This window comes from Priestia sp. YIM B13486 (assembly GCF_042787865.1).
GTDB classification, from domain to species: domain Bacteria; phylum Bacillota; class Bacilli; order Bacillales; family Bacillaceae_H; genus Priestia; species Priestia megaterium.
Genome location: NZ_JBHZOZ010000004.1, coordinates 286,268 through 516,953, shown reverse-complemented (window position 1 = coordinate 516,953; position 230,686 = coordinate 286,268). Strand labels below are relative to the sequence as shown.

Annotated in this window: 217 protein-coding genes, 1 tRNA gene, 1 pseudogene, 2 riboswitches and 1 other annotated feature (2 of these 222 cut by a window edge); of the genes and pseudogenes, 149 read left to right on the top strand and 70 right to left on the bottom strand. The window is 38.0% G+C overall.

Annotated features, from left to right (window positions below; translation table 11 throughout):
* The 7 genes from ACFX4G_RS14540 to ACFX4G_RS14510 form a co-directional block, all read left to right on the top strand.
* Positions 1–563, top strand: partial view of a phytoene/squalene synthase family protein gene (locus ACFX4G_RS14540; RefSeq protein ID WP_016763013.1) — the 3' portion only. It extends 286 nt beyond the left edge of the window; only the last 563 of its 849 coding nucleotides appear in the window; the start codon falls outside the window, past its left edge; its stop codon occupies positions 561–563.
* 427 nt (positions 564–990) lie between these two features.
* Entirely contained in the window at positions 991–2,505 is a 1,515-nt protein-coding gene (locus tag ACFX4G_RS14535) for an alpha-amylase family glycosyl hydrolase (RefSeq protein ID WP_377575405.1), read from the top strand.
* A gap of 66 nt (positions 2,506–2,571) precedes the next feature.
* Positions 2,572–3,606 (top strand): LacI family DNA-binding transcriptional regulator, encoded by a 1,035-nt coding sequence (locus tag ACFX4G_RS14530; protein WP_043980528.1) that lies wholly within the window; start codon positions 2,572–2,574, stop codon positions 3,604–3,606.
* A gap of 346 nt (positions 3,607–3,952) precedes the next feature.
* Positions 3,953–5,500, top strand: coding sequence for an L-glutamate gamma-semialdehyde dehydrogenase (gene pruA, locus ACFX4G_RS14525; RefSeq protein ID WP_377575402.1), 1,548 nt, complete (start codon positions 3,953–3,955; stop codon positions 5,498–5,500).
* A gap of 23 nt (positions 5,501–5,523) precedes the next feature.
* A complete protein-coding gene (locus ACFX4G_RS14520) occupies positions 5,524–6,729 on the top strand; it encodes an ornithine--oxo-acid transaminase (RefSeq protein ID WP_013055371.1) in 1,206 nt (401 codons plus the stop codon).
* A 103-nt stretch (positions 6,730–6,832) separates the two neighbouring features.
* On the top strand, positions 6,833–8,512 hold the full coding sequence (locus ACFX4G_RS14515) for a M20/M25/M40 family metallo-hydrolase (protein ID WP_377575399.1): 1,680 nt from the start codon (positions 6,833–6,835) through the stop codon (positions 8,510–8,512).
* A 23-nt stretch (positions 8,513–8,535) separates the two neighbouring features.
* Positions 8,536–9,954: an amino acid permease gene (locus ACFX4G_RS14510; RefSeq protein WP_013081723.1), complete on the top strand. Its 1,419-nt coding sequence runs from the start codon at positions 8,536–8,538 to the stop codon at positions 9,952–9,954.
* Positions 9,955–9,981: 27 nt separating this feature from the next.
* Here ACFX4G_RS14510 and ACFX4G_RS14505 read toward each other — a convergent pair whose 3' ends face one another.
* From ACFX4G_RS14505 to ACFX4G_RS14495, 3 genes are all read right to left on the bottom strand, one after another.
* Entirely contained in the window at positions 9,982–11,394 is a 1,413-nt protein-coding gene (locus ACFX4G_RS14505; RefSeq protein WP_097824338.1) for a sigma-54 interaction domain-containing protein, read from the bottom strand.
* A 104-nt stretch (positions 11,395–11,498) separates the two neighbouring features.
* The gene (locus ACFX4G_RS14500) at positions 11,499–12,362 is read right to left on the bottom strand and encodes an SDR family oxidoreductase (RefSeq protein WP_016763019.1); all 864 of its coding nucleotides are present in this window, start codon (positions 12,360–12,362) and stop codon (positions 11,499–11,501) included.
* A gap of 140 nt (positions 12,363–12,502) precedes the next feature.
* The gene (locus ACFX4G_RS14495; RefSeq protein ID WP_013055376.1) at positions 12,503–12,994 is read right to left on the bottom strand and encodes a YajQ family cyclic di-GMP-binding protein; all 492 of its coding nucleotides are present in this window, start codon (positions 12,992–12,994) and stop codon (positions 12,503–12,505) included.
* A 255-nt stretch (positions 12,995–13,249) separates the two neighbouring features.
* On the opposite strand from ACFX4G_RS14495, the gene ACFX4G_RS14490 reads away from it, so the two are divergent.
* Positions 13,250–14,113, top strand: a complete 864-nt coding sequence (locus ACFX4G_RS14490) for a CvfB family protein (protein ID WP_013055377.1) — start codon at positions 13,250–13,252, stop codon at positions 14,111–14,113.
* Positions 14,114–14,147: 34 nt separating this feature from the next.
* Here the strand turns inward: ACFX4G_RS14490 and ACFX4G_RS14485 are convergent, their stop codons facing one another.
* Positions 14,148–14,279: a DUF3941 domain-containing protein gene (locus ACFX4G_RS14485; protein ID WP_013055378.1), complete on the bottom strand. Its 132-nt coding sequence runs from the start codon at positions 14,277–14,279 to the stop codon at positions 14,148–14,150.
* Positions 14,280–14,331: 52 nt separating this feature from the next.
* A complete protein-coding gene (locus ACFX4G_RS14480) occupies positions 14,332–15,192 on the bottom strand; it encodes a DegV family protein (protein WP_043980523.1) in 861 nt (286 codons plus the stop codon).
* A 273-nt stretch (positions 15,193–15,465) separates the two neighbouring features.
* On the opposite strand from ACFX4G_RS14480, the gene ACFX4G_RS14475 reads away from it, so the two are divergent.
* Positions 15,466–16,305, top strand: coding sequence for a YitT family protein (locus ACFX4G_RS14475; protein WP_025749916.1), 840 nt, complete (start codon positions 15,466–15,468; stop codon positions 16,303–16,305).
* A 36-nt stretch (positions 16,306–16,341) separates the two neighbouring features.
* On the opposite strand, the gene ACFX4G_RS14470 is transcribed toward ACFX4G_RS14475, so the two are convergent.
* The 3 genes from ACFX4G_RS14470 to ACFX4G_RS14460 form a co-directional block, all read right to left on the bottom strand.
* The gene (locus ACFX4G_RS14470; protein ID WP_165575570.1) at positions 16,342–17,103 is read right to left on the bottom strand and encodes a DUF3813 family protein; all 762 of its coding nucleotides are present in this window, start codon (positions 17,101–17,103) and stop codon (positions 16,342–16,344) included.
* Positions 17,104–17,106: 3 nt separating this feature from the next.
* A complete protein-coding gene (locus ACFX4G_RS14465; RefSeq protein WP_013081728.1) occupies positions 17,107–17,256 on the bottom strand; it encodes a hypothetical protein in 150 nt (49 codons plus the stop codon).
* A gap of 121 nt (positions 17,257–17,377) precedes the next feature.
* Complete coding sequence (locus tag ACFX4G_RS14460) at positions 17,378–18,190, bottom strand: Cof-type HAD-IIB family hydrolase (RefSeq protein WP_050691042.1); 813 nt, start codon at positions 18,188–18,190, stop codon at positions 17,378–17,380.
* Between the two features lie 235 nt (positions 18,191–18,425).
* On the opposite strand from ACFX4G_RS14460, the gene ACFX4G_RS14455 reads away from it, so the two are divergent.
* The gene (locus ACFX4G_RS14455) at positions 18,426–18,734 is read left to right on the top strand and encodes a metal-sulfur cluster assembly factor (protein WP_013055384.1); all 309 of its coding nucleotides are present in this window, start codon (positions 18,426–18,428) and stop codon (positions 18,732–18,734) included.
* A 30-nt stretch (positions 18,735–18,764) separates the two neighbouring features.
* Here ACFX4G_RS14455 and ACFX4G_RS14450 read toward each other — a convergent pair whose 3' ends face one another.
* On the bottom strand, positions 18,765–19,463 hold the full coding sequence (locus ACFX4G_RS14450) for a Crp/Fnr family transcriptional regulator (protein ID WP_097824334.1): 699 nt from the start codon (positions 19,461–19,463) through the stop codon (positions 18,765–18,767).
* A gap of 351 nt (positions 19,464–19,814) precedes the next feature.
* On the opposite strand from ACFX4G_RS14450, the gene argC reads away from it, so the two are divergent.
* The 11 genes from argC to ACFX4G_RS14395 all read left to right on the top strand — a co-directional run bounded on the left by argC (position 19,815) and on the right by ACFX4G_RS14395 (position 33,516).
* Positions 19,815–20,858 carry an N-acetyl-gamma-glutamyl-phosphate reductase gene (argC, locus tag ACFX4G_RS14445; RefSeq protein ID WP_097824333.1) on the top strand — a complete coding sequence of 348 codons (1,044 nt, stop codon included), beginning with the start codon at positions 19,815–19,817 and terminating at the stop codon, positions 20,856–20,858.
* A gap of 45 nt (positions 20,859–20,903) precedes the next feature.
* Positions 20,904–22,139 carry a bifunctional ornithine acetyltransferase/N-acetylglutamate synthase gene (gene argJ / locus ACFX4G_RS14440; RefSeq protein ID WP_377575392.1) on the top strand — a complete coding sequence of 412 codons (1,236 nt, stop codon included), beginning with the start codon at positions 20,904–20,906 and terminating at the stop codon, positions 22,137–22,139.
* Between the two features lie 12 nt (positions 22,140–22,151).
* Positions 22,152–22,976: an acetylglutamate kinase gene (gene argB / locus ACFX4G_RS14435; RefSeq protein WP_097824331.1), complete on the top strand. Its 825-nt coding sequence runs from the start codon at positions 22,152–22,154 to the stop codon at positions 22,974–22,976.
* The gene (locus tag ACFX4G_RS14430; protein WP_097824330.1) at positions 22,942–24,096 is read left to right on the top strand and encodes an acetylornithine transaminase; all 1,155 of its coding nucleotides are present in this window, start codon (positions 22,942–22,944) and stop codon (positions 24,094–24,096) included. The genes argB and ACFX4G_RS14430 overlap by 35 nt, the downstream gene beginning before the upstream one ends.
* A gap of 70 nt (positions 24,097–24,166) precedes the next feature.
* Positions 24,167–25,240, top strand: coding sequence for a carbamoyl phosphate synthase small subunit (locus ACFX4G_RS14425; protein ID WP_377575388.1), 1,074 nt, complete (start codon positions 24,167–24,169; stop codon positions 25,238–25,240).
* Positions 25,233–28,343, top strand: a complete 3,111-nt coding sequence (locus ACFX4G_RS14420) for a carbamoyl-phosphate synthase (glutamine-hydrolyzing) large subunit (RefSeq protein WP_237074505.1) — start codon at positions 25,233–25,235, stop codon at positions 28,341–28,343. The genes ACFX4G_RS14425 and ACFX4G_RS14420 overlap by 8 nt, the downstream gene beginning before the upstream one ends.
* Positions 28,340–29,290, top strand: coding sequence for an ornithine carbamoyltransferase (gene argF / locus ACFX4G_RS14415; protein WP_013081737.1), 951 nt, complete (start codon positions 28,340–28,342; stop codon positions 29,288–29,290). The genes ACFX4G_RS14420 and argF overlap by 4 nt, the downstream gene beginning before the upstream one ends.
* 103 nt (positions 29,291–29,393) lie before the next feature.
* The gene (locus tag ACFX4G_RS14410) at positions 29,394–30,038 is read left to right on the top strand and encodes an SDR family oxidoreductase (protein ID WP_097824328.1); all 645 of its coding nucleotides are present in this window, start codon (positions 29,394–29,396) and stop codon (positions 30,036–30,038) included.
* 129 nt (positions 30,039–30,167) lie between these two features.
* Positions 30,168–30,347: a YjzC family protein gene (locus ACFX4G_RS14405; protein WP_377575386.1), complete on the top strand. Its 180-nt coding sequence runs from the start codon at positions 30,168–30,170 to the stop codon at positions 30,345–30,347.
* A gap of 114 nt (positions 30,348–30,461) precedes the next feature.
* Positions 30,462–33,065, top strand: coding sequence for an ATP-dependent chaperone ClpB (gene clpB, locus ACFX4G_RS14400; RefSeq protein ID WP_230183562.1), 2,604 nt, complete (start codon positions 30,462–30,464; stop codon positions 33,063–33,065).
* 199 nt (positions 33,066–33,264) lie between these two features.
* The gene (locus ACFX4G_RS14395) at positions 33,265–33,516 is read left to right on the top strand and encodes a hypothetical protein (RefSeq protein WP_377575381.1); all 252 of its coding nucleotides are present in this window, start codon (positions 33,265–33,267) and stop codon (positions 33,514–33,516) included.
* Positions 33,517–33,544: 28 nt separating this feature from the next.
* On the opposite strand, the gene ACFX4G_RS14390 is transcribed toward ACFX4G_RS14395, so the two are convergent.
* A complete protein-coding gene (locus tag ACFX4G_RS14390; RefSeq protein ID WP_013081740.1) occupies positions 33,545–34,438 on the bottom strand; it encodes a helix-turn-helix domain-containing protein in 894 nt (297 codons plus the stop codon).
* Between the two features lie 338 nt (positions 34,439–34,776).
* Here ACFX4G_RS14390 and ACFX4G_RS14385 point away from each other — a divergent pair, with 338 nt between their 5' ends.
* Positions 34,777–35,955 (top strand): galactokinase, encoded by a 1,179-nt coding sequence (locus ACFX4G_RS14385; protein WP_097824326.1) that lies wholly within the window; start codon positions 34,777–34,779, stop codon positions 35,953–35,955.
* A 30-nt stretch (positions 35,956–35,985) separates the two neighbouring features.
* On the top strand, positions 35,986–37,509 hold the full coding sequence (gene galT / locus ACFX4G_RS14380; protein WP_097824325.1) for a UDP-glucose--hexose-1-phosphate uridylyltransferase: 1,524 nt from the start codon (positions 35,986–35,988) through the stop codon (positions 37,507–37,509).
* Positions 37,510–37,551: 42 nt separating this feature from the next.
* Here galT and ACFX4G_RS14375 read toward each other — a convergent pair whose 3' ends face one another.
* Both ACFX4G_RS14375 and ACFX4G_RS14370 read right to left on the bottom strand, forming a co-directional pair.
* Positions 37,552–38,436, bottom strand: coding sequence for an NAD(P)-dependent oxidoreductase (locus tag ACFX4G_RS14375; RefSeq protein ID WP_080781641.1), 885 nt, complete (start codon positions 38,434–38,436; stop codon positions 37,552–37,554).
* Positions 38,437–38,638: 202 nt separating this feature from the next.
* Entirely contained in the window at positions 38,639–38,827 is a 189-nt protein-coding gene (locus ACFX4G_RS14370) for a YjzD family protein (RefSeq protein WP_013055400.1), read from the bottom strand.
* A gap of 209 nt (positions 38,828–39,036) precedes the next feature.
* On the opposite strand from ACFX4G_RS14370, the gene ACFX4G_RS14365 reads away from it, so the two are divergent.
* The 3 genes from ACFX4G_RS14365 (at position 39,037) to ACFX4G_RS14355 (ending at position 41,115) form a co-directional block, all read left to right on the top strand.
* Positions 39,037–39,777 (top strand): hypothetical protein, encoded by a 741-nt coding sequence (locus ACFX4G_RS14365; RefSeq protein WP_013081744.1) that lies wholly within the window; start codon positions 39,037–39,039, stop codon positions 39,775–39,777.
* Between the two features lie 181 nt (positions 39,778–39,958).
* Complete coding sequence (locus tag ACFX4G_RS14360; RefSeq protein ID WP_016763037.1) at positions 39,959–40,843, top strand: NAD-dependent epimerase/dehydratase family protein; 885 nt, start codon at positions 39,959–39,961, stop codon at positions 40,841–40,843.
* A 77-nt stretch (positions 40,844–40,920) separates the two neighbouring features.
* Complete coding sequence (locus ACFX4G_RS14355) at positions 40,921–41,115, top strand: ComZ family protein (protein ID WP_097824324.1); 195 nt, start codon at positions 40,921–40,923, stop codon at positions 41,113–41,115.
* A 28-nt stretch (positions 41,116–41,143) separates the two neighbouring features.
* Here the strand turns inward: ACFX4G_RS14355 and ACFX4G_RS14350 are convergent, their stop codons facing one another.
* Positions 41,144–41,344 (bottom strand): hypothetical protein, encoded by a 201-nt coding sequence (locus ACFX4G_RS14350; protein WP_016763038.1) that lies wholly within the window; start codon positions 41,342–41,344, stop codon positions 41,144–41,146.
* A gap of 256 nt (positions 41,345–41,600) precedes the next feature.
* Between ACFX4G_RS14350 and ACFX4G_RS14345 the strand changes: the two genes are divergently transcribed.
* The 9 genes from ACFX4G_RS14345 (at position 41,601) to ACFX4G_RS14305 (ending at position 51,685) form a co-directional block, all read left to right on the top strand.
* Positions 41,601–42,539, top strand: a complete 939-nt coding sequence (locus tag ACFX4G_RS14345) for a beta-ketoacyl-ACP synthase III (protein ID WP_013081747.1) — start codon at positions 41,601–41,603, stop codon at positions 42,537–42,539.
* Positions 42,540–42,578: 39 nt separating this feature from the next.
* Positions 42,579–43,820, top strand: coding sequence for a beta-ketoacyl-ACP synthase II (gene fabF / locus ACFX4G_RS14340; RefSeq protein ID WP_097824323.1), 1,242 nt, complete (start codon positions 42,579–42,581; stop codon positions 43,818–43,820).
* A gap of 106 nt (positions 43,821–43,926) precedes the next feature.
* Positions 43,927–44,700 (top strand): DUF2268 domain-containing putative Zn-dependent protease, encoded by a 774-nt coding sequence (locus tag ACFX4G_RS14335; protein ID WP_097824322.1) that lies wholly within the window; start codon positions 43,927–43,929, stop codon positions 44,698–44,700.
* Positions 44,701–44,926: 226 nt separating this feature from the next.
* A complete protein-coding gene (locus ACFX4G_RS14330; RefSeq protein ID WP_377575374.1) occupies positions 44,927–45,949 on the top strand; it encodes an ABC transporter ATP-binding protein in 1,023 nt (340 codons plus the stop codon).
* Positions 45,949–46,932, top strand: coding sequence for an ABC transporter ATP-binding protein (locus ACFX4G_RS14325; RefSeq protein ID WP_016763042.1), 984 nt, complete (start codon positions 45,949–45,951; stop codon positions 46,930–46,932). Before ACFX4G_RS14330 ends, ACFX4G_RS14325 begins: the two co-directional genes overlap by 1 nt.
* Positions 46,933–46,975: 43 nt before the next feature.
* Entirely contained in the window at positions 46,976–48,715 is a 1,740-nt protein-coding gene (opp4A, locus tag ACFX4G_RS14320) for an oligopeptide ABC transporter substrate-binding protein (protein WP_013055409.1), read from the top strand.
* A 28-nt stretch (positions 48,716–48,743) separates the two neighbouring features.
* Positions 48,744–49,709 (top strand): oligopeptide ABC transporter permease, encoded by a 966-nt coding sequence (gene opp4B / locus ACFX4G_RS14315; protein ID WP_013055410.1) that lies wholly within the window; start codon positions 48,744–48,746, stop codon positions 49,707–49,709.
* Positions 49,710–49,720: 11 nt separating this feature from the next.
* Complete coding sequence (opp4C, locus tag ACFX4G_RS14310) at positions 49,721–50,635, top strand: oligopeptide ABC transporter permease (RefSeq protein ID WP_013055411.1); 915 nt, start codon at positions 49,721–49,723, stop codon at positions 50,633–50,635.
* Positions 50,636–50,935: 300 nt separating this feature from the next.
* A complete protein-coding gene (locus tag ACFX4G_RS14305) occupies positions 50,936–51,685 on the top strand; it encodes a YjbA family protein (RefSeq protein ID WP_014461589.1) in 750 nt (249 codons plus the stop codon).
* A 29-nt stretch (positions 51,686–51,714) separates the two neighbouring features.
* On the opposite strand, the gene trpS is transcribed toward ACFX4G_RS14305, so the two are convergent.
* Positions 51,715–52,704, bottom strand: coding sequence for a tryptophan--tRNA ligase (gene trpS, locus ACFX4G_RS14300; protein ID WP_097824320.1), 990 nt, complete (start codon positions 52,702–52,704; stop codon positions 51,715–51,717).
* A gap of 76 nt (positions 52,705–52,780) precedes the next feature.
* Positions 52,781–52,985 (bottom strand) — a binding site (T-box leader).
* Positions 52,986–53,651: 666 nt separating this feature from the next.
* On the opposite strand from trpS, the gene ACFX4G_RS14295 reads away from it, so the two are divergent.
* The 5 genes from ACFX4G_RS14295 to ACFX4G_RS14275 all read left to right on the top strand — a co-directional run bounded on the left by ACFX4G_RS14295 (position 53,652) and on the right by ACFX4G_RS14275 (position 59,264).
* Entirely contained in the window at positions 53,652–55,298 is a 1,647-nt protein-coding gene (locus ACFX4G_RS14295; RefSeq protein ID WP_043980478.1) for a peptide ABC transporter substrate-binding protein, read from the top strand.
* A gap of 97 nt (positions 55,299–55,395) precedes the next feature.
* Positions 55,396–56,331: an ABC transporter permease gene (locus ACFX4G_RS14290; RefSeq protein WP_013055415.1), complete on the top strand. Its 936-nt coding sequence runs from the start codon at positions 55,396–55,398 to the stop codon at positions 56,329–56,331.
* A gap of 2 nt (positions 56,332–56,333) precedes the next feature.
* Positions 56,334–57,260: an ABC transporter permease gene (locus tag ACFX4G_RS14285; protein WP_271993479.1), complete on the top strand. Its 927-nt coding sequence runs from the start codon at positions 56,334–56,336 to the stop codon at positions 57,258–57,260.
* Between the two features lie 14 nt (positions 57,261–57,274).
* Positions 57,275–58,345, top strand: a complete 1,071-nt coding sequence (locus ACFX4G_RS14280; protein WP_016763049.1) for an ABC transporter ATP-binding protein — start codon at positions 57,275–57,277, stop codon at positions 58,343–58,345.
* Between the two features lies 1 nt (position 58,346).
* Complete coding sequence (locus ACFX4G_RS14275) at positions 58,347–59,264, top strand: ABC transporter ATP-binding protein (protein ID WP_377575369.1); 918 nt, start codon at positions 58,347–58,349, stop codon at positions 59,262–59,264.
* Positions 59,265–59,546: 282 nt separating this feature from the next.
* On the opposite strand, the gene ACFX4G_RS14270 is transcribed toward ACFX4G_RS14275, so the two are convergent.
* Positions 59,547–60,122, bottom strand: coding sequence for a GNAT family N-acetyltransferase (locus ACFX4G_RS14270; RefSeq protein WP_013055419.1), 576 nt, complete (start codon positions 60,120–60,122; stop codon positions 59,547–59,549).
* Between the two features lie 451 nt (positions 60,123–60,573).
* Here ACFX4G_RS14270 and ACFX4G_RS14265 point away from each other — a divergent pair, with 451 nt between their 5' ends.
* From ACFX4G_RS14265 to madM, 6 genes are all read left to right on the top strand, one after another.
* Positions 60,574–61,938, top strand: coding sequence for an amino acid permease (locus tag ACFX4G_RS14265; RefSeq protein ID WP_043980476.1), 1,365 nt, complete (start codon positions 60,574–60,576; stop codon positions 61,936–61,938).
* Positions 61,939–62,370: 432 nt separating this feature from the next.
* Positions 62,371–63,774, top strand: a complete 1,404-nt coding sequence (locus ACFX4G_RS14260) for an amino acid permease (RefSeq protein ID WP_043980475.1) — start codon at positions 62,371–62,373, stop codon at positions 63,772–63,774.
* A 414-nt stretch (positions 63,775–64,188) separates the two neighbouring features.
* Positions 64,189–64,587, top strand: a complete 399-nt coding sequence (spxA, locus tag ACFX4G_RS14255) for a transcriptional regulator SpxA (RefSeq protein WP_013055422.1) — start codon at positions 64,189–64,191, stop codon at positions 64,585–64,587.
* Between the two features lie 201 nt (positions 64,588–64,788).
* Positions 64,789–65,685: a LysR family transcriptional regulator gene (locus tag ACFX4G_RS14250; RefSeq protein WP_097824319.1), complete on the top strand. Its 897-nt coding sequence runs from the start codon at positions 64,789–64,791 to the stop codon at positions 65,683–65,685.
* A 195-nt stretch (positions 65,686–65,880) separates the two neighbouring features.
* Positions 65,881–66,294 (top strand): malonate transporter subunit MadL, encoded by a 414-nt coding sequence (gene madL, locus ACFX4G_RS14245; RefSeq protein ID WP_013055424.1) that lies wholly within the window; start codon positions 65,881–65,883, stop codon positions 66,292–66,294.
* Positions 66,291–67,052: a malonate transporter subunit MadM gene (gene madM / locus ACFX4G_RS14240; protein WP_029324768.1), complete on the top strand. Its 762-nt coding sequence runs from the start codon at positions 66,291–66,293 to the stop codon at positions 67,050–67,052. Before madL ends, madM begins: the two co-directional genes overlap by 4 nt.
* Positions 67,053–67,148: 96 nt before the next feature.
* Here madM and ACFX4G_RS14235 read toward each other — a convergent pair whose 3' ends face one another.
* The gene (locus ACFX4G_RS14235) at positions 67,149–67,814 is read right to left on the bottom strand and encodes a TerC family protein (protein ID WP_043980471.1); all 666 of its coding nucleotides are present in this window, start codon (positions 67,812–67,814) and stop codon (positions 67,149–67,151) included.
* 360 nt (positions 67,815–68,174) lie between these two features.
* Between ACFX4G_RS14235 and mecA the strand changes: the two genes are divergently transcribed.
* The 4 genes from mecA to pepF all read left to right on the top strand — a co-directional run bounded on the left by mecA (position 68,175) and on the right by pepF (position 73,869).
* Positions 68,175–68,855 (top strand): adaptor protein MecA, encoded by a 681-nt coding sequence (gene mecA / locus ACFX4G_RS14230; RefSeq protein ID WP_013055427.1) that lies wholly within the window; start codon positions 68,175–68,177, stop codon positions 68,853–68,855.
* Positions 68,856–69,069: 214 nt separating this feature from the next.
* Positions 69,070–70,587: a cardiolipin synthase gene (gene cls / locus ACFX4G_RS14225; protein ID WP_013081764.1), complete on the top strand. Its 1,518-nt coding sequence runs from the start codon at positions 69,070–69,072 to the stop codon at positions 70,585–70,587.
* Between the two features lie 119 nt (positions 70,588–70,706).
* On the top strand, positions 70,707–71,888 hold the full coding sequence (locus ACFX4G_RS14220) for a competence protein CoiA (RefSeq protein WP_097824318.1): 1,182 nt from the start codon (positions 70,707–70,709) through the stop codon (positions 71,886–71,888).
* 163 nt (positions 71,889–72,051) lie between these two features.
* Positions 72,052–73,869 carry an oligoendopeptidase F gene (pepF, locus tag ACFX4G_RS14215; RefSeq protein WP_097824317.1) on the top strand — a complete coding sequence of 606 codons (1,818 nt, stop codon included), beginning with the start codon at positions 72,052–72,054 and terminating at the stop codon, positions 73,867–73,869.
* Between the two features lie 505 nt (positions 73,870–74,374).
* Here pepF and ACFX4G_RS14210 read toward each other — a convergent pair.
* The 4 genes from ACFX4G_RS14210 to ACFX4G_RS14195 all read right to left on the bottom strand — a co-directional run bounded on the left by ACFX4G_RS14210 (position 74,375) and on the right by ACFX4G_RS14195 (position 77,234).
* Entirely contained in the window at positions 74,375–75,226 is an 852-nt protein-coding gene (locus ACFX4G_RS14210; protein WP_377575448.1) for a ClpXP adapter SpxH family protein, read from the bottom strand.
* A 26-nt stretch (positions 75,227–75,252) separates the two neighbouring features.
* On the bottom strand, positions 75,253–75,663 hold the full coding sequence (locus ACFX4G_RS14205; protein WP_013081768.1) for a globin domain-containing protein: 411 nt from the start codon (positions 75,661–75,663) through the stop codon (positions 75,253–75,255).
* 286 nt (positions 75,664–75,949) lie between these two features.
* Positions 75,950–76,639 (bottom strand): lytic transglycosylase domain-containing protein, encoded by a 690-nt coding sequence (locus tag ACFX4G_RS14200; protein WP_097824316.1) that lies wholly within the window; start codon positions 76,637–76,639, stop codon positions 75,950–75,952.
* A gap of 4 nt (positions 76,640–76,643) precedes the next feature.
* Entirely contained in the window at positions 76,644–77,234 is a 591-nt protein-coding gene (locus ACFX4G_RS14195) for a CYTH domain-containing protein (RefSeq protein WP_013081770.1), read from the bottom strand.
* A 216-nt stretch (positions 77,235–77,450) separates the two neighbouring features.
* Between ACFX4G_RS14195 and ACFX4G_RS14190 the strand changes: the two genes are divergently transcribed.
* The 4 genes from ACFX4G_RS14190 to ACFX4G_RS14175 all read left to right on the top strand — a co-directional run bounded on the left by ACFX4G_RS14190 (position 77,451) and on the right by ACFX4G_RS14175 (position 80,282).
* The gene (locus ACFX4G_RS14190) at positions 77,451–77,837 is read left to right on the top strand and encodes a UPF0738 family protein (protein WP_013055436.1); all 387 of its coding nucleotides are present in this window, start codon (positions 77,451–77,453) and stop codon (positions 77,835–77,837) included.
* 27 nt (positions 77,838–77,864) lie between these two features.
* The gene (gene yjbM / locus ACFX4G_RS14185; RefSeq protein ID WP_014461566.1) at positions 77,865–78,500 is read left to right on the top strand and encodes a GTP diphosphokinase; all 636 of its coding nucleotides are present in this window, start codon (positions 77,865–77,867) and stop codon (positions 78,498–78,500) included.
* Positions 78,501–78,561: 61 nt separating this feature from the next.
* Positions 78,562–79,359: an NAD kinase gene (locus tag ACFX4G_RS14180; protein ID WP_025749877.1), complete on the top strand. Its 798-nt coding sequence runs from the start codon at positions 78,562–78,564 to the stop codon at positions 79,357–79,359.
* 14 nt (positions 79,360–79,373) lie between these two features.
* Positions 79,374–80,282 carry an RluA family pseudouridine synthase gene (locus tag ACFX4G_RS14175; RefSeq protein WP_097824315.1) on the top strand — a complete coding sequence of 303 codons (909 nt, stop codon included), beginning with the start codon at positions 79,374–79,376 and terminating at the stop codon, positions 80,280–80,282.
* Between the two features lie 18 nt (positions 80,283–80,300).
* Here ACFX4G_RS14175 and prpE read toward each other — a convergent pair whose 3' ends face one another.
* Positions 80,301–81,041 (bottom strand): bis(5'-nucleosyl)-tetraphosphatase PrpE, encoded by a 741-nt coding sequence (gene prpE / locus ACFX4G_RS14170; protein WP_043980458.1) that lies wholly within the window; start codon positions 81,039–81,041, stop codon positions 80,301–80,303.
* 177 nt (positions 81,042–81,218) lie between these two features.
* On the opposite strand from prpE, the gene mgtE reads away from it, so the two are divergent.
* From mgtE to ACFX4G_RS14150, 4 genes are all read left to right on the top strand, one after another.
* Complete coding sequence (mgtE, locus tag ACFX4G_RS14165) at positions 81,219–82,595, top strand: magnesium transporter (RefSeq protein WP_014461563.1); 1,377 nt, start codon at positions 81,219–81,221, stop codon at positions 82,593–82,595.
* A 158-nt stretch (positions 82,596–82,753) separates the two neighbouring features.
* Positions 82,754–84,613: a monovalent cation:proton antiporter family protein gene (locus tag ACFX4G_RS14160; RefSeq protein ID WP_377575361.1), complete on the top strand. Its 1,860-nt coding sequence runs from the start codon at positions 82,754–82,756 to the stop codon at positions 84,611–84,613.
* A gap of 415 nt (positions 84,614–85,028) precedes the next feature.
* A complete protein-coding gene (locus ACFX4G_RS14155) occupies positions 85,029–85,541 on the top strand; it encodes a CotO family spore coat protein (protein ID WP_097824313.1) in 513 nt (170 codons plus the stop codon).
* 77 nt (positions 85,542–85,618) lie between these two features.
* The gene (locus ACFX4G_RS14150) at positions 85,619–85,954 is read left to right on the top strand and encodes a DUF1360 domain-containing protein (protein WP_035334808.1); all 336 of its coding nucleotides are present in this window, start codon (positions 85,619–85,621) and stop codon (positions 85,952–85,954) included.
* Between the two features lie 47 nt (positions 85,955–86,001).
* On the opposite strand, the gene ACFX4G_RS14145 is transcribed toward ACFX4G_RS14150, so the two are convergent.
* Positions 86,002–86,835 (bottom strand): OmpH family outer membrane protein, encoded by an 834-nt coding sequence (locus ACFX4G_RS14145; protein ID WP_097824312.1) that lies wholly within the window; start codon positions 86,833–86,835, stop codon positions 86,002–86,004.
* A 140-nt stretch (positions 86,836–86,975) separates the two neighbouring features.
* Entirely contained in the window at positions 86,976–87,716 is a 741-nt protein-coding gene (locus ACFX4G_RS14140) for a BMQ_0737 family morphogenetic spore coat protein (protein WP_097824311.1), read from the bottom strand.
* 261 nt (positions 87,717–87,977) lie between these two features.
* On the opposite strand from ACFX4G_RS14140, the gene ACFX4G_RS14135 reads away from it, so the two are divergent.
* The 5 genes from ACFX4G_RS14135 to spoVIF all read left to right on the top strand — a co-directional run bounded on the left by ACFX4G_RS14135 (position 87,978) and on the right by spoVIF (position 89,451).
* Complete coding sequence (locus tag ACFX4G_RS14135) at positions 87,978–88,364, top strand: hypothetical protein (protein ID WP_097824310.1); 387 nt, start codon at positions 87,978–87,980, stop codon at positions 88,362–88,364.
* Positions 88,365–88,432: 68 nt separating this feature from the next.
* The gene (locus tag ACFX4G_RS14130; RefSeq protein ID WP_164797097.1) at positions 88,433–88,609 is read left to right on the top strand and encodes a hypothetical protein; all 177 of its coding nucleotides are present in this window, start codon (positions 88,433–88,435) and stop codon (positions 88,607–88,609) included.
* 61 nt (positions 88,610–88,670) lie between these two features.
* On the top strand, positions 88,671–88,850 hold the full coding sequence (locus ACFX4G_RS14125; protein WP_041816498.1) for a hypothetical protein: 180 nt from the start codon (positions 88,671–88,673) through the stop codon (positions 88,848–88,850).
* An 87-nt stretch (positions 88,851–88,937) separates the two neighbouring features.
* The gene (locus tag ACFX4G_RS14120) at positions 88,938–89,060 is read left to right on the top strand and encodes a YjcZ family sporulation protein (protein ID WP_013055448.1); all 123 of its coding nucleotides are present in this window, start codon (positions 88,938–88,940) and stop codon (positions 89,058–89,060) included.
* A gap of 133 nt (positions 89,061–89,193) precedes the next feature.
* A complete protein-coding gene (gene spoVIF / locus ACFX4G_RS14115) occupies positions 89,194–89,451 on the top strand; it encodes a sporulation-specific transcription regulator SpoVIF (protein WP_013055449.1) in 258 nt (85 codons plus the stop codon).
* A gap of 47 nt (positions 89,452–89,498) precedes the next feature.
* Here the strand turns inward: spoVIF and ACFX4G_RS14110 are convergent, their stop codons facing one another.
* Positions 89,499–90,287: a M48 family metallopeptidase gene (locus ACFX4G_RS14110; RefSeq protein WP_255255748.1), complete on the bottom strand. Its 789-nt coding sequence runs from the start codon at positions 90,285–90,287 to the stop codon at positions 89,499–89,501.
* 402 nt (positions 90,288–90,689) lie between these two features.
* Positions 90,690–93,008 (bottom strand): ATP-dependent helicase, encoded by a 2,319-nt coding sequence (locus tag ACFX4G_RS14105; RefSeq protein WP_097824309.1) that lies wholly within the window; start codon positions 93,006–93,008, stop codon positions 90,690–90,692.
* Between the two features lie 379 nt (positions 93,009–93,387).
* Between ACFX4G_RS14105 and ACFX4G_RS14100 the strand changes: the two genes are divergently transcribed.
* Positions 93,388–93,639 (top strand): hypothetical protein, encoded by a 252-nt coding sequence (locus ACFX4G_RS14100; protein WP_097824308.1) that lies wholly within the window; start codon positions 93,388–93,390, stop codon positions 93,637–93,639.
* Positions 93,640–93,714: 75 nt separating this feature from the next.
* On the opposite strand, the gene ACFX4G_RS14095 is transcribed toward ACFX4G_RS14100, so the two are convergent.
* From ACFX4G_RS14095 to ACFX4G_RS14075, 5 genes are all read right to left on the bottom strand, one after another.
* Positions 93,715–94,392, bottom strand: coding sequence for a DUF421 domain-containing protein (locus ACFX4G_RS14095; protein WP_013081784.1), 678 nt, complete (start codon positions 94,390–94,392; stop codon positions 93,715–93,717).
* Positions 94,393–94,481: 89 nt separating this feature from the next.
* Positions 94,482–94,916, bottom strand: a complete 435-nt coding sequence (locus ACFX4G_RS14090; RefSeq protein WP_043980433.1) for a GNAT family N-acetyltransferase — start codon at positions 94,914–94,916, stop codon at positions 94,482–94,484.
* A gap of 5 nt (positions 94,917–94,921) precedes the next feature.
* A complete protein-coding gene (locus ACFX4G_RS14085) occupies positions 94,922–95,434 on the bottom strand; it encodes a YjcG family protein (RefSeq protein WP_013081786.1) in 513 nt (170 codons plus the stop codon).
* Positions 95,435–95,516: 82 nt separating this feature from the next.
* Positions 95,517–96,242 (bottom strand): alpha/beta hydrolase, encoded by a 726-nt coding sequence (locus tag ACFX4G_RS14080; RefSeq protein ID WP_013055456.1) that lies wholly within the window; start codon positions 96,240–96,242, stop codon positions 95,517–95,519.
* A gap of 162 nt (positions 96,243–96,404) precedes the next feature.
* Complete coding sequence (locus ACFX4G_RS14075) at positions 96,405–96,791, bottom strand: hypothetical protein (RefSeq protein ID WP_029324785.1); 387 nt, start codon at positions 96,789–96,791, stop codon at positions 96,405–96,407.
* A 173-nt stretch (positions 96,792–96,964) separates the two neighbouring features.
* Between ACFX4G_RS14075 and ACFX4G_RS14070 the strand changes: the two genes are divergently transcribed.
* Complete coding sequence (locus ACFX4G_RS14070; protein WP_043980427.1) at positions 96,965–97,501, top strand: phosphatidylglycerophosphatase A family protein; 537 nt, start codon at positions 96,965–96,967, stop codon at positions 97,499–97,501.
* A 125-nt stretch (positions 97,502–97,626) separates the two neighbouring features.
* Here ACFX4G_RS14070 and ACFX4G_RS14065 read toward each other — a convergent pair whose 3' ends face one another.
* Both ACFX4G_RS14065 and ACFX4G_RS14060 read right to left on the bottom strand, forming a co-directional pair.
* Positions 97,627–98,106, bottom strand: a complete 480-nt coding sequence (locus ACFX4G_RS14065; RefSeq protein WP_097824307.1) for a GNAT family N-acetyltransferase — start codon at positions 98,104–98,106, stop codon at positions 97,627–97,629.
* 169 nt (positions 98,107–98,275) lie between these two features.
* Positions 98,276–99,121: a MurR/RpiR family transcriptional regulator gene (locus tag ACFX4G_RS14060; RefSeq protein WP_013055460.1), complete on the bottom strand. Its 846-nt coding sequence runs from the start codon at positions 99,119–99,121 to the stop codon at positions 98,276–98,278.
* A 150-nt stretch (positions 99,122–99,271) separates the two neighbouring features.
* Here ACFX4G_RS14060 and gnd point away from each other — a divergent pair, with 150 nt between their 5' ends.
* From gnd to ACFX4G_RS14035, 5 genes are all read left to right on the top strand, one after another.
* Positions 99,272–100,171, top strand: a complete 900-nt coding sequence (gnd, locus tag ACFX4G_RS14055; protein WP_043980423.1) for a phosphogluconate dehydrogenase (NAD(+)-dependent, decarboxylating) — start codon at positions 99,272–99,274, stop codon at positions 100,169–100,171.
* 25 nt (positions 100,172–100,196) lie between these two features.
* On the top strand, positions 100,197–101,738 hold the full coding sequence (gene gntK, locus ACFX4G_RS14050) for a gluconokinase (protein ID WP_043980421.1): 1,542 nt from the start codon (positions 100,197–100,199) through the stop codon (positions 101,736–101,738).
* 278 nt (positions 101,739–102,016) lie between these two features.
* On the top strand, positions 102,017–103,543 hold the full coding sequence (locus ACFX4G_RS14045) for an NCS1 family nucleobase:cation symporter-1 (RefSeq protein ID WP_043980420.1): 1,527 nt from the start codon (positions 102,017–102,019) through the stop codon (positions 103,541–103,543).
* A 270-nt stretch (positions 103,544–103,813) separates the two neighbouring features.
* Positions 103,814–105,142 carry a GntT/GntP/DsdX family permease gene (locus ACFX4G_RS14040; RefSeq protein WP_013081793.1) on the top strand — a complete coding sequence of 443 codons (1,329 nt, stop codon included), beginning with the start codon at positions 103,814–103,816 and terminating at the stop codon, positions 105,140–105,142.
* A gap of 154 nt (positions 105,143–105,296) precedes the next feature.
* Positions 105,297–105,908: a DUF1349 domain-containing protein gene (locus ACFX4G_RS14035; RefSeq protein WP_028407502.1), complete on the top strand. Its 612-nt coding sequence runs from the start codon at positions 105,297–105,299 to the stop codon at positions 105,906–105,908.
* Positions 105,909–105,946: 38 nt separating this feature from the next.
* Here ACFX4G_RS14035 and ACFX4G_RS14030 read toward each other — a convergent pair whose 3' ends face one another.
* Positions 105,947–106,567 carry a YitT family protein gene (locus tag ACFX4G_RS14030; protein ID WP_377575351.1) on the bottom strand — a complete coding sequence of 207 codons (621 nt, stop codon included), beginning with the start codon at positions 106,565–106,567 and terminating at the stop codon, positions 105,947–105,949.
* 172 nt (positions 106,568–106,739) lie between these two features.
* Here ACFX4G_RS14030 and ACFX4G_RS14025 point away from each other — a divergent pair, with 172 nt between their 5' ends.
* Positions 106,740–107,189, top strand: a complete 450-nt coding sequence (locus ACFX4G_RS14025; protein ID WP_097824304.1) for an Lrp/AsnC family transcriptional regulator — start codon at positions 106,740–106,742, stop codon at positions 107,187–107,189.
* Positions 107,190–107,216: 27 nt separating this feature from the next.
* Here the strand turns inward: ACFX4G_RS14025 and ACFX4G_RS14020 are convergent, their stop codons facing one another.
* The gene (locus ACFX4G_RS14020; RefSeq protein ID WP_377575348.1) at positions 107,217–107,972 is read right to left on the bottom strand and encodes an arylamine N-acetyltransferase family protein; all 756 of its coding nucleotides are present in this window, start codon (positions 107,970–107,972) and stop codon (positions 107,217–107,219) included.
* Positions 107,973–107,992: 20 nt separating this feature from the next.
* Positions 107,993–108,587: pseudogene (locus tag ACFX4G_RS14015) on the bottom strand (DsbA family oxidoreductase).
* Positions 108,588–108,717: 130 nt separating this feature from the next.
* Between ACFX4G_RS14015 and ACFX4G_RS14010 the strand changes: the two are divergent.
* The 4 genes from ACFX4G_RS14010 (at position 108,718) to ACFX4G_RS13995 (ending at position 111,359) form a co-directional block, all read left to right on the top strand.
* A tRNA-Val gene (locus ACFX4G_RS14010) sits at positions 108,718–108,789 on the top strand.
* Between the two features lie 168 nt (positions 108,790–108,957).
* Positions 108,958–110,403, top strand: coding sequence for a DEAD/DEAH box helicase (locus ACFX4G_RS14005; RefSeq protein WP_097824301.1), 1,446 nt, complete (start codon positions 108,958–108,960; stop codon positions 110,401–110,403).
* Positions 110,404–110,467: 64 nt separating this feature from the next.
* The gene (locus ACFX4G_RS14000; RefSeq protein ID WP_318330993.1) at positions 110,468–111,097 is read left to right on the top strand and encodes a copper homeostasis protein CutC; all 630 of its coding nucleotides are present in this window, start codon (positions 110,468–110,470) and stop codon (positions 111,095–111,097) included.
* Between the two features lie 127 nt (positions 111,098–111,224).
* Positions 111,225–111,359 (top strand): hypothetical protein, encoded by a 135-nt coding sequence (locus tag ACFX4G_RS13995; RefSeq protein ID WP_255255747.1) that lies wholly within the window; start codon positions 111,225–111,227, stop codon positions 111,357–111,359.
* A 72-nt stretch (positions 111,360–111,431) separates the two neighbouring features.
* Here ACFX4G_RS13995 and ACFX4G_RS13990 read toward each other — a convergent pair whose 3' ends face one another.
* Positions 111,432–112,823, bottom strand: a complete 1,392-nt coding sequence (locus ACFX4G_RS13990) for an amino acid permease (protein ID WP_097824299.1) — start codon at positions 112,821–112,823, stop codon at positions 111,432–111,434.
* Between the two features lie 422 nt (positions 112,824–113,245).
* Between ACFX4G_RS13990 and ACFX4G_RS13985 the strand changes: the two genes are divergently transcribed.
* The 12 genes from ACFX4G_RS13985 (at position 113,246) to lrgB (ending at position 124,816) form a co-directional block, all read left to right on the top strand.
* Positions 113,246–113,584, top strand: coding sequence for a YflT domain-containing protein (locus ACFX4G_RS13985; RefSeq protein ID WP_097824298.1), 339 nt, complete (start codon positions 113,246–113,248; stop codon positions 113,582–113,584).
* Between the two features lie 282 nt (positions 113,585–113,866).
* Positions 113,867–114,589, top strand: a complete 723-nt coding sequence (locus ACFX4G_RS13980) for an MBL fold metallo-hydrolase (RefSeq protein ID WP_318330994.1) — start codon at positions 113,867–113,869, stop codon at positions 114,587–114,589.
* A 4-nt stretch (positions 114,590–114,593) separates the two neighbouring features.
* Positions 114,594–115,172 (top strand): TetR/AcrR family transcriptional regulator, encoded by a 579-nt coding sequence (locus ACFX4G_RS13975; RefSeq protein ID WP_318330995.1) that lies wholly within the window; start codon positions 114,594–114,596, stop codon positions 115,170–115,172.
* A gap of 261 nt (positions 115,173–115,433) precedes the next feature.
* Positions 115,434–117,383, top strand: coding sequence for a BglG family transcription antiterminator (locus tag ACFX4G_RS13970; protein ID WP_097824295.1), 1,950 nt, complete (start codon positions 115,434–115,436; stop codon positions 117,381–117,383).
* A 161-nt stretch (positions 117,384–117,544) separates the two neighbouring features.
* Positions 117,545–117,850, top strand: a complete 306-nt coding sequence (locus tag ACFX4G_RS13965) for a PTS sugar transporter subunit IIB (RefSeq protein ID WP_013055477.1) — start codon at positions 117,545–117,547, stop codon at positions 117,848–117,850.
* Between the two features lie 13 nt (positions 117,851–117,863).
* Entirely contained in the window at positions 117,864–119,222 is a 1,359-nt protein-coding gene (celB, locus tag ACFX4G_RS13960; RefSeq protein ID WP_013055478.1) for a PTS cellobiose transporter subunit IIC, read from the top strand.
* 13 nt (positions 119,223–119,235) lie between these two features.
* Positions 119,236–119,565: a PTS lactose/cellobiose transporter subunit IIA gene (locus tag ACFX4G_RS13955; RefSeq protein WP_025749845.1), complete on the top strand. Its 330-nt coding sequence runs from the start codon at positions 119,236–119,238 to the stop codon at positions 119,563–119,565.
* Positions 119,562–120,890: a 6-phospho-beta-glucosidase gene (locus ACFX4G_RS13950; protein ID WP_043980400.1), complete on the top strand. Its 1,329-nt coding sequence runs from the start codon at positions 119,562–119,564 to the stop codon at positions 120,888–120,890. The genes ACFX4G_RS13955 and ACFX4G_RS13950 overlap by 4 nt, the downstream gene beginning before the upstream one ends.
* Positions 120,891–121,011: 121 nt before the next feature.
* Positions 121,012–122,763: a sensor histidine kinase gene (locus ACFX4G_RS13945; RefSeq protein ID WP_043980398.1), complete on the top strand. Its 1,752-nt coding sequence runs from the start codon at positions 121,012–121,014 to the stop codon at positions 122,761–122,763.
* A gap of 1 nt (position 122,764) precedes the next feature.
* On the top strand, positions 122,765–123,505 hold the full coding sequence (locus ACFX4G_RS13940; RefSeq protein WP_097824294.1) for a LytR/AlgR family response regulator transcription factor: 741 nt from the start codon (positions 122,765–122,767) through the stop codon (positions 123,503–123,505).
* A gap of 162 nt (positions 123,506–123,667) precedes the next feature.
* Complete coding sequence (gene lrgA / locus ACFX4G_RS13935) at positions 123,668–124,102, top strand: antiholin-like murein hydrolase modulator LrgA (RefSeq protein WP_028412310.1); 435 nt, start codon at positions 123,668–123,670, stop codon at positions 124,100–124,102.
* 33 nt (positions 124,103–124,135) lie between these two features.
* On the top strand, positions 124,136–124,816 hold the full coding sequence (gene lrgB / locus ACFX4G_RS13930; RefSeq protein ID WP_025749840.1) for an antiholin-like protein LrgB: 681 nt from the start codon (positions 124,136–124,138) through the stop codon (positions 124,814–124,816).
* Positions 124,817–124,871: 55 nt separating this feature from the next.
* On the opposite strand, the gene ACFX4G_RS13925 is transcribed toward lrgB, so the two are convergent.
* A complete protein-coding gene (locus ACFX4G_RS13925) occupies positions 124,872–125,306 on the bottom strand; it encodes a hypothetical protein (RefSeq protein ID WP_016763097.1) in 435 nt (144 codons plus the stop codon).
* A gap of 337 nt (positions 125,307–125,643) precedes the next feature.
* Between ACFX4G_RS13925 and nirB the strand changes: the two genes are divergently transcribed.
* The gene (gene nirB / locus ACFX4G_RS13920; protein WP_097824292.1) at positions 125,644–127,989 is read left to right on the top strand and encodes a nitrite reductase large subunit NirB; all 2,346 of its coding nucleotides are present in this window, start codon (positions 125,644–125,646) and stop codon (positions 127,987–127,989) included.
* A 19-nt stretch (positions 127,990–128,008) separates the two neighbouring features.
* Positions 128,009–130,159, top strand: coding sequence for an assimilatory nitrate reductase catalytic subunit NasC (gene nasC / locus ACFX4G_RS13915; protein ID WP_097824291.1), 2,151 nt, complete (start codon positions 128,009–128,011; stop codon positions 130,157–130,159).
* Between the two features lie 49 nt (positions 130,160–130,208).
* Here nasC and ACFX4G_RS13910 read toward each other — a convergent pair whose 3' ends face one another.
* Entirely contained in the window at positions 130,209–131,390 is a 1,182-nt protein-coding gene (locus tag ACFX4G_RS13910; RefSeq protein WP_097824290.1) for an MFS transporter, read from the bottom strand.
* Between the two features lie 369 nt (positions 131,391–131,759).
* On the opposite strand from ACFX4G_RS13910, the gene speE reads away from it, so the two are divergent.
* Positions 131,760–132,647, top strand: coding sequence for a polyamine aminopropyltransferase (gene speE, locus ACFX4G_RS13905; RefSeq protein ID WP_097824289.1), 888 nt, complete (start codon positions 131,760–131,762; stop codon positions 132,645–132,647).
* A gap of 3 nt (positions 132,648–132,650) precedes the next feature.
* On the opposite strand, the gene ACFX4G_RS13900 is transcribed toward speE, so the two are convergent.
* Positions 132,651–133,325: a hypothetical protein gene (locus ACFX4G_RS13900; RefSeq protein WP_377575336.1), complete on the bottom strand. Its 675-nt coding sequence runs from the start codon at positions 133,323–133,325 to the stop codon at positions 132,651–132,653.
* A gap of 245 nt (positions 133,326–133,570) precedes the next feature.
* Here ACFX4G_RS13900 and ACFX4G_RS13895 point away from each other — a divergent pair, with 245 nt between their 5' ends.
* From ACFX4G_RS13895 to ACFX4G_RS13870, 6 genes are read left to right on the top strand one after another with little or no spacing between them, the layout of a single operon-like run.
* The gene (locus ACFX4G_RS13895) at positions 133,571–136,192 is read left to right on the top strand and encodes a putative amidoligase domain-containing protein (protein WP_097824287.1); all 2,622 of its coding nucleotides are present in this window, start codon (positions 133,571–133,573) and stop codon (positions 136,190–136,192) included.
* Positions 136,189–137,598: a Mur ligase family protein gene (locus ACFX4G_RS13890; RefSeq protein WP_377575332.1), complete on the top strand. Its 1,410-nt coding sequence runs from the start codon at positions 136,189–136,191 to the stop codon at positions 137,596–137,598. Before ACFX4G_RS13895 ends, ACFX4G_RS13890 begins: the two co-directional genes overlap by 4 nt.
* A 13-nt stretch (positions 137,599–137,611) precedes the next feature.
* Complete coding sequence (aepX, locus tag ACFX4G_RS13885) at positions 137,612–139,129, top strand: phosphoenolpyruvate mutase (protein WP_377575329.1); 1,518 nt, start codon at positions 137,612–137,614, stop codon at positions 139,127–139,129.
* Complete coding sequence (gene aepY, locus ACFX4G_RS13880) at positions 139,122–140,252, top strand: phosphonopyruvate decarboxylase (RefSeq protein WP_097824284.1); 1,131 nt, start codon at positions 139,122–139,124, stop codon at positions 140,250–140,252. Before aepX ends, aepY begins: the two co-directional genes overlap by 8 nt.
* Positions 140,245–142,086 (top strand): 2-aminoethylphosphonate aminotransferase, encoded by a 1,842-nt coding sequence (locus tag ACFX4G_RS13875; protein WP_043980369.1) that lies wholly within the window; start codon positions 140,245–140,247, stop codon positions 142,084–142,086. The genes aepY and ACFX4G_RS13875 overlap by 8 nt, the downstream gene beginning before the upstream one ends.
* A 7-nt stretch (positions 142,087–142,093) precedes the next feature.
* Complete coding sequence (locus ACFX4G_RS13870; RefSeq protein ID WP_377575325.1) at positions 142,094–142,516, top strand: NUDIX hydrolase; 423 nt, start codon at positions 142,094–142,096, stop codon at positions 142,514–142,516.
* A 111-nt stretch (positions 142,517–142,627) separates the two neighbouring features.
* Here ACFX4G_RS13870 and budA read toward each other — a convergent pair whose 3' ends face one another.
* The 6 genes from budA to ACFX4G_RS13840 form a co-directional block, all read right to left on the bottom strand.
* The gene (gene budA, locus ACFX4G_RS13865) at positions 142,628–143,341 is read right to left on the bottom strand and encodes an acetolactate decarboxylase (protein WP_043980365.1); all 714 of its coding nucleotides are present in this window, start codon (positions 143,339–143,341) and stop codon (positions 142,628–142,630) included.
* 16 nt (positions 143,342–143,357) lie between these two features.
* Complete coding sequence (gene alsS, locus ACFX4G_RS13860) at positions 143,358–145,037, bottom strand: acetolactate synthase AlsS (protein ID WP_097824281.1); 1,680 nt, start codon at positions 145,035–145,037, stop codon at positions 143,358–143,360.
* Between the two features lie 226 nt (positions 145,038–145,263).
* Entirely contained in the window at positions 145,264–145,428 is a 165-nt protein-coding gene (locus ACFX4G_RS13855; RefSeq protein WP_014461503.1) for an aspartyl-phosphate phosphatase Spo0E family protein, read from the bottom strand.
* Positions 145,429–146,298: 870 nt separating this feature from the next.
* Positions 146,299–146,496, bottom strand: a complete 198-nt coding sequence (locus ACFX4G_RS13850; protein ID WP_043980363.1) for a YwbE family protein — start codon at positions 146,494–146,496, stop codon at positions 146,299–146,301.
* Entirely contained in the window at positions 146,496–146,675 is a 180-nt protein-coding gene (locus ACFX4G_RS13845) for a hypothetical protein (protein ID WP_013055499.1), read from the bottom strand. The genes ACFX4G_RS13850 and ACFX4G_RS13845 overlap by 1 nt, the downstream gene beginning before the upstream one ends.
* 84 nt (positions 146,676–146,759) lie before the next feature.
* On the bottom strand, positions 146,760–147,128 hold the full coding sequence (locus tag ACFX4G_RS13840; protein ID WP_013055500.1) for a winged helix-turn-helix transcriptional regulator: 369 nt from the start codon (positions 147,126–147,128) through the stop codon (positions 146,760–146,762).
* Between the two features lie 329 nt (positions 147,129–147,457).
* Between ACFX4G_RS13840 and ACFX4G_RS13835 the strand changes: the two genes are divergently transcribed.
* The 8 genes from ACFX4G_RS13835 to ACFX4G_RS13800 all read left to right on the top strand — a co-directional run bounded on the left by ACFX4G_RS13835 (position 147,458) and on the right by ACFX4G_RS13800 (position 155,993).
* The gene (locus ACFX4G_RS13835; RefSeq protein ID WP_162213645.1) at positions 147,458–148,657 is read left to right on the top strand and encodes an MFS transporter; all 1,200 of its coding nucleotides are present in this window, start codon (positions 147,458–147,460) and stop codon (positions 148,655–148,657) included.
* A gap of 57 nt (positions 148,658–148,714) precedes the next feature.
* Positions 148,715–149,671, top strand: coding sequence for an LLM class oxidoreductase (locus tag ACFX4G_RS13830; protein ID WP_377575320.1), 957 nt, complete (start codon positions 148,715–148,717; stop codon positions 149,669–149,671).
* Between the two features lie 224 nt (positions 149,672–149,895).
* The gene (gene mdcH / locus ACFX4G_RS13825; protein ID WP_165575540.1) at positions 149,896–150,822 is read left to right on the top strand and encodes a malonate decarboxylase subunit epsilon; all 927 of its coding nucleotides are present in this window, start codon (positions 149,896–149,898) and stop codon (positions 150,820–150,822) included.
* Positions 150,823–150,859: 37 nt separating this feature from the next.
* Positions 150,860–152,512, top strand: a complete 1,653-nt coding sequence (gene mdcA / locus ACFX4G_RS13820; RefSeq protein ID WP_377575317.1) for a malonate decarboxylase subunit alpha — start codon at positions 150,860–150,862, stop codon at positions 152,510–152,512.
* Positions 152,513–152,517: 5 nt separating this feature from the next.
* The gene (locus ACFX4G_RS13815; RefSeq protein WP_377575314.1) at positions 152,518–153,384 is read left to right on the top strand and encodes a triphosphoribosyl-dephospho-CoA synthase; all 867 of its coding nucleotides are present in this window, start codon (positions 152,518–152,520) and stop codon (positions 153,382–153,384) included.
* Positions 153,385–153,407: 23 nt separating this feature from the next.
* Positions 153,408–153,710 carry a malonate decarboxylase subunit delta gene (locus ACFX4G_RS13810; RefSeq protein ID WP_377575311.1) on the top strand — a complete coding sequence of 101 codons (303 nt, stop codon included), beginning with the start codon at positions 153,408–153,410 and terminating at the stop codon, positions 153,708–153,710.
* Positions 153,697–155,397 (top strand): biotin-independent malonate decarboxylase subunit beta, encoded by a 1,701-nt coding sequence (gene mdcD, locus ACFX4G_RS13805; protein ID WP_377575308.1) that lies wholly within the window; start codon positions 153,697–153,699, stop codon positions 155,395–155,397. Before ACFX4G_RS13810 ends, mdcD begins: the two co-directional genes overlap by 14 nt.
* Positions 155,385–155,993: a malonate decarboxylase holo-ACP synthase gene (locus ACFX4G_RS13800; protein WP_043980350.1), complete on the top strand. Its 609-nt coding sequence runs from the start codon at positions 155,385–155,387 to the stop codon at positions 155,991–155,993. Before mdcD ends, ACFX4G_RS13800 begins: the two co-directional genes overlap by 13 nt.
* A gap of 39 nt (positions 155,994–156,032) precedes the next feature.
* Here the strand turns inward: ACFX4G_RS13800 and ACFX4G_RS13795 are convergent, their stop codons facing one another.
* The gene (locus ACFX4G_RS13795; protein WP_043980348.1) at positions 156,033–156,971 is read right to left on the bottom strand and encodes a response regulator; all 939 of its coding nucleotides are present in this window, start codon (positions 156,969–156,971) and stop codon (positions 156,033–156,035) included.
* A gap of 4 nt (positions 156,972–156,975) precedes the next feature.
* On the bottom strand, positions 156,976–158,226 hold the full coding sequence (locus ACFX4G_RS13790; protein ID WP_377575445.1) for an ATP-binding protein: 1,251 nt from the start codon (positions 158,224–158,226) through the stop codon (positions 156,976–156,978).
* 266 nt (positions 158,227–158,492) lie between these two features.
* Between ACFX4G_RS13790 and ACFX4G_RS13785 the strand changes: the two genes are divergently transcribed.
* Positions 158,493–159,482, top strand: a complete 990-nt coding sequence (locus ACFX4G_RS13785) for a glutaminase (protein WP_377575305.1) — start codon at positions 158,493–158,495, stop codon at positions 159,480–159,482.
* A 103-nt stretch (positions 159,483–159,585) separates the two neighbouring features.
* Complete coding sequence (locus ACFX4G_RS13780; protein WP_043980344.1) at positions 159,586–161,016, top strand: alanine/glycine:cation symporter family protein; 1,431 nt, start codon at positions 159,586–159,588, stop codon at positions 161,014–161,016.
* A gap of 30 nt (positions 161,017–161,046) precedes the next feature.
* On the opposite strand, the gene ACFX4G_RS13775 is transcribed toward ACFX4G_RS13780, so the two are convergent.
* From ACFX4G_RS13775 to ACFX4G_RS13765, 3 genes are all read right to left on the bottom strand, one after another.
* On the bottom strand, positions 161,047–162,546 hold the full coding sequence (locus ACFX4G_RS13775; protein ID WP_043980342.1) for a sodium:solute symporter family protein: 1,500 nt from the start codon (positions 162,544–162,546) through the stop codon (positions 161,047–161,049).
* A complete protein-coding gene (locus ACFX4G_RS13770) occupies positions 162,546–162,749 on the bottom strand; it encodes a DUF3311 domain-containing protein (RefSeq protein WP_043980340.1) in 204 nt (67 codons plus the stop codon). Before ACFX4G_RS13770 ends, ACFX4G_RS13775 begins: the two co-directional genes overlap by 1 nt.
* Positions 162,750–163,126: 377 nt before the next feature.
* Positions 163,127–163,726, bottom strand: a complete 600-nt coding sequence (locus ACFX4G_RS13765) for a cupin domain-containing protein (RefSeq protein ID WP_080621362.1) — start codon at positions 163,724–163,726, stop codon at positions 163,127–163,129.
* Positions 163,727–164,111: 385 nt separating this feature from the next.
* Positions 164,112–164,190: riboswitch (ZMP/ZTP riboswitch) on the top strand.
* A gap of 56 nt (positions 164,191–164,246) precedes the next feature.
* Here ACFX4G_RS13765 and ACFX4G_RS13760 point away from each other — a divergent pair.
* The 6 genes from ACFX4G_RS13760 to ACFX4G_RS13735 all read left to right on the top strand — a co-directional run bounded on the left by ACFX4G_RS13760 (position 164,247) and on the right by ACFX4G_RS13735 (position 173,017).
* Positions 164,247–165,842: a glutamate/serine transporter AimA gene (locus ACFX4G_RS13760; protein ID WP_013055516.1), complete on the top strand. Its 1,596-nt coding sequence runs from the start codon at positions 164,247–164,249 to the stop codon at positions 165,840–165,842.
* 182 nt (positions 165,843–166,024) lie between these two features.
* A complete protein-coding gene (locus ACFX4G_RS13755) occupies positions 166,025–167,065 on the top strand; it encodes a DUF5105 domain-containing protein (RefSeq protein WP_377575441.1) in 1,041 nt (346 codons plus the stop codon).
* A 151-nt stretch (positions 167,066–167,216) separates the two neighbouring features.
* The gene (locus ACFX4G_RS13750; RefSeq protein ID WP_043980336.1) at positions 167,217–167,726 is read left to right on the top strand and encodes an acyl-CoA thioesterase; all 510 of its coding nucleotides are present in this window, start codon (positions 167,217–167,219) and stop codon (positions 167,724–167,726) included.
* 462 nt (positions 167,727–168,188) lie between these two features.
* On the top strand, positions 168,189–170,957 hold the full coding sequence (gene ppc, locus ACFX4G_RS13745; protein ID WP_377575301.1) for a phosphoenolpyruvate carboxylase: 2,769 nt from the start codon (positions 168,189–168,191) through the stop codon (positions 170,955–170,957).
* 216 nt (positions 170,958–171,173) lie between these two features.
* Complete coding sequence (locus tag ACFX4G_RS13740; protein WP_014461480.1) at positions 171,174–171,617, top strand: hypothetical protein; 444 nt, start codon at positions 171,174–171,176, stop codon at positions 171,615–171,617.
* Between the two features lie 392 nt (positions 171,618–172,009).
* Positions 172,010–173,017, top strand: coding sequence for an aromatic ring-hydroxylating dioxygenase subunit alpha (locus ACFX4G_RS13735; protein ID WP_097824271.1), 1,008 nt, complete (start codon positions 172,010–172,012; stop codon positions 173,015–173,017).
* Between the two features lie 30 nt (positions 173,018–173,047).
* Here the strand turns inward: ACFX4G_RS13735 and ACFX4G_RS13730 are convergent, their stop codons facing one another.
* The 3 genes from ACFX4G_RS13730 to ACFX4G_RS13720 all read right to left on the bottom strand — a co-directional run bounded on the left by ACFX4G_RS13730 (position 173,048) and on the right by ACFX4G_RS13720 (position 175,942).
* On the bottom strand, positions 173,048–173,803 hold the full coding sequence (locus tag ACFX4G_RS13730; RefSeq protein ID WP_377575297.1) for an ABC transporter permease: 756 nt from the start codon (positions 173,801–173,803) through the stop codon (positions 173,048–173,050).
* Positions 173,800–174,537 (bottom strand): ABC transporter ATP-binding protein, encoded by a 738-nt coding sequence (locus ACFX4G_RS13725; RefSeq protein WP_043980327.1) that lies wholly within the window; start codon positions 174,535–174,537, stop codon positions 173,800–173,802. The genes ACFX4G_RS13730 and ACFX4G_RS13725 overlap by 4 nt, the downstream gene beginning before the upstream one ends.
* Positions 174,538–174,634: 97 nt before the next feature.
* Positions 174,635–175,942 (bottom strand): homocysteine synthase, encoded by a 1,308-nt coding sequence (locus tag ACFX4G_RS13720; RefSeq protein ID WP_377575294.1) that lies wholly within the window; start codon positions 175,940–175,942, stop codon positions 174,635–174,637.
* Positions 175,943–176,286: 344 nt separating this feature from the next.
* Here ACFX4G_RS13720 and yknW point away from each other — a divergent pair, with 344 nt between their 5' ends.
* Genes yknW through ACFX4G_RS13700 form a run of 4 tightly spaced genes read left to right on the top strand, consistent with a single transcriptional unit; the run spans position 176,287 to position 179,983 of the window.
* Positions 176,287–176,973 (top strand): YknW family membrane protein, encoded by a 687-nt coding sequence (gene yknW, locus ACFX4G_RS13715; RefSeq protein WP_097824269.1) that lies wholly within the window; start codon positions 176,287–176,289, stop codon positions 176,971–176,973.
* Positions 176,974–178,104 (top strand): efflux RND transporter periplasmic adaptor subunit, encoded by a 1,131-nt coding sequence (locus ACFX4G_RS13710; RefSeq protein WP_097824268.1) that lies wholly within the window; start codon positions 176,974–176,976, stop codon positions 178,102–178,104. It abuts the gene before it with no gap.
* On the top strand, positions 178,101–178,790 hold the full coding sequence (locus ACFX4G_RS13705; RefSeq protein WP_097824267.1) for an ABC transporter ATP-binding protein: 690 nt from the start codon (positions 178,101–178,103) through the stop codon (positions 178,788–178,790). Before ACFX4G_RS13710 ends, ACFX4G_RS13705 begins: the two co-directional genes overlap by 4 nt.
* Entirely contained in the window at positions 178,787–179,983 is a 1,197-nt protein-coding gene (locus ACFX4G_RS13700; RefSeq protein WP_377575288.1) for an ABC transporter permease, read from the top strand. Before ACFX4G_RS13705 ends, ACFX4G_RS13700 begins: the two co-directional genes overlap by 4 nt.
* A 69-nt stretch (positions 179,984–180,052) precedes the next feature.
* Here the strand turns inward: ACFX4G_RS13700 and ACFX4G_RS13695 are convergent, their stop codons facing one another.
* Positions 180,053–181,039: a S8 family peptidase gene (locus tag ACFX4G_RS13695; protein WP_097824265.1), complete on the bottom strand. Its 987-nt coding sequence runs from the start codon at positions 181,037–181,039 to the stop codon at positions 180,053–180,055.
* Positions 181,040–181,392: 353 nt separating this feature from the next.
* On the opposite strand from ACFX4G_RS13695, the gene folP reads away from it, so the two are divergent.
* The 3 genes from folP (at position 181,393) to ACFX4G_RS13680 (ending at position 183,929) form a co-directional block, all read left to right on the top strand.
* On the top strand, positions 181,393–182,241 hold the full coding sequence (gene folP / locus ACFX4G_RS13690; protein ID WP_097824264.1) for a dihydropteroate synthase: 849 nt from the start codon (positions 181,393–181,395) through the stop codon (positions 182,239–182,241).
* Between the two features lie 118 nt (positions 182,242–182,359).
* A complete protein-coding gene (locus ACFX4G_RS13685) occupies positions 182,360–183,493 on the top strand; it encodes a zinc-dependent alcohol dehydrogenase (protein ID WP_377575285.1) in 1,134 nt (377 codons plus the stop codon).
* 241 nt (positions 183,494–183,734) lie between these two features.
* Positions 183,735–183,929 (top strand): hypothetical protein, encoded by a 195-nt coding sequence (locus tag ACFX4G_RS13680; RefSeq protein ID WP_013055532.1) that lies wholly within the window; start codon positions 183,735–183,737, stop codon positions 183,927–183,929.
* A 26-nt stretch (positions 183,930–183,955) separates the two neighbouring features.
* Here ACFX4G_RS13680 and liaG read toward each other — a convergent pair whose 3' ends face one another.
* Positions 183,956–184,825: a LiaG family protein gene (liaG, locus tag ACFX4G_RS13675; RefSeq protein WP_097824262.1), complete on the bottom strand. Its 870-nt coding sequence runs from the start codon at positions 184,823–184,825 to the stop codon at positions 183,956–183,958.
* Between the two features lie 385 nt (positions 184,826–185,210).
* Positions 185,211–185,312: riboswitch (purine riboswitch) on the top strand.
* Positions 185,313–185,449: 137 nt separating this feature from the next.
* Between liaG and ACFX4G_RS13670 the strand changes: the two genes are divergently transcribed.
* The 5 genes from ACFX4G_RS13670 to bioA all read left to right on the top strand — a co-directional run bounded on the left by ACFX4G_RS13670 (position 185,450) and on the right by bioA (position 191,202).
* Positions 185,450–186,643, top strand: coding sequence for a NupC/NupG family nucleoside CNT transporter (locus ACFX4G_RS13670; protein ID WP_013055534.1), 1,194 nt, complete (start codon positions 185,450–185,452; stop codon positions 186,641–186,643).
* A 315-nt stretch (positions 186,644–186,958) separates the two neighbouring features.
* Positions 186,959–188,395, top strand: a complete 1,437-nt coding sequence (locus ACFX4G_RS13665; protein WP_074893939.1) for an amino acid permease — start codon at positions 186,959–186,961, stop codon at positions 188,393–188,395.
* 136 nt (positions 188,396–188,531) lie between these two features.
* Positions 188,532–189,095 (top strand): biotin transporter BioY, encoded by a 564-nt coding sequence (locus ACFX4G_RS13660; RefSeq protein WP_028407561.1) that lies wholly within the window; start codon positions 188,532–188,534, stop codon positions 189,093–189,095.
* Positions 189,096–189,125: 30 nt separating this feature from the next.
* Entirely contained in the window at positions 189,126–189,848 is a 723-nt protein-coding gene (bioD, locus tag ACFX4G_RS13655) for a dethiobiotin synthase (RefSeq protein ID WP_013055537.1), read from the top strand.
* Positions 189,829–191,202: an adenosylmethionine--8-amino-7-oxononanoate transaminase gene (bioA, locus tag ACFX4G_RS13650; protein ID WP_043980301.1), complete on the top strand. Its 1,374-nt coding sequence runs from the start codon at positions 189,829–189,831 to the stop codon at positions 191,200–191,202. The genes bioD and bioA overlap by 20 nt, the downstream gene beginning before the upstream one ends.
* Before the next feature lie 158 nt (positions 191,203–191,360).
* On the opposite strand, the gene ACFX4G_RS13645 is transcribed toward bioA, so the two are convergent.
* Positions 191,361–191,543: a YolD-like family protein gene (locus ACFX4G_RS13645; protein ID WP_013081858.1), complete on the bottom strand. Its 183-nt coding sequence runs from the start codon at positions 191,541–191,543 to the stop codon at positions 191,361–191,363.
* A 375-nt stretch (positions 191,544–191,918) separates the two neighbouring features.
* Here ACFX4G_RS13645 and ACFX4G_RS13640 point away from each other — a divergent pair, with 375 nt between their 5' ends.
* Positions 191,919–192,584 carry a TerC family protein gene (locus ACFX4G_RS13640; RefSeq protein WP_016763134.1) on the top strand — a complete coding sequence of 222 codons (666 nt, stop codon included), beginning with the start codon at positions 191,919–191,921 and terminating at the stop codon, positions 192,582–192,584.
* A 126-nt stretch (positions 192,585–192,710) separates the two neighbouring features.
* Positions 192,711–192,848 carry a hypothetical protein gene (locus ACFX4G_RS13635; RefSeq protein ID WP_165802478.1) on the top strand — a complete coding sequence of 46 codons (138 nt, stop codon included), beginning with the start codon at positions 192,711–192,713 and terminating at the stop codon, positions 192,846–192,848.
* A gap of 75 nt (positions 192,849–192,923) precedes the next feature.
* Here the strand turns inward: ACFX4G_RS13635 and ACFX4G_RS13630 are convergent, their stop codons facing one another.
* Both ACFX4G_RS13630 and ACFX4G_RS13625 read right to left on the bottom strand, forming a co-directional pair.
* Positions 192,924–194,192 carry a dicarboxylate/amino acid:cation symporter gene (locus ACFX4G_RS13630; RefSeq protein ID WP_013081860.1) on the bottom strand — a complete coding sequence of 423 codons (1,269 nt, stop codon included), beginning with the start codon at positions 194,190–194,192 and terminating at the stop codon, positions 192,924–192,926.
* A 146-nt stretch (positions 194,193–194,338) separates the two neighbouring features.
* The gene (locus ACFX4G_RS13625; RefSeq protein ID WP_043980297.1) at positions 194,339–195,397 is read right to left on the bottom strand and encodes a DctP family TRAP transporter solute-binding subunit; all 1,059 of its coding nucleotides are present in this window, start codon (positions 195,395–195,397) and stop codon (positions 194,339–194,341) included.
* Positions 195,398–195,505: 108 nt separating this feature from the next.
* Between ACFX4G_RS13625 and ACFX4G_RS13620 the strand changes: the two genes are divergently transcribed.
* The 4 genes from ACFX4G_RS13620 to gdh all read left to right on the top strand — a co-directional run bounded on the left by ACFX4G_RS13620 (position 195,506) and on the right by gdh (position 199,656).
* Positions 195,506–197,074: an ATP-binding protein gene (locus ACFX4G_RS13620; RefSeq protein WP_029324833.1), complete on the top strand. Its 1,569-nt coding sequence runs from the start codon at positions 195,506–195,508 to the stop codon at positions 197,072–197,074.
* 12 nt (positions 197,075–197,086) lie between these two features.
* Positions 197,087–197,773: a response regulator gene (locus ACFX4G_RS13615; protein WP_377575280.1), complete on the top strand. Its 687-nt coding sequence runs from the start codon at positions 197,087–197,089 to the stop codon at positions 197,771–197,773.
* Positions 197,774–197,992: 219 nt separating this feature from the next.
* Positions 197,993–198,853 carry a RhaT/GlcU family sugar-proton symporter gene (locus tag ACFX4G_RS13610; RefSeq protein WP_028407570.1) on the top strand — a complete coding sequence of 287 codons (861 nt, stop codon included), beginning with the start codon at positions 197,993–197,995 and terminating at the stop codon, positions 198,851–198,853.
* Positions 198,854–198,870: 17 nt separating this feature from the next.
* Positions 198,871–199,656, top strand: a complete 786-nt coding sequence (gene gdh, locus ACFX4G_RS13605; RefSeq protein WP_013055546.1) for a glucose 1-dehydrogenase — start codon at positions 198,871–198,873, stop codon at positions 199,654–199,656.
* 32 nt (positions 199,657–199,688) lie between these two features.
* On the opposite strand, the gene ACFX4G_RS13600 is transcribed toward gdh, so the two are convergent.
* The 6 genes from ACFX4G_RS13600 to ACFX4G_RS13575 form a co-directional block, all read right to left on the bottom strand.
* Positions 199,689–200,267 carry a ferric reductase-like transmembrane domain-containing protein gene (locus ACFX4G_RS13600; protein ID WP_377575277.1) on the bottom strand — a complete coding sequence of 193 codons (579 nt, stop codon included), beginning with the start codon at positions 200,265–200,267 and terminating at the stop codon, positions 199,689–199,691.
* Complete coding sequence (locus ACFX4G_RS13595; protein ID WP_063670599.1) at positions 200,242–201,165, bottom strand: FAD:protein FMN transferase; 924 nt, start codon at positions 201,163–201,165, stop codon at positions 200,242–200,244. The genes ACFX4G_RS13600 and ACFX4G_RS13595 overlap by 26 nt, the downstream gene beginning before the upstream one ends.
* Positions 201,166–201,177: 12 nt before the next feature.
* Entirely contained in the window at positions 201,178–201,564 is a 387-nt protein-coding gene (locus ACFX4G_RS13590) for a hypothetical protein (RefSeq protein ID WP_013055549.1), read from the bottom strand.
* A gap of 214 nt (positions 201,565–201,778) precedes the next feature.
* Positions 201,779–202,246 carry a DUF2178 domain-containing protein gene (locus tag ACFX4G_RS13585; protein ID WP_377575274.1) on the bottom strand — a complete coding sequence of 156 codons (468 nt, stop codon included), beginning with the start codon at positions 202,244–202,246 and terminating at the stop codon, positions 201,779–201,781.
* Positions 202,239–202,457 (bottom strand): helix-turn-helix transcriptional regulator, encoded by a 219-nt coding sequence (locus tag ACFX4G_RS13580; protein ID WP_013055551.1) that lies wholly within the window; start codon positions 202,455–202,457, stop codon positions 202,239–202,241. Before ACFX4G_RS13580 ends, ACFX4G_RS13585 begins: the two co-directional genes overlap by 8 nt.
* 148 nt (positions 202,458–202,605) lie before the next feature.
* Positions 202,606–202,788, bottom strand: coding sequence for a YolD-like family protein (locus ACFX4G_RS13575; protein WP_013081871.1), 183 nt, complete (start codon positions 202,786–202,788; stop codon positions 202,606–202,608).
* Between the two features lie 394 nt (positions 202,789–203,182).
* Here ACFX4G_RS13575 and ltaS point away from each other — a divergent pair, with 394 nt between their 5' ends.
* On the top strand, positions 203,183–205,111 hold the full coding sequence (ltaS, locus tag ACFX4G_RS13570) for a lipoteichoic acid synthase (RefSeq protein WP_377575271.1): 1,929 nt from the start codon (positions 203,183–203,185) through the stop codon (positions 205,109–205,111).
* 76 nt (positions 205,112–205,187) lie between these two features.
* Here the strand turns inward: ltaS and ACFX4G_RS13565 are convergent, their stop codons facing one another.
* The gene (locus tag ACFX4G_RS13565) at positions 205,188–205,388 is read right to left on the bottom strand and encodes a YolD-like family protein (protein WP_074893948.1); all 201 of its coding nucleotides are present in this window, start codon (positions 205,386–205,388) and stop codon (positions 205,188–205,190) included.
* A 229-nt stretch (positions 205,389–205,617) separates the two neighbouring features.
* Positions 205,618–206,088, bottom strand: coding sequence for a GNAT family N-acetyltransferase (locus ACFX4G_RS13560; protein ID WP_043980274.1), 471 nt, complete (start codon positions 206,086–206,088; stop codon positions 205,618–205,620).
* A 111-nt stretch (positions 206,089–206,199) separates the two neighbouring features.
* Between ACFX4G_RS13560 and pdxR the strand changes: the two genes are divergently transcribed.
* The 9 genes from pdxR (at position 206,200) to ACFX4G_RS13515 (ending at position 216,320) form a co-directional block, all read left to right on the top strand.
* The gene (gene pdxR, locus ACFX4G_RS13555) at positions 206,200–207,597 is read left to right on the top strand and encodes a MocR-like pyridoxine biosynthesis transcription factor PdxR (RefSeq protein ID WP_318331003.1); all 1,398 of its coding nucleotides are present in this window, start codon (positions 206,200–206,202) and stop codon (positions 207,595–207,597) included.
* Between the two features lie 134 nt (positions 207,598–207,731).
* Positions 207,732–208,667 carry a homocysteine S-methyltransferase gene (gene mmuM, locus ACFX4G_RS13550; protein WP_377575267.1) on the top strand — a complete coding sequence of 312 codons (936 nt, stop codon included), beginning with the start codon at positions 207,732–207,734 and terminating at the stop codon, positions 208,665–208,667.
* Between the two features lie 293 nt (positions 208,668–208,960).
* Entirely contained in the window at positions 208,961–209,593 is a 633-nt protein-coding gene (locus ACFX4G_RS13545; protein WP_013081877.1) for a fumarylacetoacetate hydrolase family protein, read from the top strand.
* Positions 209,594–209,953: 360 nt separating this feature from the next.
* Positions 209,954–210,460: a CBO0543 family protein gene (locus tag ACFX4G_RS13540; protein WP_377575264.1), complete on the top strand. Its 507-nt coding sequence runs from the start codon at positions 209,954–209,956 to the stop codon at positions 210,458–210,460.
* Between the two features lie 228 nt (positions 210,461–210,688).
* The gene (locus tag ACFX4G_RS13535; protein WP_043980266.1) at positions 210,689–211,252 is read left to right on the top strand and encodes an ImmA/IrrE family metallo-endopeptidase; all 564 of its coding nucleotides are present in this window, start codon (positions 210,689–210,691) and stop codon (positions 211,250–211,252) included.
* A 328-nt stretch (positions 211,253–211,580) separates the two neighbouring features.
* Positions 211,581–212,885 (top strand): CitMHS family transporter, encoded by a 1,305-nt coding sequence (locus tag ACFX4G_RS13530; protein WP_028407583.1) that lies wholly within the window; start codon positions 211,581–211,583, stop codon positions 212,883–212,885.
* A 153-nt stretch (positions 212,886–213,038) separates the two neighbouring features.
* Complete coding sequence (locus ACFX4G_RS13525; RefSeq protein WP_377575261.1) at positions 213,039–214,628, top strand: ATP-binding protein; 1,590 nt, start codon at positions 213,039–213,041, stop codon at positions 214,626–214,628.
* Between the two features lie 27 nt (positions 214,629–214,655).
* The gene (locus ACFX4G_RS13520) at positions 214,656–215,327 is read left to right on the top strand and encodes a response regulator (protein ID WP_013081881.1); all 672 of its coding nucleotides are present in this window, start codon (positions 214,656–214,658) and stop codon (positions 215,325–215,327) included.
* 24 nt (positions 215,328–215,351) lie between these two features.
* On the top strand, positions 215,352–216,320 hold the full coding sequence (locus ACFX4G_RS13515) for a tripartite tricarboxylate transporter substrate binding protein (RefSeq protein WP_043980258.1): 969 nt from the start codon (positions 215,352–215,354) through the stop codon (positions 216,318–216,320).
* A 357-nt stretch (positions 216,321–216,677) separates the two neighbouring features.
* Here ACFX4G_RS13515 and ACFX4G_RS13510 read toward each other — a convergent pair whose 3' ends face one another.
* On the bottom strand, positions 216,678–217,550 hold the full coding sequence (locus ACFX4G_RS13510) for a LysR family transcriptional regulator (RefSeq protein WP_013055563.1): 873 nt from the start codon (positions 217,548–217,550) through the stop codon (positions 216,678–216,680).
* A gap of 140 nt (positions 217,551–217,690) precedes the next feature.
* On the opposite strand from ACFX4G_RS13510, the gene ACFX4G_RS13505 reads away from it, so the two are divergent.
* Entirely contained in the window at positions 217,691–218,809 is a 1,119-nt protein-coding gene (locus ACFX4G_RS13505; protein WP_097824253.1) for an AbrB family transcriptional regulator, read from the top strand.
* A gap of 65 nt (positions 218,810–218,874) precedes the next feature.
* Positions 218,875–219,648 carry a class I SAM-dependent methyltransferase gene (locus ACFX4G_RS13500; protein ID WP_043980252.1) on the top strand — a complete coding sequence of 258 codons (774 nt, stop codon included), beginning with the start codon at positions 218,875–218,877 and terminating at the stop codon, positions 219,646–219,648.
* A 38-nt stretch (positions 219,649–219,686) separates the two neighbouring features.
* Here ACFX4G_RS13500 and ACFX4G_RS13495 read toward each other — a convergent pair whose 3' ends face one another.
* From ACFX4G_RS13495 to ACFX4G_RS13485, 3 genes are read right to left on the bottom strand one after another with little or no spacing between them, the layout of a single operon-like run.
* On the bottom strand, positions 219,687–220,532 hold the full coding sequence (locus tag ACFX4G_RS13495) for an ABC transporter permease (protein ID WP_013081885.1): 846 nt from the start codon (positions 220,530–220,532) through the stop codon (positions 219,687–219,689).
* Entirely contained in the window at positions 220,525–221,730 is a 1,206-nt protein-coding gene (locus ACFX4G_RS13490) for a quaternary amine ABC transporter ATP-binding protein (protein ID WP_097824252.1), read from the bottom strand. Before ACFX4G_RS13490 ends, ACFX4G_RS13495 begins: the two co-directional genes overlap by 8 nt.
* A 35-nt stretch (positions 221,731–221,765) precedes the next feature.
* Positions 221,766–222,629, bottom strand: a complete 864-nt coding sequence (locus ACFX4G_RS13485; RefSeq protein WP_377575257.1) for a glycine betaine ABC transporter substrate-binding protein — start codon at positions 222,627–222,629, stop codon at positions 221,766–221,768.
* Positions 222,630–223,223: 594 nt separating this feature from the next.
* Here ACFX4G_RS13485 and ACFX4G_RS13480 point away from each other — a divergent pair.
* From ACFX4G_RS13480 to ACFX4G_RS13450, 7 genes are all read left to right on the top strand, one after another.
* Positions 223,224–223,811 (top strand): TetR/AcrR family transcriptional regulator, encoded by a 588-nt coding sequence (locus ACFX4G_RS13480; RefSeq protein ID WP_097824250.1) that lies wholly within the window; start codon positions 223,224–223,226, stop codon positions 223,809–223,811.
* A 135-nt stretch (positions 223,812–223,946) separates the two neighbouring features.
* Positions 223,947–225,434 carry an aldehyde dehydrogenase family protein gene (locus ACFX4G_RS13475; protein ID WP_097824249.1) on the top strand — a complete coding sequence of 496 codons (1,488 nt, stop codon included), beginning with the start codon at positions 223,947–223,949 and terminating at the stop codon, positions 225,432–225,434.
* Between the two features lie 25 nt (positions 225,435–225,459).
* Entirely contained in the window at positions 225,460–226,836 is a 1,377-nt protein-coding gene (locus tag ACFX4G_RS13470) for a putrescine aminotransferase (protein ID WP_028407593.1), read from the top strand.
* Positions 226,837–226,958: 122 nt separating this feature from the next.
* On the top strand, positions 226,959–227,915 hold the full coding sequence (gene speB, locus ACFX4G_RS13465) for an agmatinase (RefSeq protein ID WP_043980238.1): 957 nt from the start codon (positions 226,959–226,961) through the stop codon (positions 227,913–227,915).
* 299 nt (positions 227,916–228,214) lie between these two features.
* Positions 228,215–229,594: an APC family permease gene (locus ACFX4G_RS13460; RefSeq protein ID WP_097824248.1), complete on the top strand. Its 1,380-nt coding sequence runs from the start codon at positions 228,215–228,217 to the stop codon at positions 229,592–229,594.
* Between the two features lie 113 nt (positions 229,595–229,707).
* Complete coding sequence (locus ACFX4G_RS13455) at positions 229,708–230,367, top strand: HAD family hydrolase (protein WP_097824247.1); 660 nt, start codon at positions 229,708–229,710, stop codon at positions 230,365–230,367.
* 173 nt (positions 230,368–230,540) lie between these two features.
* A protein-coding gene (locus ACFX4G_RS13450; RefSeq protein WP_377575252.1) for an ABC transporter substrate-binding protein crosses the window boundary here: on the top strand, positions 230,541–230,686 show its beginning. It continues 799 nt past the right edge of the window; the window shows 146 of its 945 coding nt (coding positions 1–146); its start codon is at positions 230,541–230,543; its stop codon lies off the right edge, out of view.

The window sequence follows — 230,686 nt, the reverse complement described above, 5'->3', positions numbered from 1 at the left end:
AGATGAATGTTCAAGCGTTTGATGATATGATTACCGGCCAGAGAATGGATTTAGTAAAAAAAGAATACGATACGCTTGATGAAGTGAAAACATACTCTTATCATGTAGCGAGTACGGTAGGGTTAATGCTTTTACCGATTTTAGCTCCAACTACTCATAAAGAATTAGAAGAAGAAGCAGTTGCGTTAGGCATTGCGATGCAGCTGACCAACATTTTAAGAGACGTTGGGGAAGACTTAGAGCGAGGGCGCATTTATTTACCGAAAGACCTTATGAATTCTTACGGATATACGCGCATGCTATTAGAGAACCGGTGGGTCACTTCTGAATTTATAGAGATGTGGGAGCACCTGGCCAAAGAAGCGGAGATGTATTATATAAAAGGACTTCAGTCGATTCATAAATATCCGGTCGCTTCTCGTTTGCCTCTCACAGGAGCGGCGCATTTATACCGAGCGATTCTTGATAAAATTCGAAAAGAAAATTATGACGTATTTACAGAAAAGCACTTTGTCACAAGTCAAGTGAAAAAGAAAATTATGACATCTATTTCTACGGGGTAACGCAAAGGAATTACTTTTCCTTTGCGTTACTTTTTTTTGAAAAGATATGAAAGCGTTAACTATTATGTAAATAAGAAAAAAGTCTCAGCCAAGAAGAAATTGCTGGTTTAGATTTTGCTGAACATGGTTCATCCGCATACGAATTTCGTGAAAGTTTCGTAGCGACAGCAGATGGTAACCTTCATCCTGAATTTGGTGTTGGATTGATTGATCGATTAAATAAAGTTGGTAAAGTATCGGATAAACCTCATATCTCGAACGTAAATGAGACGGTATAGCAGCATATAGATGGAAAAAAGTGATTAAAAGTAAAAACTTTTAATCACTTTTTTTGTTTTTATCAACTTATTTAACAATAATGTAAGCGTTAACGTTATAATGGAAACAAAAGTGAGTTTGAAACAGTTCGTCTATAGGAGGGGAATAGATGAAATGGAAAAGGACAAGTATGCTGCTTATACTACTATTGCTTTTTGGAAGCAGTGCCTCAGCGCAAGATCATAAAGATATACGTGATGAGGTAATATACTCATTGATGATCAACCGTTTTTATAACGGAAGTGAACAGAATGATCGAAATGTTAACTATGAACGTTCAGATGCCTATTATGGAGGCGATTTACAGGGAATAGCACAAAAGTTAGACTATATTCAAGAGATGGGATTTACCGCTGTTTTATTAACTCCTTTTATGGAAAATGATGAGACAGGCTATCATGGATATGCGGTGACCAACCATTATAAAATAGACGATCATTTTGGAACGTTAAAAGACTTACAAAATCTTGTGAAGAAAGCACATGAGCGCAATATAAAAATTATGGTCGAATTTCCTTTGACAATCAGTAACAATCATCCCTGGGTAGCAGATAAAGAAAAACACACATGGATAAGTAATAAATCCGGTACAGATAACGAAGTAATTAAAGCATTGCCTCACCTTAATTTAAAAGAAAGCGCTGTGCAGAAATACCTTATTAAAAATGCTGCTTGGTGGGGCAAACAAGCAGATATTGACGGATATTACGTTAAAGATATCGATCAAGCCCCTTCTGCATTTATTTCATCCTTTTCTAAGACGCTAAAAAGCATGGATCCTTCTTTTCTATTAATAGGAGAAATAAACGGGGAACCATTTAAAAAAAATGAGCAGGCTGATTCGTTAGGAGTAGATTTGCTTGTAGATAGAACGCTAGCCGAAGCCACTGCTGCTACGTTTAGCGGTACTAATCGTCCGCAGAAAATGTTGTATGACAAGTGGGGAAAAGGAAGTAATCAGCCTTTAGCCAACTTTTTAGATGATGTTCATAGCACGCGTTTTACAGCACAAGCATTAAAGAGTGAAAATCATCCTGGAGCCCGAACAAAGCAAGGGCTTTCGTATCTTTATACTTCGCCGAGTGTACCAATCGTTTTTTATGGAACGGAAATTGCGCTGAATGGGGGAAAAGGAGCAGAAAATTATGGCATGATGAATTTTTTAGCTAATCCCGATATTATAGATCATTTAAAAAAACTGGCTGAACTTAGAGCAAAGTCGCCTTCTCTTCGAAAAGGAAGCTTTACCCTTGTGTCTGAGCAACAAGGTGTGGCTGTATACAAGAGAAGGTATAAGGACGAAACGACGTTTGTTGTGATTAATAATACAAAGGAAACTTCGGCCATTAATGTCCCGCTTAAAAAAGTTGGAAAAGAAAATGAACTAAGAGGGTTAATAACGGAAGGAATTATACGACCCGTTGACGATGTATACAACATTTCATTGGAGCCTGAGACCACAAATGTATATAAAGTAGTGAAAAAGTCAGGGGTTAATATTGGATATATCGCAGCGGTTGCTGCTGTTTATACGGGATTTGGCATCTTTTTGTATAAAGCATCTTCAAAAAGAAGAAAAGAAAAGAAAATTTCTCAATCTCGTAAAAAGGACAGCGCGTCGTAGTTGTCAAATTATATTGGATAAGTATTATAAGTATTAATGAAGAAAACATAATTAAGAGGTGGAATTATGGGTGTAACAATAAAAGATGTGGCAAATTTAGCAAATGTAGCCCCTTCGACGGTATCTCGCGTCATTGCAGACAGCTCAAGAATTAGTGAAAAAACAAAACAGCGCGTGCGATCGGCTATGAAAGAACTTGGTTATCACCCAAATATTATTGCGCGAAGTCTAGCAAATCAAACGACAGAGGCAGTCGGCCTAGTGATGCCGAGCTCAGCAGACAAGGTGTTTCAAAATCCGTTCTTTCCCGAAGTGCTAAGAGGAATCAGCACCGGAGCTCACGAAAACAAAAGAGCGATTTATATGTCCACTGGAGAAACGGAAGAAGAGATTTTTGCAGAAGTTGTTCAAATGGTACAGGGAAGACGAGTGGATGGATTAATTTTGCTGTACTCCAAAGTTGATGATCAAGTACTTTCTTATTTGCAAGAACAGAGCGTGCCGTTTGTAGTTATTGGAAAGCCGTTTAAACATAGTGAAAGCATCACGTTTGTTGATAATGATAATTTTAAAGCTGGAAAAGAAGCGACGGAATATTTAATTGAATCTGGACATGAGCGTATTGCTTTTATTGGCGGAAGTCTTGAATTAGTCGTTACCATTGACCGTTTAACAGGCTATGATAAAGCGATTCAAAAAGCAAACATTCCTTACCGGGACGAGTATGTAATTCATGAAGAATTTCTACAAAAGGGAGGAAAAGAAGCTGTTTGCGAACTTTTATCTCTAAAAGAACGTCCAACAGCTCTGGTAGTAGCAGACGATCTAATGGCATTAGGCGTTTTAAATACATTGGATGAAATGGGAATTTCGGTTCCTGAAGACATTTCGATTGTCAGTTTTAATAATGTTCTGATCGCCGAAATGGCTAGACCTGCTCTCACATCTATTGATATTAATATTTTTGAACTTGGTTATCAGGCTGTACGCTGCTTGATTAAGCAGATTGAAACGCCATATGCTGTTGCAGAACAAGTGCGCGTTCCCCACAAAATGATTGAAAGACAATCCTGTAAAACCATTCAAATGACGAAGAGATAACTTTATATACAAAGAGAAAAGAGGCTGAGACAAAAGTATTGTAGTTGAAGGAAGATCCGAACGAGTTTGATTCTTGATGGAGAATCAAACTTGTTCGGATTTTTTCGTTTTTAGATTGGATTGATTTTGGTATGTCTCAATATATTTTATGTGCCAAATATATTGGCGTTTAAAGTGCAAAAAAAATATACACGTGCCAATTATTTTTTCCTTTATCAAAAAGAAAGAATGATATAAGTGGTGAAAACCTTGATGACAAATAGGCTGTAAAGTTTTATTAAAAGTTGGCACGCTATTTGCATAACTATAAAGTAAACAAAGATTTGCATACTAGGAGGTATATATCATGGTAGTTTCTTATTCTCATGAACCATTTACAAATTTTAAGGACGAAAACAATAAAAAGGCATTTCAAGAAGCATTAACATATGTAAATACACAGCTTGGCAAAACGTACCCGCTTGTGATCGACGGTGAAAAAGTGGAAACTGAAGAGAAAATTACGTCTGTTAACCCAGCGAATATAAAAGAAGTGATTGGATATGTCTCTACAGTAAATAAAGACTTAGCAGAGCAAGCGATGCAGTCAGCTTTAAAAGCTTTTGAAACGTGGAAAAAATGGAAAGTAGAACATCGCGCGGATATTCTTTTCCGTGCAGCGGCCATCATCCGTCGCAGAAAGCATGAATTTTCTAGTTATCTTGTAAAAGAAGCAGGAAAGCCTTGGAACGAAGCAGATGCTGATACAGCAGAAGCAATTGATTTTTTAGAGTACTATGCACGTCAAGTCCTGACGTTAAAAGATGGTTCTCCAGTACAGAGTCGAGACGGTGAGTATAATCAGTACAATTATATTCCACTTGGCGTAGGTATTATTATTTCACCCTTTAACTTCCCGTTAGCTATCATGGCTGGAACAGCAGTAGCAGCTATCGTAACAGGCAACACGATTTTATTAAAGCCAGCTGATGCCACTCCTGTAGTAGCAGCGAAATTTGTAGAAGTAATGGAAGAAGCAGGTTTACCGAAAGGCGTATTAAACTTTATTCCTGGTGCTACACCTGAAATCGGTGACTACTTAGTTGAACATCCAAAAACACGTTTTGTTTCATTTACCGGCTCGCGCGCAGTAGGTTGCCGCATTTACGAAAGAGCAGCAAAAGTACAGCCGGGCCAAAAATGGCTAAAACGCGTTATTGCTGAAATGGGCGGAAAAGATACGGTGGTTGTAGACAAAGATGCGGATCTTGATTTAGCTGCTTCTTCAATTGTATACTCTGCATTTGGTTTTGCAGGGCAAAAGTGCTCCGCTGGTTCTCGTGCTGTTGTGCATCAAGATGTGTATGATGAAGTGCTTGAAAAAGCAGTTGCGCTAACAAAAACATTAACCGTTGGAAACCCGGAAGAAGTTTCAACTTATATGGGACCTGTTATTCATGAGGCGTCGTATAACAAAGTATTATCGTATATTGAAATTGGAAAAGAAGAAGGACGGCTTGTTGCGGGAGGAGAAGCAGACAATTCAACTGGATACTTTATTCAGCCAACTATTTTTGCGGATGTAGATGAAAAAGCTCGTCTCATGCAAGAAGAAATTTTTGGTCCGGTAGTAGCATTCTCTAAAGCGCGAGATTTTGATCATATGATGGAGATTGCAAACAATACAGAATATGCATTAACAGGCGCTTTATTATCAAACAACCGCGAGCATATTGAGCGCGCTCGTGAAGAGTTCCATGTTGGAAATCTGTATTTTAACAGAGGATGTACAGGAGCAATTGTGGGTTACCAGCCTTTTGGCGGATTTAATATGTCAGGAACGGATTCAAAAGCAGGCGGACCGGATTATCTTGTTCTTCACATACAAGCAAAAACAACATCTGAAACATTCTAATTAGAAAATAAGGAGGAGTAAATATGACAACTGAAACACAAAAAACGGTGAAAATCATTGAGCAAACAGAAAAATTTGGGGCACACAACTATCATCCGCTGCCGATTGTAATTGAAAAGGCAGAAGGCGTATGGGTACACGATCCAGAAAATAATAAATATATGGATATGCTAAGTGCTTATTCCGCTGTTAACCAAGGACATCGTCATCCAAAAATTATTGAAGCATTAAAACGTCAAGCTGATAAAGTAACGTTAACGTCACGAGCTTTTCATAATGATCAGCTTGGTCCATGGTATGAAAAGATTTGTAAATTAACAAATAAAAATATGGCTCTTCCAATGAATACGGGAGCAGAAGCGGTGGAAACAGCCATTAAAGCTGCACGCCGCTGGGCTTACGATGTGAAAGGCGTTGCTGAAAATCAAGCACAAATCATCGCATGTGTGGGCAACTTCCACGGTCGTACAATGACAGCTGTTTCCTTATCGTCTGAAGCAGAATATCAACGTGGTTTTGGACCGATGCTTCCAGGGCTTCAAACCATTCCTTATGGTGATTTAGAAGCGTTAAAAGCTGCTATTACACCAAATACAGCCGCATTTTTAATTGAGCCAATTCAAGGTGAAGCAGGTATCGTTTTACCTCCAGAAGGCTTCTTAAAAGCTGCAGCTGATTTATGTAAAGAACATAATGTGCTATTTATTGCTGATGAAATACAAGTTGGCTTAGCGCGTACAGGCAAAATGTTTGCTTGTGATTGGGAAGGCGTAGAACCAGATATGCTGATTTTAGGTAAAGCGCTTGGAGGAGGAGTTTTCCCTATTTCTTGCGTAGTCGCTAATGAAGACATTTTAAGTGTCTTTAACCCTGGCTCTCATGGTTCAACATTTGGAGGAAACCCGCTTGCTTGTGCCGTATCATTAGCTGCTTTGGAAGTAATTGAAGATGAAGAACTTCCAGCGCGTTCATTAGAATTAGGTTCTTATTTCAAGCAGAAGCTCCAAAGCTTAAGCAATCCAGTTATTAAAGAAGTGCGCGGCCGAGGTCTATTCATTGGGGTAGAATTACACGAAGAAGCTCGTCCTTATTGTGAAAAATTAAAAGACCAAGGTTTGCTTTGTAAAGAAACGCACAGTACGGTTATTCGTTTTGCTCCGCCGCTAACGATTTCAAAAGAAGAGTTAGACTGGGCAATTGAACGAATTGAAAAAGTATTTGCTGAGTAATCGGTTTAAAATAAATAAAAATAGTACGATATGTATATATCGTACTATTTTTATTCATATGCAGCTAAATAACGTTTTTATTTGATAGGCAGGAGGAATAGAAGTGTATATCCAACTCTCACAGCTAAGCATGGAAGAGCAAGTTGAATGTTTAACAAAAGCGTTAGTGAAAATCAAAAGTATCAATGGGACAAGCGGCGAAGTAAAGATTGCTGATTTCATTAAAAACACGCTTCAAAGTTTTCCTTATTTCAAAGAAAATCCCCTCCACGTTTGGGAACAGAAAATTAATGGCGATACGCTAGGTAGAAAAAATGTATTTGCTTTTATTCAAGGCAGCAAAAAAAATGCTCAAACAATGATTTATCACGCTCACTTAGATACGGTTGGCATTGAAGATTTTGGTCCATTAAAAGACATAGCATTAGATCCAGAAGAACTTCAGCGCTATTTCTCTACGCATAACATTAATGAAGATGTACAGCGAGATGCTCGCTCAGGTGAATGGATGTTTGGAAGAGGAGCCGTTGATATGCAAAGTGGAATTGCTGTACATTTAGCCAATGTGCTGCATTTTACTAAGCATCCAAATAAATTAGAAGGAAACGTCCTTTTTATGGTCAACCCAGATGAGGAAAGTCAGCATGCTGGAATTATTTCTGCCGTTTCTGAACTGAACCGTTTGAAAAAAGAAAAAAATCTTTCATATGTAGCAGCGATTAATACCGACTTTATTACACCTCTTTACGATGGAGATTCCACGCGCTATATTTATACAGGAGCCGCTGGGAAACTGCTTCCATGTTTTTATATTTACGGAAGGGAGGTACACGTAGGAGATACGCTTGCTGGTATAGATCCTAATTTGATTGCATCTGAGATTACAGGAAGCATCCATAACAATATTAATCTAGCTGAAAATATTGAAGGAGAGCTGGTACTGCCACCTTCCTGTCTGTATCAACGAGATAATAAAGAGGCTTATAATGTGCAAACTGCTGTAAGCAGTCATTTGTATTTTAACTATTTCATCTATGAACGAACGGCAAAAGAAGTGATGAGTCAATTAATTGGATTATCAATCGAAGCATGTGAAAAAGTGGAGAAAAAACTTTCTGATTATTACGAACTTTTTGTTTGGAGAACGAATTTACCAAAGCGAAACTTGTCTTGGAAAGTGGATGTTGTGAGTTTGGAAGATTACCTGGAAGAATTGGATCAAAAAGGGATAAATGCTCAGGCTTGTATTGAACGAGCTTTCGAACAGTATGGGCATTTAGAACTTAGAACAAGGTGCTTTAAAGTAATTGAAGAACTTCAAAAGTTAGATCCGCATCAAAGTCCGCGCGTAATTGTCTTTTTTGCACCGCCTTACTTGCCTCATAATCACTTGAAGAAAGACGAAAGCAGAGATCAGCAGCTTCTTTATCCCTTGCAAGCAGCTGTGGAGAAGGTTGGAAAACAGACGGGAGAGACGTTTCAGTTTAAAAATTTTTTTCCCTACTTAGCGGATGGCAGCTTTTTATCTCTTCATGAGACAGATGAGGAAATCGATGCTTTTACACGTAACTTTCCGGGGTGGGGGATTGTAGGGGCGATTCCTTTCCGTGAAATTCGAGAGTTAAATATTCCGTCCATCAATATAGGAGTATATGGGAAAGACGGACATAAGTGGACAGAGCGAGTGTATAAGCCTTATTCGTTCGGAGTTCTTCCTAAGTTGATTCAAGAAACAACTGTTCAGATGCTAAAAAGTAGGCATGCTTGTACAAACCACATATAAGAAAATGAAGAACGGAGGTACCGATGAATAGACATACAGAACAAAACCAATTACAGAGAACAATGAAAAGCAGACATTTATTTATGATTGCGTTAGGAGGCGTGATTGGAACAGGCCTATTTTTAGGTTCGGGTTTTACTATTAGCCAGGCAGGGCCGGGAGGAGCCATTCTTGCATATATAATAGGCGGCTTCCTCATGTACTTAGTTATGCTTTGTTTAGGAGAGCTAGCGGTAGCAATGCCGGTTTCAGGTTCCTTTCAAGAATACGCTACAAGGTTTTTAGGGCCTTCTACAGGCTTTATGATTGGATGGCTGTACTGGTTCAGCTGGGCAAATACGACGGGGCTTGAATTTACGTCAGCAGGAATTTTAATGCAGAGGTGGTTTCCTGATGTACCTATATGGTCATGGTGCTTGATCTTTGGCGTCATTACATTTTTAATTAACGCTCTTTCTGCTCGAAGTTATGCTGAAACTGAGTTTTGGTTTTCGAGTATTAAAGTTACGGCTATTATTCTATTTATTTTAATTGGAGGAGCTGCTGTTTTTGGTTTTATCGATTTCAAGGGAGGAGAACCCGCACCGTTTCTTTCACATTTCACCCAAGGCGCAGGTCTTTTTCCAAATGGAATACTGGCAGTTTTATTGACTTTAGTAACGGTTAACTTTTCGTTTCAAGGAACGGAGCTTGTCGGCATTGCAGCAGGAGAAAGTGAAAGTCCTGAGAAAACGTTGCCGAGATCTATTCGAAACGTCATTTGGAGAACGCTGTTTTTCTTTGTGTTAGCTATGTTTGTTTTAGTCTCTATTCTGCCATACAAAACAGCAGGTGTCATTGAAAGTCCGTTTGTTGCCGTATTAGATCAAATTGGCATTCCATACGCAGCGGATATCATGAACTTCGTCATTTTAACAGCTGTTCTATCAGTGGCGAACTCCGGCGTTTATGCTGCTTCTCGTATGCTTTGGTCACTGTCAAACAGCAATATGGGGCCAAAACCTTTGAAGAAATTATCTTCAAAAGGTGTTCCAATTAACGCATTAATTGTGACAATGATTATTTCAGGGTGCTCGTTGATTACAAGCGTCGTGGCTGCTGAAACCGTATATCTTTGGTTTATTTCGATTTCAGGAATGGTGACCATTATTGTTTGGATGTCCATTTGTGCCTCTCAATTTATGTTCCGCCGTCGTTTTTTAGCGGAAGGAGGAGACATAAAGGAATTGAAATTTAAAACGCCGCTTTATCCGTTCGTTCCTATTCTAGGTTTTTGTTTGTATGGACTTGTATTAATCAGCTTAATTTTTATTCCGGATCAACGAATTGGTCTTTACTGTGGTGTCCCTTTAATCATTGTACTCTACGTGTATTATCACGTAGGAATCAAGAAAAATATTGATCAAAAACAATCGGATTCACCGGTTTATAAAGCAAAATAAAAAAGAAGTGCACTGTGCACTTCTTTTTTATTTAGAGCGGATGTTTAATCGTTTCATACGATACTGCAAGCTTTGTCTAGTCAGCCCTAGTATCTTAGCACTTTTTGAGATGTTGTGGCTGTGTTGTTCAAGCGTTTGTTTAATACATTCTGCTTCGAACGCTAACAGCTGTTCCTTTAAAGGAAGAGAAGGGTGAAAAGCGCTTGGATAAGAAGGTGCCTCACTGCTTGCTTTATTTTCAAAATGTTCATGCTGCTTTAGCTGGAACTTCGTTCTGTATTGGAAAGGAAGGTGAGAATAGTGAATAACATCTTCGTCCATTACTAAGTTCATTGCACCTTCAATAATGTGTTCTAATTCCCGTACGTTCCCTGGCCAGTCATAAGAGAGAAAAGAAGACATAACTTGGTGATCTACGGTTTTTACATTCATCTGAAATAAATCATTGTATTTTTTGATGAAAAACTTTGTTAATTCAATAATATCTTCTTTTCGTTCACGAAGAGGAGGAATAAAAAGCGTCACGACGCCAAGTCGATAATATAAGTCTTTGCGTAATCGGTTTTCTGCAATTGCATCGATTGGATCTTCATTCATGTTCGCGATCACTCGAACGTTAACCGGTTTGTCCACTGTATCCCCAATTCTTCGTACGGTTTTTTCCTGCAGCACTCGAAGAAGCTTAGCCTGAAGATTTGGGTTTAACGAGTTGATTTCATCTAGCAGTAATGTGCCTCCTTGCGCTTGTTCGAAAAGGCCAGGATTATCCATTGCACCTGTAAAAGCTCCGCGCTTCGTACCGAACAAAAGGCTTTCAATTAAATTATCCGGTAGCGCAGCACAGTTTTGTGAAATAAAAGGAGCAGAAGAGCGGCTGCTGCCATTATGTATGCTTTGAGCAAACAGTTCTTTTCCCGTGCCTGTTTCTCCAATGATTAAGACATAAGAAGGAGTTCTAGTAGCGCGCTTGGCGTCTTCAATCACATCATGAACAGCTTGACTGTTTCCAATGATGCTATCAAACGTAAAGCGTGTGTTTCCTTTTTGCCTAATGTTTTGCCGGATTAGACGCTCTAGTTTCGTCACGTCCTGAGCAATTTCAACCGCTCCTTGAATGACCCCGTCTTTTAAAATAGGGAAGGTATTATTAATCGTCGTAATTTCTTGTCCTTGATTGTTGAAATACGTTTGCTTGACGTTAACCGTTTCTTTTCCTTTTTGCAGCGCCTGTACAAGCGTGCTTTGCTGATTTTCTTTGAACATAAACACATCTAACAAGTTTTTATGTAAAACGTCTTGTTCATCCATCAGCTCCATCTTTGTCATCTTTTCATTATAAATAATAGTTTTTCCTGTTTCATCGACCGCATGGATACCGGCATCGACTTTATTTAAAATGGTTTCGTATATATGTTTAAGAGTGCTTAATGTATCGGTCATTCAAATACTCTCCTTTAGCGGTGTTCATATCTCTATTTAAACAAAAATAGCTGAATTCTGATAGTGTTTCCACATAAAAATAAATGAATGACCGAAGAGAAATGTTATCCGTTTACAATAGATCCCCCATTAATGTGCAGAACTTGCCCGGACATATAAGAAGAATCAGAGCTTGCCAAGTATACATAGGCCGGTCCGAGCTCAGAAGGCTGTCCTGCCCGTTTCATAGGTGTATTAGACCCAAATGTCGCAACTTGCTGTTCGTCGAACGTAGACGGAATAAGAGGTGTCCAAATGGGTCCCGGAGCTACGCCGTTTACGCGAATGCCTTTTGTTGCGAGCGAAGCTGATAAAGAACGTGTAAAAGCAACGATAGCACCTTTGGTTGAAGAGTAATCAATCAGCTGATCATGCCCATGGTAAGCTGTCACAGACGTTGTATTAATGATAGCGCTTCCTTGTTTTAAATGAGGCAATGCAGCTTTGGTCAGATGAAAAATTGAAAAAATATTCGTTTGAAACGTACGAGTAAGCTGTTCAGTCGTAATATCCGTAATACTTTTTTGAGGATGCTGTTCAGCTGCATTATTGACTAAGATGTCTATTTTTCCGAAAGTCTGAATCGCCTTTGAGACGACTTCTTGACAAAAATGCTCATCTCCTATATCGCCAGCAAGCAATAAACAAGAAGCTTCCATTCGTTCAACTTGTTTTTTGGTTTCATTTGCATCATCGTGTTCATTAAGGTAGGTTATGACAACATTTGCGCCTTCTTTAGCGTAATGATAAGCGACAGAACGTCCGATACCGCTGTCTCCTCCGGTGATAACAGCTACTTTGTTCTGTAATTTTCCGCTTGCCTTATAGTCTGGAGCGATAGAGGTAGGGATTGGATGCATATCTTTCTCAATACCTGGCTGAGTTTGCTGATGCTGAGGAGGGAAGTTTTGTTTTTGATTTTGATTCATTGGTATACACTCCTTAATTAATATGAGTATGTAAGCGTATACTAGTATTTGTTAAGAAAGTGTATCTATGCATAGGAATAAGCCTGAACGAATAAAAAAAGGCTTTAAAAGAAAAAATGAATGCCGGAGCATCCATTTTTTTAGCGGTAATTAATAAATTGTACGTCAATAGGTAAATCAGCGCTGCGAATAGCTGAAATAATTTGCTGCAGGTCATCACGATTTTTACCGCTTACGCGAAGCTGATCATCTTGAATCTGGCTTTTTACTTTTAAACCGGTATTTTTAATAATTGTATTTAGCTTTTTAGCGTTGTCTTTGTCGATACCTTGAATTAGCTTGGCGCGTTGTCTAACCGTTCCTCCAGAGGCGTTCTCAATTTTTCCATATGAGATATTGCGTGTAGGTACGCCGCGTTTAATAAGCTTGGAGATCAGTACGTCTTTTAACTGTTCAAGCTTAAATTCATCATCAGAAATAAGAACAAGCTCTTCGTTTTCAAGCGAGATTTCGCTTTTACTGCCTTTAAAATCGTAGCGGGTTTTAATTTCTTTTGTTGCCATGGTAATGCCGTTTGTTACTTCTGATAAATCGACTTGTGACACAATGTCAAATGAACTATCTTTAGCCATAATAACCTCCATATGTAAAGAGTTTGTTCTTTTATTATAAATAAAACACAAACTGTATACAACTGATATTGAATAGAGAGCCGGTAATTGATACAATACAAGTTATGCTTTTTGTTGTAAGCTATAGAAGCAGCTTTTTTAAACAATGCATGCATTTAAGTTGATTTGAAAGTTAAAATGCTGTTCGATGCAAAGTGAGAAGGTATGTGGTGACGGAATAATCACTACTAATTTATATAAAGGATGGATAGAACGATGAATGTAGAAGCTGGGATGAAAGCGTATTTAACAGTAAACCGGGAAACGCCGATTGGTTATATGTTAGCAGAAGGTGAAGAAGAAATTTTGCTACATAAAAATGAAACAACAAGAGAACTTGCTGAAGGAGAAGAAGTAGAAGTTTTTCTATATCTTGATCAGCATGACCGTTTAACGGCAACGATGCACTTACCTCTTGTTGAAGAAGGTGTTTATGAGTGGGTCGAGGTCGTAGATGTTAATCCAGGTTTGGGCGTGTTTGTAAATATCGGCATGAACAAAGATATGTTAATTGGTTCAACAGACTTACCTGCCCTAGAAGATCTGTGGCCAGAAGTCGGAAACAAGGTTTACTGTACAATGAAGATTTCAAAGCGCGGTAAGATGTACGGAAAAATTGCTACAGACGATGTGATGAAAGCAATGGCATTAGATGCTCCGCCCGAACTTTTTAATCGTGAAGTGAGCGGATACATCTATCGCGTACTGCGTGTAGGTTCATTTATTATGACAGATGAAGGATATGTTGGATTTATTCATGAAAGCGAGAGACGCAAAGAACCAAAGCTTGGTACGTATGTAACAGGCCGCGTAATTAATGTAAAAGAAGACGGAACGCTAAACGTATCGCTTCTTCCGCGCAAGCAAGAAAGCATGGATGAAGATGCACAAGTACTATACGATTACATGGAAAGCCGCGGTGGCGTTATGCCATTTTGGGATAAAAGCTATCCGGAAGATATTCGCGAGCGCTTTAATATGAGTAAAGCTGCGTTCAAACGTGCGCTTGGTAAACTGATGAAAGAAGGAAAAGTTTATCAAGAAGAAGGATGGACATATTTTAAAAAAGAAGAAAACTAAAAGGAGAAGCCGCTGAAAATTCAGCGGCTTCTTTTTATAAGTGATCAGTTTTTTTAGAAAATGAATGTTTTCCAAGCTCACGGTTATGCTTAGCTTGCAGATTCTTTTCGTGAAGCTTTGCGTTATTATCTTTTGCTTTTTTATCGTTATCGCTCGTTTTTGGCATTGTGATACACCCCTTTTTGGTCGTATCTTTAGAATGCCCTGACCTCTTTAAATTATTCGATGGTTTCATTCAAAAAGAAGACTGCAATCGTCCCTGGGCCAGAGTGAGAACCTATGGCTGCACCAATAATATTAATAATAAAATGTTTGGTTCCAAAACGTTCTTGAATCATCTCTTTCAGCTGAAGAGCTGTTTCTAAATCATCTCCATGGCTAATTCCAATGGTTTGAGAAGAGAGGTTTTTTCCTCGCTCTTCCATTACATCAAGCATGCGCTTAAATACTTTTTTACGGCCGCGGATTTTTTCGATTGGAATCAATTTTCCATCTTCCACATGAAGCAGCGGCTTAATATTAAGCAGACCTCCTACAAAAGCAGAAGCTTTGCTCACGCGTCCTCCTTGAGCAAGAAAATCTAAGTCATTGACCGTAAAAATATGTTCCATATGCAGCGCGTATTGCTTTATTTTTTCTGTCATCTCTACTAGTGAGAGGTTTTGTTGTAGTAATTGTGCTGCATAATAAGTAACTACTCCCTGGCCAAGAGATGCACATTTCGTATCGATTATCTCTAATTGAAAATCGGGATACTTTTCTAGGAGTTCTTCTCGAATCATCATTGCTGTTTGATATGTACCGGATAATTCTGAAGAAAAAGCTAAATAAACGCACGAATCACCTGATTTAGCTATGTCTTCAAAGACTTCATACATAGTAGTTGGAGCCGCTTGAGATGTTTTTGGCATCTTGCCTTTACGGATGGCTTCGTAGACAGAAGCTGGCTCAATCGTTTGTAGATCTAAAAATTCTTGATTATCCAGGCTTACGCGAAGTGGTAAAAAGCCAACGTTATTTTCTTGAAAAAAGGATAAAGGCAAATCGCTTGCACTATCGGTTAAAAGTTTAATTGACATAAATGTCACCTTCCTAATTGCATTTATAAAATATTAAATGAATTTGATGTATAAACATTGAGAAGCGTTATATACGACATAGTATTAGTGTATAAGCACTTTGAGGAAAATACAATTTTTGAATAAGTTTTTTTAATTCTGCCAAATCGTACATACTATATGTACTAACTATTTTAAAGATGCTGACTTTATTCATTTTATAAATGGGTATAGGTTATAAATGGGTATAGGAGAGTAAGAAGTTTTAAAAAAGCGGAGGTCGGTCATTTGAATATGTGGCTTGAAACAAAAAAAGCGATAGTCGTCTTGGTAGGAGCATTATTGAATGCGCTTGCGCTCAACTTGTTTTTGATACCTGCTAATGTATATTCGAGCGGCTTTACAGGAGTAGCGCAGCTTGTTTCGAGTATCGTGACAGATTACACCCCTTTTACTATTTCCACTGGAGTGCTGCTGTTGTTGTTAAATATTCCTGTAACTATTTTAGGGTGGAAAAAAGTTGGGAAGTCATTTACTGTTTACAGCTTTATCAGCGTTGCTGCAACAACTTTGTTTCTTGGAATTATTCCTATTCAAGCACTTTCTAAAGACATCATCCTTAACGCAGTTTTTGGAGGCGTTATTTTAGCGGTAGGGGTAGGAATTACGTTGAAATTTGGAGCTTCAACTGGTGGGCTCGATATTATTGCCCTGATTTTATCTCGAGTAAAGGACCGACCAATTGGCACTTATATGTTCATATTAAACGCAATTATTATCGTGCTAGCAGGTCTTTTATATGGTGCTGAGAAGTCACTCTATACGCTTGTGACGCTTTATACAACTACTCGCGTCATTGATGTTATTCATACGCGTCATGTCAAACTCACAGCAATGATCGTAACGAAAAAAGGAGTGGAGCTAAGAAAGGCGATTCACGCCAAACTTGTGCGAGGGATTACGGCGGTACCGGCTAAAGGCGGCTTTACAAACGAAGATAAAGAAATGCTGATGATTGTTTTGACTAGATACGAATTATTTGACTTGGAGCGAGTGATTAAAGAGGTAGATCCTAAAGCATTTACCAATATCGTTCAGACAACGGGAATCTTTGGTTTGTTTCGCAAGGATTAAAAAAGGTCCAGGTATTCATTACCTGGACTCTTTGTATTAATGTGTGCCTTTTAAGTCATTAGAAAGCTCTTGAAGCTGAGCTTGTTCTTCAGGAGAAGCATTTTGCTGCGCATGAGACAGCATATCAGCTGCAATGTTTTCATCAGAAGCTGCAGACGTATGAGCCTGAGACGTTTGATGATTTTGACCAGCAGCTCCCAATGTATTCTGAAGCTGCTGAAGCTGAGCTTGTTCTTCAGGAGAAGCGCTTTGCTGTGCATGAGACAGCATATCAGCTGCTACGTTTTCACTAGACGTGTGAGCTTCACCATGAGCGTGAGACTGCCCGCCCTCTAAAGTGCTTTGAAGCTGTTCAAGCTGGCTCTTTTCTTCAGGAGAAGCATTTTGCTGTGCATGAGATAATATATCAGCTGCCACACTTTCACTGGACGTGTGAGCTTTACCGTGAGCGTGAGACTGCCCGCCTTCTAAAGTGTTTTGAAGCTGTTCAAGCTGTGCCTTCTCTTCGGAAGAAGCATTCTGAACGATATGAGACAGCGTATCAGACGTAATGTCTGCGCTTTTCTCTTGTGAATGTGATTCTCCATCTGTATCATACGCTTGATGCAATGAGTTTTGGAATTGCTTCAGCTGCTCTTGCTCCTCAGGAGAAGCGTTAGAAGCAATACTATTTAATACGCCTTCTGAAATATCAAGCTCACCATTGCTGTGCTTTTGACGGTGAAGCTGATCTTCTGAATGGCCGGATACTGCATTTCGAATCGCATCTTTTACTTGACCAAAAAGTGAATTTTTCATAAGTTACTGTCCTCCATGAGGAGTTTGGCGCTGCTGAGCTTGAAATGCTTCTGCCTCTGCCATAGTCATATGATAAGGAATTCGTTCATCATGTTTTTGAACTGCGTCTGCACCTTGTTTCACAAAACGTTTTGATCGATTGCCTCTGCCCATCATAAATTCCTCCTCGTAATATAAATAAAACCGACACCTTAAGAAGTGTCGGTTATAGTGTGTGCTAAATAAAAAAAATGATAGCGATAAAAATTTACCTTGCTTTTCAAAAAAAGCTAAGTTATAAATTTAACGTTTTTTCCAAATAATAAGCAATACCATCATTTTCATTCGATTTTGTTACTTCACGCGCTAGCTGTTTTAATTCGTTAATGCCATTTTCCATAGCGATACCGTGTCCTGCAAATTTAATCATTTCAAAATCATTGTCTTCATCTCCAAACGCAATAATTCGTTCGCGTGGAATTTGATAATGATTAGCTACGCGCTCAAGACCTACAGCTTTATTAAGTCCTTTTTTTACAATTTCAACGACATGCCAAGGTGCTCCCCAGCGTCTATGTTCTAGTACTTCTGCATGAACATCTGAAAGGTGAGAGCGTATATCTTGTACATGTTCTTCATCTGCGTGAATTAAAATAGACGTTGGATCGTGCTGCAGCGTATGACGCAAATCACCCGTTTGTAATTTAGGATCCCCTAGGCTAAGTACATCCATTAATTTTCGATCTTCAAAATGAAGATACACATCATCTTGTACTTCTGCCATGATATTGTTGATGCGATAGTCTTGCATAGCTGTCACAATGTCATGGACAGTGCGGCGGTTTAAAGGTTCGTGATGCGTGCCGAAATCAGGCTGAAGGGGGTGATGGACAAGCGCTCCGTTAAAGTTTACGATAGGCGTGGATAAATCTAATTCGCTGTAATACATAGCACTGGAACGATAAGGTCTACCAGTTGCAATCATTACAATATGTCCTTCTTGTTTTGCTTTTTCTAATACCCGTTTCGTTGTAGGTGAAATGGTTTTTTCATTCGTTAACAATGTTCCATCCAGATCTAAGGCGATTAAGTGTTGATCGTTTCTCATATAGGGCTCCTTTTAAATTGAAGTAGTTATACGATTATATTGAATTCTACTAATACTCATGCTTGTATTCCCATATTTTACACAACTTTTCCTTAGGAGCAAAGCAGAACGATTGACATGCAAAAGCTGTCTTGTTACGGTGTAAGACATAGTTATTGATTGCTTACGATAAATTGTTTAAGGGTATATTTAATACGTGAAGATAATTACGGAAGTAAAAGAAAGGAGAATGAATATGGATAAACAGTTAGAAGATAAAATCATGGAATCACTAGAGGAAGTAATTGATCCAGAGCTTGGCGTTGATATCGTAAATTTAGGCTTAGTGTACGGTGTAGAAATGGAAGAAAACAACACTGTTATCGTGACGATGACGTTAACTTCTATCGGCTGCCCGCTGGCTGGTGTGATTGGCGAACAAGTGAAAAAACAATTAATTTCGCTTGAAGAAGTAGAAAATGTAGAAGTGAATATCACATTTAATCCGCCATGGGATAAAGATCGCATGACGCGCTACGCTAAAATTGCATTAGGTGTTCAATAAGAAAAAAGCCATCAACGATGGCTTTTTTTCTTATTCAATTCTGCACAATTCCACAGGGCAGTCCTCACAGTCTATTTCTTTCTTTAAAAAAGAAAGCTTATGAATGATGATTTTTCCATCTGCCATTGAAATCACTTCGTTTTTTCGCAACTCAGCGAGCATGCGATTGACTACTTCTCGAGATGTCCCGCATAGATTGGCGATTTCTTGATTGGTTAACGTTACGTTTAATAAAATACCATTTGGCTTCATTACTCCAAAGCTATTAGACATGCGTATCAGAGTAGAATAAAGAGCACCTTTTTTTCCATTTAGAATTAAGTCTCTAAATTTTGTCTGCATTCGCTTAATTTGTAGTCCCATCCACTTCATGTACTCCATAGAAAGAGCAGGGTATTGTGCTAGTTCGTTTTCTAACACCCGTTTTTGAATACTGATTGCCGTACAAGGTTCAATAGCTTTTGCTTGAAGCATATGGGGAGTAGATCCGCAAAACAGCATGACTTCCCCGATTAAGTCTCCGGAACTCGCCAGCTGAAGCGTCAGCTCGCGTCCTTCCGGCGTCACTTTACCTACTTGCACGGCCCCTGACGTAATAAAAAATAAATGAGTTGAAGGTGAACCTTCTTGAAAGAGAAAGTCACCTTTTTTAAACGAAAGTTTATGATCAAAGTTCATAAAAAATTGCTGCAGCTCATTTGAAAAAGAATCCGTTGTGATGTTCATCATGTTATCACCTTTTAATTAAAATTTTTGCGACTGCTACTTATTAATCTATTAAGTTAGAACAGTCTGTATATGCTGTACGTCCACTGGCCGTATAAAAAATATCATACGGATGATTTTTATCGATATTCTTATTATACACAAAAACAACCAGTGTTTTCCAAAAACATCTGTGAACAATTTCTAAACAAAAATAGAAAGTTAGTTATAAAAATAAAAACTTATGAATAAATAAAAATGTTTAAAAATATAGAATAAAGTATTGGATTTTTTAAATATTCATTTGATTTTATTTTTATACGGTATTATAATGATAAATAATTCAAATAGATACGTGGAAAAAGGAGTTTTAAAATGAAAGAATACAAGGTAGGAATTGTTGGAGCAACAGGGTATGGAGGAGTAGAACTGATTCGTTTGTTAGCGAATCACCCACATTTTCATGTTTATGCAGTTTATTCATCCTCTCAGGATGGGATGGAACTAGCAGAAGTTTATCCTCACCTTTCTAATACTGTATATACGCTGCAAGATATAAACCCTAAGAAGATGGCTGAAGAATTAGATTTAGTGTTTACAGCAACTCCGTCCGGTGTTTCTAGCAAACTTGTACCTCAATTAATAGAAGAAGGAATAAAAGTGGTAGATCTATCTGGAGATTTTAGATTAAAAACAGAAGCGCTTTATGAAAAATGGTACAAAAAGCCTGCTGCAGCTGAAGCATTTTTACAGCAGTCTGTGTATGGATTATCAGAATGGTTTGCAAACGAAGTCGAACGCAGTACGTTCGTTGCGAACCCGGGTTGTTATCCAACAGCTACACTGCTTGGGCTAGCTCCCCTCGTTAGTAAACAAATGGTAAAATCAAACTCTATTATCATTGATGCAAAGTCCGGGATCTCAGGAGCAGGACGCGGTCTTTCGCAAATGGCTCATTATGCTGAAATCAATGAAAATATGAAAATATACAAAGTTAATCAACATCAGCATATCCCAGAAATCGAATCTATTTTAGAAAAGTGGGATGAAGAAATTGGCCACGTTACGTTCAATACGCACTTAGTTCCAATGACGCGAGGGATTATGAGTACAATATACGCTGAACTTTCTAAAGAAAGCTCAGTACAAGAGCTTCATCAGCTATATGTAGATACATATCAAAACTCCCCGTTCGTTCGCGTTCGAAAAGCTGGTGAATTTCCGTCTACTAAAGAAGTAAGTGCATCAAATTATTGCGATATCGGTGTTACATTTGACGAACGAACAAAGCGTGTCACGATTGTTTCTGTCATTGATAACTTAGTTAAAGGGGCAGCCGGTCAGGCCATTCAAAATGCCAATATCATGATGGGGTTTGAACAGCAAGCGGGTATCGGGCTACTGCCTGTCTTCCCATAAAGACACAGCATCACTAATCACGATAAAAGCAGGAGGGAACGTATAGTGATTACGGTTAAACAAACGAAAGAAAAGATAAAGAAAATAGAGAACGGTACAATTGTAACGCCGCTAGGGTTTTCAGCAGATGGCGTTCACGCTGGTTTACGTTATGCTAAAAAAGATTTAGGAGTTATTGTAAGCGACGTGCCAGCTAATTGCGCAGCTGTTTACACGCTTAATGCCTTTCAAGCAGCGCCTTTAGCTGTTACAAAAGAAAGTGTAGCGGTGGATCAGAAGCTGCAAGCGATCGTTGTGAACAGCGCATGTGCAAATGCATGTACTGGAGAACAAGGATTAAAAGATGCATACCAAATGCGAAATACATGTGCAGAAAAGCTTAATATCCTACCTCATCATGTAGCGGTAGCTTCTACAGGCGTAATTGGAGAGCTTCTAGATATGAAAAAAATTGTTAAAGGTATTGGGTTATTAAGTCCTTCATCGAACAAAGAAAAAGCAGAAGAATTTCAAACGGCTATTTTAACAACAGATACAGTGATGAAGTCAGCTTGCTATGAAACAAAAATTGACGGCAAAGTAGTTACCATTGGAGGCACAGCGAAAGGATCAGGCATGATTCACCCAAATATGGCTACGATGCTTAGCTTTATCACAACAGATGCTAAGGTTGAAGCTTCAGTGCTACAAGATGCGCTAAGTTCTATTACAAATAAAAGCTTTAATCAAATTACAGTGGATGGTGATACGTCCACCAACGATATGGTTGTTGTTTTAGCAAATGGAAAAGCTGATCATCAGTCGCTTACACCAGATCATCCTGAATGGAATTCGTTTTATGAAGCACTGCGCTTGACGTGTGAAGATTTAGCCAAACAAATTGCACGCGACGGTGAAGGAGCAACAAAACTAATTGAAGTAAACGTATCTGGTGCTCATACAAACGAAGAAGCAAATGTGATTGCTAAACAAATTGTGGGCTCGAACCTAGTGAAAACGGCCATGTATGGAGCCGATGCTAATTGGGGACGAATTATTTGTTCAGTTGGATACAGCGGAGTAGCGCTTAATCCAGAAACAGTGAATGTTTCGTTAGGCAATATCCAGATGTTAGAAAACAGTCAGCCTGTTTCATTTAGTGAAGAAGAAGCAAAGGCTTATTTAGAAAATGATACGGTCGAAGTCTATGTGGACTTACAGCAGGGAAGTGGGATCGGCAAAGCGTGGGGCTGCGATTTGACTTACGATTATGTCAAAATCAATGCCAGTTATCGAACGTAAGGAGAGAGTGAAATGAGCAATGAAAAAATCGTCGTTGTAAAATGCGGAGGCAGCATTGTCAACCAGTTAACAAGCGCTTTTTTTGAAAGCATTCAGCAGCTAAAAGCAAATGGATATCAGATCATTGTTGTGCACGGAGGCGGACCTGATATTCAAGATACGCTTACCAAACTTCACATTGAAACGGAATTTGTAGATGGGCTTCGAAAAACGTCCAAAGAAGCATTAGAAGTTGTGACGATGGTATTAGCAGGCAAGGTTAATAAGCAGCTTGTAAAAGATCTACAAAAAGCGAACTTAAAAGCGGTAGGACTATCAGGAATTGATGGATTATTGCTTAAAGCAGAGGCAATTGATGTGGAACGTCTAGGTTACGTTGGAGAAGTAAAAGGCGTAAACGATACATTATTAAAACAACTAACTGACAGTCAGTATATTCCAGTTGTTTCTTCCATTGGAGCAGATGAAGAAGGTAATAGCTATAATATTAATGCTGACGTGGCAGCCGGAGCCGTTGCACAAGCAGTAAATGCTGAAAAGCTGATGTTTGTAACGGATGTAAAAGGTGTGTTAAAGGATGGAGCATTGCTTCCTGAGCTTACAAAGTCAGAGATTGATGCACTTATTGAAGAAAAAGTAATTTACGGCGGAATGATTCCGAAAGTAACATCAGCGGTAAATGCGTTATCTCCTTTGCTTGAAGAAGTTCATATTATTAGCGGAACTGATGGATTTTTAGATAAGGAAGGGAAGCTGATTGGTACAGCAATTAAATATAGTGGAAAAGGTGGGGAAGATAGCGATGAGTTCATTGTTTCCAACATATCAACGGTTTGATATCCATGTGGAAGAGGCGCAAGGAACAAAATTAATAGATAACATAGGAAATGAGTATTTAGATTTTATTTCAGGTATCGCTGTTTGTAACGTAGGTCATCGTCATCCTGATGTTCAAAAAGCGGTCGAAGAGCAGTTAAATAAAGTGTGGCACGTGTCAAATTTATTTCATCAATCGATTCAAGAAGACGTAGCAGGTAAGCTTGTGGAACACTCAAACGGTGATGCAGTATTTTTCTGTAACAGCGGTGCAGAAGCCAACGAAGCGGCGATTAAATTAGCGCGTAAGTATACACAAAAACACAAAATTATTACGTTTACAAAATCATTTCATGGACGTACATTTGCTACAATGACAGCTACAGGGCAGGCAAAAATTCATGATGGCTTCGGTCCTCTTGTTAATGAGTTTGTTTACGTGCCATACAATGATGAAGAAGCATTAAAACAAGAAATGGACGACAGCGTAGCAGCCATTATGGTTGAAGTCATTCAAGGAGAAGGCGGAGTGGTTCCAGGAACCGAAGCATTTTTATTAACCATTCAAGAGCTGTGTAAAAAGCACGAAGCACTGTTTATAGTCGATGAAGTGCAAACTGGAATCGGCAGAACAGGAAAACCATTTGCTTATCAGCATTTTAACGTTTCACCAGATATTATTACAGCAGCTAAAGGATTAGGAAGCGGAATGCCAGTTGGTGCGATGATTGGAAAAGAATATCTCAAAGAAGCATTTGGACCTGGTACTCACGGAACAACCTTTGGAGGAAACCCAATTGCACTAGCTTCAGCCAAAGCAACCTTAAACATTATTTTTAATGAAGCATTTTTGGCAGAGGTTACAGAAAAAAGCCTTTATTTTACCAATGCTTTGAAAAATAGCTTAGCAGCTTATTCATTTGTAACCGATGTTCGCGGAAAAGGTTTTATGATTGGAATTGAATGCGGGGAACATCAGTCAGCATTGCTTGCAGCTATGCGTGAAAAAGGATTGCTAGCACTGGGAGCAGGACCGCATGTAGTACGATTGCTGCCGCCTTTAACTGTAACAAAAAAAGAGTTGGACCAAGCTATTCATATCATTGAAGAAGCGTTTAGCCAAACAAAAATTACTTCATAATACAAATTTTTTTGAATATGTTTGTATAAAAATTCTGTTTTATAAATAATTATTCGAAGAGGGATGCACAATGAACGGATATTTACACTTAGCAAACGGCGATTCGTTCGCCGGACACATTGAACATACAGCAACGCACCAGGCAGAAGGAGAAATTGTTTTCTTTACTGGAATGACTGGTTATCAAGAAGTTGTGACTGATCCATCTTACAAAGATCAAATTATCGTCTTTACGTACCCTTTGATTGGGAACTATGGTATCAATGAAAAAGATTATGAAAGCAAAAAGCCTCACGTAGCAGGCGTTGTCGTATACGAATGTTCAGATGAAGGGTTCCATTACGAAGCGATGTACAGCTTTAAACAATATTTAAAGAAATGGAACATTCCGCTTATTACACATGTGGATACGAGAGCGGTCGTAAAACGAATTCGAAAAGAAGGTACGATGCAATCTGCCTTTTCGACATCTGCTGAATCGCCAGCATTTACTGCTGAATGCGATGGATATGTAGTAAAAGAAGTATCAACAAAAGAGCCTGTTACTTACGGAAACGGTGAAAAACACGTTGTATTAATGGACTTTGGGTATAAAAAATCAATTTTACAAGAGCTGTTAAATCGAGAGTGCAAAGTAACAGTTGTTCCTTATTCTACAAGCTCTTCAAAAGTAAAAGAGCTGCAGCCGGATGGCATTGTCTTATCAAACGGACCTGGAGATCCAACTCAAGTGAGCAGTCAGCTGGATGAATTAAAAGAAATTATTTCATCGTATCCAACTTTGGGAATTTGCTTTGGACATCAGTTAATTGGGCTCGCTTTTGGGGCGCAAACCAAAAAGCTGACGTTCGGTCACCGAGGAGCTAATCAGCCTGTAATTGATTTAACGACTAACAAAGTGTGTATGACTTCTCAAAATCACAGCTATGTCGTAGACGAACAGACGATTACGTCTACGCCATTAAACGTTCGATTTAAAAATGTGAATGACGGATCGGTTGAAGGTTTAATGCATAAAGACCTTCCTGTTATGTCGGTTCAATATCATCCAGAAGCACACCCTGGACCAAGTGACAGCACGTATATCTTTGATGAATTTATGACGAAAGTACAGCAAGTAGGGAGCGGAAAAGTATATGCCTAAAGACCAAACGTTAAAAAAGATTTTAGTAATCGGATCAGGACCAATCGTAATCGGGCAAGCAGCAGAATTTGATTATTCAGGAACTCAGGCATGCTTGTCATTAAAAGAAGAAGGTTATGAAGTTATCTTAATCAATAATAATCCAGCTACAATTATGACGGACACTCACGTAGCAGATCGAATCTACTTTGAACCATTAACAGTAGACTGCGTAGAGAAAATTATTGCAAAAGAAAAGCCCGATGGTTTGTTAGCCACATTAGGCGGACAGACGGGTTTAAACTTAGCCCTTGAGCTTCATGAACAAAACATTTTGCCAAAATATGATGTGAAACTTTTAGGAACGCCGATTGAATCAATTAAAAAAGGTGAAAGCCGTGAAGAGTTCCGCGCATTGATGAATGAACTGAATGAACCGGTGCCGGAAAGTGAAGTTGTTACAAAAGTAGAAGAAGCGTTAGCTTTTGCCAAGAAAATTGGTTTTCCTGTTATTGTACGTCCTGCTTATACGTTAGGCGGAACGGGCGGAGGAATTGCTCATTCTATGGAAGAGCTTGAAAAGCTTTCAGCGTCAGGTTTACGTGAAAGTGCTATTACTCAATGCTTAATTGAAAAAAGCATCGCTGGATTTAAAGAGGTTGAGTACGAGGTTATGCGCGACGTAAACAATACGTGCATCACCATTTGTAATATGGAAAACATTGATCCCGTAGGCGTTCATACTGGAGATTCGGTAGTCGTTGCTCCTTCTCAAACGTTAACAGACGTGGAATATCAAATGCTTCGCTCTGCTTCAGTTAAAATTATTTCATCGCTTGGCATTATTGGAGGTTGCAACATCCAGTTTGCGCTTGATCCAAAAAGCAAGCAGTATTATCTAATTGAAGTAAATCCGCGTGTGAGCCGTTCGTCTGCTCTTGCATCAAAAGCAACTGGCTATCCGATTGCCAAAATTGCTGCAAAGCTATCGGTAGGCTACACGCTTCATGAGTTATTAAATCCTGTGACGGGAGACACGTATGCAAGCTTTGAACCTGCTCTTGACTATGTAGTAGTAAAATTTCCAAGATGGCCGTTTGACAAGTTTTTCTACGCTGAAAGAACGCTTGGCACCCAAATGAAAGCAACTGGAGAAGTAATGGCTATTGACCGTAACTTTACACGTAGCTTCCAAAAGGCATTATCTTCTTTAGAAATTGACTTACAAGGATTAGAAGTAGAAGAACTGCAAGAACTTTCAACAGATGAATTAAAAAGCAAGCTGGGCGAACAAAGCGATGAGCGTATTTTTGTTATCCTTGAGCTTTTACGCCGAGGCACAACGCCTGAGTATATCCATGAAGTAACACAAATTGATTATTTCTATTTAACACACTTTGCACAGCTGATTAAAATGGAAGCCTCTTTAAAAGAAGTGCGTTTTGATTCGATTACAGCTGAACACTTTAAACAAGTAAAGGAGCATGGTTTTACAGATGCGTATCTAGCAAACGTATGGAATGTGCCGGAGCTTGACGTAAGAGCGAAACGTAAAGCACTACATATTACGCCAAGCTATAAAATGGTGGATACATGTGCAGCGGAATTTGAATCTTCAACGGCTTATTTCTACTCTAGTTACTACGGGGAAAGTGAGATTGAACCATCAACGAATAAAAAAGTTGCGATTATCGGTTCTGGACCAATTCGTATCGGGCAAGGAGTAGAGTTCGACTACAGCTCTGTACACGGTGTGCTAGCTCTTGAAAAAGAAGGATACGAAACGATTTTAATTAACAATAATCCAGAAACGGTAAGTACGGATTTTGAAGTAGCAGATCGCTTATATTTCGAACCTGTAACAGTAGAAGACGTATTAAATGTTCTTGATGCTGAAAATGTGACGGATGTAATTGTTCAATACGGAGGTCAAACGGCTATTTCGCTTGTTAAAGGTCTAGAAGAAGCTGGCGTTAATTTATTAGGTATTACAAATGATGTCATTGATGCACTTGAAGATCGTGACCTGTTTTATAAGCTCTTAGACGACTGCGATATTCCTCATATTCCAGGTGAAATGGCGAAAGACGCGAAAGAACTTGTACAAAAAGCAAAAGATACGGGATTCCCATTACTCATTCGTCCTTCTTACGTGATTGGCGGAAAAGGAATGCTGACAATTCAAAACGAAACGGAGCTTCAGTCTTGTTTACCGGCTATTAAAGCGTCTCATTTCCCAATGCTTATTGATGCTTACTTCCCTGGAAAAGAAGCAGAAGTTGATGTGGTAGCAGACGGAAAAGATGTGTTGATTCCGACAATCGTTGAACATATTGAAAAAGCCGGCGTTCATTCAGGAGACAGCTATGCGCTTTTACCAGCAAAAACAGTAGAAGCAGCACATAAAGAAAAAATGGTGAGCTACGCTCAAAAAATTGTAAACAAACTTCAATATAAAGGGATTATGAATATCCAATATGTTATTTACAACGATGAAGTCTACATGCTGGAAGTTAATCCGCGTGCCAGCCGTACAGTCCCTGTAGTAAGCAAAGTGTGCAACACGCCGCTTGTTTCGCTATCAACTCAAATATTGCTTGGGAAATCATTGTCGGAAATTAGTGAAAAGCTAGGTTTATTGCCGGATCCAGCTTACACAACTATCAAGTTTCCAGTGTTTTCGACAAGTAAATTATCAGGAGTTGATCCACTTGTTGGACCGGAAATGAAGTCAACTGGTGAAGGAATTGCGATTTCTTCAACGATTGAAGAAGCAGCAAAAAAAGTATTCCATCAGTATGTGTTAAGTAAAAAAGGTGCTGCAGAAGTGTATATCAACGGAGAAGCGCAGGGCCTTGAAGAACTTGTGCAAAGCGCGGGCTTAACTCTTGTTAAAGATAAAGAAGTTAGTGAATGGGTGAAAACGAAAGAAGCTTTATTATATGTAAGTTTACAGCCTGAAGATAAAGAAAGCCGTATGTCAGCATTAAAACACGGTTTAATGGTTATGACGGAGGCAGAAACGGCTTCGCTATTTTTCCAATCGTTCCAAGTCGATGAATATCACGTTTCATCACTGCAAGAATGGTTTCAAAAAACTAAAAAGGAAGTGACAGTATCATGAGTACAGTATCGGTAAATACGAATTTAAAAGGAAAAGATTTGCTTACACTTAAAGATTTATCATCAGACGATATTATGTCACTTTTGGAAAGCGCCATTGAGCTGAAAGAAAAGCATAAAAATGGTGAAATCGTAACATCGTTAAAAGGAAAAACGCTGGGGCTCATTTTTGAAAAATCTTCAACAAGAACAAGAGTCTCATTTGAAGCGGGAATGATGCAGCTTGGAGGAAACGCCCTCTTTTTAAGCAGCCAGGATTTACAGATTGGGCGCGGAGAAACGATTGCTGATACAGCACGCGTACTATCTGAATTCATCGATGCTATAATGATTCGTACGTTTGAACACAGCAAGATCGAAGAGCTTGCAGATTACGCATCCATTCCCGTTATTAATGGTTTGACAGATGATTATCATCCTTGTCAGGCTCTAGCTGATTTATTAACGATTTACGAGCACAAGAAATCATTTGAAGGGCTAAAAGTAGCTTATGTTGGAGACGGAAATAATGTAGCGCATTCGTTAATGATTGCCTGTGCAAAAATGGGAATAGATATTTCAATTGGATGCCCTGATGGATATGAGCCAAAAGACTTTGTCACAGCTTATGTTCATGAAATAGCTGCTACAACAGGTGCGAAGGTTACGATTACAAAAGATCCTGTAGAAGCTGTGAAAAATGCCGATGCTATTTATGCAGACGTATGGACAAGTATGGGACAGGAAGAAGAAGCACAGCAGCGTTTGAAAATATTTGCTCCTTATCAAGTAAATGAAGAACTAGCTGCCTATGCTAAGTCAGACTATTTATTTCTGCACTGTTTGCCTGCGCATCGTGAAGAAGAAGTAACAGCAAGCATTATTGACGGACCAAATTCTGTTGTTTTTCAGCAGGCTGGAAATCGTATGCATGTACAAAAAGCTTTGCTGCAAGCCATTTTAGCTTAAGAGAAAAACCCTTTCTGAGAATATCAGAAGGGGTTTTTTGTTTAAAGGGAATTAATTGTGGGAACACCAACTGTATACTAAACAGAACGAAAGGTGATTTATGATGAAAGTATTAGTTGTTGGAGCAAACGGAACAACGGGAAAACAAGTGGTAGAAAAAGTTGCAAACAGCAAGCAGCACGAAGCTTATGCGATGATTCGCGACGAAAAGCAAGCAGACGCGTTAAAGAAGCTGGGTGCCAACGTTGTGCTTGGTGACTTGGAGCAAGATGTTTCAGATGCTTTAAGAGGTATGGACGCTGTCATATTTGCAGCAGGGTCTGGAGGACATACGGGAGACGAAAAAACAATCGCTGTGGATCAAAACGGCGCTAAAAATATCATTGATGAAGCAAAAAATCAAGGTGTAAAGCGCTTTGTTATGTTAAGTTCAATGGGAACAGACGCACCTGAACAAGGACCAGAAGGCTTACAGCTTTACCTGCGTGCAAAAGCGATAGCGGATGAATACTTAAAACAGTCTAATCTACAGTATACAATTGTACGACCAGGAACTTTATCGAATGATCAAGCTACTGGGAAAATTGATATCAATAATGATATTGAAGATAAATCTCAGACGATTCCCCGAGCAGATGTAGCAGCCGTACTTGTAGAATGTCTAAACGAAGAAGCTACGATAGGAAAAACGTTTGAAATGCTAGCTGGAGAAACTGAAATCGAACAAGCTATCAAATTTACTCATTAATATAAAAGGGCGGATCTAAAGGTCTGCTCTTTTTCTCTGCCTAATATGAAAACATCTCCATTATGAAACAGAAATCTTAAGGGAATAGTATAGGAGAACATTTCATTTCAGGAATGAGGAGGCAGGACAATGGGACAAAATCGTCATTTCACACCGGGTCAAAAAGCTCCTAATAACGGAGTGTATATTGAAATTGGTGAAACAGGAAGTAACGTAAATAATCCTCAAAAGGTTAAATTAAAAGCAGGAGAGCGTTTTCCAGAGACGGCCAACGATGATCGCCACTGGACGTACATGCGTAAGTCTTAAATAGTAAAAAATAAAGAAGCCATTCTAAATTGAATGGCTTTACTTGTTTTCCTATTGCTGGGTATAATGAAATAAAGGTCAATAAAGGTCAAATGTATCGAAGGAGGATGTTCAATGGATATAAATAAAATGACCCAAAAATTGCAAGAAGGCGTGATGGAAGCGCAGTCCGAAGCTATTAAACGAAATCAGCAGGAAGTAGATATTGTTCATTTGCTTTATACGCTTATTCATCAGCAAGATGGTATTGCTCCTCGCATATTAGATCATTTACATATCGATCATCAATCTTTTCAGCAGCAGGTAAATCAATTGCTTGCGAAAAAACCAGCCGTTACAGGAAGTGGTGCTGAAGCAGGGAAGGTTTATATTACGAATAAACTTCAGCAGCTGTTTGTTAAAGCTCAAGAAGAAGCATCTCGTTTGCAAGATGATTACGTTTCAGTTGAGCACATCTTTTTAGCATTAGCACAGGAACCGTCTTCTAGTGAATATGGCAAGTTATTTTCAAGTCACGGTATAACAAAAAAAGCTCTGCAAGATGTGCTTACCAGCCTTCGAGGAAATCAGCGAATTACAAGTCAAAATCCCGAAGTCACATATGAAGCGTTAGCTAAATATGGAAGAGACTTAGTAGCAGAAGTACGAGCAGGCAACATTGATCCAGTCATTGGACGAGACGGAGAAATTCGCCGCGTTATCCGCATTTTATCACGAAAAACAAAAAACAATCCAGTTTTGATCGGAGAACCTGGCGTTGGTAAAACAGCGATTGTTGAAGGTCTAGCACAGCGTATTGTTCGCCGAGATGTGCCTGAAGGATTAAAAGATAAAACCATCTTTTCATTAGATATGGGAGCTTTAGTAGCAGGAGCGAAATTCAGGGGAGAATTTGAAGAGCGTTTAAAAGCTGTTCTTCAAGAAGTTAAGAAAAGCAACGGTCAAATTCTTTTATTCATTGACGAGCTTCATACAATCGTTGGAGCAGGCCGTACGGATGGAGCGATGGATGCAGGGAATATTTTAAAACCAATGCTTGCTAGAGGAGAACTTCACTGTATAGGAGCTACAACTCTTGATGAGTATCGTCAGTATATTGAAAAAGATCCAGCGCTTGAAAGACGCTTTCAACAGGTGCTGGTTGAAGAACCTTCAGTAGAAGATACAATCTCTATTTTACGTGGTTTAAAAGAACGATTTGAAATTCATCACGGGGTGAATATTCACGACCGAGCGATTGTTTCAGCAGCGGTTATGTCTGATCGGTATATCTCAGACCGCTTTTTACCTGATAAAGCAATTGATTTAATTGATGAAGCATGCGCAACTATTCGAACAGAAATTGATTCGATGCCATCAGAATTAGATGAAGTTACACGACGTGTCATGCAGCTTGAAATTGAAGAAGCGGCATTAAGTAAAGAAACAGATCAAGCAAGCATCACAAGGTTAGAGGCAATTCGAAAAGAAGTCTCTGATTTAAGAGAGCGTGCAGATACAATGAAGCTGCAGTGGGAAAAAGAAAAGCAGTCGATTCAAACGGTGCAAGATGTCCGGGAGCAGCTTGAAAAAGCGAAGCGAGACCTAGAAGAAGCTGAAGGGAAATATGATTTAAATAAAGCAGCTGAACTTCGCCACGGACGCATTCCAGCTCTTGAAAAAGAACTAAAACAGCTGGAAGAAACAGCTGCTGAAAAAGCACAAGAAAACCGTTTGTTAAGAGAAGAAGTAACAGAAGAAGAAATTGCTGAAATTGTAGGAAGATGGACGGGAATTCCGGTATCAAAACTAGTTGAAGGGGAAAGAGAAAAGCTGTTGAAGCTTGAGTCAATTTTACAGCAGCGTGTGATTGGGCAAGATGAAGCTGTATCCTTAGTGACGGATGCTGTGATTCGCGCACGGGCAGGCATTAAAGATCCGAACCGTCCGATTGGGTCATTTATTTTCCTAGGACCTACCGGAGTAGGAAAAACGGAGCTAGCCAAAACGCTGGCACATTCTTTATTTGACAGTGAAGAACAAATGGTTCGTATTGATATGTCTGAGTACATGGAAAAGCATGCGGTCTCTAGGCTTATAGGAGCGCCTCCTGGCTATGTAGGATACGAAGAAGGCGGTCAGCTAACGGAAGCGGTGAGACGCAAGCCTTATTCAGTCGTTTTGTTAGATGAAATTGAAAAAGCCCATCCCGAAGTATTTAATGTTCTCCTTCAAATACTAGATGATGGAAGAGCAACAGATTCAAAAGGAAAAGTCATTGATTTTAAAAATACAGTTATTATTATGACGTCGAATATCGGTTCTCAATTTTTATTAGACGGTTTAACAAGTGAAGGCGAGATTACTGAAAAAGCCAGAGAGCAAGTGATGGCTCAATTAAGACAGCATTTTCGTCCAGAATTCTTAAATCGAGTAGACGACACGATTTTATTCAAACCGCTAACTGTTCATGAAGTAAAAGGGATTATTGATAAGCTATTGGTTCAGCTTGAAAAGCGTTTATCCGATCGTCATATTTCGTTAACGTTAACAGAAGAAGCAAAAAATTATATTGCAGCCTCCGGATTTGATCCGGTATACGGAGCTCGCCCTTTAAAAAGGTTTATTCAAAAATATATTGAAACAAAAATTGCCAGAGAATTAATTGCAGGGCAAATTGAAGATTATAGTCAAGTGACAGTTGATGTAAAAGATGATGAGTTTGTTGTCAGCGTATAATTTTCCTAAAAAGACCATTCATGATAAATTGAATGGTCTTTTTTTGCTATTAAAAGCAGCTCTTCTTTTAAAATAAATAAAAAGAAATGAAAGAAAATACGTGAGAGCTAAGCGTAAAAACTTATTCAGTTTTAGGTTGTAGAATATATCTAATTCATTTATGATAATACAAAATGGGCAAAGGAGCATGAATGAGCACATGAAGGACCGTATAGAGCTTATATATGACGAAGCATACGATTTTATAGATCAGGCATTAACTAAAATAAGAGCGCTGGATAAAAATAATCTTCAAGCTGAAAATGAAGAAGTGCAGGAAAAGGCAGAACGGACAGAGTTTGCACTTCAAGCTGCACGAGATATTTTAGAAAATATGATTATCCCGGGTAAAAAATTGACTTTTATTTACGAAAAAGGTTCTGTGGTAGTAGAAATTCCCGATAAAAAATAAAAACGACTTCCTTTTATGGAAGTCGTTTTTATTTTGGCAATGCAAAGTGCTCATCAATGGATGCATCACTTTTTCGATACTGCCCGGGTGTCATATTGGTTGTTTTGCGAAATACTTTTGTTAAATAATTGGCATTTGCATAACCGACGTTTTCAGCAATTTCTTCGATTGAGTACTTGGTTTGATGCAATAGCTCGGCCGCTTTTTGAATGCGAAGCTTCGTTAAATATTGAATCGGCGTAATCCCAGTTGTTTGTTTGAATAACCGGCTAAAATGATAGCGAGATAAATGAGCTGCATCTGCCATTTCATCCGGACCGATTTCTTCATGATAATGATTACGGGCAAATAAAATAGAGCTAATGATACTTTCAGGCCAATCTTCTGTAAAACTGTCCATGCTTTTAATATATTGGTACAGCTCCATTACAAAGCGGTAAGATAAGCTTGAAGCATGAAATGGATCTGCTATATGTTTTTCACTTGCCCGCTTATATATTTGAGCAAGCAGCTGAACAGGTGCTGATTCAGGATGAAACCGTATTACAGGGGAGTGGGTTGACTGAATATAATCCCAGCATTTTTGTACTTCATCTCCGTATAATGTAAGAAAAATAAACTCCCAGTTTTCACTTTCCTTTGGTAAGTAATAACGATAATTTCCAGGTATATTGACGATGAATGCTTTCCCAGCATCCACTTTATATTCTTGTCCATCTATTTCAATCATTCCGTACCCAGAAACCGTGTATTGAAAAATATATTTCCCGACGTCTTTTCGCTGATTTCCGCTCCAGTTATAAAGGGGGGAGAAAACTTCATCCCACCCAACAGACCATAGCTGCGCAACTTCATTTGTGCGGGATTCTAAAAACCTGTATGCGTACGTTGAATATTCTTGAGCTTGGAAATGTGAGAGCAAATTTTCACCTTCTTTTTGAAATAAAGTAGTACTTAATTCTTACTTTAACGTAATCGCTTTCATTTTTCTATAATTTTTTGAAAATATCGTGATTATTTTTAGGGAATGTCTCTAAATCTATTATTTTCTTATCATTTGCAAGTCAAGGCTCATATAAAGATAACACCTTTTTGGCGCAAGAGTAGTTCATTGTCAATTCAAAAGAATCATTTTTAAAGGGATAAGCAAAAAAGTACCGATTATCGATAGTAATTTTACCATTGAGGCAAGGAAAATTGGACTTTACAATGTACATATGAATCCGTTTCCAAAAAACTACTTAAAATAGGTGATAATAAATGCTGGGAAAATTAATCGAAGAGTTCAAACAAATATTTCATTCGTCAAAAGCTATTCGCTGCTTTTTTGCGCCAGGGCGTGTCAATTTAATTGGAGAACATACTGATTATAATGGAGGGCATGTTTTTCCTTGTTCATTGAGTATAGGAACGTATGCGGTAGTACAAAAACGTCATGATCAAAAAATACGTATGTACTCAAAAAACTTCTCCGAAGCAGGCGTTATTGAATCCTCTTTAGAGCAATTAACGTACAAAACCGAAGATGATTGGGCTAATTATCCAAAAGGAGTAATGGATACCTTTAAAAAGCACGGATATGACCTTCCTTTTGGATTTGATATCTTGTTTTTCGGCAACATTCCTAACGGAGCAGGACTTTCATCGTCGGCATCAATTGAGTTAGTCACATGCGTACTTTTAAATAAAATTCTTGAATTGAATATTGATATGATGGACCTTGTAAAAATGGCGCAGCAAGCTGAGAATGAATTTATCGGCGTAAGCTGCGGGATTATGGATCAATTTGCAATTGGAATGGGAAAAGAAAATCAAGCCGTATTGTTAAACTGTCAAACTCTTGAATACCAGTATAGCCCGCTGCAGTTAACAGATGCTGTGCTCGTTATTTCTAACACAAATAAGCGAAGAGGGCTGGCAGATTCAAAATATAATGAGCGCCGCATGGAGTGTGAAAGAGCGCTGGCAGATTTACAAACGTCACTTTCCATTAATTCGCTTGGTGATTTAACCAAAGAACAATTTGAAAAGCATAAATTTTTGATACAAAACGAAGTAGATTGTAAGCGCGCTAAACATGCGGTATATGAAAATGAACGCACAAAAGAAGCGGTTGCTAAATTGCAAAACGGTGATTTAGAAGGGTTTGGTCAATTGATGAATGAATCGCACTGCTCACTGCGAGATGACTATGAAGTAAGCGGGAAAGAACTAGATGCTCTTGTAGAAGCAGCTTGGTTGCAAGAAGGTGTGATTGGATCACGCATGACAGGTGCAGGCTTTGGGGGCTGTACAATCAGTATCGTACAAAAAGCACAGGTTGATAGGTTTATTGAGGAAGTAAAAGACGCCTACTATAAGAAAACAAGTTTAGAAGCTGAATTTTATGTGGTTACGGTTGGAGAAGGAGCGCGTGAACTCACATTAGAAGCAGTATAAGAGAAAACAGATAGAGAAAGGAACGAGTGTATGTCAGTCAACATTCATGAAGAAATCACCCGACTTATTCAATATGGTTTACAAAAGAATCTATTAACAAAATGGGATATAGATGTGGTGAGAAATAAACTGCTGGAAGTGTTAAAGCTCGACGAATGTATTATAGTAGAAGTCGAAGAAGAATGTCTGGAACATCCAGCTGCTATTTTAGACAACATGCTTGATTGGGCTGCAGAAAACAATCGAATCGCTGAGAATTCTATCACGTATAGAGATTTATTCGATACCAAAATAATGGGATGCTTTGCAAGCATGCCTTCAGAGGTTAATCGGACATTTTATGATCACTATCAGCAAAGCCCCCAAAAAGCCACAAGCTATTATTATAAGCTGTCAAAAGACATTCACTATATTCGCAGAGATCGAATTGCTAAAAACGAAAGATGGGTAACAAAAACTGACTTTGGAGAACTTGAAATTACTATCAACTTATCCAAGCCGGAAAAAGATCCAAAAGCAATTGCAGCAAGCAAATCATTGAAGGAAAGCAACTATCCGCTGTGTCTTCTATGTAAAGAAAATGCTGGTTATGCAGGTCGTATTAACCACCCAGCTCGTCAAAATCACCGGATTATTCCTGTGGAATTGCAGGAAGAGCTGTGGTACATGCAGTTTTCACCTTATGTTTATTATAATGAACATGCCATTGTTTTTGCGAGTGAACATACACCCATGCATATTTCAAAGCAAACGTTTAAGCGGCTGCTTGCCTTCGTTGAACAATTTCCACATTATTTTCTAGGATCAAATGCAGATTTACCCATCGTAGGAGGATCTATTTTAACTCATGACCACTTTCAAGGCGGCTATCATGATTTTCCTATGGCTAAAGCAAAAATAAATAAATTGTTCTCTCTTAAAGCATATCCAAACGTGAAAGCTGGAATTGTTCATTGGCCGATGTCGGTCGTTCGTCTTCAAAGTTCGCACCTTGCACCATTAGTAGAAGCAGCGGATTTCATTTTGAAGAAATGGAAATCATATAGTGATCAAAGTGCTGATATTTTAGCTTTTACAGATCAAACTCCTCACAACACGGTCACGCCTATTGCTAGGAAAAGAGGGGATTTGTACGAATTAGATTTAGTACTGCGAAACAATCGAACAAACGGCAAACATCCAGATGGCATTTATCATCCGCATGCAGAAGTTCATCATATTAAAAAAGAGAACATAGGTTTAATCGAAGTAATGGGGCTTGCGGTTTTACCCGGTCGTTTGAAAGACGAAATGAGTCTAGTGGCCGAAGGGTTAGTTCAGAATAACCTGAGCGAGTTAGCCAGCAGACATGATCAAGTGCAAAAACACGTAAAGTGGGCGGAACAAATCAAGAAAAAATATCCACATATTGAAGAGCAAAATGTCCAAAGTATTCTCCAACAAGAGCTCGGTTTGGTCTTTGCAACTATTTTAGAACATGCAGGTGTGTTTAAACAAAACACTGAAGGGCAGCTCGCATTCAGTCGTTTTATGAATTCGTTAAATGAAGCGTAAATCATTAATAAAAACAGGCAGCTCGTAATGAGCTGCCTGTTTTTATACAGTTAGGGCATGCTGTTTTAAAAGGGTGTACAGAGCCTGTGTTCCTTTACTATCATCGCCTTGTTTTTCGAGCTGTTCATAAAGCGATTTTGCTAACTTTAGCCCTGGTGTATACAGCTCCATTTCTTCAGCTGACTCAATGGCAATTTTCATATCTTTAATAAAGTGTTTAATATAAAAACCTGGTTCGAAGTCTCCTTTAATCATGCGAGGAGCTAAATTGCTTAACGACCAGCTTCCAGCTGCTCCTGTTTCAATACTTTTTAAAACGGTGTTTGGATCTAACCCAGCTCTTTCAGCATAGAGTATCGCTTCACACACACCCATCATATTAGAGGCAATAGCAATTTGATTGCACATTTTTGTATGTTGACCAGCACCAGCACTTCCTTGAAGAACGATATTTGTTCCCATTTTTTCAAGAATAGGCGTAACGGCAGAGAATGCTTCAGAATCGCCTCCTACCATAATCGCTAACGTTGCTTTCTGAGCCCCAATGTCCCCTCCTGAAACAGGAGCGTCAAGCGCATGAATGTGCTTCTCTTTTGCTGCTTGATAAATCTCACGAGCAAGTATAGGGCTTGATGTCGTCATATCAATTGTATAGCAGCCTTTCTTTGCATTATGTATAATGCCTTCTTTACCTAAATAAATCTCTTTTACATCGTGAGGATAGCCTACCATGGTGATAATAACATCAGATTGTTCGGCCACTTCTTGAACGGTTTCTTTCCAGTTGGCCCCTTTTTCAAGTAGTGCTTGAGCACGAGTTTTTGTTCGCGTATAAACAAGGACTTCATATCCTGCGTCAATTAAATGCCCAGCCATGCTTTGACCCATAACGCCTGTTCCGATAAAACCAATTTTTTCTTTAGTCACAGCAGTATTCACTCCTAAAATTAATAGTTTGATTATTCTAAAATTATATAGTTAAAGGTTGGGATAATCAATGATTATGAATGTATATAAATGTAAAAAACAGCTTCAGTCATTTGTTTTGAATACGAGTTAACGAAAGAAATTGCTGAGAAGAGCTTATGCCAAAAGATAAAAAAAGCGCTGGCTTTACAGCCAACACTTTTTAGTGATGATTATTTGCTGGTTTATTCGGTACACCCAGTTCTCCAATCAAAATTACAACTAGCGTGAAAACTACTCCAAGGATGGAAGCGGTTGCGAAACTGTAAGTACCGCCCGTCATTGCAGAGATTACGTACACTGCCATATTCATTAGTAAAAAGCCCCAAACAAAAGCCATTACGACACGCATTCTATTCACCTCGTTTACAGTACAGTTTGATTTCATTTTAGCATATAGCAGTCAAATAAGAAATTGAATTTTTTATGAATAAATAAGGGGCGTGTTCCCATGCAGAAACAAAAGAGCAATAAGTCAGAAATAGGCATTATTCTAGTGCGCTTTTTGATGGTTCTATCATACACTGTATGGAACAACTAGTAAGTTACGGAGGAAGAGCTATGATACATCGACGCTTTTTTAGCTTAGATACGCAATGGAATGTCGTACATGTCCCTGAACGACCGAATGGTTTCGGTGTGTTAGTATTGGGTGATAAAGATCATTTTGTTGAAAGTTCAACTAGCTTATGGATTCAGCACGGCGGAAGGTCACAGCTGTTGCAATGTTTACAAGATGAAGGATACACAGTATTTTATTCCAATTTATATGGCCGGCATTGGGGGTCTCCTGAAGCATATCACCTTGCAAAACAACTTTATCATTTAGTAATGAAACAAGAAATTTTAAATAAACGAATTCATATTTTAGCTGAAGGAATGGGGGCTCTGTTAGCGCTGCAGCTAATGGAAAATGACGGGAATACGTTCGTTCGATCAGCTGGTTTACTAAATCCATGTATTGATCTTCATACGCATGCAGAACATGAAAAAAACAATAAATTCTTTTATAAACAATTTACGAAGGACTTGACTCAAGCTTATAAAGTGGAGCGGAAGCAAGTATCAAAGTTAATTAAGGAGTACCCTTCTGTTACAGAATTAAAATCAACGCTGCCCGTGAAGATATGGACGGCGCCTAATGCCTCTACTCATTATCCAATTGCACACAGTAAAAAATATGAACTACATCGTGAAGAACTTCACTCTCCGATTATGCTTTCACTTTATTTACCGGAAAAAAACTATTTGTTTGAACGGTCCCTTCTCCAATTTTATAAACAGCATGAAAAAGTGTTATAAGCAAAGCTTCTATGATTATACATATCATAGGGGCTTTTTGTATAAGAGATAAAATGAAAAAAGAGTTCATGATGCTTTTACAGATGAACCTCTTTGAAATAAGGAATGAGTGCCCTCTATAACTATAGGGATTTAAGCTTTTTGTTGAATAAATGATGAATGAAGAATTGGAGGAAGCGATATGGGAAATGTAGTAGTAATAGGGGCAAACCGCTTTATTGGTTTTCATTTATGTATGGCTTTTTTAGACGAAGGTACAGAAGTAAAAGGGTATACACATTCTGCTCATAAAGAAGAAGATGATTTGCAGGAAGAGATGAAATTTTTCTTAGGGCGAAACGCTAATTATGCATCGACTGAAGTTGGAGAGTCATTAGATATGATTACCTCAGAAACGGATGTTGTCTACTTTACGTATTTCGATGGAGGAGATTTTTATCATCCTGATTTTTTAAGACAAGAAATGCAAAAAGCACAGCAAGTGCTCATTCAAGCGCTTAACAAATGCCGTCAATTCAACATTCGATTTGTGTTTGTTTCTACCATGCGCGTATTTGGAGACCAGCAGCGAAAAATTGAAGAAACAACGATTCCAGAACCGGACAGTAGTGAAGGAAGGCTATACGTTCATTTTGAGCGAATGATAGAGAAATATAAAGATGATGGATGGCCCATTATAATTGTCAGAACGCCGACTCTTTACGGACCTTGGCAGCCTTTGTCAATGTGCTATTCCAAAAATATTGCCGGGTACGAAGAGGCTTTTGACATTATGGAAGGCACGGATTTTATTATTTATATTGAAGATGCCGTCAGTGCACTTAGACGCTGTAAAACTGCTGCATATTCATATGAAGTCGTTCATTTAGTTGAAGAAAAGTTACAGCCTTGGAGCGCAGGAGCAAACATTACTCATATGGAGGTGAAGGAAGAAGCGGCTCAAGAAAAATATGAAATCAGCAGGAAAGCGAAAGAACTGCTGCATTTTTCTTCAAAAGTAACGGCTAAAGAAGGCATTTATCTGCAAAAAAAACATATGAGAACATTCTTTTTACCTCTTCATTAAAAGGAGAAAGTTGTACTTATAGAATAGATTCGCTAATATAAGGAGGAATAAATGTTTTTAATAAAGGAGATTTCACTATGGAAGAGCAAAATATGCAATTCATGCAAATTGCAATGAAGTACTTGCCAGAAGCAAAACAGATCTTAGATGAAACAGGCGTTGAGTTATCAATGGAACACGTACAGCCGGTATTGACATTACTAACAAAAGTAATGAACGATGCCTATAAGCTTGGCAAGCAAGATGCATTAGCTGAAAATGAAAACAACTAAAGAAAACAGCTCGGTAGAATCCGAGCTGTTATTTTTGTTTGGAAAATAAATCGACTAAAGGGGCAAACTGTTTAAGAAGAGGAGCTAGTTCTTCGACGGCGAGTACAATTTCATCGATTTGTTTAAATAATCGTTCCCACTCCTCTCGCTCTCTTTCTTCTTTTGATTTTCTGCGCCCAGCTCCAAACATAAAATCAGAAAAACCTTCATTTCTTTGTCTTCTTGCCATGATACTCATTCCTTTCACTATTTTAATGGTGGGTAAGTTCTTACCTAATGTCCCATACTAGAGTAAGAGGGTCCCGTATCATTACTATATGTAGCATGATAGATACCTGAGTAGGACGAACACCTATATAGACAAAAAATAAAAAATGAAGTAAAATTAGTACCAACTCATAATAATTGATTATATAATCGATAAATGAAATGACGGATATAGGTTTTATAGGAATATAAGCCTTTTATTTAAAGGAGAGGTTGATATGAACGCTGGTGTTCTAGGAATTGGACGTTATGTACCAGAGAAAGTTGTAACAAATTTAGATCTTGAAAAAGTAATGGATACATCAGATGAGTGGATTCGTACGCGCACAGGTATTCAAGAGCGCCGAATTGCAGCCGATAACGAGGACACATCTGATTTAGCTTATAAAGCAGCAGTTGAAGCTTTACATAAAGCTAACGTCGAGGCAGAAGATATTGACATGATCATTGTTGCTACGGTAACGCCAGATCAACCGTTTCCTACAGTATCATGTATGCTACAAGAAAAATTGGGAGCAAAAAAAGCAGCTTCTTACGATGTGAGTGCCGCATGTGCAGGGTTTATGTACGGCATGATTACAGCTAAGCAATTTATTGAAACCAATGCTTACAAGCATATATTAGTGGTCGGTGTAGAAAAGCTTTCTAAGATTACAGATTGGGACGACCGTAACACGGCTGTTTTATTCGGAGACGGAGCAGGTGCAGTTGTAATGGGACCTGTATCAGAAGGACGAGGTATTTTATCCTTTGAACTAGGGTCCGACGGTACGGGAGGCAAGCACTTGTATCAAAACGAGCTTGATCATATTGTCATGAACGGACGTGAAGTATTTAAGTTTGCTGTTCGACAAATGGGGGAATCTGCTGTTAATGTAATTGAAAAAGCAGGTTTAACAAAAGAGGATGTTGATTTTCTCGTACCTCATCAAGCGAATATTCGTATTATGGAAGCTGCAAGACAGCGATTAGACTTGCCTGAAGAAAAAATGTCTAAAACAATCCAGTACTACGGCAATACATCAGCAGCATCGATTCCAATTTCAATTGTTCATGAGCTTGAAGCAGGGAAAATTCAAGATGATGATTTAATTGTAATGGTTGGCTTCGGAGGCGGCTTAACATGGGGAGCTATTGCTATTAGATGGGGAAAATAACACTACATTTTTAAAGCAACTGAAGGAGATGAATGTACGATGAATAAAAAACGTGTAGTTGTAACAGGACTTGGTGGGCTTACACCAATTGGAAATGACGTAGAAACAGCTTGGAAAAACGCAGTAGCAGGCGTGTCTGGCGTTGGTCCTTTAACAAGACTAGATGCAGATGAATTCCCGGCTAAAGTAGCGGCTGAAGTAAAAGATTTTAACGTGGAAGATTTTATTGACCGCAAAGAGGCTCGTAAGATGGATCGCTTTACTCAATATGCAATGGTAGCTGCATTGGCGGCTGTTAAAGATGCGGATTTGACTATTACAGAAGAAATTGCTCCAAACGTCGGCGTTTGGATTGGTTCTGGAATTGGCGGTATGGAAACGTTTGAAAACCAATATTCAACGTTATTAGAAAAAGGTGCCCGCCGCGTAAGTCCATTCTTCATTCCGATGATGATTCCTGATATGGCAACAGGACAAGTTTCTATTGCTTTGGGGGCCAAAGGCGTGAACTCTTGTACGGTAACGGCATGTGCAACAGGTACAAACTCTATTGGTGATGCGTTTAAAGTCATTCAACGCGGAGATGCAGACGTGATGGTGACGGGCGGTACGGAAGCGCCAATCACGCGTTTATCTATTGCTGGTTTCTGTGCGAATAAAGCACTTTCTACAAATCCAGATCCTGCAACAGCATCTCGTCCGTTTGATAAAGACCGCGACGGCTTCGTTATGGGAGAAGGTGCGGGTGTTATTGTGCTTGAAGAGCTTGAACATGCACTAGCGCGCGGCGCACGTATTTATGCTGAAATTGTGGGCTATGGTTCAACAGGAGATGCTCACCATATCACAGCGCCAGCTCCAGGAGGAGAAGGCGGCGTTCGTGCAATGCGTCATGCCATTGAAGATGCAGGCCTACAGCCAAGTGATATTGATTACATCAATGCTCACGGTACAAGTACAGGATACAATGATAAATTTGAAACAATGGCTATTAAAGAAGTATTTGGCGACCACGCTCAAAAAGTAGCAATTAGTTCAACAAAGTCAATGACTGGACACTTGTTAGGAGCTGCTGGCGGAGTAGAAGCTATTTTTAGTGTGAAGGCAATTCAAGACGGTATTCTTCCTCCAACAATTAACTATCAAACACCTGATGAAGAGTGTGATTTAGACTACATTCCAAACAAAGCGCGTAAGCAAGAAGTAAAAGCGGTGCTAAGCAACTCACTTGGATTTGGCGGTCACAATGCAACAATCATCTTTAAAAAATACGAAGTATAATGAAAAATTCTAGGCTGATGCCTAGAATTTTTTTTATTTTTAATAACCAAAAGAGTAGCTGTGAACATATCATGAAACAAAAGGAAGAAGAAAGTGAGGGGAAAACATGCCGATTGTTTCAACTTCTACTTGGACGGAGCCGAAAGAAATAAGCCGTTATCTTGCGCGCTATTTTAAGAAATTAAAAGAAAAAGAATATATGGAATTACTTTTTAACTATGGAATGTGTCCGCCTTCTTTAATGTTTATAAAAGAATTAGAAGAAATGAAGAAAAGACAGGTTTGGAAGAAAGTTAAAGCACATTATGAGAAGCTTAAAAAAGCATGGAATGGGCCCGATGTAGCGGTGCTAGTGCTTCCAAGCAATCCTAGAAATCGAAAAATGCAGCGTGAATTTAATGGAAGAGCAGGTGTCGCTTTTACTGATAAATTATTTGTGTTTATGACAAGTCATACATCCGATGAAGAAATGTTAGCGGTGCTTACCCATGAATACCATCACGTTTGCAGGCTAAAAGCCATTAATAAATCTGATGAAACGATTACTTTGTTAGACGCTATGATGATGGAAGGGTTAGCTGAAAGAGCTGTAGAGGAGTATTGTGGTAAAAAATATTTAGCTCCGTGGACAAATTATTATAACATTGAAGAAGCTAAAAAAATGTGGGAAAAGCATGTTAAACCTTATTACAATCTCCGCGCCGACGAAAAGAAATATGATCAACTGTTATTCGGCCAAAATTGGTATCCAGAAATGATGGGCTACAATATTGGTTATCACCTTGTTACTTCATGTATGAAGCCTCACACTTTAACTACTACCGAGCTGCTTCCTCTTAGCACCAATACTATCTTAAAAAAATCTGCGTTCCAACTGTAAAAAAACAAGTTCTATATACCTAAAATTAAAAATAGTAAATTTTATCCTATTTCCAACAAAAAATTAGGAGGTTTATGCGTTAAAGTGCCGAAGAGATATTCAGAAATCATTATTTTAAAAATAAAAAATATAATTAATTTTCAAAATATATTGATTTTGTAATGAAATTGTAATAATATCTTATTCAAATATAACAATTTTTAGAAAAATGAGGTGTGCACTATAAATGGATAAAAAGCCCGTCGAATCAACACCTTTACTAGAAGTTAAAAATTTACAAGCTGCTTTTTCCATTAATGATTCCTGGCATAATGCTGTGGACGACGTGTCGTTTCAAGTCGGACGAAAGCGAATTATAGGGGTTGTAGGAGAATCTGGCTGTGGAAAAAGCGTATTGTCTTTATCCGTCATTGGGCTATTACCTAAAGTAAATAGTCAAATTAGAAGCGGAAGCGTTTTATTTAACGGAAAGAATCTTACGCACTTATCAGAAGATGAGATGAATGATGTTCGGGGGAAAGACATCTCCATGATTTTCCAAGAACCTATGACATCCCTTAATCCTGTGTTAACCATTGGGTATCAGCTGCAGGAAGTATTGTTTAACCATATGAATATATCGAAAGCGGAAGCGCGTGAAAAAAGCATTGCGCTTTTAAAAAGCGTTGGTATTTCGAGATCCGAAAAGCTCATCGATGAATATCCGCATCAGCTGTCAGGAGGAATGAGGCAGCGTGTCATGATTGCCATGGCGGTAGCTTGTCAGCCTAAACTTTTAATTGCTGATGAGCCGACAACGGCCCTAGATGTTACGGTTCAAGCTCAAATTTTAGAATTGCTAAAAGAAATTCAAGAAAGCAATGATATGTCTATTATTATGATTACACATGATTTAGGAGTAGTTGCTGAGATGTGTGATGAAGTGATTGTCATGTATGGCGGAAAAATTGTGGAGCATACAGATGTTGATACGTTATTTTATGAACCAAAACATCCGTACACGAAAGCGCTTCTTCACTCAATTCCACGCATGGAAGATGATGTAGAAGTATTAAATACGATCAAAGGAATTGTGCCTTCTCTTGTAAACATGCCGCGGACAGGCTGTCGTTTCGTTAACCGATGTCCTCATGCAATGGAAGACTGCAGTTCCGTTACGCCTGTTCTTCGCCAGGATTCACAGGGGCATGATGTCGCATGTCTGCTGTATAAAAATAGCTATCCGTCAAAAGGAGTGAAGACAAGCTAATGACTAAAGCAGTGAAAGATGTATTGCTAGAAGTTCAGCATTTAAAAACCTACTATCCTATTCACGGCGGATTTTTCCGAAAGAAAATTGGTGATGTAAAAGCAGTTGACGGTATTTCTTTTGCTATTCGAAAAGGAGAAACGCTCGGTCTAGTAGGAGAATCTGGCTGTGGAAAATCCACGGCAGGAAGAACAATTCTAAGACTGTTGGAACCAACTAGCGGAAAAATTATTTTCGATGGTAAAGATATCACAGAAGCAAAAGGAACTTCTCTCCGTAAAATTAGACAAGATTTTCAAATGGTTTTTCAAGATCCCTATGCTTCCCTCAATCCAATGCAAATGGTTGGAGATGTTATTTCTGAACCAATTCGGAATTTTACAGGAAAATCAACCAATCAATTAAAATCAGAAGTTATGAATCTACTTACAAAAGTAGGGTTACCGGAAGATGCATACTATAAATATCCTCACGAATTTTCCGGTGGACAGCGTCAGCGGATTGGAATTGCACGTGCACTTGCACTTCGTCCAAAACTTATTATTGCTGATGAACCGGTATCGGCACTCGACGTTTCTGTCCAATCACAAGTTTTAAACCTTCTAAAAGAACTTCAACAAGAATTCGACCTAACCTTTTTATTTATTGCCCATGATTTGAGTGTTGTTAAACATATGAGTGACCGTATCGGTGTTATGTACCTAGGCGGTTTAGTGGAAATTGCTGATAAGAAAAGTCTGTACGCAGAGCCATTGCACCCTTATACGCAAGCGCTTGTATCGGCTATACCTGAACCAGATCCGCGAAAGAAAAAACAGCGTATTATTTTACAGGGAGATGTGCCAAGTCCAATTGATCCGCCAAAAGGCTGTGCGTTTCATCCTCGCTGTATACATGCAATGGCGGAGTGCAGCCAAACGAAACCTGCCTTAAAGGAGGTGAGACCTGGCCATCAAGTAGCTTGCCATTTATATAACTCGTAAAAGCTACATACGAACAGATTATTAGTTAAATAGGGGGAACGTCATGATGAAAAAGAAATCGTTTTTATCACTTGTTTCCATTTTGCTTGTGCTATCGCTTTTTCTAGCGGCATGCAGCGGTGGAAGCAGCTCTTCATCTTCTAGTAATAAAGAAGGCGGAGAAACAAAAACTGAAGGTGCAAAAACAGACAAGCCAAAAGATGGCGGAACGATTACGTATGGGATTGACGGAGCGCCGGAAGGGCTTTTTGAGTACGCATTGTATGGTAGTGCATATGATAGCCAAATATTGGAATTTATCAATGAAGGTCTCTTTACTTATGATAAGAAATTAAAAATTAAATCTGACTTAGCTACTTGGGACGTGAGTGGTGATAAACTAACTTACACGTTTAAATTAAAAAAGGGGATTAAGTGGCATAACGGAGATCCATTAACTGCAGATGATTTTAAATATACGTATGAAACGATTGCCGATAAAGACTATACAGGTCCACGCTATGTAAACGTTGAGCACATTAAAGGCGCTCAAGAATATCACGACGGCAAAGCGGATTCTATTTCCGGAGTTGAAGTAGTAGATCCACAAACATTTAAAGTAACGTTTAAAGAAGTTCGTGTAAATAACTTAGACAATCTATGGCCGTATCCAATGCCGAAAAAGTATTACGAAGGAATTGCTGTAAAAGATCTTGCAGAGTCCAAACAAGTTCGTAAAGAGCCTATTGGTGTTGGACCGTTTAAAGTGAAAAAAGTAGTAGCAAGTGAATATGTCCAAATGGAACGTAATGATGATTATTGGAAAGGTAAACCTCACCTTGATGGTGTTGTTGTAAAAGTACTGGATCCATCTGTTTCCGCCGGAGCATTAAAAAAAGGCGATGTCGACATTATGGATGTTCGCCCAGCTGATCTAGGGCAAGTTGAAAAAGCAGAAAACTTAGACTTTTTAGAAGGGAAATCAACTAGTTATTCGTATATTGGTCTACGATTTGGACATCGTGATCAAAAAGCTGGTAAAAACGTAGATGATTACGAAAAGTTCAAAGATCTAAAACTTCGTCAAGCATTGCTTTATGCAATAGATAGAAAAGCAATGGTAAAAGCATTTATGAACGACAAAGCGGTTGTTTCTAACACAGTTATTCCGTCTGTATTCTGGATTGCTGCTGACCAAAAAGATTTAACAAAGTACAAGTATAGTCCTGAAAAAGCTAAAAAATTATTAGCTGAAGCTGGTTATAAAGACAAGAATAATGACGGTTTTGTAGAAGATCCAAACGGAAAACCATTTACGATTTCATTCGGTCACTATGCTGGTCCAGCCAACTTCGAGGGTCGTGCGAAGGCTATTATGCAAGCATGGAATGATATTGGTATTAAAACAAAATTAGCAACGGGTTCACTTGTTGAATTTAACTTGTACAATGAAATGAAAGATAACGACGATAAGGCGTTAGAAGCATTCTTTGGTTCTTGGGACACTGGTTCCGATCCAGATCCTACAGGATTATGGAGCTCTGATGCTGAATGGAACTATGGCCGTTGGGTAAATAAGGAATCTGATGAAATGCTTAAAGACGGTTTGAGTGAAAAATCATTTGATGATAAATACCGTAAAGATGTATATGTAAAATGGCAAAAATTCTTTAATGAGCAGCTGCCAGCACTTCCTTTATGGGAAAATATCAATATTTATGCTGTGAATAAGCGTGTGAAAAACGTAACTCTAGATCCATCAACGGTAGTTGTAGATCCGGAGAAATGGTCTGTAACGGAATAAGTATTTTACATGTAAAGGAGAGTCAACGATGCTGCAATACTCACTAAGACGTATTTTAGGGATGATTCCAATGCTGATTCTGATCTCCTTTGTTGTGTTTTCCCTGGCAAAAATGATGCCAGGGGACCCTTTTGGGGGAGAAATCAACCCTAGTAATACAGATCCAAAATACATTGAGGAAATGCGTGATAAGCTAGGATATAACGATCCTATCTACGTTCAATATTGGAACTGGGTAAAGGGAGTGGCACAAGGAGATTTAGGAAAGTCAACAACTCATAAGTTACCGACATTAGATATTATTTTAGAGCGTATGCCTAATACTATCTTTTTAGCTTTGACTTCGCTTTTGATTACGTATGTGTTTGCATTTATTTTAGGTATGTATGCAGGAAGAAAACCGTATACCTTAGCAGATAACTTTATTGCAGGATATAATTACTTTGCATTAGCGGTTCCATCGTTTATCGCAGGGATCGTAGGCATTTATTTATTTTCCTTTCAGTTAGGTTGGTTTCCGTTTAGCGGTTCTGTTGAAGTAGGATTGAAAGAGGGATCATGGGAATTTATTCAAAGTAGAATTCATCACGTTATATTACCCGCGCTGATTCTTGGCTTGATGTCAACCGCGCAGTATACCCAGTTTTTGCGCAATGATATTATTGAAAACAGTCGCAAAGATTTTGTGCGCACTGCTAGAGCAAAAGGGACAAAAGAATCTAAAATTTATAATGTTCATATCTTACGCAACTCAATGATTCCGCTTATTACGTTTTTAGGATTTGATCTTGTAACAATCATTAGCGGTTCTATCATTACAGAGACGATCTTTACGTATCCAGGAATTGGAAAATTGTTTGTTGACTCTGTAGCAACTCGTGACTACTCAGTTATGATGTCGCTTACAATGTTGTTTTCAATATTAACACTGGTTGGGAATCTGGTTGCTGATTTGTTATACGGCGTAGCAGATCCGCGTATTCGTTTGGATTAGGAGGAGAAAGTATGGAAATTGTAACGAAAAAAGATGTACAGCCAGAAGTGAATATGAAAGCTCCTAAAAACCTTTCTCCATGGGCGATTGCGCGAAAGAAGTTTGTTAAAAATAAACTAGCCATGATAAGTTTAGCTTTCATGATTGTGATTACGCTTCTTGCCATTTTTGCACCGCTGCTTACAAAAGCAGATATTACACGTATCGACTATATGGCGATGAATGCAGCGCCTTCTAGTGAGCATTGGTTTGGAACGGATACAAATGGACGAGACGTATTTGCACGTACATTGTATGGAGGAAGAACTTCGTTACTGATTGGAGTTGCTTGTACAACACTCGTTATTTTAATCGGAACTCTTATTGGTTCGATTGCGGGTTATTACGGAGGCAAAGTGGATCAATTCTTAATGCGTTTTACAGACTTTGTATTAAACTTTCCGCTAATTGTTTTCGTTGTAGTGTTAAATACAATCCTAATTGGAAAGATCTCAGGCGTTTGGACGCTCATCCTAGTTGTTAGTTTCTTAAGCTGGGGAAGTACGGCCCGGCTGGTTCGAAGCAAAATCTTGGCTGAAAAAGAAAATGAATATGTGCTTTCAGCCGTTTCGATTGGGTGCAGCCCGTTTAAAATCATCTTTAAACATTTGCTGCCAAATGTGTTTTCAACAATTGTGGTTCAAGCCAGTTTGCAGATGGCGATCCTTATTGTGTTTGAGTCAGCGATTAGCTTTATCGGTTTTGGCGTGCCGGCTGATACGCCAAGCTGGGGGAATATGCTGACAGAAGCAAGGGAATCAGATGTGCTGCAGAATAAGCCTTGGATGTGGGTTCCGCCAGGTTTAGCTATTACCTTTACAATCCTAGCTATCAACTTCATTGGTGAAGGATTAAAAGATGCTTTGAATCCCAAATCTCTTCGTTAAAAATCTATCACAAAAGTGTGATAGATTTTTTTAGGTTTGTCAGACCTCCTGACAAACCTATTACTATAGAAGAAACTCGGATTTTTTTCTGCTTATAGGGGTGGATATAGCTCATGAAGCCTTTAGCAATCATTAGCACTGGCGTTATATCTGAGCTTCGAAACAAGTGCATTTGAATAATAGCCAAAAACGAAGGCATTTTACAATTAATTTTTAGAAAAATAACATCATTTGGAATAAAAATTCCTTTCTCTGCCTATACTGATGGATAACAAACAGATAGTAAGTGAGGGGTAAATTATGCTATATCTTCATGATGTATGGGTTAATTGGTTTGAAGGCGAAGAAAACGGTTATAATGTGTGTCATTTCCATGAGTGGAGAAAAGACGATTGTGTAGAACTGCTCGATCAAGCACCGTTATTAAAAGTAAATCCGCTTTTATTTCATTACATTGAAAATGATCTTTCCGAGCTACCTCAACAACTACTACAAGATGTCTATCAGAAAGCATACATTCGGAAAAATCATGAACGCACGCAGGTTGAATATTGTTTTATTGTTACAGATGGAACGAATATTTTAGCAATTGATACGATGGGATATCATATTCCGATTCGAAAAAGCCGCTTAATTCCAAGACAGGAACAGTTAGTCTATGAGATGATTGCGGATCAAGAAGAGCTAGAATATAAGTTCAGTGAAGACGAGCTGAATAAAAAAGAGCATCATATTCTTTCGCCGTCTCCTGAAACGATGAGAGGACTAACACGTAAAGAACGTCAGCTAAAACAGCTGTTATTTATGGCACTTGATCAGCTACATACAACAAAAAATACTGCTCAAATCCGCTACTGGTACACAGAGTGGAATCCAACGAAGTACGAAGACATTCAAGAGATGCCGTTTCAAGACGTATGGAATCAGCTATACGATGAAACGAAGTCAGGGTGGTCACCGAAGCATAAATTATTATGCGAGCGCTTAGTAAAAGGACAACCTTTCTTTGAAAAACTTTGGGAAATTGAACAAGAGCCAAAAGTTAATTAAAAAAAACGACTGCATAGCAGTCGTTTTTTTTAACGTTTACGGCCAATTCCCATTGCGTTTCGCATTTTGCGAAGCATTTTATTAGCCGTTGCATTTGCTTTATCGGCACCTTGATCTAAAATATCATCTAGCTCGCTAGAATCAACTAATTCATAATATCTTTCTTGAATTGGAGCGAGTGCTTCAGCTACCACTTTGGCTGTGTCAGCTTTAAAGTCACCATAACCTTTGCCTTCGTACATCGCTTCAATGTCTTCGATCGATTTATTGGCTAGGATTGAATAAATACTTAATAAGTTTGAAATACCTGGCTTATTTTCTTTATCGTAGCGAACAATACCTTCTGAATCCGTTACGGCACTTTTGATTTTCTTTTCAATTGTTTTAGCGTCATCTAAAAGCGTAATGAAAGCTTTTTGGTTTGGATCGGACTTGCTCATTTTTTTCGTAGGATCTTGAAGAGACATGACGCGTGCGCCCACTTTTGGAATACGTACTTCAGGGATAGTGAAGATATCATTGTATTTTTTGTTAAAGCGCTCAGCTAAGTCACGCGTTAATTCTAAATGCTGCTTTTGATCTTCACCAACTGGAACCAAATCGGTGTTGTATAAAAGAATATCCGCTGCCATTAATGGAGGATAAGTTAGTAATCCTGCTGATACTGCTTCTTTTCCAGCGGACTTATCTTTAAACTGAGTCATACGTTCAAGTTCACCGATATACGCTACGCACTGTAACATCCATCCTGCTTCTGTGTGGGCAGGCACTTCCGATTGAATAAATAAAGTCGATTTTGCTGGATCAATTCCTACCGCTACATACAGAGCAGCAAGGCCTCGAATGTTTTTACGAAGTGCTAAACGATCTTGAGGCGTTGTAATTGCATGCTGATCTACAATACAAAAATGACAGTTATAGTCATGTTGAAGTTCAACAAATTGCTTCATCGCTCCAATGTAGTTACCTAAAGTGATTGTACCGCTTGGTTGAATACCTGAAAAAATTGTTTTCATCAAATCTTCCTTTCATCTGCACATATATGATGCTAATTTACGGATACAACATAAAAAGGCCCATCCGCTCCTAGCATAAGCTAGGGGCGAATGGACCGCGTTGCCACCCTAATTAGCACACATAATTGTGAACTATCTTTATTCATGTAACGTTGAGGTCAACGTTCAAGCTTTGCACTTGAAAGCTCCAAAGTCCATTCTGCAGGTTTCAATGTTTGTTCTCACCAGCCACAAACTCTCTAAAAATGAAAATTCTGCATACTACTCTTTTTCACAGCTTTAATTATATAGTTATTCGTTATTATAACGCGAAAAAGCAGGAATTTAAACATCTTATCGCTAAAAAGTTTTATAAGACAATTTACTGGAATTTTTCAGCGGCAAAAAAAGACAAGAACCTTTTAATTAAAGCATTTCTTAATGAAAATTTGGTGGAGGATTTGGTAAAAATCTTTTATTTAATATTTCTAATGGCTTTGTAATACTATCGTAATACCTATACTACAAAAAAGATTTTAGAAGTCTGACAAGTAGGCACAATCCTTATAAGATAAGGTTTTTTCCCTCATGACAAAAAAATACCATTAAATAATAGTATTGCAATAAATTTTTAAAATATTTATAATAGGCGTAACAAACATATTTTTTACAAAGGTATTACAATTTCTTAATTTTTCAGAAAACACAAAATAGACAATGTTTTGTTTCAATTAGCGAATTTTGTAATGAATGAGTCTTCTACATATTAAGCGCATACATTGGATTTACAGCATGTAAACAATTGATGACAGTTTCATAGAGTAGAAGAATAATTTTGCAGTGAGGTCTTTAATGCTCTACTACGTGAAAAAATAACTGATTATTTTGTATTGAAAGAGGATTAAGAAATTAGTGCATATCAAAAAAATATGGTTGCCACACAAACAAAATTTAATAGGGGGTAACACGCAATGAAGAAAAGGTTGTCGATTCTTTTCAGTTTGCTGCTTGTAATGAGCTTGTTTTTAGCTGCATGTGGATTTAACAAAGAATCTGGTGGCAGTGAAAATGCTAGCAGTGATGGCGGCGAAAAGAAAAAAGAGCAAGAGCTTCGCGTAAACATTAAAACTGAGCCTTTTTCATTAAACCCAGGCTTAGCTAATGATTCAACGTCATCAAACGTATTATTACAAACATTTGAGGGTTTAACTCGTATCGGTAAAGATGGAAAACCTGAAAATGCAATGGCGAAAGATGTGAAGGTCAGCGATGATCAAACTAAATATACGTTTACAATTCGCGACGATGCAAAATGGTCAAATGGTGACCCTGTAACAGCAAAAGATTTCGAATATGCATGGAAATGGGCGTTAGATCCTAAAAACGAATCTCAATATGCATATCAATTATACTATGTTAAAAATGCACAAGCTGCTAATGAAGGAAAAGGTTCATTAGATGATGTTGCGGTTAAAGCAACAGATGATAAAACGCTTGAAGTAACATTAGAAAACCCAACGCCATATTTCTTAGAATTAACAGCTTTCTATACGTACTTCCCAGTGAATACGAAAATTGCTGAATCAAATGAAAAATGGTACACAAATGCAGGCGAAAACTATACGTCAAACGGTCCTTTCAAGCTTAAAGCTTGGAAACATAATGACAAAATCGAGTTAGTTCCTAATGAAAACTATTGGGATAAAGATGCTGTAAAACTTAAAAAAGTTGAAATGTACATGATCAATGATAACAACACTGAACTTTCAATGTTCAAAAACGGTGAATTAGACTGGGCGGGTATGCCTACTGGTCAATTACCAGCTGATGCACTTCCTGAATTAAAGAAAGACGGTTCATTAAACATTCAAGAGATTGCAGGTACTTACTGGTACAAGTTTAATACAGAACAAAAACCTTTAGACAACGTGAACATTCGTAAAGCATTAGCTTATGCAATTGATCGTAAAGGTATTACAGAACAAATTACAAAAGACGGTTCAGTTCCAGCGATGGCGGCTGTACCACCAACAATGTTTGAAGATAACAAAAAAGGTTACTTCAAAGACAATGATGTGAAAAAAGCAAAAGAATATTTAGAAAAAGGCTTGAAAGAAATGGGCCTTAAAGATGCTTCAGAACTACCAGCAATTAAGGTTTCATACAACACGGATGAAAAACATGCAAAAATTGCACAAGCTGTTCAAGATATGTGGAAGAAAAACCTTGGTATTAAAGTACAGTTAGACAACTCTGAATGGGCTGTTTACATTGAAAAGTTACACCAAGGAGATTATCAAGTTGGACGTATGGGCTGGTTAGGAGATTTTAACGATCCAATCAACTTCTTAGAATTGTTCCGTGATAAAAAAGGCGGAAATAATGATACAAACTGGGAAAACCCAGAATATAAAAAGTTATTAATTGACTCTCAAAAAGAAACAGATCCTAAAAAACGTCTGGAAATGTTGAAAAAAGCAGAAGGTATCTTTATGGATGAAATGCCAGTGGCACCAATCTACTTCTACACAAACGCTTGGGTACAAGACAAGCAGCTGAAAGATGTTGTGATGTCTGGACTTGGAGACATTCAGATTAAGTGGGCTCATTTTGAGTAAGTAACATCAATTGTGACAAAGGGTATATGGGGCCTGGTGCTCCATATACTTTTCTTTCTTGTGCGCGAATTTTGTAAAAATATGGAGGTGTGTCAGGGTGTTCAAATATATAGGAAAACGACTTATTTATATGTTTCTATCATTATGGCTGATCGTAACAGCGACCTTTTTCTTAATGCGTGCTGTTCCAGGAGGTCCATTCACATCAGAAAAGCAGCTTCCCCCTGAAATTCAAAAAAATCTAAATCAGTATTACGGTTTAGACCAGCCTTGGTACCATCAGTACTTTGATTATTTAACATCAATTTTAAAGTGGGATTTTGGTCCATCTTTCAAATATAAAGGCCAAACGGTAAATGATTTGATTAACGGCGGATTCCCTGTTTCATTCATGCTAGGGATGGAAGCTATTTTAATAGCAATTGCTATTGGTGTAGTACTTGGTGTTATTGCTGCTTTAAAACATAATAAGTGGCAAGATTACACGGCGATGGTTATTGCAGTTCTAGGAATCTCAGTTCCGAGTTTTATCATGGCAGCGGTATTACAATACGTTCTGGCTATGAAACTACAAATTTTTCCGGTTGCACGCTGGGAATCTTGGGCACACACGGTGTTACCAGCTCTCGCGCTTGCTTCAACCCCTATGGCGTTTATCGCACGATTAACTCGTTCGAGTATGCTTGAAGTATTAAGCAATGATTATATTCGTACAGCGAAAGCAAAAGGTTTAAGCAGAGGCGTGATTACAGTTAAGCACGCCATGCGAAATGCGATGCTTCCAGTCGTATCCTATATGGGACCTTTAGTAGCAGGGATTTTAACAGGTAGCTTTGTTATTGAAAAAATATTTGGTATCCCGGGATTAGGTTCACACTTTGTACTCAGTATCTCAAACCGAGATTATACAACGATTATGGGCGTAACGGTGTTCTACAGTATTTTACTACTTTTTTGTATCTTGCTTGTAGATATTGCATACGGATTCATTGACCCTCGAATTAAACTTACAGGTGCTAAGAAAGGAGAGTAACTATGCAGCAACTTCCGAAAATTCCTAAAAAAATGTTTGAAACAGCAGGGATTGACCGCGCTCAGGCAGAAAAGATTGAAAAACCGAGTCTTTCATTCTGGCAAGATGTTTTTATTCGTTTTCGCAAAAACAAGCTTGCTATGTTTGGGGTAGTACTAATGGTTCTCCTTGTTTTTATGGCTATATTTGGTCCATTGATGGTGAAATATGATTATGCAACCAATGATTTATTGAATGCTAATCAGGCTCCATCTTCTGAGCACTGGTTCGGTACAGATGAATTAGGGCGTGATGTTTTTGCTCGTACGTGGGAAGGCGCTCGTATTTCATTATTTATCGGGTTAGCAGCAGCTTTAATTGATTTATTCATCGGCGTAGTTTGGGGAAGCATCTCTGGATACCGCGGTGGCCGTACGGATGAAACAATGATGCGTGTTGCGGATATCTTATATGGTGTTCCTTACCTTTTACTCGTTATTATTTTAATGGTTATGCTTGGCCAAGGGTTAGGCACGATGATTTTGGCGATGACTATTACCGGCTGGATTAACATGGCCCGTATTGTACGTGGACAAGTATTGCAGTTAAAAAACCAAGAGTACGTAATGGCTTCACAAACATTAGGAGCAACAACAAAACGTATTTTATTTAAACATCTTATTCCTAATGCAACAGGTCCAATTTTAGTAACAATGACACTAACGATTCCTTCAGCAATCTTTACAGAAGCATTTTTAAGCTACTTGGGACTAGGCGTTCCGGCACCGCTTGCAAGTTGGGGAACAATGGCTTCAGAAGGCTTACCTGCTTTGGAATACTATCCTTGGCGCTTATTTTTCCCAGGTTTGTTTATCTGTTTAACAATCTTAGCGTTCAACGTAATTGGTGATGGATTACGAGATGCGTTAGATCCAAAACTACGTAAGTAAGGAAGTGGACTCATATGTCACGTTTATTAGAAGTAAAAAATTTAGCTGTATCATTTAAAACATATGGCGGAGAAGTTCAAGCTGTTCGCGGCGTTAACTTCCACTTAAATAAAGGTGAAACTTTAGCAATTGTTGGTGAGTCAGGATCTGGTAAAAGTGTAACTTCACAAACGATCATGCGCCTTATTCCGATGCCTCCTGGCCGAATCAAAAGCGGTGAAATGCTGTTTGACGGCATTGATTTAGCTAAGAAAACGGATAAAGAAATGGAAGCTATTCGCGGTAAAGATATCGGTATGATCTTCCAAGATCCGATGACTTCCTTGAATCCAACGATGAAAGTTGGGGCTCAGATTGGCGAAGTCGTAATTAAGCATTCCAAAGTGTCTAAAGCAGAAGCGAAAAAACGGGCAGTCGAGTTATTAACGCTTGTAGGAATTCCTTTTCCAGAACAGCGTGTGAATCAATATCCGCATGAATTCAGCGGCGGGATGAGACAGCGTGTTGTCATTGCGATGGCTCTTGCTTCTAATCCGAAGCTATTGATCGCTGATGAACCAACAACGGCGCTTGATGTAACAATTCAAGCCCAAATTTTAGAGCTGATGAAAGACATTCAGAAAAAAACGGATACCTCTATTATCTTTATTACCCATGATCTTGGTGTAGTAGCAAATGTAGCAGATCGAGTAGCCGTTATGTACGCTGGTCAAATTGTTGAAATGGGCACAGTGGATGAAGTGTTTTACGATCCAAAACATCCGTATACGTGGGGACTGCTAGCTTCTATGCCAAGCTTAGATAACGAGGCAGAAGAAGAGCTGGCTGCTATTCCTGGAACGCCGCCAGATTTAACGAATCCTCCAAAAGGAGATGCATTTGCAGCGCGAAATCCATACGCAATGAAAATTGATTTTGAGCAAGAACCTCCAATGTTCAAAATATCTGATACGCACTATGCGAAAACATGGCTGTTACATCCCGATGCACCAAAAGTAGAGCCGCCTGCTTCAGTTCAGCGCCGCATGCGTAAAGTTGACAATGTATACAGTACACCTGTACTCGTAGCGAAGGATGGTGAATAACATGACAGATAAATTATTAGAGATTAAAGACTTAAAACAACATTTTTTCACAAGTAAAGGAACAATTAAAGCAGTTGATGGTCTGACGTTTGACATCTTCCGCGGAGAAACATTAGGGCTTGTAGGTGAATCCGGTTGCGGAAAGTCAACGACAGGGAGAACGATTATTCGTTTATATGACGCTACTAGCGGTGAGGTACTATTTAATGGCGAAAATGTACATGGTCGCAAATCTCGCTCAGAGCTTAAAAAATTTAATCGTAAAATGCAAATGATTTTCCAAGATCCATATGCGTCGCTTAACCCTCGTATGACCGTAGCAGATATCATAGCAGAAGGCATTGATATTCACGGTTTAGCTAAGGCGAGAAAGGAGCGTATGGCAAAAGTTCACGAGCTTCTTGAAACAGTGGGGCTTAACAAAGAACATGCAAATCGCTATCCACATGAGTTTAGTGGCGGCCAGCGTCAGCGTATCGGTATCGCAAGAGCACTGGCAGTAGAACCTGATTTTATCATCGCAGATGAACCAATCTCAGCGTTGGACGTGTCTATACAAGCTCAAGTTGTTAACTTAATGAAGAAGTTACAGCGTGAACGTGGACTCACATATTTATTTATCGCCCATGATTTGTCAATGGTAAAATACATCAGTGACCGTATCGGCGTTATGTACAGGGGTAAGATTGTAGAGCTTGCACCAAGTGATGAACTTTATCGAAACCCTGTGCATCCATATACAAAAGCGTTACTTTCAGCTATTCCGCTTCCCGATCCTGACAGTGAAAAAACGCGTCAGCGCAAAATTTATGATCCAAGTATCCATGACTATAACGGTGAAGAACCGGAGCTTAGAGAAGTATCTCCCGGTCACTACGTGTCTTGTTCTCAAGCAGAATTTGCCACATATACAACATAACAAAAACGATCTCACAACGAGGTCGTTTTTTATTTAGTTATCAAAGAACACTAAGCTTCAAGTTGCAAAAAACATGTAAGAACAAGTAACATTAGCGCTTTACAGGTATTATACAGTAAAGGATTGAAAAATACTATTGAAAATTTTCAGAATTTTATATTTAAGACAAAATATCTATGTGTAAACCTTATAACTAAAGGAATATAAGTGATTAATAATGTTTTTTATTGAATAATAATTCAAGATTTATAAAAAGAAGGTAGACATGCGTCTACCTTCTTTTTATAAATCTGCTAAGATATCGCCGTCTTTACGATTTTTGTCAATTTTTAATACTTGATCTGCCGGCTGATAAGACGCACCATATATTTCTTTGTCTTTGTACGTATGAATTAACTCGTACGTTTTTTTCATTTTATTTAAAATGCTTTCCTCTGTTTCAGAAGTAGGAGACCAATATAGAATTTCCATCTGGTTAATTTCATTTGTGGCTAATGACCGGCGGTTATAGCCAATTGTTTGAGCATGCTTAAAGTCTGCACGTTTATAAAAATGCAGTCGTTTTGCCGAGTCTGAATCTTTATAGTCTACAGGCTCTACTTCTAAGATAATTGGTTTGTTATGCTGTTTTAACTCATCAATTAATTTACCGCCAAGCCCTTGACCTCGAGCGTCTTTTGAAACAAAGAGGTAATCAATAAAGATAAATTGGTCTGTTTCCACGTACATTAATACGTGATGAGGTCCTTCGTTTTTATGATAAATATCGCTGCGTTCTTGTAAAAGCGTTTCGATATGCTTCTTTGATTTCATTTCTTCAATGGGAAAATATTGACTTAGTTTTTCATACCAATTCATAGCACCCTCCTACTGATCTTTTCATGATGATGTTCATAATAGTGTTTAAACAGTTATCTTATCTTTACCCTTTTTAGGGAAAAGTAAGCATCTATAATTGAAAATATAGAAGAATAATCGATTGATTATTCTTAATAGTTAGATAACTATAGTGAAATAAGAACATATAATGTAAAAAATGGTTTTTATTATATGTCGATCGTAAGTTTATTTGTGAAAATCACAAAAAACTATCGCATTTTTTGTGATTTTTGATAAAATGAACAAAGTGAAGTTTTTTTAATATTGTATTTTATAGATGTGAGAACGGTAAAAGTGTAGGTGTGAAACTTGCAATATCAGATTTTTAGTACATACACTGTTTAGAATTATTTGGCTAAAAAATAAGTTAATACTATACACGTAGCCGCTATCGCTATTAAATGAAATGGATATGTTAGGAGAGAGAATTATGCAAGGGAACACGCAAGAAAAAGAATTAAGCCGTGGACTTGAGGAAAGACATATTAGCTTAATGTCTTTAGGTGCAGCTATCGGAGTTGGACTGTTTTTAGGTTCTGCATCCGCTATTCGGTTAGCGGGTCCTGGTATTCTTATCATGTATGGAATCAGTGGTCTTATTATGTTTTTTATTATGAGAGCGCTAGGTGAAATGGCAGTACAAAATCCAGTAGCCGGTTCTTTTAGTAAGTATGCTAACGATTATTTAGGACCACTTGCTGGTTATTTAACAGGCTGGAACTACTGGTTTATGTGGATTATTACATGTATGGCTGAAATTACAGCTGTTGGAGTATATATGGAGTTTTGGTTCCCAGGTGTACCTCAGTGGATATGGGCACTTGCAGCACTCGTTATCATGACAGGGGTTAACTTTTTAGCTGTAAAAGCATATGGCGAACTAGAGTTTTGGTTTTCTCTTATTAAAGTAGTAACGATTATCCTTATGATTGTGCTGGGCCTAGGCATGATTATCTTTGGAATTGGAAATGGCGGTATTGCAACAGGAATCAGTAATTTATGGAGTCACGGGGGCTTTTTCCCGAATGGCATGAAAGGTGTTCTTTTATCACTTCAAATGGTTATGTTTGCTTACCTTGGTATTGAAATGATTGGGGTAACAGCAGGAGAGGTGAAAAATCCGGAAAAAACACTAACAAAAGCAATTGATAATGTACTGTGGAGAATTTTGATTTTTTACATCGGAGCTTTGTTTGTTATTATGTCTATTTATCCTTGGCCAGAGATTGGAACACAAGGAAGTCCATTTGTTTTAACATTTGATAAAGCTGGAATTCCCGCTGCAGCAGGGATTATAAACTTTGTAGTGTTAACAGCGGCTTTATCTTCTTGTAACAGTGGAATTTTTAGTACAGGCCGTATGTTATTTAATTTAGCTCAGCACGGGGAAGCTCCAAAACGCTATGCTAACTTAACAAAAGGCGGCGTGCCTGGTGCAGCAGTTATTGCTTCAGCTGTTGTACTGCTAATCGGAGTTGGCTTAAACTATGTTGTTCCTGATAAGGTGTTCACATGGGTGACGAGTATTGCCACTATTGGAGCAATTTGGACATGGGGAATTATTTTACTTTCTCAAATTCGCTTCCGCAAGGGATTAAACGATCAGCAAGTAAGTGATTTAAAATATAAGCTTCCGTTTTTCCCGTATACGTCATATCTCTCTCTTGCTTTCTTAGCGGGAGTAGTAGTGGTGATGGGTTTTTCCTCTGATACAAGAATAGCCCTTATTGTAGGTCCAGTATGGTTTGTTTTATTGGTTGTTGTCTACTATTCAAAAGGTTTTCATAAAAGATAAAAAATAAGGCTCGGACAAAAGTAGTTTCGTTGAAGGAAGATCCGAACGAGTTAAATTCTTGATTAAGAATTCAACTCGTTCGGATTTTTTTATGGTGAACATAGGTTTACTGTATGTAGGGCTTCTAGCTATTGAATTGGAGGGCAAGGGGAAGACTCTCAACAGCGATGTAACAAGCGGGATCCATACGAACTCCTATATCCCATTTGTTCATCTTTAGATTGATGTAGTTGTGTCCCACCCGCATTTTTTTCCAAAAGAAAATGAAGGATTTATTATTTCACTTTTTGCTTTAGTGTGCTAATATATTATATTGTTAAACAAATGAAGAGATGAATGAAGAAACAAATAATTTTTACGTGTTAATAGATTAGCATCGAGCTTTCTATCTCAAAAGTTTAAGCTTTTAGAAAGCAAAAGGAGACACAGCAAATGAAAGATAAAAAATGGGGACTTTGGTTTTTAACAGCCTTTGTAGTTGGTAATATGGTAGGCGGAGGAGTATTTATGCTTCCTTCTAATTTAGCAAACGTATCAAGTCCAGTCGGTTCAACACTTGCTTGGATTGCAACAGGTCTGGGCGTGTTCATGATTGCTCTTGTATTTGGAAACTTAGTCATGCGAAAGCCCGAATTAAAAGGAGGGCCTCAAAGTTATGCGGCGAATCTTTTTTCATCGCCTAAAGCAGGTAAAGTAGCAGGGTATAGCATGGCTTGGGGCTATTGGGCAGCTAACTGGGCTGCAACAGCATCTGTCATCATATCGTTTGCTGGATATTTAACAACGTTCTTTCCAGTAATGGAGAGCAAGGATATTTTATTTTCAGTCGGAGATTTTCAATTAGAAGCTGGAAAATTTATTACGTTTTTAGTATGTTCTATTGTACTTTGGGGAATTCAAGCTATTTTACAGCGAGATATTAACAGCGCCGGTAATATTAACTTCATCACAACAGCAGCTAAAATTATTGGATTCGGTTTATTTATTGTTGTGGCGCTGTCGCTATTTAGCGCATCCAACCTCGTTAGTACAGAATTTGTTAATTCAAAGGGTATAAATGTAGGATTGGGAAGTCAGGTCAATGGGGCAGCTATTGCTACACTGTGGGCGTTTATCGGAATTGAATCGGCTGTACTGTTATCTAACCGTGCAAAATCACAAAAAGTAGTGAAGAAAGCAACGCTGCTTGGATTATTGATCTCAATGGTTATCTATGTGGGGATTACGCTTCTAGCTATGGGGATTCTTTCAACAGCTCAGCTTCAGCAGTCTCAAAAACCTTTGGTAGATACGTTAGAAATGGTGATTGGACATAAAGGTGCTTACGTAATGGCCATTTTAGCACTTATTTCTTTATTAGGCTCTACTGTTGGATGGATTGTTGTTAGTGCAGAAGTTCCTTATCAAGCAGCGAAATCAGGGTTGTTTCCACAGTGGTTTGCTAAAACAAATCAGAACAATAGTCCAGCCCGCTCACTAACATTAACAAATGGCTTAACACAGTTGTTTTTGTTTGCGACTATTTCAGGTACAGTTTCGCAAGCCTATAATTTCGCTATTGTTGTAGCTACTCTCGCTTATTTAGTTCCTTATTTCGTGACGACAGTTTATCAATTAAAGCTTATTGTGACGGGTGAGACGTACGACACGATTAAAGGATCGCGAGTAAAAGACGGAATCATTGCCTCGTTAGCACTTATTTATTCACTTTGGGTGATTAAGACAGGGACAGCTGATTTAAAAACATTTTTCTTAGGTATTGGCTTATTTGTAATCGGGCTGTTACTGTATCCTATCTTAATGAGACGAGGAAAAAGTACATCAGCTATTAAATAAAAGGTTATTTCAAAAGCTTTGCAGAATGTCAGTTCTTCTGCAAGGCTTTTTTAGTGACTGAAAAATTTGAGGAATTTGTAAAAGAAAAAAATAATAAAAAAAATGAAACTAATCTACAGGTTTATTCGTAATAGTAGTGTGGTAAATAAATAATGAAGAAAATCGGCAATGAAAATAATGACAGTGAAGGAACGAACTAATGTACTAGTTCACTTCAAAAAGTATATCATTCCGATGAAGTTTATAGTATAATGCAAATAGATATTATTTTTTAAAAGTAATTATAAAGTAGTATCGATTTTCATTATCAGTCATTAAATATTTACACTCGTTGAAGTTTGTATAAAACAACATGATTTACAGTTCATGTTTTAAATGTTATGACCGATTATGATAGAAGGAGTGAAGGAGTAAATGGTTACATTATATACATCACCAAGTTGTACATCTTGTCGTAAAGCGAAAGCTTGGTTAGAGGAAAATGATATTGGATATACAGAGCGTAATATCTTTTCAGAGCCGTTATCAATCGACGAGATTAAAGAAATTTTACGTATGACAGAAGATGGAACAGATGAAATCATTTCAACACGTTCGAAAACTTTCCAAAAACTAGACGTTCAGGTAGACGCTATGCCTCTGCAAGATTTGTATGAATTAATTCAGCAAAATCCTGGCTTATTGCGCCGTCCGATTATCATTGATGAAAAACGTCTACAAGTTGGTTACAATGAAGACGAGATCCGTCGTTTCTTACCACGTAAAGTGCGTACTTTCCAACTTCGCGAAGCTCAAAGACTTGTGAATGGTTAATTTTTATATTTGTCTGTTTAAGATTTAAATAAGAAACCAACCAAGTAACGTTTGCTTGAAGTTGGTATATAAAAAATAAGCAGCAGGGAGCCAAATGGCCTCTGCTGCTTATTTTTTGTCGAAATAGCAGGGAAAATGAAGTATATATGTAATTAGTAAAGAAAGAGAGTATTTAAACATATAAAAGTGGTGGTGAACGGATTGGAGCTTTTACAGCTAAAATATTTCCAAGTAGTTGCTAGACTAGAACATATAAGTAAAGCGGCTGAAGAGCTATACGTATCTCAGCCTGCGCTCAGCAAAACGATTTCACAGTTAGAAAAAGAGCTAGGCATTCGTTTGTTTGATCGAAACGGTAAATACATTAAATTAAATCGATATGGCAAAGCATTCTGTGCCAAAGTAGAACTTGCTTTAAAAACATTGGAAAGCGCAAAGCACGAGCTAAAGGATATGTCGAACGATCCATGTGAAGAAATTCGCCTTGTTGTATTAGCTAGTTCACATTTGCTTCCAGAGCTATTAAGCAGGTTTCGTGAACAATATCCTCAGGTGCGTTTTCGACTGATGCAGCATTTGACTAATAGCAATTCACAGCCTGATTTCGATTTATGCATTTCAGCTTTTCCATTAACAACCCGTCAGATCGAACATACTCCTTTGCTTCGTGAATCGATTTTGCTTGCAGTGCCTCTTGATCATCCTTTAGCCAAGCAATCACGTGTAAAGTTAAATGAACTTAAAAATGAGAAATTCATTGTGCTGAAGAAAGGGAAAGAGCTAAGGAAAATAACGGATGTAATTTGTAAGGAACAGAATTTTGTACCTCAAATTACGTTTGAAAGCGATGATCCAGCAACAGTAAGAGGTTTGATTAGAGCGAAGCAAGGAATAGGTTTTATTCCTGAAGTAACTTGGGGAGGTTCTACAGGAAAAGATGTAAAACTGCTGAAAATTGAAGAGGAAACATTTGAACGTACTATCTTTTTAGCTTGGAACAATGGAGGCTATGTGACGGATTTACAACAAATCTTCAGGCAGTTTGTGATTGATTATTTTAAACATTTACGCTCCGGTATGCCTCATGAATACGTATAAGAATCATGACTAAATGTCATGATTTTTATTTCTTTTTCGAATAAATCTAAAGTGAACAGTAGAGAAAAACTGTATTATGTCACTTTTGATATAAGTATATAACTAAAAATGCATAGGTTATTCAACTTTTTTCCTTTACACTATTTTTAAACCATAAAGTAAACGCTTTCAAAAATAGGTTGGGGAGGAAGTAATATGATAATCTTCGGTGTAGCGCTGCTATCTATTTGCATGTTGATAGGGGTAATTGTAGGGGACGCATTAGGAGGGCTGATGGGAGTAGAAGCCAACGTTGGAGGAGTAGGGGTATCCATGCTTCTTCTTGTACTAGCGGTGGATTATTTAAAGAAGAAAAATAAGCTCCAAGTAAAATCCGAAGAAGGCATTGCTTTTTGGGGAGGTATTTATATTCCTATCGTGGTAGCAATGTCTGCACAGCAAAATGTTGTAGCTGCTCTTGATGGAGGAGGCATGGCGCTTCTTGCAGGGGTGGTAGTAGTCGTAGTAGGCTTTTTATCCATACCATTTATCAGCAGAATAGGAGAGAAAGCGAAGGTGAAAGAACAAGAAATAGAGCTTTCTATTTTACCTAAGGAGCAGATCAAATGATGAATATGATCAAAGAAGGATTAGAAAATAACGGGCTGATTACGGCATTTGCTATTATTGGGATTGTCATGTATATTGCTTATTTTTTATCAGATAAATTAACAAAAGGAAGAGTTCACGGATCTGCTATTGCTATTATGTTTGGGTTAATTCTTGCTTATATCGGTGGAGTGAACACAGGAGGAGAGAAAGGAATTTCTGATATACAGTTATTTTCAGGAATTGGTTTAATGGGCGGAGGGATGCTGCGAGATTTTGCCATTATTGCTACTGCGTTCGGCGCCAATTTTAGTGAAGTGAAAAAAACGGGAATCAGCGGAATTACGGCCTTGTTTTTTGGGGTTTTCTATTCTTTTGTAATAGGTGTAATTATTGCTCTTTGTTTTGGATATAGAGATCCCGTTGCTTTGACCACAATCGGAGGAGGAGCCGTAACCTATATTGTGGGGCCGGTCTCTGGAACTGCGATTGGAGCCTCTTCTGATATTATCGCGTTAAGTATAGCTGTAGGATTAATTAAATCCATTTCAGTTATGATTTTGACACCGATATTTGCTAAGAAAATCAAATTAAACAACCCTCGTACAGCAATGATCTATGGAGGAGTTATGGGGACGACGAGCGGTGTAGCAGCTGGTTTAGCCGCGACAGATGTAAAACTTGTACCTTACGGAGCCATGACAGCTACATTTTATACAGGTCTTGGTTGCTTACTCGTACCATCTATTCTTTTTTTACTCACAGAGATTATTTTTTAAGTGTACAAAGTGTTTTATGAATAAAAGACTGCTGTGCTCATTAAACTAAAGAAAAGGCCATACTAAATAAAAATGTTTAGTATGGCCTTTTCTTTATCATTTAGTTGAACGAAAGCTATTAACAACCATGCCGCTTATCAGCACAACAGCAATTGTTATAAACGGAATAAATGTTCCTAGAGATGTATGGGCTGCAAAGAATGAATGTAAGTTCTTTTCATGTCCAATCATATTTCCAGCAGTATAAGCTAAAATAGCTGCTCCCCCATAAACGAGCAGGGGAAATCGTTCCATCAAATATAAAATAAGCTTGCTTCCCCAAACAATAATGGGGACGGATACGAGTAATCCGGTAACGACCAAGATAATATTTCCATGAGCTGCGCCTGCTACAGCTATTACATTATCTAGTCCCATTACAATATCAGCAAATACGATCGTTCTTACAGCGGCGCCTAATGTCACGCCTGCACGGATTGAAGATGCATCATCACCTTCTGATACAAGAAGCTTAAAGGCAATGATCACTAATAAAAAACCGCCGATGAGCTGCAAGTAAGGAATAGTTAGTAAATAAACAGCTAAAATAGTAAGTACAATCCGAACGATCACAGCTAAGCCAGTCCCTAAAAAAATAGCTTTATTTCGCTGATATTCAGGTAAGTTGCGGCTTGCTAAGGCAATAACAATAGCGTTGTCTCCACCTAATACAATATCGATACCGATAATAAGAAGAATGGAGGTTATTAATTCTAAATCCAATAGTCTTCCCTCCCAATATGTAAGGATAAGTAGCTCATATTGCTTTATCTGTGTTCATTTTTAACAAAAAGCGTTCATAGGGTAAAGAGATTATGTATATAACAAAGTAAGGTGTAAGGTGGCTATGAGTTGTCAGAGTATTTTTTATTTCCTTTCTTTCGCATTTTGTCATAAAATAGATATACAAGGTTCACTCAAATAGTGTATGCTTGTATATCCCAAGTTAGAATGCTTTACAAAGTGAGAAAGTACATGTAATATTGCTTTAACACGGGGGTAAAATAGTCCCTTCATCGTTTAGGGGTAATGTTCGAAATGGCCGGATTACCTTCACTGATTTTTCCGAAGGGAGAGATGATAATGGAAATCGAACGCATTAATGAAAACACAGTAAAATTCTTTGTCACTTACGTAGATATTGAAGAACGTGGATTTGATCGCAATGAAATTTGGTTTAGCCGAGAGCGCAGTGAAGAGCTATTCTGGGAGATGATGGACGAAATTCATCAAGAGGAAGAGTTTGTAGCAGAAGGTCCTCTTTGGATTCAAGTACATGCGCTTGAGAAGGGGCTAGAGGTTATTGTAACAAGAGCACAAGTTTCAAAAGACGGTCAAAAGTTCGAAGTACCTGTTGGTGAAAATGATAAAATCGATATCCCTGTAGATGGAAAAATTGAAGCGTTGCTTGATCATCAAGCGAATCAAAATAAAAAAGCTGATTTTGAAGAAGAAATTATAGAAGACGAAGGGCTACAGTTCGTCGCACGCTTTCAAGACTTAGAACATTTAATTTCCTTAAGTCACCATTTAGAGTTAGATGATATCATCAACAGCATGTACGTGTTTGAAGGAAAATATTATTTATACGTTGAGTTTACAGATGATGAAGACTTTGTAGCTGAAATTGATAACATTTTAAGTATCATTTTAGAATATGCAAATGAATCAAATGTAACAGTTCATCGTTTAATGGAATATGGAAAAGAATTAATCAGTGAAAATGCACTTGAACAAGTAAAGCAGTATTTTCCTTTACGATAATAGCAGCCGATTTCATGTATATGAAATCGGTCTTTGTTTTGCCCTCTTTTTTGGAAATGCCCTCCGCTCATATCGAACAATTTAGGTGGAAAAAGCAGGCGGCTGGTTCCTACACGGGAAAGTGTAGTGTTAAAATAACAAGTTTGAGGATAATAACGGTATAGAGACCTGTTATTAATGATGAAAGATTGGTTTTAGGATAGGTGAAAACAAGTTGAAAAATAGATTACAGCTTTTAATTTTTGTTATTGGTATTATTGCTTTGCTTTATTTTACAAAAGGGTATTGGGACGGTAAATTTATTGGCGTGCTAAGTATCTTAATTACGATTAGTGTTGTTTTCATCGGTCTTGTTATTTCATTAGAAAACCGTCATCCAACTCAAACGCTAACGTGGCTCGTAGTATTAGGCGGTTTCCCGGTAATAGGATTCTTTTTTTATTTGTTATTTGGACGCAATACGCGAAAACGGCGTTTATTTGCTAAAAAAGCAAAGCTGGATGAACAGGTGCTTTTAAAGATGGAAAGAGATTCCGGTATATTAGAAAATCACTTTGAACAGTTGGGCACCAGTAGAAAGCAAATGCTGAAGCTAGCCGTCAGGCTTGGCAAGAGTCCAATTTCTTTTTCATCAGATACGCGCGCATTGACGAATGGAAAAGAGACGTTTCACGAAATTATGGAATCATTAAAGCATGCAAGGCATCATATCCACTTAGAGTATTACATCGTACGACATGATCACTTAGGAGAACAAATTAAAGATATTTTAATTCAGAAGGTACAAGAAGGAGTTTATGTACGTTTCTTGTACGATGCCGTGGGCAGTTTTCAGCTTTCACCGCATTATATTCACGAGTTAAGAAACGCGGGCGTAGAAATGATTCCATTCTTGCCGGTCAGACTGCCATTTCTCAATAATAAAATCAATTTCCGTAATCATCGTAAAATTGTAGTCATTGATGGAACAATTGGATTTGTAGGAGGTTTGAACATTGGTGATGAATATCTCGGGAAAAGTCGGCATTTTGGCTTTTGGAGAGATACCCATTTGATGGTGAAGGGTGAGGCAGTTCGTTCATTGCAGCTTATTTTTTTGCAGGATTGGTATTATATGACGGGTCAGACGATGCTTACTCAAACGTATCTATCACCGGATTTAATTGACATTGATATGGAAAAGTGCGGCGGTGTTCAAATGATTGCCGGCGGACCAGACCGTGAGTGGGAAATTATCAAACACTTATTTTTTTCGATGATTACGTCTGCGAAAGAGTCCATTTGGATTGCTTCTCCCTACTTCATACCTGATGAAGATATTTTTACTTCCCTCAAAGTAGCTGCTCTAAGCGGTATAGATGTAAGGCTTCTTGTACCTCAGAAGCCCGATAAAAAAATTGTTTTTCATGCATCACGCTCTTATTTTCCGGAGCTGCTAGAAGCAGGTGTGAAAATTTACGAGTATAAAAAAGGATTTATGCACAGCAAGATTGTGATTGTTGATAGAGAAATTGCCTCTATTGGAACAGCTAACATGGATATGAGAAGCTTTCATTTGAATTTTGAAGTAAATGCTTTTTTATATCGCACAGCTAGTACTCAAAAGCTCGTATATGAATATATGCAAGATTTAGAAGAAACGAGTGAGCTTCACTTTAAAGACTTTGAAAAGCGGCCATTTATACAGCGGCTATTTGAGTCAACAGCTCGTTTGCTTTCACCGCTATTATAATCGCTGTAAACCACATTGCGTACGGTGCAATGTGGTTTTTTTCTGAAAGAAAAGGGTTTAGTAGAAAGGTGTCGAATACAAGAATATAGCTCGCTATTATAGGAAGGAGAAATGTACGATTGTTAGTTGCCCAAACAGAAGAAGGCCTCATTTCACTAGCTCAGCGCTTTTCGCTTGAACAGCTTAAGCTGTGGAAAAAAGAAAAGCAGTTCTACTGTCCCTCTTGTCAATCCCCTGTACAGTTAAAGGTAGGTACAAAAAAAATCCCTCATTTTGCGCACCTGAAAAAAACGTGCGTCGCTCAGCATGAAGGTGAAACAGATTATCATCTCGACGGAAAACGAAAGCTGTTTCACTGGTTTAGTTCTCATCTTGAAGTCGAGTTAGAAAGTTATCTTCCTGACATTATGCAGCGTCCAGATCTTCTTGTAGATACGCCCTCGCAAAAATATGCAATCGAATTTCAATGTGCTTCCTTATCTTCCTCAGCGCTAACCAAACGTTCTATTCATTATGAGAAAGGAAATTATATGCCCCTTTGGATTATGGGGGCAAAAAGAATGAAGCGCTTATCCACTTATATGTATCAACTTTCTTTTCAAGAATGGCAGTTTCTTACTCTTTCCGATTATACGCCCACACTTCTTTATTTTTCACCTTCTACTAATCAACTGTTGAAACTTGAACATCTTATTCCTTTTTCATCTCAGATTTGTTATGCACAGCTTGTCGTGCTCTCTCCTCACGAGCATACCTTTCATGATCTTTTTTCTACACATACACAACCTCAATTTTTCTCTTCGTGGATAAAGAAAAAGAAGGCATGGAGAACGCATTATATCCTTTATCCTAATCAGAAGCTTCAGCCTTTTTTACACGCTCTTTATGAAAAAAATATTCCTCCCTCCCATATTCCAGCAGAAGCAGGCATGCCGCTGCCTTCTTTATACATGGTTGAAACGTCTGCTACTGTATGGCAAACGTGGCTGCTTCTCGATTTAATGCAGCACAAGCAAGTAGGGGATTTAGTTACAGAAAAAGAGTTAGGCCGGCTATGGCTCAACAGAATTCATAAGAGGCATATTGTATTTCGGTCTTTGCCAATGGCCCCTGTTGCTGTGGAACAGCCCCTGTTTGAGTATATAGAGGTATTATGCCGGCTAGGGATGCTAACGTATATTACTTCTGGGTTATACAAAATCAGAAGGCCCTACACGATTCCAAAGCAAACATCTGATGCTTTTTTAGAAGATGGACAAATGATGAAAAGGTGGTTAAATCAAGCAAAAGAAGTGACATAATCACTGAAAATCAGTACGCTTAAGAAAGAATCCTTTTTTCAAAAGCGTACTGACTTTTGATTAATTCTTTTAAAACAACATACAATAACGAAAGAAATAAAAAGGATTCGCCTTAGAAAAAGCGAACAGTTATAGACAGGTAGAAAAAGATGGAGGGATGACCATGAGTGAACAATCAAAAGTAAAAAAGTTACCAAGTAGAAGCGAGATAAAAGTAGAAGATACGTGGAAACTAGAGGATATTTTTGCTTCAGATGACGCATGGGAAAAAGAATTTGAAGAAGTAAAAGCTCTTATTCCCCAAATGGAAAAATTCAAAGGGAAACTTGGAGAGTCCGCTCAAACTTTATACGACGCTCTTCAAGAGCAAGACGAGCTCACAATGCGCGTTAGTAAACTTTATACATATGCTCATATGCGCTACGATCAAGATACCACTAACTCTTTTTATCAAGGGTTAAATGATCGTATCAAAACACTTTATACCCAAATTGCAAGTGCACTATCGTATGTAACACCAGAAATTTTGTCTATTGAAGAATCAAAAATTAAACAATACATGGCGGAACATAAAGAGCTAAAGTTATATGCTCATGCATTAGATGAAATTACTCGCGAGCGTCCGCACATTTTATCAGAAAGCGAAGAAGCGCTTCTTGCTCAGGCTTCTGAAGTGCTAGGATCTTCAAGCAACACGTTTGGAATGCTAAACAACGCAGATTTAGAGTTCCCTTCCATTAAAGATGAAAATGGAGAAGAAGTAGAAATTACGCACGGGCGCTATATTCGTTTCCTAGAAAGCAGCGATCGACGCGTACGAGAAGAAGCGTTTAAAGCGGTGTACGAAACGTACGGTAAATTTAAAAATACGTTTGCAAGTACGTTAAGCGGCACGGTGAAGAAAGATAATTTTAGTGCCCGCGTTCGTCACTATAATTCAGCTCGTCACTCAGCTCTTAGCACAAATAACATTCCAGAAGAAGTATACGATAACTTAGTTAAAACAGTGAACGATAATTTGCATTTATTGCATCGATATATTGATTTACGTAAGAAAGTATTGGGAATTGAAGAGCTTCATATGTATGATCTCTATACGCCTTTAGTAAAAGACGTAAAAATGGAAGTAACCTATGAAGAAGCAAAAGATTATATTTTAAAAGGCCTGAAACCACTAGGTGAAGACTACCTTAACGTGTTAAAAGAAGGGTTTGAAAACCGTTGGGTAGACGTTCATGAGAACAAAGGCAAGCGAAGCGGTGCTTATTCTTCAGGAACGTATGGCACCAATCCTTATATCTTAATGAACTGGCAAGATAATGTAAATAACTTGTTTACACTAGCCCATGAATTTGGCCATTCTGTACACAGTTATTACACAAGAAAAACGCAGCCATATCCTTACGGAGATTATTCAATCTTTGTGGCAGAAGTAGCTTCAACGTGTAATGAAGCGCTTCTAAACGATTATTTACTAAAAACGATTGATGATGAAAAGCAGCGCTTGTACTTGCTTAACCATTATCTAGAAGGATTCCGAGGTACGGTATTCCGTCAAACGATGTTTGCTGAATTTGAGCACGATGTGCACGTGCGTGCTCAAAACGGAGAGCCGCTTACACCTGAATTATTAACAAAATTATATTATGACTTAAATAAAAAGTATTTTGGAGACAACTTAGTGATTGACGAAGAGATTGGATTAGAATGGGCTCGTATTCCGCATTTCTACTACAATTACTACGTTTATCAATATGCTACAGGGTTCAGTGCAGCAGCGGCATTAAGCAAGCAAATCCTTGAAGAAGGAGATACAGCTGTTGAGCGCTATGTAGGTTTCTTAAAGTCAGGAAGCTCTGATTATCCAATTGAAGTGTTGAAAAAAGCAGGAGTAGATATGACAACGTCTCAGCCTATTGAAGAAGCGCTAGCTGTATTTGAAGAGAAATTAACGGAAATGGAACGTTTATTAAATCAATAAAATTAAAATGAAGCAGGAGCTGTATCCTGCTTCATTTTTTAAATCCTCGAAATTTGTTGTGATTGTTAAGCAATGTAAAAATAATAAGGATAGCTAAAAATAAGAGAGGGCCTGCGATAATGAGAGGGACAAGCTGCATAAGAGATAAAATATAGAATAAAAAAGAAACCAAAAGAATAACAACCCCTAGAGTAATTCCAGCAATTTTCATAGTTAACACCTCTATTAAAAGCATAATTGGTTGTACTATATGAGTGAATCTGGCTGTTTATGAAGTTTTTTTATAAAAAAGTGAATAAAATTGAAAAAAGGGGTTGCCAAAAGTCGACATAATTTGCTATAGTATTAATCGTGAAGTTTATCACAAAACAAACATATACCCCTTTGTTTGACCGTGAAAAATTTCTCCCATCCCCTTGTTGTCTTAAGACAAACGAAAAGACTTGGCGAAAGCCAAGTCTTTTTTGTTTAGTTGATGCTTAGGACAAGCATCAACATTTAATGATTAAAAGCTCTTTTCAGTACTTCTCCAAAAGGTGCCGTATTTGACAGGAACTCTCTCAACCACTTGCTGAAGCTGAAGTTTTTTCAATTCCTTTTCAGCCTCTTCTAATGATAAACCATACACAACTGCAACTTCTTTTGAAGCAACAAATTGAAAATAGCTTAAAAATGAACGAAGAGGCGGAAGACAAGCTGGATCTGGGTCAATTTCTAACATCTCTTTAATGATGTGTACATATGTTTCATACGAATAGTATCCTGATATCTTAATGCCTTCTTCTTCAACTTTTTCGTTGAAGAACACAAGAGTTGGAATCTCATCGACATCCATTTCCGACGTGATTTTTAAATCACATTGAAAGGCCTTCGCAGCGTAATCTGAATGCAAATCTTTTACAAATTCATCAACATCTAGCCCCACATGTTTTGCACATTGTATTAAGACAGATTCTTCTGTAACATTTTGTTTTTCTAAAAATACTACTTCTTGAAGTCTTCTCAAAAAGCGAATGCCCTGTTTCTTTCCTTGCAGACCGGCCGCTTTAATCGCAATTGATGCAGCGTAAGGAGTATCGATTGGGTTTTCAAGCCACAGATTGCCGTCACATGACATACCTGATCGGCTTCCAGTTTTCTCCCACGATTTTGCAATATGTTCAAATTTCTGCTGTGCTCCAATATTTAATTGCTGTAAGTTTCCGCCAAGCACATGCTTGAGGGATAACAGCTGACCATATTCTATTTGTAACTTCTTTAGAATAGGCTCGAGTGCCCAGCATTCCGGGCAAAGAGGGTCAACAAATACATAGATTTCAAGCGGTTTTTTATTTGAACCTTGACAAAGCTGATGCAAGGATGGGTATTGGCTATTTAGATTACTCAATGTGAAAATCCTTTCTCATCTGTCTGTTCCGGTGAATTAATCATGTGTTGGGCAGTTAAAATAAGACGATGATAAAGTTCATCTCTCTCAGGGCCTTCTAAATTAATTTCGTCCATTGCTTCATGCATACACGTCAGCCAGGCTTTGGCTCTTGACGGTGTAATTTCAAAAGGAAGATGCCTAGCTCTCAGCATAGGGTGACCATGCTCTTCAGTGTATAACGAAGGCCCTCCTAAATATTGTGTCAGAAATTGCTTTTGCTTTCGTGCTGTTTCTGTTAAATCATCAGGAAAAATTGGCGCGAGCTCAGGATGTTTTCCAACGCGTGTATAAAAAGCATCAACAAGTTTTGAAATCGTATGTTCACCGCCTAATAATTCGTAAGGGGAGTGGATTTTTTCTCTCATGTTGATAACTCCTTTGTTATAAGAAATATACGTCTTAACTCTTTGGTGTTTTTTACTTTCCTTAATTTTAGCAGTGTCATTTCGTTAACTCAAACTATCCGCTTACTTCTTCTACTGGAAAAGAGATAAAGTGGAATTTTACATAAGAAAAGTCTATGATGCTGTCGCGAATCACTAATTATGAGAAACAAAGGAATACTTTCACAAACGTTTCCTTCTATTTATATAGTGTAACCTCGACAAACTACAGCCATTCTATGTTCGAGTGGTGAATGATTTGGCTCATTTACACAAGATAAGAAGACATAATTTTATTTACATATTTTTGCGTTTCTTGAAAAGGGGGGACTCCGCCGTATTTATCAACATTACCTGGTCCAGCATTATAGGCCGCCAATGCTAATTTCACGTTTCCGTTGTATTTATCTAACATTTGTCGAAGATATTTGGCTCCTCCAAATACATTTTGCTTGGAGTCGTACGGATCTTCTAGACCAAGAGCTTTAGCGGTTGCTGGCATTAGCTGCATAAGCCCAGCCGCTCCTACAGAACTTTTGGCAGATGGATTAAAGTTTGATTCTTGTTTAATAACAGAACGAATAAGTTTAGGATCCAGCTGGTAGCGTGCAGCTGCTTCTGTAATTATCGTTTGTACATCCTGAGAACTGGCCTTTGCCGTTTCATTTTTTTGTGCAGGTAAGGCAAAATTTGAAGCCGCTGCCTTACCTGAGGAAGAAACAGATGGCTCGGACTGCATTTGAACCGCCGTAGATGGAAACATCTGCGCTGCCTTCAAGTAAAGATTGGTACTCATTTGAGGCTCTTGATTGACGTAGTCTTGAAAAAGCTGAGCAAATACAGAGAGTAAAGTTGTACCAAGCATCACGTTAGCTGTTGGCATCTGGTTGTTAACTGAAAATGGCTGAGTTCCAGGAAATTGAACGGAAGACATGTAATTGTTAATATTCATGCTCATAAATTTATTCTCCATCCATTAACGTATACTTTCGCTTGTAAAACCGTCGGATTTTGTTTTCCGTTGGTTTCTTTTTAATATCAAGCTCCGTAAGCAATTGCTCAAAATATTTTGCTCCTTCATTGGCATCGGTTACTTCGTATTCAAGTTCATAATCTTCAGCACCTAGATAAAAGCTATGATCGAGTACAAGTAACCCGTTTTTATATGGAATTTCTGCTCGACTTGTACACAAAGTGCCAAAATAAGTTAGCGCATGGCTATCGACTTGTAAATCAGTAATAAGCTGTTGAATTGTTGACGGAATCTTGGCGCTGCCATCTCGCAATTCTTTAGCTTGTTCATTTGTTAATGCTTCATGTGTTTCTAAAAGACCCTCTTGGTGAGGCTGTTTGAGCGTGAGAACGGACTTATCTTTTTTGCTTCGAATTCGCAGGGCAGCCCCGCAGTCTTTTAATGAGAAAGCAGGTGTATCAAAATAGTGGTTTTCTTGAGAGACAAACTGATCTTCAGTTAGTTGAAAGTGTGAGCGGAGACGATCAAACTCTTCTTTCGTTACTATATTTTTAAATTCAATTTCAATTTCTTGTTTCAATGAAATCATCCTTTTAATTTAGGTCTTTTGGTAAGGCACTTTCCATCTTAATTTATCACACTTTTTGAGACAGTCAAACTACATTTCCTAACAGGAATATCCATATGGGCAACTTGGAAAATGAAGAAATACGGATTGTTTAGGTTTTACCTTTATTAAACGTTCCTGGAATGTGTTAAAATAGTAACGAATTGTATAGTTGGAAGGAGTTTATTTATGCACAATCGAATTGACATCACTACCTGTGTGATGAAATCAAATGAATTACATTTAAAAGCAGACCCTATTGAGACGGAAATTGAACAATTGGAAGATACAAAACAAATGCTTGTTGACTCAGATAACATGTCATTTGTATATGTTGTAGATATTAATGATCAATTTATGTATGTTGGCCTTAGTGATAATATTTGGGCAAATTTAAAGCACGTCTTACATAAAGATATGAAAGTATTTTTAGAAATTAATAAGAAAGTAATTGAGCTATCAGCCGTTAAAGAAGAGCTATCTTATCTCATCAGTAACATCGAAGGAAATGTGAATTATGGAGACGAGATGGTAGCAAGGGTAGAGGAAGTTTTTTTAGATAAAGAAAATAAGTAATAGAGAGAAAAAAGGGGGGTGTTATTAATGATCAGGCATTGGGATTTATTTTTAGCACCGTATAAACAAGCCGTTGAAGAACTTAAGGTGAAATTAAAAGGAATTCGTTCACAATATGATATGAAATCTACGCATTCACCTATTGAATTCGTTACGGGACGAGTGAAGCCTATCGCCAGTATTTTGGATAAAGCGACTCGAAAAGGAATTTCTCTCGATCGCTTAGAGGAAGAGATGCAGGACATTGCGGGACTCCGTATGATGTGTCAATTTACGGACGATATTAAAGCGGTCGTAGAGCTCCTTCGTCAGCGAACAGACTTTGAATTGATTGAAGAAAGAGATTATATTCTTCATAAAAAAGAAAGCGGCTATCGTTCATATCATGTGGTCGTATGTTATCCTGTTCAAACAATTAAAGGTGAAAAGAAAATTTTAGTGGAAATTCAAATTCGTACACTGGCTATGAATTTTTGGGCTACAATTGAGCATTCTTTAAATTATAAGTACAGCGGGAAATTTCCTGAGAATATCAAAAAGCGACTTCAGCGTGCTTCTGAAGCAGCTACTCAGCTCGATGAAGAAATGTCTCAAATACGAGGTGAGATTCAAGAAGCTCAGGCTATTTTCTCACGAAAAAAAGAATCGGCGGAAGAATCTTAGGTATGACTCAGCAACAGCTTTGTACATTGGATGGATAGGGGGAGAGAATTAGGTGGAGAAAATAAAATTTGCTATTACATCAAAAGGCAACCAAATATCAAATACGCTTATGCAAAAAATGAAAACGTATTTATTAGATTTTCATTTAGAATATGATGAAAACCAGCCTGATATTGTAGTGTCAGTAGGAGGGGATGGAACGCTTCTCTACGCGTTTCACCGTTATCGAAACCGACTTGACAAGACGGCTTTTATTGGGGTTCATACCGGCCATTTAGGCTTTTACGCAGATTGGACACCTGATGAGATTGAGAAGCTGGTGATTGCTATTGCAAAGACACCCTATCAGACTGTAGAGTATCCACTGCTCGAAGTGATTATTCGCTACACCAACGGTGGACGCGAAGCTCGATACTTAGCTCTGAATGAATGTACGGTAAAAAGTGTAGAAGGTTCTTTAGTAATGGACGTGGAAATTAAAGGGCAGCGATTTGAGACCTTCCGAGGAGACGGCCTTTGCGTATCCACTCCCTCGGGAAGTACAGCTTACAACAAATCCCTTGGAGGCGCGATTTTACATCCTTCGCTTCAAGCTATTCAAATTGCTGAAATGGCTTCTATTAACAATCGAGTGTTCCGTACGATAGGTTCTCCATTGGTTCTTCCTGGACATCATACAGCGCTGTTAAAGCCTGTCAACGACGCAGACTTTCAAATTACCATTGATCATTTAACTCTTTTACATAAAGATGTAAAGTCGATTCAATTTCGGGTAGCAAGCGAAAAAATTCGATTTGCTCGCTTTCGTGCGTTTCCTTTCTGGCAGCGTGTCAGAGACTCTTTTGTATGTGATGATTAAAGGCAGGGAAGAGAATGAAACAAGTTTTTACGTTGAGTTGGACCGTAGATCATTCTTTCGAGGGTGTAGCGGTTCGTGAATTTTTAAAAGAACATGATATTTCCAAAGCTTCTCTGACGGACATTAAGTTCAGAGGAGGAGCAATTGAAGTAAATGGAGAGCATGCAACGGTTCGATATATTCTGCAAAAAGGTGACGAAATTAAGGTGGCGTTTCCACCAGAAAAAGCAAGTGAAAGTCTTCTTCCTAAAGCTATACCTTTGGATATTGTATACGAAGATGAGTATATATTAGTGTTGAATAAGCAGCCAAACATGCCAAGTATACCTTCTCGAGAACATCTAACGTGGTCACTAAGTAATGCTGTGCTTTATTATTATGAGAAAAATAACATTAACTCGACTGTTCATCTTGTAAATAGGTTGGACCGAGACACATCTGGGCTGCTTATTGTCGCTAAGCATAGGCACGTTCATTACTTATTCTCTAAAGCACAAAAAGAACATGAAATTAAACGCGTGTACCGAGCTTTTGTTCATGGGAAGCTTGTTGGCAAAGAAACGATAGAGGCACCGATTGGCCGAAAAGAGTCAAGTATCATCGAACGGGAAGTAAGAGAAGATGGGCAGTTTGCTATTACACACTATACGGCGCTTCGTCAGTATTCTTCTTTTACAGAAGTTGCTCTTTCGCTTGAGACGGGGAGAACTCACCAAATTCGTGTTCATATGGCTTATAAAGGATATCCACTGCTTGGAGATACCTTATATGGAGGAACGAATCATCTTATTTCTCGTCAAGCTCTTCACAGCTATGAACTCACTTTTTTTCATCCTTTTTTACAAAAAATTTTGTCTTTTACAGCACCTTTGCCGCCAGATATGCAGAAACTTCAAATCGTAAAAGAAAGTCGCTTTTTTTAATGAAAAGCGACTTTCTTTTTACACGAAGTGATTAAATTTTTCCTCTACGTAAGGCATAGATGAAGGCACCGATATAATATTCCTTTCAGGATACTGAAACGCCGTTAAAGCCCCTCCAAAAACTGCGCCTGTATCAATATTAATGGTATTGTGAATTTTTCTGGCTTTTACTACGGGTGTATGCCCATAAACGATAAACGGTTTTCCGTTATAATGTTTGGCCCAATCCCGTCGGACAGGCATGCCGTTTAGATGTTTTTCACCCGTAATGTCTCCGTATAGCACAAAGGTTTTTACTTTTTTATCCGTTCTGCCGATGTATTCAGCTTTAAGACCGGCGTGAGCAATAATTAATTGGTTTTGATCAAGCTGCACATATAGAGGTGATTGTTCATAAAGCTCAATGAACTTTTTTTTAATGAATTTCTGTTCTCTTGAAGGTAAAGCTTCGTACTCGGCAACGGTCGTTTCTAATCCATGAGTAATTTGCACTTTGTTACCGCAAAAGAAGCGATATAGCTTATTGCAGTGATTGCCTGGACAGTAGTAAGCTTGCTGATGCTTTATTACAAGTGACCATACGAGCTCAATCACTTTTAGTGAATGAGGTCCTCGGTCTGTTAAATCACCTACAAATCCAAGGCGCCGTCCGTCAGAGTGGACAGGAATCCCGTCTTGCCATTCATACCCAAGTTTTTCTGTTAACGCTTTTAATTCATCATAGCACCCATGGATATCGCCTATTATATCTACTTTCATCTTTTATCCACATCCTTAAAAGGTTTTTCCTTTGACGATATAAAATTACCCTTATATGGAGCAAACTATGTGTAGAACTTATATATTATTGGGAAAAGAGTAAAGAGCTATGAGTTGAAAAAAAACAAAATTCATCATAAAGTTAAATGAGTTTTGTGCGACAGGGAGGTTGAAGACATGACAGATTCAATTGAAAAAGAAGAAAAGGCATGGTTCGCCGAACATTTATTATCACTTTTAGAAAAAAATGAAATCGATGCATTTCGTGAAGAATTTTTACATATGCATACGTATGACCAAGCTCAATTTTTTGAAGAATTAGATGAGCCTTCTAGATTTGCGTTGTACGAGATGTTATCTCCGGAAGAAATGGCGGATATCTTTGAAAATGTAGAGATACGAGAAGAAGATTATCAAGAAATTCTCTCAGAGATGCATCCCAATTTTGCAGCAGACATGCTGTCGGAAATGTCGGCGGATGATGCCGTTGACGTATTAAATGAATTGGATAAAGAACAAGTGGCGAGCTATTTAACGATTATGGATGAAGAAGCAGCCGATGAAATTAAAGAGCTGCTTCATTACGAGGAATATACCGCTGGAAGTATTATGACGACTGAGTTTGTGGCCATTCGTGAAAATCAAACTGTACATTCAGCCATGCACATTCTACGCAGGGAAGCTCCAGAAGCGGAAACAATTTATTATGTATTTGTTATTGATGAACAAAAGCATCTAGCAGGTGTTATTTCTCTTCGTGATTTAATTATAGCAGATGAAGATACGATGATAAGCGAAGTTATGAATGAACGAGTCGTATCCGTATCAGTAGCAGAAGACCAAGAAGAAGTTGCGCGTATTATGCGCGATTACAACTTTCTTGCGCTTCCAGTTGTTGATTTTCAGCAGCATCTTCTCGGAATCATTACGGTTGATGATGTGATGGATGTTCTTGATGAAGAGGCATCGGATGACTATTCTAAATTAGCCGGTATTAGTGATGTAGATGATACGATTGACCACAATCCTTTAGTAGCGGCCAAAAAGAGGCTGCCTTGGCTTATCATTTTGCTGTTTTTAGGAATGATGACAGCGAGTTTAATTGGACGTTTTGAAGATACTTTGAATCAAGTAGCTATTTTAGCTGTATTTATACCTTTGATCGGCGGTATGGCTGGTAATACAGGAACACAGGCGCTAGCCGTTGCGGTTCGCGGACTAGCGACGGGAGAAATCGAAGAAGAAAGCAAATTTAAGCTGTTAATCCGAGAAGCAGCTACCGGAATGATTACGGGCGCATCATGCGGACTTTTAGTTGTATTAATTGTTTATATTTGGCAAGGAGATCTTATTTTAGGAGCTTTGGTAGGCGTGTCTGTATTTTCAACATTGATTGTGGCTACACTTGCAGGAGCGTTTATCCCGCTTCTCATGCACAGGTTCAAAATTGACCCTGCAGTCGCATCAGGACCATTTATTACAACGATCAATGATCTTATCAGTATTTTAATTTACTTCGGTCTAGCGACAACATTTATGAGTTATTTAAAATAATGAAGGGACGTTAGAATTCGGCATGAGTAATCATGTCGGATTTTCATTATCAGTTCATATAGTTGACAGAGAACCTTCAAGCTTTTATGATTAACCTTTAATTTTGAATACTAACGTCTTCGTTTTATAAATAGCGAAGGTAAAAGGAGGGGAATCTAATGGAACAGCACGCGTCCTTTACATCACTTGTTATCGTCATTAGTTTGGCCTTTTTAACGCCTATACTGTTACATCGGTTTAAACTCAACATTATACCTGTAGTCGTAGCTGAAATTATTATGGGATTAATTATAGGGAAAAGTGGTTTTGACCTTGTGGAGCAGGATATGTGGCTTGAAACACTTTCCACTCTAGGCTTTATCTTTTTGATGTTTTTAAGTGGTTTAGAAATTGATTTTTCTGCTTTTGCTGGAGGAAATTCAAAAGACAAAAAGGCATCAGGAGCGAAGGTGCCAAATGCTTTTTCCATTTCTATACTAGTGTTTGCAGCTATCTTTGCAGTTTCACTATTTTTGTCCTATGTTTTTGTATGGACAGGTTTTATTGATAATGCCTTTTTGATGACGCTTATTATTTCTACCATTTCATTAGGAGTAGTAGTGCCGACATTAAAAGATGCACAGATTATGAAAAAGCCGATTGGACAAACCATTTTATTGATTGCGGTTATTGCGGACTTAGTCACGATGATTTTACTAGCCGTATTTGCTTCCGTCTATGATAAATCAGGAGATAGCAATACATGGTTGATTTTAATTTTATTTGGAGTAGGAGTGATTTTATACTTCATAGGGAAGCAGTTTAAAAACCGATCGTTTCTTGAAACAATGTCTAAAGGTACAATTCAAATCGACACGCGCGCCGTATTTGCACTCATTATCATTCTGGTGGGCCTTTCGGAGTCAATTGGTGTTGAAAACATTTTAGGCGCGTTTTTAGCGGGATCACTCGTTTCTCTTCTAGCTCCTAACAAAAATTTAGTTCATAAATTAGATTCGTTTGGCTATGGATTTTTAATTCCTATCTTTTTTGTGATGGTAGGAGTGAAGCTTGATGTTTGGTCATTGTTCAGTGATAAAAAAGTGCTGATATTAATGCCTTTATTATTCATTGCATTGTTGATATCCAAGCTAGTCCCAGCGTTAATCTTAAGAAAATGGTATGATATGAAAACCGTTTTGGCATCGGGTTTTCTTTTAACATCGACTTTATCACTCGTTATTGCGGCAGCAACGGTGGGTGAAAATATTGGTGTTATTGATTCACAAATGTCCGGTGCGCTGATTTTGGTGGCGATTATTACCTGTATTATTACACCTATTATCTTTAGAAAACTGTTTCCAAAGCCAGAAATCAGTGACAGAAAGCTGAAGGTTAATATGCTCGGTGCAAATCAATTTACACTCCCGGTTATTCGAGAAATGGATCTTGATTTATATGATGTTACGATTTATCACCCTACTCAGGACAAAATTGAAAACCGTACGTCGGATTCCATTTTTAATATCGTCGACATCGATGGATATAGTAAGGAAACTTTAATACGTATGGGGATTTTAGATGCGGATGTATTAGTTGTAACAACAGGGGAAGAAGAAAGAAATAGCGACATTGCTCTATTTGCAAAAAAATATGGTACAGAACGGGTTATTGCCCGCGTAGAAAGTCCTGTATTAGATGAAAAGATGAAAGAAAATAACATTGAAGTTTTTTCTGTGCTGTTATCTACGACTGCATTGCTAAAAGCTTTAATCGAATCGCCAAATATTTTAAATATCTTAACGAATCAAGAAACAGCACTTTATCAAATTAATATGCGTAACCCTAAATACGAGGGGGTAGAGCTTCGTAAGTTCCCATTTACAGGAGATGTGATTTTTGTTCGAATCTTTAGAGGCAAAGATTCCATTGTACCTCATGGCGATACAGAGCTTGAATTTGATGATCGTTTGATTGTAACGGGATCTCGCTCGTATGTGAATGAATTACGTATGCTTCTTGAGTATAAAATTAGATAAAGGTATCTAGGTAGGTTTAGTTTTCTATGTTATTGAATGAGAGAAAGAGACTGGGACAAAATTATTTTAGCTGAAGTGAAAAACGAACCACTGATCAAAATATTTGATAGTGGTTCGTTTTTTTTGTTGTTTTGAAAATAAGTTTCATCGGCCGTCCGCGGAAAGCGAAGTCTTGCACGGAAATCAACTGTGGTGTAACAAGCGGTTCAGCTCATGTGTCCCATTTGTGCGTCTTTAGATTGAATTCATTTCGTTATGTCTCAACCTCTTTTTTTGTGTTTTCGCAAATGCTGGAAATAAAAGGACAGCGCTGCTTTTGGTGTTAAAAAGGCTACCGCAAAAAAATAAACAAGTTTTTCCGTGTTCAAGCATACATTTTTAAAAGAACGATAACAAGCAATTGGAGGTATGCTTCATGACTAACTCAAAATCTAAGTCAGAAGAAAACGAGCCGCTAATGTACATTGTCCAGCCAAACGCTACGCAAAATCAGCGTTCTATGCAATATTATTTTAGTTCAAAACAGCAAGACAATAAAGGAATAGAGAAAGAGCACGTGTTAAAAGAAGAGCCCAGCTTTTCTTCCATTCAAGAAGTCAAAGAGCCTGACGTAGAAAAAGTGGAAGAGATTAAGCAAGAAAAAGAGGAAGAGCGTTCAATTGTTCCCGTGGATATACCGCAATCAGAGACTAAAAAGCCAAATAAAATGTTTCAGTCTATGACGATTAAAGAAAAAGTTGATTTTCTATGCAGTTTCCCGCCTCATATGTCTCAGCCAATTTGTGAAATTACGTGTCAAAACCAAAAATATATAGGAACAATTTTAGAATTAAAAGAAGGAAGTTTATACGTGAGCGTTCCTCCTAATAAAGAGAAAACAGTATTGATATTTCATGATATTCAGACCATATCTATCATTAAAATTTAAGTAACTCTAAAAGCTAACAGTGAAGAAGCACGTTAGCTTTTATTTTCATAAGTTTGTGAATGCACGGAGGAATGAAAATGACATGGATTTATCTAACATTATTTGTCTTTGCAACATTTCGACTTACTCGTCTAATTGTTTTTGATAAAATCACAGCGTTTATTCGTAAACCGTTTCATAAAATTGTAGAAGATCAAGATGAACAAGGAAATACGGTAACTTATCTAGAGATAAAAGGGAAGGGACTGCAAAAGTGGATTGGAGAGCTGCTCAGCTGTTATTGGTGTACGGGCATATGGTGTGCGGTAGGGATTTATTTTAGTTATGTAGCGTTCCCGCATATTGCTATTCCTATCATTACAATCTTAGCGATTGCAGGATGTGCAGGAATTATAGAATCATTTATGAAATAAATGGACGAGTTAAAAGACATATTGAACATCAATATGTCTTTTAATAATTAAGGGAAATTTAGCACTACTTTATTAAAAAAAGGGATGCCTTCTTGCCACTCTTCGCTATAAAAAAAGCCTTCTAGAATAAATGAAGTCGTATCAGAGGACAGCGGAATGACTACTTGAAAAGAGTCAAATAGTAATTTGTCTTTTGGCTTTAATACGGTTTGCTTAATAGGTTTGATCCAATATTCACCGTCATTTTGAATTTTTTCGTTCCATTTTGGATGAGCATAGCGCCATTCTAAAGAAGAAGAGGGGATACTGGAAACTTCAATGTCTTTTTCATCAATGATCTTCCCGCTTAATATAGCCGAAGCAGTGGGTTTCATTTTTAAGCAAAGCACCGGAGAGCGTAAAGTACTGCTCGTTTGATTTTGAATAATTACGTTGCCGAATATCGTCAGCTCGCTTTCATCTTGTTCTGGCAGCAGTATAGAATGTTGAAAGAAACAGAGGATATCACTCTTTTCGAACCTTTCCACAGGTTTTTCCACAATTTTTTCGATTACTTTTTCCACAATCTTTTCTTCAATAACGGGCTGTTTTCTCGAGGCTTTTTCCCGAAATGCTTCTGCAATAATTTTTTGTTCAGAAAGCTCGTTTCTTAGTAAATCCAGCTCTTTTTCTAATCCTTCAATTTCTACTTCTTTTTCAGATGTAGAAAGCGTCTCAGCGTGCTTTTTCTTCCAAAACGATGTATTTTCTTTTTCTCGTTCTAAAGCTCGTTCATAGCTTTTTAATTGGTTTTGTACGTGCCGAATTTCCGATTTATAGTGAATGAGCTTTTGTTTTAATTGAGTTAAATCATCTTTAGGGGAAGGGGAGTTACGACTCATCTAGTAGTCTCCTTTCCTGCTGAGCTATGAATTAAGTTTGTAAACCTGAGCTGCCTACAGCAGTTTTATTTATATGTATGCACAAAGCTTGTAAACGATGAAAAAAGAGGAGAAATATTCTCCTCTGATAGAGTATTTAATTAATCGAAATCTGTTTCAAAGGAACTTTCATAGCTTCTTTCATCACATTCATCGTGATGATGTTTTCCAGGGAAGATAGCTTCACATTGAGGTGGATATTCGACAGGTAAGCAACCAACGTTGGATGGATCGATGATTTCAGGTCGAGGGTAGCAGAAGCTGCCTTCCACTTCAATTTTCACGTCTTTTTCAATTTGTATACTTAAACATAATACGATGTCGAAGCTTAGCAGTTGTAAACGTCCGTGTGATAATCTTATAGAACCGCTTGTTCCTTCAAAAGAATCTAGGTGTACAACTGGGTCAGTGCCTTCAGGAGCACAAAGATAAAACGTTTGATGTGTTTTCCATGGAATATTACAAGAAGTAAATTCATGATGTTTTTGATGGTTACCTAAATCAATTAACTTAATCTTGTAAAAGCCACTGATTGATAATTTAACTTCATGAAGAACAACACTTTCTCCATCGGGTAAAATAATTGTTCGAGGGCGGCGACCTCCGTGCGGCACAAGTTCAATTACTTTATCCAGTGCGTTTTCATCTGAAGGATCCACAGGATTACCATGGCAATCTGTTAAAATAATTTCAACTTCTACGTCATCTCCTAAACCTTTAAGCACATGTTCATTAAATAACGAAGTGTCATGGGTAAAAATTTGTGGTAAAACGACTTGACGTCTAACCCAGTCGTACACTTTAGGTACGCGGATACACAATGATTCAAAAAGTTCTCCCATTTTTAAACCTCCTAATTGTAATTGTCCTTCCTTTACGCTTTTCGTTACTAGGTATCGGACTACTATAGTGTATGAATGACCTGCTTTTATGTTCCTTAGTAAAAGCGGAATTTATCGGAATAAATTCTAGGTGAAGCGAGCATAAAAAATGAAGGAAATAATAAACTCAATTACAGCATATTCATGTTAATAAAAAGTGTTATTCATCTTTAAGTGATTTTTTAGAAGTAGTGGGTTATTTATAATGGAGGAGTGAAGGGCATGAGTGAGGAAAAAACAAAACAATATATTGCTTCATTGAAGTCAGAACTGGCTTTTTATAAAGAAGAATATCAAAAATTCAAGCATCAAGAATTTGAACATGAAGATATTAAGGAAGAGTTAGCGGAATTAAAGCAAAAGCATGAAGAAGAAAAAAGGAAACTAGAGGAAAAAATAGATTGGCTTAAAGCATGTGTTAATGAACAAAAACCAAAAATCGAACAGTCCATTGTACAGTACAATCATGAAGCACAAGGAATCATTCAAGAGCTGCAAAAACGGCTGCGTGAAGTGACAGAGCAAAAGGGAGGAGAGAGATCAAGAGTGAAAAAGTCAAAAAACAGCACGGATTTATTTTTGTCCATGCAGCGCAAAATGGACAAATAAGATAGAACGTCTTTCTTTAGTCCTGAATATAATGTTATAGATAGGATGCTGTGAAAAGGAGGCAAAACATGATGTATTATCATTATAATTATAATCCTAATCAATACCCTCAGCCCCTGCCTTATCATCCACAACCAATGACAAAACAATCAGTGAAGAAAGGGCAGTCTATTCCTAAGCCAGTCCAGTACCCTTCTCCAAAACAAGGTGGTTGCGGCTGTGGTTCAAAGTTACCAAAGCGATAAGTAATAGAAGCATTGTCACTCGGACAATGCTTTTTTACATAGGGTGGAGAGAGGTGTAGAGATGCCGGATTTTTTCGATGAATTTGAACGTTTTTTTGAACAGCATATGATGGGAGAACATCGAAAGAGAATGAACGAAGTAGAAAAAGCAGAAAAGCAGATGGAACAGCAAGAGAGGAAACTGCAGCAAAATGTAAAAAGACTTGATGAGCAAGATGCTGAAGATCCTTTTGGACAATGAAATTTAATGTACACAGTTGAAAAGCCCATACAAAATCATTTGAGCGAACATACAGTATAGAGAGTAAAACAGAGGGGGTGTAATATTATGGGCTGCGGATTTGGCTACGGTGGTTGTGGTTACGGTGGTGGCTACGGCGGTGGTTTTGCGTTAATCGTTGTATTATTCATTCTATTAATTATTGTTGGTTGTGTTTGTTTTTACAATTAATCCCTTCTATGAATAAGGCACCGAAAAGTGCGGGTGAAGTTTCACTCGCACTTTATTTTTTTATTAAATGTAAAGGGCACCATCTAGGCACATTGTGCATACGATGAAGTATAAATAAAGGAGGTCATGCAAAATGGATAATAATATGTTTAAAAATATAGAAAAGAAAACAGGCGTTAATATGAAGGATATTTTTGAACTTGCGAATTCTGTACAAAATGCTAATTTTAAAGATGAGCAAACGGTGCGTAATATTGTGAAGCGAGTAGCACAAATTGCGAATAAGCCAATTTCAAAACAAAAAGAAGAACAAATTGTTAAGGCGATTGCAAACAATAATCAATCCATTGATTTTGCGACCATCGCTAAAATGCTAAATGAGAAAAAATAATTTAATATTTTTATATAAAGCCCTGACGTGTCAGGGCTTTTTTCTATTTATGCAATTTCATTTGTTTGAAATGCGTTAGGATCAAGATCAAACAGTTCCGGATGCTGTGCTAAGTAATTAATTTCTTTAATACGATGAGCGAGAGGGGGGTGAGTTGAAGTAGCTTGAGTCAACCACATAAAAAAACCTTTTTCCTGTGAGTGCGTATGAACAAATTCCTCTTGATTTACTTTTTTATTTAGACAATGACCAACCGCAAGTATAGTGAGTGCTTGAGTGGCAGCTTTTGCATCACCAATCGCAACGGAAGCTATGCGATCACACGTATATTCACAGGCCCTAGAGTAAGCTTTTCCTAAAAAAGGAACCCAAAGAGCAGGTAGAATAAGTGAGTGGTAGAGTGTATGTTTACGTTTGATATGAACTAATTCGTGGGCAATAATAAAAGAAAGTTCTTTTTCTTGATTATCTTCAATCATTTCAACAATGTCGGAGTATAAAATGACAAAGTGACGTCCAAAAAAACGTGTAGCAAACGCGTTTAACAAGCCGCCTGATTGAATAATATAAATATCGGGCAGCTCTAAATCCAGCTCTGAAGATAAATGTTTTGCCTGATGATAAGTGTGCGGGAACTGCTTCTCTGTCAATCTAACTCCATTATTGCGAATTTGAGCAATAGAGAAACCGTGGAGTATAAATGTAATTAAAAAACCGATTACAAGATAAATAATACCAACGAGTGAAATAATTAAAAAGAAATAGGTTAATAAGCTGATAACCATACACAGAATGAAAAAAATCTTTTCATTTTCATGAATAAGCTTTGCGTTCAATAATGGAGCCCCCTAAAATATAGTAGTACAGTACATAACGTAGTGTAACGCATCCATTTATGAATATCTACCTCTTAGTGGAATATTTGGTTAATAATAGATGGTAAGAATATCGGTTATGGACGCTAGCTTGAAGTAAGATAAAGAGGTTGAAACATAACTACAGGAATCCAATTTAAAGACAACAATCTGGATACATGATCTGGACTGCTTCCTCGACCGCTGTTGCTTTCTGCGGGGGCTCATCTGTCCCCGCAGGAGTCTTCGCCTTGTCCTCCAACCAACAGCTAGAAGCACCTGCGTTCACCGCGATTATAAAAAACACGAACTATTTATCCGTTTATGATAGATAGTTCGTGTTGCAATTTAATGAAACTACTTTTGTCCAAGCCTGTTTTTCCTTTACACTTTTTTTATAAACGACTTCAGGAATCTTGAAGGATAAGCGGTTTTACCTCTTCTAGTTTGCGGAACAGATAAGTAAAGTGAATTCTGTGCACGCGTCATGGCTACATATAAAAGGCGGCGTTCTTCTTGAAGCGGCACATCATCTCCGCCTCGATAAGCTTCGAGTGCATAATCATGAGGCAATCCGCCATCTACGCTGCTCAGTACGTATACATGCTTATATTCAAGACCCTTTGCTCGATGAATTGTGGTTAGTTGAATACTTTCATTAAATTGCTTGCTTAAAGCTTTCATCTCTGTGTTCATGGCAATCATATGATCCACATGCTCTAACAGTTCAGGTACGGTTTTAAATTTACGTGCTACAACTTTTAAATCCCGCACGTCATCCGAACCTTTTTCCATCATATTTCCTTCATTTCCGCGTTTTTTGACAAAATCATCGAATCCCATATCTTTAGAAATTGTCTCAAGTGCCAAAGAAGGAGACATTGATTTTAGCGACTTGAATAAAGGAATTACTTTCTTGAGCTTTTTTTGCTGAAACGGTTTTAGATCTTGAAGATATTCAAGTGCATCAATAAATGTACCATCATGAAGAATACTTGCTGCTTTTAAGTCATTGACTGCTGTTTTCTTTAAAAAGAGTGCGTTTACTAAATCTTGTAGCGAACTTGCGTCATTTGGATTCACGCTCAAGCGTAGAAATGAAAGTAAACTTCGAACCATTCGTCTTTTATAAAAAGAATCCGCATCTTGTTCGATTGAAAATGGCAGGTTTGACTGCGATAAACGTTCAAAGATGGCGCGTGAAGAAGCGTGAGTTCGGTACAAGACCGCGAATTCAGTTGGAGAAGCCCCTTGCTTAATTTTTTCTTTCATATCCGTTACAATCATTGTTGCTTCTTCTTCTTCGTCGTATGGAAAGAAGAATGTAGGTCGCAACTCATTATCAAACTGGGCAGCCATTTCTTTTTGTCGGCGCGCTGTATTTCGTGCAATGACTTTATTCGCAGAAGAAACGATGGCATGAGCTGAACGATAATTTTGGTTTAACGTAATAACAGTTGTATTAGCAAAATCTTTTTCAAAGTTTAAAATGAACGAAGGGTCGCTTCCGCGGAAAGCGTAAATTGATTGATCATCATCTCCTACGACACACAAGTTTTTAGAGTCTTCACTTAGCATTTTCATAATTTTATATTGAACTTTATTGATATCTTGAAATTCGTCAATTAAAAAATAGCGAAACCTTTTTTGATAACGAGTTAGTAAATCGGGATTTTGTTTTAGCATTTCATAACATCCATACAGCATGTCATCAAAATCGAATAGCTGTTTTTGCTTTTTGACTTCTTCATAACGACGATATAAAAAGTGCACATCTTGTTCCCATTTGTCCTTTGGGCGAACATCTTTCACGCCAACAAGCGTGTTTTTCCAATAGCCGATTTGCTGAAGTGCCTGATCAAACGGAAAATCTTTTTCATCCACGTGGAGCTCTCTTGCTGCTTCTTTCACAATCTGTTCTTTTTGCCAATCCCATTTTAGCAGGCGGTCCATTTGCCACGCTTGAGGATTATGATGAACAATCATACGTAAGAAAATGCTGTGAAAAGTTCCAACTAGCATTTGACGAAGATGTAAGCCGGACATCTTTGGGTATGTAGCCAATCGTTCTTTCATTTCTTTAGCTGATTTAGCCGTGAAAGTCACCAGCATAATGGATTTTGGATCAATTTGTTTTTCTTGTATCATATATGCGGTGCGAGCTGTTAATACACGCGTTTTTCCGCTGCCTGCACCGGCTAGAATAAGGAGCGGTCCTTCTGAATGTGTAACAGCTTTCCATTGGTTCGAATCTAATTCAATACCGCTCTCTTTAAATTCATTTAAATAAGGAGAGTCAGAGTGTTTAGGAACAGCTGGTTTTAAGCGAAAAGCAGGAACACTTGAAAAAGGTGCGGAAGACCTCCATGTTGCTTTCTCTTTTACAGTTGAACTTTTCTCGCCAATAGCTCGTCCTTTAGGAATACGAAATCCATTGGTTTCTCTGTATTCAGCCGGAGTTTCTTTTATTTGTTGCACAGCTGTTGTTTCTGATAGTATGTCTGAACACTCTTCTCTTTCATGGGGAACTTGAGCATGATAAAAGTAAGGAGAATGCTCAATCCCCAGATATAATTTAACTGGTTCTCCGCAGTGAGCACACGTTATTTCTCCTCGGAGACTAGCTTCATATAAATATTGAAATCGGTCTCTAGCCGTTATAGCAAGATTAAGTATCTGATTTTGATAAAGTGTACGTTGCAAAAAAACATGGCCTCCTTTTTAAAACATGAATAATCAATAGTAAATAAGAGGGAGTTAAAGCAAGAAGCCGCTCTCGTTCTACATCGATATAGATGTGTGTATACGCACAGTTTTTGTTTTATAGTCAAAGTCTATCATATCAAAATCACCTTTTTTTAAAAAGAGCACGGATATTTTTGGAGGGATAGGATGTAAAAAAGGGTATATATTGAATAAGACATCACATATGTTCAAAAAAGGCGGTATAGATACAGGGTGCCATCTGTTTTGAGCAAGTCTAAAGTAGAGGATTTAAGTAATCTGTTTCAATGTCGATACTTCTTGAGAAAAATACTGAGGTCTGGGAGTAGAAGGTATCTTGAAAAAGAGGAGGGTTCATATGGGATATATACTGCCCGTCACGCCTTATCAATCTATTCAATATGCAAATCGCCTTCAAAAAAATAATGCTTCTTTTTCAAATCGTATTTGGCCTATTGAGAAAAAAAGCTTTGACGAAGAGTTTGAATCGCGTTCTCACTTACTGGAATTGACGCCAAGTTCAGTACAAAAGCGAAAAAAACTTCAAGCAGCAGAACGTGTATACAGCAAGCTAACAAATAAGGGCCTAGTGATTAATACAAGTGTCTAATACAAAAAATCGTGAACGCAGCAGAATGAATGCGCTCACGATTTTTTAACAAAGTAATGAACAAGTAAAAACATCTTAGTAAGATTCAATAAAAAGAGTACTGCCCTGCTGCCATTCAGCATAAAGCACCTGTTTATAATCGGTAAATCCTTGTTTTTTCAACTGTGTCTTTAACCAGTCTTCATCAAAGCCTGACTGAATCAAGTTTTTCAAAAGCAAACGTCCATCACTGACGAAGGCGATAGATAAAACGGGTTCAGAAGGAGGCAGCTGTAGATCGCTTCTTGTCGGCTTAGCATAATCAGATTTTGGCAATACGCTTAGTGATCCATCTGTTTCTAAAATCGCATATTCAACTTCCCGAATGGAAAATATGTCTTTTGAACGAAGCATATGAAGAAGCTGATCGATATCCAATCGATTTTTGCTAAGTTCTTTGTACGAAATTTTCCCTTTTCGAATAATAATAGATGGTCGTCCTTCTAAAAACAAACGCAGGCGAATATTTTTTTGAGTAATAACTTCGGTGACATAAATAAGCGCTCCCCAAAAGATAACAGCAAATAAAATTTTGCCTATTCCTACTTCTGAGTCATATAGCGCATTTCCTACTAACTCTCCTAATACAAGAGCAGAGATAAAATCAAAAGTGGTAAGCTGAGTGATCGTCGCTCTGCCTAAAAATTTAGTTAAAATAAACAGGCAGATAAATCCGATAAAGAGTTCTAATGCAATTCCGATAAGTTCATCCATATTTTCACCTAATTCACATGATTAGGTATTAGTATAAGCAAAGCAAAGGTTCTTATCCTTTAAAAAAGCAAAAACACCAGGTTCAATTCCTAGTGTTTTTTACTTAGTTTCTTTACCATCTCTACATGTGGAATTCCAGCATCCATAAATTCACCTGAAACCGTTACGTAGCCTAGCTTTTTATAAAATCCTTCCGCATGCGTTTGAGCATGCAGCTTAATCTTTTCAATCTCATGCTCTGCTGCGACCTCTTCTAACTTATCCATCAAAAGCTTTCCTACACCGTCTTTTCGATAAGAAGAAAGAACGCAGATTCGTTCTGCTTTTCCATAGTCCTCTACCATACGGAAGCGTCCTGCCCCAATTGGTGCAGTTCCTTTGTATACAACTAAATGCAGGGCTTCGGTATCGTATTCATCGATTTCTTGCTCTACATCAACCTGCTGTTCTTCTACAAATACTTTTTGACGTACGAAGTAAGCATCAGAATGATCTTGTTTGTTCGTTAGTACTTTGATGTTCACGTATCTTATCCCTTTCCAAGACGAAATGTTTCAAACACAGTCCATGTTTCATTTTCAAGCTGGTACATTAAGTGAAAGCGATCCACTGTTTCTTCATGAGCGACATCTACAAGCTTCAACTGGCTATACACATCTAAGTGCTCATCATCTGAAAGGCGTTGACCAATTGTAATATGTGGAATAAATGAATATTCAGTTGGCTGTTCGAGATTGCCTTCATGAAGTTTATTGTAAAGTGACGTCAGTTCTTGCTTTTGTTCCACTTTTAAGTAAATAACGTTATTGGCTGGTGAAAATGAGCTTACTTTCGTTACATTTAATGTAAATGGATTTGTTTCTTCGGCAATTTTACGCAAGTTAGCCGCAATTTCATCAATTTGGTCTTCTGTAGCTTCAAAGACTTCTTTTAATGTAAGATGAGGCGGAATTAATGAATAGTGAGAATCATAGCGCTTTCGATAAGAATTCGCTACATCTTGCAATTTTTTAGATGGAAAAAGTACAACGCCAAATTTCATAAAAAATCCCTCCAAAGTAAGATCATAAAATATGTATAAAGCGAGCTTATTATAACAAATTTTCGAAAAATATGATATCTTTCTACTTCAACATATATTGAAGCGACCGCTTTACGTCTTTTTGCCAGTATTTCCACGTATGATTTCCATTAAATTCTTCGTAGAAAACAGAATATCCACGCTGCTTCATTTGTTCGTGCAACAGGCGGTTAGGTTCAATAAAATTCAATATACCATCTTGCGTTGTTTTGACAGCCGTTTCTTCAGTTCCAATAACATGATACAAATCCAGAAGTGAAGGAGAAGCAAATGAGTTGACCGTTTGTAATACAGCATCGTTCACGAAAGGAGAATGCATAATTACTTTCCCGAACGTGTGAGGATACGCAATGGCCGTCAGCAGTGAAACTGTAGCAGCAAGCGAATCACCAATTAAAACACGTGATTTTCCCATTTGATATGTAGGATATGTTTTATCCAAAAATGGCACAAGTTCATGTGCTAAAAAGCGAATGTAAGCATCTACTTGATTTCCTTCTGGATGATACTTATCGCGTCTGTCTTCCACGCTTTTATATGGAATTCCAACAAAAATAGTACGATCGATTTCCGACTCGTTCATTAAATCATCAATTAAACGAGGTGTCCGTCCGTACATAACATAATCTTTTCCGTCTTGGGCAATAAGTAAGGAATACTTATAGAGCGTAGAATAGTTTGACGGCAAATAGACTAGTAACGTGACATCTTCTTGCAGTGCGTCACTATAAAAAGAAATTTCTTCTAACTTCCGCTTACTTTCTGACATGAATAATCGACTCCTATGCATTTGAATGAAAGCGTTACCTTTATTGTAACACATTTTCTATTAACCGTTCTTTATTTTATTGTAACGAATTTTTTAGCGAATGACGAGAAAGAGGCATGCGTCATTAAAAAAGCGCTTCAGAATCGACTGAAGCGCTTTTGATTAATCTAATTTTTTCATTTTTTTAAACATAGCTTTTTCTGCTTGGCTGGCTTTTTCTAGCGGCTTCTTCGTATATTCTTCTTCTTTTTCATCAATCGAAACCAATTCTGTGTCATTTTTTACATAACTTCGGATATTGCGAGCACCGAAATAGCCGTTTACATCTTCTAAAATAGGCTTGTTTTCTTTTTGATCATAAAGAGTATATGAATTCTCTTCCTTAACGATAGCGTAGTGATTCCCTGCTAGAAGAGCTACGGCTTCTTTTTCGCTTTTTCCAAAAGTAGACATGAGAAACAGAACGATTAAGACGATAAAGAAAAGGGCTGTTGCGCCAATGAAAAATAATAATAAGCCTCTGCTAAATTTACTTTGTTTTTCTTCCACAGTAGACAAACCTCCTGATTAGATAATTTTATTATAGCAAGTAAATGTAATGAGCGCCTAAAGAGATATGTGACGAGTTTATGAATTCAGGTGGATGAAACAAAAAAGGTTTTTAGCGCCTCTCATCGAATTTAATATAAAGAGAGACAACAACTTGAAAAGGAGAGAGAGACATGACAGCGAAAAAAATCCCAACGAGCAAAGAAGTAGCAAAGGCAACATTTGATTTGCTAGAAGAGCGTGGCGTAACAGTTTTAGATATTGCTGAAATTGTGTATGATTTACAGCTTCCTTATCATCCTGCTCTAACCATTCAGGAATGCGCTGAGAGCGTAGAGAGAGTACTGCAAAAGAGAGAAATTCAGCATGCGCTTCTAGTTGGAATCGAACTTGATAAGTTAGCTGAGCAACATAAATTATCAGAACCTCTTCAAAGTATTGTAGAACAAGACGAAGGGTTGTTTGGTGTTGACGAAACGATTGCTTTAGGTGCCGTTTTAACCTATGGCAGTATCGCTGTTACGACCTTTGGCTATTTAGATAAAGTAAAAGTAGGCATTATTGAAAAGCTGGACTGTAAAAAAGAAAAAGGAGTTAATACCTTTTTAGATGATTTAGTAGCGAGCGTGGCTTCTAGTGCGGCAAGTCGTTTAGCTCACCGTCAGCGTGATGAACAAGAACAGCTGCAAGAAGGCAATCCGGCTACGTAATAAATTTCTTTTAGTATGTATATAAGCTGCGTAAATTAACACGCCGAAATGATTTAATCTTTTATTTAAATAACGGATACTAGGCACGTATCACCTGCGTGTCTAGTATCCGTTAATGGAACGATTTATGGCTGTAGTGAAGTAGTCATAAGGTAGCTTAAGTTTTTCAGCCCAAGACTTTCATAAAAAGCAAGTGCTTTCTCGTTAAATGCCCATACGGTAAGCTGGAGGTCATTTGCTCCTTTTTGTACAGCCCACTGTTTCGTAGCAGAAAAAAGACTTTTTCCTACGCCATAATTTTGAAAGCCTTTCTTAACGCCAAAATATTGGATGTACGCTGTGTAGGAAAGAGGAGCTAATGTAGTGGGAGGGTTATATTTTAATTCAACAACAGACGCCCCAATAATTTGATTTCGATATTGAGCTACAAGAATATCAATGGTTGCATAATAAAGAGTAGCTTGATACTGTTCCGGAGATAAAACAGCCATCTGATTATCAAACATAGAAGGAAGCGCATTTGCGTGGAGTTCTAGTGATTCCCCTAATATTTTATTTACTTCTGTATAATCATCGAGTTTTGCAGTGCGATAGATAATCTCCATACACACTTCACCTACTTTTTAAAAGTTGTGCTTTATCATATGTAGCAACTTAAAAAATGTTAAATGAGAATTAAAACTTAAAAATTTTAAGCGAAGAACTGCACTAAACAGAGCATATATTCTATGCCCTGTTTGATGTTATAGTTGAAGAATATATAAGAGCGAAACGTTAAATTCTAGTTTCAGCAATGGCATCGCGTACTTTTTCAAGCGAGTGTTTAGAGGCATCTTTATTCGCAATCATTACATTAACGTACAAAGCATCAATGAGGCTTAGCTGTCCAATTCTCGAGGCAAGAGCTTCAGATCGATATTCTGTTTCTTCTGAACTCGTATAAAGAGAAACATCGACATTTTGGCTTAATGGAGATTTTGGAAAACCCGTAATACCGATCGTTTTGGCACCGTTCGCTTTTGCTGTATTTAAAATGTTCATTGTGTCTTTATTTGTTCCAGAATGAGAAATCACTACCGCTACATCTTGTTTTGTTAATTGAGAAGCGGACATAAGCTGGAAGTGGGAATCAATAAATGCAAACGTTTTAATTCCTGTTCGAACAAATTTATGAAAAGCATCCATAGCCACTACGGAAGAACCGCCCGTGCCATAAAACTGAACTTTATCCGCCTTCATAAGAAGTTTGACGGCTTTTTCAATAGCGTTGCTTTCTAGTATTTGTAATGTATTTTCAAGCGTTCGTACATTGGAGCGAAAGATTTTTTCAGCAATCGTTTTTTCATTATCCGTTTCAGCAATTTCCTCGTGAATCTGCTGAATAGGCGTCATAATTTCAGCAGCCAGCGCTATTTTCATCGCTTGATAGCCCTTGAAGCCAATTCGTTTACAAAAGCGAAAGACTGTTGCATCAGCTACATTTAAATCGTCTGCCACTTCGTTAATGGTACTGTGAATAATTTGTTCCGGCTGTTCTAAAATATAATTTGCTATTTTTTTCTCTTTTTCACTGAATCTAGCATAGTGAGAACGAATTTTTCCTAAGCAATTTTGCGTCATAACTGATGTTCCTTTCCACGAATTTAGTAGTAAAAAGAGTATAGCATAAAAATATGAGTGAAAAAAATTTTCTTGTAAACGATTGCAAAATGAAAAATAATTCGTATAATGGAGGTAATGTGAAATTTTTTTTCAAAAGGAGTTTGTAAAATGAAAATTGGATTAATCGGTTTAGGAAAAATGGGATATAATTTATCATTAAATTTAATGGACAACCATCATGAAGTAGTAGCTTATGATGTAAATAAAGAAGCGGTAGAAAAACTTGCAAATGAAGGAGCAACTGGCGCCTTTACTGTTGAAGAGTTAGTTAATGAACTTCCTCCTTCACCTAAAGTTGTATGGATTATGGTTCCGGCTGGAGAAGTAACGGAAAATGTTATTACAGAACTAAAAGAACTTCTGTCAGAAGGAGATATTATAATAGATGGAGGAAACTCTAATTATAAAGAATCTGTTCGACGTGCTCAGGATCTTCAGGAAAAAGGTATTTACTTCTTTGATGTAGGGACAAGCGGCGGAATGGAAGGGGCAAGAAACGGAGCGTGTACAATGATCGGTGGAGATGCGGAAGTATTCCGTACAATTGAACCGATTTTTAATGATATTTGCGTAGAAAATGGATTTATGTACGCAGGTAAAAGCGGAAGCGGTCACTTTTTAAAAATGGTTCACAATGGTGTAGAATATGGAATGATGCAATCCATTGCTGAAGGATTTGAAGTCCTGGAAAAAAGTCAGTTTGATTTCGACTATGAAGCCGTAGCACGCGTTTGGAATAACGGATCTGTTGTTCGTTCTTGGTTGATGGAACTAACGGAAAATGCGTTTTCAAAAGATCCTAAACTAGACAGTATTAAAGGAGTCATGCAGTCTTCTGGCGAAGGGAAATGGACCGTAGAGACTGCTCTTGATCTTCAAACGGCAACTCCTGTTATTGCTTTATCGCTAATGATGCGCTATCGTTCATTAGAGGAAGATACATTTACAGGAAAAGTTGTAGCAGCACTTCGAAACGAATTCGGCGGCCACGGTGTTGTAAATAAGTAAAGTAGTAAAGTAGGGGGACAGCAGCATGAGCAAAAAATATGCAATAGGTGTAGATATCGGAACAACGAGTACAAAGTCTGTATTGTTTTCAGTAGACGGTACAGTCATTGCAAATCATGGGATTGAGTATCCATTATACTCGCCGACGCCCGCGATGGCTGAGCAAGATCCTGAAGAAATTTTTCAAGCAGTTGTACGTACAATTCAAACGGTTGTAAAAACGAGCGATGTAAAACCTGAGGATATTTTATGCGTTTCATTCAGCTCAGCTATGCACAGTGTTATTGCCGTTGATCAGCAGGGAAAGCCGCTGACAAAATGTATCACGTGGGCGGATAATAGAAGTGCAGAATGGACGGAAAAAATTAAAAATGAATACAATGGTCATGAGATTTATTTGCGTACGGGTACGCCTATTCATCCGATGTCGCCGCTTTCCAAGCTAACATGGCTATCTAATGAACAGCCTGAACTAGTGAAGGGAACACATAAATTTATTTCGATTAAAGAATATGTATTCTTTAAGTTGTTTAACGAATATGTTATCGACTATTCGATTGCATCAGCAACGGGTTTGTTTAATCTGAAAAATCTTGCGTGGGATGAAGAAGCACTTAAAGTAGCAGGTGTTACAACCGATCAGTTATCCACTCCTGTTTCAACAATGCATCAGTTAAAAGGGCTAAACCCAGCGCTTGCAGTTGACATGCACTTACTTCCAGATACGCCCTTTATTGTAGGTGCAAGTGACGGTGTATTATCAAATTTAGGCGTAAATGCAATTGAACCAGGCGTTGTGGCTGTGACAATCGGGACAAGCGGAGCTATTCGAGCAGTGACTGACAAGCCAGTAGTCGATCCGAAAGGTCGTATTTTCTGTTATGCGTTGACAGAAGACCACTGGGTAATTGGCGGCCCTGTAAATAACGGCGGTATGATTTTCAGATGGGCTCGCGATCAGTTTGGAGCGTCGGAAGTAGAAACAGCTAAACGCCTTGGAAAAGATCCGTATGAAGTATTAACGGATATTGCAGCTTTAGTGAAACCGGGAGCGGACGGTTTATTGTTTCACCCATACCTTTCAGGAGAGCGTGCGCCGCTTTGGGATGCAAATGCTAAAGGTTCATTCTTCGGCCTAGGTTTGCATCATAAAAAAGAACATATGATTCGTGCTGTATTAGAAGGCGTTATCTTTAACTTGTATACGGTATTATTGGCACTTGAAGAGTTAATTGGAGAGCCTACAAAAATTCAGGCAACAGGCGGATTTGCACGTTCCGCACTTTGGCGTCAAATGATGGCAGATATTTTTAACCAAGAAGTATCGGTGCCGGAAAGTTTTGAAAGTTCATGTCTAGGAGCAGTTATCCTTGGCTTATATAGCCTTGGCGAAGTTGACTCATTGAACGTTGTTTCTGATATGGTTGGAGCGACTAATCATCATTATCCAATCAAAGAAAACAGTGAAGTATATAAAGAGTTAACGACTATCTATATTCGTTTGGCTCGCTTATTTAAAGAAGAATACGAAAGCATTACGGCTTTTCAAAAAAAATATGTACATTAAGTTCACAAATCATCGCTTGAAGTTTTCAAGCGATGATTTTTTGTGTGTTAGGTTATCTAACAACCAAAAGAGTTGACACTACACAATATATAAAAGTTCCCTCAAATAATGTTACAATTTGTCCAGTGTATCCCCGTTTCTCATTAAATATAATAAGGGATAACGTTAGTATTTATCACATACTAGAAGGAATCGTCACAAACGCCTTTATATTTCAGAAAATTCAAATAAAATTTGTTTTTTGAAATGAACTTATTTTATGAAAAGGGGTTTTATGGATGAAAACACAAATTGAGCAAGATGGAATTGTGACGCTCACAGATGAGACGCACAATCAGCTGAGCGGCAGTGACCTTTGGAATGAGGATTTACGTCCGACTACGATGAAAGAGCATTCTTGGAAAGGAGTTAACTTTGCCACGCTTTGGATTGGGATGTGTCTGTGTATTCCAGCTTACACAATGGCGAGTGGAATGATGACGCTTGGAATGAACTGGTGGCAAGCAATTGGTACAATCTTTTTAGGAAATGTTATTGTTCTTATTCCTATTTTGCTTAATTCTCACGCTGGAACCAAGTTTGGCATTCCTTATCCAGTATTTGCCCGCCTGTGGTTTGGAGATAAAGGAGCACATATCCCAGCACTGGCTAGGGCCATCGTGGCTGCTGGGTGGTTTGGAATTAATACATGGATTGGAACGGAAGCAATTGATACACTTCTAAGCGCTTCGTTTTCGTCTTGGAATGGTTTAACTGGTCATACAGCCATTGTATTTGCTCTTTTTTGGCTTTTAAATGTAGGAGTGGCATATAAAGGTCCGCAAGCGATTAAAGTATTAGGAGCGATTGCTGCTCCCGTTATTGGTATTTCGGCTATTATTCTTTTTATATGGGCTTATACAAACTCGGGAGGGTGGGGCCCCATTTTATCTACGCCTTCTAAATTTACATCAACAGGAGAATTTCTAGCCGTATTTTTCCCAGCTTTAACGGGGGTTATTGCCTTTTGGGCGACGCTCGCTTTGAACATTCCGGATTTCTGTCGATATGCTAGAAGTCAGAAATCTCAAATGGTTGCGCAAACCTTTTCCTTGCCATTGACGATGAGTATTTTTTCATTTATTGGAATTGCCGTTACTTCAGCAACAATCGTTATATTTGGAGAAGCTATTTGGGATCCAGTGGCCTTAGTAGCTAAATTCCCTCCGTTTATCATTTTCTTAGGAACAATCGTTATCGTGCTTTCTTCTTTAACGATTAATGTGGGAGCAAATATCGTCGCACCAGCCCGTGCAATTGAGAATCTGAATCCAAAGAAAATCACGTTTGCGATGGGGGCGCTAGTGACCGGTATTTTTGCTATTCTACTTCAGCCATGGTACATCATGTCTAATTTCGGGAACTATATTTTCGGCTGGCTTGGAACATACGGAGCGCTGCTTGGCCCTATAGACGGCATCGCCATTGCTGACTACTGGCTTGTAAGAAGGAGACAGATGGCATTAAAGGATTTATATGAGGTAAACGGTCGCTACAGTTATTCAACAGGTTTTAATAAAAACGGCATTTATGCATTAGTAATTGGCGTGGCCATACCCGTTTTAGGCTTACTGATTCCTGGACTGCGCTTTTTATGGGATAATGCCTGGACATTTGGTCTATTCATTTCTATCATCGCTTACACGTATCTCATGAGAGGAGATAAAAGTGTATTAGCGCCGGGGGAATATGAAGAAATAACGTTAAAAACAAGCGAAAAAACGATTATCGACAGTCAAACGGCTGATCCAACCATCACCAAATAAATAAGATGAATCCAATCATTAACATGATTGGATTTTTTTATGTGTTAAAACTGTATGGAAGAAAATTGATAAAATTTTTTTGAGTTTTTTTGTTGATTTAAGAATTTTTTTTTCATATAATTTAAGTAATAAAAAAATGAAATCGTTTTCTAAAATAATTAATGTAAACGATTTCGATAATTGAAACTTATTTTTAAAAAAATTCACAGGATGTAGAGCTTTTTTGCTACATAGAGAAAGCGTTTACTTAAAGGGAAGGTGGAAAGCAAGATGGATGCATACTTATTAGCTATTACAGTTGCCGCAATTGTTATTGTTATTGTAGGTGTTTCAGTTTTTAAATGGCATGCGTTTATTAGTTTAACGGTTGCGAGTTTGTTTTTGGCAATTGCTTCTGGGTTATCAATGGATAAAATTGTTGGCGCTTACGAAACGGGAGTGGGCGGTGTTTTAGGCCACTTAGTAGGAATTTTAGCGCTGGGAACAATTTTAGGTAAGCTGATGGCCGATTCAGGTGCCGGCATGCAGGTAGCGGATTATTTCGTAAGAATATTCGGTGTGAAAAGACTGCCATGGGCGATGCTAGTAGCAGGTTTCATTATTGGTATTCCTGTTTTCTTCGAAGTAGGAATTTTAATTCTACTGCCTTTAGTTATTTCCATTCATAAAACAACAAAACAAAATATATTATTGATTGCTCTGCCGGTTATTGCGGGATTATCAATTGTTCACGGTCTCGTTCCTCCTCATCCAGGTGCGATGGCAGCTATTAGTATTTACGGAGCAAATACGGGGAAAGTGCTTTTATATGCATTAATCATTTCAATTCCAGCTGCAGTTATCGCTGGACCGGTTTTTGCAAAATGGGTTCACAAACGAGTGATTCCAGAAGGAGAACCTGATCTAATTCGTATTACGACAACATCAAAAGATCTTCCTGGTACAGGCGTTTCATTTTTTGTCATTTTACTGCCCGTTCTATTAATGGTCTTAGCAGCTATAGCACCTGTTATTAACGGATTGCCAAGCGGCGTAGTGAAGTTTGTAGAATTAATAGGAAGTCCATTAATTGCACTTTTAATTGCTTGTTTTGCAGCGTTTTACCTGCTTGGAAAACGTCAAGGTATGACAAAAGATGTGATTAAAAAACTAACGGAAGAATGTTTGCTTCCTGTAGGATCTATTGTCTTAATTATTGGTGCAGGGGGCGGCTTCAAACAAGTATTAATCGATAGCGGAGTAGGTACAACGATTGGTCAAATGTCTGAACATCTATCTCTATCACCACTTGTACTTGCATTTTTAATTGCTGGATTAATCCGTATTGCTACAGGTTCAGCAACAGTTGCATTAACAACAGCGGCTGGTATTGTCTCACCAATCATTGAGCATATGTCCGGTGTTAACTTAGAACTACTTGTTATCGTTACGGGTGCGGGTTCACTAATGTTCTCTCACGTTAATGATGCTGGCTTCTGGATGGTGAAGGAGTATTTAGGATTAACAGTGAAAGAAACGTTCAAAACATGGACCGTTCTGGAAACGCTTCTATCCTTTATTGCTTTTGCAGGAGCACTTATTCTAAATGCATTAATTTAAAAATAAGACTCTTTTACTCTATGTAAAAGAGTCTTATTTTTTTATGAAAGAAAAGAATTTGCAAGAAAAATAATCAAAATATTTTATTTATTCGTTAAATTATGGCAAAATGGAAATAGAAGAATAATAGCTTCTAAGAAGGGAATGACAGAGAGTGAGTAATCAACTAGTATTTTTCACAAACTTTTCAGAAGGAAAATTAGATTCAGACGTTTCTTGGTATTGTCCACCAGCTCAATTTCAAATTGATACAGAAACGAATCGATTAGTGATTAAAACAGACGCTAAAACGGATTTTTGGCAGCGTACTCATTATGGCTTTGAAGCGGACAATGGACACTTTCTTTACCGTGAAGTAGAAGGCGACTTTGAAATCATGACAAAGGTGCATACATATCCAGTTAATCGCTACGATCAAGCAGGTCTCATGATTCGTGTATCAAAAGATACGTGGATCAAAACGTCAGTTGAATACAATCCCGATGGTCCTAACCAATTAGGAGCAGTCGTAACCAACCAGGGCTTCTCAGATTGGTCCAGTCAAAATTTTACTCAAAACAAATCAGCGCTTTATTTTAAAATTCAGCGCAAAAACGATGATTACACCGTTTGTTATTCAAGTGATGGAGATTCTTGGACTCAGCTCCGACTCGCTCACTTATTGAACTCAACCAAAGAACCTGTTCAAGTTGGTATTTATGCTTGTAGTCCTCAAGGAGAAGGGTATGAAGCCCAATTTGATTTTATAAAAGTAGAAAAAATGTAAATAAAAACCACGATTTAGCCACAGCTAAATCGTGGTTTTTATTTAGAAAGCGCATTATCTAAACGCTGTGTGACAGAAGCGGATGTCGGTTGATTGTGTAAAGCAATTTTTTGCTTGAAGTAGCTGATGACAAAACCTGTAATCGCAATGGATATAACAGAGAAAATTCCTTTTGAAATTCCAATTGAATACATGCTCGACAGCACGACAAGGAAATCAAATGAAAAATTCACTTTTCCAGGATCCCAGCCAAATTTTCGCTGTGCGAATAACGCTAGAATATTAGCACCGCGGAGAGAAGCTCCGTTCATAAATAAAATGGATAAGCCAAGGCCGGCAATTAGTCCGCCCGTAACAGCACCCATCAGGCTGGGAAGTGTAAAAGAAGGAAGCAAGTGATCGAGTGAAGTGAGAAGCGATAGCAAAGACACTGATCCTATAGTTGTGGCGGTAAATTTCCATCCCATTTGAAAGAAGGAAAAGAGATAAAAAGGAATATTAATGAGAAAAAAGATTACCGCAAACGATAAGGGAAGGGCATATGACAAGCTAAGAGACAGACCAGCTGTTCCCCCCGTCACTACGTGAGAGTGCCGCAAGATAAGAACACCAATACTTGCAATCGTACATCCAAGAATAATCCATAAAACTTTTTTCATAAATAAACCCCTTTGTTTGTTTTTTCGGAATTTTCATTTTCAATTATCTACTTTAATGATAGGATATTAAATAAAGAAAACACATGTATAAATGAAGGAAATAATACTTGTTCTTTTATCAACTTGAATAAAGATTTTATTTATTATATTCATTTTGAAAGGAAAGGTTTGGATGGATGAAATCGATGCACAACTATTGTCTATTTTGCAAAGGGACGGACGTATGACGATTAGTGATTTATCAAAAAAGCTGGCTCTTAGCCGTCCAAGCGTATCAGAAAGACTGCAGCGTCTTCAGGAACGAGGAGTGATCCAGCGTTTTAGCGCTACGGTGTCTCCGAAAGCTTTAGGAAGAGATACACAGCTGTTTATTCAAGTAAGCGAATTAAAAAGAAAACCGGAGGAATTTGAAGACTTTATTGAGCAAAATGAAGACGTGCTTGAATGTCATCGCGTAACGGGGCCGGTTTCTTACTTTATCAAAGCAGCCGTGTCTGGAATGGATGGACTTAGAATGCTAGTGGATGAACTGATTCCTTATGGAAATGTGAATACCTCAATTATTTTAAAGTCGCCTGTAGAAAACAGGATGATTACTCCTGTACAAAAACCGGCCCCATAAGAGGCCGGTTTTCTGTGTAAGGAGATATTAATAAAATCCTTTAATAATATAAAAATGATTTTGTAAAATATCAGGTATTTCTTCTTCTGAAACGTTCCTTTTCGTCTTTTTTTCGCCATCTGTTACAGTTAGCGTTTCACCAGAGAGGGTAATGCGCCCTGTAGGGGTTGCGATCGTAACAAGACGTTTGTGTACAAACGGAGAATCCGCTGACGTTTGATTGAACTCACACATGGGAGTAAAGTTAGTCAGTTTCTTAGGAAGCGTAGACACACGGTACAGCGTTTTCCATACATCATCTTCCCATCGCTGCAAATCATACATATGCTCAGCAACGTTTGTCATACGATAAGAGCCGCTTACATCTATTACTACTTCGCCATTTAAAGGCATTGGCTTGCGCACAGAATCTCCAAATCCAACGTCTACGATGTAAGGCTGATTTTCAATCGTCACAAGGTTTGTAGCGTGACTTCCTTCAATGGTCCACGTGCCGTCGGGTTTTTTGACGGTAGCTGAAACGTAAGAGACTTCATATCCGCTTTCTTTTAACAGCCAGCCAAATAGACCGTTTAATTCGTAGCAAAATCCTCCCCGCAAATTTACGATTAATTTTTGAAAAATTCGTTCTAAATCAATTATGATAGGGGTTTGAGACAGAACATCTAAGTTCTCAAAAGGAACATGAAGCATGTGTTTGTTCTGTAAAGCAGCTAAGCTTTCATACGTTGGGCTATCCGGTTTCTTAGCTAAAAACCGACTAAAATAATAATTAATATTCATCAAATGCACCTCTTAGTAAATCATTTCTCTCTGTCTTTAGCAGAACGTTCATGTAACAGCTCTTTTTCGATTGTCTCTTTGGAAGCAAATCCTTGAAATGCACGGCTGTCAATTTTTAAAGTCGGTACTTTCGTTACATGAGCATCTTCATACGCATGAACTAAGCTATCTTTATGAACTTGTTCGAACGTCCGGTCTTTTAAGATACGTATAAATATTTCTTGATCTAAATGCAAGGAATCAGCGATTTCTGCTAAGACTTCAATCTGGCTAATATCTTTTTCCTCTTCCCAATAAGCTTTAAAAACAGCATCTACATAGGCACTTTCTTGACCATGTTTTTTAGCAAAATGAAAGCCTTCATGTGCTAAATGAGTGCGCGGGTATATTTATTTCTACGTGCAGCTGTTGTGCTAAGGGAGCTATCGATTGATTCCAAGGTCTCTCTAAAACATCTTCTATTTGCTCCATCTGCTGGGCTGGCTCAGGACAAAGTTCAAAAGGCTTCCATTCAATCTCAGTCTTTTGTTCTTTCATGACTTCTCTTAAAGGCTTAGTGGCTAGAAAACATAGTGGACAGACAAAATCAAAATAAAACTCAATATGCGCTTTCATCCCGTCACGCTCCTTTATGGCATGTTTTTATTTTATCAAAAATAAAGACGATCCTTCCAACTTGGGAACTGCGGAAAAATAGTTGACAAAATTGGATAACTCTTTCTATAATATAGTCAATACATATCACGAGCGATTAGTTCAGTGGGAGAATACATCCTTGACAGGGATGGGGTCGGGGGTTCGAATCCCTCATCGCTCATACCAAAGCCGTTTTCTTATTAATAAGAGAGCGGCTTTTCTCTTTTGTTTGACAAATCAATGCTACATTAAATCTTGAGCGCGTATAGAAGAATTAAAGTATAATGAAACATAGTGCATCAGGTCATGATAAAGATAATCACTAATTTAAAATAAATGAGGGTACAAAATGAATCAAAGAAGTTTTAGTCAATATGGTCTTAGTGACAAGGTAGCTAAGGCGCTTTCTAGTCTGCAATACAATCATCCTACGGAAGTACAAAGCAAGGTGCTTCCCATCGCGCTAGAAGAAAGAGATGTTGTCGTGAAGTCTCAAACAGGAAGTGGAAAAACGGCTTCCTTTGGCATTCCACTGTGTGAATTAGTTAATTGGGAAGAAAATAAACCCCAAGCCTTAGTGTTAACACCTACACGAGAGCTGGCTGCGCAGGTAAAAGAAGATATTACAAATATCGGCCGTTTTAAGCGAATTAAAGCAGCAGCTGTCTACGGAAAATCACCGTTTGCTAAGCAAAAAGTAGAATTAAAGCAAAAAACACATATTGTTGTAGGTACGCCTGGACGAGTGCTTGATCATATAGAAAAAGAAACGCTTGCATTAGAGAAAATTCGTTATTTGGTTATTGATGAAGCAGATGAAATGCTAAATATGGGTTTTATTGACCAAGTAGAAGCAATCATTCAACATCTTCCTAGTGAGCGTGTAACGATGCTTTTCTCTGCTACGCTTCCTGAAGATATTGAAGAGCTTTCTCGCAAGTATATGAAAAAGCCGGTTGATGTTGAAATCAAAGCAAATGGATTAACGACAAGTACGATTGACCATTCTGTTATATCAGTAGAAAACGAACGTAAATTTGAACTGCTGAAAGACGTAACCACAGTAGAAAACCCAGACAGCTGCATCATTTTTTGCCGCACACAAGAGCAGGTAAATACGCTGTTAGATGATTTAGATGATCTTGGGTATCCTTGTGATAAAATTCACGGGGCAATGGTGCAAGAAGACCGTTTTGAGGTTATGAATGATTTCAAAAAAGGTAAATTCCGTTATTTAGTGGCGACAGATGTAGCTGCGAGAGGAATTGATATTGATAATATCACACACGTTATTAACTATGACCTTCCGTTAGAAAAAGAAAGCTACGTTCACCGTACAGGAAGAACGGGACGTGCCGGTAAAAAAGGGAAGGCTATCACATTTGTAACGCCTTATGAAGAGAGAATGCTATCGGAAATTGAAGAATATATCGGTTTTTCAATTCCAGCATCTACTCCTCCTTCTAAAGAAGAAGTACAGCAGGCAGCATCCGCTTTTACTGAAAAAATCAATGAGCGTCCAGAAGTTAAAAGGGATAAAAGCGAGTCATTAAATAAAGACATTATGAAGCTGTATTTTAACGGAGGAAAGAAAAAGAAAATTAGAGCGGTTGATTTTGTGGGAACAATTGCGAAGTTAGACGGAGTAACCGCGGACGATATTGGAATTATTACGATCCAAGAAAATGTCTCTTATGTAGAGATTTTGAATGGAAAAGGTCCAAAAGTGTTACAAGCAATGAAAAACAAAACGATTAAAGGAAAGAAATTAAAAGTTCATAAAGCGATTAAATAGCAGAAGGAAGTCCATCTTTTTAAAGATGGGCTTTATTTATAGAGCCAATAAAGGAGTTGAGAGTATGAAGTACATAAAAGAAGCGTGTGCAGAAGGGTATGAGCAGGCAAAAAAAGCAGAAAAGCTAGGAGCAGACCGCATTGAATTGTGTGACAATCTCAGTCAAGGAGGCACTACGCCAAGTTACGGCACCATTGAATATGCAAGCGAACATCTTGATACAGATATCAACGTGATTATTCGCCCAAGAAGCGGTGATTTTATATATTCCGAAGCAGAATTTCAAATTATGAAAAAAGACGTTAAAGCATGTAAAGACCTTGGAGTAAACGGAGTAGTATTTGGCATTTTAACAGAAGAAGCTGAAATCGATTACGGACGCACTAAAGAGTTAATAGCAGAAGCTCATCCTTTAAGCGTTACGTTTCATATGGCATTTGATGAGATTAAAGATAAATACAAAGCCATTGATATACTTAGTGAATTGGGAGCAGACCATATTTTGACCAAAGGAGGGAAAGGATCTGCTTTGCAAAATCTTCATATAATCCGAGAATTGATCACATATGCTAACGACCGTATTATTATTTTGCCCGGCGGAGGAATTCATGAAAGCAACGCAGAGGTGGTTATAAAAGAAACAAAAGCAGCTGAATTACACGGAACAAAAATTGTAGGAGATTTATCTCGTTAAATAAAAAGAGGCTGGGACAAAAGCATTTTAATCCAAGTGAAAAACGAACCATTAATCAATATGTTTGATTCGTGGTTCGTTTTTTTGATGGTGAATATAGTTTCATCTGTTTCGTTCCTTCTAGCAGGTGATTGGAGGGCAAGGCGAAGACTCCTGCGGGAACAGCGAAACAGATGAGACCCCGCAGGAGCACAAGCGACGAGGAGGCTCAGCGGCCGCCCGCGGAAAGCGAAGCCTTGCACGGAAATCAACTGCGGTGTAATAAGCAGTCCAGCTCATCTATCTCATTTGTTCGTCTTGAGATTGAATTCATTTAGTTATGTCTCAACCTCTTTTATTTTGATGTATTTTCTTTTGCTGCTAAGCCGCTCGTCATTTTGGTACGTTGAAAGAAAAAAGAACCTACGACGAGTACAGCAATTAAAAGAGTTAAGAAGAACTGAGAACGTAATGAATCAATAAATGCCATGGCTATAAAAATACTAGTGATGGCAAGGATTGTAGCGTAAGTTAAGTAAGGAAATAACCACATTTTAATTTTTAATGCTTCGGGATTTTCTTTTTCATATTTTTTTCTCATTTTAATCTGTGAAAATGCAATAACAAGATATACAAGAAGCGCTACGCCGCCTGACGCATTCACTAAAAACAAAAAGATTTTGTCCGGTGAAATATAGTTAAAGATAACGCTAATGTACGAGATAACTGTACATGCTAATATCGCGCTAACCGGCACGCCTTTTTTATTTAATTTTGAAAAACTTTTTGGCGCATCGCCGTTTTGAGACATGGAAAACAGCATGCGAGAACTTGTATACAGACCAGAATTCAGACAGGAAAGAACGGCTGTTAAAATAATAAAGTTCATAATTTGAGCTGCGGCCGGTACATTCACTAATTCAAGAATAGATACAAATGGGCTTTTCATTAGGCTTGACGAATTCCACGGAAGAACCGTTACTAAAATAAAAATAGAGCCTAAATAGAAAAACAAAATGCGATAAATAACGGTATTGGTCGCGATGGTAATGGCTTTTTCAGGCTGAGACGATTCACCTGCTGCGGTTGCGACAATTTCTGTTCCCATAAAGGAGAACATGACAAGGGCAATTCCTAAAAATACAGAGCTAATTCCATTCGGTAAAAAGCCGCCTTTGTGCAAAAGGTTGGAAGTGCCGGGAGAATCAATTCCTGGAATGAATCCACAAATAATAGCTATACCTAAAATTAAAAAAAGAACGATACTGACGACTTTAATGAGGGAAAACCAATATTCAAATTCTCCGAAAGATTTAACAGAGTACAGATTGGTCATCGTTAATAAAAAAGTAAGAGCCAGGCTTACTCCCCAAGACGGCAAAGACGGGAACCAGTATTGAATAATATTTGCACCTGCAATGGCTTCAACAGCAATAACGATAACCCAGAAAAACCAGTAAAGCCAGCCAATCGTGTAGCCGGCCCAAGGGCCTAATGCTTCTTTTGCATAAGTAGAAAAAGAACCGCTGGAAGGATTGGCAGTAGACATTTCGCCAAGCATTCGCATGACTAAAATAACGAGCAAACCAGCAAATGCGTACGAAAAAATAGATCCCGGTCCAGCGGTGTTAATGAGTGATCCGCTTCCGATAAATAATCCAGCACCGATAATTCCTCCAAGAGAAATCATGGTGATATGCCGGATCTTTAACTCTTTTTTTAACTGTGGCTGTGGATGGCTGTTCATTTGTAACCTCCTATATAAATTGAATTTTTAGTTAATATGGAGAATTATAGTATTTTGTAAGACGTATGGACAGGATGTTGTTAGAGGTTCTTTCATACAAAAAGCGGATATGAATTGTTGCATTCATATCCGGCTTACTCTGACACAGATATTCATTATGCGTATAAAGTACCTGATTAGCGTTTTTTTCCTTTTTATAATAAGCAATGTAGCTGAAAATAAACTGAATGATTGTTTCAAATAATTTAATCAAAAGAGGTATACATTCTATTAAAGGATAATGTGGAGTGATATTCAAACTCTCTGCAAAGCTCTAAATGCGGGTTTTCCTTTCTGAAAACGGGTATATATAGTGGTAAGAAGTTTATTCTTTTGTTAAGTATAAAAGAAAGATGTGCGATAGAAACAGGAGGTTATAAATAATGAAACATGTTGAAGTAGTAGAAAAAGGAGCAAACATTAACGAAGCAGTTAATCAATTTGCAGACAAAGGTTTTGAGAAAGAAGAAGTATACGTGTTTACGTATGACAAGGAAAATTCTAAAAATTTAACAGAAGTAACGGACACAAATATTATTCGACTGTCTGAAGAAGGTCCTTTACATTCAGCAGCGAGTTTATTTTTAACCAGAGAAGATGAGCTTCGAACAAAAATGGCTTCACTAGGCTTATCAAAAGACGAAACAAAAAAATATGAAGAAGAGTTAAAGAAAGGCAGTGCGATTGTAGTGGCTGCTACAGGAGAAAGAAAAGACGTTTAAGTTTAATAGAGGCTATGAAAAAAGTAGTTTAGTTAAAGGAAGATCCGAACGCGTTTGATTCTTGATAGAGAATCAAACGCGTTCGGATTTTTTTGTGGGGAGGGTATAACAAGTGATCTATACGAGCTTCTTTATCCCATTTGTTCGTCTTTAGATTTAATTGATTTTGTTATGTCTCACACTTTTTTGTTTTTTCCAATATATGATTGATAAAACTAATGGTATTAGTTAAAATTAAAACTAATACCATTAGTTTTAATTTTGATAATAGGGGATGAGGAAATGAGAATAGTTCGTGAGAAAATGTTGTATCAACTGACGTTTTTGCCTCGCTTTTTTCCAGTGAATTGTTATTTAGTCGAAGAGAAAGACAGTCTTACATTAATTGATGCGGCTCTTCCATACAGCGCGTCGGGTATTTTGAAAGCTGCAGATCAAATTGGAAAACCGATTACTCGAATTGTTTTTACACATACTCATGAAGATCACATCGGAGCGATTGATCATTTGAAAAAAAGGTTACCGAATGCTTCTGTTTATATGTCGCAAAGAGATTATCGATTATTTTCAGGAGATTTCACACTCGATTCTGAAGAACCTCAAAACCCAATCCGTGGAGGAATACCAAAACTAGGAAAGGTTTCAACTAAAATTGATCATTTCATCGAAGAAGATTCTTATATAGGCTCACTTGCTCCTATTTTTACACCTGGACATACACCTGGATCTATGTCTTTTTTAGACCAGAGAACGAACGCATTAATTGCCGGAGATTCGTTCCAAGTGCGAGGAGGAATTGCGGTATCAGGTCAGTTAAAACCGCTGTTTCCGTTTCCTGCCTTTGGAACGTGGAGCAAAGAGCTAGCGCTTAAAAGTGCAGAAAAGCTACATGAGCTAAACCCGTCACTTCTTGCTGTTGGACACGGAAAAATTCTTTCTCAGCCGCTAAAATTGATGGGGAAAGCAATACAACAAGCGAAAGTGAAAATAGAAAAAAGGAGATGAAGGGATGTCGCCACGACAAGGACTAGATTTCAAAAAGGTTATTCAAACAGGTGAAAATTTGGCCAATCGTGAAGGGTTTTATGCTGTTACAATTGCTTCATTAGCAAAAGAATTAAATGTTCGTCCACCGTCTTTATATAACCATATAAAAGGATTAGAAGAGCTGCGCAAAGAACTGGCTTTAAGTGGACTGCAGCAGCTATATCATCTTTTAAAAAGTACTGTCGAACATGCTTCCGCAGAAGACGCTGTTTATCATCTAAGTAAAGCGTACGTTTCATTTGTAAGAAAGTCTCCGGGAATATACGAAGCAACGGCAACGGTAGCACCAAGGATAAAGGATGAAGAAGTACAAAAAGCATCTGATAACATTTTGTTTTTAGTGCTGGATGTGTTGAAACCGTATCAGCTTCGGGAAAATGAAGCCCTTCATGCTGTTAGAAGTCTTCGCAGCATTTTACATGGGTTTTCTTCTTTGGAGCATAAAGGGGGATTTGGAATGTCATTAAGCACTGATGAGACTCTAGACTTTTTAATCCGTACGTTTGCATTGGGCCTACACCGGTATAAACAGACCACATAAATTTCATTAAAGCCACTAAGCCTAATGCTTTAGTTGAAATTGAAAAAAAAGAGAAAGAATGATAGATTACAAATAAAGACATTTATTCCTATTGTTTTAGGGTTGTTACTGATGAAGCAGGCAAAACCTAAGCTGCAAGGACAGAAAAAGATAGTTTCTGTTTGTTGCTGTTTAGGTATTTTTTGTTTTTGTTTAAAATAACCAGCCCTTTTTCATTTGTTTTATAAGGGAGAAATCTTCTGAGAATGGAGAGAAGCAAACATGCTTAATTCAAGAATGATCGTCATATTAAGAGAACTAATGTCCGTACAGTCTACATTATCAACCGTTACGAGTGAATATTTAGCAACAGTAAATCAAGTATCTTCTCGAACTATTCGAACGGATATAAAACAGCTAGATGACATTTTGTCTCAGTACGGAGCTAAAATTAAATCAGCTCGTGGGACAGGATATGAACTTAGCGTTTTAGATGAAAAACAGTTCCATCACCTATTAAAAGAACTTTCGGCTAATCAATTATTTGATGCAACTTCTATTCCAACCGTTCCTGATGACCGCGTGCATTATTTAATCAAAAGATTGCTGCTAGCAGACGAATATTTGAAGCTCGAAGATTTAGCAGACGAGTTGTATATTAGCAAGTCAACGGTTCAAAACGATTTAAGAGATGTTAAAAAACAGCTGTGTAAGTATGATATTCTTTTAGAAAAACGTCCTAACTATGGCTTGAAAGCTAAAGGGGACGAAATGAAAATGAGATTCTGTATGTCTGAGTACATATTCAACCGAAAAGATAAAGAAATAGATATGGTATACAATAAAATATCTATTCTGCCCCAAGAATCAATCTTAACGATTAAAGCCCACATTTTAAATCAAATAAAACGATACAATATTATGGTTTCAGACATTGGATTAAATAATTTAATCATTCATTTAGCTATAGCTTGTAAGCGAATACAAGAAGAAAATTTTATTTCTTTGTATTCAGAAGATCTGCTTGAGATTATGGAACATAAAGAATATGAAGTGGCAGCTGAAATTGTGCGGGAGATTGAAAATGCATTCAAGATTCGTTTTCCGAAGTCAGAAACGGCATATATCGCCATTCATTTGTTAGGTACAAAAATGCTCAACAATAGCAATCATGAAGAAAAAGAAGTGAAGCAGTTTATTGACACAAATATCTATGAATTAACAGCAGCTATATTAGAAGCAATTGAAAAAGAGCTTCATTTAGGAATTAGTGAAGATTCAGAGCTGATCCTTGGCATGAGCTTGCATTTGAAACCGGCTATCAATCGCTATAAATATGGAATGAATCTGCGAAACCCGATGCTTGAAGGAATTAAGAGTCATTACCCTCTGGCTTTTGAAGCTGGGATTATAGCTGGGAAGGTTTTGAAAAATCGCCTTGAAATCGACATGCATGAAACGGAAATTGGCTATTTAGCTTTACATATTGGAGGGGCCATTGAACGTCGGAAAATTATCAATCAGCCTAAGCGCTGTTTGATTGTATGCGCATCGGGAGTAGGGAGTGCCAAGCTATTATCATATAAGCTGCAGGCTACTTTTGGATTAAATCTGACTATTTTAGGAACAACGCAGTATTATAAGCTTCACCAAATGTCGCTGCACTCTTTAGATTTTATTGTTAGTACCATTCCAATTCCAGATCATCTTCCTGTTCCTGTAGTACAAGTAAGTACGATTCTAGGAAACAGTGATTTTAAAAAAATTGATTGTTTAATGAAGAACAAACAGCAGCCTTCCTTAGAATACACAAAAAAAGAATTAGTATATTTACAGCAAGAATTTCAAACGAGAGAAGAAGTGCTTCATTTTTTAGGAGAGAAATTAACTCATCTAGGACTAGTTCCTTCTCAATTTATAGAATCTGTTTTTGAAAGAGAAGCTGCATCACCAACAAGTTTTGGCAATCTCGTTGCGATTCCTCATCCTATGGTTCCTCAAACGGATACGACGTTTTGGGCCATTTGCACGTTAAAAAAACCGATTATGTGGGAAGGAAACCTCGTACAATTTATTTGCCTTTTAAGTGTAAAAGCCAATAATCAAGGCGATTTGCAAAAGATGTACAGTTTGTTAGTCCGCGTTGTGGATGATAAGCAGGTCGTGCAGCGCTTAGTAAAGTGCAAGGATTATGAGGAATTTATAGAGGTGTTTATGAAAAATATTAGATAAAAAAAGAAGTCTAAGAGAGGGGCTTCTTTTTTTATCTGAATGTTCAAACATAATTTTTCCGCTAGTAACGGAAAAAGGTTGTGTATAAATGTAAGCGCTTTTATTTTAAGATAAAACTATCAACAAAACAGATAGCAAAATAAAAAACGGGGGAATGACAAATGAATATTCTATTATGTTGTGCAGCTGGAATGTCTACAAGTTTACTAGTAACAAAAATGGAAAAAAGCGCTCAGGAGCAAAGCACGGAGTATAAAATTTGGGCGGTTCCTGGTGACTCTGTTCGCAACCATATTGATCAAGCGGATGTACTTTTATTAGGACCTCAAGTGCGTTACCTATTGCCGCAGCTTAAGAAGCTAGGTGAAGAAAAAGGAGTGCCAGTTGACGTTATAAATCCTGTTCACTACGGAACGTGTAATGGAGAACAAGTGTTAAAATTTGCAGTTCAACTAGTTTCAAAATAGGAGTGTGGACTACATGAGCAAATTTAATAGTATGCTTGAAAGCAAAGTAATGCCTATCGCTGGAAAAATGGCGGGTCAACGCCATTTACAAGCACTTCGAGACGGTATTGTTCTGACAATGCCGCTCATTATTATCGGTTCAGTATTTTTAATACTGTCGAATTTACCGATACCAGGTTATAACGACTTTATGGCAGGGATTTTCGGAAAAGAATGGGCAACGAAAATGGCCTATCCAGTTGGAGCTACATTCGATATTATGGCGCTGCTTGCTTGTTTCGGAATAGCCTATCGGTTAGCTGAAAAATACGGAGTAGATGCTTTGTCCGCAGGGGCTATTTCACTTGCTGCTTTTTTACTTGCTACTCCGTATAAAGTGTCCTTTCTCCCAAGTGGAGCCAAAGAAGCTATTTTAGTAGACGGCGGAATTCCAACCGCTTTAATGGGAAGTAAAGGACTCTTTGTAGCAATGATTGTCGCGATTCTCTCTACGGAAATTTACAGATGGTTTATTCAAAAAGACATTATCATCAAGATGCCTGATGGGGTTCCTCCCGCTGTTGGAAAATCGTTTGCTGCTCTTATTCCTGGCTTTACGGTAATAGCATTTATTTGGATTTTACGTTTGTTAGTAGAACAAACGCATTTTGGAAGTCTGCATAATATCGTTGGAGAATTGCTTGGAAAGCCTTTAGGTGTGTTAGGCGGCAGTTTAGGCGGTACGCTAGTTGCCGAACTTGTTATTATGCTCATGTGGTCATGTGGACTTCATGGAGCGAATATTGTCGGTGGAATTATGGCTCCCATTTGGTATGGAGCTATGGATGAAAACCGAATTGCATTTGCTAATCATGAAGCATTACCAAATATTTTTACACAGCAGTTCTTTGATATTTGGATTAATATCGGAGGCAGCGGAGCAACGTTAGCTCTAGTTGTAGCTATGATTTTAAAAGCACGCAGTCAACAAATGAAGCAGCTTGGTAAGTTAGGAATAGGACCAGCTCTTTTTAACATCAATGAGCCAATCATCTTTGGACTTCCGATGGTGATGAATCCAATGATGCTTATTCCGTTTATTATTACCCCTCTTGTGACGGTAGTAGCAACCTATATTGCGATGTCGACAGGACTGGTAGCAAAACCAGCAGGTATTGCGGTTCCTTGGACTATGCCTCCGATTATTTCTGGCTATTTGGCAACAGGAGGGAAATTATCGGGTGCAGTTATGCAAGCTATTAATATCGGAATCTCTGTTTGCATTTATTATCCTTTCTTTAGAATGTGGGATAAACAAAAATTCACTGAAGAAAATGGTATACAGCCTGCAGCTGAAGGGGTACCAAGTGATACAAAGAAAGATATTGTGTGAGGAGGGATAAAGGATGGAAGGCATTCAAGAATATATTTTTAAATTAATCTTACACGGTGGAAACGGCAGAAGTTCAGCAATGGAAGCGATAGCAGCTGCCAAAAGCGGAAATTTTTCAGAAGCACGTGAAAAGCTTACACAAGCTGCAGAAGAATTAAATGCTGCTCATCATATCCAAACGTCGTTAATTCAAGGTGAAATTAGAGGGGAAAGCACAGAAATTTCTCTGCTCATGATTCATGCTCAAGATCATTTAATGAATGCGATGACGGTAAAAGAAATGGCTACTGAATTTGTAGATTTATATGAAGCAATCAAAATTTCTGGGGGGATTACACTATGAAAAAAGGTATTAAGATTGTAACGATTGGCGGAGGTTCAAGCTATACGCCTGAACTAATAGAAGGATTTATTAAACGATACGATGAACTTCCAGTTCGAGAACTGTGGCTAGTAGACGTTGAAGAAGGAAAAGAAAAGCTAGAGATTGTTGGTAATTTGGCAAAACGAATGGTGAAAAAATCAGGTTTGCCAATTAATGTTCATTTAACGTTAGATCGAAGAGAAGCACTAAAAGATGCAGATTTCGTAACGACTCAATTCCGAGTTGGTTTGTTAGATGCACGAGCGAAAGATGAAAGAATACCGCTAAAATACGGGGTGCTTGGTCAAGAAACAAATGGACCGGGCGGATTATTTAAAGGACTTCGCACGATTCCCGTTATTTTAGATATCTGCCGTGACATTGAAGAGTTATGTCCAGAAGCTTGGCTGATTAACTTCACAAATCCTGCAGGCATGGTAACAGAAGCTGTGCTCCGCTATAGTAACATTAAAAAGATTGTAGGACTTTGTAATGTACCAATCGGAATGGAAATGGGGATTGCTAAGCTGCTTGATGTAGATCACTCTCGCATTCGAATTGATTTTGCTGGTTTAAATCACATGGTCTATGGATTAGATGTATATGTAGATGGTGTAAGCGTTAAAGATCAAGTTATTGATTTATTGAGTGATCCAACTAACAGCAGCTTTGTGAAAAATGTAGCGGGACTTGGATGGGAGCCAGAATTTACAAAAGCCCTAAATGCGTTAACGTGTCCATATCACATGTACTATTATAAAACGCGTGAAATGGTAGAAAAAGAGCTCGTTAATTATGAAAAAGGTGAAACGAGAGCAGAAGTCGTAAAACAGTTGGAAAAAGAGCTGTTCGAACTGTATGAAGATCCTAATCTAGACATTAAACCGCCTCAATTAGAACAGCGCGGCGGAGCCTATTATAGTGATGCAGCCGTTCGATTGATTACATCCATTTACACGGATAAAGGTGATATTCAGCCCGTAAATACTATCAATAATGGTGCCATAGCAAGTATTCCTGCTGATTCTGCCGTAGAAGTAAGCTGTATCATTACAAAAGATGGACCGAAGCCAATTTCAGTCGGCGACCTTCCTGTACCTGTGCGAGGTCTTGTTCAAACAATTAAGTCATTTGAGCGTATTGCAGCTGAAGCAGCAGTGACCGGAGATTATGATAAAGCTATTTTAGCATTAACCATTAATCCTCTTGTGGCTTCTGATAAACTAGCTAAGCAAATTGTAGACGAGATGCTAGAAGCTCATAAAGATTACTTGCCTCAATTTTTTAAAACGGTTCAAGCTTAAAATCAAGCTGTGCGAATACAGTACGTATTCGCACAGCTTTTTTTCTATTTGTAAAGCTAGATTTCTGCCACCATCAATGTAACAATATAAAGTAGAAACGGACAGCAAAGGGTGGCTAGAAATGATTCATTTATTAATTATGATGGTAGAACGAGTCGGAGTTATTGTCATCTTAGGTTTTTTGCTGGCACATACAAAAGTTTTTCGGCAATTTCTCCGCAAACAGCAAGGATATAAAGGAAAAGCTGTACTTATTTTTATTTTTTCTCTTTTTAGCATTATTAGTAACTACACGGGAATTGAGATTCAAGGAACAATTATTCGAAATGAAGACTTATTATTAAAAGTAGATCCATCAAGCTCGATTGCAAATACACGAATTATGGGTGTGGAAATGGGCGGTCTGCTTGGCGGTCCATTTGTTGGTTTAGGAGTAGGAATACTTGCTGGCGTTCATCGCTTTATGTTAGGAGGGAGTACGGCGTTTAGCTGTGCAGTTTCATCCGTTTTAGCAGGGGTGTTAACTGGATATATCGGCTATGCCTACCGGAAAAAACATCGAACGATTACACCGCGCTTTGCTGCACTTGTAGGCATAGCGATGGAAACGCTTCAGATGCTGATTATTTTATTATTTGCTAAACCGTTTGATTCGGCATGGACGCTAGTGAGTATTATTGCTATTCCAATGATTATTGTAAATGGCACGGGAAGCTATATTTTCTTATCTATTATTCAGTCCATTTTACGGCAAGAGGAACAAATGAGAGCGCTTCAGACACACAAAGTATTATTAATTGCGGATCAAACTCTTCCACATTTTCGTCAGGGTCTTACTAGTGAATCATGTGAAAATGTTGCAAATATTATTCATCGCTTCACAGGTACGGATGCTGTTTCGCTAACTGATACGCACAAAATTTTAGCTCATGTAGGGGAAGGAATTGATCATCACGTTCCTTCGCATAGTTTAATTACCGGGCTGTCTCACGAAGTGCTGAAGACAGGAAAAATTATGAAAGCAAAATCGAGAGAACAAATTGATTGTCAGCATAAAGACTGCCCGCTTCATGCCGCTATTGTGATGCCGCTTACTTCTCACGGTACTACCATTGGAACACTAAAAATGTACTTTAAAGATGCGAGCGGGTTAAGCCGAGTGGAGGAAGAGCTGGCAGAAGGATTAGCTAAACTTTTTTCAACTCAGCTAGAGCTCGGCGAAGCAGAGCTTCGAAGTAAATTGCTAAAAGATGCGGAGATTAAAGCTTTACAGGCTCAGGTGAATCCTCATTTTTTATTTAATGCTATTAATACGATATCGGCGCTGTGCAGACAGGACGTAGAAAAAGCCAGAAAGCTGCTTTTGCAGCTAAGCATTTATTTTCGTTCCAATTTGCAAGGTGCAAGGCAGCTGTTGATTCCGTTATCAAAAGAGCTTGATCATGTTCACGCGTACTTATCGCTTGAACAAGCCAGGTTCCCTAATAAATACGAAATTGACATGTATATTGAAGAAGGGCTAGATGATGTCTTGCTTCCACCATTTATTCTTCAAGTGCTTGTGGAAAATGCCATTCGGCACGCCTTTCCGCGTAAACAAAAGCACTGTCGCGTAGAAGTTCATATTGAGACAAAAGATAAATATGTATACGTAAAGGTAAAAGACAATGGACAAGGTATAGACACAAAACGATTGCAAAAGCTTGGCAATCAGCCCGTTTTTTCAGAAAAAGGAACGGGGACGGCTCTTTACAATATTAAACAACGTTTGCACGGATTATTTGGAAAAGAAACAACGCTAGAGTTTGACATAACAGAAGGAACAGCGGTTTCGTTTGTTATACCAATTGAATTAAAAAGCGAGGGTGTATAATATGCTGCGAGTACTAATAGTAGATGATGAAATGTTAGCGCGAGATGAATTAAAATATTTATTACATCGAACGAAAGAAGTAGACTTCATTGAAGAAGCTGAAAGTATCGAAGAGGCGTTGGATAAAATGATGGATGAAAAGCCGGATTTATTATTTTTAGATATACAACTGTCAGATGACAGCGGTTTTGATATTGCTAAAAGGCTTAAAAAAATGAAAAATCCGCCAGCTATTATATTTGCAACCGCGTACGATCAGTACGCTTTACAAGCCTTTGAAGTAGATGCAATTGATTACATTTTGAAGCCTTTTGACGAAGAAAGAGTGGTGCAGGCCATTCATAAATATAAAAAAATGCGTGTTCCTCATTCCGCTGTGAAAGAAGAAGAATCGTTAGGAGAGTCTTCTTCTCAAACTGGAAAGTTAGCGATTTCTGTAGACGATTCGATTGTGTTGGTGAATATAAAGGACATCTTGTTTGTAGGGTTAATAGAAGGAGAAGTCACCATTCAGACTATAACAGAATCCTACCATACTGCTGATACGCTTGCTATGCTAGAAAAAAAGCTCCCTTCTCAGTCGTTTAGTCGTGTGCACAGGGGATATATCGTCAACGTAGATCATATTTCCGAAGTACAGCCTTGGTTTAATTCTACGTATAATTTAGTAATGAAAAACGATGAGCGAGTTCCTGTCAGCCGTACATATGCTAAAGAATTAAAGAAACGTTTAGGAATTTAAGAAAAAAACAGCTTGCGTATGCATTTTGGCAAGCTGTTTTTTGCATTTCAAGGCTCGATTTTTGTAAGTGAGCACAAATATTTGACTCTTTGATTTGAAAACGCTTTCCTATTGATTTTCATTTTATATAATGAAGTCAACAAACAGAGAGAGGTGAAAGAAATGAGTGCTAAAAAAGTGTATGGCTTCTTAACACAAGCATTTATTTTTTCCGTAATTATGTTGATTTCAGATTTTATTGCAGAGCATTTGCCTTTTCCAATGCCTGCTTCAGTCATTGGACTTGTGCTGTTATTTCTTGCACTCTGCTTGAAGATTATTAAACTAGAGCAAGTTGAATCACTGGGAACGGCTTTAACTTCTTTGATCGGATTTTTATTTGTACCAGCAGGTATTTCTGTTATGAATTCATTAGGTGTTATGCAGCAGTACGGCATTCAAATTTGTTTAGTTATCATCGTGGCAACGATTATTTTGTTAGGCGTTACAGGCTTATTTTCACAGCTTATACTTGGCATGACAAAAGATAATAAAGCAAAAGAAGAAATAAAAGATGTAGATATGAGTGAAAAAACGAAAAAACAAGGTATTGCTTAACATCAATTATAAAGAGACAAGGTGGTTGGAAAGATGAATCCGTATTTTGGAATCGTGGTTTCTTTAGCTGCGTACGGCATTGGAACGTATTTATTTAAAAAGTCAAAAGGTTTTTTCTTATTTACTCCTTTATTTGTGGCAATGGTACTAGGAATTGCTTTTTTGAAAATTGGTCATTTTTCTTATGAGGAATATAGCAGCGGCGGGAAGATTATCAGCTTCTTTTTAGAACCGGCAACAATTGCTTTTGCCATCCCTTTATATAAGCAAGCCGATAAATTAAAAAAGTACTGGTGGCAAATTCTTTCTTCTATTGCAGTAGGGTCAGTTTGTTCGGTAGCGATTATTTTTGCGATTGCTAAAGGTATTCATATGGATGAAGTTGTGATGAAATCAATGCTTCCGCAAGCAGCTACAACAGCGATTGCGCTCCCATTGTCTCAAGATATTGGAGGGATTCCTGCTATTACTTCCTTTGCTGTTATTTTTAACGCAGTCATCGTATATGCGCTGGGCGCTTTATTTTTAAAAATATTCAAGGTGAAGAATCCAATTTCAAAAGGATTAGCTCTTGGAACTTCTGGACATGCGCTGGGAGTAGCCGTGGGAATTGAAATGGGAGAAGTAGAGGCAGCCATGGCAAGTATTGCAGTTGTTATTGTAGGCGTCGTCACAGTTGCCGTTATTCCACTTTTTGTTCAGCTAGTCATGTAACAAAAGCCTGAAGGAGTCAGAGATTTTCTGACTCCTTCAGGCTTTTGTTTGTTAATTAATACACCACTCCAAAATGTCGTGATGCGCAGTTTTGACAGGTTGTATGGTCAAAAAGACTCTCAGGAATGATAAATTCAAAACAAAATTGACATTGTTTGAATTGACTTTGTCTATAAAACATTGTCTCTAAGAAAATAGCTGTAATATGTTCAGTTATGTGCTTATGGGAACGTTGTTCTAAAGTGGACCATGGAATAGACTGATGCTCTATGTAAATCGGACAGGAAGTATAGGGTGTATCCCATTGAATGGCTTGATATCCAAACGTAAGGCCATGATGAGCTGCTGATGTAAATATGATTAGATTTTGATGGAATTCTGGCAGAGGTAATTCTAGTTTTTGATCTTTAAGCGATCTCGTTTTGGAATGAAGGTTATACAATTTAATTTGAAAATGAATCCACTGAGTGGCGTGAACGGTTATTGACATGTTTTAAACCTCCAATTCAGACTCTTTCTTTTATCATAATTGATTTCAAAATAAATAAATAGTAGACAAAAAGAAGATAACAAAATTTTATATAGATTACTTATAAGGCGTAGGGAAAGGTGATATAAGCATAGCATCCTTTTTTCTACCCCTTTTTAAAGCATATTAATCTTCTATATAAAAGCTTGCTTTCAACGAATGGTATCGGCGTATTCATACGCTTTAAACAGATTTTAATGTTAGAAGTTATAACAAGGTTCATTTCTTTTAGAGAAGTTTATGGAATAATAAAAACTGTATATTTTACGGTCTGAATCTATGTGTTGGAGGTTTTTATATGACGAAACAAAAGCTGATATTAATCGGAAATGGAATGGCAGGAATGCGCTGTATTGAAGAAATTCTTATTCATTCTCCAGATGGTTTTGATATTACTGTTTTTGGAAGTGAGCCTCACGTTAACTATAATCGAATTTTATTATCAACCGTTTTACAAGGCAGTACAAAGCTTGAAGATATCAATATTCATTCTTTGGCATGGTATAAGGAAAATAATATCACTTTATTTAAAGGAGAAAGCGTTACGCACATAGACACTAAGAGAAAAATAATAAAAACAGATAAAAACAGAGAGACGATGTACGACAAGCTTATTCTTGCTACTGGCTCGAGCCCGTATATGCTCCCCGTTAAAGGGTCTGACAAAGAAGGTGTCCTCGGTTTTCGTACCATCGAAGACTGTCAGGAAATGATTAAAATTTCTAAACAATATAAAAAAGCAGCGGTTATTGGAGGGGGTCTGTTAGGGCTGGAAGCTGCTAGGGGACTATTAAATTTGGGAATGGATGTTCAAGTCATTCATCATTCGGGTTTCTTAATGGAGCGACAGTTAGACAGAGCAGCATCTGCTATGTTAAGGGAAGAATTGGAAAAGCAAGGCATGAGTTTTCTATTAAACAAGCATACGGATGAGATTATAGGGGAAAATCGAGCAGAAGGCGTCCGATTTAACGATAGCAGCAAAATTGCAGCTGATTTAGTTGTAATGGCTACAGGAGTGAGGCCAAATGTTAATCTAGCTAAAAAAAGCGGAATAGAAACAAATAGAGCAATCATCGTAAATGATTATTTAGAAACGAGCATCCCGGATATCTATGCAGTAGGTGAATGCGCGGAACATCGAGGGATGACATACGGCCTTGTTGCTCCTCTTTACGAACAAGGAAAAGTCTTAGCGCGACATCTTTGCCAAATAAAAAACGATGGTTATCGCGGGTCCGTTCTTTCCACTCAATTAAAAATATCAGGAATAGACGTTTACTCAGTCGGAGAGTTCAAGGAAAATCAAGGTGCAAAAGCCATTACTATTTCGAATATGTTAGATGGTATATACAAAAAAGTCGTTTTTCGCGAGGGGAAAATAGTGGGAGCTGTTCTTTTTGGAGATACCAGTGAGGCTATAAAGCTATCACAAATGATTAATGAAAAAAAGGATTTGTCGCAAGCGGAAAAAGTACAATTATTTCCTTCTCAACATGAAAAAGAAAATGCAGTAGCTTCTATGCCACTTACAGATATGGTATGCAACTGTAATGGTGTAACAAAGGGAGCCATTATTGAAGCAGTACAGAAAAATGATTTAACGACAGTAGATGAAATAAAAAATTGCACGAAAGCTTCTGGTTCATGCGGAGGATGCAAACCCCTTGTAACAGATCTTTTAACATATATTCAAAGCGATGAGTTTGATGAAATCATTGAACAAAAAACCTTTTGTACATGTACACATTTATCAGAAGATGAGCTGGTAAGAGAAATGCAGCAATATCAATTTGAGACGGTTCAGCAAGTAAGAGAAATATTAAAGTTTAAAGACATGAAAGGCTGTTCGTTATGTGAAGGCGGTCTTCATTACTATTTAGATATGATGCATCCTCATTATGAAAACAATCGACATTCTTTATTTACTACGGAGAATGAACAGGCCGTTTTGCTTCACGATGGGACTTATGCAGTGGTACCGCAAATTCACGGTGGTCTGACAAATGTACAGGAATTAAGGAACATAGCAAATGTAGCTGAAAGGTACAACATCTCTAATATTCGTTTAACAAGTGATCAGCGCATTCAACTTATTGGAGTGAAAAAAGAATATCTTCCGTTGATAAGTGAGGAAATAGATAGAGGACTTCAGCAGCTATATGAACGTACAGTTAAAAATGTATCTGTTTATATAGGAAAAGGAACGTGTATTTGTCAGCATGAACCTGCTCTTGCTTTATCAAATGAATTAGATAAACAGCTTGAATATGTAAAGACCCCATGTGATATCAAAATCAGTATTGCTTCGTGTTCTCACATTGCAGAGAATGTAACAACAAGTGATATAGGATTAAGCAGAATAGACAGAGGATGGGAAATATATGTCGGCGGAAGCAGCGCAGAAGACAGAAGCGGGGAGCTGTTTTATGTGGCCGAAACGAACGAAGAAGCAGTAGAAATCAGCTGTTCTTTGATTCAATATTACCGTGAAACAGGAAACTATTTAGAAACTGTCGGGAGCTGGATCGAACGAGTAGGAATTGTTCATGTCAGAGAAGTTTTGTTTGAGATAGACAATCGAGAGTATTTAATGAAGCAGCTCAGTTCAGAGCGCTCTCGTGCAATCACATATTTATTATAGGAAAGAAGGGTGACCTACGATGACTGAGATGCTATTGAAATATTTTCGTGAGCAGCAAAAGCAAGTTGAAACCGAGCGTATCTATAATACTCAGTGTCCTTACTGCAGCATGCAGTGCAAAATGCAGTTAGTTGAACAAACACATGTAAAAAGGAAAACGTATAAAACAATTGGAACAGATAACCCTACTTCTCAAGGAAGGTTATGTATCAAAGGAATGAATGCGCATCAGCATCCTTTGCATAAAGATCGGATTCAATATCCTTTATTAAAAGTAAACGGAGAGTTTGTAAAGATTTCTTGGAAAGAAGCTCTTCACTATATTAAAGAAAACGTTACAGAGATTCAAGAGAAAAATGGAGCAGATGCGCTAGGTGTTTATGGAAGTGCCTCTATTACAAATGAAGAAGCTTATTTATTAGGGAAATTTGCTCGAGTTGCGTTAAAAACAAAATATATTGATTACAATGGACGCTTATGTATGTCGGCTGCTGCTTCTGCTGCTAGTAAAACATTTGGCATGGACAGAGGATTTACGAATAGCTTGCAAGAGATTCCGTTTACTGAATGTATTATGTTAGCTGGAACAAATATTGCGGAATGTCAGCCAACGATTATGCCTTATTTTGAGAAAGCAAAAGAAAACGGAGCATTTATTATTGCAATTGATCCAAGAGAAACCGCTACAACTAAAATAGCTGATTTACACTTGAAACTTAAGCCGGGAAGCGACGCGGCATTAGCCAATGGAATCTTGAAGGTCCTTATCGAAGAAAATTATCTAGATGAACGATTTCTACAAGAACGTGTAAATGGATTTGAAGAAGTAATTCAATATGTGGCGTCTCTAGAATTTAATATCATTGAAGAAATAACGGGAGTGCCACTTGAAGAGATGTACCAAGCTGCCCGTATGTTTGGTCAAAGAAAAACGGGAATGATTTTTACTGCTAGAGGGGTAGAGCAGCAAACAGACGGAAGTGCTGCGGTGCGAAATTTTTTAAATATTCTACTTTCTGTTGGGAAAATTGGTAAACCTCGCTGCGGATATGGGGCCATTACCGGTCAAGGAAATGGGCAAGGAGCCCGGGAGCATGGTCAAAAAGCGGATCAGCTTCCAGGCTACCGTTCAATCGAAAATCGTGAGCACCGGATGTATATAGCGGATGTGTGGAACATAGAGGAGAAAGACCTTCCTAGAAAAGGTGTTTCTGCATATGAGATGATTGAAAAAATTCATGACGGTGAAATTAAAGGGTTGTTTTTGATGTGTTCAAATCCAACAGTTTCAAATCCAAACGCTAATTTTGTTAAGAAGGCTTTTGAAAAGCTTGATTTTCTAGTAGTAGCAGATATGTTTGAATCAGAAACAGCAAAATTAGCAAACTTGATCTTACCAGCATCTTCCTACTTGGAAGATGAAGGAACTATGACAAATGTAGAGGGAAGAGTTACATTACGCGAAGCTAGCTTTCCATGCCGCGGCGAAATCAAACACGACTGGGAAATACTGTGTGAAATTGCTAAAGTTTTAGGGAAAGAGGAACATTTTTCGTTTGCATCAGCTGAAGAAATATTTAATGAACTGCGAATAGCAAGTAAAGGAGGGATCGCGGATTACTCTGGTATTACGTACGAACGATTACGAGAGGAAAAAGGAATTTTATGGCCATGCAGAAGCTTAACAGATAAAGGAACCGAGCGCCTGTTTGAAACGCGTTTTGCTCATAGTGATGGAAAAGCGATGATGGTCCCTGTCTCGAATCAAGCTATTGTACCTAAAGCAAAAATAACGGAAAAATACCCTCTCTATTTAACAACGGGGAGAGTGATGTCGCACTATTTAACGGGTGTACAAACGCGAAAAAGTGCATCTTTATCTGCTAGAAATTTCGAATCTTTTATGGAAATCCACCCTTCAACAGCGAAAAAATATGAAATTTTGAATCAAGAATTAGTACAAATTGAATCTTCATATGGAAGGGTTGTGGTAAGAAGCAAATTTTCAGAGGGCATTCGGCCAGATACCGTATTTGTTCCTTTTCACTGGGCGGATTCTCAAAATGTTAATAACCTTGTTTCTGAGAAATTAGATCCCGCCTGTAAGATGCCAGGGTTTAAAGTAAGTGCTGTGAAGATTAGCCCTTCTGTAAAAAGAAGCAGCTATTAAAAATGCTGATGCAAAAAGCCTCTTGAAAAAAGAGGCTTTTTGCATGGAATCAGGCAAGGTGCTTTTGGTTAATACGTACATTTTGGTTTTTGAATCCAGAATAATTTAGTAAGAGACAGAATAGGGCAAAAAGCGCTAGTAAGGAAAAACCGACAACGTAGTCTCCGCTTGTATCTTTTATAAAGCCTAGCACAATAGGGGGAAAGAAGCCGCCTACTCCTCCGAATGCTCCTACGATCCCGGTAACAGCTCCAATATTTCCTGTTGAAACAGATGGAACCATTTTAAAAACAGCTCCATTTCCGATACCAAGGGTAATGGCTGCAAGTAAACAACCTACGCTAAATAGGGAGAAGGCAGTGATGGTAAATGCAATAAATAACCCTATTAGTAGCATTCCGGTAAAGACGAAGGTGAGTACTTTTTTTGCTCCGAAGACATCCGATAAATATCCTCCAAGAGGCCGTACAAACGTTGCTAGTACGACAAATACAGCTGTTTTCAGCCCACTGTCTACAGTTGAAGCATTAAATTGATCATGCAAAATGGTAGGAAGATAGATGCTGAACGTTACAAATCCACCAAATGTTAAAAAATAGAAAACGGATAAAAACCACGTTTCTTTAAATTTTAATACCGATAAAGATTCCTGCAGCGTTTTGGGGGAAGCAGCAGAAGGGTGGTCTGAAGTTCCTATCCATAATAAAAGAGCCATTAAGGCTACCGCAATTGCTAAACTCCAAAATACCCAAGGCAAGCCAAAAGAAGAAAAGATAAGTGGAATACTAAAGCTTGCTACCGCCGATCCTAAGTTGCCCATCCCGGCAATTCCCAAAATAAAACCTTGCTTTTGAGGTGAATACCATTTAGAGACATATGTAATGGAAATAGCAAATGTTGTTCCAGCCATGCCGATAAAAAATGCCCAAAAGAGCAGCATAGAATAAGAATGAGTAAAGCCTGCACAAATAGTAGGGAGTAAAAGAGCCAGCATAGTCAAAGAATAGACTTTTCTTCCCCCGAAGCGATCTGTTAAAATCCCCATCGGAATTCGCATGAGGGAACCTAATAAGACGGGAGTGGCAATTAAGATACTTTTTTCAGCATTGGTTAATGAATACATTACTTGAATATCTGCAGCGATAGGTGCGAAGACAGACCATACTGAAAAAGCAATAATCATAGATAAAGTCGAGATAAGAAGTACAGATAAGGGCCGTTTAGAAAACATTACTTAAAAACCTCCTTTTTTATATCCAGCGTAAAGCTGTTGCAATATGGTAATTATGATACTACGCTTTCTTTCTTATGTATCATTCTGTGTTAGGTTTTCTTCCGTACTTTTACTGAAGAACGGACCCAGATAAAAGTGGAGAGATAACTTAGACTTACACTCTATCTAAGTGCTGATGAAGAAACGGTTAAAAAGCTTTGAAAGAACAGTAAGTAGAAATATTGTCGAAAGAATGGAAGGGAAATTGAAATTAGAAGAGATTAATAGAGTAAGCATCTATAAATTTGTGCTATCGAATTATAGCGAAATAAAAAATAATTCATATTTTATATAGAACACAAATTTTTGAAATAGAAGGTGGAAAAAGTGACAGAAAAGCATCCTCTTTCAGGTTATAAAAAGGATGATAATGGGGTTCTCTGGATATGGAGTTACGTTGGACAGGCTAGAGTGAAAATGGGGTATAAAGTAAAAAGTCTGCTTCACTATGAGCAATCTTCCTATCAACAAATCAGTATTGTGGATACAAAATGGTATGGGAAAATGTTGGTGCTAGATGGTACTCCACAAATTTCAACAGGAGAAGGGTTTATTTATAATGAAATGATTAGCCATGTGCCAATTATAACGCATTCAAATCCCAAAAAAGTTGCGATGATTGGCGGAGGAGACTGTGGTCCTGCACGGGAGGCCATGAAGTATGCCGGAATTCAACAAATTGATGTAGTCGAAATCGACCCAAAAGTTACAGAAATCTGCCGCACATGGCTAACTCCGGCTTCTTGTTATAATGGTGAAACGAGGCTCAATATGATACATCGCGATGGAATAGATTGGATTCAAGAACAAAAGGGAGTTTATGATGTTCTCATAATTGATCGGCCTGACCCTGTTGGACCGGGAAAAAAACTATTTCAACCTGATTTTTATCAATATGTCTACAACAGCCTTAAGGATGACGGCGTGGTTGTTTTTCAATCGGGATCTCCTTACTACAATACTTCTACATTACAAGGCACAATTAAAAATTTAAAGGAGCTATTTCCAATTGTCCGCACATATTTAGTGACGATACCTCTTTTCCCTTGCGGCATTTGGAGTTTTACGATTGCTTCTAAAAAAATGGATCCTCTTCAGGCCGATTTGACGAAGCTGCAGCATACAGATACTCAATATATTGATCCTGAAATTTTCCATGCATCATTTGTTTTACCTAAATATATAAAAGAAATAGTAGACGGAAAAGATTCCTAAAAACTAAGTAGCGAAGAATGTTTGTTGAAAGTCATCAATAATCTCGGAAAATATCTTTGTTATAGTAGTTCTGTGTTTGCTGCGCAGAGTCCGGGATAATTCAATTTGAAACGTATTAAAATGATGACTGTAACCTAGATAGCCGCTATTGTCACCTTGTCTGTGAAAGGCAATTGATTCGTTTCCAACAAATTTATTATCAAATATTACATGGATTTTCGGGAACGAATCTTCAGATTTTTTAGTCAGCTCCTGTTGAAACCAATCTTTAACTTCCTTTGAGCAAGATTGTCCATATAAAGTCCCCACTTCAATTGCATGAGGCCCATAATGTGTATCCTTCATTCCATGAAAAGATAAATGCAAATAGGGTGTTAAAAGGCAATTATTATCATCTACTATCTTCAAAGATTTAACAATTTCTTGGATTGTTCTTCTATATTCATGTATCCCCTCATGGTTTGTTTTATTTAGGTTTCTATTTAAATCTGCTATGGTTCTGGAAACCGTACTAACGATTCCTGCACATCCTGTTTTCTTGACTAAATTTTCTACAACTTTATCCGTAAATAAATCAGCAGCAGGTGGTTCTGCATGAAGTGCATCCACATGACAGCTTATAAAACCAGTTCCTTTGTTGTATTTTAAGTAGTTTCCATGAATGAATTTTAATGTCATTGACTATTTCTCCTTTTATATCGTTTGAAATCTATCCTTTCTATAATAAATGCAGTAAAAATAAAATCGGTGAATTATTACACGTGTTAAATACATACATAAAAAGTTTTTAGAGAGGGTGGAAATAAATAGATAAATGTACAGGATTTTTTTGTCCAGTTACATACTATATGAGTAGCTGATTATTGTTATAGGGCATTAAAGTAGCAAAATACGATAGAAAGTTTTAATTAGGAGGCTTTAAAATGGATCCAATGAGAGAAGAGTTAGGGATATTATCTGATAAAGAAATGACGTTGCAAACTCTTAATCTGAATAATATACCGTCTGTTGAATTAGTTGACCCCAAAACCTGTTCATATCCAGTGATAGGGAGGAAGTATGGTCACCATAGCGGAAGAGATATTGTTATCGTAAATACAAAGGACCAAGCAATATATGAAGGGTATGATTATTTTACGAAAATATATGCAATAGACAAAGAATATTGTCTAGAAGTAGAAGGACTGAGCGTAAAAACAGTACAAGTAGTGACCAGTGAACATGTTGTATTTAATGAAATACCCATTCGAACGCAAGCCTTCGGCTGGAAATTAGAACAGGTACACGGCATGGATGTACCGGAAATGCTGATGAACGTAGCCATTCGAGCGCTCTACGTAACGGGAGCTAAAAGCGGCTTTGTCAAAATGGGGTTATTAGAAAATGGAGAGTGCATCGTCACAGATATTAACTCATCAGAAAGTGAATGGATAGAAAATCCATTAAAGCCTAGTGTTCCTTTTAGCATGGGTGCTGACGTTGAGTTTATGTTAAGTTGTGATGGAGAGCTTCTACCAGCTTCTACTTTTTTTTCTGTTGAAGGTCCGGTAGGCTGTGATGAAAGACAAATAGAGCAAGATAGCGGTGAGTATGCATTAGTAGAAGTTAGGCCTGAAAAAGCGAATTCATCAACAGAACTATTTGAGAACATCCAAAAGTTAATAGAAAAAGCATCTGCACAGGTACCATATGAAAATATTCATTTTCGGGCAGGCAGCATGCCGTTTTCAGGGTATCAATGTGGAGGACATATTCATTTTGGCATTCCGCTTTCTTTATCCTTATTAAGAGCTCTTGACCACTACCTTGCTATTCCAATAGCGCTGATAGAAGAATCTAAGACCGCTAAACTCAGACGGAAAACGAACCATGGAGGTATTGGACGCTATCGTGAAAAACCGTATGGATTTGAGTATTTAACTTTAAGCTCTTGGATTATCGACCCTAGAATTACTCTCTCCACTTTAGCTCTTGCTCAGCTAGTTGCTACCCATCATCATGAATTAAAAAGCGAATTTTTATTTCATCCACTTACGCAACGTGCTTACTATCAAGGGAATAAAATCTTTCTTAAACGAATGTGGAAAGATATCAAGGCCAATCTTATGAAAACATCCAGCTATCCACATTATCAAAATGAACTATCTTTTCTATTTGAAATGATAGAAAAAGAAATTCCTTGTGATGAATCAAATGATATTCGGCGGAATTGGAATGTAAAGATTTCTAAAGAAATCTATGACCGCGGACATATTATTCAAATCCCCAAAAAGCTCCGTTTAAAATACGGCCTCAAAGAGGGGCAGTCTACGATTGTTAGTGCAGGAAAGGCAATATCAACTGCAACTGTTCATTCTTATCCTTTTTCATTTCGCCATCCAAATATGGTTCAACTCTCTAAATCTCTCCGTGATAAACTATCTCTCCCGAAAGATTGGTGCCCCAAGCTATCAGCTTCAGAAGGCATCATAACTTTAGGTCCTATCATTGGCATTCTTGCTAACCGTCCTTTTGAAAGACAAACAACCTATTTCCATCATCTATGTCGCTTAGCAACTGAAAAGCGAATGCTTGTATATGTGTTTGAACCCGAAGATATTGATTGGGAGAAAAAATTGGTTAAAGGAACAACTATTAACGGTGAAGGGCTTTATCCTTTTCCTGCTGTTATTTATGACCGTTATTTCATAGATGGCAGAAAGAATATTTTAATAGATGAAGTAAGGGCAAAACTTCAGGCGGTTTATAAAATTCCTTTTGTTAATTCTTCAAATTTGTTTCAGCTCACGGGAGATAAGTGGGCAACATATGAACTTCTTATGAAAGAATATGAAGAATTTCTTCCAGAGTCACGTCTGGTACAAAATTCTGGTGACATTGCAGAAATGCTTGATAACTACGGAGAAGTCTATTTAAAACCGCTTGGCGGAGCCTTAAGTAAAGGAGTCATGCGTATCGTTCGCCGACCAACAGGCATCTTTTGGTTTGATCTTAATAAAAAAGAGCTGCATCAATTCAGTAATATGGAAGAATTATTTACTTTGCTCTCTCCTTTGATGAAAAACAATCCTTATCTTGTTCAGGAAGGAATTCGCAGAAAACAGCATAAAGATAAAAATTTAGAAATACGGGTTTATATGCAAAAAAATGAAAAGCAAATTTGGCTTCGAACGGGTATGGTTGCGCGTCTCACCGGTGAAGATGTGCTAACGGAAGATTCTGAAACGAATATGCGCCTCAGTAAAATATTAAACAGTTTATATCCTGATCCAACAGACAGAAGGCTCATTATAAACCAATTAGCTAAAGTATCTAAAAATATTGTTGCAACAGTAGAGGAGAAAGTGGGTCCTTTTGGGGAGCTGGCGGTAGATTTATGTATAGATCAGTACGGTTCCATAAAGTTACTTGAAATAAATGCAAAACCAGATAGTCTATTCTCACAAATTAGAGCCTACAAGCTGCGTACTTTGGCGGGGATTCGTCTGCTTAATTATGCGTCTTCACTGGCTGGTTACGAAGAAGAAAAGGAGGATTTAACATGAAGCACTTCACATTAAATGAAATCCTTAAACAAACGGGAGGAGACCTTTGTTATGGATCAGGAAATCCTGTTATTAAACATGCTATAAACTACGCTAAAAAGGATATAGAGGATCATACACTCATCTTTCATTTAGATAGAGAACCGATTAGAGGGAAGTATTGGAAAGAAAATCATTCAATTGTCGTTATAACAGATCACCCTGAGCTGTGCACGAACTTAGAGGGAAATATTATTCTTGTTAAAACAGCTCAATTAGAAGAGGCTTATTGGGGATTTATTGAATACTACCGAGGGCTCTTTGATCTTCCTGTTATTGGTGTTACAGGGACTTGCGGGAAAACGACCACGAAAGAGATGATCCGACAAATATTAATTGAAGATTATAAAGTGAAAGCTACGTGGATGAGTATGAATTCTATGTCTGTAAATCTACGTTATTTAACAGGTATTGATGATACGACAGAAGTAGCTGTTTTTGAAATGCCAGTTGCTTATCCGGGCTATTTAAAAGTTGCGTGTCGCTACTTTCAGCCACAAATACGAATTCTATTAAATATAGGCGTACACCATCTCGCTGATTGTGAAACACCTGAAGAATATATGAAAGCAAAAGCCGAAATTGTAGAAGGTTTAGATCCAAATAGAGGCATTTTGATTTTAAACGCAGATGATGAAAATATTAAGAGAGTGCTTGATGTTAGTCATCTGCAAAATGTTGTATATATAGGTAAAAATGATAGTTCCCAATTTCAAGCAAAGGATATTAAATATTCCAAGGGAGGAATGACTTTCACTTTAAAGCACCAAGACAAAGAGTACGATGCCTTTATCCCTGGATATGGTGAACATAATGTGTATAATGCACTGGCCGCCATTGCTGCAGTATTTTATGTGGGCGTTGATATTTCCGTTGCCATACAAAGACTTAGCTTATTTGAACAAGTAGAAGAACATTTGGAATTTAAAAGAGGAATGAATGAATGTACGGTAATTAATGATACATGGAACTCTTCACCTTTATCGATGGCTACAGCTCTCGGAGTTCTTAGTGATATGTCAAAAGAGAAACAATCTATTGCTTTATTAGGTTACATGCCTCAGCTAGGAGAAGGACCTTATGCAATTAAACAATATGAAGATATGGGAAAAAAAGCAGCGGAATCAAAGATTGATATTTTAGTGGTAGTAGGAGAAGAAGCAAAAGCTATTGGGACAGGAGCTTTAAAATGTGGAATGGACCCTAATAAAGTCTATTTCTGCAAGACTGGTGACGAAGTATACAATGTGCTAGATCCATATTTAAATGAAAATACAATAATTTTATTAAAAGTAACGCATCGTGTTATGACAAAACCTACTTTTAAAGAATTAAGAAATAAACTTATTCCAGACAACGAAGAGTAAAAGGAGGATAGACATGAAGAAGACTAAACAGCTAAGAGAGTTGATAGAAAGTAAACAGCTAGAGTTTATTATGGAGGCTCACAGTGCGCTATCTGCAAAGATTGTAGAAGAAGCAGGGTTCAAAGGGATATGGGCCAGCGGCCTGTCATTATCTGCAACACTGGGTGTAAGAGATAATAACGAGGCTTCATGGACACAGGTATTAGACATCTTAGAGTTTATGAGTGACGCAACGTCCGTTCCAATTCTTCTTGATGGGGATACAGGCTATGGGAACTTTAATAATGCAAGAAGATTAGTTAAGAAATTGGAGCAGCGAGACATTCCAGGCGTATGTATTGAAGATAAATTGTTTCCAAAAACAAACTCATTTATTAAAGGTGAAGCACAGCCGCTTGCAGATATTAATGAATTTTGCGGCAAAATTAAAGCAATGAAAGATAGCCAAAATGACGAAGATTTTGTAGTGGTATCGCGTGTAGAAGCTTTTATTGCAGGGTGGGGGCTGAAGGAAGCTTTAAAGCGTGCAGAAGCTTATCGCCAAGCGGGAACCGACGCCGTTTTGATTCATAGTAAAAGGTCAGATATGACGGAGATTGAAGCTTTTATGAAAGAGTGGGGAAACAGGCTTCCGGTTATTATTGTTCCCACCAAATATTATTCGGTTCCAACTGATAAATTTAGTGATTTAGGAATTAGCTTGAGCATTTGGGCCAACCATAACTTAAGATCTTCCATTACAGCTATGCAAAAAACGTCCGCTCAGATTTATTGCGATAAAAGTTTGATTAACGTAGAAAAAAATGTCTCTCCGCTTGAGGAAGTTTTCCGTCTTCAAAAAGCTGAAGAGCTCGACCTCGCAGAGAAACTTTATTTAAGCTCTGCCAATCATAGCACGAACGCTATGATTCTGGTAAAAGAATCAGCAAATGAAGCTTTGATAACTGAGCAGATAAATCAGTTAAAAAAAGTCGGCGTGACAAATAGTATAAAAGTAGGTTCCAACAAAGCTATGGAAGATAAGGCGTTTCCTAATAAAGGAGAATTATATCATCTCTATGCTGCAAGAGATAAGCTAGGAACGGCTACTTTAATAAGCGATAGTAATATCGTATATAAAACACATGTTTTTGAGGAGTTAATTCATGAAAGCGGTGATATCACGATCGTAGCAGGAGCTGATTATGAGTTAAAAGGGAATCAAACATCTTATGTAACTGCTAAACTTCCCTATTCCAAGCAGCTGTATTCCAAAACAGTAGACTTGATTCAAATGTCGTGCAATCCAAACTCTAACAACATTCACGGTGAATTCATTGGTCTTTGGAAAGTTTCTGGAAAAGGCACTGAGGTTGTAAAAAAAGCTTTGGAAGAATTGGCACAAAGAAAAGATTTTGCTCAGCTCACGTTTTCTGATTTCTTTAATTATATTAATCTAATTCACCCGGTTGCTGTTAAATATACGATGGGGTCATGGATAGATACCGAAACGTATACAAAGATTCAAAAAGATGGTGGGAGAAATGATTAGTACGTCCGTATTTGGAACTCAATTAAAAAAACTAGGTTTTCAATTTTATAGCGGGGTTCCTTGTTCCTATCTTAAACATCTTATTAACTACGCTATCAACGAATGTGAATATATTGCAGCAGCAAACGAAGGAGAAGCGGTAGCGATTGCTGCTGGGGCATCAATTGCTGGCAACAAAGCAGTTGTTTTAATGCAGAACTCCGGATTAGCAAATGCTGTTTCCCCTTTAACCTCTCTTATTCATCCGTTTAAAATTCCTGTCCTTGGATTTGTCAGTTTTCGCGGAGAACCTGGATTTCCAGATGAACCGCAGCATGAATTAATGGGAGAAATTACTCCTGTCCTGCTAAATACAATGAAAATAAAATGGGAATATTTATCTTCTGATTTTGCCGAAGTTAAAAAACAATTACAGCGGGCTAATCAAACTGTTGAAAATAATGAAAGCTACTTCTTTATTGTAAAAAAAGGAACGTTTGAGCCAGTTAAGCTCTTAGAAAAATCAATAAAAAAAGTTACTCCTAAAATGAAAAGTGAACAGATAACAACCGATGAGTTACCTTCAAGGTATGAGGCATTACGAGTAGTTAATTCATTAAAAGACAACGATACTATTCAATTGGCCGCTACAGGAAAAACAGGAAGAGAGCTTTACGAAATAGAAGACGCAAGAAATAATTTTTATATGGTTGGATCTATGGGGTGCGTTAGTTCCATTGGTTTAGGCTTAGCTTTGAGCAAAAATGAAAAGAACATCATTACAATTGATGGAGATGGAGCGTTGCTTATGCGCATGGGGAATCTAGCAACCAACGGATACTACTGTCCAGCAAATTTATTACACATTCTTTTAGACAATCAAACCCATGATTCTACAGGTGGGCAACATACGGTCTCTCATAACATTAATTTTGTAGATATTGCTTTTTCCTGTGGATATCAAAATTCCATTCATGTTCATAACTTACATGAGTTAGAGACGTATATCAAACAGTGGAAAAGTGATAAAAAATTAACGTTTTTATATCTTAAAATAGCGAAAGGATCTAAAAAGAACCTGGGGCGTCCTGAAATGAAGCCCTATGAAGTCAGAGAAAGACTGCAGGTGTTTTTAGATGATTAAAACAGCTGTTATTCTAGCTGCAGGGATGGGGAGCAGGATTCGTAAAAGAGCTGGAAACCGCCCTAAAGGGTTTTTGATGATTGATGAAAAATCGATTATTGAACATTCCATTTCCAAGTTAATAGAAGCAGGAGTCAAGACGATTTTTATTGGAACAGGATATATGAAAGAAGAATATGAAAAGCTAATGGTTAGATATCCTCAAATAAAATGTGTTTATAATTCTAGATACGAAACAACGGGAAGCCTGTTTACGCTGTATCAATTTAAAAATTATATTAAAGAAGATTTTTTACTATTGGAATCAGATGTAATTTATGAAAAGAATGCGTTGGAAACATTAGTAAACCATTTGAGATCAGACGTCATACTAGCGAGTAAATTGAACGGTGCTGGCGATGAAGTTTATATTGAAGCTGATGAGAATAATAACCTTAAGAATATGTCAAAACAAAAAGAAGAGTTAAATAGTATCTATGCAGAACTAGTTGGTTTAACCAAACTCTCTTATGCTACATTTCAGGGACTTTGTGATGAAGCAAATACGCTGTTCCAGTTTAATCAAACGATCGATTATGAATATGGCCTCGTTAAAATTTCCGAAAAAACAAATGTGTATGTTCATAAACTGGATAATTTGGCATGGTGTGAAGTGGATGATGAAGATCACTGGGCAAGAGCAACTGCTATTGTTTATCCGATTATTAAAGCTCGAGAAGGTATTACGCATACAGTTAAGAGAAGTATACTCCTAAACCCCGGACCGGCAACTACAACAGATACCGTCAAATATGCTCAAATAGTGGAAGACATTTGCCCGAGAGAAAAAGAATTTGGAGAGACGATGGAATTTATCTCTGCTGAACTAACAAAATTTGTGGGGAATCCAGAAAAGTATACTACGGTATTATTCGGCGGATCTGGAACGGCGGCAGTGGAATCGATTTTAAGTTCAGTAATTGATAATGGTACGGTTGTTATTATCAATAATGGTCCATACGGTGAAAGAATGTGTAAAATCGCTGAAATTTATGGACTGAATTATTTAGAATATAAAAGCTCCGCCGAGCAGGCTATTGATATGAACGACTTAGAAATTTTTGTGAAAAAGATTTCAACGAACGTTTCTTATCTGGCGCTTGTTCACTGTGAAACTTCCACGGGACTTCTTAATGATATTGAAAAAATTGGGGAATTTTGTGCAGTGAAAAATGTCGAAATGATTGTGGATGCAATGAGTTCGTATGCAGCTGTTCCAATTGACATGCAAAAAATGAATATAAGCTATCTAGCCGCAAGTGCAAATAAGAACCTTCAAGGAATGGCAGGCGTGTCGTTTGTTATAGCAAATAAAGACCGGCTAGAAAAAACGGAGCAAATAAAGCCTCGTAACCTTTATCTTCATTTATATGATCAGTATCGATATTTCCAAATGAATAAACAATTGCGTTTTACTCCTCCTGTTCAGACTATGTACGCCTTAAAGCAGGCAATTATAGAAACTCAGTGGGAAGGAATTGAGAAACGATATGAACGCTACTCAAAATCATGGACTACTTTAACGGATGGAATTACTCGGCTTGGGTTAACCTATTTGGTTCCTGAAACGCATCATTCTAAAATTATTACCTCTATCCTCGAGCCTTCCGATAAAAAGTATAATTTTGATATTATGCATGATTTTTTTTATAAACAAGGATTCACCATTTATCCTGGTAAAATTGATAAATTAGAAACGTTTCGAATAGCAAATATTGGTGATATCACATATAGAGATATAGAAAGATTTCTTCATCTTCTTGAACAATATCTTAACGGGCTAAAAGGAGAGTGAGAAAAAGTTGAATCAAAAATTAGCTGTAGCAGTTATGGTGGTAAATCAAGATCATCACGTGCTTCTAGTCAAGAACCATAGACGGGGATGGGAATTTCCAGGCGGTTTTGTTGAAGCAGGTGAATCAATAAAAGATGCGGGGATACGAGAAGTTAAAGAAGAATCTGGAATTGTTATTGAAGTAACCAACTTTCTAGGAGTAGAACAAGATGTTAAACGATCTACTACTGTTATTTTATTAAAGGGAAAAGCGATTAACGGGGAAATTTCTGTCTCCAATGAAACGCAGGATGTGGGATATTTTACGTTAGAAGAAGCAAAAAATATAATTAAATTAGATAACTTTAAGGATCGAATGGCTAGATGTCTAAAAGAGACTGAAATACCATTTTTCTATGTTTTAAAAGACACAGGCTCTTTTTACGTATAGGCGGAAGGTTTCTGTGTTGTGCTAGAAATGAAGCCTGAACGCGATTAAATAAAAAACGCTCATCGTCATGCATGACGATGAGCGTTTTTTTATCAGTAAAAGTATCGTTGTTTATTCAGCCGTCGCAATTTCTTCTTCTACATCATGGTCTTCTAAATTAGCATTTAAAAATTCACTTGTTTCCGATAAATTGAGATTTAATTTCGTTTTTTTGCAGATTTGAATTGTAACATCTTGAACAGAGACATCTAAAACATGTCCCCCTTCTTTTTTATATTCATCAATAAAGTGCAGGTGGTAGCCGGGAACACCGATGCCTGAAGAATATTCTGGCGTATAAAAACCTGCTAGTGTTCCATTTACATCTGAAGATGTAAATGTAGGCTGATCAGCAGCCGCATCTACCATAGAAGGATAGGGCTTCTCTTGCTTTGCAACCGTGCGCGTTTTTACTTCTTTAAACTTTCCGTCAATGCGAACTGCATAGAATAAATTCGGGCTAGGAATAAGCTCGTTCATTAAGGTTTCTAGTTGTTCACGATTCATTTCCTTTTCTACACGATAAGAGATATCTTCATAAAAGGTTGTCATAATGGCAAAAGGTGTTTTTGCATCTTCGCCAATAGGCGCGGCTTTCCCATCAGCAATATGATAAAATTCTCCGTCAAAGGCAATCATTTCACCGTCCAATTGATTAAACGTACCGATGCCGAAATCACCTTTCTTAGCTAAATCCTTGTATGTGACAATACCGTCAAATACTCCGTCTAATAAAGCGATCATGGTGGAAGTTTGGTGAATCGTTAATTTTTCTTTATTGCTCATTCTTTACTCAGTCCTTTCAGTTAATTTGATCTGGCAGTAGCTGTGTATTTAATTTTTCATTATCTTTATAATCTACAGGAACATCGATGATAACTGGGCCTTGTTCACGAAAAGCGCTTGCTAGAGTGTCCGAAAATTCTTCTGGTGAGTTAACTCTAAATCCTTTGGCACCAAAACTTTCAGCAAGCGTAACAAAGTCTACACTGCCAAACTCTACTGCAGATTTTCGGCCATATTTAATCTGCTGTTGAAAGCCAACCATATCGTAGGTTTGATCGTTCCAGATAATGTGAACAATTGGTAAGTTTAATCGAACGGCTGTCTCGAGCTCCATAGCTGAAAATAAAAACCCGCCGTCTCCAGACATGGACAGAACTTTTTTATGGGGGCGAACGAGTGCAGCTGAAATAGCCCAAGGCAAAGCAACACCTAGTGTCTGCATACCGTTGCTGAATAGTAAATGCTGAGGTTCATAGGAACGAAAATAACGAGCCATCCATATGTAATGCGAACCAACGTCACATGTGATGGTAGTATCATCTTCAACAAAGTTCTGCAGAGCTTCAATTAATTGTAGGGGATGAAGGTAAGTGTCATTAGAAAACTCGTACTGATCGTCAGGTTGTTCAAGTTTACTTTTTAGCGTTTTTAAAAAAGAAGCACTTTCTTTTGAACGTATTAAATGTGGGAGTTTATCCGCTAATATGTCAATTGTGCTTGGAATATCCCCTACTAACTCAATTTCCGGCTGATAATGGTGGTCAGCTTGTGCTTGTAAATCATCTAAATGAATAATGCTTCTTTGACTTTCTGAGTTCCAAAGAGAAGGAGGATATTCAACTGGGTCATATCCGATTGTTAAGACGACGTCAGCATGCTTCAATAAGACGTCTCCAGGCTGATTGCGAAAAAGACCTACTCGCCCAAAAAAGTGAGTTTCAAGCTCTCTTGAAACAGCTCCCGCACCTTGGAACGTTTCCACCACAGGAAGGTCATGTTCTGCTATAAGTTGACGGATTGATTCCACTGCTTTAGATTTACTTGCTCTCATACCTAAAAGCAAGACAGGTAGTTTTGCTGTGCGAATAGTGTGTATAGCTTGGGCAACAGCGTCTAAATTGGCAGTCCCAATCGTAGGAGCTTTTAAAACGGATAGAGTGGAAGCTGATGTTTCGCTATCCATTACATCCTGCGGCAAGCTGACAAAAGATGCTCCTGAAGGAGAAGAAACAGCTTCGCGAAAGGCGTCTGTTATCACTTCTGGAACGTTTGCAGCGTCTTCTACCTCAACGCTGAATTTGGCGATAGATTTAAATAGTCCTTCATTATCCATTGATTGATGCGTCTTTTTTAATCGATCTGCTCTTGGAACGGCTCCTGCTAGGGCTACCACTGGGTCACCTTCAGAAGTAGCAGTCACAAGGCCAGTGGCTAAGTTAGCGGCACCTGGACCTGATGTGACAAGGCAAACGCCTGGCGTACCTGTCAGTCTTCCCATAGCAGCTGCCATAAACGCAGCATTTTGTTCATGGCGGCAAACAATTACTTCTGGTCCTTTTTCTTTCAAAACATCAAATACGCCATCAATTTTGGCTCCTGGAATGCCGAAAATATAAGGCACATTCTGACTTGCCAAACTTTCTACTAGTAAGTCAGCGCCTTTTTTTGTTTCGGCAGTATCAGCATTACTCATCATGCATTCTCTCCTTTATGTTTCTTAGATAGGTTTTAAGGCCTACTGATTGAATACCCAATTTGTATGACAACTAACCTAAGGAAAGGAGAAGGTTTTAATTTTCTAAATAAAAAACTTCCCTATTAATTAGGGAAGCAGAGATGTACCTATTGCGAATAAAACATATCTGTTTTATTTGTAGGTTTATGGTACTTGAGGGATAGCAAGTGAAAGTCCAACGCGGCTCTTATTTGGTATGGTTAAAAAGCTTTTGGTAACTAACAATTTTTTGATCTAGCTTTTGACTTAATTTTAAAATCTCACCGTGAGAATAGCTGCTTGTTTTTTTAGCTAATTGGTAAATATCTGATTGTAAGGCTCGAATTTCTTTTTCTAACTGAGGTTGCTTCATTGAAATCCTCTCCAAGTCAGAATACTTCTATCTTCTATGTTTTATCTTTTATCTAATAGTATGAAATTCCTTCATATTTGTAAAATGTTTTTTGTTTTGAAAAATATGACATAGGTGAAGAGCTGCTAACAAGCTTTGTCGAACACTTTTTTTACCTGTTTTCAATAAATATGATATACTGAGACTAGGAAAAATGACAATCTGGAGCGCACGTTCAGTTATTCTTAACAAGCGAATGAATTCTTAGCTTTGACAAGTGCAACTTGTAAGGTGAAGAAATTCATCACATAATCTTATTAGATCTGAACCTTGTTAGCCCGGATGAGGATTTGTCGAAAACGATTCACTAGAGAAAACCTTCGAGACCGCCAACTCGGAGGTTTTTTTATTTTTGTGTATGGGAAGTAAAAAAAAGACATAGACTAATAAAGAAAAAGGTCCCGCACCCATAATCGGCCGTAGTTGATTACACCTTGTCCATTTCTGCAAGGAAGCTGTCTTTTTACTATAGGGAAGTGCCGCCAAACACGATTCCCTAAAGACAATCAGCACACGAGGCTTATGGATGAAGAACCTTTTAGACGATACTTATCGGTGATTACTTATTTTACTACTGGAAAAATAGCAAAATAAGAGCGACTATGGCTCCTAAAAGCTCTACGTAAGCCGTTAGGAGCTGAACATTCTCAGCATCTAGGAAAAATGACTTGAGGATTCGTCTCAGACTATCCACCACCTTTTTCTTCCTTGCGTGAATTCCCAAGGGAAAGAAAGGGGACGACAGTGCTTCTTTATTTTAACAAAAGTAGGAAATGATAAGTAGATTTATTTGAAGTGTAAATTAAAAAAGCATGTAGAATACATGCTTTTTTAATTTGGGTAAATTTCTTTTATGCGTCCGACTTGTCCATCTGTTAAACGGACTTTGATGCCGTGTGGGTGAAAGTTTGAATTGGTCAGAATGTCTTTGACCGTTCCGCGTGTAAGTTTTCCAGAACGCTGATCTGCTTTTAAAACAATGTCGACTTCAATTCCAGGAGCTACGTCTTTTCTATTTTGTCCGTTCATTATACACCTGTTCTCTTTCGCTGATTATTCGTTTTTTTTGTTTGTTGACTCGTCAGCTTTTTGGTTGCTTGATTGGTGCTGCTATTTTGAGCTTTACTTGAAGATTGATTTTTCTTATTAGCAAGCTGCTGTTTGATAGCATCTTGAAGACTAATTTTCTTTTTAAGTTGTTCTGTCATATGGGTTCCTCCTGAATATATACATCATCTGAAAAAACAAAGAAAGTAAGGGAATGAAAAAGCTGACTAGATAGTCAGCTTTTTTTAATTAGAAACAGTGACTTCTTCTACAGGCTGCATAAGTACAGCTTCTTTATCAGGATACGTTTTTTCAATATGATGTTCTCCCCAAGAGCATAATGAATCAAGAATGCTTTTTAAAGACCATCCGTAATCTGTTAAAGAGTATTCTACTCGAGGCGGCATTTCATTGTACATTTTTCTAACAATGATGCCGTCTGCTTCAAGTTCTCGAAGCTGCTGCGTTAATACTTTTTGCGTAACGCGCGGCATAATTCTTTTTAATTCTCCAGGGCGCTTTGTCCCTTTAATTAAGTGGCAAAGAATAACGACTTTCCACTTGCCTCCAATGACTTCTAGTGCCGCTTCCACTGGAATATTATATTTTTTCACGTTAACAACTCTCCTTGTTCTAGAGATAACGGTCAAATGCATGTTTTCGCATTTTTTCTGATGTTTATCATATCACTATAGAGCAAAATTTTCTAGGTGTAAGCATTTTTTTAGAATACCCAATAGTTCATGACTTTAGTATTTACGCTTATTGTAACCTCCAGGTGCCTATATCACTTGAAAGTGCGTACTTTTTCTTTGGTTTTACATCGCTCATAATAACAATTGTTGATGGCGAGTTAGCGAATATATGAAAGGTACCTAAGCTAATTAGCCGTAAGAGAAGCTATTATGAAGAAGTTATCATAACGAACAGGAGGCGTTAAGAAGTGAACACAATTTCACAAACACAACAAAGTAAAAAAAGCGGTGCTTTGCCGCTATTAGCGCTAGCTATTAGCGCCTTTGGAATCGGGACTACAGAGTTTGTTCCAGTAGGTTTATTATCATCGCTTGCAGATGATTTAAATATTTCCATTACACTAGCAGGGTTATTAATTTCAGGATACGCAATGGGAGTTGCATTTGGAGCTCCCGTATTAACAGCTTTAACAAGTAAAATGAGCAGAAAATCACTGTTGATGCTATTGATGGTTATTTTTATCGTAGGAAACTCAGTAGCAGCTTTATCAACAAGCTTTGGGCTGCTGCTTATAGCACGAATTATTACTGCATTTTCACACGGAATTTTCTTTTCTATCGGTGCGACTATCGCTGCTGATTTAGTGCCAGAAGATAAGCGAGCAAGTGCCATTGCTTTAATGTTTACAGGTTTAACAGTTGCAACTGTTACAGGTGTTCCGCTTGGTACATTTATCGGACAAGCTTTCGGCTGGAGAGCAACATTTTGGGGAGTAGCGTTACTTGGGGTTATTGCCATTATTGCAAGTGCTCTTTTAGTGCCTAAAAACTTAAAGGAAGCGCCGCCGGCAAAGTTTAGTGATCAATTGAAAATTTTGAAAAACGGGCCGCTTTTACTATCGTTTGCTATTACCGCCTTAGGATATGGCGGAACGTTTGTAGCTTATACGTATTTAGCACCTATTCTTGAAAAACTAACAGGATACGCACCAAGCGCGGTTAGTATCTTACTGCTGGTATACGGTGTAGCAGTAGCCATCGGAAATACAATCGGAGGAAAAGCTGCGAATAAAAACCCGTTAAAAGCATTATTTTGGATGTTTCTAATTCAAGCAGTTATCTTAGTTATTTTATCGTTTACTGCATCGTTTAAAGTAGCGGGAACGATTACGATTTTTGCCATGGGCTTATTGGCATTTATGAACGTACCTGGACTGCAAGTGCTGGTCGTGAACTTAGCTGAAAAGTATGTTCCTTCAGCAGTGAACGTAGCCTCTGCGCTTAATATTGCTGCATTTAACGTTGGAATTGCTATTGGTTCTTTTGTAGGCGGCCTGATTGTTGATTCGATTGGTCTTGTTCATACTCCTTGGATTGGAGGCGTTATGGTTTTAGGAGCGGTCTTATTAACAGCATGGAGCCGCTCAATAGAAGCAAAAGCAAAATAAAACAAGAGATCATCGCCCTTTGCGATGATCTCTTAGCTATAAAAGGAGAGGAAGTAAATGACTACATTTCAGCATCATAAGGCGTATTGTCGTATGTACAAGGAGAATGAGTTAACGTTAGGGTTGCATATGCCGCTTGAAAATTATCAATATGCCACGCCTACGATGGAGAAACAAGTAGAGCTCACGCAGCTTGCAGAACAATATGGATTTACAAGCTTATGGTTCCGCGATGTCCTTCTTCAAGATCCATCATTTGGCGATCCAGCCACGGGTCAAATTTATGATACGCTTATTTATTTGACTTATCTGGCCAGTCAAACAAAAGAAATTGCTCTTAGTACATCTGCTATTGTGCTGCCTTTGCGCCATCCGCTTCGCGTAGCTAAAGAAATGGCAACCATTGATCAGCTTTTTCCTGAGCGTTTGATTATGGGCGTATCTTCTGGAGACCGTCAAGCAGATTTTCGAGGGTTAGGTATTCCTCATGAAGAAAGAGGAAAGCGATTTGCAGAGGCTTTTCATTATTTAGAAGAAGCGTTAAATAAAGAATTTCCATCTATCCAGTCTGCTTTGGGATCCATTCAAGGAGCAAATGTCGTTCCTAAGCCAACGAAACGTATTCCGACGATGATCACGGGATACAGTCAGCAAAATATGGAGTGGTTTGCACAGTATGGAGACGGCTGGATGTATTATCCTCGTCATCCCCATTTTCAAGCAGAAGCTATTACACAATGGAGGAAACTGGTTGACATCTATTATCCAGGCGTTTTTAAACCTTTTACACAACCTATGCATCTAGATTTGGCAGAAGATCCAAATGAAATGCCAACGCCAATTCGTTTAGGATTTCGAGCAGGTCGTAATACATTAATTGAGCTTCTTTCTGTTTATAAAGAAATAGGAGTTAATCATCTCTTTTTTGCTCTTTTTGATAGCAAGCGTCCGGCTGAAGAAGTTATACATGAGCTTGGCGAAGAAGTGCTTCCGCATTTTCCAGCTCATCTGTAGCTAAAAGTACTTTAGTTGAAGATCCGAACGGGTTAGATTCTTACTGGAGAATCTAACCCGTTCGGATTTTTCCACTGATTTCGTTATGTCTCAATCCCTTTTTATATAGATTTCAAGTTATAGGATATATAAGAAATATGTATTAGAGTTATTGACCCTATGTTCTTTATAATAAAATTATCCATTATCTCCTTGGATGATATAAAGTCGAAAGGAGAAACACGATGAGTGTTGCATTTCTATTTCCAGGCCAAGGCGCACAATATGCTGGTATGCTTCATGATATAAAAAATAAATGGGGATTAGCGACTACGTTTGAAGAAGCAAGTGAGGTTTTAAATCAAGACGTATTATCTTTAGATTCGTCAGAAAAATTAAAATATAATAAAAATGTTCAAATATGTCTTTTTATTGCAGGAGTGGCTGCGGCTAGGTCGTTTAAAAACAAAGGATACTCGCCAGACGTGGTAGGAGGGCATTCTATAGGGGCGTTTGGAGCAGCAGTTGCATCTGAAGTGTTATCTTTTAAAGAAGCTCTTCTTCTTGTGAAAAAAAGAGGGAAACTGATGGAAAATGCTTATCCTGATGGTTATGGTATGGGGGTTGTGATGGGACTGCGTGAACATCAGCTTCTCTCTATTGTACATGAACTATCAACTGATGCAGCTCCTGTGTACGTAGCGAATCTAAATTCTCCCGATCAAATAACGATTTCTGGCACCTTAAAAGCAATCGAGAAAGTTCTTGAAAAAGCATGTAAAAAAGGGGCTAGAAAAACTAAAATGCTTCATGTAACGGTGCCTTCTCACTGTCCTCTTATGGAAGGAGTTTCGAGGGAATTACGAAAAATCATAACGGAAGTGAAAGGAAAGGACCCGTCCGTTCCTTTTATAGGTAACTGTAAAGCTCGGAAATTATGGAAAGCTGCTGATGTTAAGGAAGACTTAGCAGCGAGTGTTGCGATGCCCGTCCGTTGGCATGATACGACGGAAGTTATGTATGAAATGGGCACAAGATTATATATTGAAATGGCTCCAGGAAGAGTGCTAACGGATTTGGCTGCTAAGAGCTTCCCTGAAGCAAGGGCTATTTCGGCAGCCGAATCTACGATGAAAACTTTGCTGATTTTAATGGAAAAAGAAAAAATGTAAGCGTATTAATTTAGAAGTATCAGAAAGGAGCTAGAACATGAGTGGCATAAAAAAAACTTCAAAATCATGGACAACTCGCCGAGATCAAAAAGCAGCTCGCCTTGCGAAAGTAGACCATCTTCTTAAAGAAAAGTTATTGGGTAATGAACACATTATTGAAGCGTTAGAATTGCTTATATCACCCGGAGATAAAGTAGTGCTTGAAGGAGACAATCAAAAGCAAGCATCTTTTTTATCAAAGGCGCTGAATGAAGTAAGCGCTGATAAAATACACGGCCTTCATATGATTATGTCTAGTATTTCACGTCCGGAACATCTCGACATATTTGAAAAAGGAATTGCTGAAAAAATTGATTTTTCGTACGCCGGTGCTCAAAGCCTTCGCGTGTCTCAAATGATTGAAGATGAGACGTTGAAAATGGGAGAAATTCATACATATCTAGAGCTTTACGGACGTCTTTTCATTGATTTAATTCCGAACATTGCCTTAGTGGCTGCTGACAAAGCAGATGCACAAGGTAATTTATATACAGGAGCAAATACGGAAGAAACACCAACCATTATCGAAGCAACCGCGTTTAAGGATGGAATTGTTATTGTGCAGGTAAACGAACTTGTTGAAGAACTTCCGCGAGTTGATATTCCGGCTTCTTGGGTTGATTGTATCGTCGTGGCGGATCAGCCTTATCAATTGGAAGCTTTATTTACGCGAGATCCTCGTCATATTACAGAACTCCAAATTTTAATGGCTATGATGACAATTCGAGGTATCTATGAGCGCCACAGCGTACAATCATTAAATCATGGCATTGGCTTTAATACCGCTGCAATTGAGCTTTTGCTGCCTACTTATGGAGAAAAGTTAGGACTGAAAGGTAAAATATGCAAGCACTGGGCTCTGAATCCTCACCCCACGTTAATTCCGGCTATTGAAAGCGGATGGATTGAGAGCGTGCACTGCTTTGGCGGAGAAGTAGGAATGGAACAATACACAGCAGCGCGTCCAGATGTGTTTTTTACAGGACGCGACGGCAGCCTGCGCTCAAACCGTGCGATGTGTCAAGTGGCTGGTCAATATGCGGTAGATGCTTTTGTAGGATCAACTTTGCAAATAGATGGAGAAGGAAATTCTTCTACCGTCACATCTGGACGTTTGTCAGGGTTTGGCGGAGCGCCTAATATGGGGCATGACCCTAGAGGCCGTCGACATTCTACGCCTGCTTGGTTGGATATGATAAACGAGCAGCACGAACTAGCGAGAGGCAGAAAACTAGTTGTTCAAATGGTTGAAACCTTTCAATCAGGAAATGAGCCTGTTTTTGTGGAGTCTTTGGATGCGATAAAGGTAGCGAAACAAGCAGGCGTAGCTACTGCTCCTGTCATGATTTACGGGGATGATGTGACGCATGTTGTGACGGAAGAAGGAATTGCTTATTTATATAAAGCACAAAGCTTGGACGAAAGAAAAGCAGCGCTTGAAGCAGTAGCAGGGGTAACACCTATAGGCCTTCGATATAACCGAAATAAAGTGGAAAAGATGCGCAGAGATGGCTTAGTGGCTTTTCCCGAAGATTTACAGATTCGCCGTACAGAAGCAAAACGTTCATTATTGGCAGCAAGAAGTGTCGAAGATTTAGTAGAATGGTCCGATGGCTTGTATAATCCGCCTGCTAAATTTAGGAGCTGGTAAGAAATATGCGTATTCAAAGTATTCAAGAAGAGCCAAGACCAGCTGTGTTTTACTCATGTCTAATAGCTAAAATGGCAGTTACCGCTCTGGTTGATGAAGCGGTGCTTACACCTAAGCCTGGGCTTGTAGATGCAGCAACAACTGGATCTCATCAAGATATGAATATTGAGACGCTGTTAACTTCTGCTTATGCTTTACAACCGACCTTTTTACAGATTGCATTATACAGTCAAGGAAAGCAGCCAAGTCAGATGCTAAGGGAAGAAATTGCTCGAATTGGACGCGAGGGCGAACAAATTATGTACGGGGCTACGGATGGTGTTAATACACACAAAGGAGCCATTTGGGCATTAGGCCTACTTGCGTCTGCAACAGCGGTTTGCGGCATTCAAGCATCACCTGCATCCATCACAGAAGCTGCAGGAAAAATTGCTCGTTATGCAGATCGTTTTTGTCCTCTGCATTCATCTAATGGACTTCGTGTGAAAAAACAGTATGGCGCAAAAGGAGCGGCTGGAGAGGCGAAGCAAGGATTTCCTCACGTAATTCATATAGGCTTGCCTGCTTTACATAAAGCTCGCAAGCTAGGCATACATGAAACATCAGCAAGGATTGATACTTTAGTAACACTAATCGCCAACCTTGATGATACGTGTATTTTGCATCGTGCTGGTCCGGTTGTGTTAAAGGAGGTTAAAATGGCGGCATCCAATGTGTTAGAAGCTGGAGGGGTATCTACATCAATGGGAAAACAGCGGCTAGAAGCGTTAAATCATATACTTCTATCATCTAACGCTTCTCCAGGCGGAAGTGCAGATTTGCTGGCTGCTGTATTATTTTTAGATCGAATATCTCTTTTTAAAGAATCGTAAACGTCTGCAGGGAGGAGTGGCTAATGGAAACGTTAGTGTTTAAATACAAAGCCGATCGAAAGTTAACTCAGCGCGCACATGTAGGCGTTGTTGGTTCAGGGGATTTAGAAATTTTAATGGTTCCTTCTGATGAAGAACATGCTCACGTATCAGTACGAACAGGAAGTGAAGGATTTAGTGAAACCTGGAAAGCCGTATTAGACCGGTTCTTTAGTGTTCATACCATTCAAGCGAAAATTGTAATTAATGATTTCGGTGCTACGCCTGGTGTAGTCGCCTTGCGTCTTGCACAAGCTTTGGAGGTGAGTGGAAATGGGAGTGAATAATCAAAGCTTTATTGAGTTAAATGGAAGAGAACGAGCGCAGGCAATCTTAGATCAAGGAACATTCTATGAGCTGCTTGGCCCTTTTGACGGAATCGAATCGCCTCATTTACCTAAGCAAAATATTGTTCCTCAAAGCGACGATGGTGTCATTATAGCAGGTGGGCTGATAGCAGGAGAGCCAGCCGTTGTCATTTCAATAGAAGGAGGGTTTCAAGGGGGAGGCATTGGTGAAGTATCGGGAGCTAAAATTGCAGGAGCTTTAGAACTAGCTCTTAATAATCACAAAAAAGGTGTTCCTGTTAGACCTGTTTTTCTATTCGATACAGGAGGGGTAAGGCTCCAAGAAGCGAATTATGGACTTTTGTCGATATCTGAAATTGGCTCAGCTGTGGTTGCTTTGCGTGAGCATACACCTGTTGTTGGAGTTATTTCAGGAAATGTAGGCTGCTTTGGAGGAATGTCCATCACTGCTTCACTCTTTAGTTATCTCATTATGACAAAAGAAGCAAGGTTTGGCCTTAACGGCCCTGAAGTGATCGAACAAGAAGCAGGAGTTGAAGAGTTTGATGCAAGAGACCGAAGCTTAATCTGGAAAACGATTGGCGGTATTCAACGCTACGAAACCGGGTTTGCAGATACCTTAGCACAGGATGATGTCAAGGCTATTCAGCGAGCGGTTCAAGAGACGTTTCAGAAGAAAGGAAAAGCAACTAGTAAAACAGAACAAGTAGATTTTTACAGACATTTGCTTAGTAAGGTTGATCCTTCAGAAAAACTGGCTCCTGATCAGTTTCAAGAATTGTATAACACAACAAAAAATGAACCTATCCCTTCAACAGTCTCTTACTCGCTTAATGAAGTTCCAGGTAACATGCCCAACAGCCGCGGTCGCGTGTGGATCAACGCCTTAATAAATGATGAAGAAGCAGATTTTGAAATCTCTTCCGTTCTTTATAAAGACGCATTGCTAGGAAGAGAAAAGGTCCGATATATATCGGTTGTACCTAATCCTTATAATCGTTTCTTACGTGCACGGAAAGGGGAAGTAGGACTAGATGAAGGATGGGCAATTGCCAAGCATGTTCGTGAAATAATAAAAGAAGATCGAAATCAATCTCCTCGGCCTATAATCGCCATTGTGGACGTACCGAGTCAAGCGTATGGCTATCATGAAGAACTTCTAGGTATTCACTATGCTTGCGGTGCTGCGGCTGATGCTTATGCAGCAGCGCGCTTAGCAGGTCATCCAGTTATTACGTTAATTGTCGGAAAAGCAATTTCAGGAGCATTTCTGGCTCATGGATACCAATCAAATCGAATTGTGGCTTTAAAAGACGAAGGAGTGAATGTTCACGCCATGTCCAAACAGTCGGCAGCGCGCATTACTAAAAGAAGTATTAAAGAACTTGAAGAAGCTTCAAAGAAAGTCCCGTCCATGGCTTATGATATTGAATCATTTGCCTCACTTGGCGCTTTATATGAGCTGGTTAGCGGTATTCAAGCAGAGCAGCCCACAGAGCGCGACGTTCAAACGATTCAAGATATTTTGACTGGAGCCGTAGAAGATGTACGCCGTGAAGGTGTGTACGATTTAAGCACCCGGCTATACAGTGAGCAAGCAAGGAAGGAAGGGCGAAAAGCTTCTTTATTAGTAAGAGATGAGTTGGAAAAACAATGGAATATATAGCTCATGATTTGCTTCAGTTAAAAGAGGAAGCAATGCTTATCAGTTATACACCTATCCCTGATTGGGTGGAGCATTCTTTAGGGAAGACTCCGTTTGTCGTTGTAAGGCGGGCTGTTCACCGGGATAGCTTGATACCTGTTGGAGTAAGAGGAGAAAGAAGAAATCAGCGTTTTGGAGCATTTGTATCTGAACAGGCCGTTAAACAAAGAATTAGGCCGGAAGATCTCGTTTCTATTTTTCAAAACGGCCACTTTAGAAACATGCCAGCCACAGGTGCTTTAAAAGAAGTTGCTATTATTTTAAAAGATTTTGCGTGGGGACCAACCGGCAGTGTGGGATTCGAATTTGCAAGTGGTGCCGAAGTTGTTACAACAACTAGTGATGTGGATATACTTATTCGCCTTTCTTCTTATTTGTCGGTGGAACAAGCGCAACTGATAGTTAATCAGTTAAAAGAGTGTCCAGTTTCTGTAGATGTACAGGTAGAAACAGAAAAAGGAGCATTTTCTCTGGTGGAATATGCAAGGGGAGAAAAGACGCTGCTTCTGCGTACTGTATATGGACCTTCCTTAGTAAAACTAAATCAATTAGTATAAAAGACGGAAGAGGTATTTGCACCTTTTCCGTCTTTTCTGTCAATACCAGCTTTTTTCCTTGCTTAACAAGCGCTTTGCTTCAAAAAAGAATATTTGAATAAATTTTTTGGTGTTAATGCGAATCGGCAAAATTTTAGAATCTCCCTGTAATTCTTTCATTTTTTTACGAACAGCTGTAAAGTCAAAAAACTTAGAAGCATAATTTTCAAATTTCGGATTTGAAAAGTCTGTTAATCCGATAGAAGCAAAGTGATTTAGTGAGTGAGTAACTGCTCGTCTTATTCGCTGTTCACAAGCTTTGGTTTCGCGATTAATTTCAATGGAAGACGCGTGAGCTCCTAATTTTTTCTCAGCCACATTCACAAAAATATTTTTTAGAGAAGGGAAATGTTTTTCCACACTTTCTCTTTGGTCATAAGTGTACAGAAACTGTAAAATATCCAGTAAATCTTTTGCACCATTTTCTCCTACAATACCTAACTCGGCTAATAAGAATTTACCTACATCGTATAGATGGGCTTGTTTCGTTACCGGCTGGCTTGAAGGGGGAGCGTGATGAGCTGTCGCTAAACTATTCAAGGAGGTTTTAATATCATCGATTGATTTCTCAAGGGAGATTCGTTCCATTACTTTTCGAATAACCGTTAAAATTTCAATTCGGTTAATTGGTTTTGTAATATAGTATTCAATTCCTAATGAGTAGGCTTCTCCTATCAATTCTTTGGATTCCACCTGTGAAATCATAATCATTTTTCCTTTAAATGAATCTTTTAAATGACGGATCGTTTCGATTCCGTCACGTCCTGGCATAAGTAAATCGATAAATAAAATATCAATTTGTTTTAAATTTAACGTAGAGGCATCTAAAAAGCTTCCGTCGACGACTTCTTCTACAACTTCTCCTAAATCCTCATCTTCAATCAGCTGACTGAGCGTTGAACGAATAGCTGAATCGTCATCTGTAATACAAAATCGCATAAACTCATCCTTTCTGAATTAAATTACGAAGGGGGATTTGAATGATAAACGTCATTCCGCTGTCTTCTTGTGTAGCTTTAATCGTACCTTCAAGTTCTTGAACAATATCTTTTACATAAGAAAGACCAATGCCAGTAGAGGGGTTTCCAAATTGATTGTATTTTGAGGTGAAACCAGGTTCAAAGATAGCTTTTTCGTACTTTAAAGGTACTCCAGGACCGTTGTCTTGTACATGAAATTCTACATGTTCAGCTTGTCTATGTACCGATAAAACAATCCTTCCTTCATCTTTAATCGCTTCCACTGCGTTGGCTACCAAGTTATTAATGATCGATAAAATGGTGTAAACGTGGTAGCTGAAATGTTCCCCGTTTACAGAAGAAAAAAAGGTAATTTGTTTGTGAAGAGAATCGGCATATTTTTTGTTGATGCGTACGATCAGCTCGATTAATTCCTCTGCTTTCATATAATTTTGGAAACTTTCATTTGAAATTGTTTTAGATAAGCCCGCAAAAATACGCTGGTTGTCTTTTTTTACTTCGTGAATATCTCCCGCAATCCGAAGCGCTTTTTTACTGAGCGTTTGGTTTAGCACAGAATGATCTTTTTCCTGCTGATTTAATACGCGGTATAAATCGTACGAAGCTTTTGTAATCGCTTCTGTATTATGAAGGGTCTTTTTTAAATGAACGGTTTCTTCATAAAGGCTTGTAATGAGCATTAGCATGTGCTCATTTTGTTTGCGAATTTGACGTTCTCGTGACTGTGATTCATAAATCGTCATCATATTAAAAAAGCTAAGTACAATGAAGCTGTGAGCAAAAGCAATAACGGCCATGTCAGATAATGAATCGACATGGATTGTTGTATGCAAAACTATATACTGCGCAGTTAGTTCCACTACATCAGCAGCAATTTCAATGATGAGTCCAATCACCCCAATTACAATAGCACTATAGTTCATGCGGCTTACTTTAAAAACAAAAAATAAAAGTGCATACGTAAAGTAGAAGAAAAACGTAGGATAATGCGTATGTGCAGAAGCCGCAAATTGAAAATGATCGAGCATGATATAATCGAGCATGATGCGAAAGAGAACGACACTTAAAGCGGTTAACAAGCCCCCGGCTAAAACGGTTTTTCGTTTTAAAAGCAACAGGAAAAAGAAAAATGTAGGAGCTCCAAATGTAATTCGAAATGTTTCATTTAACGGATAAAATTTTAACTCTCCCGCCAGCGGGACAGTAATGAGCATGAGCAATAAAATGTACGGATCTTTTCGAATGAAAGATTTAAAATTCAGATAATTCCACCTCCTGAAGTGATTCGTGAATTAGTATACATTGTGACAGCGTCCAGCACAATGGAGAAGAGTGCCAAAGATAAAAATATAATTACAAAAAGTTTTGTAGGTTTTTGTATGCTCTCGTAGGTTGCATTGTACATTAAAAACGAAAATGAAATCCCGTTTTATGAAAGCGCTTTAAAATAAAAAGTTAATTAAGTGATGAGGTGATTTTAATGAAAAGAGAAATTGAACAGGAAATGTCTTACTTACACGTCACTGCAAAAGAGCAGTTACATGAGTGGGTAGAGCAAATAAAAGAATTTTCTTCAGAAGGAAAAACGGCCGATTACATTCCAGCTCTGAAAGATATGGACTCGTCTCAATTAGGTATTTGTTTGATTGGTGCTGACGGAACTGTTATCCAGTCTGGAGACTATGAATCGGTATTTACTCTTCAAAGTATTTCTAAAGTCATTAGCTTTATAGCAGCTTGCTTATGCTGCGGCATTCCTTATGTGCTAGAGAGAGTGGATGTAGAGCCAACTGGAGATGCATTTAATTCTATTATAAGACTGGAAATGCATAAACCAGGAAAGCCGTTCAATCCTATGATTAACGCGGGTGCTTTAACGGTTTCATCTCTTTTATCTGGGGAGACGGCAAAAGAAAAATTAACCTATTTGTTTGATGTGATAACAATGCTTACCGGGAAAACACCAATCATTAATGAAACGGTCTTTGAATCTGAATGGCAAACGTCTCATCGAAATCGTGCGCTTGCCTACTATTTAAAAGAAACGAACTACTTACAAGGAGAAGTAGAAGAGGTTCTAGAGGTTTACTTAAAGCAGTGCTCAATTGAAGTAACGACTGAAGATATTGCACTGATTGGATTAATTCTGTCATTAGATGGATATCATCCAGTGTTTCACAAACAAGTAATTCCAAAAGAAGTAGCTAAATTAACAAAAGCGCTCATGCTTACATGCGGTATGTATAATGCTTCAGGAAAGTTTGCGGCATTTGTTGGTATGCCAGCTAAAAGCGGTGTATCGGGAGGAATCATGTCATTGGTGCCACCTAATACGAAAAAGCAGTCTCCATTTCCAGACGGATGCGGTATCGGAATATACAGTCCAGCTATTGATGAGTACGGGAATAGCGTAAAAGGCGTTACGCTGCTAAAAAAAATCGCAAAAGAATGGGATTTGAGTATTTTTTAGTCTATTTCCGTACTCTTCATTCGCTTCAATAATATAAACACCAAGAGAAAAAACTTTCATGTTGTGCATTTGTTCTACCAAATTTTTTAATGAGGTGATAGGCATGCAACAAGCAGTCGAAAGTGTGATTAGCGTCATCAATGATTTTTTTTGGTCGAATTTATTAATTATTTTACTTGTATCAATTGGTATTTATTTTACGATTCGCTCTCGTTTTTTGCAGTTTCGCATGTTGAAAGAAATGGTCCTTGTTTTGAAAGAAGGACGAGCGGCTAAAGGTGGAGGAGTCTCTCCGTTTCAAGCTTTTTGCATAAGCATGGCAGCTCGAGTAGGAACGGGAAATATTACAGGGATAGCGATTGCTATTGCACTTGGTGGCCCGGGTGCTGTATTTTGGATGTGGATTATTGCCATTATCGGTTCAGTATCAAGTTTTGTAGAAAGTACACTCGCTCAAATTTATAAAGTAAAAGGATCAAACGGGTTTCGAGGAGGACCCGCTTATTATATGGAAAAAGGGTTAAATAAAAGGTGGATGGGCGGGCTATTTGCTGTACTCATTACACTATCATTTGGCCTAGTGTTTAACGCTGTGCAGTCTAATACGATTACGCTAGCATTTGAGAACTCTTTTGGAACGAGCCGCTTGTTGGTTGGGATTATTATGACAGTTATATTTGCGGTAATTATTTTTGGCGGAATCAAACGCATCGCCAAGATATCGGAATACATCGTGGTCGTATTAGCCGTTTTATACATTGGAATGGCTCTGTTCATTATCTTTAAAAATATCGATCAAATGCCTGCGGTTCTATCTCTAATTGTGAAAAATGCATTTGGATTTGAACAGGCGCTTGGGGGGTCAATTGGTGCAACGTTAATCAACGGAGTAAAGCGCGGACTGTTTTCCAATGAAGCAGGAATGGGAAGTGCTCCCAACGCCGCGGCAACTGCAGTGACGAGCCATCCAGTTAAACAAGGTCTTATCCAAGCATTTGGTGTCTTGACGGATACACTCGTGATTTGTACAAGCACAGCATTTATCGTTCTCTTATCCCCCGCCTATAAGCAGGGACTAAGCGGCATTGAACTAACGCAAGCTTCTCTTAGTACCCATATTGGCTCTTGGGCATCAGGGTTTTTAGCTATCATGGTATTTCTATTTGCTTTTAGTACGTTAATTGGCAATTATTATTATGGAGAAACGAATATTGAGTTTTTAAATTCAAATAAGTTGTGGCTTTGGTCTTATCGTGTAGGTGTTTTAGCGATGGTTATTTTTGGATCGATCGCTCAGCTTCAGCTTGTATGGAATTTGGCAGACTTATTTATGGGGATGATGGTAGTCGTGAACTTGATTGCTATTTTTCTATTATCGAAAGTGGCATTTTCCGCCTTGCATGACTATACTGAGCAAAAAAAGGAAGGGAAAAATCCAGTCTTTTATAGAGATGCGTTAGAAAACAATCAAAATATCGAATGTTGGGAAAGAGAATCTGCTCCGCCCCCTTCTGAAAAAGAGAATATTATCTAAAAAAAGTTCAGCCAATTGGCTGAACTTTTTTTATGCGTTTTTCTTTAATTCAGTTTGCGCAGTGCCTTTAGAAAACAATGTTTCTTTCACGCCGTTAGTTGCTGCTTTTGTTTTGGCCGAAAAGATTGGATTTAAAATAACAACTACGAGTAAGTTAGATAATAATCCCCAGAATCCTTCATAAAGACCAAATGAATTTCCTGTGGCATGTACGGTAAACGTCACAACCAGCCCTACTACTAATCCAGCAATCGTACTTTCTTTCGATTGATTTCTCCAGAACAGACTGATAACGATAGCCGGGAAGATTTGTACCATACCGGATACCCCTAGTAACTGTAGGGAAACAAGTGCTTGAGGGAATAATAAACCGAATAAAAGTGCCAGTCCAATAACAACGAAAACCATAGAACGAGTAACCATTGTTAATGTTTTACCCTGTACATTTGGATTAATTAAATCTCTGAATATATTATTTGCAAATAAGTTAGACGCTCCGATAGCCATGATAGAACATGGAATTAATGAAGCAAGAGCAATCGTTGCATAAGCTAACCCTTGGCCAATGCCGCCATATGAATATTGAATTAAGGTTAATAATGCTAATCTAGGATCCGTTGTATCTTGAGGTAATACTTGATAAGCAATAAATCCTAAGAAGATGACTAGAATTAAAACAATATTGTAAAGCGGTAAGAAAATAGCATTTTTACGAAGCGAATCTGCACTTTTAGCAGTGAAAACACCTGTAGCAGCGTGGGCCCACATGAATAAAGCTAAAGCAGATACGAGTGATGCTGTAATAAACCATGGAATGCCTTTAGGTCCTTGTGTTGGGATCGTTAATAGCTGAGGTGAATCCTTTGCAACATTGTCGATCATGTTGCCCCAGCTTCCAAAATGCATAATTGGCAGAGAAACAACCATAAATAACATAATCGCCCATACTAAAATATCTTTAATAATTGCCGTATATGTGGGACCTTTAATTCCGCTGAAAAAGGTATAAAGAGCCACAAGAAAGAATGAAAGAATAACGACTGCTTTTACGTTAATGTAGCCAGTTCCTGCAACGCGAAGAGTATCTTGAATACCGCTAAGCTGAAGATCAATATATGGAATGAGCATCAATACACCTACTATAGCAATTAAAGAGGAGAGAAATTTACTGCTAAAACGTTCTCTGGCATAATCAGCAAGCGTAGTAAGTTTGTGCTTTTTAGCAACAGTCCAAAGCTTTGGAAGAAAAAAGTATGAAATTAAAAAGGCTAAAACAGAGTAAGGAATAGCAAAAAATGCGATGCTTCCCCCCTGATAAGCTGTACTTGTAAGACCTAGGAATGTATAAGCAGTATATAAATCTGCTCCTACTAAAAGCCAGACGAGCAGGCTTCCAAAACGTCTTCCACCTACAGCCCACTCTTCAACTGAGCTTCTAGATGATTTGTCACGTCCCGCTATAAAACCAATGGCGATAACGACAAGAACAATTGCTGATGTGATTAAAAGTGCGGTTAAATTTCCTTGCATTATTCAATGTCCCCCCAAGATTTTTGTAAACGATAAATGATAAATGTACACACAGGCGTTAAGAAGACCCATAAAAATAACCATAAATGCAAAAGAGGTAATCCAAAAATAATTGGATGAATGTTATTTACAAAAGGTAAAAAAACGAATTGAGCAATAAATGGAATGATGAATAAAATAAAAATTATGAATTTTCTGTTCAATTTTACTCCTCCTACTAAAAATTTATCTAACAATGTTCACTATGATAGCAAGTCTGACATGGTAAAGCAATAAGTTTTTTGAAAATTTCGTTATAATCTATGGAAATTTTTTTAGAAAAACAAAAAAGAGCTTATGGTGGGAGTATATTTGAAATGATTACGAAGGAAAAAAAGGGGGATAATCTAAGCGAAGTTGCTCTTGAAGCAAAAAGAGAACGGAAAAGAAGAAATTTAGTTTTGACCGGGAAGTTTTTATTATTTCGCTGAGATAAAGTATATTGCTATTGCATCATAAGAAAAGAATTTGTATGTTCAAATAGAGATTCATGGAAAGAATAAAACAGAGCAAATAAAAAAACTAGACAATAAGTGCTTGTCTAGTTCCACCACTCTGTCAGTGGTCCTTTGTCGCCATAAACAGGATCTGTTGTAGGAATAGGTACTTGTGCAATTTCATCAAATACGTGAGGGCGATCAGTTTGTTTTCCTGTTCTTAAATTGTAATCCATGCCCTCTGGATAAGCTCCAACCACTTTAAAATCAGCAGTTGACTGCAGACGCATATGCCCTGTTCCTGCAGGAAGTACGAGCACATCGCCAGCATGCACCACGATATTTTCCCCCATATGTCCACCTAGTTTTAAACGTGCAGATCCGCTAATTACACCTAGTGCTTCATGAGAATTACTGTGGTAATGGTGAAAATCATGTATGCCGCCTACCCAGCTGTTTTTCCAGTTGTGAGAATTAAAAATGCTCTCCACTTTCTCTTTCTTACTAATAAATACGTGTTCATACAACAAAACTGGAAGACGAGGGTGATTTGGAATGGTTCCGTCGTCATCAAAATAAAGAACTTTTACATTTGCATAATTCATAAGCATCCCTCTAACAATCTTTTTTCGTAATTTTCCCTGTTTTGTGCTTGCGTAAACAGAGAAGTTTGCTCGAAGTACTTCATTTGTTGCGAAGTGCATGATATGTAGGTTTTAACGTTTTCCTAAAAGAAGTCTCCCACTTCAAGCGTAGCTAAGCGGTGGGCAGTTCACTTTAGTATCTTTTCTTCATATTGTATATAAGTAAAGGGTCTAGTGCAAGAATTCTATGGATATATAGCTGTTAATTCTTATTATGTAAATGAATATTATATATTAATATAATTTTTAGAAGGTAATCTGCTCGTGGAGTAAAAGAATCAAACAACAAGAAAAGTTAGGATTTTAGTTGTTTTTGTAATTAAAAAGAGATTTTCAGAGGGTTTATTCATAATTTTACGAATAATTTATTATCTTTATAAAAGTAATGTAAACATTTTTGTGTATTGAGTAATAGAAATGAATGTTATATACTGATAAAAAATATATTCCTATATGTGACTGGCGCAACATGGATGACCATGGGGGAGCATATAGCGTATAAGCCGCGCGCCTGGGCAAACACTTGAGAGAATTCCGCAAGTGTTTTTTTTATTTTCCTAGGGAAGAGGAGTAGATTTGGATGAGCAATATGCAAAGGAAGATGGGAACATTTGCTTTAACCATGACAGGCATAGGTTCGATTATCGGTTCAGGGTGGCTGTTTGGAGCATGGAAAGCAGCTCAAATTGCGGGACCCGCGGCTATTTTTTCATGGGTTATTGGAATGGTGGTTATTTTGACCATTGCCCTATCATATGCTGAACTGGGCGCGATGTTTCCACAAGCAGGGGGGATGGTTAAATATCCTCAGTATTCACACGGATCATTTATTGGTTTTTTGGCTGCTTGGGCTAACTGGATTTCAATCGCTTCAACGATAACAGTGGAGGCTATTGCATCTGTGCAATATATGAGTACTTGGCCGTGGAAGTGGGCTCGCTGGACTCATGAATTGGTAGACAATGGAATTTTAACGTCCAAGGGGTTGGCAGTTGCGTCTTTGTTATTATTCGTTTACTTTTTTGTGAACTATTGGACGGTAAATCTCTTTGCGAAAGCAAACTCATTTATTACGATTGTTAAATTAATTATTCCTGGTTTAACGGCAGGGGCTTTATTTTTCGCTGGTTTTCATAGTGGAAACTTTTCAAGTGAGCATGGGGTTGCCCCTTATGGGTGGGCCAGTGTTTTAACGGCAGTGGCAACATCAGGTATTGTGTTTGCATTTAATGGGTTTCAAAGTCCTGTAAATATGGCAGGAGAAGCAAAATCACCTAATAAATCGATTCCGATAGCTGTAATTGGTTCAATTTTTATTGCAGGAATTGTATACATTATATTGCAAATTGTCTTTATCGGAGCAGTAAGTCCGTCATCAATTGCTGATGGATGGAATCACTTGAATTTTAATTCTCCTTTTGCTGATTTAGCGATTGCGCTTGGAATTAACTGGCTAACAATTGTGTTATACGCAGACGCATTTGTTTCTCCTTCCGGCACAGGTGCTACATATACGGCAACTACTTCTAGAATGTTATACGGGATGCAGCAAAATGGATACTTGCCAAAGATATTTGGTACTCTTCATCCACTTTACAATGTCCCGCGCCCAGCTATGTGGCTAAATTTAGCAGCTTGCTTCTTGTTTCTCTTTTTATTTAGAGGATGGGGTGTCTTAGCAGAAGTAATCTCAGTAGCGACGCTTATCTCTTATATTATGGGTCCTGTGGCGCTTATAACATTAAGAAAAACGGCTTCACACTTTTACCGTCCATTTTATTTAAAAGGGGCATCAGTTATTGCGCCATGCGGCTTCGTTTTTGCTTCCTTGACGCTTTACTGGGCAAGATGGCCGCTTACAGGTGAAGTGATCTTTATTATGGCAATTGGCCTGCCTGTTTATTTTTATTACCAAGCGAAAAATAAATGGGTGGGCTTTAAAAAAGAATTTTTAACCGGGGCTTGGATGCTTATCTATTTAGCGTGCATGATTTTTATTTCCTACATAGGAAGCGAAAAATTCGGAGGCAAAAATATTTTGCCTTTCGGATGGGATATGCTAGTGATTGCTTGCGTATCATTAGCTTTTTATTACTGGGGAATTAAAAGCGGCAAATCTAACCGATATATGAAAGAAGCTGAACAAATCAATCAAGAAAATTTTAAATCTAAATAAAAAAACACGAGCCCGTGCTCGTGTTTTTTTATTTAGGTCAGTGGAGAATTTAGACTTAGTTTTTATCAAAATATTGTAAAAAATATAGATTTTAAGGTTTAAGTATTTATACAGGGGGAACCTTTATTTGGGATAAAGTTCTAAAAAAACAAAATAAAGGGGATTGGGAAGCTGTGAAAAAAATGAATGTTTTGGCTTTTGTACTTATGCTAGTATTAGCGGCTTGCAACAGTTCTAAGGAAACGGGAGGATCCACTTCGGCTAAAAATAAGGCGATTGAAGCATCCATTGACAGCGCTTCTTACATTTTAGTAGATAGTGATGAAGGAGCTACAAGTGAAGAAAAAGGGCTGTTGAAAGTTGATTTAAAAGTGAAAAATGTATCCAAAAACAGTATATCTTTATCAGATTATGACGGTGTGTATTTATACGAAGGAGATGAACAGCTGTCTCCAAAAACTGGAGTGAACAGTCGTGAGCTTGGACTAGAAAGCAGTGCATCTGACAAGATTGGCGCTGGAAAGCAAAAAAAATTAACATTTGTCTTTGAAGTCAAAAAAGATAAAAAGTACAAAATTGGGCTTCAGCCAAAATCATCTGATTATGATGAAGAAATCGACGAAGTGACATTAACACTGGATACGAAAAAATACGCCAAAAGCTATAATAAGCTGCAAGACCCAGAAAAAGCTCTGCAAGCTTACACAGAAGTCCTTTACTTAAACAAAGAAAACGTAGACTATGATAAATATGTAACAGCAGATAAAACAGCTGTCATAGAAGAACAGAAAAAAGCGTTTAATGAGGAATTAAAAGGTGCGTTTTCTAACAGTTTAACCGACAAAGCAAAAAAAGATTTTTTTAACATGTATAAAGATGTTTTAAAAGAAAAAGCAAACGTGAAAACAAATGTGATTGCGAATGCAAATAATAAAGCCGTAGTAGAAGTGGAGTACACTACTCTTGATTTATCAGACTTATATTCATACGTATCGCAGCTTAAGCGAGCATACACAGATGAAACGAAAGATTACGATACAGAACACTCTGAAGAGTTTGCGGCTTCTAAATTCAAAGATATTGTAAATGAATTAGAAACGAAAGAAGGAAGTCGTCCCCTACGAATTTTTATGGTGAAAGAAGATGAGAAATGGACTGTAAAATCAAGTGACCTATACAGTGATTCTTTAGGTAAAACGTTTGGATCAAGCTATATTCGATAGACAAAAAAGAGAAGAATTTTTCTTCTCTTTTTTGTTTTCTGTAAATAAATCAACGAGCTTTTTGTAAAGCTAAATTTATCAAAATATGCTAGTATAGGTTCATTCATTCTTTTATTCTTATTATGATAGGCATCAATGGAGGTTCTTACTAATGAAAGCAAATTATTGTAAAGATACAAAGGCAGTTCGAACGAGCCGCATTTTTCCTAATGATATTAATAATCACAATACGTTATTTGGCGGAAAGTTAATGAGTGATATTGATATGATTGCGTCCATTTCAGCTTATCGTCACAGTCGTACAGAGTGTGTGACAGCTTCAGCAGACTCTATTCATTTTCTGCACCCTATTACGCCTCAGGATTCTGTATGTTTGGAGTCATACGTATCATGGGCAGGTCGTTCATCCATGGAAGTGTTTGTGAAAGTGATTAAAGAAAATTTAAAAACCGGGGAGCGTCAAATTGCAGCTACATCATTTTTAACTTTTGTGGCAATGGATGATGATGGAAAGCCCCGCGCAGTACCGGAGCTTATTCCAGAAACAGAAGAAGAAAAATACCTGTTTCAAACGGGGGCAGATCGCGCTACCACGCGTAAACAAGTGCGTAAAAAAAGCAATGAACTAGCCTCGGTATTGGATTTAGGACAACCTTGGTAGCATAAAAGAGAGGCCGAGACAAAAGTGTTTTAGCTCAAATGAAAAACGAACCAGTGATCAACATGTTTGATTAGTGGTTCGTTTTTTTTGTTATGGTAAACGTAGGTTTCATCTGTTTCGTTCCTTCTAGCAGCTGATTGGAGGGCAAGAGGAAGACTAAGGGGGGAAAAGCGAAAGAGACGAGGAGGCTCATCGGCCACCTGCGGAAAGCAAAGTCTTGCACAGAAATCAACTGCGGTGTCACAAGCGGTTCGACTTATATATCCCATTTGTTCGTCTTTAGATTGGATTCATTTAGTTATGTCTTAACCTCTCTTTTATATTTGATGAATCTCCTCTCTTGAACGAGAGGAGGAAATAAAATTATATGAAATTTATTTTCATTCATGGTAATATGAATTTAATATAATTTTCTAAAAAGTTTAAAAAGTACAACATTTATAAAGGAAGGTGTCGTGTCTAATGGTAACAGTAGAAGCAGCAGAAAGACAAAACAGCAGCACTGCCCTGCGCCGTGATGTAAAGTTTCTCGGTCAATTGTTAGGGAAAGTTCTGGTTCACCAAGGTGGAGAGGAACTGCTCAGCAAAGTAGAAAAAATACGCGAAGTAGCAAAATCACTTAGAGAAAACAAAGATGAAGTTATCTATAAAGAAATAAAAAATGAAATCGTTACTCTTGAACAGCCGATGCGCGAGCAGGTTATTCGGGCGTTTGCAGTTTATTTTCATTTAGTTAATATTGCAGAGCAAAATCATCGAATTCGTCGCAGACGCGAATATCAGCAGCAAGAAGATTCTATTATGCAGCCGGGCTCATTGGAAAGTGCCGTTGTTTCGCTTAAAAATAATGGCGTGGCGCCAGACGTAATTGTTAACTTGCTTCAAACTCTATCTCTAGAGCTCATCATCACTGCTCATCCAACAGAAGCCACTAGACGAAGTGTCCTTGATATTCATAAACGAATGGCTGAGCTTCTAAAAAACTTGGATAATCCAACGTTAACAAAACGTGAACGTACGGAAATTGAAGAAAGACTGTTTAGCGAAGTATTAATTTTATGGCAAACAAATGAACTGCGAGATCGCAAGCCGACGGTAATGGATGAAGTATCCAATGGATTATATTATTTTGATGAAACGTTATTTGAAGTGCTTCCTCAACTTCATCAGGAGTTGGAAAATTCATTGCAGGAGAATTACCCTGAAGAAAATTGGAAGGTGCCTAATATTCTTCGGTTTGGTTCATGGATTGGCGGAGACCGAGATGGAAATCCAAACGTAACTCCTAAAGTAACGTGGCAAACGCTTGTCAAACAAAGGAAGTTAGCTATTCGTAAATATAAAGAGTCGCTTACTCAATTGAGACAAAGGTTAAGTCAGTCTACAAAAAGAGTCGCAGTTTCAGATAATCTTCTTGATTCTATTAATCAAGAAATATCGCTGCTGCCTGAGAAAAAGCGATGGAGAATCAAACACGAAGTATATCGCTGCAAGCTTACGATTATGCTTCATAAATTAAATTTAGTTGGAGAATCGGAAGCAGGCTATCAAAGGTCGGAAGAACTTCTACATGATTTATTTCTAATCAAAGATAGCTTGCAAAAGCACCAGCCTCAGGATTATCAGTTAAAAAGCTTATGTAAATTAATTCGCCAAGTTGAGCTGTTTGGTTTTCATTTAGCAACGCTTGATATCCGTAATCACAGCGGGGAACATGAAGCGGCAATCAAAGAAATTTTCCATGCTGTTTCTTTAGCTGAAGATTATTCAGCGTTAACGGAAGAGAAAAAAGTTGAGCTGCTAGGTAAAGTTCTTCAAGACCCAAGACCTGTGATATCGTTTGTAGAGAATTACTCTAAAGAAACGCAGCAAGTAATTGAAGTATTTAACATGATTCATCGAGCACATAAAGAATTTGGAGAAAGATCTATTGAAGTCTACTTAATCAGTATGACCCAGTCTGCAAGTGACTTGTTAGAAGTTATGGTACTCGCCAAAGAAGCGGGTATTTACCGCCTTCATGCAGATGGCCGCATTGAAAGTAAGTTAAATATAGCTCCGCTGCTTGAAACGATTGATGATCTCACAGCGGGTCCTAAAATCATGGAACAGCTATTTCAATTAGATTTTTATCGTGAGCACTTAAGGAAACAGCAGGATTTGCAGGAAATTATGCTTGGCTACTCAGATGGAAGCAAAGATGGAGGAACGCTTACTGCTAATTGGAAGCTCTATAAAGCGCAGCAGGAAATTCACGATATGGCGAGGAAGTATCAAGTTCGTCTGAAGTTTTTCCATGGCCGAGGCGGCTCACTAGGCCGGGGAGGTGGACCGTTAAACCGAAGCATTTTATCTCAGCCTGTTGAGACGCTAGGAGACGGTGTGAAAATTACAGAGCAAGGAGAAGTTCTTTCTTCTAGATATGCTTTATATGACATTGCCTACCGAAGCCTTGAACAAGCGGTCTCAGCTCTTCTTACAGCGGCAGCAAATGTTTCTCAAGAAGCTGAACAATGTGATATTCGTACACATGAATGGGAAGAAACAATGGACGAGATTTCAACTGCTTCTTTACGTAAGTATCAAGAGCTTGTTTTCAAAGATCCAGACTTTTTAACGTATTTTAAACAAGCTACACCTCTTCCTGAGCTGGGGGCTTTAAATATTGGGTCACGTCCAATGAGTCGAAAAGGAAGTGATCGCTTTGAAGACTTGCGAGCGATTCCGTGGGTATTTGCATGGACGCAAAGCAGACAGCTGCTTCCAGCCTGGTACGCTGCAGGTACGGGCTTACAGCATTTAGTAGAGAAATCCGGAGATATACAGCTTCTTCAGCAAATGTATAAAGAATGGCCATTTTTCCGCTCGACCGTCGATAATCTGCAAATGGCCTTAACAAAAGCAGATTTAATGGCAGCAAAAGAATACACGGAAATGGTACAAGACCCGGCTATTTCAGAGCGGATTTTTACCGCTATTAAAAAAGAGTATAATCTCACAAAAGAAATGATTCTTCAAATCACAGGTCAAAAAGAATTAATGGATCATCTTCCTACGATTAAAGAATCTATTAAATTACGAAATCCGTATGTGGACCCTCTAACATTCTTACAAGTTAAGGTCATTTCCAAGCTGCGTGAAGATGAGGCTGGAACGTTAAATGAAGAACTTTTAAAAGAAGCGTTATTAACGATTAACGGCATTGCAGCAGGGTTGCGTAATACAGGCTGATGATACCAAAAGACACCTCAAGAAAATAAAAGAGGTGTCTTTTGCTTATTCTTCTCACATAAAGAACTGCCTGTCAGTTCCCTCTCTTTTAAAGAGAACTTCCGCCTGTTAAATAGGCACTGAGAAAAATCAATGATAGAATAGAAAAAAGATGGAAATATTCTACAACTGAATACGAGTGATGGGGAACTAGATTGAATATGGAGGACGAGGACAATGGTAAAAAATTCGCAAATCTTCATTGAAGCTGACTCCGAGAATTCTGTATTTATTGGACTGGAATTTTGTGAGTATACACAAAAAATGAATCCTACTTGTTTGTCCAAACAGCATATAAATGTGTTTATTCATCCGGAAGAACTCACCGTGGAATTTAAGAAAACAAAAAGTGATAGAACTATCGATGATTTTCATCTCATGCATATCGTTCCGGTTCATTGCTTTAATTATTTATTATGTTCGATTTCGCAAGGTATTGTTACAGATGTTCAGCTGAAAGCGGTTGGCCATCAAGGAGAAACGTTGTTTGAAGAAAATCTTACATTGAAGTTTCATGAAAAAGCGACGGATTATGAAGAAACCCTCTCATTTTTCAAACATTTAAATCAAGAAATACAAAAGCAGACGAAAAAATATACAGCCAGTTATATGAGCTCATAATAAAGCAAGCTGCGGTTTTTAAAACCGCAGCTTTTATTCGTTTAACCGAAAAAATTATGTTAGAGATGCTTACAAATCAAGAGATTTTTCAGTGGGAAATTGATAAAGTAAAACTAAGAGAAATCAGTGGACAGAAAAGCTTTTAGCGGCTGGCCGCTCTTTATTCAATATATAAGGGTTAGGTTTTAAGGTTAAAAAAATAGCGATGAATACGTATTGTCGTTGTAGATGAAGTGCTAAGGTCGCTCTATCTGCAATCATCTAGAATCTTCGCGCGCTTATAGTCTGTTTTACGGAACGAAAAAGCTGCGGAATTAGAAGCACTCCTTCTATTTCTGCGGTTTTTTTTATAAACAAGAAATAAATTTACTTATTGTACGGAGGCGATGCAGATGATTAAAGATTTAGTATTGGCTAAGGAATGGCTGCCTGCAGCTTATTCACATGATTTAACAGATCAGCCCTTGCAAGTAACGATTTTAGAAGAGCGAGTTGTCCTTTTTCGCACAACTAATGCTATTAAAGCATTTAAAGATTTGTGCATCCACCGCGGTGCAGCGTTATCTCTTGGAAAAGTGGTAGATGATTGCATTGTATGCCCTTATCACGGATGGAAATACGATGATGCCGGGGCTTGTGTGAAAATTCCTCAACAGCCGCCGGGAAGAGCTATTCCTTCAAAAGCAAAAGCACAGGTGTATGACTGCGTTGAAAAGTACGGGATTATATGGGTGAAGATGAACAGCGAGGCAGGTGATACTCCTTTTCCCCTGTATGATGAACATCTTAACTCCGGATTCAAAACGGTTTGCGCCAGCCCTCATACTCTACAGGCAGCAGCTCCTCGTGTCGTAGAAAACTTTCTAGATGTAAGCCATTTGGCTTTTGTTCACGAAGGAAGCCTTGGGCACTCTGACTACGCCGAAATTCCTGATTATAAGGTGCATTGGAAAGATAATCGCTACGTTTCTGATGAAATCGCTGTGTACGCAGATGCAGATGGCACGGGTAACTTTGCGACTATTTATTATACCTTTGAAATTCTTCGTCCTACCGTTGCGAGGTTGAAAAAAGTTAACTACGAAACGGGTGAAATCTTTTCAATGCTGTTTGCGGTTTTACCTGAAGAGGAAAGAAAGTCCACCGTGTTTGCGCTGGTTTCTAGAAACTATTCGTTTGATGCACCTGATCAATATTTCCGCGATTTTCAGCAGCTTATTATTGAACAAGATACCAGTATTGTGGAAAGTCAAAAACCAGAAGAGCTGCCGCTTGACTTACAAGCAGAGCTTCATTTGAATCCGGACCGACTGAGTATTGCGTATAGAAGATGGCTCGGCGATTTAGGAGTAACCTTTGGAAGTGACATAGGAGAAAGATTAAAAAAAGCTGCTCAATAAAAAAAGAAGAAAGGAGTCTCCTTTCTTTTTTTATGTATGCTCACGGATAAGCTGCTGATAGCTATTAAAAAGGGTAGGATATGTTAATTGGCTTAAAATGACGCAGGAAAGCGTAGCAGACGCTAGAATAGTAAAAACGATAAGCAGCTGGAATTTGACAGCTTGTATCGGATCTGCCCCTCCAATAATCTGGCCTGTCATCATACCCGGAAGCTGAACGAGTCCAATTGTTTTTTGACTTTCTACAGTAGGAATCATGCTAGCTTTGATTGCGGCATTTAAAATACTATGAATAGCTTGTTTAGGAGTGCCGCCAAGCGCCAGAATCAATTGAATTTCGTCTCGTCTTCTATTTACTTCAGCATCTAACCGATTTAAAAATAAATTGGCCAAAATCATCGAATTTCCAATAATCATACCGCTGACAGGAATGATATATCGTGGAGTAGCAGGGATAATATGTAGTCCGAGCATAACGCTTTGGGTCAGGATTTCTACAATAAAAAGAGTGACAAATACACGAAAAAAAGCTTTAACTCCCTGCTTTTTTTTCTTTACAACATTTTGGGAAGCGACTGTCAGCATAAGGAATAAAATGAAGATCATAAAAGCAGGGTGATTCGCGTCAAAAATAAACGATAAAACATATCCGATCACTAACAGCTGAACGGCTGCTCGAATACTGGCAATAATAATATCTTTTTCGAGTCCTATACGAAAAGATTTTGATAAAAAAAGAGCAATAAAAACAAAAACAATGGTAAAAATCAGTGAAAGTGAACTCATAGAAAGGCTCCTTCAATAAATTGTTTTGTTTCAGCTTTTACAGGAGCATGAAAAAAGGTCTCTGTCTTGGCTTTTTCTACAATCACTCCGTTCATTAAAAGCCAGACTTCCTCTCCTAAACGTTTCGCTTGATCTAAATTATGGGTAACCCAAATAATCGTTTTATTCTGCTCTTTATGTAAATGAGAAATAAGCTGTTCAATTTCATGAGCAGAAGTGGCATCCAAAGCAGAAGTGATTTCGTCTAAAAGTAAAAGGTCAGAGCCGTTCGACAGCGTGCGGGCTAATGATAACCTTTGCCTTTGACCACCGGATAAATCTCTGGCATCCTGCTCTAACAAGTCAGGGGAAAGACCCGTTAAGGCACAGAGTTCTTCAGGCATAATATCCTGCTTGCCATGCAGTTTTTGAACAAGCATCATATTATCACGCACTGTTCCATCAATAACAGGAGCTGATTGAAAAGCAATGCCCACTTTTTTTCGTAAATCAGAAATAGTCCATTTGCTAATGTCTTTTCCATATACTTCAATACTTCCTTCATCAGGTGCAGAAAGTAAATTGCACATGGAAAGAAGGGTGCTTTTTCCGGATCCTGATGGTCCTACCATCATGACGAGCGAGCCTTGCATTACTGTACCCGATATGCCTTTTAAAACACTATGTTCTTTATCCTTAAATGTTTTATGAACGTCTGTAAATGTGATAGCAGGTATTGAATTGAACGTGTTCATAGTAACTCCTTTTTCATTCGTTTTGTTTATTGTAGCATAAGGGAAAGTATAAAAAGTTATTGGATGATATAAAAAAAGCTGTGAAAAATCACAGCTTTTAAACAGTTGTATTCACTTTTTGGCTGGCTTTTAAGGCATAATCTAAATCTTCAAGAAGGTCGTCGATTGCTTCTGTTCCAACCGATAGACGAATGAGTTCTGGGGTCACACTCGAAGCTTTTTGTTCGTCTTTAGATAGCTGTTGATGAGTGGTGCTTGCCGGGTGAATAATGAGTGATTTAGAGTCGCCGATATTGGCTAAATGAGAAAATAACTGAACCGAATCAATTAACTTAGCCGCAGCGTTTTTTCCTCCCCTTACACCAAAGGTTAAAATTGCTCCTTGCCCTTTAGGCAAGTATTTTTGTGCCAAAGAATAGGAAGGGTGGGAAGGAAGCCCCGCATAATTTACCCATTCTACTAATTCATGCTGCTCTAAAAATTTCGCTACCTTTAATGCGTTTTCGCTGTGACGCTCTAATCGCAGATGGAGTGTTTCTACCCCTTGAAGGAGTAAAAAGGAATTAAAAGGTGATAAAGCAGCTCCAATATCTCGTAAAAGCTGAACGCGCGCTTTTGTAATATAAGCAGCTTCACCGGCAGCTTCTGTGTATACAAGGCCATGGTAACTTGGATCTGGAGTTGTTAAGTCTGGAAATTTCCCGCTCGCTTCCCAATCAAATTTTCCACTGTCTACGATAACACCCCCAATTGCTGTTCCATGCCCTCCAAGAAACTTAGTAGCAGAATGAACGACAATATCTGCTCCGAAATCGATGGGACGAAGAAGGTAAGGGCTTGGAACCGTATTATCAATAATAAGAGGAATTCCATGTTCATGGGCAATGTCTGCAACTGCCTCGATGTCTAGCACATTTCCCTGCGGGTTTCCAACAGATTCAGCATAAATTGCCTTTGTTTTGGAAGTGATTGCACTTCTAAAATTTTCTGGATGATCGGCGTTTACAAATTTGACGGTAATGCCCAGTTTAGGAAGCGTAGACGAAAAGAGGTTATATGTTCCTCCATATAAACTGCTTGCTGATACAATTTCATCTCCTGCGGAAGCGATATTCAAAATGGAAAAGGTAGTAGCAGACTGACCCGAAGCTACTCCTAGAGCACCTACTCCGCCTTCTAACTCAGCAATTCGCTGTTCAAAAACGTCCGTAGTAGGGTTTACAATTCGAGTGTAGATGTAGCCTTGTTCACTTAAATTAAATAAAGATGCAGCATGCTCCGTATCTTTAAACCCAAATGAGCTTGTTTGATAAATAGGTACCGCACGCGAAAAAGTAGCCGGGTCAAGCTGTTGGCCAGAATGGATGGCTTGTGTTTCAGGACGAAATGGTTTCTTAGCAGACATTGAAACTCCTCCTTAAATATAAAACTTATAAAAAACATAGGAATAATAAACTTTAATCATAATATACGAATTCTATTGAATGTTGTCAAATGATAATTTGAATATTTAGAAAATATAAATAAGATTAATGCTGTCATTCAGCATTAAGACATCTCTTTAATTTCTAAAAATACCATAAAAAATATAAAATGTAATAAAAATGTAAATTAATTTGTATAATTATGTTAGAATATTAGGTGTTTGAGAGTTTCTTAGAAAGAGCCGATTTTGCTAGAAGACTTTAAAAAATAGTAAAAGACGGGTCTTAAGAGCTAATAACGAAACAAAATAAAAGGAGTTTGATTATGAGCACAGAAGTCAATGTATCTTCGGAAGTCCAAGAGAAAGGAAAGCCTTCTATTTTTGGTTTTATTACGAGTCCGGTTGTACAGCTTGAGAAAATGAAAAGCAGCCCGGTCATCTGGGGACCTCTTTTACTTATCCTCATCTTAACAGCTGCAACAACGATTCTAGCCGTCTATACCCCTCAGGGACAAGAGGCCCTGCAACAGCAAAAAGAAGCTGGCATTGAAGTGAATTCAACATTTAGTATGATTGGTGGAGCGATTGGAGGATTGATTGCAATAGTTGCTACACTGGCATTCACGAGTTTGATTCTGTTTTTAATTGCAAAGTTAGGGACTGGAAAAACAACTTACCGCCAAATGTTTAGTTTGAATTTGTTTGTTACATTCATCACAGCAATCGGTCAGCTAATTAATACGGGAGTAGCTGCACTAGCCCATACTTCAGCTAATGTGACTTCGTTAAATGGAATGGTTGGTGCGAAAGGTGCTATGGGAGGAGTGTTTACTTCCATTGAAATCTTTTCTATCTGGGGACTTATTCTGACAGCAGTAGGACTACAAAAAGTGGCAAATGTATCAAAAGCTGTTTCTATTATTACAGTGATTATTTTATTCATCTTAGGAGCCGCTATTTCAGGAGCTGGAGGAGCTGCTTCAGAAGCTCTTAAAGGAGCAGGGTTGTAAATGAAAAAAGGAATAATTATTACAGCTGTAGCAGTTGTTATTGTTGTGGTTATTGGGATTAACGTATATCGTGCACAAAGTGTAAGTGGGAAAGCAATCAATGTTCACGTAGCAAATATAAAGGAAAAAAAGTTAAGGAATATAGTTATGGTTCCGGGTACGTTAAAGCTTGCTGATGAGCAATATGTCTATTTTGATGCTGAAAAAGGCGAGGTTGAACGATTTCACGTAACAGAAGGCTCTCGTGTACAGCAGGGAACCTCTCTTGTAACTTACGAAAGCGATACGCTTGATTTAGAGCAAGAACAAAACAAGCTAGAAAAAAAATCCAGTCAGCTGCAAATTGACTCAGTAAGCAAACAGCTTTCTAATTTAAATAAAAAACAAAAAGAATTGGAAAAAGAAATGAGTAAGCAAGAAGCGAGAGATCAAATCGATACAGAGCGTACGCAGCTCAATCTCGATTTAGAAACGGCTAAAATTGATTTAGAACGAAACAAACTAGAAGCCAAATCAATTGCTAAAAAAGAACGTAATTTAGACGTAGCGAGTGATATCAATGGGACGGTGCTAGAAGTAGATAAAGAAGCGGTTAATAACACAAGTGACGTTCAAAAACCGCTTATACATATTGGTAATACCGATGAATACTTAGCTACTGGTGTGCTGTCTGAGTACGATGCATTAAAAATTAAAACCGGTCAAGCTGTCAAAATTACATCAGATGTGCTGCCTGATAAAGAATGGGCAGGGAGCGTTAAACAAATTGACTATCTACCTCAGCAGCAGGCATCAGCAGAAGCCGGCAATGATGCAGCTAATCAATATCCAATTGAAGTAAAAGTAGATGACCAGGATATCACGATGATTAAGCCGGGATTTAAGCTGCTGCTTGAAATTGAAACAAGCAGTAAAAAGGCTTCATCTTTGCCAATAAAAGCAGTTGTAAATGAAGACGGAGAAAAATATGTATATGTGGTGAAAGATAAAAAGGCGGTTCGTAAGGAAGTAAAGATTGGAGAAACAACAAATAAATTTATTGAAATCAAAAGCGGCGTAACTTCTAAAGACAAAGTCATTACAAATCCTACAAAGAACTTAACTGACGGTGCGGAAGTGACTGTTCAATGATTGAGCTTGTGAATATTCATAAAAGTTATCATCTTGGCAAAGAGGAAGTGCCAATTTTAAAAGATATTAATTTGAAGATTTATGACGGTGAATTTGTTGCGATTATGGGACCTTCTGGCTCTGGTAAATCAACGCTAATGAACATTATCGGATGTTTAGACCGTTCGTCTTCAGGATCCTATTTATTAAATGAACAAGAAATCTCTACTTATAGTGATGAGCAGCTTGCAAAAGTAAGAAATATTCATATCGGTTTTGTTTTTCAGCAGTTTCAGCTGTTGCCGCGTTTAACAGCGGTAGAAAACGTAGAGCTTCCAATGGTATATGCCGGTGTAACGCGTAAGGAAAGACGAGCCAGAGCAGAAGCTGCACTTGAAAAAGTAGGGCTGAGTGAGCGGATGAAACATTTACCGAGCGAGCTATCAGGAGGGCAAAAGCAGCGCGTTGCTATTGCTCGTTCTATTGTTAACAATCCGACGCTTATTTTAGCAGATGAACCAACAGGAGCTCTAGATACAAAAACAAGTGCTGATATTATGGAACAATTTTCTCAGCTTAATGCAGATGGCACAACGGTTGTAGTCATTACCCATGAACCTGAAGTGGCAGAATACACATCGCGTACAGTTATCGTTCGTGACGGTAAAGTGCTAAGTCATAGCGATAAGGAGAACGATAGCGTATGAGTTTGATAGAAAATATTCGCATGGCTCTCTCTTCGGTTCTTGCTCATAAAATGCGCTCTATTTTGACGATGCTTGGTATTATCATTGGCGTAGCGGCTGTTATTATCGTTGTAGCCATTGGTCAAGGCGGAGAACAAATGATTAAGTCGGAAATAACAGGAGCAAGCAATACAGTTGATGTATACTATCAGCCTCCTGAAGACGAGATGCAAGCTGATGACCTTTCAATGACGGGTGAGCCCATCTTTACAGAGGATGATATTAAAGCTCTTTCGACTATTCCCGGAGTGAAGAATGTGGTGGCTTCTAGCTCAATGGGAATGGGGGTAAGATATAGAGACAAGGAATCTGATACGACTGTTAATGCTATTAACGAAGGATATATTGAAGTTAATCAGCTGGAAGTTTCAAAAGGAAGAATGTTAGACAGCTCTGACTTTTTATCAGGTAATCGAGTAGGTGTTATCACAAGCGATATGAAAAAAGAGCTATTTGATAAAAAAGAAGCCCTTGGACAAGTAGTATGGGTTCAAGGGCAGCCTATCAAAATTATTGGTGTAACAAAAAAGGCAACGGGCTTTTTAGCATTTGAAATACCGACCATTTATATTCCAAATAATACGTATAAATCAAGCTTCGGTAAGCTCGATTACACCAACCTTAGTGTTCAAGCGACAAGCTCTGATCAACTAAAAAAAGTAGGCAATGACGCAACGGATTTGTTAAATAATTTGCATGGTGCGGAAGATGCTTACCAAGTGCAGAACTTAGAAGAAATAGCAGATAGCATTGGAAATGTAACGCGAATTATGACAACGATTATTGGATCGATTGCGGGCATTTCTCTTCTTGTTGGCGGGATTGGCGTTATGAACATTATGCTGGTTTCGGTAACGGAACGTACAAGAGAAATTGGTATTCGTAAAGCGTTGGGAGCATCTAAAAGACAAATTCTAACTCAGTTTTTGATTGAGTCCATTACCCTCACGTTAATTGGTGGTTTGCTTGGAATTGGTCTCGGCGCGGGCGGGGCAGCTCTTGTTTCGTTATTTGCTGGCTGGCCGTCATTAATTTCGTGGCAAGTAGTACTTGGAGGAGTGTTGTTCTCCATGACGATTGGCATTGTATTCGGCATGCTTCCTGCAAACAAAGCGGCGAAGCTAGATCCAATCGAAGCATTAAGATATGAATAAAGACATGCGTTCGCATGTCTTTATTTTAATTTAACGAGAACCAAGAAGATTTCTCGTTTTTCTTATTTATTACTTACTAGGGTTGATACGGGCTACGTTAATAATATCATGTATTTTCTCTACCAAATCGAGCATGAGAAATCCGTTTCCTTCAGAGCTTTTTCGATATCCAAGAGGAAGGGTTCTTCTTACAAGTTGAGCATAGATTTCGGCTTCGATTAAAGAACGGCCAAATTCCTTCTCACATAAGTTAATTAATAGAGCTAAAGCTCCTGCCACGTGGGGAGTCGCCATTGAAGTTCCTGAAAGAGTCGCGTACTTATTTTCCAAGTAAGTAGAGATAATGTTAACTCCCGGTGCGACTAGGTCCACTTCTTCATTTGCATTAGTAAAAGGGGCAAGATTTAAGCTGTTGTCCACTGCTCCTACTTGAATGACTTCGTTGTAACTTCCTGGATATGAATATTCAAAGGTTTCTTCGCGGTCGTCACCTTCATTTCCAGCCGCAACAACAACAGAAACATCTTTATTCACAGCATTTTGAACAGCTTCGTGCAGTTCTGGAACGTCTTGTGGTCCCCCGAGTGACATGGAAATAACTCGTGCTCGCTCATTGTTAGGACCGCGCCATTCGACGGCGTAGTTAATAGCGTCAATGATCCATTCGTAATTTCCCGATCCTTCACCGGTAAGTACTTTTAAGCTTAGAATTTTTGCTTTGGGTGCCACTCCTACTACCCCTTCATTATTGAGCGCGGCAGCAATGGTACCAGACACGTGAGTGCCGTGCCCATTATTATCTTCAAATACAGAAGAATCTCCGTCATAATCCGAAGTGAAGTTTCTTCCTCCGATAATACAATCTTTTAAGTCAGGATGATTTGTGTCAACACCAGTGTCGATAACTGCAATTACAATGCCTTCTCCTTGATTGCTTTGTTCCCAAATAGCAGGCGCTTGAATTAAGCTTACTCCTTTAGGCGTTTCGTTTGTTGAGTCGATAATCGACTCAATTGTATAAGGAATTAATTTGACTTGTAACGGTTGTTGAGTCATAGTCATCCTCCTTAAAATGAATTCCATAAAAATGGAAGTTACTTAATTATAAATTCCCAACTATTGCTATAAATTAAACACTTTTCATGCGAATCCTTTCTTTTTGAATAAAAAGACTCACAAAAGATATGAGAAGAGGAAAAAAGACCCTGAAGACAAGCACGATAGAGATTTTTAATGTTATCTGTGTATTCACTTTTAATGTTTATCTCACACTATAGAAGAAAGAAACTCCAAGAAAAATCACATAGGACTGGTAACTTTTGATATAATTACGAACGGTATGACATTCTCAAAATACATGATATTTATAAATATACATCAATTTGCAAATTACGAAGGGGCTGAGGATAGTGTCAACTTTAACGTCTCAATCGGTTATCAAATGCGGAAAGTATGAACTGAATTATGCGGACCGTACGCTTATTATGGGAATTTTAAACGTAAACCCGGATTCATTTTCAGATGGCGGAAAATACTACGATGTAGATAAAGCGGTTGCTCATGCTGAGGAAATGGTGAAGCAAGGAGCAGACATCATTGATATCGGAGGAGAATCAACTCGTCCTGGTTATACAAGAATTAGCGATGAAGAAGAGATTAAACGGATTGTGCCCGTTATTTCTGAAGTGGCTAAGCGCGTAGAGGTGCCGATTTCTGTAGATACATACAAGTCGGAAGTGGCCAAGCATGCGCTAGAAGCAGGAGCACATATTATTAACGATATATGGGGCGCAAAGGCTGATCCCAAAATGGCTCAAGTTGCAGCTGACTATAATGTTCCTATTATTTTAATGCATAATCGCCATGAGCCCAATTATACAAATCTGATTACAGATATGATAAGTGATTTAGAAGAAAGCATATCAATTGCAAAAGCTGCAGGAGTTCGAGATGATCAAATTATTTTAGATCCAGGCGTTGGTTTTGGAAAAACGGCTGCGCATAATGTAGAAGTGATTCAGCATCTAGATCATTTGACAAAGATGGGCTATCCTGTGCTGCTTGCTACTTCTCGTAAAGGATTTATTGGACAAATAGTCGATGCTCCTCCTACGGAAAGAATGGAAGGAACTGCAGCTACTGTATATGCAGGGATTGCACAAGGCGTTCAAATGGTTCGAGTTCATGACGTATTAGAAATCAAGCGCTTTGTAAAGATGGCAGATGTATTGGTAGGAAAACATATATTTCAGTTTTAATAATCATTTAAGCAGACGCGTAAGCGCTGCTTTTTTATTTTCCTTGATTTCCCCGGATAGAATACATGCCTTTAGATAAATTTAAGTAATATAAAGGTTATAAAAAGGGAGGGTGAAAATGAGAGCGGTAACGTATCAAGGGCCTAATCAGGTAAAAGTAGCAGAAGTAGAAGATGCGAAGTTAGAGAAGAAAGATGACATTGTCATTAAAATAACGTCAACGGCTATTTGTGGTTCTGATCTGCATTTATATCAAGGAAGCATGCCATTGCTTCACGGTTATATTATTGGTCATGAACCAATGGGGATTGTGGAAGAAGTAGGACCGGATGTTACAAAAGTAAAAAAAGGAGATCGAGTTATTATTCCTTTTAACGTAGCGTGCGGACAGTGTGCGTACTGTAAGGATGATTTAACGAGCCAATGTGATAATTCTAATCCACATTACGATTCTGGCGGCTATTTCGGTTATACCGAAAAGTTTGGAAATCATCCAGGAGGTCAAGCTGAATATTTAAAAGTGCCGTTTGGAAATTTTACACCATTTGTCATTCCGGAATCGTGCGAATTAGAAGATGAATCGCTTCTTTTTTTATCAGATGTGCTTCCAACTGCTTATTGGAGTGTAGAGCATGCGGATGTTAAAAAAGGGGATACCGTTATCGTACTCGGCTGCGGGCCAGTGGGATTAATGGCTCAAAAGTTTGCTTGGATGAAAGGTGCCAAACGGGTTATTGCAATAGATCATGTTCCATACCGAATGCAGCATGCAAAGAAAATGAATGCCGTAGAAACCTTTGATTTTACAGAATACCCAGATATGGGGGAGCACTTAAAAGAAATCACAAAAGGCGGAGCAGATGTGGTGATTGACTGTGTAGGTATGGATGGCAAAAAGTCGCCTCTTGAATATATTGAACAAAAATTAAAACTTCAAGGTGGAACGCTCGGACCTATTCAAATTGCGACAAAAGCCGTTCGTAAATGTGGAACCGTCCAAATCACCGGGGTATACGGAAGCAACTATAACAGTTTTCCGTTAGGAGCTTTTTTTGCTCGAAATGTAACTCTCAAAATGGGGCAAGCTCCTGTCATTCCCGTTATGCCGAAATTATATGATCAAATTGTACAAGGAGAATTCGATCCAAAAGAAATTATTACTCATAAAGTCGCTTTAGCAGACGCAGCTGATGCCTACAAAATCTTTAATGATCATCAAGATAACTGCATTAAAGTCATTTTAAAACCTTAAAAGACCATCTCTATTAGGTGAAGATTCCTGAGCAGTGAAGCTCGGGAATTTTTTATGTATTTAAAGTGGCGGAGGAAAATAATGCACGATTGGATGGTTGATTTTACATAATTTAGCTTTATGATAGAAAGAGAAGATATAACGCTTTCATATTCTTATTAAATCGTGCTGCTTAAAATGAAATAAATAACATCTTGGTATTCAGTCTTATTCAATCACCGAAATATGGAGGAGAGAATGAATGAAACTAGCATTGCTTCTTGTCATTATTATCGGCGTTGCTGCCCTTGCAGGTACGATCAGTGCTGCAAAGAAAGTAGATGAAGATTACGGAAAATCTAAAAAGAAAAGTATAGTGAATTTATCTATTATTTACGGAGTCGTATTCATAGGATCAATCGTAGGAGTAGCGTGGTATATTGCAGTGAGACCATAAATAAAACGAACACTTCCGTGTTCGTTTTATTTTGATTTTAACGTTAATTCTCCGCTTGAAACAGCTGCATCAATAGGATATTTTCCATTTCCATGCTTTCCTTTTAATACATCTTCTGTTACGGTTGCATTGCTTAACTTAAAGTCATTGTTTATATCACCGCTGCTTACTTTTCCATTCACTTTAAAACCAGCGCTTTTCGGAAGAACCAGCACGGCATCTCCAGATCCTACATCTACAGAAACGGCCTCTTCTAGTTTTTTAAAATCCATATAGAGATCACCAGATCCAATGCGCGCCTGAAGTTTTCCTTTATAGTTTGTTCCTTTAATTTCCCCAGAGCCTACAGCAAATTTAGCCGTTTGGCTTTCAACATTACTCAGCTGTAAATCTCCAGAATTGACATCCGTACGAAGAGAGGTGCTCCTCAAGTTTGAAATACTTGCATTTCCAGAACCTACTTTAATCGAAACATCTTTCAGCTGAAGTGCTTGCTCAGGCTGTGCAGCAACTTGAAGGTCCCCAGAACCTACCGTAAGCGCAAGGTTGTGGTGATAATCTCTAGGAATGTAGATTGTCACTTTTGTATTTGAAAAAATAGAAAGCCATTGAAAAGGACTTTTTTGATAAGTGACGACTAGGGTGTCTCCATTTTGCTTTACATCTACTTTTCCTTTACCTTCTACTTTTGTTTTAATATCTTGACGATCTTGCGGCACGACAGTTGTACTAATGCTTGGAGAGTCAATTTGAATATGCTGAATATCACTTGATAACGCCGCTTCAGACTTGGACGTCTTGAATGAACTTAACGACCAAGAAGAAGGTGCAAATGCAGTAGAAAAGAGGACTGCCGTACCACCTATTACTAAAATAAAAGCCAATATTTTTTTCACGTTATAACCCGCTTTCTACCTAAATTAAATTTGTTTTCTTCTACCATAAAGTGTAAATTGAAAAGCGGTTAATTTCAACGAACAGCAGGATTATTTTTTTCTACGTCTCAAGTCGTAAAAATGAAATATTTTTGAGGAATTAAATGAAAAGCGAAGTAGATATTTAAACATACTCATCAAAGAATCAATTTCTTTGTTTCAAAAACAGGAAAATAATTGAGTTAAAAGAACGGTTAAATTCACTTTTTTTGTGTAATTTTCTGATGAGTAGTTCAAAAGGAGTGATAAATAAATAGAATTTTCATACCAATTTTATTATTCCGAAAAACTTTTAAAGTGTTGATTATTAAAAAAATAAAGGGTAGAATTTGTTCATATCAATTGAATACAGCTAAGATTACGATCTTGTATATTATCAGTAATATGGTCTGATAGTCTCTACCTAGTAACCGTAAAAAACTAGACTACAAGAAAGTTTGGATATAAGCAGCAAAAAGAAGGGCGTATTCTCATGAGTACAGTCTTCTTTCAAAGCTCTTACTTTTCATACTTTCTGTTATTGTCAGAATTTATGAAAAGTAAGAGCTTTTTTGTTTTTCAAATACACACCTGGGAGTGGCTTGCATGTACTTTTTATTAAATTTATTAGGCGTTTTTGTCGTAATGGGTGTCGTCTTTTTATGTTCTCCTAAAAAGAAAGAGATAAAGTGGCGTCCAATTGCTTCACTGCTAGTCGTTGAAGTCCTCATTACTTGGTTTATGTTAGGAACTTCAATTGGAACATGGATTATTAATAAGATTGCTTCGTTCTTTACTTGGCTAATTTCCTGTGCTAACGATGGAATTGCTTTTGCGTTCCCATCCGTAATGGGAAATGAAACGGTTGACTTTTTCTTCAGTGCATTACTGCCTATCATCTTTGTCGTGACATTTTTTGATATTTTATCTTACTTTGGTATTTTAACGTGGATTATTGATAAAGTAGGCTGGGTCATTTCGAAAGTTTCTCGTTTGCCTAAATTAGAAAGCTTTTTCGCTATTCAAATGATGTTTTTAGGAAATACGGAAGCATTAGCGGTTATTCGTAATCAGCTTTCTGTGTTAAAAGACAACCGTTTGCTTACGTTTGGAATTATGAGTATGAGCAGTATTAGCGGATCTATTATCGGTGCTTATTTAACGATGGTTCCCGCTACGTACGTGTTTACAGCAATTCCACTGAACTGTTTAAACGCGCTTATTTTAGTGAGCTTATTGAATCCAGTTCATGTTACAAAAGAAGAAGATATGATTTACGTACCGCCAAAGTCGGAGAAAAAAGACTTTTTCTCTACCATTTCAAACAGTATGTTAGTCGGAATGAACATGGTTATTGTTATTTTAGCGATGGTTATTGGATATGTAGCTCTTACATCTGCGCTTAACGGTATTTTAGGCGTTATCGTAGACGGCTTGACTGTACAAAAGATTTTCTCTTATATCTTTAGTCCATTCGCATTTTTACTAGGGCTAACGGGACATGATGCAATGTACGTAGCTCAGCTGATGGGTATCAAGCTAGCAACAAATGAATTCGTGGCAATGATGGATTTGAAGAAAAATCTAGATACACTTCCACCGCATACGATTGCAGTTGCTACAACATTCTTAACATCTTTTGCTAACTTCAGTACGGTGGGTATGATTTATGGGACGTATAATTCTACGTTATCAGAAGGTAAATCGACGATTATTGGAAAAAACGTATGGAAACTGCTTGTGAGCGGTATCGCTGTTTCGTTATTAAGTGCTATGATTGTTGGATTGTTTGTTTGGTAAAAAGTTAAAAAAGCTGTGCTTTCTTCTTAGAAAGCACAGCTTTTTTCTTGTTGCATCACCTATTCATTTGCAGAAAAATGGTTATGAATATCCACAGTAAAAGAAAATCACACTATTCAAGAAAAATTCATTTTACTTTTGCAGAAAAACATTTTAAATCTAGTGAGCATTATGTTAAGATTACAAAAGGCTGTTTCATTTAAATTGAGAACACCGCATAAATATGTAAGTAAATATGCATAGAAAACAAAGGTTTATTAATTTTTTTCTAGGTAATATCTCGTAATAAATAGGTTGAAAGGAAATGTCGTTAATATGATAGAAGGACAACAGCAAACAAATGAATTAAAAAAGACGATGAAAAGCAGACATTTGTTTATGATTTCGCTCGGCGGGGTTATCGGTACAGGTTTCTTTTTAGGAACAGGATACACGATTAGCCAAGCAGGAGCGATTGGAGCTATCCTTTCGTTTATCGTAGGTGGCTTCATTATGTACTTAACAATGCTTTGCTTAGGGGAACTTGCAGTAGCAATGCCAGTTTCCGGTTCGTTTCAGACATATACAACAAAATTTATTGGCCCTGGTGTTGGTTTCGCTTTTGGATGGTTATATTGGTTGGGCTGGGCTGTAACGGTTGCATTAGAATTTTTGTCAGCAGGTCAGCTTATGCAAAGATGGTTTCCTGATTCTCCTGTATGGATCTGGTGTGCTATATTTGCCCTTTTATTATTCTCATTAAATGCACTGTCAGCTAAAGCGTTTGGTGAAGCGGAGTTTTGGTTTGCCAGCATTAAAGTGTTAGCTATTATTTTATTTATCGTGCTTGGTGGAGCTGCTATGTTTGGTTTTCTTCCATTAAGTAATGGAGACAGCGCACCGCTTTTCTCTAATTATACAGCTCACGGTGTGTTTCCTCACGGAATTAGTGCCGTGTTGATTACCATGATTACAGTTAACTTTTCATTCCAAGGCACGGAGCTTATTGGTGTAGCGGCTGGGGAAAGTGAAAACCCAGACAAGACTGTACCAAGAGCAATTAAACAAACGGTATGGAGAACGCTTGTATTTTTTGTACTAGCTGTAGCTGTCTTAGCGGGTATGATTCCGCTTGAAAAAGCAGGTGTAGTTGAGAGTCCATTTGTTGTTGTATTTGACCAAATTGGTATTCCATATGCAGCAGATATTATGAACTTTGTTATCCTAACGGCACTGTTATCTGTAGCTAACTCAGGTCTTTATGCAGCAACGCGTATGCTGTATTCATTGTCAAAAGATAACATGGCAAGTTCAGCTTTCATGAAAGTAAATAAACGCGGTGTGCCGATGAATGCCCTGCTTTTAACATTAGGCATTGCGCTTTTATCTTTACTTTCAGGATTCTTTGCTCAAGAAACAGTATTTGTATGGCTCATTTCTGCAGCGGGTTTAGGTGCACAAATTGGCTGGATTACCATTGCTGCATCACTGCTTGCATTTAGAAAAAGATATATAAATCAAGGAGGGCAAATCGAGGATTTAAAATTTAAAGTCCCTCTTTACCCATTATTACCTTTAATCGCATTAGTATTAAATACAATCGTATTGGGAAGCATGGCATTTGATGCAGAACAGCGAATGGCACTGTATGTCGGTATTCCACTAGCGCTGCTGTTTTATGCTTATTATCACGCACGTGTAAAAAAGAAAGTTGATTTATCTATCAGCCGTCAAGAAGTGCAGCTTAAAGACGACAAAAAAGTAATTTTATAAAAATCAAAAGACGCAAAAGCCCAGGTTTTTGCGTCTTTTTTTATTGTTTATTTGTAAACTTAAAATAAAATTAAGTTGACAAATAAAAAGAAATTATTGCAAACTTAAAGCAACGAAAAGAGAAAGGAGGGTGAATATGAAACCGAAAACAATGGCGTATGTTTCCTTATTTGCAGCTTTAACGGCGATTGGTGCATTTATAAAAATTCCTATTCCCTACATACCGTTTACTCTTCAAATTGTTCCTGTTTATTTAGCCGGTGCGCTGTTAGGTCCGCGTTTAGGTTTGTATAGTCAGCTATGCTACATAGGTATTGGGTTAATCGGTGTTCCGGTTTTTGCAGAAGGAGGAGGTTTAGGGTATATCTTCAAACCAACGTTTGGCTATTTAATTGGCTATGCTATGGGTGCATTTATGAACGGCTACCTTATTCAAAAATATGACTTAAAGAAACCTTTTTCTATTTTTTTAGCTAATTTATCTACGTTAGCTATTGTGTACGCAGTCGGCTGCTTCTGGCTTTACGGAGCAATGAAATGGATAATTGAAAAGCCTCTTTCACTGAGTGATACACTTCTTTTTGGAGCTGTTTTGCCAATGCCTGGAGATCTTTTGTTATGTATTTTATGTTCAGTGCTGATTCACCGAATGCAGCCTCAATTTAGTCGTTTGTCATCAAAGCGGGTCAAAGCGGGGTAACTAAGACATAGAAAAAAAGGAGAGAAAAAAATGGGCAAAGCGTATTTTATTACGGGAACTGGAACAGATATTGGAAAAACCCTGGTTACAAGTATTTTGTATAAAGTACTTGGTCGTCTAGGAATAAAAACGACAATTTGCAAACCATTTCAAACCGGCTACCAAGACGAAATTGGAGGTTATCCGGATATTCACTGGTTTGAAACAAGGCTCGGAGTAGCAGATACGGGTATTTATCAGTTAAAGCCGGAGACGTCTCCTCATTTGGCTATTGCACTGAGCAACAAGCAAGTAGAGCCTTCAATCGTCTTAAAACGCATTAATGAATTAAAAAAGAAATTTGATGTAGTGCTCGTGGAAGGAGCAGGAGGCCTTGCCGTACCTTTAATTGAGGAGGAAACAACGTTCTATATGACAAAAGATTTGATCATAGATGCACAAATGCCGGTTATTGCTGTTGGAACAACGGGATTAGGAGCTATTCACGATGCGCTTTCTACCTTTTCATATGCAAGTGAGCATCACCTTAAAATCAACGGACTCATTTTTAATCGTTTTAATCACAGCAGTATCATTCATAACGATAATGTTCGAACGATTGAAAAGCTGCTTCAAATATCATCTTTAATGACCGTTCCAGTATTCACACATATCGATGAAGAGTTAGATGCATATATTGAGAAAATGATGAGGCAAAAAAGTGTTATTCAACATATTCAGGAGGTGTTTGACTGTGCCGTATCAAAAAGCTGAGCTGGAGAAATGGGATAAAGAATATGTATGGCATCCGTTTACGCAAATGAAAGCTTACCGTCAATCAAATCCTCTTATTATTGAAAGAGGAGAAGGAAGCTATTTATATGATGTAGAGGGAAACAAATATTTAGACGGATACGCTTCTCTATGGGTGAACGTGCATGGACATAATGATCCGGAATTAAATACAGCTTTACATATACAAGTGGAAAAATTAGCGCATTCTACGCTGCTTGGATCCGCAAACGTTCCATCTATTTTGTTAGCCAAAAAGTTAGCGGAAATTACTCCTGGCAGCTTATCGAAAGTCTTCTACTCTGATACAGGCTCCGCCGCTGTCGAAATTGCGTTGAAAATTGCCTATCAATATTGGCAAAATCTCGACTCTGTAAAGTACAAAAACAAAAGTAAATTTATCTCATTGAATGAGGCATATCACGGAGATACAATTGGGGCAGTCAGTGTGGGAGGCATGGATTTATTTCATCGCATCTTTAAGCCTTTGCTGTTTGAACGAATTCCCACACCTTCTCCTTATACTTACCGTATGGAAGGATTTGAAACGGAAGAGCAAGCTTCAGCTTACTGTATTCACCAGCTAGAGAAGCTCTTGCAGAACAAAGGGGAAGAAGTAGCTGGGTTGATTATTGAACCGCTTGTGCAAGGAGCAGCGGGTATTATTACACATCCTCCCGGTTTTTTAAAACAAGTAGAGCTGCTGTGCAAAGCGTACGGGGTATTGCTGATTTGTGACGAAGTAGCAGTTGGATTTGGACGAACAGGAACGCTGTTTGCATGTGAACAAGAAGATGTTGTACCGGATATTATGTGTGTAGGAAAAGGGATAACAGGAGGGTATATGCCGCTTGCGGCTACGTTAACAAGCGAAAAGATATTTAATGCTTTTTTAGCTCATCCAGATGAAAATAAAACCTTCTTTCATGGACATACGTATACGGGAAATCAATTAGCCTGTACAGTAGCGCTTAGAAATATTGAACTGATAGAAGAAAGAGAATTAATCCGTAGTGTAAAAGAAAAGGAAAAAGTTTTTAAACGTTATCTATTAAAGCTTTATGAGCTGCCTAACGTGGGAGACATTAGACAAAGAGGATTAATGGCAGGAATCGAAGTTGTGAAAGACCGCCAAACAAAGTCTATTTTTGAAGATAAAAAAGTGATGGGAGACATCATTTTAGCGGCTCGCCAAAAAGGTTTAATTATTAGAGAGCTAGGTCCTGTGATTACGATGATGCCTATTCTTTCAATGACAAACGAAGAATTAAAAACAATGGTTGAAATTGTATATGAATCAATTAAAGAAGTAATTGCACGTCATACAGTGAGTTAAATAAAAAGATGATAGGACAAAAGTATTTTATGTTAAAAAAAGATCCGAACGATAAAGCGTTCGGATCTTTTTATGGTTATGGTAACGTGAATGTACTCTATTTAGCTGCTTCTAGCGGTTGATTGGTGTAGTTATCTCTCAATCTCTTCTTTTTTTTATCAATAAATATTTTTAATACTTGATAGGCGAAGTGATCGTACATGCTGATTTTCATCTTTTAATAGAAGAGTTTGTTCGAGTAAGTTTAAGTTTTGAATATAACCTTTTACTGTTTGAACAAAACCGTTGTTTTGATAGTTAATAGTTAATAATTTATTTGTTTTTAGCGCTTTTAAAATCATACCTATTTTCTCCTTTCTTATATCGTAGCTGACGAAAAACTACAAAATAACGAAGAAGCATTGGAGGCTTGTATTATTTATAAAGTCACTCTATTTTTTATAAATGCTCTCCTGCTATTAATAGTAGAGAGTGATGGTGAAAAATAGATGAAAGATAAAGGATAAGGTTTGATTTATTGTAATGAACTGACTTTTCCTTTACAAATACCTATTTCAAATTTCTTTTTAGTGATAAAATACTGTTAGTGAAATAACTACTTCTCTCCATTAAAGGGTAAGAACGGGTTATGTTGATAGAGTTTTAGTTCTCTATTTCTAGTAATGAAATAAGAGATAGAGAAATAGGCTAATAAAAATCAATCAAGGAGTTTTTTTATGGATCAGAGTTTTATTTTAAATCTTTTAGAAATTTTACTGATTAACATTGTACTGAGTGGCGATAACGCAGTCGTGATTGCTTTAGCTTGTCGGAATCTTCCGGACGAGCATCGAAACAAAGCGGTTGTTTTCGGTACATTAGGAGCGGTTGTACTACGTGTAGGGCTAACATTTGTCGCTGTATATTTATTAACAATTCCATTTTTAAATTTCATCGGAGGCCTGCTTCTTCTATGGATTGCTATTAGTCTTTTAAAAGGTGAAGATGATGGAGATATTAAAGCGAATTCAACTCTAGCAGGTGCTATTAAAACAATTATTATAGCGGATCTTGTTATGAGTTTAGATAACGTAGTAGCGGTTGCGGGTGCGGCTAACGGCAATATTCTACTCATTATCCTTGGTCTTGTTATCAGCATTCCGTTAATCATTTGGGGAAGTCAGCTTTTAATGAAAATTATGGAAAAATTCCCGATTATCATCATTGCCGGAGCAGCGCTTCTTGGCTATACTGCTGGTGAAATGATCTTTAAAGACAAAGCGGTGGGACACGTATTAGAAGGGTTGAATCCGCATTTGCATACGATTATTCCTATTTTGTTAGCTATTTTAGTTGTGGTTGTTGGGAAACTTAGCGGACGTTCTAAAAAAGAAACGCATTAATCCTAAAAAAAGTTTGGGACAAAAGTATTTAAGATGAAGTGAAAAACGAACCACTAATCAATTTTGATTAGTGGTTCGTTTTTTTGTGGTGAACGTAGGCTTCATTTGTTTAGATCCTTCTAGCAGTTGATTGGAGGACAAGGCGAAGACTCCTGCGGGAAAAGCGGAACAGATGAGACCCCACAGGAGCGTACGCGACGAGGAGGCTCATCGGCCGCCCGCGGAAAGCGAAGTCTTGTACGGAAATCAACTGCGGTGTCATAAGCGGTTCAGCTCATGTATCCCATTTATTCGTCTTTAGATTGGATTCATTTCGCTATGTCTTAACTTCTTTTTTTATTACTTAGCTAATGGAGGTGCGGAATTAACGTCTTGTACTGTTTCTACAGGAGGATGAAATTCATTTTCCATTTTCGATACAACTACAGTTGCTACACCATTTCCAATTAAGTTTGTAATGGCACGAGCTTCCGACATAAAGCGGTCTACCCCAATTAACAGCGCGATTCCTTCAACTGGAATCATCGGAAATGCAGCAAGCGTAGCTGCTAGTGTAATAAATCCAGAGCCAGTAACTCCGGCAGCTCCTTTAGACGTTAGCATTAAAATACCAAGTAGCGTAATCTCTTGCATTAACGACAGATCGACTCCATACGCTTGAGCGATAAAGATAGCAGCCATGGATAAGTAGATTGCTGTTCCATCTAGGTTAAATGAGTAACCAGTTGGAATGACAAGTCCTACTACAGATTTTGAACATCCGTACTTCTCCATTTTGTCCATCATTTTTGGCAGTGCAGATTCCGAAGAAGACGTACCTAATACAAGTAGAATTTCTTCTTTAATAAAAGCAATGAATTTAAAAATATTAAATCCATAAATCTTAGCAATGGTTCCAAGTACAAATACAATAAATAAGAACATAGTAATGTAAACAGATCCCATTAAGAAACCGAGTTTTTGAAGAGAGCCTATTCCAAAGTTACCGATCGTATAAGCCATCGCTCCAAACGCCGCAATAGGTGAAAGTTTCATAATCATATTAACAATGCCAAAGAAAATATCTGTACAGCGTTCAAAGAATGTAATGACAGGAGCCGCTTTTTCGCCGAGTGTAGCTGTAGCCATTCCAAATAGTACGGCAAAGAATAAGATTGGCAATAATTCACCATTTGCCATTGCGCCAAATACGCTGTCTGGAATAATTCCCATGATAAACTCCATAAAGCCATGCTCCGCTTCAGCTGCTTGCTGCGTATATTGAGTAACATCAGCTCCGCTTGCGCCATTGATATTAAAGCCAGCCCCAGGTTTGATAAAGTTTACAACGATAATTCCAATTGCTAAGGCAAAAGTAGTGACAATCTCAAAGTATAAAAGAGCTTTACCTCCAATTCGTCCCACTTTCTTTAAATCTCCCATGCTTCCGATACCGATGACCACTGTTAAGAAAATAATTGGGGCAATTACCATCTTAATTAATTTAATGAAGATATCAGCCAATACTTTTAATTTGGCTCCAAATTCAGGAAACATGAAGCCAATTGCAATACCGAGAAGGATACCGATAACAACTTGAACAGTTAGATTTTTAAAACTTAATTTCATACGTAATGCTCCTTTCGAGAATGTTTTTTGTTAACGCTTACATTATTCTTATCCTTATATTAACTGATAATTTTAACTATTTATATTTCTGGTGATAATGTTCTTTTTGGTCATTTTGGTCAAAAAAAGTGATGAACATATAGTCATCACTTTTTGCTTTCGATATTTTTTATTTGTTGAATGATATCAAGCGTTTGTTTTGTTGCATTGTTTTCAAACGATTGATAAAGAGAGCTAAACTGTTTTTTCCATTCGGATTTTTGTAAATCATTTAAGTAATAAACGCGCATGCCAGACTTATTTTTTATTTGCTGCAGCTGTTCATCGTTCATCATTTTTGATTGAGTCCAAATCCAGTTAGTTGTTTCTACCATTGCATCACTTAATAGTTGTTTTACATCTTCAGGGAGGCTGTCCCAATACTTTTCATCCATTAAAACAGCGTAGCCCAAGTATCCATGGTTGCTGATGGTCATATATTTTTGCAGCTCGTACAAACGTTTTGAATAAATATTAGAAATGGTATTTTCCTGTCCATCAAATTCCTGTCGTTCAAGGGATTGATATACTTTATTAAACGAGACAGCCTGAGGCTTGGCGCCAAGAAGTTCGAATTGTTTTTTGATTACTTCACTTGGCATAATGCGAAACGTTTGACCTTGAAAATCTGCTGGATGGAGCAAAGGTTTCGTATTGCTAGTCATTTGTTTAAAGCCGTTGCTCCATAAAGCAAGCCCTTTAATGTTTTTCTCTTGCAGCGTACTCAACAAATCCTGTCCGATTTTACCGGTAAACACTTGTTTTGCCTCGCTGTAATCATCGAAAATGAAGGGAAGATCAAAAAGTTGCCACGTAGGGGAGAGGTCGCTTAGCTTGGAAATGGAAGGTGCAATCATTTGTACATCATTTCGGCGAAGGGCGGCAAGTTCTTCGTCGTCTGAATACAATACACCGTTTGAATATACTTCAATTTTAACTTTACCATCCGATTTTTGATTAACGATTTCAGCAAATTTTTGAGCGGCTAAGCCTTTTGGAGTGTTTTCAGCTACCACATGGCTAAAATTAATCACAATTTGCTTATTTAATCCTTTTTGCTCATCGTCATGATACACATTATCCTGATTTATAACCGTATACTGCAAAAAAACATAGATCATCAAGAAAACGCTGACAATTATACTTGCCCCTATAAACATCTTCAAAATGTCCAACCCCGCGATTCAATAATTTTTCTCTACAAATATTCTAACACGCAATTTCTCAACGTGGTAAAATTAAAATAAACTTCAATCAGCAGTAGGTGTTCCGCTATGATGCGCTTATCGATGCAAACGAAAATGACGGGGTTAATCTTTTTTATCGTGGCCTTTTCGTTGTTTTTAGCAAGTATCGTGGTGATTAATAATTTTGTACAGTCAAAAGAAAATGATTTAGAGCAAAGGGCTTTAATCACTTCGAGAACAGTTGCTGAAATGCCTGAAATTCGAGAAAAAATTGAAAAAGATAGTAAGAACATTAATCAAATTGTAGAGCCGATTCGCATTATTCACGGTGCTTATTATGTAGTAGTTATGAATATGAATCATGAACGTTTGTCTCACCCTTTGCAAAGCATGATTGGAAAAATCTCTAAAGGAGATGATGAGGGACAGGCGTTTGCAGAACATACCTATACCGATAAAGCAAAAGGAGAAGGCGGAATGGTCATTCGCTCTTTTGTGCCCGTTGTAAACGATCAGCATGAACAAGTAGGAGTGGTTGTCTCAGGCTATCTTCTTCCGAAATTTACAGAGGTCATTTTAAGTTTAAAAAAAGAAATCTTTCTGATCTCAGGTCTTGCTCTTTTTTTTGGAGGATGGGGAGCGTGGGCGCTTGCATCTCGTATCAAAAAAGAGATGTTTGAGCTTGAACCTCATGAAATTGCTCGTTTGTTCGTAGAACGAACGGAGACCTTTAATGCCATGCATGAAGGAGTCATTGCCATTGATAAAGAGGAGAATATCACTATTTTTAATCATAAAGCGAAAATTATGATGGATGTACCCGATGAGGTAATTGGAAAAAAGATCTATGATGTGATTCCAGATACAAGGCTTCCAGAAATTCTGCAGCTTAATCAGCCTGTTTATAATCGAGAGCTTCAAGTTCGAAATTTGAATATTTTAAGCAATCGTGTGCCGATTAAGGTTAATAATCACACAGTCGGTGCGGTCGCTATTTTTCAAGACAGAACAGAAGTTAAAAAATTAGCCGAAGAGTTAACAGGAGTTAAATCATTTGTAAGCGCTCTTAGAGTTCAAAACCATGAATACATGAATAAACTTCATACGATTGCAGGGCTTATCCAACTTGGAAATAAAGACAAGGCTCTTCAGTATGTTTTTCAAGTGTCTGAACAGCAAGAAGAGCTCACCCAATTTCTTCATAAGCATATTAAAGATGAAAGTATATCGGGATTGCTGTTGAGCAAAGTCAGCCGTGCCAAAGAACTTGGAATTGAGTTAGCTATCGATCGCCACAGCGAGCTTCACTCATTTCCTCCTTACTTAGATCATCATGATTTTGTGATTATTATTGGTAACTTAATTGAGAACGCTTTTGATTCGTATCAACATATGGAGCGTCGTGAACGGAAGATCTATATAAGTATGGAACAAAATGACGGCATTCTTTCTATACTAGTTGAAGATAACGGGTGTGGCATGAATGAGGATCAAGTAGAGAGAATCTTTGATGAAGGTTTTTCAACCAAAGCAAAGGAAAATAGAGGAATTGGTTTGCATTTAGTAAAACAAATTGTTGAAAAAGGAAACGGTCAGATCGAAGTAGAGTCAGAATTAGATGTTGGAACGACTTTTATCATTACATTCTTTTTATAGGGGGAGTGGGAAATGAACAAAAAAGAATGGACGGTGCTTCTCATAGAAGACGATCCTATGGTACAAGAAGTGAACCGCCAATTTATTGAACAAGTTGAAGGATTCATCGTTATCGCTGCAGCTTCGAATGGTTTAGAGGGGGTACAGCTCATTAAACAGCATCAGCCTGATTTAACGATTATTGATATGTATATGCCTAGTCAAGATGGCTTAACTACCTTACAGCAAATTCGAGCAAATGGCTATAAAACAGATGTGATAGCAGTTACGGCTGCAAGTGATATTGAAACCGTACGGAAAGTTCTTCAATACGGCGCGGTAGATTATATTATGAAACCGTTCAAGTTTGAACGAATGAAGCAAGCGCTTGAGCAGTATCGTTCGTTTCAAGATAAAATAAGTCAAAAAGAACATATTACTCAGTCTGAATTAGATTCTATGCTGTTTCAGCAATTTGAAGAAAAAGCCGATTTGCTTCCAAAAGGGCTAAATGCGGTTACGCTAAGGAGGATACAACAATATCTTTCCGAACAAAATCATCCAATTTCTGCTGAAGAAGTGGCGGACGGCGTAGGAATTGCGCGTGTTACAGCAAGAAGGTATTTAGAGTTTTTAGAACAGGAAAACGAGCTGAAATTATCAGTTGAATACGGGAGAGTAGGGAGACCTATTAATCGCTATATGTTAAAAATAAATTAAATGATACAAAACAGCTTTTATTTGGAAAAGCTGTTTTTTTGCGTTAGAAAGTATATCTTTTTCTCTCCTAGAACAAATTAAGGTATACAGTTTTCGATATCCAAAGAATATTTCGTGCGGTCATTAATTCATAAAATGTCCCTGAAAAAGGATTAATGGCGGAAAAATTGGGGAATATGCACTTTGACATTTAATTTTAGCACAGGAAGGTTTTGAAACATGGACATATTTTTAGCTGTCTTACCAGCCATATTTTGGGGAAGCATTGTGCTTTTCAATGTGAAACTAGGCGGAGGACCTTATAGTCAAACGCTTGGAACCACATTGGGAGCTTTGATTTTCTCCATCGGTATTTATATTTTTGTACACCCTACGCTTACACCTTTAATCTTTGGGGTTGGAGTTGTATCGGGGCTATTTTGGGCAGTTGGACAAAGTAATCAGCTGAAAAGTATTGATTTAATTGGAGTTTCTAAAACGATGCCTATTTCAACTGGGCTTCAATTAGTTTCCACTTCATTATTTGGAGTAATTGTGTTTCACGAGTGGTCTACAAAAACTTCAATCATTCTTGGTGTGCTCGCTCTTATCTTTATTATTGTAGGGATTGTTTTAGCATCACTTCAAAGCAAAGAAGAGAAAGAGGCTGAAGAAGGAAAAGGAAACTTCAAAAAAGGAATTGTTATTTTATTAATTTCAACCGTTGGTTATTTAGTTTATGTTGTAGTAGCCCGTCTATTTAATGTAGACGGATGGTCGGCTTTATTACCTCAAGCAATTGGTATGGTTATTGGAGGAGTATTGCTGACGTTTAAGCATAAGCCATTTAATAAATATGCAATTCGCAACATTATCCCAGGTCTTATTTGGGCCGCTGGTAATATGTTTTTATTCATCTCACAACCTAAAGTAGGCGTAGCGACAAGCTTTTCGCTTTCTCAAATGGGAATCGTCATTTCAACATTAGGCGGGATCATCATTTTGGGTGAGAAGAAAACGAAGCGTCAGCTAGTTGGGATTATTATCGGGATTATACTGATCATCATAGCAGGAGTCATGTTAGGGCTCGCCAAAAGCTAACTAGGAGGTTATTAACAATGTATAAAGATTTAGAAGGAAAAGTAGTTGTCATAACAGGTTCATCTACCGGTTTAGGAAAAGCAATGGCGATTCGTTTTGCGACAGAAAAAGCTAAAGTAGTTGTGAATTATCGTTCGAAAGAAGAAGAAGCTAACAGCGTTTTAGAAGAAATTAAAAAAGTCGGCGGAGAGGCAATTGCGGTTAAAGGTGACGTAACAGTTGAGTCTGACGTGATCAATTTAGTTCAATCTGCTATTAAAGAATTTGGAAAGTTAGACGTTATGATTAATAACGCAGGAATGGAAAATCCGGTTTCATCTCATGAAATGTCTTTAAGCGATTGGAATAAAGTAATTGATACGAACTTAACGGGAGCATTTTTAGGCAGCCGTGAAGCGATTAAATATTTTGTGGAAAATGATATTAAGGGAACAGTTATTAACATGTCGAGTGTTCACGAGAAAATTCCTTGGCCATTATTTGTTCATTACGCAGCAAGTAAAGGCGGAATGAAGCTCATGACCGAAACACTTGCATTAGAATACGCTCCAAAAGGTATTCGTGTAAATAACATTGGACCGGGAGCGATTAATACACCGATTAACGCTGAGAAATTTGCTGATCCTGAGCAGCGTGCAGATGTAGAAAGCATGATTCCAATGGGATACATTGGAGAGCCGGAAGAAATTGCAGCGGTTGCTGCATGGCTAGCTTCTTCAGAGGCAAGTTATGTAACAGGGATTACGCTCTTTGCTGACGGCGGTATGACACAGTACCCATCATTCCAAGCAGGACGAGGATAAGAAAAAACGCACTCTATAATAGAGTGCGTTTTTTAGTTTTCCTGAGCTTTTTTTTGGTTCTTAGGAGCTGACTGGTGTTGAATTCGTAAAAAAAGCAAAATCAAAACGATGCAGCCAGTGATGCTGTACATCCCAAGAATAAGCGGCTGCTGTGTATCTGTTCCAGAAGTAATGCCGTGATACAGTGCGAGCAAATAGCCTGGAAAAGCAAGAAAATGAATGGCTTTCCAAGTTTTTCTCCCCAGCTGTTTTATAAAATCGGATGTAATAATCAGTACGAATAAAATGTAGAGTGAAATAGTACCAAGATCTGTGCTAATTGGTTTGTAATCGGAGGTGAATGGAATTAAAATATCAGAAAGTGGAAAGTGAATCGATTGATCAAATGATAAAACAAGTCCGTGAATCATGCCAAATAATAACCCGAACCACCCTGATGATTGATGAACCAGCAAGAACTGTTTTTTTCGTTTTGGTTTAAAAAACGAAAAGCTGTGAGAAATGCCAGCGGCAACCGATACAAACATTAGTAAATAAGAAGTTAAGCCGGCTGCCCGAATGGTATTCCAAACGGGAAAGTGGGCACTAAATTGCGCGAGGAGAGTAGCCATAGTGGTATACCTGACCTTTCGCATTTTTTTCGATTAACACCTTGCCTTCTTTTGTAACCGCAATTACCTCTAAAGAAGGGTGATGCATTTTAGCTAATCTTAATCCGGCGTCCCATCCGAGAATAAGCATGCATTTTGCATAGACTTCAGAAACGGTCAAGTCTTCTGAAACAACCGTTGCTTGCAGAAGCTCTGATGAACTAGGCTTGCTGATTCTGCCGTCAATAATATGATGGTGAGTGTGTCCGTTTACTTTCCACAATCGCCTGCCCACACTGCTTGTGGCAATGCCACTGTTGCTCTTTACTTTAATGCTCATGAGATTTTTTGATAAATCAAATGGATGAGAGAGCGCGATAGACCAGTGCTTGCTAGCAGGCCCCCACGTTACAATATCACCGCCTCCATCGATTGCCCCAAGTGAAGTTCCTTTTTTCTTTAATTGATTCGCCATTTGCTGAATGCTCCAACCTTTTGCGATTCCGCCTAAATCCAGACCGACATTAGAAGCAAGCTGAATACTTCTCATTCCTTTATGAATCATAATAGGGTTAACAGCATCAAAAGCTGCTACTTCTTGAGGAAGCTGATTGTTAGGCAGTTGTTCAAAACTTTGGTCATATCCTAGAGTTTGAATAGAATGATACAGAAATGGGTTGAAAATTCCGTTTGTCTCATTGTAATAGTAAGAGGCTGTTTTTACAGCTTCATACAACATTTTTGACGGTAAAAATAATCTTCCGTTCAGCGAATTAAGCTGTGAAAGCTCGCTTGTTGGAAGAAAGCGGCTTAGCGTTTCTTCTACAAGATAACACCAGCTCTCCACTTTTTGGCTGACAGGTGTTTCAAGCTGGTATACGTTAAATGTAGTATTCATTGCTTTAAATGAGTAGCTCATTACATCACATCCTTAAGAAGGTCTTGACTGCATAGAAGAATCATCGTTATTGCCCCAATTATCCTGACTATTTCCGGAATCATCATTAGACCACTGATCTTGCTGGCTACTTGAATCATCGTCTGACCATTGACCACTTTGTTCACTAGAACTGTCATTTGACCATTGATCTTGCCCGTTAGTTCCATTGTCCATATTGGAGTCGGATCCTGAATCTGGAAATAGGTCCGTCTCATCTTCCGTTTGAGTTTGAGATGAATTATCGGCTGATGTATCGTTATTTAGTGCTGTAGCTGTTGAATTTGTTTGATCATATTTTTGAGACAGTCCTACAAAAGTGGTAAATGCAGCAACGCTCGATAAACCAACCATCCATTTTGTCCATTTATTAGCTGCCATTGATATGCTCCTTTTATCTTTCATATTTTGCAACTGAACACTGAAGAAAAACTGCAGTGGAAGGTAACATTCATCGTTCAATTGTTATAGTTCAATATAGACAGAAAAAATGAAAAAATAGTGAAATAGATGTAGGTTGGATTATTTTTGTAGGAAATTCAGTGAATTATTAGATTAAAAAAGGGTTGTTCTTTTTAGAACAACCCTTTTTTAATCAGCGATAAATCTTACTAATTGATACGTAATAAACCGTTAACTGCACAAGAGAAAGAAGCAAAAGAACGGCAATGGGATAGAAGCTAAAAGAATTAGGCAACAGCGGATAAAAAGCTATTAATATAGCACCTATAGGAATAGAAAATAGGAGAAAAACAAAGGCTTTTTTACAAGCTTCTGCTGTTATCATCTTTTCACGTTCATCTTCTTCTGCAAATTCAAAAGGAAATAATAAAGGCAAAACGTTCTTCGTCTTTTTACGCGCGCGGTAGTAAAAAAATGAGACAATTAAAAGGACAATTAAAGAAGCAAAAGAGCCTATAGACATAGTAATTTCCCACGGGGGTTCAGGGTCGGTCATAACTTCACTAAATTGAATATTTAGGCTTAAAAAATCATATAAAAACCACCCTACGCATAACAGAGACACTACATTCAATAAATAAGATTTAATAACATTACTCAATATTTTTCTCCTCCTTTTGAAGTCTAAAAACATCTTCCATTTTTAATTGAAAGACATCACAAATTGTTAAACCAAGTAGTAGGGAGGGAACGTAATTTCCCTTTTCAATAGCTGCAATGGTTTGGCGAGTGGCTCCAACTTTTTCAGCTAAATCTCCTTGTGTATATCCATGTTTAGCTCTAAGCTCTTTTACGTGATTAATAAGAGTCAATATGATCACCCGCTGCCTTTTTAATAAATTTGTTAAGTTGATTTAACATTATGTAAAGTTAATTTAACACCAATGGGATGATTTTTCAATAAGTAATGGATAAAAAATACAAAAAAGATCCTAGAAGAATTCTTCAGGATCTTTTTTGTTAATAAATTTCTTTAATGCCAGACAAACGAATGGAAAAAATGTTTTGTTTTTCATCTCGTAGGGAGAGGGTTTGGTCGGTTAGGTTTAAATTTTGGATTTTTCCTTTGAAGGTTTGAAGCAGGCCATTTTCGTAATAATTCACGGTTACATGTTTGTTTTTCTTTAGCGCTTTTAAAATCATTTATTCATCTCCTTTCATGTGTGCATCTGTTATGAAAAGAAAGCTGTGGCTTAAGCATAGGAATTTGGAGAATGCTCAAGGCAGAATTATTATTATACAGCAAGATGAGAATAGTTTGTAGATAAATTGTGAAAAAATGCACAAGTTTGCAGTACGGGTGTTGCAACAGAATACAGTATATGAGGGGAGAAGGGGTTTTATGATAAAAAAAGGTGATTTTAGTTTATTTATTTGTGGGTATTAGGTAAACTAGTAGATGAATTTAAAGAATCTATCTATAGTTGTGAAGGCTAGGATTTCATTTAATTTTCATTTTCTATGAGTATAATGATAAAGGTTTTCTATATGTTCTTTGTGAATCTACTCATAAACTAATCGAGAAAGGAAAATCAAAATGAAGCGAATCGTTTCTAAGCCGCTGCACTATTTCATATTAGCCGCTGTTTTAATGTGGATAAAGTCGTACGTGGCTTATAAAACTGAATTTAACTTAGGCGTAAGCGGCGTAATGCAGCAAATACTGCTGTTCATAAACCCTGTGAGTTCAGTGCTGATTTTTTTAGGAATCGGCTTATTTTTTAAAGGAAAGAAAGCAGGAGCTTGGATCCTTGCAGGCAGTTTCATTATGACGCTGCTGTTATACAGCAACGTTCTCTATTATCGTTTTTTTAACGATTTTGTAACGCTTCCTACACTGTTGCAAACAAGTAATGCAGGAAGTATGGGCGGAAGCATTATGGATTTATTAAAAGCACATGATGTTTTTTATTTTGTTGATTTTATTATTTATTTTTTCTTCTTTTTTAGTAAAAAAATTGACTGGCATAATGAAAAAGTATCGGTTAAGAATGCTGTAACCATTCTTTCTTTAGGATTTATGGTTTTTTCTGTAAATTTAACATTAGCAGAAATTGATCGCCCGCAGCTTCTATCTCGAACTTTTGACCGCAATTATCTAGTGAAGTATTTAGGCGCCTATAATTATACGATGTATGACGGTGTTCAGACTGCTCAAAACTCTAAACAGCGAGCTTTTGCAAGCAGCAATGATTTAACAAACGTCGTTAATTTTAAAAACAGTCATTATGCGGAGCCTAATTCCGTTTATTTTGGAAAAGCTAAAGGGAAAAATATTATTAAAATTCATTTGGAATCATTTCAGTCTTTTTTAATTGATTACAAATTAAATGGCCAGGAAGTGACACCTTTCTTAAATTCGTTGGCCCATGGAAATGACTTTACGTATTTTGATAACTTCTTTCATCAAACGGGACAAGGAAAAACATCAGATGCTGAGCTGATGATGGACAACTCTCTATACGGCCTTCCTCAAGGTTCTGCCTTTGTACTGAAAGGAAGCAATACGTATCAGGCAGCACCAGCTATTTTGGATCAAAAAGCTGGCTATACGAGCGCTGTGCTGCACGGAGACTATAAGACGTTTTGGAACCGTAACGAAATTTACAAGCAGTTCGGTGTGGATAAGTTCTTTGATGCAAGTTATTACAATATGACGGGTGAAAATAAAATTAATTATGGTTTAAAAGACAAACCGTTCTTTAAAGAATCTGTTCCAATGCTGCAGTCTTTACCGCAGCCGTTCTATGCGCATTTAATTACGTTAACAAATCACTTTCCATTTTTACTTGGAAACAATGAGGCAAGCATACAGCCGGCTAACACGGGCGATGCAACAGTTGACCGTTATTTCCAAACGGCTCGTTATTTAGACGAATCATTGCAATCTTTCTTCCAAGAACTGAAAGCTTCTGGGCTTTATGATAATTCTGTGATTATGATTTATGGAGATCACTACGGTATTTCTGAAAATCATAATGCGGCAATGGAAAAAGTAATGGGAAAAGAAATTACCCCTTATGAAAATGCTCAGCTGCAGCGTGTACCTCTATTCATTCACGTTCCTGGAGTGAAAGGCGGAGTTAATCATACGTACGGTGGAGAAATTGACGTTGTGCCAACTCTTCTTCATTTAGTAGGGATTGACAGCAAAGAGTTTATCCAATTTGGCACAGATTTATTTTCTAAGGATCATGATGATGTAGTGGCATTCCGCAATGGCAACTACGTATCTCCTAAATATACATTAGTGGATGGAACGTATTATGATTCTAAGACGGGCCAAGCCCTTAAAGAAAATAATCAAATGAAAGCTTATAAACAGAAGGTAGCAAAAGAACTGGAGTTATCTGATCAAGTGCTTTATGGAGACTTGCTTCGTTTCCACAAGCTGAAGGATTTTCAAACAGTCGACCCTTCAAAATATATGTACGGGAAAGAAGAAACAGAAACATCAGCTAAATAAAGCTAAAATCAAAAGAACATGATGACTTCTGCAAAGCAGAATGAACATCATGTTCTTTTTTACTGTAAACTATTCATCAATAAATTTCTTTAATTCCCGATAAGCGAATAGAGAAAGTATTTTGCTGTTCATCTTTTAATGAAAGCGTTTGGTCCGTTAAATCTAGGCGCTGTACTTTTCCTTTAAACGTTTGAAGCAAACCGTTTTTATAATAGTTAATTGTAACGGCCCCGTTTTTTCTTAATGCTTTTAAAATCATCTTCAAAACTCCTTCCATATTTAAAATGTTTATGATTAACGAGCTGTAACATTCATTTTCATTTGCATATTTTTATTATACACAAAAATAGAAAGCGTTTTCACTTAAAGTTTGAACACTTTGTGAAAACTTTAACAGAGAATGTGACAAATACATACAGAAACTAATTTATTTGTCGTATTCATCATAAAACACATTTATGAAAGGAGTGTTAAGAACGTGTTAAAACTTTATGGATGGAAGAATATTATAAAATATCGTTTGAAATGTCGTAGTGAATCCATTCATCGTTTGTTACATTTCCGCCCATTTTTCTGTAAAGCATTTGGGCTCTTGTGTTATCATAAGCCGTTTCCCAAGACATAGTTGCATACTGATGTTCTTTTGTATACTGGTGACTAGTCGAAAATAACTTTTCTCCAATTTTTTGTCCTCTTGCTTTTTCAGTAACGTACAAGTCATTTAAAATCGCTACAGGCTTTACACGCGTGGTGCTAAATGTAAAATAAAGCGTCGAAAAACCTACTGCTTCGTCATTTTGAGTCGCGATAAACTGAACGCCAGCATCCGGATGCTGAAATAAGTGATTAATTAAATTTCTCAGCTGCTTTTTGGTAGGCTGAGGGCGCTTGTAAAAATCAACAATGTATTCGTTCATTAATGAAATAAGTGCTTCCATGTCAGCGGCATTAGCTTGACGAATTGTAATAGTAGTCATTAAATCTTCTCCTTTTTAATCAGATGATCTACACTTATAGTAAAAGAAATGTATCCCCTCTAAAAGAGCCAGATTTGAAAAATAAAATAGGGACAGATGAAAGGAGCTAGCGTGAAGTTCACACCTTTATTAAACCGCAAAGATGATATGCCTTTGTATCACCAGCTATATGAATATATAAAAAAAGAAATTGTATCCAGCAGGGTAGAAGTGAATGACAAACTGCCTTCTATCCGGTCTTTTGCTGATTACTTAAACGTAAGTCGAAATACTGTAGATATGGCCTATCAGCAGCTTTTAGCTGAAGGGTATGTAGAAAGCAGGCCCAAAAGTGGACTGTACGTAACGAATACACAGTTTGATTTACTGCAAACAGATAGAAAGCCGACTGTATTTTTACATCCTCACTCAGAAACAAAGTCGTGTACCTATGATTTTCGGTATGGAAAAGTTGATAACCGTTTGTTTCCCTTGGATGAGTGGAAAAAACGATACAATGAAAGTCTTCAAACTTATAGAGAATCTCTGTTTACTTACCAAGAAAGTCAAGGAGAAGAATCACTACGAGAAGAAATTGCGACGTACCTTTATCAATCAAGAGGAGTGGTTTGTTCAAAACATCAAATTATTATTGGAGCAGGTACGCAGCAATCACTCAGTTTACTAGCGCAGATGCTAAAACCAAGCATCTGGGACATTGCCTTTGAAAACCCTTGTTATGACGGGGCTAGCTTTGTATTTAAGCAGCATGGATTTTCCTTAAAACCCGTGTCGCTTAATAACAAAGGGATAAACATCCAAGAGCTTTATGATAGCCTAGCACGAGCTGTTTATGTCACACCATCTCATCAGTTTCCATACGGAATGATCATGCCTGTTTCAAGAAGAATAGAGCTTCTTAAATGGGCGAATGATCGCAACGGATTTATTATTGAAGATGATTATGACGGAGAATTTCGTTATAAAGGCTCTCCCATCCCTTCATTGCAAAGCTTAGACACTGAGGGGCGCGTCATTTATACAGGTACATTTTCAAAATCTTTTATGCCTTCTTTAAGAATCAGCTACCTTGTATTACCTGAAGTTCTTCTAAAGGAATATCATGAACGCTTCTCTTTATACGAGCAAGCTGTTCCAACTCTCCATCAGCGGACGCTCGGGCTGATGATGAAAAATGGAGAGTGGAGTAAGCATTTAAGAAGAGTAAGAACTGCTTATCAACTGAAACACAGTACTCTTTTAGCAGCTTTACAGAAGGAGTTTAACAAAAACATCACGTTGTCAGGAGAATCTGCAGGTTTGCATATACTTATACGCGTGCACAACGATATGAACGAACAGCAATTAATTAACGCAGCTCGAAAGCAAGATGTCTCTGTCTACGGTACCTCTCGTTATTTGCTTACGGAAGTACCTAAACAAAAGCCTCATGTTTTGTTAGGCTTCGGAAGTTTGGGGAGAGAAGAAATAGAAGAAGGAATAAAACGATTAAAAAAAGCTTGGTTATAAATCCATGCTCGTTTTTTCGGTTTCTTGACAAAAGTTGCCTAGTCCTTTAGACTTTTTTGCATATATTTTAAATTATCTGAAAGGAGGATAGGGTAATCGAAGCTAACTGCTAGTGGACAACCCTAGATTAAACAATGAATCCTATCCAACAAATTTTACATACATTTCCTGTGATTGTACTAGATGGTGCAATGGCAACTGAACTGGAGAGATATGGCTGTGATCTAAACGACAGCTTATGGTCTGCTAAAGTGCTGATGGAGCAGCCAGAATTGATTAAGAGAGTGCATCAAGATTACTTTTCAGCAGGAGCTGACTGTGCGATTACAGCAAGTTATCAAAGCACATTTGAAGGTTTTTCTAAACGTGGTTTGAGTGAAGCAGAGGCTCGCGAGTTAATTCAAGCATCTGTAAAAATTGCGGCTGAAGCAAGAGATGAATTTTGGCAGCAAGAAGAGAATCGTCTTAATCGCCCAAAACCAATTGTCGCCGCTTCGGTAGGGCCTTACGGAGCATTTTTAGCAAACGGATCGGAATATACTGGACAGTATGACGTAACAGAAGAAGAGTTAATGGAATTTCATCGTCCTCGTATGAAAGCATTAATTGAAGCAGGAGCAGACGTATTAGCTTGTGAAACTATTCCTAATGTAATGGAAGCAAGAGCCATTGCGAGGCTGCTAGAAGAGTTTGAAGGAGCGTACGCATGGATTACGTTCAGCGCAAAAGATGACCTGCACATTAGCAGCGGAACATTAATCTCGGAGTGTGCACGCTATCTGGATTCCTATGAGCAAGTAGCGGCTCTTGGAGTTAACTGTACGCCGCCTCAATATATTTCTTCACTTATTAAAGAAATTAAATCTCAAACGGGTAAGCCAGTCATTGTGTATCCAAATTCAGGGGAGCATTATGATGCTGAATCTAAAACATGGAACGGGATATCTGCAGGCGAAACGTATGGCTGCAGCGCTCACAGCTGGTATGAAGCAGGTGCTCAGTTAATCGGAGGGTGCTGTCGTACAACTCCAGATGATATCAAAGGCATTACAAAATGGGCTAGAAAATAACGGATTAAAAGAAAGAGAATGTGAGAAAAGTTGTTTCGCTAACGTTAAACACGAACGATCTATCAAAAATAGATCGTTCGTGTTTTTTATGGTCATGGTGAACGTAGGTTTCGTGTGGGCAGGTCCTTCTAGCTGTTACACGGAAATCAACAAAGGTGTCATAAGCAGTTCAGCTCATTTATCCCCATTTTCTGTCTTTAGATTAGATTCATTTTATTATGTCCCAATCTTTTTTTCTTGTAAAATAAAAGAATACAAGTTGAAAAATCTTTATTTGAACGAAAGAAGGGATGATGAAAGTGAAAGATATTAAAAATATTTATTGTGTAGGGCGGAACTACGCACTGCATGCAAAAGAATTACATAATGATATTCCAACATCACCTTTTTTATTTTCCAAACCTACTCACGCTCTCGTTGAAGCAGCTGGACAATCAATCACTCTTCCTAGCGACCAAGGAGAGGTGCACTTTGAAACTGAACTGATTCTTCATATTGGACAATCTTACAAAGAGGGCATAACAGTAGATGAACTTGTTGACGAGATGACGATTGGATTAGACTTGACCCTTCGAGACGTGCAGAGCGAATTAAAACAAAAAAAGCACCCTTGGCTGCTTGCAAAAGGGTTCAAACGTTCAGCAGTCGTGGGAAACTTTATTCCATTTGAAGGAGTAGAAGCATCTAAGAAGAAAGACTTTTCGTTAGTGAAAAACAATGAACGCGTGCAGCTGGGGAATATTAAAGATTTGATTTTTGACTTACAAACGATTATTGATTTTACAGGAAAACATTTTGGTCTTGATAAAGGAGATCTTATTTTTACAGGGACACCTGAGGGAGTAGGTCCGCTTACTCATCATGATGAGCTTTCACTTAAATGGGGACAGCAAGAGCTTGGTTCTTGCATCATTTCCTTTCGTTAACAAAAAGAAGCTGAAACAAAAGTAGTTTAGTTGAAGGAAGATCCGAACGATGAATTGAGATTCTTGATAGAGAATCCAACTCGTTCGGATCTTTTATTGTGATGGTGAACGTAGATTGTATATATTTGCTTCTAGCTGTTGATTAGAGGGTAAGGCGAAGACTCCGGGAGGAAAGTGGAGTGGCTGAGACCCCGCAGAAGGGTAAGTGAAGTTTTGCACGAAAATCAACAGCGGTGTACCACGCAGTCCAAATCATTTATCCTATTTGTTCGTATTTAGTTTGGCTTGCTTTCGTTATGCCTCAATCTCTTTTTCTGCGAAGTCTTAATTTTTTAGCCTTCAGAATGAATTTAATATCCAATGGGAAAGCTGTTTCTATCTCCTATAGAAAACGAGGTCCTCAGCATGGTGCTCTTAATCCTTACAACGGTGATTTCTATTTTGAGTGTACTAGTTATGCCAAAACGTATCAGCTGGATAGAAATGTACACAACTTCTTTGTTTGTTATGTTTTTAGGATCGGTAGCAGATATATATCTTGATGTTAAATATGATCTTTATGGATTCTTCACAAAAGGAGTAGATTTTGAATATCTTTTAATTTTTATTTTTGTTTATCCTGCAACGAATAGTGTGTTTTTAAATTTTTATCCACAGAGCAAGAGTTTGGCTAAAAAAGCTTTATATATTACAGTGTGGGTAATTCTTACAACCCTGTTTGAATACATTTCTGCCCAAACAGAAGTGTTTTATTATAACGAATGGAAGACGCTATACTCGTTTTTTTGCTATCCTTTTCTTTATATAGCAATGGTTTTAAATTTAAAAATGATACGGAGGCTTCAGATTATCGATAAACAAAAATAGAAATAAAAAAAAGTAATGATAAATCATAAAAAAATGATATTTTATTAATGGCTACATATGTAATATAGTAAAAATAGAAAATAAACGAAGCAGCATATAAGCAGGGTTAAAAAACATCAAAACGGGAATCTTGACATTAACTTCATGTTTTTAACCATGTATTGTGAATGAATATACTTATTGCTAAATAATATGTTGTAGAAGGAATTTAGCAAAGGAGGCAAGAAGATGTTTAAGCGTAGTGAAAAAATCCAAATTCATGGCGTAACGTTTCATGGAGTCATGAGTGCGAAGCAAAAAGCCGCCCTGCAGGAAATTGCTAATGTAACAGACGAAAAAGACTGGGATGGGCTAAAAGGTGTGTATTGCTTAGGCAGTGTAAAAGTGCAAGGGAAAGATGTGCTAGGCGTGTACTATGGCCAATTTAATGATAACCTTCCAAAAGATAAGCGCAAACTTCAGTTTGAAATTGACTATATTAAATATACAGTAACGGAATGTCCTATTGTCTTTATCGATACAACAAAAAATAAAAAGCCTCATCAATTTGCTTTTATCATTCTGCATGAATTAGGCCATCATGTGGATCGTATGACAAATGGAACGCTTTTAAAAGAAGGAAATAGAACGCAAGAAATGTTTGCTAATACGTATGCTTTAGAGAAATATTCAAAAATAGAAAAGTTCCAAACAAAGAAGTTGAAAAACATTCCATTTTTAGAGGAGTCTCTTACTCAATGGAATAAAACTCCTCATTCTGGAGCTTATTCTCTTAGAGTTCAAATTGAATAATTCACGAGAATAGTTCCTCTCTCTCCGTTTTTTATTTTCCTATCTTTTTTCCTCTTCCTTTCTTTTATTCTTCCAATGAACAAAAAGGATTTAATTACCCATAAAGTTTTAAAAGTTTTTATAGTACGAATTATTTACACTATACCCTCCTGTAAATTATGATTATTTTAAGAAAAAACAGAAAATTTTAAAGTTTTAAGGTACAACTTAATAGTGAACAAGCGATGTTGTAATCGTATAGACGAACTGGCATACATATGCGAGTCATACATACAAACGAATCGCTTCCACTGTTATGAAAGCGGATTCAAAAATAGGAGGGGTAATAATGTTAGCTATTCTTGGGTTTTTGATGGTTTGTACATTTATGTTTCTAATTATGACAAAACGATTAACGCCGCTTATTGCTTTAATGGTTATTCCAGTATTGTTTGCAATCATAGGGGGATTCACAAGTGATATTGGAGAAATGGCTTTAAATGGTGTAAAAGAATTAGCACCTACAGGCGTTATGTTAATGTTTGCTATTTTATATTTTGGGATTATGATTGATGCTGGTTTGTTTGATCCAGTTGTAGGAAGAATTTTAAAAATCGTAAAAGGTGATCCACTAAAAATCACAATTGGTACAGCTATTTTAGTTCTTATTATCTCATTAGACGGAGACGGAACAACAACATATATGATTACGCTCTCAGCGATGCTTCCGCTTTATAAAAAGCTAAACATGAAGCCTATGATTTTAGCCTGTATCGCTATTATGGGTAGTGGAGTTATGAACTTAACGCCTTGGGGCGGACCTACTGCTCGTGTGATGAGCGCATTGAAGTTAGATGCTTCACAGGTGTTCACACCACTGATTCCAGCCATGATTGGTGGAGCTGTTTGGTTATTATTTACGGCTTACTATTTCGGGAAAAAAGAGCGCCAGCGCTTAGGTGTTATTGATATTCAAGACGTTACAAATGCCCAAGTAGCTTTTGCAGAAGCAGCCGCTGCTGAAGGAATCGAGTACAAGCGTCCGAAGCTTTTATGGGTAAACTTTGCTTTAACAGCTCTCTTATTAGTAGGACTTATCACAGCAGTTATGCCGCTTCAAATTCTGTTTATGATTGGATTTGCAATCGCTATCATGATTAACTATCCAAATTTAGAAGTTCAAAAAGAGCGTATCACAGCACATGCCGGTAATGTACTTGCTGTTGTATCTCTTGTATTCGCAGCAGGCGTATTCACAGGCATTTTATCAGGTACAAAAATGGTAGATGCAATGGGTAATAGTTTAGTAGGATTAATTCCAGATGCGTTAGGGCCTTACATGTCTGTGATTACAGCCATCACAAGTATGCCATTTACGTTCTTTATGTCAAATGATGCTTACTACTATGGAATTTTACCAATTATTGCTCAAGCAGCTTCAGCATACGGTATTGATGCTGCAGAAATTGGCCGTGCTTCATTGATTGGTCAACCTGTTCACTTACTAAGTCCTTTAGTTGCTTCTACGTATCTATTGGTCGGTATGGCAAAAGTCGAGCTTGGTGAATTCCAGCGCTTTACTTTAAAGTGGACGATTGGAACAGCGATGGTGATGCTTTTAGTAGCTATTATTACAGGAGTTATTACGCTGTAAAGATCATGAACCTAAAAACTTATCAATTCCGCTTTTGGGATTGATAAGTTTTTTTGTCTAAAAAGCTTTTGGAATAAGGAGCGGATATACAAAAAATTTTGATAAAATAAAAGAGGAATAGAACTATAAGGTAAAGGCTAAAGGTGCGATGAAATGAAAAAATGGTTTCAAGTATCGCTGCAAACAAAAATCGTAGGTTTATCCGCAGCATTAATCATAACTGTTATTGTTCTTTTAGCGAGTATTTTCTCTTACATGCAGTTTGTAGAATCTAAAAGGCAAGCCGAGCAGCTGGCTCTTCAAGCAGCCAAATCAATATCATTTATGCCGGAAGTCAAAGCTGCTTTTCAAAAAAAACAGCCGAGTCGCTACATTCAGCCGCTTGCCGAGCAAGTGAGGGAACAAATCGGAGCAGCAAGTATTGTAGTTCAAAACCGTGAGCAAATCATCTATTCTCATGCTAATCAAAAATGGATAGGAAAGAAAGACAAAGAGGCGGTTAACGATAGAGCACTATTATTCGGCGGATATTATACGCTTGACGGAGAGGGAACCACAGGTCCTGCAATTATGGGGAAAGCGCCTATTGTCATCAGTCACGGAAAGTATACGGAGGTCGTGGGAGTAGTGACGGTTGAGTTTTTAAAGTCTCATGTTCATGCTCAGCTCATTACGCGCATTCAGCAAATTATCCTATTTTCACTAGCTGTTTTATTGCTTGGTATGATCGGGGGTATTTTTTTAGCTAAAAGTATTAAAAAAGATACTCTCGGTCTTGAGCCCCATGAAATCGCTTCTTTATACCGTGAACGAAATGCGATTTTACTTTCGATAAAAGAAGGAATTATTGCTATTGATCATCAAGGCTTTATTACGATGATGAATACATCAGCTAAAAATATGCTAGGACTGCAGACGGAATATTTACATCATCATATCATTGAAGTGTTTCCTTATACGAATATGATTGAAGTGCTAGATACGGGAATAGCCCGAAGCGACCAAGAGATTTTTCTAAATGAAAAAACGTTTATCTTAAACTTAACACCTATTATTGAACATCAGCGAATTGTAGGAGTGGTCGCTAGTTTTCGTGATAAGACAGAATTAAAAAGTTTAATCAATACGATTTCAGAAGTACGAAAGTATTCAGAGGATTTACGAGCTCAAACGCATGAGTTTACGAATAAGCTGTATGTGTTGTCGGGTTTGCTGCAGTTAGGGCAGTACAAAGATGCATTTGAGTTTATTCAAAAAGAATCAGCCGTACACCAAACACAAAACCGTATTCTATTTGATCAGATACTAGATTCTAAAGTCCAAGCAATATTGCTTGGGAAGATTGGAAAAGCATCTGAAAAGAAAATTCACTTTTCGGTTGATTCGGAGAGTACACTCGATACGCTCCCAGAACATATTGAAATTTCTCATCTCATTATCATTATTGGGAATTTAATTGATAATGCATTTGAAGCGGTGAGTCAGCAGTCTGAAAAAGAAGTGTCGTTTTTTATTACCGATATTGGTCATGATTTAATTATTGAAGTGATGGATAACGGACCTGGTATATCAGAAGAAGTACTAAATCAAATTTTCACAAAAGGTTTTTCAACCAAAGGTACAGACAGAGGATACGGACTGGCAAATATAAAGAAAATGGTAGATGAGCTTGGAGGATCTATTGAAGTGTATAATCAGCCAAAAGGAGGAGCCATTTTTTCAGTTTACCTTCCAAAAAACTGAATCATGAGAAGTAAGGGGAGAGTTGAAATGTTAAGAGTCGCAATTGCAGAAGACGATTTTCGAATTGCTCAAGTTCAAGAGCGATTTTTATTAGAAGTAGATGGTGTGGAAGTTGTAGGTAAAGCGTTGAATGCAAAAGAGACGCTTGAAATGCTAAAGGAGAAGAAAGTTGATTTACTTCTTTTAGACATCTATATGCCAGATGAAATGGGAACAGATTTACTGCCAAAAATCAGAGCGCAGTTTCCACACGTTGACGTTATCGTGGTAACGGCTGCTACCGAAAAAAACATTGTAGAAATCTGTTTGAGAAACGGGGTCGTTAATTATTTGATTAAGCCGGTTATGATGGAATCCTTCATTAATGCTATTAAACAGTATCAAGAGAAAAAGGAACTGTTTAGTACGCATGAAGAAGTTGATCAATCATTTATTGATGCGTACTTTGGACATGTCAGAACAAAGCCAAAAGCGGATAAATCTCTTCCTTCAGGTATTGATGGTATCACATTACAAAAGTCAAAAGATATTTTAAAAAGCATCAAAGGAATTACGATCGAAGAGATGGGGCAACACATGGGAGTATCTAGAACGACAGCTAGACGATATTTAGAGTATCTAGTATCAACTGGTGAATGTCACGTTGAATATGATTATGGGATTATTGGACGGCCAGAGCGCAAGTACTATTTAGCGTAGCATTAGCCTTGAAGGATGGTATATATGATCAAAAAGCTCATGATAGTGTTTATAAGTGTATTGCTTGTTAGCTGTTCTTCTCCCTCTAAAAAAGACCATATTGATATGGGGGAAATTGAAATTGTGGCAGCCGGTGCAAAAGGCGGAGGAGCAGATGCAACAGTAAGAGCCATTCAACAGGTGCTAACGGAAAAGAAGATTGTGAAGGTACCCGTTTCTGTTAGTAATAAAATAGGTGGGCAAGGTGAAGAAGGATGGAAATATATTAAACAGAGAAAAGAAGGGAATATTGTTTCCGGAAATTCCAGCTTACTGATTACAAATAATTTGCTAGGGCAAAGTCAATTAACCTATAAAGACTTTACTCCGCTCGCTATTTTAACATCTGAATGGGAGGTCATCGTAGTCCCGGCTAACTCTCCTATATATAATTTAAAACAGCTCATACGCACGTTAAATCAAAGTGAATCCAGCATGAAAGTGGGAATATCACCTCGCTTAGGAAACGACGATCATTTATCGTTCATGCAGCTAAATAAAAAAGCAGGCGTAGACTCTTCCAAGCTTGAGTTCTTCGTTTACAACAGCAGTCATAAAGTGATCGATGCGCTCGTTCATCACCAGCTAGATGTAGCACCTATGTCATTATCAGAAGTAAAAAAGCAGTATGAACAAGGGCAGGTAAGAATACTCGCCGTTTCTTCTCCCAGCAGGCTAGAAGAGTTAAAAGAGATCCCAACGTGGAAAGAAGCGGGAATTGACGTAACATTTAGCCATTGGAGAGGTCTAATGGGACCGCCTAATATGACCAAAGAGCAGGTAGCATATTGGAATAAGACAGTGTATGAAATGGTTCATACAAAAGAATGGGAACAGCTGCTTAAAGATAACGATTTAACCTCTTTTTATAAAAATAGCAGCGGTGCTAAAGTCTTTCTTGAACAGCAAAGCAAGCTGTATTCTGACTTAATGGGCGGAACAAATGATGAATAAATACAATAGAAAGAGGTTGGGATAAAAGGATTTTAGACGGAGTGAAAAACGAACCATTGATCAAGGTTTTTGATTCGTGGTTCATTTTTTTGTTTTGGTGAGCATAGTTTCATCTGTTTTGTTCCTTCTAGCAGTTGATTGGAGGGCAAGACGAAGACTCCTGCTGGAGAAGCGGAGCGGAACAGAACAGATGAGACCCCACAGGAGAGTAAGCGACGAGGAGGCTCACACCGGCCGCCCGCGGAAAGAGAAGTCTTGCACGGAAATCAACTGCAGGGTCAAAAGCAGTTCAGCTCATACATCCCATTTGTTCGTCTTTAGATTGAATTCATTTCGGTATGTCTCAACCTCTTTCTATCAGTGTACATCTTTTAAATCCAAGTTTTGAATGAACTCAATAAAAGCTTTTACGATGTTAATCTTTAATGAATCCTCATGATAAAACATCCATGTACTGCGCGTTAAAGGCTGCTGGTCTTTTGTTTTTAACGTGTATCTGTAAATCTCTGCTGCGTCATCAAGCAGCATACTCGGCAAAATCGCATAACCGAGTCCGTTTACAACCATCTTTTTGCATGTTTCTGCTTTATCCACTTCAATACTGACAAGGGGAGGCTGAGAGTAATTTTCAGCCCACCAGTTATCAACAGATGTTTTTAAAAAACGATCTTGGTGATAATCAATTCGAGGTATATTGGGAAGGTTGTTTATATCAACAGGCTGTGCAGACGCAATGCAAATCGTTTCTTTAAAAAGCAGCTCTTTCTGATCCTGCCAGTTATAATCACCTTTTACAAACGCAATATGAACATCGTGCTTATAAAGTAAGTGGGCCATGTCACTGCTCCATCCGGTAGTGACTTTGAATTCAACGTCAGGAAATCGCTCTTTAAATAGCCGTAATAGTCCAGGGAGCTTGTAGTCAGTGAAAAAGTTAGACACTCCTAGACGTAAAGTACCGGTTAATTGATCATCCATGTTTAACACATTTTCTTTTATTTTTTGAAGCGTGAGCAGCATTTCTTCTGCGCACTTCACTAAATATTCCCCCTGTGGTGTAAATTGAACGCCGCGGCGTCCTCTGTTCACAATCTGAACATGAAATTCCTTCTCCATCTGCTGCAGTCTATGCGTAAGCGCAGGCTGAGAGATAAACAGTTCCTTGGCTGCTTTTGTAATGTTTTTTTCTCGATACAACACTTGTAGAATAAGCCAATCTCGATCGTCCATACTATCCCTCCAGGAATAAAAAAAATGAATGGTTTATAATAAAATTTCGATATTTTAATTATCTCTAAAATTATACTATAGTTAAGAAGAGGAATGTTCGGTGTAAGAAAGAAAAGCCTTGTAGAAGGAAGGAAGTAGATATGAACGCAAGAATTATTTTTTTACAATCTATATTTTTTATTTTATTAACAAGCATAGGAGGATTTCTTTTATCGTTAACAGGTTTATCCATTGGCTGGATGCTTGGGACCCTCATTTTAGCTGCTATTCTAGCTTTCCGAAAGCCGCGTTTTTTATCTCAAACAAGCAAAAAAGGTATTCCAAAATATTGGCTGTACGCAGGACAGTGTATTTTAGGGATTGAATTAGGTCAGAAGATTAACTTGTCTGTATTAACTACGTTTCAATCTCACTGGTCCACCATTACGATCATGCTTTTGCTGTCCGTTGTTTTTTCTCTTTTATCCGGTTATTTGCTATGGAAGTTCAGTTCCACAGACTTATTAACAAGCTTTTTCGGCACGACTCCTGGAGGAATGAGCGCAATGCCAGGCATGGCTGAAGAGGTAGGGGCCAATACGGCAATTGTAAGCATTATTCAAACGATGCGCGTGTTTTTAGTTGTGCTTGCTGTTCCTTTATTTGTGGTCTATTGGGGAAGTAATACAGGTCGGCATGCAGTGGCAGCTACTCCAAGTATTTTTGGGTGGGAATCACTGCTATGGACAGGCGTTTTAATCGTTACAGCAGTAGTAGGCTATTATATAGGAAAAAAACTAAAATTTCCTGCTCCTTGGTTAGTAGGGGGAATGCTTACTGTTGCGATTGTTCAAACAGCTGCTTCATCGTACGTGGGATATAATCTTCAAGCATACTGGCCTCATTCTGTTATGATTTTATCGCAAATTTTTATCGCGTCAAGCATTGGTTCTCGCTTTCATAAAGAAATGTTTATTGGCGTGAGAAAAATTATAGTTGTTGCGCTTATTAATACAATCGGTTTGATCGCTGCTATGTTTGTTTGTGCACTAGCAGTCTCCAAAATAACTGGAATCGGGCTTATTACGTCTATTTTAGCGTTTGCTCCTGGAGGCATTGCAGAAATGGCAACAACATCAATTGTACTGCAAGGCGATTCGACGTTGGTAGTAGCGGTCCAAGTGCTTCGAATTTTAACCATTTGGCTGCTTCTTCCTCCGCTGTTTCGCATGTTTCATCAATGGGGAGAAAGAAAAAGAATACATTCACACGTTTCATAATAAATATGTGAATGCACTAGGCAAAGTAATAGAGAGTTTTAAAGAGAAAAATGGGGGGAGAATAGATGAGTAATAAAGAAATGGTGGTCAGTCAGTTCGGGGGGAATGCTGGAAAGTACGTCAAAAGTAAAGGGCATGCGAAAGGCAAAGATTTAGCTATTTTAGCGGAAATTGCTGAAGAAAATAGAGGAGGAAAGCTGCTTGATGTAGCAACAGGAGGAGGACACGTGGCAAATAAGCTAGCACCTGTTTTTCAAGAAGTAACGGCTTTTGACTTAACTCCTCAAATGCTGCAAAGTGCTGAAGGCTTCATTAAAGAAAATGGTTATGAAAATGTATCGTTTGTTCAAGGAGATGCTGAAGATATGCCATTTCAAGATGACGAGTTTGATACGGTAACGTGCAGAATTGCACCGCACCATTTTCCTAATATTAAACAGTTCATCAAAGAGGTGTACCGAGTGTTAAAGCCAGGCGGACAGTTCTTGCTCATTGATAATGTAGCACCGGAAGTGAATGCTTATGACGAGTTTTATAATCGAGTTGAAAAGACAAGAGATCCAAGCCATTATCGTGCCTATAAAAAAACAGAGTGGCTTTCTATGCTTGAAATGCAAGGATTCCGTACAGAAGTGCTGACAACTTTTCCAAAGCGCTTTTTATTTGATGACTGGTGCGGGATGATGAATGTTTCGGAAGAGACAAAGCGTGAGCTTACTCAATATATGCTGAATATACCAAGCGGATTTAAGCAATTTTTCGACATCAAAACAAATCAACAAAGAATTGAATCGTTTCAAGGAGAAGCAATCTTTGTAGCGTGTTACAAAAATAAATAAAAAGAGGCCAACTCATCGGAGTTGGCTTCTTTTTTTACTTATGCTCGTTGGTTTGAACGATTTCCAAAATATTGCGTAATACGATCTAAAATAATCGCTAAAATAACGATTGAAATTCCAGCTTCAAAGCCCGTGCCGACTTCAAGTCGAGAAACTGCACGATATACTTCCGCACCAAGTCCCGGAGCACCTACAAGAGAGGCAATAACAACCATTGAAAGAGATAGCATGATGCTTTGGTTAATTCCGGCCATGATTGTTTTTGTGGCTAATGGAAGCTGTACTTTAAATAATTTTTGTTTTGTTGTTGAACCGTAGGCATTTGCTGCTTCTACTAGGTCAGCGGGTACTTCGCGAATACCTAGGTTCGTTAAACGAATCGTCGGAGGCATTGCAAAGATAACAGATGAGATAACACCTGGTACCACACCGATTCCAAAAAAGAAAAGTGCTGGAATCAAATAAACAAATGCGGGCATTGTTTGCATAAAGTCTAAGATTGGCGTAATAATTCGAGCCGTCTTTTCGCTTTGAGATGCCCAAATGCCAAGCGGAATTCCTACTATAATCGAAATCAGTACGCTTGTTAAAACGAGAGCTAGTGTGTCCATGGTTTCTTGCCAGTAGCCAAGATTAAGAATAAATAACAGGCCAATCATCGATAAAATAGTAAATGACCATTTTTTACTTGAAAACCAAGCAATGATTCCGACAATTAAGATTAAAATTAATGCGGGTGGAAAGGTTAGCACTAGTACAATAAAACTTACAATACCATCGACAATAGCTGAAATAACATCAAAAAACCCTTTGATATTATCATTTAAAAACGTGACAAAATGGTCAATCCAATTGCCAACGGGAATTTTAGGAATACTATTCATTTACGTTCACCTCATTACTATCAGTACCGGCGAGTGCTTCAATCACTCGTTCTTTTTTAATGATGCCGCGCAGACGATGGTTTTCATCTACAACCGGTAGTGGAAAGCGGCTGATAACCATTTTGTCGTACAGGTTTTCTAGTAGCGTATCTGTTGTAACAGTTGGAATATCCGTATCTAATACGTCTGCTGTCAGTTTATTTTGTTTAATGGCACGGCTAATATCATCTGCAGTTACAACTCCTAAAAGAGTTTTTTTCTTGTCTACGACGTAGATGCTTGAATAACCAGCTTCTTGCATAATTTTAAGAGCCACGCGCGGACCTCGGTCTACGGTAATAGATTCGGCACGGTTCATCACGCTTTCAGCTGTGTATACTTTAGCTACATTAACGTCTTCCACAAAGCGCTCAACATAATCATTGGCAGGGTTTGTCATAATTTCTTCAGGTGTTCCTACCTGAACAACACTGCCGTCTTTCATTAAAACGATGCGATCTCCGATTCGAAGAGCTTCATCAAGATCATGGGTAATAAAAATGATTGTACGTTCCATTTTTTCTTGAAGCTCCAGTAAGAAATCTTGCATGTCTTTACGAATAAGCGGATCTAGTGCACTGAATGCTTCATCCATTAATAAAATATCAGGGTCATTGGCAAGTGCTCGGGCCAGTCCGACACGCTGCTGCATACCGCCGCTCAGTTCACCAGGGTATTGATTTTCGTACCCTTTCAAACCTACTAATTCAAGCGCTTCTTTTGCTTTCTTTTCACGTTCGGCTTTTGGTGTACCTTGAACTTCTAGTCCGTATTCTGTGTTATCAAGAACCGTACGGTGAGGGAATAGGGCAAAGTTTTGAAAAACCATGCTCATTTTTTTTCGGCGCATGTCGCGGAGTTCATCTTTGTTCATTTTTACTACATCGTCACCGTCTAAAATAAGGGATCCAGATGTTGGTTCAACAAGGCGATTAAACATACGAACTAAAGTGGATTTACCACTTCCAGACAGGCCCATAATAACGAAGATTTCACCGGATTTGATTTCGAAGTTTGCTTGATTAACCCCTATTGTCATTCCTGTTTCTTCTAGAATTTCTTTTTTTGTTTTTCCTTTTTGAAGTAAATCAATCGCTTTTGACGGATTCTTACCAAACACTTTGGTTATATTTTGTACTTTTAATTTTACGTGTTCCATATGTCCACCTCAATTGTTGTTTTCTTTTACGTCCATTAATCTTTTGTCCAACTGTCAACTAGCTTTTTATGCTTTTTTACCCATTCTTGCGCTGCTTCTTCAGGATTCGAAGATTTTTCAACTTGTGATAGAAGAGGACTGATTAATTTATCATTCATCTGTGCATTATTCATCCATTTTATGACTTGAGGATTTGTCTTTTTAAATTCCTTGCTTGTCATTGTGTAAATGTTGTCAGGGTCTCCAAACGAATTTTTAGGATCTTTTAAGTATTTGATATCAAAGTCTGCAAAAGCCCAGTGAGGATTCCACATAGTAACAACAATTGGTTTTTTGGCATCATAGGCTTTGCGCAGTTCACTGAGCATAGCTGCCTCAGACGATTTTACAAGCGTATAGCTTTTAAGGTCATAATCCTTTAACGCCTGTTCGGCTAATCCATTAATACTGGAGCCTGGGTCAATTCCAATTACTTTGTTATCGACATCAGAAGCAACCTTAGCAAGGTCTTCCGTTGTGTTCACATCTTTCATATAGGCGGGAACTGCGAATCCTAAGCGCGCGTTTTTTAGCCAAGGGTCTTCGATGTTCACTTGATCTTTATACTTTTTGTAAAAAGGCGCATCTGTTGTAGGCAGCCATGGTGCAAACGAAATATCAATGTCGTCATTGGCCGTTCCTACCCAAACACCGGCTTTCTCTAAGAAAACAGTTCTAACCTTGTAGCCTCGATCTTCTAAAATCTGTTTCCATACGTACGTGTAGGCGATGTTTTCAGTATAGTTATTCATGCCGATGGTAATGGTTTTTTTATCTTTAAATGCGCCATTACCGTTGCCGCAAGCCGAAGTAATAACTAGAAGAAAACAAATCATGCTGATTAACAATAGTTTCTTCATGCAATGTAACTCCTTTATAAAGTTTTAAATCAATCTGACTGATATGTAGAACGAGTGCTAAACACAACGAAGTGTATACCCGGTTTTTTTAGGTGGTAAACATAGAAAATATAAAATGTGAAATAGAGTGGGTGATTTTTCGGCGTTATAAAGTTATTTTTAGCTAAAAATGTACATCGTAGTTAAGAGAAATTATGGGAAATAAATGGATAAAATAAGTGACTGTAGAATCAGTTTTACATGTTACCACTCTTTTTTTTACTCCGTCAACTTCGAGTGAAGAGTAATTAAGCGATAAAGCTTTATAAATAAACGCAGAAAAGTATCTTTCTACTAAAGATACTTTTTCAGAAAAATAGTTGCTTAAAGAGCGTTGTATCAGCTTTTACTTTGGATGGTGAAAGGAAGAGAAATAACAGTGAGACATATAAAAAGAGCGAGGGTAAAATGATAAAATAAAAAAATATTTTGAAGGCGGCATGCGACCGATTTTTTAATTAAATTTAAAGGTTCAGAAAATTTTATCTTGCATAATTTGTGTTGCTTATAGTAAAATGAATGAAAGTCATTCATTTTATAGGTGGAGGGAAAGAGTTGGTTACAAGCACAAGTGAAAAATACGATAAAATCTTACAGGCAGCGATTGAAGTTATATCTGAAAAGGGGCTTGATAAAACGTCAATTTCAGACATTGTAAAGCGTGCAGGCGTAGCTCAAGGAACTTTTTATCTTTATTTCAGATCCAAAAATGCCCTTGTTCCTGCGATTGCAGAAAACTTACTTTCTTTGTCGCTTGAAAAAATTAAAGAAAGAGCTAAAACAGCAACGGATTTTTTAAGTACATTAGAGGTAATGATTGACGAAACGTATAAAACAACTGATGAATATAGAGATGTTCTTGTTTTATGCTATTCGGGGCTCGCTTTTGACTATTCATTAGAAACATGGGAAGCTATTTACTTACCTTATTACAACTGGTTTGAAGAGGTATTAAACGAGGCTGTTAGAAAGGAAGAAGTCATTAAGCAGCTTAATGTTAAATGGACAGCTAAAACGATGATCAATTTGATTGAAAATGCTGCGGAACTTTTTTATATCGGGCGAGAGCAAGATGTCACACTTGAGCAATCAAAGGAAGAACTTTTTCAATTCTTAAAGCGTTCTCTTGTGCCATCCGTGTAATATTAGCGCTGCTGATATTACACCTATCAAAATGACTGACATTCATTCAAACTATATAATTAATTATCAGAATTATAAGTTTTTAAAAGTTTAAAATGACTGACAATCAGTCGTTATTTAATAAGGAGGTATCTTATGGATCGTACAGCCGTTAAAACGTTAACTTTAAATATGTACATAAACGGAGAGTGGAAAAAAGCAGAGAAGCAACGTCCTACTGTTAACCCAGCCACAGGTGAAGTAATTGGATATGCTGCAGAAGGCAGCGCAGAAGATATGAAAGCAGCAATTGAAGCTGCACGGGAAGCCTTTGACAGCGGAAGTTGGTCTGAGACTTCTGCATCTGAAAGAGCAGCTATCTTATTTAAAATTGCCGATAAGCTTGAAGAAGCGAAAGAGGAATTAGCAGCGCTAGAAACAATGGATAACGGAAAGCCATATCGCGAGGCTGAGGCTGATGTGGAAGATGCAGCTGCTTGTTTTAGATATTACGCTGGATTAATTACAAAGCCAGACGGTCAAACGTACAGTGTTCCTGCACCTATGCAAGCAATGGTTATAAAAGAACCAATTGGGGTGTGCGGACTGATTGTACCTTGGAATTATCCGCTGTTGATGAGCGTGTGGAAAATTGCACCTGCTTTAGCTGCAGGAAATACGATTGTATTTAAACCTTCTGAAGTGACACCGGTTACTCCTACAAAACTTTTTGAGATTTTAGAAAGCGTAGGATTGCCAGAAGGAGTAGCAAACCTTGTTATGGGAGCCGGAGATACTGTAGGAAATACGCTTATTCAAGATAAGCGTGTTGATAAGATTTCCTTTACGGGCGGAACGGTAACTGGAAAACACATCATGCGTCAAGCAGCAGAGAATGTAACGAAAGTCTCTTTAGAACTTGGAGGAAAGTCACCGAACATTATATTTGCTGACGCTGATTTTGAAACAGCTGTAGATTATGCCTTATTTGGAATTTTTGCAGGGAGCGGCCAAATTTGCGCTGCAGGTTCTCGTATTTTAGTAGAAGAAAGCATCGCTGAGAAATTTATTGAACGTTTTGCAGAGCGTGCTCAAAAAATTAAAGTAGGAAATGGAATGAATCAAGAGATTGAAATGGGCCCTCTTGTAAGTGAAGAACATATGAAAAAAGTATTAAAGTACATCGAAATTGGAAAGCAAGAAGGCGCCCGCCTTGTATGCGGAGGCAATCGAATCACCAGCAGTGGATTGGAAAAAGGATTCTTTGTAGAACCTACGGTTTTTAGTAACGTTACGTCAAATATGAAAATTGTGCAAGATGAAATCTTTGGACCCGTTGTTGTTATTCAAACGTTTAAAGACGAAAAAGAAGCTATTAAGCTTGCAAATGATACGGAATATGGTTTGGCAGGCAGTGTGTTTACAAACAACGGCGCAAAAGCTCTTCGGGTGATTAAAAAGCTGCGTGCGGGCATCACTTGGGTAAACACATATCATTTTACATTTAACGAAGCGCCTTGGGGCGGATATAAGCAGAGCGGAATTGGTCGAGGGCTGGGCACGTTTGGATTGGAAGAATTTCAAGAAGTAAAACAAATTAATATTAATTTACAAGTAGAGCCAATCGGCTGGTTTAAAAATTAAAAAGTAGAGAAGGAGCGATATTAAAATGAATACAGTGACGAAAAATCAAGAGGTAAACAAAGCATATGGTGAAGTAAACGAATATATCAACAAAGTGCTGGGACTTATTGAAAAAAGCGAAGTTTCAGCTGAAGAAGCACAGTGGATTACGAAAGAAACAGTAGACGGATTTCGTGAGCATGTTAACCCAGGCTTTTTAGAATATCGCAAAACAGTAACGGTGGATACGCAGTTTGCAGCTGTGGAATGGTCAGATGAAGGCTCTTGTTTTACGGATGTAAACGGTAAAAAATACATTGATTGTTTGGGCGGATTTGGAATTTATAACGTGGGGCACCGCCATCCTAAAGTAGTCAAAGCTGTTCAAGATCAGCTTCAGCGTCAAGCGCTCCATAGCCAAGACTTATTAGATCCACTTCGTGCGATGCTTGCGAAAATTTTAGCAGATATTACACCGGGTGATTTGAAGTATTCCTTTTTCACAAACAGCGGAACAGAAAGTGTAGAAGCCGCTTTAAAATTAGCGAAAATGTATAGTGATCGAACAACGTTTATTTCCACAACACGTTCTTTTCACGGAAAAAGTCTAGGTTCTTTATCAGGTACGGCAAAAGGAATGTTCCGTAAACCATTTCTGCCGTTAATTCCAGGTTTCCGTCACGTGCCGTTTGGTGATATTGACATGATGCGCAAAACATTTGAAACGTGCGCGCTTGTAGGGGAAGATGTGGCAGCTGTTTTATTAGAACCAATTCAAGGAGAAGGCGGCATTATTCTTCCTCCTGAAAATTATTTAAAAGAAGTGCGTGCACTATGTGATGAGTACGACGCTATCTTAATTTTTGATGAAGTTCAAACAGGTATGGGACGTACCGGTGAAATGTTTGCATCAGAACTATACGATGTTGTACCCGATATTTTATGTCTTGCTAAAGCGTTTGGAGGAGGAGTTATGCCTGCTGGCGCGGTTGTAGCAAAAGAAAAAGTGTTTTCAAGCTTCTTTGATAATCCGTTTATGCACACAACAACGTTTGGAGGCAACCCGCTTGCCTGCGCAGCCGCTATTGCAACCATTAACGTGTTGATTGAAGAACAGCTGCCAAACCGTGCAAAAGAGCTGGGAGAATATTTCCTTGCTGGTTTAAAGAAAGCAGCTGAAAAACATGGAGATAAAGTACTTGAAATCAGAGGGCAAGGTTTAATGATTGGAATTGAGTTTCACCAAGATGAAATTGGCTACGCGCTTTCTAAAGGTATGTTTGATGAAGGGATTCTAGTAGCCGGCACGCTTGTAAACTCTAAAACAATTCGTATTGAGCCACCGTTGACTATTTCAGCGGAAGAAGTAGATCAAGTCATTTCTACATTTGAAAAAGTATTAAATGAGCTGAACCACCAATAAATGTAACAAGGAGCAACGAATATGAGTCGGCAAACGTTTCTTATTCCCGTATTGCTTTCAATGATTTTAGTAGTGGAAATGCCTAGCGACTAACTGAAATCATTGAAACGGAGGAGTAAATTATGAAATATCCATTGTCCCCAGATGTCAAACCAGAATTTTGTACAACGGGCTCATTTATGAGGCTGCCAGCGGAAAGAGAAAATGCAAAAGTAGGGCTAGTAGGGATGCCGTTTGATACGGCAGCATCTTTCAGAGTAGGTGCGCGCTTTGCACCTCAGGCAATTCGGCAAGCTTCCATGACGCTGTTTCCTTATCATCCGGTACACGACGTATATCCATTCGATGATACAAATGCTATCGATATTGGTGATGTGCCCGTGATTCCGCATAATATTCACAGAAGCTATGAATTAATGGAAGAAGCGGTAGGCACTCTTATGGATAGAGGAATTGTTCCAATTGGAATTGGAGGAGATCATTCGATTACCTTGGCAAGCCTTCGTGCTGCTGCTAAAAGATATGGTCCAGTGGCTATGATTCATTTTGATTCTCATACAGACACGTGGGATACGTATTACGATGAAAAATATTGGCACGGATCTCCTTTTATACGCGCATATGAAGAAGGGCTAGTAGATCCAAAGAAGGTCTTTCAAATTGGTATCAGAGGAACATTAAATCATCCGGGAGATGTTCAAGAAAGCAAAGACCTCGGTTATCATGTAGTAACGGCCGGGGAGCTTGAACATCAAGGATTTTCAGTGATTTTAGAGCAAATGAAGACAGCGATTGGAGATACTCCGTGCTTTTTAACGTTTGATATTGATTTTGTTGATCCTTCTTGTGCACCAGGAACAGGAACGCTTGAAGTAGGCGGATTCAGCAGCAGAGAAACGCTGAAAATGATCCGTTCTCTGGCGGAATTTAACTATGTTGGATTTGACCTGGTGGAAGTGCTGCCTTCTTATGATCCAACTCAGATAACCTCGTTGCTTGCAGCTACAATCATTCATGATTTTGCTAGTTTAGTTGCAGTGAAAACGAAAAGAGAGTCATTGGATACGATGATTGAATAACGGCTTGTAAGCAGAAATCCCTCTTATTCAGAGGGTATTTCTGCGTTGATATAGCAGGAGATTAGGAACATATAGCTATTTAAAATAAAACGCTTTCATAATATGATAAAAGAAAAAGATAGGTTGTTAGCAACCCTTACCAACTTAAAGAAATAAATCATATATTTGCTATAGTAAATGTAACTACTCTTTATATAAAAATGAATGAAAGTCATTCATTTTTATATAAAGAAATTAAATACAGGCATTTATGGATTTAATTGTCAGAATGTTCTTAATAAATAGAAGGGGGAAGATAAATGAAACATGAAACAGTAACATTAAAAAGGTCGTTGAAATTATGGCAGATTGTATTAATGGGGATCGGATATATGACTCCGATGGTAGTGTTTGATACGTTTGGGATTGCGTCTGATATGACGAATGGACACGTTCCCACGTCTTATATCATAGCCCTTGTCGGGATGCTTCTCACGGCAGTAAGCTATAAAAAGATGATTCAAGTGTTTCCAAATGCAGGGTCAGCTTATACATATACGCAAAAGACAATCAATCCACATTTAGGATTCTTAGTTGGCTGGTCTGCACTAATGGATTATCTCTTTTTACCGATGGTTAACGCACTTATTTTTCAAATTTATTTATCATCTATTTTTCCTTCGGTACCATCGTGGGTTTGGGTTGTCAGCTTCGTCATTATCGTTACGCTGCTAAATTTACGAAGCGTTAATTTCACCGCCAATTTCAATACGTTTCTTGTTATATTTCAAATGACGATTTTAGTATTGTTTGTTGCTGTTTCAATCAAAGCCTTGCTAGGAGGAATGGGGGAAGGTACTCTTTTTTCTATGAAGCCTTTCTTTAATCAGAACATGACGTCATCAGGGCTAATAGCGGGAGCCACACTTATGTGTTTTTCCTATTTAGGATTTGATGCAGTGGCTATGTTATCAGAAGAAACGCCTAATCCTAAAAAAACGATTCCGCAAGCTATTTTTTTAGTTGCGTTAATCGGAGGAGTCATGTTTACCGTGACATCTTATTTTATTCAAGCGGTTTTTCCAACGTTAGAAGGATTCAAGCATCCAGACGCTGCGGCTCCTGAAATTGCTATGTATGTGAGCGGTACGCTGTTTCAAATTGTCTTTTTAGCTGGAGGAATTGCAGGAACGTTATCATCAGGCATGTCATCGCATGCAAGCGTTTCGCGTTTATTATACGTAATGGGACGCGATCGAATTTTACCTCAGTCATTTTTTGGTTATGTTCATCCTAAGCTGCGCACCCCTTCGCGAAATATTGTATTAGTCGGAGTTGTATCAGCAAGTGCCATTTTCTTCAGTCTGGCAACAGCTACGTCATTTATTAATTTTGGAGCACTCATTGCGTTTTCTTTTGTTAATATTTCGGTTATTGCGCACTATGCTGTTCATCAAAAGCAGCACCGGTCGGCTAAGGGATTTTGGTCATACATTGTTATGCCACTATTAGGAGCAGCAGCGATTGGCGTTTTATGGCTTAACTTGGAGCGCAACTCCTTTTTACTTGGTATTGGCTGGGGGATTGCTGGTTTGGTTTATTTAGCGTATGCAACGAAAGGTTTTAGAAGGCAGCTGTCTTCCATTGAGTTTAAGGAAACAGAAGAAATGTCACCTTTGATGAAAGTCGGAGAAAAGTAAGGATAGAAACTACCTGTTTAAGCCTATCTTATTAAGGAAGCCACATTTATGGATTACGCATTTTGAACGTGTTACTATGTAAGAACGATAAGATAGAAAAAGGTAGGTAAATTATGATTAAAGCAGTTGTGTTTGATTTTGATGGATTAATTATTGATACAGAATCAGTGTGGTATGAGGTATACCAAGAAATGTTAGAAGACAGGGGAGTAGATCTACCGATTGCAACGTTTGCTTCTTATGTGGGAACGGATGCTACGGCACTTTACGATTACTTGCTTCAGCAGTTTAACAATGAGTTCACAAAAGAGGAACTAGCTCAAGAATCGTTAAGACGTCATCAAGAAAAAATGAAATCATTAGTAGCCCGAGAAGGTGTAGCGGAGTACTTGGCAGAAGCAAAAGAACTTGGATTGAAAATTGGTTTAGCAAGCAGCTCATATCGCGACTGGGTAACAGCTTTTTTAAAAGAGCTAGATTTGCTGCACTATTTTGAAGTCATTCAAACGCGCGATGATGTAGAAAAAGTGAAGCCAGATCCGGCTCTTTACCGAAATGTAATTGAAAAGCTAGGAGTAGAGCCCTCTGAAGCTTTGGCATTTGAAGATTCTTCTAATGGAGCAAAAGCTGCTATGGCAGCAGGCTTGCGCTGTGTGATTGTACCAAATCCGTTAACTAAACATCTGTCGTTCGAAAGATATCACTTACACATCGAATCGATGAAAGAGAAAAGTTTAAAAGAAGTGATTCAGTATCTTTGTATTGAAGATTAAAAAGAAAGGACGCTCCTGCTGCGTCCTTTCTTTTTTTATAGAATAGATATAATTTTTTTAATTAAAAAATAACGAATCAGCTTGTTTAAATAGATAAAACTGATATAATGATAACGATTATCAGTTTCAAGAGTCGATTATCTACATAAAGATACAAGCAGGAGGAATGACATTTGAATAAGAAAAAAATAGGACTGCTGGCTTTTATTACAATGCTGGCAATCGGAATGCTTATCGGCTGCAGCAGCACGAATAAGGGAGATTCAGCTGATGAAAAAAGTGAAAAAACAAGAGTGGTCAAGCATGAGCTTGGAGAGAC

Coding starts and splice junctions, on each gene's coding strand:
- ACFX4G_RS14360 (WP_016763037.1), top strand. CDS start 39,959: ATGGGAAATGTAGTAGTAATAGGGGCAAACCGCTTTATTGGTTTTCAT.
- argB (WP_097824331.1), top strand. CDS start 22,152: ATGAGCAATGAAAAAATCGTCGTTGTAAAATGCGGAGGCAGCATTGTC.
- mmuM (WP_377575267.1), top strand. CDS start 207,732: ATGAATCCTATCCAACAAATTTTACATACATTTCCTGTGATTGTACTA.
- ACFX4G_RS14135 (WP_097824310.1), top strand. CDS start 87,978: ATGAGTGAGGAAAAAACAAAACAATATATTGCTTCATTGAAGTCAGAA.
- ACFX4G_RS13600 (WP_377575277.1), bottom strand. CDS start 200,267: ATGGCTACTCTCCTCGCGCAATTTAGTGCCCACTTTCCCGTTTGGAAT.
- ACFX4G_RS13895 (WP_097824287.1), top strand. CDS start 133,571: ATGGATCCAATGAGAGAAGAGTTAGGGATATTATCTGATAAAGAAATG.
- mdcH (WP_165575540.1), top strand. CDS start 149,896: ATGAGTGTTGCATTTCTATTTCCAGGCCAAGGCGCACAATATGCTGGT.
- ACFX4G_RS14100 (WP_097824308.1), top strand. CDS start 93,388: ATGGGATATATACTGCCCGTCACGCCTTATCAATCTATTCAATATGCA.
- ACFX4G_RS13955 (WP_025749845.1), top strand. CDS start 119,236: ATGGAAGGCATTCAAGAATATATTTTTAAATTAATCTTACACGGTGGA.
- ACFX4G_RS13760 (WP_013055516.1), top strand. CDS start 164,247: ATGAGCAATATGCAAAGGAAGATGGGAACATTTGCTTTAACCATGACA.
- ACFX4G_RS14120 (WP_013055448.1), top strand. CDS start 88,938: ATGGGCTGCGGATTTGGCTACGGTGGTTGTGGTTACGGTGGTGGCTAC.
- ACFX4G_RS13775 (WP_043980342.1), bottom strand. CDS start 162,546: ATGCAAGGAAATTTAACCGCACTTTTAATCACATCAGCAATTGTTCTT.
- ACFX4G_RS13875 (WP_043980369.1), top strand. CDS start 140,245: ATGATTAAAACAGCTGTTATTCTAGCTGCAGGGATGGGGAGCAGGATT.
- ACFX4G_RS14140 (WP_097824311.1), bottom strand. CDS start 87,716: ATGGGAGAACTTTTTGAATCATTGTGTATCCGCGTACCTAAAGTGTAC.
- aepX (WP_377575329.1), top strand. CDS start 137,612: ATGAAGAAGACTAAACAGCTAAGAGAGTTGATAGAAAGTAAACAGCTA.
- ACFX4G_RS14505 (WP_097824338.1), bottom strand. CDS start 11,394: ATGACCGATACATTAAGCACTCTTAAACATATATACGAAACCATTTTA.
- ACFX4G_RS13730 (WP_377575297.1), bottom strand. CDS start 173,803: ATGAGTTCACTTTCACTGATTTTTACCATTGTTTTTGTTTTTATTGCT.
- ACFX4G_RS14335 (WP_097824322.1), top strand. CDS start 43,927: ATGCCGATTGTTTCAACTTCTACTTGGACGGAGCCGAAAGAAATAAGC.
- ppc (WP_377575301.1), top strand. CDS start 168,189: ATGGTAACAGTAGAAGCAGCAGAAAGACAAAACAGCAGCACTGCCCTG.
- mgtE (WP_014461563.1), top strand. CDS start 81,219: ATGACAGATTCAATTGAAAAAGAAGAAAAGGCATGGTTCGCCGAACAT.
- ACFX4G_RS13965 (WP_013055477.1), top strand. CDS start 117,545: ATGAATATTCTATTATGTTGTGCAGCTGGAATGTCTACAAGTTTACTA.
- ACFX4G_RS13710 (WP_097824268.1), top strand. CDS start 176,974: ATGAAAAAAGGAATAATTATTACAGCTGTAGCAGTTGTTATTGTTGTG.
- ACFX4G_RS14405 (WP_377575386.1), top strand. CDS start 30,168: ATGGGACAAAATCGTCATTTCACACCGGGTCAAAAAGCTCCTAATAAC.
- ACFX4G_RS13500 (WP_043980252.1), top strand. CDS start 218,875: ATGAGTAATAAAGAAATGGTGGTCAGTCAGTTCGGGGGGAATGCTGGA.
- ACFX4G_RS14080 (WP_013055456.1), bottom strand. CDS start 96,242: ATGTCAGAAAGTAAGCGGAAGTTAGAAGAAATTTCTTTTTATAGTGAC.
- ACFX4G_RS14410 (WP_097824328.1), top strand. CDS start 29,394: ATGAAAGTATTAGTTGTTGGAGCAAACGGAACAACGGGAAAACAAGTG.
- ACFX4G_RS13515 (WP_043980258.1), top strand. CDS start 215,352: ATGATCAAAAAGCTCATGATAGTGTTTATAAGTGTATTGCTTGTTAGC.
- nasC (WP_097824291.1), top strand. CDS start 128,009: ATGACTGAGATGCTATTGAAATATTTTCGTGAGCAGCAAAAGCAAGTT.
- celB (WP_013055478.1), top strand. CDS start 117,864: ATGAGCAAATTTAATAGTATGCTTGAAAGCAAAGTAATGCCTATCGCT.
- alsS (WP_097824281.1), bottom strand. CDS start 145,037: ATGATGAGTAATGCTGATACTGCCGAAACAAAAAAAGGCGCTGACTTA.
- ACFX4G_RS13975 (WP_318330995.1), top strand. CDS start 114,594: ATGTCGCCACGACAAGGACTAGATTTCAAAAAGGTTATTCAAACAGGT.
- yjbM (WP_014461566.1), top strand. CDS start 77,865: ATGATCAGGCATTGGGATTTATTTTTAGCACCGTATAAACAAGCCGTT.
- ACFX4G_RS14475 (WP_025749916.1), top strand. CDS start 15,466: ATGTGGCTTGAAACAAAAAAAGCGATAGTCGTCTTGGTAGGAGCATTA.
- ACFX4G_RS14490 (WP_013055377.1), top strand. CDS start 13,250: ATGAATGTAGAAGCTGGGATGAAAGCGTATTTAACAGTAAACCGGGAA.
- ACFX4G_RS13970 (WP_097824295.1), top strand. CDS start 115,434: ATGCTTAATTCAAGAATGATCGTCATATTAAGAGAACTAATGTCCGTA.
- ACFX4G_RS14130 (WP_164797097.1), top strand. CDS start 88,433: ATGATGTATTATCATTATAATTATAATCCTAATCAATACCCTCAGCCC.
- ACFX4G_RS13780 (WP_043980344.1), top strand. CDS start 159,586: ATGCAACAAGCAGTCGAAAGTGTGATTAGCGTCATCAATGATTTTTTT.
- ACFX4G_RS13560 (WP_043980274.1), bottom strand. CDS start 206,088: ATGACTACTATTACAATTCGTCAAGCTAATGCCGCTGACATGGAAGCA.
- ACFX4G_RS14150 (WP_035334808.1), top strand. CDS start 85,619: ATGACATGGATTTATCTAACATTATTTGTCTTTGCAACATTTCGACTT.
- ACFX4G_RS13475 (WP_097824249.1), top strand. CDS start 223,947: ATGGATCGTACAGCCGTTAAAACGTTAACTTTAAATATGTACATAAAC.
- ACFX4G_RS14205 (WP_013081768.1), bottom strand. CDS start 75,663: ATGAGAGAAAAAATCCACTCCCCTTACGAATTATTAGGCGGTGAACAT.
- ACFX4G_RS13940 (WP_097824294.1), top strand. CDS start 122,765: ATGCTGCGAGTACTAATAGTAGATGATGAAATGTTAGCGCGAGATGAA.
- ltaS (WP_377575271.1), top strand. CDS start 203,183: ATGAAGCGAATCGTTTCTAAGCCGCTGCACTATTTCATATTAGCCGCT.
- ACFX4G_RS13755 (WP_377575441.1), top strand. CDS start 166,025: ATGAATGTTTTGGCTTTTGTACTTATGCTAGTATTAGCGGCTTGCAAC.
- ACFX4G_RS13455 (WP_097824247.1), top strand. CDS start 229,708: ATGATTAAAGCAGTTGTGTTTGATTTTGATGGATTAATTATTGATACA.
- ACFX4G_RS13685 (WP_377575285.1), top strand. CDS start 182,360: ATGAGAGCGGTAACGTATCAAGGGCCTAATCAGGTAAAAGTAGCAGAA.
- ACFX4G_RS14145 (WP_097824312.1), bottom strand. CDS start 86,835: ATGAGTCGTAACTCCCCTTCCCCTAAAGATGATTTAACTCAATTAAAA.
- madL (WP_013055424.1), top strand. CDS start 65,881: ATGATAATCTTCGGTGTAGCGCTGCTATCTATTTGCATGTTGATAGGG.
- ACFX4G_RS14370 (WP_013055400.1), bottom strand. CDS start 38,827: ATGCGTGTCGTAATGGCTTTTGTTTGGGGCTTTTTACTAATGAATATG.
- ACFX4G_RS14365 (WP_013081744.1), top strand. CDS start 39,037: ATGATACATCGACGCTTTTTTAGCTTAGATACGCAATGGAATGTCGTA.
- ACFX4G_RS13925 (WP_016763097.1), bottom strand. CDS start 125,306: ATGTCAATAACCGTTCACGCCACTCAGTGGATTCATTTTCAAATTAAA.
- lrgA (WP_028412310.1), top strand. CDS start 123,668: ATGAGTGCTAAAAAAGTGTATGGCTTCTTAACACAAGCATTTATTTTT.
- ACFX4G_RS14045 (WP_043980420.1), top strand. CDS start 102,017: ATGAAAACACAAATTGAGCAAGATGGAATTGTGACGCTCACAGATGAG.
- pepF (WP_097824317.1), top strand. CDS start 72,052: ATGAGTGAACAATCAAAAGTAAAAAAGTTACCAAGTAGAAGCGAGATA.
- ACFX4G_RS13545 (WP_013081877.1), top strand. CDS start 208,961: ATGAAAGTGAAAGATATTAAAAATATTTATTGTGTAGGGCGGAACTAC.
- ACFX4G_RS13510 (WP_013055563.1), bottom strand. CDS start 217,550: ATGGACGATCGAGATTGGCTTATTCTACAAGTGTTGTATCGAGAAAAA.
- ACFX4G_RS14305 (WP_014461589.1), top strand. CDS start 50,936: ATGCTATATCTTCATGATGTATGGGTTAATTGGTTTGAAGGCGAAGAA.
- ACFX4G_RS14200 (WP_097824316.1), bottom strand. CDS start 76,639: ATGAGCATGAATATTAACAATTACATGTCTTCCGTTCAATTTCCTGGA.
- ACFX4G_RS14160 (WP_377575361.1), top strand. CDS start 82,754: ATGGAACAGCACGCGTCCTTTACATCACTTGTTATCGTCATTAGTTTG.
- ACFX4G_RS14330 (WP_377575374.1), top strand. CDS start 44,927: ATGGATAAAAAGCCCGTCGAATCAACACCTTTACTAGAAGTTAAAAAT.
- ACFX4G_RS13990 (WP_097824299.1), bottom strand. CDS start 112,823: ATGAACAGCCATCCACAGCCACAGTTAAAAAAAGAGTTAAAGATCCGG.
- lrgB (WP_025749840.1), top strand. CDS start 124,136: ATGAATCCGTATTTTGGAATCGTGGTTTCTTTAGCTGCGTACGGCATT.
- ACFX4G_RS13740 (WP_014461480.1), top strand. CDS start 171,174: ATGGTAAAAAATTCGCAAATCTTCATTGAAGCTGACTCCGAGAATTCT.
- ACFX4G_RS13910 (WP_097824290.1), bottom strand. CDS start 131,390: ATGTTTTCTAAACGGCCCTTATCTGTACTTCTTATCTCGACTTTATCT.
- ACFX4G_RS14070 (WP_043980427.1), top strand. CDS start 96,965: ATGACAGCGAAAAAAATCCCAACGAGCAAAGAAGTAGCAAAGGCAACA.
- opp4B (WP_013055410.1), top strand. CDS start 48,744: ATGCTGCAATACTCACTAAGACGTATTTTAGGGATGATTCCAATGCTG.
- ACFX4G_RS14425 (WP_377575388.1), top strand. CDS start 24,167: ATGAACGGATATTTACACTTAGCAAACGGCGATTCGTTCGCCGGACAC.
- ACFX4G_RS14450 (WP_097824334.1), bottom strand. CDS start 19,463: ATGATGAACATCACAACGGATTCTTTTTCAAATGAGCTGCAGCAATTT.
- ACFX4G_RS13735 (WP_097824271.1), top strand. CDS start 172,010: ATGATTAAAGATTTAGTATTGGCTAAGGAATGGCTGCCTGCAGCTTAT.
- ACFX4G_RS14535 (WP_377575405.1), top strand. CDS start 991: ATGAAATGGAAAAGGACAAGTATGCTGCTTATACTACTATTGCTTTTT.
- ACFX4G_RS14530 (WP_043980528.1), top strand. CDS start 2,572: ATGGGTGTAACAATAAAAGATGTGGCAAATTTAGCAAATGTAGCCCCT.
- ACFX4G_RS14395 (WP_377575381.1), top strand. CDS start 33,265: ATGAAGGACCGTATAGAGCTTATATATGACGAAGCATACGATTTTATA.
- ACFX4G_RS13900 (WP_377575336.1), bottom strand. CDS start 133,325: ATGACATTAAAATTCATTCATGGAAACTACTTAAAATACAACAAAGGA.
- ACFX4G_RS13680 (WP_013055532.1), top strand. CDS start 183,735: ATGAAACTAGCATTGCTTCTTGTCATTATTATCGGCGTTGCTGCCCTT.
- ACFX4G_RS14460 (WP_050691042.1), bottom strand. CDS start 18,190: ATGAGAAACGATCAACACTTAATCGCCTTAGATCTGGATGGAACATTG.
- ACFX4G_RS14355 (WP_097824324.1), top strand. CDS start 40,921: ATGGAAGAGCAAAATATGCAATTCATGCAAATTGCAATGAAGTACTTG.
- ACFX4G_RS14285 (WP_271993479.1), top strand. CDS start 56,334: ATGCAGCAACTTCCGAAAATTCCTAAAAAAATGTTTGAAACAGCAGGG.
- ACFX4G_RS14500 (WP_016763019.1), bottom strand. CDS start 12,362: ATGAATCAAAATCAAAAACAAAACTTCCCTCCTCAGCATCAGCAAACT.
- ACFX4G_RS14260 (WP_043980475.1), top strand. CDS start 62,371: ATGAAAGATAAAAAATGGGGACTTTGGTTTTTAACAGCCTTTGTAGTT.
- ACFX4G_RS14325 (WP_016763042.1), top strand. CDS start 45,949: ATGACTAAAGCAGTGAAAGATGTATTGCTAGAAGTTCAGCATTTAAAA.
- ACFX4G_RS13695 (WP_097824265.1), bottom strand. CDS start 181,039: ATGACTCAACAACCGTTACAAGTCAAATTAATTCCTTATACAATTGAG.
- speB (WP_043980238.1), top strand. CDS start 226,959: ATGAAATATCCATTGTCCCCAGATGTCAAACCAGAATTTTGTACAACG.
- prpE (WP_043980458.1), bottom strand. CDS start 81,041: ATGAAAGTAGATATAATAGGCGATATCCATGGGTGCTATGATGAATTA.
- clpB (WP_230183562.1), top strand. CDS start 30,462: ATGGATATAAATAAAATGACCCAAAAATTGCAAGAAGGCGTGATGGAA.
- opp4A (WP_013055409.1), top strand. CDS start 46,976: ATGATGAAAAAGAAATCGTTTTTATCACTTGTTTCCATTTTGCTTGTG.
- ACFX4G_RS13845 (WP_013055499.1), bottom strand. CDS start 146,675: ATGACAGAACAACTTAAAAAGAAAATTAGTCTTCAAGATGCTATCAAA.
- yknW (WP_097824269.1), top strand. CDS start 176,287: ATGAGCACAGAAGTCAATGTATCTTCGGAAGTCCAAGAGAAAGGAAAG.
- ACFX4G_RS13565 (WP_074893948.1), bottom strand. CDS start 205,388: ATGGAAGGAGTTTTGAAGATGATTTTAAAAGCATTAAGAAAAAACGGG.
- ACFX4G_RS14420 (WP_237074505.1), top strand. CDS start 25,233: ATGCCTAAAGACCAAACGTTAAAAAAGATTTTAGTAATCGGATCAGGA.
- ACFX4G_RS13490 (WP_097824252.1), bottom strand. CDS start 221,730: ATGGAACACGTAAAATTAAAAGTACAAAATATAACCAAAGTGTTTGGT.
- ACFX4G_RS14350 (WP_016763038.1), bottom strand. CDS start 41,344: ATGGCAAGAAGACAAAGAAATGAAGGTTTTTCTGATTTTATGTTTGGA.
- ACFX4G_RS14295 (WP_043980478.1), top strand. CDS start 53,652: ATGAAGAAAAGGTTGTCGATTCTTTTCAGTTTGCTGCTTGTAATGAGC.
- ACFX4G_RS14430 (WP_097824330.1), top strand. CDS start 22,942: ATGAGTTCATTGTTTCCAACATATCAACGGTTTGATATCCATGTGGAA.
- ACFX4G_RS13590 (WP_013055549.1), bottom strand. CDS start 201,564: ATGGCAGCTAATAAATGGACAAAATGGATGGTTGGTTTATCGAGCGTT.
- ACFX4G_RS13890 (WP_377575332.1), top strand. CDS start 136,189: ATGAAGCACTTCACATTAAATGAAATCCTTAAACAAACGGGAGGAGAC.
- ACFX4G_RS14275 (WP_377575369.1), top strand. CDS start 58,347: ATGACAGATAAATTATTAGAGATTAAAGACTTAAAACAACATTTTTTC.
- ACFX4G_RS13670 (WP_013055534.1), top strand. CDS start 185,450: ATGTACTTTTTATTAAATTTATTAGGCGTTTTTGTCGTAATGGGTGTC.
- ACFX4G_RS13540 (WP_377575264.1), top strand. CDS start 209,954: ATGGGAAAGCTGTTTCTATCTCCTATAGAAAACGAGGTCCTCAGCATG.
- mdcD (WP_377575308.1), top strand. CDS start 153,697: ATGGGAGTGAATAATCAAAGCTTTATTGAGTTAAATGGAAGAGAACGA.
- ACFX4G_RS13620 (WP_029324833.1), top strand. CDS start 195,506: ATGATGCGCTTATCGATGCAAACGAAAATGACGGGGTTAATCTTTTTT.
- ACFX4G_RS13980 (WP_318330994.1), top strand. CDS start 113,867: ATGAGAATAGTTCGTGAGAAAATGTTGTATCAACTGACGTTTTTGCCT.
- ACFX4G_RS14000 (WP_318330993.1), top strand. CDS start 110,468: ATGAAGTACATAAAAGAAGCGTGTGCAGAAGGGTATGAGCAGGCAAAA.
- ACFX4G_RS13535 (WP_043980266.1), top strand. CDS start 210,689: ATGTTTAAGCGTAGTGAAAAAATCCAAATTCATGGCGTAACGTTTCAT.
- ACFX4G_RS13530 (WP_028407583.1), top strand. CDS start 211,581: ATGTTAGCTATTCTTGGGTTTTTGATGGTTTGTACATTTATGTTTCTA.
- opp4C (WP_013055411.1), top strand. CDS start 49,721: ATGGAAATTGTAACGAAAAAAGATGTACAGCCAGAAGTGAATATGAAA.
- ACFX4G_RS13645 (WP_013081858.1), bottom strand. CDS start 191,543: ATGATTTTAAAAGCGCTAAAAACAAATAAATTATTAACTATTAACTAT.
- ACFX4G_RS13520 (WP_013081881.1), top strand. CDS start 214,656: ATGTTAAGAGTCGCAATTGCAGAAGACGATTTTCGAATTGCTCAAGTT.
- ACFX4G_RS13815 (WP_377575314.1), top strand. CDS start 152,518: ATGCGTATTCAAAGTATTCAAGAAGAGCCAAGACCAGCTGTGTTTTAC.
- ACFX4G_RS13810 (WP_377575311.1), top strand. CDS start 153,408: ATGGAAACGTTAGTGTTTAAATACAAAGCCGATCGAAAGTTAACTCAG.
- ACFX4G_RS14085 (WP_013081786.1), bottom strand. CDS start 95,434: ATGAAATTTGGCGTTGTACTTTTTCCATCTAAAAAATTGCAAGATGTA.
- ACFX4G_RS13460 (WP_097824248.1), top strand. CDS start 228,215: ATGAAACATGAAACAGTAACATTAAAAAGGTCGTTGAAATTATGGCAG.
- ACFX4G_RS13660 (WP_028407561.1), top strand. CDS start 188,532: ATGAAACCGAAAACAATGGCGTATGTTTCCTTATTTGCAGCTTTAACG.
- ACFX4G_RS13795 (WP_043980348.1), bottom strand. CDS start 156,971: ATGCGATTTTGTATTACAGATGACGATTCAGCTATTCGTTCAACGCTC.
- bioD (WP_013055537.1), top strand. CDS start 189,126: ATGGGCAAAGCGTATTTTATTACGGGAACTGGAACAGATATTGGAAAA.
- ACFX4G_RS13725 (WP_043980327.1), bottom strand. CDS start 174,537: ATGAACACGTTCAATTCAATACCTGCTATCACATTTACAGACGTTCAT.
- ACFX4G_RS14280 (WP_016763049.1), top strand. CDS start 57,275: ATGTCACGTTTATTAGAAGTAAAAAATTTAGCTGTATCATTTAAAACA.
- ACFX4G_RS14040 (WP_013081793.1), top strand. CDS start 103,814: ATGGATGCATACTTATTAGCTATTACAGTTGCCGCAATTGTTATTGTT.
- ACFX4G_RS13830 (WP_377575320.1), top strand. CDS start 148,715: ATGACTACATTTCAGCATCATAAGGCGTATTGTCGTATGTACAAGGAG.
- spxA (WP_013055422.1), top strand. CDS start 64,189: ATGGTTACATTATATACATCACCAAGTTGTACATCTTGTCGTAAAGCG.
- ACFX4G_RS14065 (WP_097824307.1), bottom strand. CDS start 98,106: ATGGAGATTATCTATCGCACTGCAAAACTCGATGATTATACAGAAGTA.
- ACFX4G_RS13610 (WP_028407570.1), top strand. CDS start 197,993: ATGGACATATTTTTAGCTGTCTTACCAGCCATATTTTGGGGAAGCATT.
- ACFX4G_RS13485 (WP_377575257.1), bottom strand. CDS start 222,629: ATGAAGAAACTATTGTTAATCAGCATGATTTGTTTTCTTCTAGTTATT.
- spoVIF (WP_013055449.1), top strand. CDS start 89,194: ATGGATAATAATATGTTTAAAAATATAGAAAAGAAAACAGGCGTTAAT.
- pruA (WP_377575402.1), top strand. CDS start 3,953: ATGGTAGTTTCTTATTCTCATGAACCATTTACAAATTTTAAGGACGAA.
- ACFX4G_RS13705 (WP_097824267.1), top strand. CDS start 178,101: ATGATTGAGCTTGTGAATATTCATAAAAGTTATCATCTTGGCAAAGAG.
- ACFX4G_RS13785 (WP_377575305.1), top strand. CDS start 158,493: ATGAAAAGAGAAATTGAACAGGAAATGTCTTACTTACACGTCACTGCA.
- madM (WP_029324768.1), top strand. CDS start 66,291: ATGATGAATATGATCAAAGAAGGATTAGAAAATAACGGGCTGATTACG.
- ACFX4G_RS13720 (WP_377575294.1), bottom strand. CDS start 175,942: ATGTCTGCTAAGAAACCATTTCGTCCTGAAACACAAGCCATCCATTCT.
- gntK (WP_043980421.1), top strand. CDS start 100,197: ATGAGCAAAAAATATGCAATAGGTGTAGATATCGGAACAACGAGTACA.
- ACFX4G_RS13945 (WP_043980398.1), top strand. CDS start 121,012: ATGATTCATTTATTAATTATGATGGTAGAACGAGTCGGAGTTATTGTC.
- ACFX4G_RS14095 (WP_013081784.1), bottom strand. CDS start 94,392: ATGGATGAACTTATCGGAATTGCATTAGAACTCTTTATCGGATTTATC.
- ACFX4G_RS14005 (WP_097824301.1), top strand. CDS start 108,958: ATGAATCAAAGAAGTTTTAGTCAATATGGTCTTAGTGACAAGGTAGCT.
- ACFX4G_RS14510 (WP_013081723.1), top strand. CDS start 8,536: ATGAATAGACATACAGAACAAAACCAATTACAGAGAACAATGAAAAGC.
- mecA (WP_013055427.1), top strand. CDS start 68,175: ATGGAAATCGAACGCATTAATGAAAACACAGTAAAATTCTTTGTCACT.
- ACFX4G_RS14270 (WP_013055419.1), bottom strand. CDS start 60,122: ATGAATTGGTATGAAAAACTAAGTCAATATTTTCCCATTGAAGAAATG.
- argC (WP_097824333.1), top strand. CDS start 19,815: ATGAAAGAATACAAGGTAGGAATTGTTGGAGCAACAGGGTATGGAGGA.
- ACFX4G_RS13665 (WP_074893939.1), top strand. CDS start 186,959: ATGATAGAAGGACAACAGCAAACAAATGAATTAAAAAAGACGATGAAA.
- ACFX4G_RS14030 (WP_377575351.1), bottom strand. CDS start 106,567: ATGAAAAAAGTTTTATGGATTATTCTTGGATGTACGATTGCAAGTATT.
- ACFX4G_RS14480 (WP_043980523.1), bottom strand. CDS start 15,192: ATGTCAATTAAACTTTTAACCGATAGTGCAAGCGATTTGCCTTTATCC.
- ACFX4G_RS14495 (WP_013055376.1), bottom strand. CDS start 12,994: ATGGCTAAAGATAGTTCATTTGACATTGTGTCACAAGTCGATTTATCA.
- ACFX4G_RS14025 (WP_097824304.1), top strand. CDS start 106,740: ATGGATGAAATCGATGCACAACTATTGTCTATTTTGCAAAGGGACGGA.
- argF (WP_013081737.1), top strand. CDS start 28,340: ATGAGTACAGTATCGGTAAATACGAATTTAAAAGGAAAAGATTTGCTT.
- ACFX4G_RS13800 (WP_043980350.1), top strand. CDS start 155,385: ATGGAATATATAGCTCATGATTTGCTTCAGTTAAAAGAGGAAGCAATG.
- ACFX4G_RS13470 (WP_028407593.1), top strand. CDS start 225,460: ATGAATACAGTGACGAAAAATCAAGAGGTAAACAAAGCATATGGTGAA.
- ACFX4G_RS13525 (WP_377575261.1), top strand. CDS start 213,039: ATGAAAAAATGGTTTCAAGTATCGCTGCAAACAAAAATCGTAGGTTTA.
- gdh (WP_013055546.1), top strand. CDS start 198,871: ATGTATAAAGATTTAGAAGGAAAAGTAGTTGTCATAACAGGTTCATCT.
- ACFX4G_RS13950 (WP_043980400.1), top strand. CDS start 119,562: ATGAAAAAAGGTATTAAGATTGTAACGATTGGCGGAGGTTCAAGCTAT.
- nirB (WP_097824292.1), top strand. CDS start 125,644: ATGACGAAACAAAAGCTGATATTAATCGGAAATGGAATGGCAGGAATG.
- ACFX4G_RS14175 (WP_097824315.1), top strand. CDS start 79,374: ATGAAACAAGTTTTTACGTTGAGTTGGACCGTAGATCATTCTTTCGAG.
- ACFX4G_RS14455 (WP_013055384.1), top strand. CDS start 18,426: ATGGATAAACAGTTAGAAGATAAAATCATGGAATCACTAGAGGAAGTA.
- ACFX4G_RS14125 (WP_041816498.1), top strand. CDS start 88,671: ATGCCGGATTTTTTCGATGAATTTGAACGTTTTTTTGAACAGCATATG.
- ACFX4G_RS14485 (WP_013055378.1), bottom strand. CDS start 14,279: ATGCCAAAAACGAGCGATAACGATAAAAAAGCAAAAGATAATAACGCA.
- ACFX4G_RS14060 (WP_013055460.1), bottom strand. CDS start 99,121: ATGACGCAAAATTGCTTAGGAAAAATTCGTTCTCACTATGCTAGATTC.
- ACFX4G_RS13630 (WP_013081860.1), bottom strand. CDS start 194,192: ATGAAATTAAGTTTTAAAAATCTAACTGTTCAAGTTGTTATCGGTATC.
- ACFX4G_RS13750 (WP_043980336.1), top strand. CDS start 167,217: ATGAAAGCAAATTATTGTAAAGATACAAAGGCAGTTCGAACGAGCCGC.
- ACFX4G_RS14155 (WP_097824313.1), top strand. CDS start 85,029: ATGACTAACTCAAAATCTAAGTCAGAAGAAAACGAGCCGCTAATGTAC.
- ACFX4G_RS13575 (WP_013081871.1), bottom strand. CDS start 202,788: ATGATTTTAAAAGCGCTAAAGAAAAACAAACATGTAACCGTGAATTAT.
- galT (WP_097824325.1), top strand. CDS start 35,986: ATGTCAGTCAACATTCATGAAGAAATCACCCGACTTATTCAATATGGT.
- ACFX4G_RS13855 (WP_014461503.1), bottom strand. CDS start 145,428: ATGAAGCAACCTCAGTTAGAAAAAGAAATTCGAGCCTTACAATCAGAT.
- ACFX4G_RS14190 (WP_013055436.1), top strand. CDS start 77,451: ATGCACAATCGAATTGACATCACTACCTGTGTGATGAAATCAAATGAA.
- ACFX4G_RS14465 (WP_013081728.1), bottom strand. CDS start 17,256: ATGGGCAGAGGCAATCGATCAAAACGTTTTGTGAAACAAGGTGCAGAC.
- ACFX4G_RS13700 (WP_377575288.1), top strand. CDS start 178,787: ATGAGTTTGATAGAAAATATTCGCATGGCTCTCTCTTCGGTTCTTGCT.
- ACFX4G_RS13595 (WP_063670599.1), bottom strand. CDS start 201,165: ATGAGCTACTCATTTAAAGCAATGAATACTACATTTAACGTATACCAG.
- aepY (WP_097824284.1), top strand. CDS start 139,122: ATGATTAGTACGTCCGTATTTGGAACTCAATTAAAAAAACTAGGTTTT.
- ACFX4G_RS14385 (WP_097824326.1), top strand. CDS start 34,777: ATGCTGGGAAAATTAATCGAAGAGTTCAAACAAATATTTCATTCGTCA.
- ACFX4G_RS14470 (WP_165575570.1), bottom strand. CDS start 17,103: ATGAAAAATTCACTTTTTGGTCAAGTAAAAGATGCGATTCGAAATGCA.
- ACFX4G_RS14265 (WP_043980476.1), top strand. CDS start 60,574: ATGCAAGGGAACACGCAAGAAAAAGAATTAAGCCGTGGACTTGAGGAA.
- ACFX4G_RS14345 (WP_013081747.1), top strand. CDS start 41,601: ATGAACGCTGGTGTTCTAGGAATTGGACGTTATGTACCAGAGAAAGTT.
- budA (WP_043980365.1), bottom strand. CDS start 143,341: ATGAGCAATAAAGAAAAATTAACGATTCACCAAACTTCCACCATGATC.
- ACFX4G_RS13985 (WP_097824298.1), top strand. CDS start 113,246: ATGAAACATGTTGAAGTAGTAGAAAAAGGAGCAAACATTAACGAAGCA.
- gnd (WP_043980423.1), top strand. CDS start 99,272: ATGAAAATTGGATTAATCGGTTTAGGAAAAATGGGATATAATTTATCA.
- ACFX4G_RS13505 (WP_097824253.1), top strand. CDS start 217,691: ATGAACGCAAGAATTATTTTTTTACAATCTATATTTTTTATTTTATTA.
- ACFX4G_RS13790 (WP_377575445.1), bottom strand. CDS start 158,226: ATGCTCATTACTGTCCCGCTGGCGGGAGAGTTAAAATTTTATCCGTTA.
- ACFX4G_RS13615 (WP_377575280.1), top strand. CDS start 197,087: ATGAACAAAAAAGAATGGACGGTGCTTCTCATAGAAGACGATCCTATG.
- ACFX4G_RS13495 (WP_013081885.1), bottom strand. CDS start 220,532: ATGAATAGTATTCCTAAAATTCCCGTTGGCAATTGGATTGACCATTTT.
- fabF (WP_097824323.1), top strand. CDS start 42,579: ATGAATAAAAAACGTGTAGTTGTAACAGGACTTGGTGGGCTTACACCA.
- ACFX4G_RS13850 (WP_043980363.1), bottom strand. CDS start 146,496: ATGAACGGACAAAATAGAAAAGACGTAGCTCCTGGAATTGAAGTCGAC.
- ACFX4G_RS14020 (WP_377575348.1), bottom strand. CDS start 107,972: ATGAATATTAATTATTATTTTAGTCGGTTTTTAGCTAAGAAACCGGAT.
- ACFX4G_RS13640 (WP_016763134.1), top strand. CDS start 191,919: ATGGATCAGAGTTTTATTTTAAATCTTTTAGAAATTTTACTGATTAAC.
- ACFX4G_RS14520 (WP_013055371.1), top strand. CDS start 5,524: ATGACAACTGAAACACAAAAAACGGTGAAAATCATTGAGCAAACAGAA.
- ACFX4G_RS13765 (WP_080621362.1), bottom strand. CDS start 163,726: ATGCACTTCGCAACAAATGAAGTACTTCGAGCAAACTTCTCTGTTTAC.
- mdcA (WP_377575317.1), top strand. CDS start 150,860: ATGAGTGGCATAAAAAAAACTTCAAAATCATGGACAACTCGCCGAGAT.